Genomic DNA, 218,445 nt, shown 5'->3' with positions numbered 1-218,445 from the left:
TCGGCCCGGGTGAGCGGGAGTTCCGTCGTCGAGGACCTGATGATCCACGACATCGACGTCGCGTTCAACGTCCTCTTCCCCGGGCGGGAGTATACCGTCCACGCGAGCGGCACCGGAGACGTCGCTGCGGCCCTCGCGTCCTTCGGGCGGACGCCGGTCTACCTCTCGGCCTCACGGAAGTCCTCAAAGAAGGTCCGGTCGCTCTACATCGAGGAGGAGGACCGGACGATCGAGGGCGACTTCATGACCCAGGAGGTCTACGTCTACAAAAAGCCTGAGATCTACGGGCAGGAGAACGGGCTCTACCGCCAGGAGAACATCATCGAGAAGCTCCTGGTGAACAAGGTCGAGCCCTTAAAGATCGAACTCTCGACGTTCATCCGGGCCGCCCGCGACGGCAAGCCTTTCACGGTCACGCCGGCGCAGGGGCTCTCAAACGTCCGGGTCTGCGAGGCGATCTCCCGGGGCCTTGCGGCATGAAGGTCCTCTCGGTCGTCGGGGCCCGGCCCCAGTTCGTCAAGTGCGCTCCGGTCTCGCGGGAGGTCCGGGAGGTGCACGAGGAGGTCCTCGTCCACACCGGCCAGCACTACGACTACCTCCTCTCGGAGGTCTTCTTTAACGACCTCGGGATCCCGGCGCCCGACCACCACCTCGAGGTCGGGTCGGGGAGCCACGGGGTCCAGACCGGCCGGATGCTCGCCGCGATCGAGGAGGTGATCGGGAAGGAGGAGCCGGATCTGGTTCTGGTCTACGGGGACACGAACTCGACGCTCGCGGGAGCGCTCGCGGCGGCGAAGGTGCACGTGCCGGTGGCGCACGTCGAGGCGGGGCTCCGGAGTTTCGACCGCCGGATGCCCGAAGAGGTGAACCGGGTCCTGACGGATCACTGTTCGGACTTGCTCTTCTGCCCGACGGCGACGGCCGTCAGAAACCTCGCGGCCGAGGGGGTCACCGCGGGCGTCCACCTCACCGGCGACGTGATGGTCGACGCGCTCCGGGAGAACCTTCCTCTTGCGAAGGAGCGCTCCACCGTGGACCTCCCCCCGAAGGGCTACTACCTCGCCACGGTCCACCGGGCGAGCAACACCGACGATCCCGCCGCGCTCCGGGCGATCATGGGGGCGTTTGCCCGCCTCGATCTGCCGGTGGTCTTCCCGGCCCATCCCCGGACGCAGAAGAAGCTCGCCGAATACGGGATCGCGCCCGCGGCAAACGTCCGGGTCACGGAACCGCTCCCCTACTTCGATATGCTCGCCCTTCTCTCCGGTGCCCGTGCGGTCCTGACCGACTCCGGCGGCGTCCAGAAGGAGGCCTACATCCTCGAGGTGCCCTGCGTGACCCTGCGGGAGAACACCGAGTGGGTCGAGACCCTGGAGGACGGCTGGAACGTCCTCGTCGGCGCGGATACCAACCGAATCGTTGCCGAGGCGGAAAAGGTTGCAGGATCGCCCCGGCGGCACTCCGCCCGGTTTGGCGACGGGCATGCTGCGGAGCGGATCGCCGCGATCATCGCAGAATATCAACCCTGAATACGAAAAAGAGATGCAGACAATAGATGTGCCGGGAAGCACGTCTACGGCTTCCAGCGGAACCGCCCTCGTAGGGGTACAAGATCACGATGTTCAACCCGGGGAGTCCCCACTCAGGGGCGAGGGGCCCGGGCTTGAAGAGTTGCTGAGAAAAGTCGCCAGGTGTGGCGTGGTGCCCCTCGCCATCCGGACACCTTTTATCGATGAGCGAGGTACAGGAAGTCGGCGCAACCTCAACCCCGGCACGACCGCACGCACAGCCCTGACGTGGGATGGGGGAGTTACTCAGACCTGGATGCCTGCCCGGGCAAGCGCATCTTTGATGGAGACGAGTTCCTTTCTCATCTCTGCAAATTCGTCGTCAAGATGCTTCCTGGTATCACTCCGAAGCCCGACAATCTCTTCTTTTGTCTCTCTGGCGACCTGAAGGGTTTCTTTGCCGATCTGGAGGGTCTGGTCCTGCCTGTCCAGCATCGTGTGCTGTAACTGGAGGCCCTGATCTAATTTCATATCCATGCTGTGCAGTACGTTCCCGGCGTAATCCATCCGCTCGAATGTCTCCTCCTGGATCTCTCCCCGGATGATCTCAAAATCGGCATACTCACCTGTGGCTTCTTCCCATCTGACGGTGAACGATTTGACTGCAATGGGTCTTCGTATGATATTGATCGCATTGATGAGATCCCGGAGGTCCTGCTCGCTCCCCTCTGCAACGATCTCGACCTCGCCAGTACCGAGATTCTTCACGTACCCCGAGATATTGCGATCAAACGTCTCGTTGTACACGTGCTCCCGATAGCTGACCCGCTGGACACGCCCCCGTGCAGTGGCCACAAATCGTTTCATTCAATTTCACTCTGTACGGTGGACATAAATAGTTTCGCCGGATCTGCACTTTGACCGGCGAAGGTCTCTCCGGACCCTGGCCTGCACCGCAAAAGGGGGTGGCAGAAGACAGAATATCAACCATGAAGACAAACTTAAGATGCAGACAATGACAGAGAACCTCGCAACACTTATCCAGAAACGCGGCCCGATCCGGCGGATCGGCGTCATCGGGATGGGCTACGTCGGCATCCCGGCGGCGGCGCTCTTTGCGGATGTGGCCGGAGTCGAGCACGTCTACGGGTTCCAGCGGGATTCCGCCTCTTCCGGCTACAAGATCGCCATGCTCAACCGGGGCGAGTCCCCGCTCAAGGGCGAGGAGCCCGGGCTTCCCGAACTGCTCGGAAAGGTCGTCGGTGCGGGGAAGTTCTCCTGCACATCGGACTTTGCGAAGGTCGCGGAGTGCGACGCGGTGACCCTCGCGATCCAGACGCCTTTTGCCGACAAGAAGGACCTCCTGCCGGACTTCACGCCGCTCGTCGAGGGGCTCCGGAACGTCGGGCGGCACCTGACGCCGGGGACGCTCGTCGTCCTCGAGTCGACGATCACCCCCGGCACGACCGCCGGGATGGCCCGCGAGATCCTCGAGGCGGAGTCCGGGCTCGTCGCCGGGAAGGACTTCTGTCTTGCGCACGCCCCCGAGCGGGTGATGGTCGGGCGGCTGCTCCGGAATATCCGCGAGCACGACCGGATCGTGGGCGGGATCGATGAGGTCAGCACGAGACGTGCCGTGGAGCTCTATGCCCCGGTGCTCTCGACCGGGGAGGTCATCCCGATGACCGCGACCGCGGCCGAGGTGACGAAGACCGCCGAGAACACCTTCCGCGACCTCCAGATCGCGGCCGTGAATCAGCTCGCCCTCTACTGCGAGGCGATGGGGATCAACGTCTACGACGTCCGGGCCGGGGTGGCGTCGCTCGAGGGCGAGGGGATCACTCGCGCCATCCTCTGGCCGGGCGCCGGGGTCGGCGGTCACTGCCTCACCAAAGACACCTACCACCTGGAGCGGGGGGTGCAGGTGCTCGGTGGGGAACTGGACTTCCCGGCCGGCCGGGAGTCTCTCTACACCCTCGCCCGCGGGATCAACGACTTCATGCCCGAGCACATGGTGCATTTGACGGAGTCGGCGCTGGCGCAGGCGGGGAAGTGTCTCGCAGGATCTAAGATCGCTCTGCTCGGCTGGGCGTTCATCAACGACTCCGACGACGCGAGGAATACGCCGGCGGAACCGTTCCGGGATGCGGCACTCGCTGCCGGGGCGGAGGTTGCCGTCCACGACCCCTGGGTGGACCCGGCGACGTCGCCGGATGCGCCGCCGGGGCTCTCGCGGGATTTAGAGGATGTTTTTGCCGGCGCGGACGCGGTGGTGGTCTTTGCCGGGCACAAGGAGTACCGGGGACTGGTGCCGGAGCAGGTGAAGGAGGTCTCGGGGTCTCCCCACCCGGCGGTCGTCGACGGGCGCAACGTCGTGGATCCGGATGCATGGATCGCGGCGGGGTTTGCCTACCGCGGGATCGGCCGGGGCGACAAGAACGGGCATACACCACAGTGAACTACGCCCCCCGGAAGGCGCGACGTAGTTCACAAGAAGTTTTATCGAGGCGACGGGTGAATAATCCCCAATGGAGGCTCACGATATTCGAATCAGGGAGCGGATATTGCAGAAGATGGAGGTGCTCATCGACCGGATCGAGTTTATCGAGCGCCATCTGTCTGATGCTGTAGTGAGCGACCGCATCCTGCGCAAGGCACTCTACAAGGAGTTTCAGGAGGGCGTGGAGGCGGTTACGGATATATCTGCGCTCGTCCGCCGGATGCTCCACTCCTCTGCACAGGACGATTACACCAATCTTGACTATCTGGTGACAGAAGAGATCATCGATCCGGAGACCGGGAGGGATATGAAATCTGCGAACGGGCTAAGAAACCGTCTGGTTCACGAATACGACGGTGTCAACGACCACATCGCGTATGCCGCGATGCAGCGGCTTATGCCTCGCCTGCGCAGATTTTCGGAGGAGGTGCTAATATGGCTGAATGCAGACAGGATCTGATCCTGGACCACTTCCGGGAGATCCTCCCCTCGATCAGGGCCATTCTGCTCTTCGGCTCGCGTGCCATGGGCTACGCGGCCCCTGAATCCGATATCGACCTCTGCCTGATCCTGAACGATGGGGCGGACAGGACTGCGGTGTATGAGAGAATGCTCCTCGCCCCGGAGGGATACGATATCGTCGTATATGACGAGATCCCCTGGTATCTCCGGGGAGGGATACTTGAGCGGCACTGCATCGTATACGCAGAGGACCCCGGCGACCTTGACTTCTGGCTCTATAAACAACGCCGGATCTGGTCAGATATGAAGCGGCGTCAGCAGAAGGCGTCTGCCGGGGATCTTCTCAGGCGCATCGGGCACTCCTGACCGGTTCACACGCATCCCGTTATGGGCAACGAAGCAGGCGCGGAGAATGCAATTAAAGAAGCAGGTTCTCGCTTCTTTTTACACGCTAAGCGTGCAAGAAACCGAGGAGGGAAACCCCCTACAAAGTCTACGCAATTTCCCGTGGTTCGCACGCGACGCTCTTTCCCGTAAGGATCTCCCGCAGCCGCTCCCGGCCGCTCGGCTCCGGGATCTCCCGCCCCTCCTCCCGGGCGGTATCGAGCCAGAGGCTGATAGCCACTTTCACTTCAGCGAGAGCCTCCTCTTCGGTCTCGCCGAACGCGGAACACCCCGGGAGTTCCGGGACGACGGCGATGAACCCCTCGTCCTCATCGCTGTAGAAGATCTCGATTGCATATTTACGTGGCATCTTCATCCTCCAACAGAGTATAGTACTCAATCATCTTAAGAAGTTGTCTTACCTGGTATGGTTTCGCTTTGCCCTTCACGTTCTGAATATTGAGGATATCAGGAATCCCATCTCGCACGTACACGGTGTGGCTGCCCTTCCCGCCTTTCCGGTGAAACCCGAAGGTTTCCACCGCACGGCAGAGGTCTTTGAACCGCACGTTCTTTGGGTTGCGCTTCAGGTACTCGTACGTCTCGCGCCGGTTCATGTGGAGCACCCTTGCAGTTCACTTCGCCTGATCTTCTCCCCGATCAACTCATCCTGCAATATCCGCATGAACTCCAGATACTCAGGCAGGCTCCTACTCTCCTGTCTGTCCGCCCCATCGCGGTGATTGTCAGGCAGGTGGGTGAACCCAAAGACCTCACGGTCGCGAAAAAGGGTCTGGTCGGAGCGGAGGGGAAGAGAACATCTCATGTCTAATCTGGAGATAGGGAACGGTATAAAGGGTGGCCGTGAGCGGAGTGAAAGTGAGAAGGGGAGATGAGATCCCTTGGTCCAGTGTGGGGGCGTCGCCGGCCAGGGTATTGACCGCGGTCCGGGTGGCGTTGTCCTAGTAGGACGAGGTCCAGACGGTTTTGCGGGCGAAGGCGACGTAGTAGGAGGTGTCAGAAGATGGAGCGGTGCGATGTCCGGCAAATTTTGCATTGATCTCTACCCGGAGGGCGTCATCAAGTTCTCCAAGTTCGCCAACTATCAGATCTTTCAAGATATCATCCGTCTTCTCCAGAAACAGATGCGTAATCAGACAAGACCGCTCCGGCAAACCTGAGCGGGGGTGCTTCGCCGCTACCGGAATACTTACACCGCTCTAGAACTGCAGAAAGAGCCGCTGTCGTGGCGCACCGAATGAAGGATGTATCCTCTGGATACGAATACCTGAACTGTGAGAGCCGCTACGGTGAACCTGGTGCCATACCCCATCCTTATGGCCCAAAAAGGCGCACCCCACCTGCACCATTATGCACCACCTGGCGGCGCCCCGTTCTCCAATAAGATATCTTTTAACATCCCAAAACCCAATTCTGACGTAACGAACCGGAGGATTACAGGAAGATGCGGATAACTGTCGTCGGCGGGGGGTACGTCGGCCTGGTCACGGGTGCCTGCTTTGCCGGGCTCGGGCATACGGTCGATATCGTCGAGATCGATGCGGAGAAGGCGGCGGCGATCAACGCCGGGCGCGCCCCGATCCACGAGCGGGGCCTCGATGCGCTTCTGGAGAAGCATGCCGGAAAGCGGCTCCGTGCGGGGACGGACTACGGCCCGGTTGCGGAAGCGGACCTCTCGTTTGTCTGCGTCGGGACCCCGCCGGCGGCCGACGGGAGCGCCGACCTCTCGATGGTCGCCGCGGCGAGCCGGTCGATCGGGGAGGCGCTCCGCGATGGAAAGGGCTCGCACACCGTCGTGGTGAAGAGCACCGTGCCGCCGGGGACGACGGCGGGCCTCGTCGTGCCCGCGGTGCTCGAACACGCCGGCCGGGACGAGATCGGGTTCGCGATGAACCCGGAGTTCCTCCGCGAAGGGCTCGCGGTGGATGACTTCCTGCACCCGGACCGGATCGTGATCGGGAGCCGGGATGAGAATTCCGGCGAGGCCGTCGCCGCGGTCTACCGGGGGCTTTCGGCCCCGGTGGTGCGGTGCGGACTCACCGCCGCGGAGATGATCAAGTACGCCTCGAACGCCCTCCTCGCGACGAAGATCTCGTTTTCAAACGAGGTGGGAAACATCTGTAAAAGCCTCGGGATCGACGTTTACGAGGTGATGGAGGGCGTCGGGATGGATCACCGGGTCTCGCCGCACTTTCTATCCGCCGGCGCCGGGTTCGGGGGGAGCTGCTTCCCCAAAGACGTCGCGGCCCTTGTCAGCCTCGCGGAAGGGCTCGGTGAAGAGCCCGCACTCCTCCGGTCGGTCCTCGACGTCAACGACCGCCAGCCGCTCCGGATGGTGGGGCTGCTCGAGGAGAGGATCGGCGACCTCGCGGGGAAACGGGTCGCCGTCCTCGGCCTCGCCTTCAAGGACAACACCGACGACATCCGGGAGTCCCGGGCGATCCCGGTCATCGCGGAACTCCTCCGGCGGGGAGCGGCGGTCGCCGCCTATGACCCGCTTGCGGTACCTTCGATGCGGCGGGTCTTCCCCGGCATCGGCTACGCCGCCTCGGCCGCGGACGCCCTCCGGGGGGCCGACGCCTGCCTGGTGATGACGGAGTGGCCGGAGTTCTCCGCCCTCAACGGGGAGTTCGACCTGATGAAGTCCCGGGTCGTCATCGAGGGGCGCCGGATCCTCGCCTGCGACGGGATAGAGGGGATCTGCTGGTGAGCAGGGCCGGGAAAGACACTATGAGGCGGCGCCACCTGCCGTAATGCAGAAACTGTCCCAAAACGTCGTTACCGGGAGGAGGATACCCACCTCCCGTCCGAAACCCGAAGGGTTTCGGATAGGAGCTTGAGCACCGAGGGTGCGAGTCGCGGAAGTTTGCGAAGGGAAGTCAATGGTGTGATCTCCTGAGGGCTGTCTCAAACAATTTAGCGAAGTACTGAGTCTTTTGCATTCACGGATCGTCTCCCAGAGCAGCCACGACCGACCTTGCTCCTCCACCCGACACCGGGAGAACCATCACGGGCCCCAGACCCGCGAACCGGCATGCCCCGGGGATAGTTATACTAGAGAGAACGGCACATATCCCGATCAGGAATGGACGGAGTCACCCTGCAGCCCGGCGGAGAATGCGCGAGGATTATCAGTGTTCTCCGCGAGAAAAAGAGGTACCTGGCAGAGACCTATCACGTTGGATCCATCGGCATCTTCGGCTCGTGCCGGCGTGGCGAGGAGCACGAAGGAAGCGACGTGGACATTCTAGTCGAGTTCTCCGAGGTACCGGGGATCTTCGGGTTTCTCAGGCTTGAGCAATATCTCTCCGAACTTCTCGGGCGAAAGGTGGACCTGGTCGAAAAGAGTGCGCTTAAACCCCGTATCGGCCGCCGCATCCAGAATGAGGTTGTATACGTGTGAAGACCCCGCGAAGTACCCTTGACTACCTTGACGATATTCTTGACGCCGCAGGCAAGATCGAGATCTTCACCCGGGGCATGTCCTATGAGGAGTTTTCCGGGGACGACAAGACAATCTATGCGGTCACACGAGCACTGGAAGTGATCGGTGAGGCGACGAAATGCATTCCGCATCAGGTCAGGGAAAGATATCCCTCGCTTCCCTGGAGCGAAATGGCCGGTATGCGTGACAAGTTGATCCATGCCTATTTCGGGATCAACAGAGCGATCATCTGGAGAACGATCCGGGACGATATCCCTCCGCTCAGATCTGCGGTGCAGTGCCTCCTCGGGGATCTTGCCGCGGAGGAGACCGGGGATTGAACTCCGGGACCCATAGCGACGGGTGCCATTCGTACGGGCGGCGCCGGGGCCGGTCGAATGGGAAGGCGCTCCGCAACCCGACAGGCGAGGATCACCCCGCCACCTTCATCGTAGGACAACCCGGGGTACGGTCGGGACCCGAGTAGACACCGTCACCTCGTTGGAACGAGGGGGCTTTTGTCCCCTTTACCGCTCCAGCCATCGTAACCTGAACGAAACCGACTGATGACTCCGTGCCTCCGGTGATGAAAGGTCTATGTATGATCAGCGCCTATCAGGATTCAATGTCTGTTACGGAGAACATACCCGTATCGGAAGAGACCTATAATCAGATCCTGGATCTCAGGCGCCCGGACGAGACGCTCAACGACACGCTCGCGAGACTTGTAGATAAAATAAAAAAGCAGAGACTCACGGACGATATCGAAGAAGTCATGGCTCGCAATGAGTTCGTGGAGTTAGATCTGTGACATTCCGCCTCATGGTGGATAAGCGTGCGCTCAATTTTTTAAACTCTCTCGATGCCAAAGCTCAACGGGTTATCAAAGCCAAACTGAAATTTTTACGGGAAAATCCCTATCCTGGCTCGGATGGGGATAAAGAAAATCTCCACACCAATAAAAAGCGTGAATCGTACCGACTTCACATCGCACGTACGTTCACTGTGATCTACAATATTAATTCAGACGAAAAACTCATTTATATCACCCATATCATGCCCATCGAAAAAGCACATCGAAGATATGGGCGCATTTGAACTGCCCGGCGGTAACTGGAACACGGGATAACACGGTCCGGCAGGGATTATGCCTCCACAGTCTGGAGAACTCGACCCCACGCTGCCGTGGACACGCCGGTCCGGCCGATGCTCCGGGAGTGTCAGCCAAGACACCCTCCGGCTGCGCGGCAGTGACCCATCGCTATTTTCATCGGCATTTCACCGGAACCGTTTGATAATCCCCACGACCGAAAGAGAACCGTTAATAGTGCCCGAAGTCAAGATTCTTAGTGAGTAACCATGATCACGTCCCCGTCCACAGACCGGATCCTCTCCCTCTCCGGGGGCGATCCATGCCGGTGAGGCAGGGGCTGATCCCCGCCGCGGGCTCGGGGTCGCGCCTCGGGCCGTTCACGAACGCGATCCCGAAAGAACTCCTCCCCGTGGGCGAGAAGGCGGTGATCGAGCACGTCGTCGAGGCGATGTCGCTTGCCGGGATCACCGATATCGTCATCGTCGTCTCCCCGCACAAGCACGGCCTCTCCGACTACCTGGGCTCGGGCAAGCGCTTCGGCGTCGACTTCACCTACGTGGTCCAGGACGAGCGGCTCGGCCTCGCGAACGCCGTCGCCGCCGGCGAGCACGTCATCGACGGCACCTTCGCCGTCGTCCTCGGCGACAACTTCTTCGCTCCCCAGACGTTCCTTGCCGACCTCATCGACTACCACGCCGCCCACCGCCCAGAGACCACCGTCGGCGTCGCCCGGGTGGAGGACGTCACCCGCCACGGGATCATCCTCCCCGACGGCGACCGGGTCGCCGACATGGTCGAGAAGCCGCAGCCGACGGCCGCCCCGAGTGACCTCGGCGCCCTCGGGGCCTATGTCTTCGAGACAACCATCTTCGACGCCATCGCCCGCACCCCGCCCGGCCACAAGGGCGAGTACCAGCTCACCGACGCGATCCGGCTCGAGATCGGCGAAGGCCGGGACGTCCGCTACCGCGTCATCGACGGCATCCACATCGACGTCGGGACGCCGCGGGACCTGATGCGGGCGAATGAGTGGTACTTGCGGGAGAACGAGTGTGCGGAGAGCGATCATACCATCACCACCGGGAGGGACGAAACATTCGGACTGGTCACCAGGGGGCCGGGTTCACGAACGTGACCGGCACGCTTGACGTGCTCGGGCCGGCAAAGGGCTGCGACGTGATCGCCACCGCCTCCCCGGTCTACGGCGGCATATCCGTCATCCCCGCCCCCGCCCGACACTGATAACGTACTGGTGGTTCCTGGTTCTTCTAACGTTGATCTCGCGAACAGTTCTCCCGTGCCGCCGGATCTCGTCCGCGACTGCTCGCGGGACGAGGAAGAGCGGCACCGGGGAGACGCTTATCTCTTCCGGTGAAGATGTACCAGTGGCGGCCTGGCCGACGGTGCGGTCACACTTCAGGTCCGGGCTGCCGCCGCTGGTTTTCGACTCGGTTCTTCTGGTTTCGTTTTGCATTCAAGACATCTCCCTGCACCGGGACTCGCCCCGGCGCATACACCATCGTCGGGAGCCGCCGGTTAAAAGGGTGCGCCAAATATCCCGGAAAAAGCGGCCGGCCCCATATAAGCGTTGCTTTACGGGCCGATCACAAAATCGAAGAATCGGGAAGGAATATCAGATCCCGGAGAGAATCCGGGTATGTAAAAACTCACCTTCTGTCCGGGGGTTTGCAGACGGCGAGCACCTCTCCGGGATCGTACCGGAGCCGCACCTCCCGTCCCCGGCCCGCCCCGGGCACCAGGTCGACGATCCCGGCATTCGCGAGCCCGTTGAGGTGCTCGTGGTAGGTCGTCCTCCCGACCGGGAGGTAGTCCTGCACTTCCTCAAAGACAGCTCCTCCTATCATATCGGCGCCCACAACCGACAGCTCCGCGATCCGGTAGAGCAGCGCCCGCTCGCCCTCCGAGAGCCCTGCAACCCGGGCCCGGAGCGCCGGTGACCTGACCGCCTGCGCTGCTGCCGTCACGTCGGCGGGTGCGACCCTTCTGCGCCCATCCTTCTCCGCCCTGAGGACCGTGAGCCGGACGAGGTCGATCCCGACCCGGATGTCCTGTTCGCCGGCGGCGATTCCCGCAATGCGGTCGAGGAGGGACTTTGAGACCACTCCCGGGTAGAGCCCCTGCCGGATGCGGTCGGCGAGGATCCCGCGGATCTCGGCTTTCGTGTAGGGCGGGAAGTTGACCTCGGTCGGGTGGAAGACCGACCGGACACTCTCGTCGGCCTCCGCGTAGAGGTTGAGGCCGAGGTCGCTTGCGACCGCGAAGACCCCGGGCTTCCGGACATCCCACCGCTCGTAGAGCCGGAGGATCTGGTAGAGGAGGGTGTTGTAGGTCCCGGCCGGGATGAGCTCGTTTGCGTCGTCGAGGCAGACGACGAGTGCGGCATCCTCGTCCCGGAGCCGGGCGGCGATCCCCCGCTTGATCCCGTCGAGGTGGCGCGACGGCGGTGCGTAGCCGAAGGCCTGCTCGAAGATGCACCCGAAGACTGCAAGCGCTGTGCGGTCGTGGCGGCAGTTGACGTAGACCGGGACGAGCTTCTTCGTGGTCTCGGTAACCTCGGCAAAGATCCGGTGGACGGTGGTGGTCTTCCCGGTTCCTGGCGGGCCGCGGATGACGGCGCTCCCCGCGCTCCCGCCCCGGAGGGCCGGCTGGAGGAGGAAGGCGAGTTCCCGGACCTGGGCGTCGCGATAATGAATCTGCTCGGGAAGAAACGTGAACTCAAAAACCTCGGGATCCCGAAAAAGAGTCTCGTCGGAGCGGAGGAGGGGGGAATGCGTCATACGTCAGTCTGGAGAAGAGGGGATTGTTAAATGCGAGGTGTGTGCGGGATGAAAGTGAAAGGGGAGTACGACCGCCATATGCCGGCTGTCCGCGATTGTCCGGATACTGTTACCGGGTTCAGTGCCAGATCCTTTAATTTTTGGCAGTTTTGCCCGTAGGATACAGGTTTTACCCTTCTCCCTCGGTCAGGTTTCTGTCCGGGATTGTCCGCAATGACGGATTGAGTGCATATCGCCACAGTTTCCCTGTCAGGGTGAACGCTTTTCCCCGGTCTCGGTCAGCGGCGGGTCACCGTCGTATCGGCCGGAAAGGAGTGTTCCGACTCAACACTTCCGATGGATGAGCTGCCGGTCATCCAACGAGTGAATCCATCTTAAAAAAGAGCAGGGGGATAGTCCCTGCTTTAGTCCAGTGCGGTGACGGTAATCGGAGGGTCTAAAATCGGATTGGGGATGTGATCCTTCGTCAAGAACAGCGGACATACCACCACCACGTTTATCAGTTCTCCCTCTCTATCTTCTATTCATCAGGTGAACTGGTTATGTCCGATGTTACCATCAGGGTTCCCCAGGATATCGTTCAGGCGCTTCGACTCCCTCCCGATGCCGTTCAGACCGAGCTGCAGCGAGAGCTTGCCGTGGCGCTCTACCAGCGGGGTATCCTCTCTTCGGGTAAGGCGGCCGCTCTTGCCGGGATGAACCGGTGGGAGTGGGAGGAACTGCTCGGGTCGCGGAAGATTCCCCGGCACTACTCCGAGGAGGACCTTGACCAGGACATTGCCTATGCCGCTCGCGGTCAGTAACTCATCGCCGCTGATTCACCTCTCGATGGTCGGCCGCATTGGTCTCCTTCGCCGTTTTTCGACCGTATGTATTCCTCCTGCGGTCTGGAGAGAGGTCGTGGAACTGGGCGGCAACCGGCCGGGGGCGGCCGAGATCAGGGATGCACACGAGTCGGGGTGGCTGCGTGTGGTCGACCCCTCCGATAAGGCTCTGGTACGCCTGCTTGAGCAGGAACTTCACGCCACGGGAACTGTGAACAGTTCCCTGTCAGGCAAATCTCCAATTTGCCGTGAGGCGAAGCGGAGAGCATCACCCTTGCTCTCGAGATCCGGCCCGATGTGCTCCTCCTCGACGAGGCCGAGGGGCGTCGCGTCGCGGGGCTCTACGGCCTTCCAGTCACCGGTATCATCGGGCTGCTGATTCAGGCGAAGCGTGAAGGAGAGATCTCTTCCCTTGCGGAGGAGATGGATCGACTGCGGGAAGAGGGGAACTTCTGGATCCAGGATGCCCTCTACCGGCGCGTTCTTGAAGTGGAGATGGATGAGTAAACCGGAGGTTTTCATCGCCAATCGTGGTCAGCCGGTTTTATCGATATCGAACAGGGTCAAAAATGGTAGATGAGGGGAAGAGTCCCCCTCTTCAGTCCAGCGAGGCGACGGCGTCGGCCCAGGTCTCGACCGCGGTGCGGATGGCGTCGTCCTGGTAGGACGAGATCCGGACGGTCTTTCTGGTGAAGGTGACGTAGTAGTCGTCACCCGAGGGGTCGTGGCACTTGAGCTGCGCGTAGTAGGTCTCGCCGGGGCCGTTCCGGACGGCCTCGCCGCCCATCGCGGCCTCGAGGGCCGCGTTTGCGAGAACCTCGGCGGCGTTCGCCTCGAACGCGGCGATCGTCGGGGACTGCAGGGAGACATTCCCGACCCGCTTGCCCTCGCCGTCGAGGAAGTTCACCTTCGCGGTGTAGTGCTCGCGGTTGCGGACGATCGGAGCGACCGGCTGCCCGTCGGCGCCCGTATACCCGACGCACCCGAACGGGTTGTCGTCGATGACGGCCTGGACGAGGTTGTTAAACGACGTTACGTCGGCGATCGGGACGGCGAGGTCCCGAACCGCCGTTTTGTTCACGGTTGTCTGAACGAAGTCTGCCATGGTTGGTAACTCCTCACGGCACAACTCTTGAGGGTGTGCCTGATAGGAAGACGCGAAGCGTCTTCCGTGCCTGCATGCTCCCGGGAATATGACAGACAACTATAGGGTAGACCCGAGAGGGGATTAGCCTGACTTTATCAAAAGGCCCGTATTTGGCTCAGATTCTGAAATATAGCCGTTACGGTCAGCCTTTTTGTCCCCGGCCTCCTATAGTCCCGCGGGAGGATTGCCTGGATGACCAACGAAAAGACCACCCGGGAGCTCGGTCTTACGAGACGAACCGGGACGTAAAATGGATCTGTCGGGCGCTGCAACGGATGGAGGAGTGGGACGCGACCGGCCGCAGGGCGGGAGCGTGAGAAGACCGAAGGTCTTCGAACGAGGAGTTCGAGGCCCGGCTCCGGGCGCTGGAGGGGTGGCGGGCGGAAAAGGTTGGAGAAGAGCGACTGGCCGCAGGGTGCGATGGCCCGAAGGGCCGGAGCATGAGCACCGAAGGTGCGGAGCAGGAGTTCGAGCACCGCAAGGTGCGAGAAAAACGGGTTTCCACGATCAGCGCCGGGGCCGGCGGGATCGTCGGCGGGGTGGTGGCGGTGATTGTGCGGGTGCTCAGCGGGGGGTGAAGGGGGCGATCGTGGGCAAGGGTGATCGAAGGAATGCCATGAAATGATGACTTCTAGGGTACTCAAGAAAAACCATCCGGAACGTGGGAGACCGTTCGGGTTTTATCGGGAACTCTACAAGAAGTGCAATGCCGTCGAACGTTTCTTCAGCTGGATCGAGGCGTTCAGGAAATTATTCCTCAATACGAATGCTATGAACACCCATTCCTGAGACTGATCTACCTGGCATACATAGTCATGCTCGGGAGAACATGGGGATGATCTCGCAATCAGTCGAGCCCAGCTCCACACACAATCCATTGACACCCGATTCGTAAGCCGTATATATCACGGAACATCAACATTTTAATTGATTAATCATCAGGTGATCATGTTGCAGTTACGGCACATTTTATTGATTCTCATTGCCCTGATCGTCATTCCCCAATCGGTTTCCGCATACCTGGATCCCGGTGTGGGGAGCATGATCTGGCAGTTGCTGGTCGCGGTCGGGTTGGGTTTGGTATTTACGTTAAAAATGTACTGGCAGAAACTCAAAGACCGATTCAGACCCAGCGCCGATGGCCATGAAGAGTGAACCCGGGATTCTTCCCAGTTCCTTCAGAGACCCGGGCGGCTTCCTCTTCCGGCGCGACGGTGTACTCTACCGGCAGATCAACGATGCCTGCCGCGAGGACTATGACTGCCTCATGCAGTCCGGCCTGTATGAGAAACTCGTCTCCAGACAAGCCCTGATTCCCCACAAAGAGGTCGATATCCCTCCGGAACAAACCGAAAACGCATACCTCATCATCCAGCCGGAAGAGATTCCCTTTATCTCGTATCCCTACGAGTGGTCATTCAGCCAGCTCAAAGAAGCTGCACAGGTCACCCTTGATATCGAGCGGATCGCGCTGGAGCACGGGATGACCCTCAAGGACGCCAGCGCCTACAATATCCAGTTCCATAAGGGGAGAGCGCTCCTCATCGATACCCTCTCGTTCGAACGCTACCGGGAAGGGGACCCCTGGGTGGCATACCGGCAGTTCTGCCAGCACTTCCTTGCACCGCTCGCGCTCATGGCCCACCGCGACATCCGGCTCGGCCAGTTGCTGAGGATCTACATCGACGGCGTCCCCCTCGATCTGGCGAGTTCTCTCCTGCCGGGGCGGACCCGGCTCAAGCCGGGCCTTGCCATGCACATTCACATGCACGCGAAGAGCCAAGCAAAGCACGCGGATACCCACGAGACCATCGAGCGCCCGAAACTGGCTAAAAACGCCCTGCTGGGTCTGCTCGACAGTCTCTCCAACGCCGTCAAGGGTCTTTCCTGGCAGCCTGCCGGAACCGAGTGGGCCGACTACTACACCGAGACAAACTACTCGAAGGCCGGGCTTGAGCACAAGAAGAAACTTGTCGGCGAGTTCCTGGACCTTGCCCGTCCCCGCTCCGTCTGGGACCTCGGAGCAAACGTCGGGGTCTTCTCCCGCCAGGCAAGCGAACGCGGCATCCCCACCGTGGCATTCGACATCGACCCCGCCTGTGTGGAGCTAAACACACTCGAGATCCGGAAGAACAACGAGCAGAATCTCCTCCCCCTCATGCTCGATCTCACGAACCCGAGCCCGGGAATAGGCTGGCAGAATGCAGAACGGGATTCGTTGATCGGACGGGGGCCCGTGGACATGGTCTTTGCGCTTGCCCTTATCCACCACCTCGCCATCTCAAACAACGTCCCGTTCGAGAGGATTGCCGGGTTCTTCGCGGAGATCGCGGATTACCTCGTGATCGAGTTCGTGCCGAAGGAGGATTCGCAGGTCCGGAAGCTGCTCGCGAACCGCGAGGATGTGTTCGGGGATTACTCGCAGGACGTGTTCGAGGAGAGGTTCGGGGAACTGTTTACTATTATCAGGAAAGAGCCTATCCAGGACTCATCGCGGGTTCTCTATCTCATGAAGGCCAGATGATCGTGAACAGCATGCCTCTTGTAAATCGATATACTGGAATATATGCCTAAAGCCAGGGATTCGCAATAAATTACGTGCATTACGAGGAGATTTCATGACAATAAAAGAAAGAATTCGACAGATTTTTCATGGCCCGGAAAAGCGAGGAACCACTGTAGCTGCATCATTTCTCCTGTCGCTCACCTTGCTGTTCTTTGGCCCATCGTATCTGTATTACACGAATATTCTGGAGATTCCCTACCTGTATACAGACCTGGTCTGGGTTTTTATAATTCATTCCCTGGTTGCAGGTGCAATCCTATCGATACTATTGCTTTTTCTGAAAGGAAGCGTACATCAGCGGGCGGTAGCCCTCGTATTTGCACTCGGGCTGTTATTCTGGATTCAGGGGCACATACTGGTCTGGGACTATGGGGTACTCGATGGACGAGAGATCATCTGGAACGATTATCTCCTCAATGGGATCATCGATTCGGCAGTCTGGATTGCCATTCTCGGGGTTGCGCTCTTCAAGGCCCCTTCACTCTATAAGCACATCGCCCTTGCAAGCGTTCTTTTGCTCGTCGTCCAGGGTGGGGGGTTGGCAGCCGAAATATACCAGGCACCCGATGAGCCGGAGTGGAAAAGTTACACTATCGGGTACGATGACGAAACGATGTTTGAGTTCTCAAAGGAGCAGAATGTCATTATTTTAGTGCTGGATGCTTTCCAATCGGATGTTTTTCAGGAGATTATCGATGAGGATGATGAATATCGCAAGACGTTTGACGGGTTCATTTATTATAGGGATGCGGTCGGAGGATATCCATGGACTTATCCATCGGTTACCTTCATCCTAACCGGCGAATATTATGACAATTCTGTTCCAATACAAAATTTCATTAAAAACGCATTTTTAAACGATTCCATCACGCGAGTGCTTAAAGAGAATGACTATCGTGTTGATCTATATCCTTTAGTTATGAAGACGATCTATCCCTCCAATGAAGTCGCCTCAAATGTGGGCACTCAACAACGCAATAAAGTAGAGAAGGTTATAGACGAACAAGAGGGAGCAATAGAATTGCATCAACTCACCCTATTCCGGCATGTCCCACACTTCCTAAAGTGTTATTTCTATATTATACCTTTTGTTGAAATAGGTGAGAATAAGAATGTTCATCAAAACATAGTCTTTTATAACTCCCTTGTATCGAATACAACCTCTTCGAGTGAGAAGAAAGTGTTCAAATATTATCACCTCCGTGGAGCCCACAATCCCTACACGCTTAATGCACAGTTACAAAACGAAGACCTACCCCAAAACCGTACAGGTTACAAAGAGCAAGCGAAAGCGGCATTAAAAATAGCAGATGAATTAATTGCACAATTGAAGAAACATGATATTTACGATAAATCTATGATATTCATTGTTGCTGACCATGGCAATTCTGCAGGTACAATCGGTATAAAGACAGAGTCATATATTGAAAATAATAAAGATATTTTTTACACAATCGATGAAAAAGTTGTCGCCTCTGGGATGCCACTTATGCTTGTAAAACCATTCAGTTCGAGGGGAGACCTAATTATATCAGATGCACCGGTCGTACTCGGAGATATCCCTCAAACAATAGCATCCGAGCTGCAACTGCCAGCTGAGTTCTCTGGAACGTCGGTCATAACAATTGGTGAATCGGAAAAAAGAACACGAAAATTTTTCCATTATATATGGTCAAAAGAGTATCACAATTGGAATCAAGCATACCTCCCTACTATGACCGAATATTCTATTAATGGCCATAGTTGGTCGCTCAACTCATGGAAACCGACGTATCGGATGTATAGAGCCGGAGAAGTAATTCAAGCATCACCAGCATGTAAAGATGGCACTGCTATCACATTTGGAAAAAATGGAACTGCATACCAATATCAGATGGCCGGGTGGTCTGGTCCAGAAGATGGATTTACCTGGACAGATGGTCACAATGCTGTACTGGCAGTTCAACCAGAAACCATAGATTCAGATCTCACCCTGAAAATCACAGCATCCCCATATCTCGGCGGAGGAACACTGGATCAGCAGCGGGTGACCGTTTACGTGAACGAGCATCAGGTAGGTGAATGGTCGTTCGATCAAGCGGGAACCCAGGAGAAAACAATTGTTATTCCCCATGCTGTACTGGTGGAAGAAATGCAACATATTGCCTTTGAGTTGCCAGACGCGGTATCACCCAAATCTTTGGGGCTATCGGAAGATGGAAGAGACTTGGCACTAGCGGTTCGCTCGATGGTAATAGGTCGTTGATGAGGGTGGATCTAAAAACCAGTATATCCCTATAACACGTCTCGGACAGATGCTGATACGTGCCTCAGCAAATCAGCATCCTGTTCATCAACACCCAGATGCAGCAACGCCTCCGACACCCGTGTCATCACGATCTCATCCCCGTCAACAACCGACTTGATATACCGGTAAAACTCTTCTGCTATTCTCTCGGGGTTATGTTCACGCTCTACCCATCGCAGTGCGTTCTCTCCGATGGTCTCACGCATTCTAGCATTCGCAGCAAGAGTCTGCATGTATGCAAGGAGAAGATCTTCCTCATAAGAATCAACAGGCACCTTCAGACAACAATCGTCTGGTATCTCTGAGAACCAGCCCACGTCAGAGACAATGACAGGTTTCTTAGCTGCCATGATTCTCAGAACACTTCCACTGGTCTCACCTGCCGTTGGGTGCCGGAGATTGACACAAAAATCTGCAATGGCAAGGAATTTGACGATGTCTGTGAAAGGAACGAAACCAGTCTTAATAACTGATCCTGCTAGGCCGAGACTGGTGATCAGATTATCAATTCCCATGAGATCTTTTCCAACGAGGAGAAGAACTGCATCAGGAAAATCGATTAACAATTTCTTAAACGCTCTCAGCAAGACATGATACCGCTTATGCGACGATATGAAACCAAAACTTACAATAATCAGTTTCTTCGCCTCTATTGAAAGGTTTTCCTTAATCTTCCGGGCATTCTGACTTTCTAGATCTTTTATCTCTTGGGGAATCGTCAAAGGATGGTGAATTTTCGTGATACTCGCGTCGGGTTTCTCTTTAAGAGCAACGTGTATGCTAAAATCATTGTGGCAAATAACTCCCAAACTGTGGTCAAGGATTCTTCTAACAAGGGGATAGTCAAACTCCGGATACGCACCTGTTCTAATCGCACGATCAGCTATATTCAAACCCTCTTCTCCATAGCAATATCTAAACTCTTCCCTATAGCGGTCAGTGTTGCCTTGACCAATAGAGGTACTCAATAAAAAGCCGTGTAAATAAATGTCATGGAATACGGTTATTCCGGGATCTTTAATCAGAGAACGATAGATATAATCATGGAACTGATTGTTCCCCATGTGATAGAGTGGAACGTCATAGGATTCCTTCATCCTTTCATATGCGGTGTAGGGATAAACATCAAAATTTTCAAGTAAAAATTTATTATTCGGCTTTACATTCGAATCTACAAAAATGTCAATGTCCAGGTATCTGGAGAGGTACGGCGGTAACTCACACTCAGAATAATCAGCAATTCCAGTCTTTTGAGGACTTACGGGTGAGAAATATGCAATTCTCATTGCATTGGCTCCAAGAGTTTTTTGATTACATTATCCCAAGAGAGATTCATGGAGGAAACTTTTCTATACCCATTCTGTCCCATTTTTTCACAAAGTCCATTTTCAAATAATTGTTGGACTTTTTCGGCAATACTTTCGGGTGAGGGGGCAGCAATAAACCCATTCACTGAGTTTTCAACAAACTCCAGAGGACCGCCCGAATCTGTACAGGTTATCACCGGCTTTTTTGAGAGAAAAGCTTCGAGCGTTACGTACCCCATATCTTCATCTATAGGAACATAAACAACAGCGGCTGCGTTAGCGTAAAGATCAAGCAGTTCCTTTTCAGAGACAAAACCTAAGAAGTCAACGCGATCGTCAACCCCGCACTCCTTTGCCAGCGATCTTATATAGTCGAGATGAGGACCGGTTCCTGCAATCTTGAGACGAATATGTGAATTGCAATGCTGCAGACATTTAATCGCAAGATCCTGTCTTTTTATCGCGTCAACCCTACTGGGATAAAAAATATAATCGCTATAACTTTCGCACCGATATTGACCCATGAGCGGTGGAGGGTGATAAAGTGGCTCGCCTGTAATTTTATTGTATTTCCATAACCTCCGTGCTACGTTTTCAGAGTTTGTGTAAATCTTCTTTGCTTCACTGAGGGCAACATTATCCATTTTATAAATTTTTTGTCTGACGATTTCCCCAAGTCTCCTGTAAGGCAATAAATCGTCCATCTCGGTATGTGCTAAATCGTATGCTGGCCTATGCTGGTGGAGAAGCCACACGACCTTATTAGGATGTCTTACAAGATACGAAGGAAATTTTTGTGCAATAACCCCGTCAATTTTCATGCCATTGCTTTCGGAAAGATCTAACAACCTCCAGATCAAAGCATGGTTTACTATTTCCTCTGGAGGATACCATTTAAAAGGGATTTTAATATACTCAACATCGTAATCCCTCTTTAGTAACTCAGTATAAAGGTTATCAAAATGATATTCTGCTCCCCCTTTCACAAAAGGCACCTGGACTGCGCAAACTGCAATTTTCATCTTTTTTTCACCAATATGATCAAATTATAAGCATGAAGCTGCATCATTAATTTCGACTGCACCGGTTCACTTTTTCCCGGTTATTGCGTAATCCTGAGCCCCGAAGAGGATTTCGTTCTGCATCTCGATATTTCGATTGTAGATCTCAGTCTGTTGCCGGTCCAGATCGGTCATTTCTTTATCCACAGGCAATTTTTGAAGCCTTGCTCCCTCCGATACAGGAGACAAGAAATCTACCTCGATCTCCCTGAACCCCGCAGCCCCGAAGAGGAATTTCAGCGTCTCGGGGTGAACCGGCCTGACATGGGTCATATCGATGTAGAAGTTCGCGAACGAGACAAACGAGAGCGGGTTCACCGTCTCGGCGACGAGATAGTAACCGAACTTCATCTTCCGATGGCAGAGTTCAAGCAACCGGACAAGGTAGGCGGGCTCAAGATGCTCGACGACCTGATCGATGAAGATCCCGTCGAGGCTTTCGTCATCAAGGTGTTCGAGGTACGAAACCGCGTCGTTCAGCTCAACCTCAAGACCCCGGGAGCGGCAGAACTCCACCATCGTCTCGTCGAGATCCACGCCGCGGGCTCCGATGCCCTCATCGTGCATCAGTTCGAGGAACTCCCCCCGGCCGCAGCCGATGTCGAGAACGTTGCTGCAACCCTCGAAGTAGTGGACGAACACCCTCTGCCGCTCCTTGATCTCCTCCCGGGAGCCCCGGAAGTGGTCCTCAAAGGCGAAGTAGTTCACTCCGGTGTTGCTGGAAGGAGAATTCAGATGTACAACCGCCCCGGATGCACCCTCGAGAGCCCTGCCCTCGAGAACCTTCGCGAGCCACGCCCGGTTCTCGATATCGGTATCCATCGCGAGGATTGCAGTCTGCACCTGCTCCGTGACCTCGCCCGGGATCCGTTCCTCAGCCGCTGTGATCACTTCGGCCTTCGCCTGCGTGACCGCCGCCGTAACCTCGGCCCTGAGTCGCTCCTCGACCTCACGCGCGATCTCGGCTTTCAGCTGTGGGACAAACTCTGTCAACTCGGCCCGGATCTGCTCCCGGACCTCTTCAGCGATCTCCGCTTTTACCTGCGCGGCCAGCTCCGTGACCTCGTCCCGGATCTGCTCCTCCGTCTCCGATATTTCGCCCCGGATCTCGTGTTTCTGCTCCTGGAGCCGCTCCTTGAGCCTTGAGCGCACCTCCCCAATGGTCGTCTGGATCTGCCGGGTGGTGTCCTCCCGGATCTGCTCCCGGAGGGGCTCGATCCCGGAGACCTCCCGGGCCACCTCCTCGAGCACCCGGCCGGTGGCACGGTTGAACTCGGCCTGCTTCCAGATCACCGGATCCACGTAGCGGCGCACCTCACCGTGAACGAGCTCCCGGCCTTTCACCAGGACTTTCCCGGCGACGGGGCGGTGGGAACTGATGAAGTAACTGTTGTTCTGGATGTTCCAGTTGCCGGAGAGGTAGGCAAGGTCCCGGGCGATCTCGGGGTTAGCCCCGGCCGGAGTCTGCGGGGGCGCGAGGGAATCAGGATCCGGCGGATAGACCCCCGCCTCCTTCCGCCGCCGGATGTTCTCCCGGATCTTTTCCATGATCTCTTCGACGTTGATCTCGTCGTCCTTGATCTCAAACGGAGTATCACTCATATGTTACCTTCCTCACCGCCGCCATAAACAGGGAATATCAAAGAGCCCGGCATCCCTCCCTGTCGGGATGACATCGAACGAATACGCCTTATCCTGCCAGTCATAGCGCTCCCCACTGTGGGTGTGGGCCGCGACCGTCACCAGGAACCGCCCGGCGAGCATCGGGATCCGGTCTATCTGAAGATCTATATGCCCTTCGCCGGTAATATACTCGATCGAAACGTCTTTTAACTCGGTATTCGTCCCGTAGAGGTGCTCCCCACGCTCGGAATAGAGAGCGATCCCGAAGACCGGGTCAACGACCCGCTCCCGGGCCGAGTAGAATATCCGGATGGTCATCGGGTCGAAGGCGTTGAACCGGCTGCTCTCCGCGCCGAACTTGTTGAGGAATGTTACGCCCGTGATCTTCACTCTCCCGTTCCCCGAAGATGCCTCTTCGGCGGGAGGGGCTTCTTCGACCGGGTCGCCGATCTCCACCGGCTCCTCCGCTATCCTCCCGTAGATATACCGGTCGATCACCTCGTCCGTCTCGCCGAGGGCCACCTGCTCTCCGTGATTCAAGAGGAGTGTCCGGTCGCAGAACCGCCGGACCGAGCCGAGGTCGTGGGAGACAAAGACGATCGTGACGCCTTCGTTGCGGTAGCGGTTCAGCACGTCCATGCACTTCTGCTGGAACTCCATGTCGCCGACGGCGAGCACCTCGTCCATCAACAGGATCTCGGGGTTGGTCTGAATCGCGGTCGAGAAGGCGAGCCGCACCTGCATGCCGGAGGAGAAGTTCTTCAGTTTCGCGTCCCGGAACGTCTCGAGCCCGGCAAACGCCAGGATCTCGTCGACCTTACCGTTGATCTCCCGCTTCGAGAGGCCCATGATCGTGGCGTAGGTCCGGATGTTCTCGATCGCCGTGAAGTCCGGGTTGAACCCGACACCGAGCTCGAGGAACGGCGTCATCCGGCGGTTGACGGAGACCTTCCCCGACGTCGGCCGCATGATCCCGGCGAGGATCTTTAAGAGCGTGCTCTTCCCGCTCCCGTTCTCCCCGATGATCCCGAGCATCTCCCCCTCCTCCACCGAGAACGTCACGTCCCGCAGAGCAGGGAAGGTCTCGTAATCCGTCGGCCTGAGAAGACCGGTCAGGGCTTCAAAGATGGTCGTCCGCTTCTCGTGCGGAATCCGGAAGACCTTCTCTACATGTTCGACATCGATGACGCTCATTCACATCTCCTCCGCAAAACGAGGTTCGTAGTGGGCAAAGATAATGTACCCGATTATGAGTGTAATCGCAGACACGATTCCCGCGTAGAGGAGCGAACCGGCCGCAGCAGGGGTGGAGTAGATGATCGTATCCCGTGCAGAGATGATGATGTGGGCCATGGGGTTGAGGAGAAAAATATCCCGGAGACTCTCCGGGAAGATGGTGACCGGGTAGAGGATCGGGGTCGCAAAGAACCCGGCCTGGAGAATCACCGCCCAGATGAACTGGACATCGCGGTAGAACACATTCAGTGCGGCGAGAGCGAGAGATAGCCCGAGCGACACCAGGAAGAGGAGCACCAGGATCAGCGGCACGTAGACGAGGTTTGCCGAGAGGGGCACCTGGAAGACCGCCATGAAGGCAATAAAGACCAGAGACTCGAAGATGCTCATCAGGAGCGCCGTGATGCAGGACGAGATCACAAGGATCTCCCGGGGGAAGTAGATCTTCTGGACCATACCCGGTTTCCCGAGGATTGCATTCAGCCCCATGGACGTTGCCCGGGAAAGGAAGTTCCAGAGGATGATGCCGAGCAGCAGGAAGAGCTGGTAGTACTCCACCTGGATCCGCATCAGGTTCGAGAAGACCACGTAGAGAACCACGAGCATCAGGAGCGGCTCAAGGAGGGACCAGAAGTAGCCCAGGACTGAATTTTTGTAGCGCTGCTTGAACTCCCCCCAGGCCAGGGTCCAGATGAGGTTCCGGTAACCGTAGAGGGTCTTCATACGATCAAGAAACATCATTCACCACACTCCAGATCTGATCCTCGAAGACAGATTGATCAAATAGTCTCGCACGTGCTAGGCAGGCCTCACCATATCTAGCAGGATCCCGGGAAACCTCCACCACCGCCCGGATAATCGCACTGACACCAGCCGGAACCAGGAATCCGGTGACGCCGTCAATAACACTCTCGCAATATCCCCCTTCCCGCACAGCAACGACCGGTTTCCCGGCGGCCATAGCTTCCACCGGAGTCATCCCGAAGTCCTCGTCCCGGGCCGTGGTGATGAACCCCTTACATCGGGCATAGAGATCTACGAGTTCCTCCTCAGAGACCTCGCCGCGCAGCTCGACGTTCCGGGGAAGGCTGCGCCGGACGCGGTCCACGTACGGGCCTGCGTGATCTCCTTCCGAATACCCACCGACGATGACCAGGCGCTCGTCCGGCATCGACCTGAAAGCTTCGACCTGCAACTCAATCCGTTTCTCTGGGTAGAGACGGTTGACGGAGAGCCAGAAGTCGCCGTAGCCCTTGCAGGTAAATTCCGAGGTATCGATAGGAGGGTAGATGACCGACACATCCCGATTATAAAAGGTATTTATCCGATTCCGGACGTTCTCCGAATTGGTCACAATCCGGTCAACATAACGCACCGAACGCTGATCCAACACCCTGTGGCTGTTTGCCCATGCACGAAAGAGTTGGCGCCGAACAAAACTCTGCCTGGAGAGATACACATCATAGAGGTCATAAAACGCCCTCGTCGGCGAGTGACAGTACCAGAGGTTTGGGTGGTGCTTCTTCCCGGCATATTGCGCCCAGTTGCCGCTGAAGATGAAGAAGTCGTACGCGTCGGAAAAATCAGCGGATGAAAACTTCATGGTGGCCGAGATCTGCTTGAGCGGGGGAAGTTTCACCGTTTCGCCCAGGGAAATGCATTTCCCGGGCAGCGTCAGCGCACCCAGCGCTCTGGTGTCGGTCGTTATAATGTCGGCACCAAGTGCTTCCGCCATGCACACTGTAACCTTCTCCGCGCCGCCTATTGCCCCAAAATAATCATGGAAAATTGCAATTTTCATGCTGCAGTTATAATTTATCTGTCTACCTTACACATGAAAACTCCTATTTGGTTCGGTAATGTGTCGCCGCCCTCCGGAGAAAATTATTGAGGTGTTTCTTATTTTGCCGGAGCCTGTCCATCAAACCAGACGACGTTCAAACATCCACTCCGTCAGTTATCTATCATTCGCATGGAACGGCGCAGTTCAGGACACGGACTTGTACAGATCCAGATAACTATCCGCCACGTTCGACCAGGAATAACTATCATTCACCATTTTTGCACCGCATCTACCCAATTTGTCCCGCAGTTGTGTATCATTGGCAAGGAGGAGCATTGCGTTACAGAGTGCCCCGGGATCTCCGGGATGAACGATCATGGCGTTCTCCCTGTCGTTGCAGAGATGCGGAACATCTCCAACGGCTGTCACAATTGCAGGAAGACCCGCCGCCCACGCCTCCAGGAGGGTCAGCGGCATTCCCTCCCAGATAGACGGCAGGATAAAGACATCGCACGAGTGATACCATCGTTTTAACTCCTCCAGGTCAACCTCGCCAAGGATCCTGACATGGGTATGTAAACTCATTTCTGAAACCATTTGACTCAATTCATCGCGTTGAGAACCTTCCCCGATGATAATGAGTTCATAGTCCTGAAGATCCAGCGAAAGTTGTTTCGAGGCCTGAATCAGATACTTCAATCCCTTCTGCTCTTCCAGTCGCCCCACAAACAGGTAGCGAATCTTCGGAGATTCTGGCTTTTCAAACCCTCTCCGTGCAAAATACTCGATATCAACACCGTTGGGGATATATCGGACGACATTTATGGCATGTTCGGCAAAGGAGGGCAGGCTGCCTCTATCGACCGTCACAATCTCTTTGAATCGACCATATTTTAGAAGAAAAGATTCAATAAGACCTTTTATTGGGGAGAATTGTTCGCCGGAAAACGTGACACCGTGACATGTGTTCACTACCGGGATATGAAAAAGCGTTGCCTGAAGAGAGATGATGAACCCGATATCGGGGGAGTGAGAGTGGATAATGTCAGGTTTTAGGCGGTGCAGAAGGAAAAGACCGGTGATAGAGAGTATTATGAGTGAAAGAATCCTTCTAAATGTAACCACATCAAGATTGGCCACCCTGTCAGTAAGCCCAAACCTGAATACGTTCTCCTTCTGCATAATCTCCGTGCAGTTGGATGTCAGAATGAATACTTCGTGACCCCTGCGCCGCTGTTCTCGCTCCAGATTAAACACAACCCGGGCGTCTCCACCAATCGCGTCTGGATATTTTTTGGTGACGTGAAGTATCCTTATGATAACACCCCACCGAAAATCTTGGGGATTCGCCACTCCGGGCATGCCATCCAAAAGATCGGGAGCCCAAAAACAGTCGCCTTCATCTTAAAGTGCCTGCATTCCTCACGTCGAAGACTACTATACAATAGCGGAGTACCGCTGTTCAAGCGCTTCAACAATTCGATTCCAGTCGTAAGTCTCTGCCAGTGTCACACATTTACGGTCATCAATATTCGAATTACAAAGAATTTTTACAATCCCCTCCCCGATCTCCCCCGCCGAGAGCCCCGGGCGGTACCCGTTCACCCCCGGGACAACCAGGTCCCCCGCCGCGTTCCCGGGGTGATCCGTCGTCACCACCGGAATCCCGCAGGCCATCGCCTCCAGCGCCGCGATCCCGAAGCCCTCGCGGGTCGAGGGGAGGACGAAGACCCGTGATGCCTTCATCGCGGCGACGACCGAGTCGTAATCGGGGAGAAAACCGGTAAATGTCACTGCCCCGTCAAGCCCGAGATCGCGCGCGAGCCGCTCGAGCGCCGGCCGCTCCGGGCCGTCGCCGACGATCAGGGCGCGAAGGTCGGGAACCTCCTCCCGAACCCGCACGAGCGCCCGGAGGAGGACGTCGACGTTCTTTTCCCGGATCAGCCGGCCGGTGAAGATGACGTCCCACTCCTCCGCCGCCGGGGGGACGGCCGCAATCCGCGCGAGATCAATCCCGTTCGGGACGACCGGGACCGGCCCCGAGACCCCGAGGCCCGCGAGCGCCCGGGCCGTCGAGGGCGAGACGGCGATGTGGTGATCGGTGAGCCCGGCGGCCAGCTGCTCGACGGCCTTCCCGAACGCCCCCCGGCGGCCGAGGTAGTCGTACCAGTAGTCGCCCCAGACCTCGTGCCAGGTGACGACGAGCGGGAACCCCCGCCGCACCGACGCCGCCTTCGTCGCAAAACAGGAGAAGTAGGGGAAGTTCTGGCAGTCGACGACGTCGGCGCCGGAGGAGAGGAGCGGCCGGAGCACCGCCTTCCCGAACCGGAGCGCCTGCGGGACCGTCCGCCGGCCATCAATATAGAGCCCTTCACCCGGACAGACGCCGTGAAGGGTCACCCCGTCGCGCTCGATCACGGCCGGGCCGTCCCAGCAGCGCATCCCGTAGACGTGGACCTCGTGCCCCCGGTCCGCGAGCCGGACCGAGACCTCGCGGATGCGCTTCTCGACCCCGCCCTTCACCCAGGGGTAGACGGCATCGTAGACGTAGGCGATCTTCAGGAGCAACCCTCCAGTGGATAGGTTGTGGGGGGAGGTGGATAAGGGTATTCGTTTTGGGAACGACTGGCCGAAGGGCAGGAGTTCGAGAAGACCTTCGGTCTTCGGGGCAGGAGTTCGAGTACCGCTAGGAACGACGTTCCTATTGAACGAAGTTCGAGTACCGCAGGTGCGAGGTGCGAGGAACGACTTCCCCGAAGGGGAAGGAGTTCGAGAAGGCCGAAGGTCTTCGAGGAACGACTGCCGTAGGGTGCGACTGCCGGAACGGTGCGACGGACAATGTCCGGAGCTTGAGAAGCCGTTAGGCTTCGAGCAGGAGCATGAGAAAACGCGAAGCGTTTTCGGGGCAGGAGTTCGAGCACCGAAGGTGCGAGTTGCGGGACAGGAGTTCGAGAAGACCGAAGGTCTTCGAGGAACGAACGTAGTGAGCGTGAGCACCGAAGGTACGAAGAAACGACGTTCGAGCACCGGGAGGTGTGAGGGGGGCCGGGATAGGCCCCTTCTCCAGGAAGGGGTTGACCGGTTCCCCCCGGGAGTCGGAGAAGGGAATCTGGTCGTCAGGACGTACAGGATGCCGTTGAACACATGGAGAACGCCTCAGCGTTCTCCTGTTAGAAAAATCTTCGATTTTTCGTGGCCTGCGCGGGTCACACCGGGGTCGCCCGATATGCGGCTTCGTTGGGGGAGGTGGTTCTGGACGAACTCCCGGAGATCATCGTCAATTTCACGAAACGCCATGATTTAGAATTCCATAATCAGTATAACTTTAGGATCACCTCATATTGTATCAGATATTTCCGTTATCCGCATATGCATGCTGTTTACCACCCGATGCGATATAAGACAGAAAGAAAGACCGGGGAGGAAAACATTCTTGTCCGGCCTCGCTCAATAGATGTTCATCCGGATCTGGCCCGAAACGCTTCCAGGTGAGAACGCACCCGGGTCCGTAGATCCTTGCGGAGAGATGGATGTCATGGCAGGTATCGAAGATCTCGTGAAGGAACTCTCCCCCGAACACCAGAGAGAGGCACTGGACTTTGTCGCCTACCTCCTCCAGAAACAGAAGCGCAAACAGGCTAAACCACTCCGGCAAACCTGGGCAGGGGCGCTTCGTCGGTATCGGGGTACTTACACCGCTCTTGAACTGCAGAAAGAATCGCTGTCGTGGCGCACAGAGTGAAAAATGTACCTTCTGGACACAAATATCTGGTTGGAGCGCCTTCTCGATCAGGGCCGTTCGGGAGAAGTCGAGAAATTCCTCTCCTCTGTTCCTTCCGAACGGTTGTTCATCACGGATTTTTCACTCCATTCCATTGGTGTAATCCTCGGCCGTCTCGGGTGTATATCGGCCTTCTGCAGTTTCATCGAAGATCTCTTCATCGACGGTTCGGTGACGGTGGTCGCTCTCGATCCCGCCCAGATGAGACGCCTCGCGCGGGCCATGGAACTGTACCGCCTCGATTTTGATGATGCATACCAATATACCGCAGCGTTTGAGCACAGCCTTGCGCTTGTGTCGTTTGACAGCGATTTTGAGAGGACACCCGGCGGTAGATTGACACCAGCAGAGGTTGAACCGGAAGAACCTCTCCACTAAAAGGTTGGGGAAGCCTATCCCGGTTGAGGTCTCCCTACCCTCAATGCAGGAAAATGGGCTTTGTTGAAATCCCACCTGTTTGCTCCAGATGGCCACAATCAGGGGGTACTCAGGGGCACGGCTTTCCACCAGGTATCGCACCTGACGGTGCTCTAGCTCAGGTTCTTCGAACCATCGCTTATCGCCATGACTGCCCCCCCAGGGGGTAGGGTGCGACGGGCCATAGGGTGCGATGTTCCGTAAGGAACGGAGCAGGAGCACCGAAGGTGCGAATGAGGAAGAACTCGAATGGCTCCGTGGCTTCAGCGTTGCTGACCTATCCGATGAAGAGGCGATGGCTCTCGTCTTTGTCAGGCGGAACGGGTCTATCTCGAATGAGCAGTGCCGCGATCTGACCGGACTTGATGTGATCGGGGCAAGCAAATTGCTCGGGAAACTCCGGGATCCGGGCTTCCTTATCCAGCACCCTCATGGCGCGATGACCTTTTACACTCCCACCGGGCAGCTCGGGGTTGCCCCTGTGTGCACAACTCACCAGCAGGTGGAGGTTTCGTTGGATGTGGGGGAGACTCTGAGTGTGGATTCTGAAGCAATCCTACCGGATATTGCCGAATCAATAAGAATGCTGGGTGACTGCTCCCCCGACTGAAGTCGGGGGCATCTTGGGATATCACCCCTGAGATTGCAGCCCCAATCTCATAATATTGATCGCCGCGTTCTGGTCGCGATCCATCACCAGCCCACAATGCGGGCAGGAATGGACTCGATCAGAGAGCGTCTTGGCGACGATCATCCCACATCTGGAGCATATCTGAGATGTGTTTCTGGGGTTGACCAGGATCACGCGTGAGCCAGCATCCTCCGCTTTGCTCTCTGTGATCGTGATGAACATATTCCAGGCGACATCTGCAATGCTTTTTGCCAGATGGTGGTTCTTCTGCATGTTTGTGATATTCAGATCCTCGAACACAATTGTACCAAACCGATTCACCACCTTCCGGGAGGTTTGGTGAGCAAAATTGAGCCGTCTATTGGCGATCCGTTCATAGACGTGTGCGACGATCTTCCGGGCCTTCTTCCGTTCAGGAGTGCCCTTCTCTGCCTTCGAGAGTTTCCTCTGCGCCCTGGCGAGATCTTTCTCGTCGGTACGGAAGAACCGGGGATTCTCGATCTTCTCCCCGTTGGAGAAGGTGGCGAAGGACTCCAGACCCACATCGATCCCGACGACCGACTCTTTCTGTGGGAGGGGAGGGGGATCGTACTCAACCGAGAAACAGGCATACCACTTTCCAGTCGAAGACCGCCGGATCGTGAGGGTCTTGATCGTCCCTTCAACCGGACGGTGGAGGACGACCCTCACGTCTCCGATCTTCGAGAGGTGGAGGCGATCCCCGTCAAGTTTGAACCCGGACTGTTTGTACGTGATACTATCGTATCGTCCCTTCCCCTTGAACCGAGGATATCCGGGGTTCTCCCCTGCTTTTACGCGCCTGAAAAACGATTTGAAGGCAAGATCCACTCGAACCTGAACGTTCTGGAGGACCTGAGAATGAACCCGATTCAGATCGGATCGTTGCTTCTTCCACTGTGTCAGGATCTTGTTGGTTTCGTAGAGAGAGATAGTATGCTGCTCCTGCTCCCAGGCGTTCTTTCGCAATGCGAGCGTATCGTTATAGACCCACCGACAGATCTCAAGCGTCTGCTCAAGCAGAGTCGTCTGAGACTTTGAGGGATAGAGTCGATACCGACATGCCTTACGCATTATAGTTTTATACGCCACGGTGCGTAATATGATTATCGATGGACGGCATTCATCCCCCCACTAAAGTGGGGGGCCTTCTGCCTGTTTTCTTCGTAAAAGGAGTTCGCCACAGGAAGTCATGCGAGTTATCGTTCAGATTTGCAGCGTGCGCCCCTCCTCTGCCGGGGAGATTGCTCAACTGGTTGGGAGAAGCAAGAAATGGGTATCAGCCAGTTACTTAAAGCCTGCCGTAGTGTTTATGCGCCTGCTCAATGGTCATCAGGTGAGTGATCTCGACCCGGTTCCTGTCGGTATGGATGAGATAGATCGCGGTAAATGTCCGTCCTATATGAAGGCGGAACACCTCCGTATCACCCGTATTCAGGCGCTCTTTGTCTCCTCCGCTACCCGGATAAGGATCGATCCGCAGAATAGCAAGTTTCGCCGTGATGATGTGCTGCGACTTCTCCGGGAGGCTGTGCAGGAAGTCCGCTGCAGACTGCCGGAACAGAACGGCGAACGTCACAACGGGATCTCCACGAGCTCTTCCGTCTCCTGGATCCGCCTGATATCTTCAACGAGCCGCCGCTTCTTTTCGTGCTCGATCATCTCCTCTATCAGTTCGGAGAAGGTCATCCCCGGCTTGCGCATACTGGAGAGGGCAGCCCAGACCTCTTCCCTGACAATAATGCGCTTTGTGGCATTCATGGCATCTATGGTATAGATGTCACAGACAGAAAAGATTGTCGATAGAATGTCCATCCGTGATGGCTCCGCCACGGACCGGAACCACCTGCGGCCCGGAACACGACCAGAATACTCCCTCTGCCCGAACATACACATCAGCAGGGAGAATATCCGGGAGGGCGATCGCAGATGACACGGAAGGCCAGACAGCATGATACAGCGTTGCAACCGATTAGTGACACCCACCCTTTAGAACAGGATATTTCCTTCCTCCTTTCAGATCTTCGTGACCTGATCCGGACGGCAAAAGGCCGCGCTGCGACTGCGGTGAACGTCGAACTGGTCCTGCTGTACTGGCATATCGGCAATCGAATCGGCAGAGATATTCTCAAAGAAGAACGAGCACCATACGGTAAGAGAATTCTTTCGACGCTGTCGAAAGAATTGATAGCAGAGTACGGGCCTGGATAGTTGTGAATATGCGGCTATAATGATTACTGCTCTGGCGGTGAAACGGAGCTTGAGCACCGTCAGGTACGAAGTGCGGGTGTAGCGAGCATGAGAAACCCAAAGGGTTTCGAAATACGATGTTCCGACAGGAACGGAGTTTGAGAAACCCAAAGGGTTTCGAAATACGATGTTCCGACAGGAACGGAGTTTGAGAAACCCAAAGGGTTTCGAAATACGATGTTCCGACAGGAACGGAGTTTGAGAAACCCAAAGGGTTTCGAAATACGGATGTTCCGACAGGAACGGAGCGGGCACCCCGGCACCGGCCCTGTCGGGGTGCCCATTATGGCACATTTATTCACTGTGGCAAATGTGCACACCAATAAGTATCATAACGATCCACGGAGATGCATGTCTTCCGCCACAAGCGATGCCGGCAATCAGATCAAGCGCATTCCCGTGAAAGAACTCACCTGGAGGGACTTGCACGACCTCAAAGAAGCCGGAGAGAGCTATGATGAGCTGCTTGGCCGGATGATCCGGCGCGAGCGAGACTATCGCGACTGGAAGATGATCGTCGAGATCGAGGAGACCGGCGAGTTCGTAGCCTTCGACCCGGACGACCTCCTGCAGGACGACTGAGGCACCCGGGAGCAGGAGAGCGTGTTCACCGTTCTGATCGAGAGGAAGGCACGGGAGCTCTTAAAGCGTCTCCCCCCAAAAACCCGGCGCATTGTCGTCGAAAAGATCCAGGAACTCGCGGAGGACCCGTTTCCGGGAGGGAACAAGGAGAAACTTGAGTATCCTCATCCCCCTGCAGTCTACCGCCTCCATATCAGCAGATCCTTCACTGTTTTTTATATCATCGAGCATCAGGAGAGCATCGTCAAGATCGAGAAGATCGTGACGATCGAGAGGGCACACAAGGAGTATTCACGCCGGTGAGGTCCCGGCCGGGGGAGAGGCGGGGTGCTGGCCGCATCCCCACCCACACTGCAGGGGGATCATGTGGGAGCACGGAGCACGAATCCCGCCCCAAGTCGTACCCATTAATTACCGGCCGCCCCCAAGATCAACCTACGACCTATGGCTCCCGCTGCACGAAAAGATCATAAAACGGCCCTCACCGCCGCCGCCCTGCTCGTCTTCATGATCGTGGCGGTGCTCCTCCGCGCAATCCCCCACGCCGCGCTCGTCGACGGCTCGTTCACCAGCCTCATCGGCGCCGACGCCTGGTACAACCTCCGCCAGGTCGAGGTGATTGCGGCGAACTACCCCGGCTACGCCTGGTTCGACCCCATGACTGCCTACCCGACGGGTAAAGAAGTCGCGTGGGGACCGCTCTTCCCGCTCATCACCGCCACCCTCTGCATCATCGCCGGGGCGGCCGCCCGGCCCGAGATCGTTTACGTCGCCGCATGGGTCCCCCCGCTCCTCGCGGCCGCCGTCGTCCCGGTCGTCTACCTCACCGGAAAGACCATTGCAGGGAGAAAAACCGGGCTCGTCGCCGCCGGACTCATCACGATCGTCTCGGCCTCGTTCTTCGCGCGGTCGATCTTCGGGTTCGTCGACCACCACGTTGCGGAGACCCTCTTCTCCACCCTCTTCTGCCTCGCCTACATCGCCGCGCTCGCGTACGCCGCCCGGCACCCGGTCTCATTCCGCGACACAAAGACCATCCTCCCCGTCGCCCTCCTCGCCCTCGGCGCCGGGGTTGCCTACCTCCTCGGCCTCCTCGTCATGCCGACGATCATCCTCTTCGCCCTCATCGCCGGGGTCTTCACGGTCATCCAGGCCGTCCGGAACCACCTCGACGGCACCGGGCCGGAGGGGCTCCTCCTCGTCAACGCCGTCACCTTCGCTCTTCCCACAATCTTCCTGCCCATATCCGGGTTCATGGTCGAGGGGATGTCGCTCTCGCTCTACTCCGTCGCCCACGTCTACGCCTACCTCCTCCTGATCGCCGCGACCGCCCTCTTCGCCGGGATATCGCTGGCGCTCAAAGGAAAGCAAAACGAGTACCTCGGCGCCCTTGCCGCGCTCGCCGTCGCCGGCGTCGCCTTCCTCACGCTCACCGATATCGGGAAGGTGATGATGAGCGGCCTTACAGCGTTCTTCGGCCGGGGCATGACGGCCACCGCCATCCGGGAGATGGCCCCGTGGGACCCCGGACTCGCGTGGCAGAGTTTCAACGTCGGCCTCCTCCTCATCCCCGCCGGGCTCGCCGTGCTCGCCCTCAGGCTCCGGCGCGAGAACCGGCCGGAGGTCCTCTTTACAATCGTCTGGTCGGTCATCATCCTCTTCGCGACCATCCAGCACCTCCGGTTCGAGTACTACCTCGCCGTGAACCTCGCCCTCCTTGCGGCGGTCGTCGTCGCGTGGGCGCTTGACTACGGGCTTCCTAAGACCATTGCGTTCTTCCGTGAGCCCGAGAGCAAAAAGAAGAAGAAAACCCTCCCCGCCGCAGAAGTCGCCGCCGTCGGGATCGCCGTCCTCCTCGCCGTGGCCCTCGTCGGCGCATCGGCCTCGGAAAACATCGGCTACGCGCAGAACGGCGTTCCCCGCACCATGCTCGCCGACGACTGGCGTGACGCCCTCGAGTGGATGGGCGACAACACCCCCGGCCCCGGCGTGGACTACTACGCGATCTACGAGAAGAACACCTTCACCCAGCCCGAAGAGGCCTACGGTGTCATGTCCTGGTGGGACTACGGCCACTGGATCACCTTCATCGCCCAGCGGATCCCGGTCACCAACCCCTTCCAGGACAACGTCCGTAGCGCCAGCGGGTTCTTCCTCGCGACGAGCGAAGAGAAAGCCGACGCGGCCGGGTCCCGCTACGTCGTCATCGACAGCAAAATGGCCGATGAAGGCTTCCCGGCCATCGCCTACTGGCACGACGCGGCGACGGGAACCACCCCCTACGCAACGCCCCTTCTTGTCGCGGTGGGAGGAGACACCTACCGCATCGAGCCGTTCTACCGGGAGGACTTCTACAAGACCATGGCGGTGCGGCTGCAGGCCCTCGACGGGACGCTCGTGGAGCCGGAGAAGGCCCTCTACATCGAGTACGACACCAGGTCGGTCCCGGAGACCGGGTATCCGCTCCTCACCGGGAGCAAAGAGATGAGCCCGGCCGAGGCGCAGGCGGCGGCCGACGCCTACAAAGGATCGGGGAAGGCCGCGGTCTTCGGGATTGATACCGCGAGCCCGGCCGGGACCGTCCCGGCGCTCAGGCACTACCGGCTCGTCTACGAGTCCTCGCCGGACCCCGCGACGAGCGTCAAGATCTTCGAGCACGTCGAGGGCGCCGCAATCCCGGGCGAGGGCGTCATCGAGGTCACGGTCGCCACCAACACCGGCCGGGAGTTCGTCTACCGGCAGGCGAGCGAGAACGGGACGTTCGTCGTCCCCTACTCCACGACCGGCAACCCCTACGACGTGAAGACGGTCGGAGGCTACCGGATCGGGAACGAGGAGATCACGGTGACCGAGGAGGCCGTGACGGGGGGAGCGCAGCTCCCCTGACGCAGAGAAGCCGCCGGAGTGCGGTGGCGTTCGTCGCGACCGCGAGGATGGCAAGCGCCGGGAGAACGAACCCGGTGACCAGACCGATGATGATGACCGCGATCCGCTCCGGCCGGGCGAAGAGCCCGGTCCGGCACTCGATCCCGAGCCCCTCGGCCCGGGCCCGGGCGTAGCTGACCATCAGCGAGCCGATAGCGGCGAAGAACGCGGCCTCGACGCCCCAGGGCGTCCCCGCCCCCGCGTAGTAGACGACGAGCCCCCCGTAGACCGCAGCCTCGGCGTAGCGATCCAGGAACGAGTCGAAGAACGCGCCAAAAGGAGAAGCAGCGCCGGTCACCCGGGCGAGTGCCCCGTCGAGGGCGTCGAAGACGCAGGATGCGGCGACCACGAGCCCGGCGAAGAAGAACGATCCTGAAGCGCAGAGGATCCCCGCAGCCGCCATCCCGAGGAACCCGAGCAGGGTGAGGGTGTTCGGGGTCGCCCCCGTGCGGGCGATGAGGGCTGTGATTCGCGTGAGCGCCCCGCTCGTCCCCGCCCGGAGGTGCTCCTCGATCACCGGCCCGTCACCCCGGAGAGAGTACCCACGACCCCCAACGCTCTTACCATGGCAGGGGATCGTCGCTCCCGGGAGATAAGGGTGTCTCTCCCGGCGGCACCATAATGATTATATCTATAATTATTGTGGGAATAATCATTGAAGTCGTCCCGAAAGTGTCCAGCGATCGAAGATCCACCTGATGTAGAGCATTCTCACGCAGATTTTCGAAGGAATTGCCATTATACAGTGTCGAATTGCTGACACGGAGTGCCGGCGCCTTTACTCCCTCTGCAGGGCACGGATATACTCGGCGAGGAACTGCTCAATGTCGCCGACATCCTCCCGGAGCAGGTCGTAAATCCTGCCGTTGTCGATATCCCAATAGATGTGGATCAACCGATTCCTGAACCAGGCCATCATCTGCAGACGTTCTCAAAGGTCCTCGTCGAAGAACCCGTGCTCCTGCATAATACGAAATGTATCGGCATAATTTTCAGGTATTTCCCATCGATTCTTCGTGATCGCATGGTTGGCGAGATCAATAGCCGCCTCGATGCCGACGATGAGGTGATACTTCGCGCTTGCAACAAGGTGAGGGTCCCCCGTAAACGCCTCCCTCGGGAGTCGACCCAGTTCCCGGAGCCTCTCACAGGCCTGCATCAGCCCCGATGACAGCGCAGTAACCTTCTCCTCATCGTAGGAGACCAAGGGCTTCCCTCCTGTAGCGCTCCCGGTGATAGGAGAAATCATGATACTCGACGAGAATCCTGCAGACAAACTCGCAGCGCGCCTCCTCATCGCGGGACACCAGGATCTCCCCGGTACGGAGGACCGTGAACGCGAACGAAAGCGGCGCCGCGGTGAGCACCCGTACATCGATAGGCACCCCGGTAACCTCCTCCAGTTCCTGTTCAAGCGCCAGTTCGTACCGGAGCGGATCGGATGATCCGGTGCTGTCGTCCGCGAGGAAAACAGCGATATCGATGTCGCGGAAGGGACCCTGCACAAAGGAGCCATACACGTACGCGAAGAGGATCTCCTTCCTCTCCCCCAGTCGAGCGGCGAGGAGGGCACGGAGGCCCTGTTTCTCTTCCGGGGAGAGGTTCCGGGGTCTCGTCGGAGAGAGATCGGCGGCGACGGATAAAGACCTTGTGCCGCCGGGGGAACACCGCGGCGCACTTATATCCCGGGAGCGACAAGAGTTTGATGATCATCAGGCCGAGACCATGGATGCAAACATGCGTGAAGCAGGGCGGTGGCTGCGCCAGGGGGAGAGGGATCTCGTCAGCGCGAGGAACAGCTGCCGGTCCGGCGATTTTGAATGGGCATGCTTCCAGGCACAGCAGAGTGCAGAGAAAACCCTGAAGGCCCTGCTCTATGCCCGGGGATACCGGAGGATCCTGACGCATTCTGTCTACGAACTGATCAGGGAGATCGGCGAGTACGAGCCCTCGTTCCTGGCGCTGAAGAGTGAGGCCAAGGCACTTGACGCCGCTTATATAACGACCCGATATCCGGACAGCATCGTGGGGAACCTGACACCATCGGAGTACTACGACCAGGAGGATGCCGAAGAATGCATCGAGCATGCGGATTCGATCTGCAGTGCCGCGAGAGAAGCGCTCGCCGGGTGATGGAGCAGGTCCGGGTTCTCGCCCGCGAAATCCGGGCGCGCCGGCGTGTCAGCGCCATCATCCTCTACGGGTCGTTCTCACGCGGGGACTTCCACGAGGAGAGCGACGTCGACCTGATCGTCGTCGGCGACTTCCCCGAGCGTCCCCACAAACGTGCGGCCTTCATCATCGGCCTCACCGACCTCCCGGTCGAACCGCTCTGCTACACCGACGAGGAGTTCGCCGACCTGATCCGGGAGGAGAACCCGTTCGTCCTCCAGGCACTGGCCGAAGGCACCCGGGTGTAGCCCTTCACGTGCAGACGATCTGCTCTTCTTCCGGCTCGCCTTCGAAATACTCGTGCGCCTCAAGCGCCGCCTTCGCCCCGTCACCGGCGGCAACGATGATCTGCTTGGCCTTGACGCAGGTCGCGTCCCCGGCCGCGAAGACCCCGGGAACGCTCGTATGCCCGTTCTCGTCGATGAGGATCTCGTCCTCCTCGTTCAGCGCCACGAGACCCTTGAGGAACCCGGTGTTCGGCGCAAGCCCTATCGCGAGGAAGAGCCCTTCCACGTCGAGATCTGTCTCCTCCCCGGTCTCGCGGTCGCGGACCGTGATCCCGGTCAGGCCCGCGTCCCCGTGGAGCGCCGTCACCTCGTGGTGGGAGAAGGTCTGCACCCCCGCCTCCTTTGCCCGGTCGACGTAGACCTCGTCGCACCGGAGATCCCTCCGGGCGATCAGGGTCACCGAACTCGCGAACTCTGTCATCTCGATCGCGGTCTGGAGGGCCGCATTTCCGCCGCCGACGACGGCTACCGGTTTGTCGCGGTAGAGCGGAGCGTCGCAGATGGCGCAGATCGAGACGCCCTTCCCCATCAGCTGCTCCTCACCCGGAAGCCCAAGTCTCCGGGGTTCCTTGCCCGGGGCGAGGATAAGTGTCCGGGTACGGTAGATGGTTCCCGAGACCGTCCGGACGAGGAGCGTCTCGCCCTCTTTGCGAACCTCCCCGACACTCTCGAGTTCAAGACGGACATCGAACCCCCGGACCTGCTCCTCGAACTTCCGGACCAGTTCTTCGCCCGAGATCGTCGAGAACCCCATGTAGTTCTCGATAGCCCAGCTCCAGGCCGCCTGGCCGCCGATGTTCTCCGCTAAGATGACGGTCTTCATGAGTTTGCGGGCGCAATAGACCGCTGCCGTCAGCCCTGCCGGACCGGCGCCCACAATGACCGCGTCGTAGACGACCTCCTCCGGCGGCGTCCCGAAGAGCTCACGGAGCCTCTTTGCATCGAACCCGACGACAACATCGCCGCCAACGACCGTAACCGGCACACCCCGCTGCCCCGAGATCTCGATCATCTCCCGGGCCGCCTCGCGGTCCTTCCCGACGTCGACCAGCTCGAATTCGACATCGTGCTTCCGGAGGAACGCCTGGACCATCCGGCAATAGGGGCAGTTCTCCGTCGTGTAGACCTTAACGCCTGCCATGAAGGGGAATATCTCGGGAAGAGTATTTAACATAGCGGGGTGCGGTGAAAGATACCGGCCACGGCGGCGCAAGACTGAAAAAAAGAGATTATTGAATTTCGCGGAACATTCTTGCCGGAACCCCGCATATCGGGCACTTCTCCGGCGGCTCCCCAAGTTCAACGTTGCCGCAGACCGGGCAGAGGAAGACCTTCTCCGCGTCGAGATCTTTTCCTTCCCGGACGGCCTCGAGCGCCTGAAGGTAGAGGTTTGCGTGCACCTCTTCCGCCTTCATCGCGTGGGTGAAGACGATCGCAGCCTCGTTTTTGCGCTCCTCTTTCGCCTCGGCGACGAACGGGGGATACATCTCCATGAACTCGTAGTTCTCGCCCTCCATCGCGTTTTTCAGGTTCTCCTCGGTGCCCCCGACGGCGTTCAGGATGAAGAGGAGACGTTTCGCGTGGACGGCTTCCGCTTCGCTTGCCGCACGGAAGAGTTTTGCCACCGCGGGATACCCCTCGGCGGCTGCCTTCTCTGCAAAGACCGAGTACTTTCTGTTCGCCTGGGACTCCCCGGCGTACGCATTCTGAGCGTTCTCATCTGTCGGCATGGATGGATCATTGCAGGACGCTCGTATTAAACTTTTCACCTTGTCTCCGGAAACCCTATGCCGCCGGAGCACCTACCCCCGGCGGATGCAGGGCAAACGGGTGCGGCGGATCTTCCTCATCGTCCTCGCCCTGAACCTCGTCGTCGCACTTGCAAAAGCGGTCTTCGGCTTTCTCGCCGGATCGGTGAGTATGGTAGCGGACGCGTTCCATTCGGGGTTTGACTCTCTCTCAAACGTCATCGGGATAGTCGCCCTTTACTTCGCCGCGAAACCTCCCGATCCCGAACACCCCTACGGCCACGGCAAGATTGAGACGCTCGGCACCCTGGTGATCGGGGCGATGCTCCTCCTGACCGCCGGCGGGATCCTCTACGAGGGCTACCAGCGGCTCGTCGAAGCCGTCGCCCCCGAGATCACCGCGGTCACCGTCGCGGTCATGGTCGGGACGGTCATCATCAACCTCGCCGTTTCAACCTACGAGCGCCGGAAGGGCGAGGAATACCGGAGCCAGATCCTGGTCGCCGACTCCCAGCACACGAAGAGCGACGTCTTTGTCTCGTTAGCTGTCCTCGCCGGGTTTCTCGCCGTCGGGCTCGGGTTCCCGCAGGCCGACCCGGTCATCGCGTTCGCCATCGGCCTTCTCATCGCGAGGATGGGGATCGGGGTTCTCTACGACGCCGCCCGGGTGCTCGCCGACACGATGGACCTCCCCTGTGACCCGGCGCTCATCGAAGCGGTGGTGATGGATACTCCGGGAGTGGCCGGCTACCACGACTTCCGGTGCCGGGGAAAACCGGACGAGATCCTCGCCGACATCCACATCACCGTCGACCCGGCCCTCCCGGTCTCCCGGGCGCACGAGATCTCCGACGAGGTGGAACGCCGGCTCAAAGAGACGGTGCCGGGGCTCGCCGAGGTCGTCGTCCATATCGAGCCCGACGACTCAGCCTAGAAGCTGCCCGAGTTCGTAGCCCTTCCGGTAGGCCGCCTCCATCACCTCGGGCCGTGTCCGGATGTCCCGGACGGTGTCCATGTCGTTTCGGAGCACCTCGTCCCAGTAGGGGCAGTCGATGATCTCGCCGAACGCCCGGGCGGTCATCTTCACGCCGAGAAAGACGTTCGGGATGTTCATCCCCGCGATCGATATGAAGAGCATCTTTCGTTTCTCCCGCCGCTCGGGAGAGATGAACGACCGCCCCCGGTGGTATTTCGCCATATAAAAGACCTGGAACCGATCGATGAAGGATTTGAGCCTTCCGGGAACGCCCATCGTCATCACCGGGGTGGCGATGATCAGGCCGTCCAGCTCCCGGAACTTCTGAAAGATCCCCTCCATCTCGTCCTGGATAAGACAGGTCTCGCTTTCCATGCACTGGAAGAACTCCATGCAGGGCAGAACGTCCATGTGCGCGACCTCGAACTTCTCGACCTCGCACCCGGCCTCCTCTGCACCCCTGATGGCCTCGTCGAGGAGACGGGCGGTGTTCCCGTCGAGAACGGGGCTCCCGAGCAGCGCAACAACCTTCTTTTGCATGGTGCTGGGTTGCGCACGACCCTATTAAAAGGATGCGGATACCCGGGGACGAGAGGGGAACTGCTAAATATCTTGTGGGGCAATTACCGCTCTGGTGAATTTCTATGGCCGAACCAGAGACCAACAAGACGGCGAAAGCTGGAGAGAAGCCGGGCCCCGGCCGGTTCATCTGCATCGACTGTGGACGGGAGGTCCGGATTGACAGCACCGACGAGGATCTCGTCAAATGCCCGACCTGCGCCTGCGAGATGTACAACTGCCTCCCGATGACGCATATCAGGCCGGACATCAAGACGCCCGAAGACGTCCTGAATCCGCCCAAGAGAAAGAAAACCGAATAGTCGCAGAGGTGAGAGAGATGGTGAACGTATCGGCAAAAGGGCAGGTCTACCACTGCGAGATCTGCGGAAACGTTGTCCAGGTGCTGGAAGCCGGCGGCGGCGAACTGGTCTGCTGCGGCGAACCGATGGTGCTTGAGGAGTGATCCGAATGGAAGAGAAGAAACTCGAAGAGAAGATCGGGAAGATTCCCGTGATCTTCAAGGAACTCAAAGAGACCGACCCCGACCTCTACGGGAAAGTAATGGGGCTCGACCAGATGATCTGGGCCGACGGCGCCCTCTCGAAGCAGACGAAGAAAGTCATCGCGATAGCGATTGCGGCTGCTCTCCGGGACGGGCACGCCGTTCGGGCGCAGATGGCCGGTGCCGGGAGCATCGGTGTATCGAAGGAAGAGATCGAGGAAGGGCTCCGGGTCGCGTTCCTGCTCGCGGGGATGCCGGCCTACGTCCACGGCAAGACCGCCCTCGAGGAGTACCTGGGCGACCGCCCGAGGAAGTGAATCATGGAACCTGAAGAAGTGCTGCAGATGCCGGTTATCGGCGAGAAAGCACCGGAATTCGACGCGGTGACCACCCACGGGCCGCTGAAACTCTCCGATCTGAAAGGAAAGTGGGTCATCCTCTTCTCCCACCCGGCCGACTTCACGCCGGTCTGCACCACGGAGTTCATGGCCTTCGCCGGCATCGCCGACGAACTCAAGGAACTGGACGTCCAGCTCGTGGGCCTCTCGATCGACAGCGTCCACTCGCACCTTGCCTGGGTCAGGAACATCAAAGAGAAGATGGGCGTCGAGATCCCGTTCCCCATCATCGCCGACCTCGACATGAAGGTCGCCAAACGCTACGGGATGCTCCACCCCGGGCAGAGCACCACCTCCACGATCAGGACGGTCTTCTTCATCGACGACAAAGGGGTCATGCGGGCCATGCTCTACTACCCGATGTCCAACGGCCGCTCCATGCCCGAGATCCTCCGGCTCACGAAAGCCCTCCAGACCTCCGATAAGCACGGTGTCGCGACGCCGGCGAACTGGGAGCCCGGCGCGAAGGTGATCGTCCCGGCGCCGAAGACCCCCGAAGAGATCGAGAAGCGGATGAAGGAAGGCTACGAGTGCAAAGACTGGTACCTCTGCTTCAAGGAACTCTGAAAACCCCCTTTTTTCCTGACCGGCCAACAATCACAGCAGATCCGCCGGTGCGGCGAGACACAAGAGAGCCGGGAGCCACCGCCATCGGAGAGGCCCGGGATCGACTTCGGTGCATTAATGATGCCGAAACCCCGATATTACCGGTATTCAGGATTTGCCGGGCGACGATCCGGTGTTCTTGAGGTGTCCAGGGGATGTTTGAGAAAACGCTGATTCCGGTCGCCTACGGAGAGAGGCCCGAAGAGGTGAGGAAGGCCGGAAAGATCCTCAAAACCCTCGGGGCGAACTCGGTCTGCCTCTACCACGTGAACGAGCCCGGTTCGTTCTTCCGGGGAGCCGACCTCTCGTGGCTCACGCTTCTATCGGAGGCGCTCGAAGAGACGGGGCTCGTCGTGGAGGTAAAGACCGGAGAGGGCCATATTGCCTCGGCAATCGCGGAGACGGCCCTCCTCGAGGGTGCCGACGGCATCTACATGAAGGCGAAACGGCGGTGGCACATCGAGACGATGCTTCTCGGGAGCGTCTCGCGGGATCTCCTCCGGCTTGCCGACGTTCCCGTATTCGTCCACAAAGTCCGGCCCCGCCTGCCCGACGACGGGGCGGACCCCGGCCATAGTGACCTCAACGTCCTCTACGCGACCGACCTCGGCGAGGCGTCCGTTCGCACGCTCCCCTACGTGATGGAGTTCGCGGGAGCCTGGTGCCACGTCCTCCACGTCAGGGGGAGGATGGCCGATCCGCTGGCGGAGCGGGTTCGGCGGGAGGCCGTCGAGAGAGAACTCGGCACGGTGGCGGAAGAACTCCGCCCGTACTTCGGGCGCGTCACCGTCGAGCAGCAGATCGGAGACCCCGCCGCGCAGGTGCTGTATGTCTCCGACCAGATCGAGGCCGACGTCGTCGTCCTCGGGAGGAAGAGCGCGGCGTTTCTCTCCGCCCCGATGGGGTACACGGCGGAGCGGATCGTGACCGGGTCGAGGGCTTCGATATTCCTCGTGCCACAACCGGGGAGACGCAATGCTTCGTGAGTATCTCCGGAGGGAGGGGGTCTTCCTCCTCTCCGCCGGGATCATCCTCTTCTTCATCGGGTTCGGGGTCACGAGGCCCGACCTCCTTGATTCGGGCTCGTCCGCGGTCCACGCCGCGATCCTCGACAACTTCAGCTGGCTCTACCTCATCTCGGTCTTCTTCTTCCTCGTCTTCGCGCTCGCACTCGCGCTCTCGCGCTACGGGACGATCAAACTCGGCTATGACGCAGAACGGCCGCAATACGGATTCTTCGGCTGGATCGCGATGCTCTTTGCCGCCGGGATGGGGATCGGGCTCCTCTTCTGGGGAGTCTCCGAACCGCTCGTCCACTTCCTCCAGCCGCCCCCCTTCATCGACGCCGCATCCCCCGACGCCGCCGCGTTCGCCATGCGCTACGCGTTCTTCCACTGGGGGATTCACCCGTGGGCGATCTACACCATCGTCAGCCTTTCTATTGCGTATTTCTCGTTCCGGCGCGGGATGCCCGCCCTGATCAGCTCCTGTTTCTACCCGGTTCTCGGCGAGCGGATATACGGGGCCGCCGGGAAGATGGTGGATGTGCTCGCGGTCTTCGCGACGGTCTTCGGGACCGCGACGTCGCTCGGGTTCGGCGCCCTCCAGATCCACAGCGGGCTCACCCATCTCTACGGGCTCTCGTCCGCGATATCCGTCACCATCGGGATCATCCTCATCGCGACGGCGCTCTTCATGGCATCCGCGATCCTCGGGGTGGAGAAAGGCGTCCAGGTCCTCTCGAAATTCAACATCGTCCTGGCGACGGTGCTTCTCTTCCTCGTCCTCGCCCTCGGATCGCCGCCTTACGTCCTCAACGTCTTCGCCTCCACCCTCGGCGGCTACATCAACAACATCATCGACCTGAGCCTCCAGTCCTACCCGTTCGCGGGGTTCGAGTGGAGCAGGGACTGGACGGTCTTTTACTGGGCATGGTGGATCTCGTGGTCGCCGTTCGTGGGGCTCTTCATCGCCCGGATATCACGGGGCCGGACGATCCGGGAGTTCGTCCTGACCGTCCTCACGGTTCCTACCCTCTTTACCTTTGTCTGGTTCACGATCTTCGGGGGATCGGCGCTGCACCTCGAACTCGAAGAGGGAGCGGGCATCGCCGCCGTCGCGGGAGAGGACGTCTCGCTCGCCCTCTTCGCGTTCCTCGAACATTACCCCCTCACAGGACTCCTCTCGCTCGCCGCGATACTTCTCCTGATCGTCTTTTTCGTCACATCGGCGGACTCCGCGACGGTCGTCCTCGGCTCGCTCACATCGGGCGGGGGCCTGGTCGTCCCGAACTACAAGAAGGTCGTCTGGGGCCTCTCCCTCTCCGCCGTCGCGATCGTCCTCCTCCTCACCGGGGGGCTTGACGCTCTCCAGGTGATGGCGATCACCGCGGCGTTCCCGTTCATGCTCGTGATGATCGGCCTCTGCTACACGCTCGCGATCGGGCTGTCGCAGGAGAAGATGCAGTGAAAAATCCCGGCACGTTTTTTGCCTTCGCCGGGACAACACATCATATATGACCATAGACGTCCTCGCGTTTGCGGCTTCGCCCCGCCGCCACGGCAACTCCGAGACCCTCCTCGACTGGGTGCTCGCGGCGATGGAGGCCGAAGGGGCCGCGGTCGAGAAGATCGTCGTCGCCGAGGCCGACATCAGGCCCTGCCGCGGGTGCAACATCTGTGAGACGCTCAACCGGTGCGTCCAGCGGGACTACATGGACTACGTCCACGACCGGATCATCGCGGCCGACTGCATTGTCCTCGCGTCCCCTATCTACTGCATGGGGCTTGCCGCGCAGGCGAAGGTGCTGGTCGACCGGGCGCAGGTCTTCCGCTCCCGGAAGTACGTCCTCCACCTCCCGGTCGTCCCGCCGGAGCGGAAAGGAAAAAGGATGGGCATCTTCCTCTCGACCGCCGGGCAGAACTGGGATTACGTCTTCGATGCGGCGATCCCGTCGGTGAAATGCTTCTTCCACGTCGTAGACATCGGAAACAAAGATCTCCGGTACCTGATGGTGAACGGGGTCGACGAGAAGGGCGCGATCGCCCGTCACCCCACGGCGAAGGACGACGCGGAGAGCCTGGCACGGGAGGTTGTTGCGCACCTGCGGGAGGTCGGGGCGGCATGACCGTAAACGTCCTCGGCATCTCCGGCAGCCCACGGCGGCACGGGAACACCGAGACGCTGCTCGACGCCGTGCTTGAGGGCGCCCGCGAGGCGGGGGCGGATGTCGAGAAGATCGTTCTGCGGCCGCTCGAATACGCCTCGTGCCAGGGGTGCAACGCCTGCCATAAAACGGGGGTCTGCGTCCTCAAAGACGATCTCACGGAGGTCTTTGAGAAGATCGGCGATGCCGACGTCATTGTCCTTGCTTCCCCCATCTATTCGATGGGGATCACGGCGGAGGCGAAGGGACTGATCGACCGCGCCCAGTACCTCTGGGCGCGCAAGTTCATCAAAAAGAACCTCTACTACACGGCCGAGCATATCCGCCGCCACAAGGGGATATTCGTCTCGACCGCGGGGCTCGGGTGGGAAAACGTCTTCGACGCGGCGTTCCCGGCAATCACCGCCTTCTTCAACACCACCGGGTTCGAGTACTGGGACAACGTCATCGCAAACGATCTCGACCGCTACGGCGGGATCGCGGGGCACCCTACAGCGCTCACGGAGGCGCGGGAGAAAGGGCGTGACGTAGTCGCCCGCCTTTCCGGCCTGCAGGATCCGGAAGATGTGAAAACCTGACTCCTGTTTTCCTCGTGCGGCGGCCGGGCAAAGAATGTTTCCATTGCACCGGCCCCGGGCACGATACCCCGCTCCGCCACGGCCGCACGGATTAATATTTTTTCCCCCTATCCAGCAACCGGAACAGATTAATACGTTTTGACAATCTTCATATTCAATACCAGCCCGCAAGATGCATCTTGGGGCAGCAGGAGAAACCGAGCGTGGCCCCCGTCGACCCTCCGGAGCGTCTGCACGGCGCGCAGCCGGACTACCGGGTACTCGAAGGTATGGAAGACGCGGTCCTGGTGCTTGATGAGGATGCCCGCATAATCTGGGTGAATACGGCCTCCCGCCGGATGCTCGGCGTGCATGAGACCGAACCCGGGCAGGCGGGGGCGGTGAGCGATCTTGCCGATAAAATTCTTGCAGCACCCGGAAACGGGACGCTGGAGTTCGAGTGCCGGTTCAGGGGCCCGGACGGTGGAGAACGGGGATACCGCTGCTCGGGGTGGAGAACGCCGTCCGGGAAGAACTGGGTGCTCCGGCTCCGGGAAGCCCCTGACACCGGGGATTACGAGGCAATCGTCGAGTACACCGGGACGGCGACGATCCTCATCGAAGGCGACGGCACTATCTCAGTGGCGAACACCGAGTTCGAGCGGCTCTCCGGGTATCCGCGGCAGGATGTCACCGGAGTAAAGCGTTTGGCCGATTTCATCGCCCCGGGGGAAGAATGCCGGCAGATCATGGAGTACCACAACCTCCGCCGGAGGGATCCTGCAGCCGCGCCGAAGAACTACTCCTTCACGTTCATCGACCGTTCCGGCACCCTTCACGCCGTCGAGGCCACCATCGGCCTGATCCCGGGGACGGCCCGCTCGGTGATGTCGCTCCTCGACGTGACCGAGCGGAACCGCGCGGAGCGAGCGCTGCAGGAGAGCGAAAAACGGCTGAACCTGGCGCTCTCGGCGGCAGAGGACGGACTGGTCGACTGGGACGTCGGCGCCGGCACGATCTACTACAGCCCGCGGACCTTCACGATGCTCGGCTATGAACCCGGGGCGTTCGCGCCCACGCTCCCCGCCATCCTCGCGCTCGTCCACCCGGAGGACCGCGATCGCGTCGAGGCGACCCTCACCGGGATGGCCGCAGGAGTTCGCGACCGCTGCGAGATGGAGTTCCGGATGAAGTCCGCATCGGGAGAGTGGGTCTACGTGCTCGACCGGCTCCAGGTGGTCGAACGCGACAACCACGGGATGCCGCTCCGGATCGCGGGGACGCATACCGATATCACGGAACGGAAACGCACGGAGCGAGAACTCCTGATCGGGAAGATCTCGCTTGAGTCGTCGTTTGCCGCGATCGCCATCGCGGACCTCGACGGCTACATCACGCACGTCAACCCATCACTGCTCGCACTGGGCGGGCTGACCGACCCGGGGGAGGTTATCGGCCGGCATCTCACGGAATTCTGGGTGGAACCGGCCAAGGTCGAGCGGGTGCTTGCGACGTTCGCGGAACGGGGGAGGGCTACCGGAGAACTGACCGGCAAGAAGGCCGACGGAACGGAGTTTGTTGCCCACGTGACCGCGACGCTCCTCAAGGATGATTCCGGAACCCCGATCTGCATCATGGCCACCGCCGTCGATATCAGCGAGGAGACACGCATGGCCCGGGCGCTCCGGGAGAGCGAGGAGCGCCACCGGACGCTGGCGGAACTGGCGCCGGACGTCATCTTCCTCATCAGCATAGAAGGGAACGTCCTCTACGTGAACAGTGCCGGGGGCCGCCTGGTCGGCGCAGACCCGGAGAGCCTGCAGGGAAAGAACATCGGGGAACTGTTTCCACCTCCCGTTGCGGATCGATGGACTACGATGATCCGGGCTGCAACGGAATCGCCCGGGGAGATCTTCACCGAGGAGACCCTGATACCCGGCGGAGACGACGGCGGTTTCTGGCTCGAGACGCGCCTCATCCCGATGCCGGGAAGCGACGGCACCGTCCGGAACCTGCTCGGGATCAGCCGCGATGTCACCGAACGGAAACGGGCGGAAGAGCAACTCCGGTTCCAGTCCCAGGTGCTCTCGCAGGTGGAGGACGCCGTGATAGCGGCCGACACGGATGGACGGATCACCTACATGAACCCGGCAGCAGAGCGCCTTTACGGTCTCCCTCTCGGTGAGGCGCTCGGCCGGCACGCCTCGGAACTCTTCACCGTCGAGTGGCTCCGTCCGGAAGACGAAGAGGCGGCGAAAAACGCTCTCGGATCGTCAGGAACCTGGCGCGGCGTCGTCAGCCACTACAAGAGGAGCGGCGAGGTCATATCCGTCGACGAGACGCTCAGCACCTTACACGACGATTCCGGACGGGTTACCGGAACGCTCTACTTCCTCCGCGACGTGACCCGGCAGCGGCAGGCCGAACTCGAACTCTGGATCAAGGATATGGCGATAGCCTCGGCGCTCGAAGGCATCTCGCTTTCCGACCACGACGGGAAGATCATCTACGCCAACCGCGCCTCTCTCGCCATACACGGGTGGGAGGAGGAGGAGATCGTCGGGCAGAACGTCTCGGTGCTCTGGGGGGACCCGGGGGAGATGGGCCAGATCCGAGAGGAACTCGTCCGGAACGGCGCCTGGTCGGGCGAGGTGAAATCGCGACGAAAAGACGGCTCGACCTTCCCCATGCAACTCGTCCTCTCCGTCGTCACCGATGAAGCGGGCAGGCGGATCTGCACCATGGGTTCGGGGATCGACATCACCGAACGCAAGCTGGCCGAGCAGGAACTCCGGATCAGGGATATGGCGATAGCGTCGTCGCCGAGCGCGTTCACCGTCGCCGACCTCGACGGCCGCCTGACCTACGTCAACCAGGCGTTTCTCACCATGTGGGGCTACGGCTCCCCCGCCGAGGCGATCGGGAAGCCGGTCACGGAACTCTGGCAGAACGAGGAGGAGGCCCGGAACACGTTTGAGAAAGTTGCCCGCACCGGCAGGTATACCGGCGAGCGGATCGGCAGAAGGCGGGACGGCACGGTGTTTTACGCCATGTTCTCCGGGATTCTGGTCCGGGACGGCGATGGGGTTCCCCTCTGTATCACGGCTTCGTTCACCGACATCACCAGCCAGAAAGAGGCCGAAGCCGAGATCCAGGCCCATAATCGCGAGCTCTCGGTCTTAAACCGGATCATCGGCGTATCGGCGTCCGCAACGGACATCGAGGAGGCGCTGGAGAGGGTGCTCGCGGCAGTCCTCGCCCTCCTCGATCTCGCCGGCGGCGGCATCTACCTGATCGAGCCGGGGGGGCAGAGCGCACGGCTCGTCTGCGTACAGGGCCTCCCGGAGGGGTTCCCCGCATACCCGTGCATCCCGGATATCGCCGCGGAGCCCTACGCAACGGCACTGGTAGTGGGAGAGCCGCTCTTCTTCGACGAGTCTCCGGATCTCCGCTACCAGAGGGAAGGCGGCGATATACCGCACCCCTACGCCAGCATCCCGATTATAGCGCACGGCAGGATAATCGGGGCCCTGAACGTGGTTGCAAAGAGCGGCAACCAGTTCACCGACGCCGACCGGTCTCTTCTTACGGCCATCGGGAGGGAGATCGGTAATTCCGTCGAGCGCACCATACTGATCCAGCAGCTGGAGATGGCCGAACGGGAGGCGAACCTCTACCTGGACATCCTCAGCCACGACATCAGGAACGCCGAGAACGTCTCGGGCCTCTACACCGACCTCCTCGTCGATATGCTCGAGGGGGAGGGAAGAGGCTACGCACAGAAACTCCAGAGCAGTATCCGCAAAAGCATCGAGATCCTGCGGAACGTCTCGACCATCCGCCGGATCCACAAGGAATCGACCGTGCTCGTTCCGGTAGACCTTGATCGGGTGATCCGGGACGAGATCGCGATCTTCTCCGGGAGCCGGATCCGCTACGAGGGCACAAACCTCGCAGTCATGGCCGACGCGCTCCTTCCCGAAGTCTTCACAAACCTCATCGGTAACAGCATCAAGTTCGGGGGGCCGGAGGTCGAGATCACCATCGGGGTTGAAGAGTGCGACGGCGAAGTCCGGGTCTCGGTCGAGGACACGGGGCCAGGGGTCCCCGACGTGATGAAAGAAGCCATATTCATGCGGTTCGGGCAGAGCAGACAGCGCAAAAGCGGCCAGGGCCTCGGGCTCTACATCACCCGGATGCTTGTTACGCGTTACGGCGGCCGTATCCGGGTCGATGACCGGGTACCGGGCCGTCCGGAGTGCGGCGCGGCGTTCCGGTTCACCCTGAAGAAAGCCTGAAAAAAAGGGCTGTTCCTCAGAGGAGGAGCGACCAGAAGAGGAGCCCGGCGGAGGCGGCCATGAGCACGGCAAAGACAGCCGGGTTCCAGGCGAGAATCTTGCGTCCGTCGAGCACGCTGATCGGGAGCATGTTGAAGGTCGCGATCATCGCGTTGATCCGGAGCCCGACGAGGCCCACGAGAGCGAGGAGCCCGCCGCCACCGAAGAGCATCAGCGCCGCAAACGGTATGCAGAGGAGGAGGTTCGTGATCGGGCCCGCCGCCGATATCCGTCCGTTCTCCGTCCGTGTCGCGTTTCCGTAGACGTAGGTCGCTCCCGGCGCCGCAAAGACGACCCCGACGAGCGCCGCCATCACCACGGCGACGAGGAGCATCTGGTTGTCCTTCTGGAACTCGGCCCAGTAACCGTAGCGCATCGCGGCGAACTTATGCGCCAGCTCGTGCAGGACGAAGGCGACGCCCACCGTGACGAGCGACATCGCGAAGTAGAAGACGAGAACGTCAAGGGAGACCATGCCCCTGACGAAGATCAGGGTGAAGGCGACCGAGATGGCAAGCCACGCGATCAGGAGATCCCGGCGTTCGCGCAGCGGTATTCGTTCGAGCATATTCAGTACCAGGTTTGTCCCGGCACGATAATATCCTTCGCCTCGCCGGGCACGACCCGTCAGGTTTATTCCCCGGTCGCGGTCAATCATGTAGTATGACTCTAGATGCCGTCAGGAACGAGATCCGCGAGATCGACGAGAGAATCATCGATCTGGTTGCGGAACGGCAGAAACTCGCAACGCAGGTCGCGAGGATCAAGCAGGAGACGGGTCTTTCCATCCATGATCCGGCGCAACGGAAGACAGTCCTCGACCGGGTCTTCACCTACGCCGTCGAGAGCCGGATCGACCCGGTCGCAGTACGTCGGATCTTTGAGATCCTGGTCGAGATGAACGAGGAGCGGCAGCGGGAGTGCAGCGGGGACGGCAACCTGCCGTGAGAGGAAAAAAAGAGTTACAGGGTGAGCATCGTCCCGACGCCCTGGTCGGTGAAGAGCTCGAGGAGCAGGTTGTGCTCCCGGTTGCCGTTCACGACGTGGGCGCTCGCGACACCGTTCCTGACCGCTTTCATGCATCCTTCGAGTTTCGGGATCATCCCGCCGGCGATGACCCCCGCACCGATCATCGCCTCCGCTTCGGTGAGCGCGAGGCGGTGGTAGACCGTCGTCCGGTCGGCGTCCATCACCCCGTCGACGTCGGTGAGGTTGACCAGTTTGAACGCGCCCAGAGCAATCGCGATCTCGGCGGCCGCCGTGTCGGCGTTGATGTTCAGGCTCCGGCCCTGCCGGTCGATGGCGATCGGGGCCACCACCGGGATGTAGTTCTGGGCGAGGAGGCAGTGGAGCACCTCGGGATCGACCTCCTCGATCTCGCCGACCTGGCCGAGGTCCACCTCCTGCTCGACCTCCCCGACCTTCACCCGCTGCGGCTCCATCTTCCGGGCGATGAGGAGGTTACCGTCGTTGCCGGAGATCCCGACCGCGCGGGTGCCGCAGTTCGCGATGAGGGAGACGATGCCGTCGTTGATCTTACCCACAAGCACCATCTGGGCGATCTCGAGCGTCTCGGCGTCCGTGATCCGCAGCCCCCCAACGAATTTGGGCTCTTTCCCCATCGCCTCCATCTTCGCGGTGATCTCCGGGCCCCCACCGTGGACCAGGACGACCTTCATCCCGACGTAGCGGAGAAGGACAGCGTCCCGGATCACCGTCTCGAGGATGCTCTGGTCGACCATCGCGTGGCCGCCGAGTTTGATCACAATCGTCTTGCCGTAAAACTTCTGGATGTAGGGGAGTGCTTCCATCAGCACGTCTTCTCGTTTCATGTCGTATACTTCCCGTTGATCTCTACGTATTTCTCGGTGAGGTCGCATCCCCATGCCGTCGCCTTGCCGTCGCCGGCGGCAAGGTCGAGGTCGAACGCGACGGTCGCACCGCGCATCGCGGCCTTCGCCGCTCCGAGATCGGCGACGATTTCGCCGCGGAGGACGAGCGGTATCTCCCCGACCCGGAGCGAGACCGCGTAGGGGTCGAACTCCACACCGGCTCTCCCAGCCGCCGCGACAACCCGGCCCCAGTTGGGGTCTTCGCCGTAGACGGCGGTCTTGACGAGCGGGGAGGCGACGACCGTCCGCGCCACGGCGGCGGCGGCGTCCTCGTCGGGGGCGCCGCGGACGGTGACCTCGAGGAGTTTCGTCGCCCCTTCGCCGTCGCGGGCGATCTGGACGGCAAGGTCGCGGCAGACGGTCTCAACTGCCCTCGCGAGCTCGGCCCGGTCAACCCGGCCGGCGGCGCCGGTCGCGGTGCAGAAGGCAACGTCGTTCGTGCTCGTGTCGCCGTCGACGACGACCCGGTTGAACGACCGCCGGGTCGCCTGCCGGAGGATGTCCTGCAGAACCGGGGCCTCGACCTCGGCATCGGTGTAGATGAACGCGAGCATCGTCCCCATGTTCGGGGCGATCATCCCGCTTCCCTTGGTGATCCCGCCGACGGAGAACGTCTCCGTCTCGAATAGGGCGTGTTTGGGGAAGGTGTCGGTCGTCATGATCGCCTTCGCCGCCGCATCCTCGGCGTCGGCACTCCGGGCGAGGAGTGGGGCCGCACGCCCGCACTGGTCCCGGATGAGGGGCAGGTCAAGGTAGCGCCCGATCACCCCGGTGCTCGCGACGCCGACCGACCCCGGTGCAAGGTTGAGCGCGCCGGCCGCGATCTCGCACATCTCCACCGCGTCGCGGTAGCCCCGCTCGCCGGTGTAGGCGTTCGCGCACCCGCTGTTGACGACGACGGCGTCAAGGGCACCCCTCTCTATCCGCTCCATCATCACCTCGACCGGGGCCGCCCGCACCTTATTCGACGTAAAGACACCGGCCGCGGTTCCGCTCGCCCGGATCAGGGCAAGCCCGAATTTGCCTTCCTTGAGCCCCGCGGCGGTGACGCCTTCGACCGCACAGATGCTCTTCACGATTTCTCCCCCGAAGATGCCCCGAGGCCGTGGACGATGTCGGCCCGGGTGACGATCCCGACCAGTTTGTCGTCGCGAAGCACCGGAAGGCGCGCGATCCCCTCGCGGAGCATCAAGGACGCCGCATCAGCGATATCCGAATCCTCGTCGATGGCGATGACCGGGCTGCTCATCACCCGCCGGATCTCCATATTGCCGATATCGGTGAGCGCCCGCTTCGTCCGCTCCCAGTTGATGAACTCCCTGACAGGAACCTCGATCACCTCAAGCGGCGATGGGAGCCAGAGGTCGTCGGAGAGGTCGCCGACGTCGAGGAGCGAGAGGATATCCGTCTCGGTGACGATACCCGCCACGCGCTCCCCGTCCATCACGGGAAGCCCGCCGATGTGGTACTTCCGGAGCAGTCCCGCCGCCTCGCTCACCGTTGAAGCGACCCGGACGGTCACGGGGTCCGGGGTCATAACGTCTCTCACCTTCATCGCCGTCACCTCAGGGGAACATCCCGGCGGAGCGGAGACCGGTGTCTTCCGCAAACCCGCACATCAGGTTCATGTTCTGGATCGCCTGGCCGCTCGCGCCCTTGACCAGGTTGTCGATCGCCGAGACCGCGACGACCCGGTCGCCCTCGCTCTCGACGGCGACGTCGCAGAAGTTCGTCCCGCGGACGGCCGCGAGGGTCGGTTTCTGGTAGCGGACGAAGAACTCGTCGGCGTAGAACTTCTTATAGAGCGCCTCGACCTCGTCCTGCCCCGTCGGCTCGTTGAGGAGGATGTGGGCCGTCGTGAGGATGCCCCGGTTCACCGGGAGGAGGTGGGGCGTGAAGTAGCACCGGGCGTTCGAGCCGAGCCGGGCGGCCTCCTGCTTCATCTCCGCGAGGTGGCGGTGGCTCGTCCACTTGTAGGCGTTGAAGTTGTCGCCGACGTTCGGGTAGTGGGTGGTCGCGGAGGGGGAGGTTCCCGCGCCCGAAACCCCGGTCTTTGAGTCGTAGATGATGGTGTGGGCGAACTTCGCGAGCGGCGCCGCCGCAAGCGTCGCCCCCGTCGGGAAGCAGCCCGGGTTCGCGACGAAGGAGGCGCCGCGGACCTCGTCGCGGTGGAGTTCGGGGAGACCGTAGGGGGCCTCGAAGTAGGCCTCGTGGGTCACGCCGTAGGTCTTCTCGTAGACGTCCTTCGGGAGACGGTAGTCGGCCGAGAGGTCGACGGTCCTGATCCCCCGCTCTGCAAGCGTCCCGGCAACCTTCATCGCCGCCGTGTGCGGGACGGCGAGGAAGACGAAGTCAGCGTCGATATCGCCGGCCTCGGTGTTCCGGAAGACGAGATCGGTCAGCCCTCGGAGATGGGGGTGCACCGAGGCGACGGGGGTGCCGTCCAGGTTCCGGGATGTCGCGGCAACGATATCCGCGGACGGGTGGTGCAGCAGGAGCCGCATCAACTCGCCACCGGTGTATCCGGATGCACCGATAATCGCAATTTCCATAAGAGAGGGTGTCTTTTATAGAATCTTAACTTTTGGGGCTGAAGGGGCGAAGCGGGAAGTTCCCGGCCTTTAGGCCGGGGATGAAAGCGGAGCCATCCTTCTTCCACTTTCGCCCTGCACGGATCACGTATATCTTCTTTCAGATAAACTCTCTCGTTGTCTATGCTTATTTCCTACAAGTATCGAGCGTATCCAGATGCAACCGCTGAGGCGCGATTGAATACCGCACTCGATACCTGTCGGTGGCTCTACAATAAACTCCTCGAAGAGTGCACTACCGCACGAGAGGCCGGGATCGCTCCGACGATGCGAGGAATGCAGGCGCGGATCGTCACGCTGAAAGAGGAGAACCCGTTTCTAAAGGGCGTGTACTCCAAAGTGCTTCAGATGGTGAACCACACCCTCTGGAGTAACCTTCGTGCTCTGTCGCAGACAAAGAAGAGAGGACGCACGATCGGCAAACTCCGGTTCAAGAGTGCATCCCGGTACCGCACACTCAACTACAACCAGTCCGGGTTCAAGATCGACCGTGGACATAGTTCGATCACGTTCTCGAAGATCGGGACAGTCCCATTCAAGATGCACCGAACATACTCGGGGGAGGTGAAGGGCGTCCTGATCACCCGTTCTGGTGATAGATGGTACGTGATCATCCAGGCAGAGCGGGGGGCTTCTGAATCAAAGCGTGAAGGGCGGTCTGTCGGGATCGATGTTGGTCTGAACGCATTTGCGGTCGGTAGTGACGGCGCGGTGATTGAGAACCCACGGTTCTATGAGCACTCACTTGACCGGATCAGGAAGTTACAGCAAAGTATTGCCCGGAAACAACGGTTCTCGAAAAATTGGAAGAAGACAAAAAGAAAACTGGAGGAGGCGTATGAGCATATCACGAACCAGAAGAACGATTTCCTGCACAAACTCTCCCGTCAGTATGTTGACACCTACGCAACGATCTGCGTCGAAGACCTGAATATCACGTATCTGACAGAGAACGGCAAATCGCGCGGGCTCCGGAGAAGTATCCACAGTGCGTCATGGGGACGATTCTATTCTTACCTCTCGTACAAGGCTGAAAGTGCCGGTACGAATCTCATCAAAGTCGATCCCCGGAATACGACGCAGATGTGCGCAAACTGTGGAAGTATTGTAAAGAAGGATCTCTCGGTGAGAGTCCACGATTGCCCATATTGTGGGTTTGTTGCCGATAGAGATTACAATGCGGCGGTGAATATCCACCGCATGGGGATGGAACAGCCCCTTGAGCCTGTGGAAATGCAGAGCATTTCCCAGCCAGGGAAATCTTCGATTTCCCGTGCTGTGGAGCCAATACCGCTACATCACGTTTCTGTGATGCAAGTATTGGCCATGAAGCAGGAAGCCCCGCCCGAGAGCGCGGGGTAGTTCACGGCTTTGTGGTGCAGCGTTCGTAGAGGCGGGCGGCCACGGACTCGATCTCGTCTCTTCCCTCGAGTCCATCGAGGAGATCCTGCGGGAGGGCGGATTTCCCGTAGGTCGCGCCGGCGTAGGCACCGCAGATGAGCGTGATGGTGTCGGTGTTCCCCCCGACATGTGCGGCGGTGGTGAGGAGGGCCGTGACGTCTTTGATCCGGCTGATCAGGAAGAGGGCGAGCGGCACAGTCTGGTAGACGGTGACGCCGTTGCCTATCACCGAGAGCGCGCTCTCGAGGCTGATTCCTTCTTTTGCAAGATTCGTGGCGTCGCGAACTTTGTTGCCGAGGGCGGCGTCCTCGAGGGCGGCATGCTTCCCGGCGAGCTCGAGGGCGTCGGAGCGGCCGCGGACAGCGTGGTGGACGAGCATCGCGACGGTGACCGCTCCCGCATGCGCCGCCGGGTGGGTGTGGGTGACGCTGCAGGCCTGGACCACCCGCTCGGTGACGTCGATGGGGTCGCCGTAGAGAAGCCCGAACGGGACGGCGATCCCGGTGCAGCCGGCGGTGTTGGAGGAGACACCCCCCGGTTTGCCGCCGGAAAGAAGGAGGTGGCGGCACGCGGCGTCCACGGCGCCGTCGGGGAACCGAAGTTCCTCGTTCATGTACATCCGGGCAAGATCTGTCGCGTATGCCTTCTCGGAGTATGTGCCGTCGGCGAGCATCTCCGCCACAAGGAGCATCATCTGAGTATCGTCGGTGAACTGCCCGGGTTTCAGCCCGGTGTTCGGGTGCCCCCGCCAGGCACGGCGGTATCCTTCGTGGAGGCGCTGGAAGTCGGGCGGCGTGCTCTCCCGCGCCATGCCGAGCGCGTCCCCGATGGCGGCCCCGAGGAGGCAGCCCTTGAACTGATCGAGCATTCGAATAGTAACTCTCGTAGGGTTGCTCTTAAGGGTTGTTGTTCGGCGCGCGGGGGACGAGAGAGAATCGCTCCCGCCGGGCATCTCTTCTCGGACGCTTTTTTTCGGCAACCGCAAGGCCGGGGCATCCGGATTACAACCATTCGGGCTGACCTGGTGCGGTTGGGGTACCCTACCCGCTCCCGCATGGGCTCCGGTCAACGTCGCGGCACAGCGGTGACATCGATCTGTTTCATCCATTCGGGTAGTTGTCCTACCCGATCAACGGATGATACCGTCCCGTTGGGTGTGTCGAGGATAATTTTGTAGTTCTCCCAGCCGGTGGTATTGACGGTGCTCTCCCGGCCGACAGTCTCGCCGCCGGCATCAGTAACGGCGGTGACCACTCTATAGGACTCGATACTCTCCCGTGCCGCAGGGCCGGAGTCCGACGCCGCCTGCCGGAGAGGGGGAAGACTGATGAATGCCACCGATTCTCCCGTCTCGTTGAATACACCGGCCTTGAAGATGTAGCCTCCCTCGACCAGATCCCGGACCTCGCTGTCGTTTCGCAGTATCCGGGTCATCCGGTCATACCCGGAGACCCGGTCGATCCCGCCGTGTGCGGCTTCGTCATCACCGGCACAATCCGTACTCACCGGGGGGAAAGCGAAGAGGATTGCAGAGAGCACGGCGGCAAGCCCCAACAATACTCCCATTATCTTCTTTGAGTCCATCGGCCCTCCATGGTTGCTGCCGGAGGATTGGCGGGATCAAACATCCCATTCCCGGAATACCCGGTTCTTTCGGGTACCCTGGAAATGGCCCCTCCCTTATCCATAGTCAGCTCCCAAAGTCGTTCAGGTGCCTGGAGGCAGGGGAGCGTACCTCCGAGCCACGCTCACGGTGCGTCCTTCCCGCGGGACCTCCGGATGAGGAAGTAGCCTACCGCGAGCACGATCACGGCTCCCAGGCCGCACGCGAGGAGCACGGGGTTGTAGAAGATGCTGTACGCACTTTCGGAACCGTGATACGTCGTCGTATCTCCGGGCTCCGCCAGCACGGCCTCCCGGCCCTCCCCCGCATCGGCCGGAGGTTCTCCACCCGGAGATGCGCACGCTATACCGCTGCCGGCCAGGATGAAGAGCAGCAGGGCGATGCAGATCAGCCCTCCCCGGCCGGTACCGTTTATGAATTGTCTATCTTTCATCGATCTTCACCTGCCGGTGTGTCCCGGGATACCGATCCCGGTATTCACGATGGAGACGTCAACGTTCCTCTACATATCTTTTCTGTGCCGGGAAGCTACACGTCGGGTCGCCCGGCAAGGTGTGTCGGCGCACCTGTGCCGCTAAGCCTTCAGCGCCCTCATAACGTCAATCAGGGTCACTGAAGGATTAATGAGCCTGCTCAGGCCGCATGCCGATATGACGTCCCGTTCGTCGTAGATGACATGCACGACCTTCTGCTCCCCGCCGACCTCGACCGTCCCTGCCTGGCCGATGACGAGCGACGTCGAGCCGCACCGGACCGTCCCGAGGATCACGTCGCTGCCGACGGTGAACGCGGCGGAACTCCCGGGCTTGCCGGCGACGGTTCCCTCAAAGCGCCATGTAGAAGGAAGGGCGACTTCAAACGTGCCCGACTCGTTCCTGACGAAGGCCCGGGCGCCTTCCGCAACGGGGCCCGGCACCGGTTCGAGGTCGAGCACGAACTCCCCGCCGGGGAGGCGGAGCGTCACCGGACCCCCCGAACCCGCGTCGGTGACGAACGCCGCCGGGTCGGCGGTCACGAGGTCGTACTTCCGGAGGGGCGGAAGGCTTGTGAGGTTCGGCCGCGAGGCAGGCGGAACCGGGCTGAAGTACGCAGGATCGGTCATGACCACGTGCATCGCAGGGCCGGACGGCAGCCCCGGCGCCACCACGCACCCGGCGTCGGGGAACGTCACGTTCTCATCGAGCAGGATCATGCCGGGGTGCTGCCGTGCGATCTCCTCAGTGATCGGAACCCTGTGCGGAGTTTCAATGACCGGATTGTACATCGACATGTCCCGGGGCCCGGCCCACTCGTCGAAGGTATCGAGCCAGTTCGTGGTTCCCCCGGTGGAGGGCGCTGGAGCGGCGGCGGAACCCGCCGGGAGGATGAGCGCCAATATCAGGAGTACTTTGATTCCCTGCATACCCGGTCACCTCATTGGTTGAGAGGGATCTCGGCATTCTTCTATAAACGATTTCTGTGGCGTGCGTCTACACGTCGGACCTGCCGGATTGGTTCCACGTCAGAAATCGGTACCCTCACCCGCATCAGTACTTCATGTACATCCCAAGCACCGCCGATCCGCCATCGGCCGTCGGGATGAGGGCCACGACCCTGCTGTACTCGTCCAGCCGCTGTTTCGACGTCCATGACGCGGCTCCGTCCTCATCGAACCTCTCCACCCGGAGGAGGGCACCGCCGTAGTCGTTCCCGGCAAGAGCCGCCGAGAGGTACCCGCCGTCAGGAGTCCAGGTTACGGGAGCCGAGGCGTTTATCGCGTTCTGCCGGAGGATGCTCCCGTCCTCGCCGAGCGAGACCTCCAGAACTCCCGCCGGTTCCGCACCCGTGAACCCGGCAAGCAGGCTGTAGCCGCCGGCCGGGTCCTGCCGGGCCGCCGAGAGGAGGTACCGCTCTCCAGGATCGCACCGGAGCGTCGTGTTCCAGACCGGTGCACCCCGGTCGTCGAACTTCGCCGCTATGACGGTTCCGGGCGCCCCTGCTGCTTCCCCGGCGACGAGGCATCCTCCCGCCGGGTCCGGGACGATGATCGGGAGTGAAACCGGACTCACGCCCCCGGCCGGCTCCTGCCAGGCGACGCTGCCGTTAGCGTCGATCCTCGCAACCTGGTCGTCACCAGCCGCGATCCAGCCTCCGGCACCCGAGGGTGCGATCGCCCAGTAATCCCCCTCCGCGGCAAGGTCCGTGCGGTGCCGCTCGCTCCCATCTGCGTCCGTCAGGATGACGAGGCCGCGGGAGGCCGCGACGGCGAACCCTCCCGGACCGGCAGGTGCGATCCCCGTCCCGCGGCGGTCGTCCGGTGTCGGGTAGGTCGTATTCCACGTCACCGCCCCTTCTCGATCGAGGAGGATAACCCGCGGCGTCGGATGAAACTCGCCTGCATCCGAGACCGAACCGGCAATCGCGTAGCCGCCGGGGACCTCGACGATGGAGAATGCTTCGTCGAACCTCCCGCTGTCGATGACGGTGAACCACTCCCGGTCCCCGGCATCGCCCAGTTTCAGCACCCAGACGTCCCCTTCCAGCGTACGATGGCCCGGGGTCAGCGGCCGGTCGAGGCATCCGGCGGCGACGGTCAGCAGGATGAACGCGGCAACCGCCGCGAGGGTCTGGAGGTTTCTTTCAGTTGGTATCATCGGTTCGTGCTCCCCGGTGAGTTGTAAAAATGTTTGATACGGAGTATAGCGCTCAGAAATCATATACGCTCCCAAGGACAGCAAACCCGTCGTCCGACGTCCGAATGATCGAGACGACCGATCTATCATCCCCGATGTCGTACGATGCATCCCACGCGATCATTCCCTCGCCATCGAGTCTGATGACGTGAAGGGAAGAGCCCGGATAGCTCAGCGGTTGGAGTCCGATAAACTCGGGAACGATAAAACCGGCATATGCGTATCCACCGTCTTCCGTCGCGACGATGACCCGGGAGACATTTACCGGTCTTTCCCCGATCAATCTGCCGTCCGCGGCGAGAGAGGCTTCGGTCGTCTCCGTAAACCGCCCGTCAGCCGTTTCATTCCCTGCATCCAGGACAGTGCCATAGACGAGATCGTAGGTTCCGGCAGGAGAGATGCGGACAACGTAGAGTTCATCGCGCGACCTGCTCCCGAGCGTCTCGTCCCAGACGGTATTTCCCTCGGCATCGAGTCTCGCAACCCATACATCCGCTCCGGCGGTCCCTCCTGCGATGAAACCTCTCAAGGGTACCGCGGCGATCGTACCGACGTTCCGGTCGGTTTCAAACGCTGCAGTCCATGCGATCTCCCCGTCCTCGCCTACCCTGACGATCCTGGCATCCCCGGCTGCGGCATACCCCCCGTCCGGCGCCCCGACGACCTTCCACCAGTCGCTCCCCCCGCCGAGCGGCGTGCTCCAGAGGGCGTTCCCATTTTCATCCACCCGTGTTAGAAACCCAGAATACGTGGCAACGACGTATCCGCCGTCCGGTGCCTCGACCAGCGAGCTGCCGTAATCCGGCGACGTACCGAAGGTCATGGTTGATATGACATTCCCGTCTCCGTCGAGAGTAACGATGCGGGGGACCGGGCCGTTCCCATCGGCGTTCGTTCCCGTGCCCGTGATTGCGTACCCGCCGTCGCGGGTCTGAATCATCGCCTGCCCTCTGCCGTTTGGGTCGCCGTCAATGATCGCAGTCCACTGGAGGGATCCGTCCGAATCGGTCTTGAGGACCCATGTGTCCAGAGTGAGGTCTCTATGCCCCCTGTCAATGCATCCGGCAAAGAACGGTATGGTTAGCGCTAAAAGAAGAATGAGTATTGCATACATTGCACTTCTTCGGGGATAGTGAAAGGTTGTGGTCTCCATAATTACAGCCTGTTTTCCCAATTTCTCATTTACTCAAACTAAAAAAGAGATTACTGTTGAATGTAGGGTACCGACATGACAAGCTGCCCGATATTCGGGTTGCTGTTGTAAGTGTCGATATCATGGTTCCAGATATTGCTGGTGTAGATCACGGAGGTCTTGGGCCTGTACTGATACCCATGAATTCCGTAGAGCCAGGCATATGTGTAACCATCATTCCAACAATAATTGAAGTAGATCTGGGAGCCCGTTACATCAAACAAGGCACGGTCTTCAAGAGTCCCGTAATATAAAAGCCTGAATGCATCGTACTCGATATCCGTCACCGGGCTCGGGTGATCCTCGTCATAATAGCGCAGCTGATATGTGGTCGGGCTGCCAGGCCAGACACCCACTTCATAGAGGTTATTGCCTCCATTTACTGAGTAAGGTAGATTTGCACCGTCAAGTCCGGTTCCGCCGTACACATCCGGCGAGCACTGGGCCAGGATGAACGTATCCCACCTGTCTGTTTCTGCAAGCATCTTGTCCATATCTTCCTGACAATCCGCAACACCAAGGATCTGCGGCTGGACGATCAGAGCGTCCTCCTCCCGAAGATCACGCTGTTCCATCAGTATTTCGTCACACACTCGTCTGAAATGCTCACCGACAATCACTTCCTTCAGAACGGTTCGGTCCTTCTCGTCAGGTTGAACATCTGTGGTCTTCTCCAGAATAGAGATAATGTCCTCAAGGTTTTGGTCATATTTCTCCATGATTTCCGATAACAATTCAGAACATCTCACTGAACTCGCACGATCGGACACCATTAAATCCTCTGCGGTAATCACACGGATGTTTTCGTCGATAGGTTTGAATAACCCCTGGATTTTGGCTTGATCTTCGATACAGATCGGATCGTTTTCCGTCCAGGCACTCACTGCAGGCACCACCACGCTCACCAGCATTACTGCCAAGAGCATAGAGAGAGCTCGCATTCCGATTCTTTTTTCCATGTTTTCTACCTCTTTGCTCGTTTTGGTTTCCGGAGGCAGAAGAGGCACACGTTTAAGTACGCAGAATGCGTACGTTCCCTTTGCCTCCGGGCTTGCGGGGTGCGTCATCCAGGGCGTCGACCGGGGATGGGCGACCCCCGCACACAAACGGGTACCGCACGCGGCACCCAACGCGATTTTGAGTCGTTAGAATATATAAAATCAGCAGCCATCGTTCGGTTTTTTCCGAAATCATCTTAAACCTTCTCATTGTGGGGCGATCGCACGGCAGTGTGCCCCCGTCCCCGCCAGGGGATGTGCCCGAAAGGATGCACTCACCCGATCTCTGGAGAACCGGTTCGGAACAGAAAAACCCAAACCTTTTCTTCGCTGAGGGGGGAGAATGGTACCTCCCGAGATTTTCCCCCAGTCGGCCTCTAAGGCCGGATAATAGCGGGATAGGGTGGCCCGAGGCCAGGCGGTGACGCCCAGACTGATGTTGTGGTTCAGTTCACTTCCTCCGACTTGCCTCCCCCGTGGAAAGAGGCGATGCATATCGAGCACGGGCGACGGGGACTCCCCTTCAGGGCCATGTCGTCAGGACCACGTAATACGCACCCTCGTACTCCATGAGCGGGTACAGCCCCCTCCCCTCTCGGGGACCGTAGGCATCATGGAGCGCCTTGCTCTCCGTGTACGAGACCTTAGTTCCCCCGATGACACGTTGATCCCGGTAGCCCCACTCCCACGCCGAGGGGTTCCGCTCCTCACCCCGGATGACTGCGGCGAGTTCGGGGTGCTGTTCGAAGTCCTGCTCAGTCAGGGGAACGATCACGCTCCCCCCCGGCTCCGCTCTCTCCATAACGTAGAACATCGGCTGTTCCCCAGAACTCTCGTGAGCGTAAATGATGAGGGCGTCGGCGAGCATGAGGCCGAGCGCGATGGCGATGACGCCGGCAAGACCACAGGCGACGACGAGGGCCGCCGTTTTGAGCCGGTTTCTTGATTTCGGATTTTTATCTTCTTCCATTCCAATAGCACCTGTTTTGACCCGATTTTAGGGGATCAGGATGAGAAAGTAGTAATACGCACCCTCGTATTCGATGTACGGCTGGTTTCTCGCCTCGACATCGGGACCAAACGACTCGATAAGTACTTCCCGTTCTAGGTATGTCACCGGAGCGCTCCCAATCGTTCGCTCGTCGAGGACACCGTACGGTGTGTCTCCCGAATACCAGGGTCCGGGACCCCGGTTGTCGCCCCGGATTGCGGAGTCGAGCGCCGGGTGCTGCTCGAAGTCTTTCTCGGTCAGGTGGATGATCGATGCATTTTCCGGCGGCAGTTCGCCCCTGATCTCCCAGACGTCCAATCTCGGGGATCCACCGCTTGCTTCGAGCCAGTTGAAGAGGGCGGTGCACATGAGCACAACCATCGCAACGAGGAGGATGACGCCGATGAACGCCAGAACCCCCTCGATAACCAAACGTCTGTCATGTTTCGATTTCATGTGACCTCTTTTATCTCTTTCGCCCGATCCTGCCAGAAAGAGAACGCCCCGGATCCTTCCGGCGGCCCCCATTCTTCTTTTCTGACACATGCTGCCCGGGGTTTCTGTACCACCAAACCACCCGGTAACAATTTAAAAAGGTGGTAGGGGTGAGACTCGCATCGGCTCCCATCAGGAGTGATAGTTCGCAACTGTCCATTTCGTCTCCCGGATTCTCCTTGCGTTGTCGTGATCGGCATCCCCGTGGTAGTCGTCCGATGAAAATTCAGTGGTACTCATCAACTCATTGAAGTAACTGTATGTCACGGTATTCTTGAGGTTGAGGGGAGGAGAAAACGGTTGATACCACTGGTAGGCCCTACGGTAAGACGGGATCGTCCGGTTTTCATCCAGCTCCTGGTGACCAGCATCAAAGAGGTGCCCCAGTTCATGGATGCTCACGCACCTGCGGCCGTGTGTGGTACCCAGGTACAAGATGTCGTCAGGGACCATCTGAGCCCAGGCATGCCGATGATGATATGGGTAGTAGCCGTAAGTAGCCCCCTGTGCAGAACCGTCTGCATCGTAACCACCAACATACAGTGCAATATCTGCGGCCCAGAGATCAAGGTCGGTGTTCGGATAGATCGCTTGGACCGCAACAACGGGGTTGCTCGTGATGTTAGAATGGTTTGAGAGTTGAACCCGCTTTGAATCGGTATACGCCATTACACAGAGCGTCACCCTAATATCGTCCCGGTCAAACTGCCGGTTCGCTTCGGCTACGATATCCTGAGCGACTGTTTTCCAGTTGTCCTGATCCTGGTAGAACTGGTTATCGGTAACCACCAGCAGATTGACCGTGGCATACTGGTCCTGGAGTTCTCTCATGGAAGATTCCAGATTCTCGGGAACTTCGATCGGAGTGTATCCTTCCGGGGGCGTGAGCGTCCCGTAGTCGATAAGACTCCATTTTTCAGGATTTTCAATATCCTGAGAGCTGTAGATGACATGCAGAGGCGATGCTTCTCCCTTTGCGCGCGCTCGCGACTCGACCGGGGTGATCCAGAATGTTTCGTTACCGAAGGTTACACTCCCGACAAGGGCGTTTTCCCCGGTCGTCAGGAGAACATCGCTCCCGCCAACGCCGACGATCACCCCCTCGTACGAGTCGATGCCGTCGTCGATCTGCTCAAAATCCATCCTGTGCAGTTCGGCCTGGTACTCCTTGCCATGGATCTGGAGGGGGAGTACGCCCCGTATCTGCTTGTTCAGTGCAGCATGATCGAACGTCACGAGATCGTACCGGGTAATGCCCTTCGGGATGTTCAGCTCTTCTGGAGCGTTGATTCCGGATGCTCGCATATCGGATACCGATGTAGTACCCGTGATGAGTACATCCATAGAATCCCCGATGACCAGGACCGGCTCGCTGCTATCTGCGGGAAGGGTCCCTGTGACATCCTGGGCGCTCACCGCAGACACAACCCCCACGCCCACCAGCAGCAGCGCCGTGAGCAAGGAGAATACCCGCATTCCAGTTTTTCCGTTCATTTCGTTTTCCTCCAGTTTCTGTCCACGGAGGCAGGAGAAGCACACGTTTAAGTGCGCAGAATGTGTACATCCTGTTGCCTCCGGGCTTGCGGGGCGCGTCATCCGGGGCGTCAACCGGGGATGGGCGACCCCCGCACACAAACGGGTACCGCATGCGGCACCTTACGCATTTTGAGGTCATTAAAACATATAAAATCAGCAGGCATCGTTCGGCTGGAACCGAACACATCATAAACCTTCTTATGGCAGGACAATAATCCCCGCCCCTGGAGACAGGACCCGCCGACACCCACAGTCCCGGACACCCGCACATTTACCCATCCGCCACGCAGCAGATCGCAAAGTTTAAGATTTGTTCGGCCAGAACCGAACGACGACAGCGGGCTTTATAAGATTCCCCCTCGAATTCGGGTTTAGTTCCGGGTGCAGGAATGCCCGGGCGCTCCTTGAGGGATACTTATGAAACCATGGATCTACATGCTGGCAGCACTCTTCCTGCTCGCGGCTCTGCCTGCTGTCGCCAGCGCCGCACCACCCGCGCACAACTATGACTGTTCGGATACGACGCCGACGGCCTACGACGCACGGGTGGATCAGGCAGCGATGTACTACTCCAGCTCGTCGTCCACGAATGCACACGCATCGACGGCTTACGGTCAGTTCAGGTCGGATGCGGTGTTCTTCTTCAACGGCCACGGCCTCTACTACGACGACTCGCATAAAGGCGGTGGAATAAAGTTCTCCTCGGAATCCTGGATACTGGCCGACACCGACGGTCACTACCCGGGAAACGACCAGTATTACATCGCTGATTACGGGACCGATATCAGGGATGTCCTGCTCGCGGTTTACCTCGCCTGCTATTCGTCGCACGACAACCAGTACAACGGGGATCTCCTCCAGCAGACCATGAACAAAGGAGCAGACATCTGCCTGGGGTTCGACGGCGAGGTCGAGGTCGAAAACGGAAAATGTTGGTCAGGGAGCTTCTGGGACCGGGTGCGAAACGGGGAGACCGTTGCAAGCGCCGCAAGCAACGCAAAGGACGACTGCTACTGGCACTGGCCAATCGGCTACTGGGGAGTGGACACCTACGAGATCTCCGGCAGTTACAACAGTTGCCTCACTCCCGCTCGCTACGGAGTCTACTAATAAACTAATAATGGTGGTTCAACTATGAAACGGATATACATCCTTGCAACGCTCTGCCTCATTATCGCGGTCTCGGTCGCGGCAGCGGCTGACATCAACGCTCCGATCGGAGTAGATACTGCGAAAGAAAAAGCACAGGACTTTCTTAATGCACCCGATGCAACCATCCAGTACCAGAAGACCGAGCGCCCCAATCAGGGAGAGTACTACGTCTTTGGCATCGGAGACGGACAGGTTTACGTCAACGCCCATACCGGGGCTGTTGAGCGCGCCACGTTTGACTCTGCACGGAAGGATTCCCACGAGATCCGGCTGGATCAGGCCGCAGCCGAAGCGGCGGCAAGGGCCTACGCTGAAGAGAAGTACAGCGGTTTTGCGGAGAAGAGTATGCGGCTTATCGAGTCGAACCTGGTCTCTCACGGCGATGCAGGCAGCGAATATTTGTACATCTGGAGGGAAGAGAAGAACGGTGTCCTCACGCCGAACACGGTTGTCGTAAACGTCAACCCCGGTACCGGCGAGATCGTCTCGTACATCGGGATCCGGCGGGAGATCAAATGCCCGCTTGAGCCGGCACTCTCCCGGGACGAGGCGCTGAAGGTCGCGGCCGGGCAGTTCCCGGGAATCCGGGTGACCGATGCAACGGCCAACCTCACCGTCGAGTACACCCGGCCGGACGCACAGACGCTGACGTGGGTGATCACGATGAAAGGCGAGCCGGAGGGTGACGTCCTCCAGGGAGGGCTTGTCGTTATCGACGCACAGACCGGAGAAGTGCTGATGGTGAGTCCATACCTCTAAATCACCTCTTTTCCTAATGTGATACAATGCACTCGAAGACGTGGGTATGGCTCGGTATCGGCGCCGTTCTCATCCTTGCTGCGGTAAACCTCGCCATACTCACCGCCTTTCCCCCGGGACACCAGCACATGCAGGAACCGCTCAAGCGGGTGAACTGGATACTGCCGTTCGGGCCGGGGTTCGAGTATCCCGATCCCTGTGAGAGCCCGATCATCACCTACGACGCCGATAACGAGACCTGGAACCTGCGAAACGCCACCGCCTGGAACCGGACAATCTCCCTCGGGGATCGCTACAGCCTCGACCCGGCCCGCCCGGAGGATATCCGGTACACTCCCGATATCGCAATCGAGAGCGACAGGATCAGCCTCGACTTCTTCATCCGGAACCTCGCGGGCGAAGACTGCGCCCGGGCCGATCTTGCCGTGACGACGGAAACCGCGAGCCTGAACACCACCACCGGGTCGCCGGAGGGGGATGTCCTCCCCGGCGCCTCGACCTCGCTGCCCGTCGACGACCTCGCCGCCGGGGAGTGGCGCGAGGTGCGGGTGATGGCGGACCTCCCGCAGCCCGGCCCGGAGGAGGTCCTCTCCCTGACGATCGGTCTTGCCGCCCCGTACACCCTCACGACCCCGAACGGCACACCGATCGACTTCGACTTCCGGCGGGCGACCGTCACCATACCGGGTTCCAACACCCCCTGGAAAGAAGAGATCGACCCCGGCTCTACCCCGGACCCCAACCTCAACAGGGACCGCCTCCCGGGGGGATCGGCAACGTTCGTCGTAGTAGGGATAGGTGCACCGGAACCGGTCCCACCCCCGACCCTCCGGGCGGAATGACGGAGATCGGCGCATCCTCTTTTTCGGCAGTACCGGGACAGTTCCGGAACGCTTTTCTCTCCCAGCAGGGGAGTACCTGATTGTTTCGGACCAGACCCATATCGGAGAGATTTCAAATCATGGAAGAAGTCACGCTCGACCGGGACGATATCGCTGCACTATCCTCCGACGTCCGGGTCGCTATCCTCAAAGCGCTCGATATCCGGCCCATGGCGATGAGCGAGCTCGCCGACGGGCTCGGTCTTGCAAAGTCGACTGTCCACGAACACCTTGCCGTTCTGGCCGATGCGGATCTCGTGGCCCACGAGAACGCCCGGAAATGGCGGGACTACACCCTGACGGAGAAGGGGCGGCGGATCCTTCATCCCGGGAGAGACCACCGGATCATCTTCCTCCTCGGCACATCCCTGGTTGCCATGATTGCCGGGGTGCTCTGCGTGACCTCGTATCTCCGCGGTTTTGTCGTCCAGGGGGGGAGCGTCGTCAGGGAACCCCTCCTCCTCTACGCGGGCGAGGCGCTCCTCGGCGTGACATTTGTGCTCTGGTACATCGCGTTGCGGTGCCGGCGGAGAACCGCCCCTATACCGGCGTAGTTTCTTTCCTGTCCGCACAGCCGCTCTTCGGCGACGACTTCCCCTTCTACGTCGCCACCTTCAACCTCCCCGTTTTTCGATCGGGATCGCGCCTCCGTCGGCTCGGTGGAGAGCACGAGCCCCATCCATCGATGCGGTCGACCCCCTCAGCCGGGTAACCACACCATTTGCGATGATCATCGTCGGGACGATGCACGTAACATTCCTGGCGTGGGAGATGGTCGACAACTGGCGGATCTGCGCGGCAAGTGTCGCCCCCCTCCTCACCCGGGTCTTTGCCGACGCCCGGCATACCTCTCAGATCGTCTTTGTCTCGACGAACGGGTCGTTTGTTACGGTTCCGCTGATGACGACGGTGCTACTGTAGGGCAGGAGGGGACGCAACCCGATCACCGACCATCCCTGGTTTAACTACGAAGAACTCGATAACCCCGGGAACACACAGGAAGGGGGATCTGCCGATCGGTACGCCAGGACCTGATCGCCGGCATAGTAATACTACAGATACGGCTGGATCGTTCAGCAGTTAAAGGGCTGTCTCTACTCCCTCGGTTGCCTTAATCAGGTAGTACCCAAGTCCCCTCTCCAGATCGACCTGCTCCTCCCGGGGCAGTGTCGATTCCCCGCAGGTATCTTTCTGACCTCTGTAACAAACCGGGTCTTCTCTTCTTCCGACAGATCCGTTGCGGCATCTTTGACAAAAGCCCAATCTTCTTCGGTCGGCTCACATATCTCCGGTCCGATATCCCTCCACGACGAGAGGATCGGGACGGCCTGCGGGGGTTTCGAATCCCCGGTTGCCCGGATGACAGTCAGGTTCCCGGCCCGCCCGGGCTCTTTTGCCGGGGTGGGCTCCGGGGCTGGCATCTATACCAGGTCCTGCAGAGGCTGTTCACTCTGCAGCAATTGAAGAATTAACTGGAGGGAACGACCGCCAGATTTTGTAAACGTCCCCGTCGTAGGTCACAATAACCTGTAAACCTTCGAGCGGTTCGTGCGTAGTGCTATTGAAGCGATCGATGTAGACCATATGGTGTTCTTTAAGCCTTCCCTCACGTACGTCAGAGACGGTGAGCTTTCCGATGGTGATCCGGAACGAATCATTCTCAATTGTTTTAGCAACTCCCGGATAGGAAAGGGCAACGATGACCGCATCTGCTTGAGAGATGGGTTCTGTAAGTGAAATATTGATATATTTCGATTGATTCACCGGTTGCTCTTCAACGCAACCCGTACAACAAAAAAGGAGGACTGAGATGGTTACCATCAACCCTATTCTTCTTTGTTCACGCGATCCACGTGTCGATTCTGTATGCATTCGACCACCATGGTCTGTAGAAATCGCCATAAACACCTTCCTGCGTATCTGCATGGAGCTGTGTCGGGTGTGCTAACTGTGCATCCAGCTGCTCGTTCCACCATACACCATATCCGTCGTAATAGACGTAGGAATCACACACATAGGAGGTTGATACATCGGAGAATGATCCGGGATCGTTTCTGACGTATTCGTGTACCTCGTTCAGATCGCCTTCCGCAAACGGAACGTGACCGACCCGGACGACCTGTCCTTCCCATAAGATCATATAGGGATAGCCCTCCGGGTACTGCACGTCACTTACGTAGATCTCGAAATTGTAATCCCTGTCGCCGTTGGTAAGGTTACTATGCACAACCATCGGTCGTGATATGTTGTTGTTATCATAGGTGAAAACATGGTAGCGAGCCGGATTCGGATCATCGCAGACTGACTCTATACCTATCTCGATCCAGTTAGCGGTCGTACCGATCTTTTTTCCAAGATGGGTCGTAAGAAACTGGCGTCTGGTGCCATCCGAGGAGCATTCCATCAGTCCGGGATGTACCCATCCATTAACACCCTGAAAAACTGTGTCAAACAGCCAGATGCCTGAAGAACACATCTTTACTGCCGAAACGCCATCCTCTGTCAGAGGATCTATCTCGCCGTACATCGAATAGTTCACCTCATCCCTTGCCTGTTGCAAAAGGGGCGATACCCGTTCGTCATCAGCCTCTGTCCATCCGTCAAGGTATGAAACTCGCGGCAGGCTACGGATTGCCTCGGCAATCTCTTCTTCGGAACATCCTTTGCTTCGGAGTTCGCTGATGAACGAGGGAGATCGTTCCTGAAGTGTTGCAGGATCCACGATGTCCAGCTTCTCAATATCGAGTGCCCCGGCATCCATTGCCATCGCCGGCACCATCACCACACTCACCAGCATTATCGCCAGGAGTGTGGAGAATGCCCGCAGTCCAATTTTTCCGTTCATCTGTTTTTCCTCCGGTTTTTCCCCGGAGGCGGGAAGAGCATACCTTCAAGTGCAGGAAGTGCATACACTTCCATTGCCTCCGGGCTTGCGGGGCGTGTCATTCGGGGCGTCAACCGGGGATGGGTGCCCCCGCACACAAGCGGGTACCGCATGCGGCACTCGATGCGATTCTGGGTCGTTAGAACATATAAAATCAGCAGTCATCGTTCGGCTGGAACCGAACACATCATAAACCTTCTTATGGCAGGACAATAATTCCTGCCCCTGGAGACAGGACCCGCCGTCGGGCGCCGGGATAATGGTCACGGCCCTGCCACGCTCGTCGAACCTCCCCCCACGGAACCGGGCACCGTCGCAGTTGTTCCCGGCAAAGACCGCCGAAAACTATTCCCCTCATACATCCCGGTTGCCGGCGCGGAGGCGTTGATCGTATTCTGCCGATTGGACGGGTCTGTTTTGAACAGACGAAATGCAAATATATACCACTGACCGTCTACGCCTGTCAGGACGCGGCCCGACCGACCAAAAACGGATCAGCCAGAACCCGAAGTTTTTCCCGGTCGCGCGAAGCGTCCCAGACCCCGCAAACATCTCCCAGTCGCATGATGATTATGTTCTCCGGCCAGTCCTCGAAATCCAGAAAGAAGACCGCTTCGTCTGCAAGGATCTCCTTCGGCGACCCATCGACGATATAACCCGTCTCGAATCTCGTGGGAGCAGGGAGATGCATCGCGACATAGGTGTCGTTTTGTTTCATGGCGTCCAGCTCAACCCGCGAGAACCCCATCTTATACTGACCACAGGTGCTCCGGATCTGCTCGCGGCACTCTGCTTCGATGGCAGGATACCCGGGATCTCCTGGATAGAGGATAACGCCCGGGTCTCCTGCATGATGAATCTCGATAAATGATGTATTCTCCCGGGGAACGCCTGTCGGGCGGGGTGTTCGGTTCTCCGGAACCTCCGTCGGTATCTCACCCGGCCCTTGCAGATCCGGGTTCGGGAGTATATGTATTCCAACCAGGACCAGCATGCCCGCGGCGGCACAGGTGATGACGAGGTACAGAATCTTCTTCATAGAATTTCGCTCCGAAAAAGAAGAGGAACCTGGGGCGGTCACTTTACCGCCGGGATACCCTCCCCAAGGTCGGGGGACGCGGGGATGTATCTGACGAATGCGGTTCCCCCGGTCTCATCCCGCACCTCGCCCCTGAAGATGTAGACCGGGACGAGGTAGGTAGGCTCATCCATCGCCGGTGCTTCATAATACCCAAGTTCGATCCCGGTGATAACCGCGGTCGGGCCTTTTCCGTCGACCGCCAGCCCAGTCGCCTTCAATTCTTCAAAAGCTTCCTGTGGCGTTATGACTGCTATCTCCTTCTCCGGGGCATAGTCTCTCCAGAGTTTGTAAACATTCAGGATATCCCCGCCGCCGCCGATCTCAGCCGTCAATTTCGAACCCACAACCGGCCGACCGTCGATTGTGCGGGAGTAAGAGACCTGGACGTCTTCAAAGGCGATACCGATCACCTCACCATCCTCGTTATACTCAACGATTTGGGGGTGGGCAACGCCACACAGGATTGCATCGGGGGGCATCAGCCCGGTCTCCTCCAGGTACTGTGTTGCGATCTGGATCGCCTCATCGTCCGAAGGAAGGCTTTCCGGCAGGTCTTTGTCGTTCGGGTTCATCCAACGGGGGATATCAATCAGAGCGACTCTCCCCGACTTCATATGAACCTCCAACGAGTGGGGTTCATCGGAGAGCAGCATCTGGTCGTACGATTCGCGCACCGTTCCCTTCAGGCCTATCTTCTCCGCCATCGATGAGACAAGTTCCGTCGTGATCTCCGGCTCCAGCACCCGATACAGGATAACCTCCGCAGGCGTCGGCGGGAACGGAACAGAGGCGGTGTAGGTGAGGTTTGCAGCACCCGCCGATTTCACGCCACCTATCTGGTTGGATTGACCACAGTCAGGTGTATGACTGTCGCTGAAAAACACGGGTATGCTGACAACGCAGATGACTCCAAGAAGCGCCAGGACACCGGCACTAACTCCAATTAGTTTCATGTTCATGTGATCACCTCAACACTGGTACGTACCGTACAGGAACGACGTTCCGGGTGTCCCCTGGCTCCCGTGCCCGTAGACATAATCGGACCAGCAGCCTTCTCGGGCAAGGGCTGCCGCATACGTGGTCGAAGGCTCTGTATCCTTCGCTGCAATGAACCATGCCGTGATGATCGGTTGGGTGGTCCACGTACCGACCATCCGGTGTACGAAGTTAGAGCCTCTGTCCGAGACATCGTGACATTCAGTATGGAACCCGGTCATCGAGTGTAGGCCGCCAAATGCATTGTACCAATTTGTATGGCTATTCTCGCGCAGAACAGTGCAGGCATCAATGGTAATCCAGTCCATCTGCGTGTTTCCCCAGAGAGCATCACTGTAACTCAGGAAGGTATCGTCTTGGGAGGAGGAAAATGCAAATCCTTCTGGGGCACCATGGCCCGAAAAGAACGCAAAATGTGTATCATCTGTGTAAATATAGTCTATACCGTTTCCGGACTTACTGGGATCTTTCCAGTGTCTTTCCAGGGCCTGACCATCGCCATAGATAAAGTCTCCCCACCAGGATGAGTCACCACCGAGCTGGTAGTAAAACCCCTGTGCGTTTTCATCATTGTGCTCCAAGTCGGATGGTGGGGGATAGTTGTTCACCCATTCTGCACAACAATAATAGTATGCGCTTGCGGGCACCATAACCACGCTCACCAGCAGCAGCGCCAGGAGCATGGGAAATGCCTGCAATCCGGTTTTTCCGTTCATTTACTTTCCTCCTGTAGTTTTCCGGAGGCAGAAAAGGCACATATTTAAGCACGCAGAACGCTTACGTTCCCTTTGCCTCCGGGCTTGTGGGGTTCTTCATCCGGGGCGTCAACCGGGGATGGGAGACCCCCGCACACAAACGGGTACCGCACGCGGCACCCAACGCGATTCTGGGTCGTTATAACATATAAAATCGGCAGTCATCGTTCGGCTGGAACCGAACACATCATAAACCTTCTTATGGTGGGATAATGATCCCGGCCCTTGAAGGCAAGACCCGCCGACACTTCACAGTCCCGAACAGCCTCACCCTTCCTCTACGCGGGCGAGGCGCCCTCTGTGCGAGGAACACGCCGCGATCCCGAAAAACCCCGCTCTAAAACCCAGGCAGGCTCCCGCTCGCTCACTGCACCCCACACCCCGGAGCAGAACCGTAAAGGGGTACCGGCACTCACCTTGATGAACCGGACGGAGTGGTGCCCTTATGAACGGTGCGGTCACGGATTTCCTGATAGTTGCAGACCAGATCTTCATCCTGGTCCTCCTGATCGCCGCGGGCTACGTCGCCGTCTCGACGAAGATCGTCGACCCCCGGGCCACCCGGGGGCTCTCGGGGCTCCTCATCAACATCACCATCCCGGCGCTGATCGTCGCCTCGATGCAGGTGCCCTTCACCCCCGAACGCCTCGCCGGGGCCGAGACCCTGGTTCTCGCAACCGGGATGCTCTACGTCTTCTCGTTCGGACTCGCCTGGGGGGTCTCGAAAGCCATGCGGGTCCCGGCCGCGGAGGAGGGGGTGCTCCAGTTCGCGATCGTCTTCGGCAACGTCGGGTTCATGGGGTTCCCGGTCGCCCTGACGCTTTTTGGAGAGGAGTCGCTCTTCTACGTCGCGATCTTCAACCTCTTCTTCAACGTCCTGGTCTTCTCGGTCGGGATCGCGATGCTGACCGGGGGGAGGGGAAAGGGGTTCGATCCAAAACTGCTCTTAAACCCCGGGATCGCGGCCTCCGTCGTCGGGCTCGCCCTCTTCCTCGGCTCGGTGGAGATCCCGTCGCCCTTCATCGACTCGATCGAACTCCTCGGGGGGGTGACGACGCCGCTTGCCATGATCATCGTCGGGGCAATGCTCGCGACGTTCCCGGCCCGGGAGATGGTCGGGAACTGGCGGATCTGGGCGGCAAGCGCCGTCCTCCTCCTCGCCATCCCGGCGGCCTACTGCTACCTCCTCGCCCCGGTCTTTGCCGACCCCTACATCAACGGGATCATGATCACGATGGCCGCGATGCCCGCCGCCGCGAACACCGTCATCTTTGCGGAGCAGTACGGTGCGGACTCAAAACTCGCGTCGCAGATCGTCTTCGTCTCAACGATCGGGTCGCTCGTTACGATTCCGCTGATCGCGACGGTGATGCTGTAGGACGGGAGCGAGAGCGACCCGAACACCGACTGCAGCTATGGAGGCGTCCCGGCTCCCCCGGTTGCCTCAACCAGGTAGTACCCGAGTCTCCTCTTCAGAACATCCTGCTCCTCCCGGGGAAGTGCCGATTCCCCGGCGAATATCTTTCTGATCTCCGTAACAAACCGGGTCTTCTCTTCTTCCGATAGATCCGTTGCGGCATCTCTGACGAAAGCCCAATCCTCTTCGGTCGGCTCGCATCTCTCCGGTTCGATATCCCTCCAGGACGAGGGGATCGGGACGGCCTGCGGGAGTCTCGAATCCCCGGCCACCAGGATGACGGTCAGGTTCCCGGCTCTCCCGGGCTCTTTTGCCGGGGCGGACACCTCTAACGGGCCCTGCACAGCGCCCGGTGCGTGGAGGAGGAGCAGGGCCGCGAGCAGCGCTGCCAAAAGAGAGAGGAAGAGCCATGTTAACGATCTCCTCTTCATCGGAGCATCCTCCGCAGACCGCGCTTACCCTGCATCATAGGCCTTCTCTCCTCCGCACACGATCACGGCAACGGGTTTCTGTAACAGGTCGTCAAGAATCCCCCCAACAGCGGCAAGAGCCGTCACCGTAATCCCGTAGAGACGTACAGCCCTGATCCTCATAGGAACCCGATACCTCCTGCGATAACCCGGTAATCGGCCGGAACCGGGACGAAGCCGGACTCAGTGCTCATAACGGCCGTATTCACCATTGTCGTCCAGGTATTCTCTCTCATCAAGCGTTTCGTGCCCCCCACTCCCCGGTAGTCGAGGCTGAACGTGACCACCGCTGCATCCTCCGGCGACGGGACGAAGCCATCGAGGAATACAACCGAGGTGTAGGTCCCGCTCGAAACCCGGGTGAACTCAGCGACGCTCATGTTATCGGGTGTCGCAAGCACGGGCACGAGCAGCCGCGGCTCCCTCTTCATCTCCCACGCGGTCAGGTTGGTAGGCCGCTGGTGCAGGGGCAACCGCTGCAGTTCATCTTCAGTCTGCACCACCTCAAACGATACGGATATATCGGGCGCATACTCTCCCGTCGTCGTGAACGCGAGCATCTTCCCGTAGGGTGTTTCCCGAACCGCCGCCTGCCACCCGGTAACTCGGGCGCCGGAGAACGTCCCCTCCGGGATAACCGGTTCACCCGTTGCGTTCGCCGGGATCGGGACCATGACCGTGGCGGTGCCGTTCACGGCAGGACCGGGTAGATCGGTGATCGAGATCTGGTAGAAGTTGCCCGGCAGAACGGTCTCGGTAAACGCGGAAAGGAGGAACAGGACTACAACCATGGCAAAGATGGCAGTGAACGCCTTGAAAACAAAGTCAACCTTCATACAGGCCTCGCTTCGGGAGTAGAACCCGGGGATGGACCGGGCATGCCCGGATGCCGGTACCTATGGGTGAGGTATCGACGTTCAGTCATAAACCTTTTCTGTGGCGCCCGTCTACGCATCGAGCATCCCTTATCGATTCCAGGCGTCATTACGGCGTCTGCAAGCCGGAGCCGGGAATCGTGCGAAAGGCCATCCTCCCTACCACGCCACCGTCCGGAGGGTCGCAAGGAAAAAGACCAGCCCCCCGAGGCCAGTGTTGACGAAAGGGAGGTACCAGTAGACCCGGTCGATCGAGAGGCTCTCCCGGAGGAGGAGGCCGAGGGGGAAGGCCGGGTAGATCAGGACGAGCAGGCTCAGGGGGTGAAGACCGGCGAGCCCGATGACGAGAGCGGCAAGCCCCGACCAGAACGCGAGGCAGAGGAGGAGCGAGCGCCGCCTTCCGAGGACGACGGCCGTCGTCATCATCCCCGCGGCCGTATCGAACCTGATGTCGGGGATCGCGGAGAAGAGGTGCATCGCAGAGATGTGGAGGTAGCCGGCAATGACCAGGGCCAGCGGCGGGAGGGCGCCGCTTGCAAGGTAGTAACCCAGGATCCCCGGGACGACGTAGAGCATGTTCGAGGAGAAATCGAGGACCGGGACCTCCTTGAACCTGAGCGGCGGAGCGCTGTAGAAGTAGGAGAGGAAGAGGAACGAGAGGAGAAGCGCCCCCCCGACGAGATCGAGGACAAAGAAGAGTGCAAGGCTGACGGCGCCCGCAAGAGCGAGGAGGAGGAGGAGATCACGGCCGTCCGCATCACTGATGCGATACTCCTTCACGTCCTTTTTGGGGTTGAACCGGTCGGTATCCTGGTCCCACCAGTCGTTCACCCCGTAGATGAAGAGGTTTGCCGGGAAGAAGAAGTAGAAGAGAAAGAGGATGTAGTCAGGATCGAAGAAGGCCGACCAGGAATCCATCCCGAGGGCGTAGCCCACCACGTAGGTTCCGCCGGTGTAGATCCAGAACCGGAACCGCGAGACCCGCCAGGCAAGTGAGAGGAGCCGGGGAGGCATGGACCGTCACGCCTTCAGGGTGTTCGAGGCGGCGCCGGAGACGATCCGGAACACCGACGGCTTCACCTTCCTCAGGTGGACGACGGCCGGGTCGCGTTCTATCGTCCGGGCCGTCCAGCGGTACATGTCCGACGCGGTCCGGATCGGGATCCGGTAACGCCGGGGGATGTGACCGAACCCTGCTTCCGCCTGCTCCTGCCACTCCCGGTAGCGCAGGAGCTGGAACCGGAGAAACGCTGCAAACCCCCGGGGGTCACGGGAGGCAGTCGACGCCGAGAGGTCGTCAAGCCCGAACGCCTCCATCTCATCGAGGGGGAAGTAGGTTCGGCCGAGAGCGAGGTCTTCTGCGATGTCGCGGATGAAGTTGACGTACTGCATCGCCCGGCCGAGGTTCTGCGCCGCGGGGTGGGATTCCGGGGGGAGATCGAGGATCCGGGCCATCATCAGCCCGATCACCTCGGACGATCCATAGAGATAGCCCTCGAGATCCCGGATCGTCCGGTAGGAGCCGACGGTGATGTCGCTCTCCATCGAACCGAGGAACGCCGCCGTCCACGCTCGATCAAAGCCTTTCCGCCCCGCAAGTTCGACGAACGAGTCGACCACCACGTCCCCCGTCGCTTCGCCGGCAGCGCCCGCGGCGTAGCGGTCGGTGAGGGCGTAGAACTCCTCGACCTCCTGCGGCACCGCGTCCACGTAATCGTCGGCGGTGCGGACGAAGCTGTAGAGGGAAAAGACGTCCTCCCGCACCGCCGGCGGGAAGAAGAGGGTCGAGTAGAAGTAGGTCTTGCTCCCACGCCGGAAGATATTGTAGATGGTCCGGTCGATCACGATGCACCTCACCGACGGTAACGGTCGGTCAACTCGCGGGCGACGATCTGGGACGATATCAGGGTCATCGGCACCCCGATCCCCGGGTGGGTGTACTGGCCGGTATAGTAGAGGTTCCTGACACGCTTGCTCCGGTGCGCCGGCCGCCAGAGCGCCGTCTGCCGGAGGGTGTGGGAGAGGCCGAGCGCCGTGCCCCGGTAGGCGTTGTAGCGGTTCGAGAAGTCCGAGAGCGCGAATATCCGCCGGGTCACGACCGAGTCACGGATATTCTCGCCGAGGATCTCCTCCATGCGGTTCATGAGCCGGTCGTAGAGCCGCTCGCGGAGTTCCGGAGTATCCTCAAGGCCGGGGGCGAGTGGCGCGAGAACGAAGAGGGTATCGGTGCCCTCCGGGGCGGCGGTCGTATCCGTCCTCGAGGGGACGTTGACGTAGAACGAAGGGCTCGCTGGCCAGGCGGCTTTTTTCGGGTCGAAGATCGTCTCGAACCCCTCCTCCCAGTCGGGCTCGAGGAAGATGTTGTGGTGGGCGAGTTTCTCGATCACCCGATCGACGCCGAGATAGGCGACGAACGTGGAGGGGGCGAGGACCTTCTTCTTCCAGTAGGAGGCGGGATACGACCGCGAGCCTTCGGGGAGGAGGGAGAGTTCCGCGAACGGGTAGTCGGCGTTGACGACGACGATATCGGTCTCGTGCGCCCCGAGCGGGGTGACGACCCGGCGGGCGATGCCGCCCTCCACGTCGATGGCGGTCGCCGGCTCGTTGTAGCGGTACTCGACCCCGAGCTCCCGGCCAAGCGAGACGAGGGACTCGACCACCGCCCGCATGCCCCCCTCCGGATACCACACACCCATGTTCAGGTCGATGTGCGTCATGATGTGGTAGAACGAGGGGGTGTTTCTCGGCGAGCCACCGAGGAAGCCGATGGAGTACTGCACGACTTTTCGGGCCTCGTCGCTTTCAAACCGTTTCTTGACGAAGGACTCCAGGTTCTCGAAGGGGCGGAGTTTTCTCCCCTGAGAAAGGAGACGCCGGTCGAAGAAGTCGAAGATGCTCCGGTATTCCCGGTAGAGGAGGTCGCTCATGGTGATCCCATAGGTCTCCTCGGCCTCGGCAAGATAGCGGCGGAGCTTCTCTGCCCCACCGGGTTCGAACGACTCGAAGAGAGCGAGGTTCTTCTCGAGGTCGGCCGAGACGTCCGCGACCCGCTCGTCGGCGAAGAAGACCCGGTATGACGGGTCGAGTCTCGCGAGCGGGAAGTAGTCTTTCGGGCTTCTCCCGAACTCCGCGAAGAACTGGTCGTAGACATCGGGCATCAGGTACCACGACGGCCCCATATCGAACGTGAACCCCCCGTCGCGGTGGACGCCCGCCCGGCCCCCGGGCTGCTCGTTCTTCTCGATCACCGTGACGTCGAAACCGCCCTTGGCAAGAAGAGCCGCGACGGAGAGACCCCCGAACCCGGCTCCAACGATTACAGCCCGCATCATTCCCCCCTTCCTGAACGGAAAACGGGTGCAGGAAGACGGCGGTGGCATATAAATTTTGGCGTCAGGGATCGTCACAGAGATCCGTCCGCCGACGCGGTGCTCACCGTGAAGTGTCGTCTTCAAAGATGACCGGAAGGGTTGCAAGGGCAAGCGCCGCCCCGAGGAGTGCCGGTACGGCAAGATCGTTCCGGGCGAGGTAGCCGGTCCAGAAGGCGAGGATGAGGAGGAGGCTCGCCGCCACCGTCCCCGGGATCGGCCGGCCGCCTGCGATGAGCCGGAAGAGGGCGATGTAGACCGCTCCGGTCAGAACCCAGCCCGCGAAGTTCGAGACCGGCACGCCATAGTAGGCGCCGCCGGCGGACCAGACCCAGAGCCCGGCGTGGACGACCGCCGGGTCGATGACGAGGTCGACGAGGAGGAGGACGAGGATCCCGGCCGGGATCAGGCGGCCCCAGGATGTCCCGACGGCGGCCCCGGCGAGGGTGACGGCGCCGAGGAGCATCGGGAGGTAGGCGAAGGCGACCGTCCAGGGGACGAGGCCGAAGACCCGGTAGCCGAGGTCGGCCGAATACGTGAACCGGCCATACGGGACGCCGGTCGCGACGGCGTAGGCCTCGACGGCGAGCGGGAGGAGGCTCAGGATGAGAAGAAGGGCGATGCCGCGGGCGGGCCCGAGCCAGCGGACGAGGGCGATGTAGGAAGGGAGGGCGAGGCCGACCAGGAAGATTATCGGGACAGCGGGCGGGACCGCCGGGTCGTCGAACCGGACGACCAGGTAGGCGGCGAGGAAGAGGGCGAGGGCGGTGAGGAGGAGGGCCGCCCGGACGATGCGCATGGGCGGGGGAGGGCGGCGGCGGGGATAAAGGTGACCGGTTCGCCGGGTCTGCCGTACCGCGATCGCCGCCGGCTACGCCCCGGTCCGCCCTGCGGCGTCGCTCGCGATCAGGATCAGCGCCACCACCGCGGCGATGATGAGCATCAGGATCCACTGGTAGGTGACGGCCCCATACAGGCCGGCCGCGATGCCGACGGCCAGCAACGCGGCGATGTGGTTGCGTTCCATGTAACGACGTGGCCGGCTGGAGCATATATCCCTTCTGTCACGCCTCTCTGTACTTCCGGGCGACGTTCCTGCATACGCCATAGAGGCGCCGGATGACGAGGAGCACCAACCCGACGATGCAGAATACCATGAGCGCCAGGAGAACGAGACCGATAGCCTGACCAGAGAGCATGAGGAGAGGGTCGAGCGCCGGATGGAGCCTCCTGATAGGGTCGTAGAAGAGCAAGAGAAGGAGCATCACGACGAAGAGTCCCGTTAAGAGTGTGTCCATCGATACCTTGCGCCGCATGCTTCTTCCACCTCGCTATAGGTACTAACGATCTGACGTTTCACGTCTCTACCACTCACCTATCTTTCTCAGTTTCAGCCCGAAATAGACAAACGACAGGGTCAACGCCGCGGCATAGCCAACCCCAATTAAAGCTCGCGGATCTGGCACGATCGCGATTGGTACCAGAGAAACGATCACCAACAGGGGAAAAAAGGCCAGGACGGTGACCGGTACCGACAGGGCTCTCAAGAGTTGGTAGCATACGGATTGATAGGACCTGCTCTCTTCCATAAATGACTCCTCCGGATGCGAATCGGTTTGCACCGGAACCCACAGTGGAGACGTCAACATTCTTCTATAAACGATCTCTCTCACAATCATCTACACATCAGGCCTCCGGGGTGGAAATTCATCCCGAGAGTGACCCGAGCAGGCTGGAAATGTGAGGCGCGCCGGATGATGGAAGCAGAAACCATCCCGACAACCGGAACCCTGCCGCCGGGGACCGTCCAAAATTCTGGATGTCCAAAAAGTTGGACATTCGGGAGGACTATCTCAGAGTCCTCATCCCCGGAACGCCCGCACGAACCGCTCCCGGATCTTCCCTGGAGCAAGCGGGATGTTCGGGACCGCGGCATTCCCGGGCTTCAAGACCACGTGAATGAAGGTCGGGCCCGGCCCCCGGCTCTCCCAGGCCTCCGCGAGTTCCTCCTCGTCCTGCACCTTGCACGTCCGCCGGATCCCGGCGGCACGGGCGAGGAGCTCCATGTCCACGAGGCTGGAGGCCGGGGTGGGCTGGTTCCCTGTACTCCCAAAGGCCCCGTTGTCCAGGCAGACGATCGTGAGGTTCGCCGGGGCCTGCGCCGCCACAACCGGGAGGACGGCGGTCCCGAGCAGGCTCCCGTCGCCGTCGAGGACGACGACGTCTCTATCCGTCGCAAGCGCGAGCCCGAGCCCGATCGGCGTCGCCTGGGTGTAGCTTCCGAGCATGTAGAAGTTGAGGTCCCGGTCTTTGGCCGCGTAGAGCTCTTTTGAGGGGACGCCGATGTTTGCGACGACCGCTTCCCCATCCAGGCTGTCGGCGATAGCCCGGATTGCGTCGTTCCGGGCCATCACCGGTTCCCGGAAGGTTCGCCGGTACTCGAGCGCCGACTCGCGGGCCCGGGGCGGGGGCGGCTGCTCCGCCGGGCAGGCCTCCTCCGTTCCCTCCCAGAACGAGGGGAGGATCAGCCCCACGTGCGGCCGCATATTATCGTACGCGTCCCGGACGACCTCATCGATCAACTCCTCATCCTCGGGACCGCGGATGACGGTATATGGGATCCCGAGCGCCGCGAGAACCTCCGGGACCGCCTGGTTGAACGGCACCTGGGCCGGGATCGCCTCCCGGTAGACCCCCCGCCAGCTCGCGAGGATCGGGAGGGGGAGGCCGAAGGTGACGGTGAGGGACATGATGGCGTTCAAGGAGTTCCCGAGCCCCGAACTCTGCATGTGGAGCACCGGCCGCTTCCCGGCCATCGCGAGCCCGGCCGAGATCCCCACACCGTCCTCCTCCCGGGTGAGGTTCACGGCACGGAACCGCTCCGGGATGAGGGCGCAGAGGTCCTGTGTCCTGTCGCAGGGGAGCGATGCCACCGTATCGACCCCGAGGGCGGCGAGCCGGTCGAGAATGCAGCCCTCACGCACGGACAGCCACCTCCCGCTCCGCGAGCCAGCCCCGGACGGCATCCCGGAGGTCCCCTGCGAATGCCTCCCCGGCCCGGACTCGGAGGGAGGGCTCGACCGGGTAGCGGTCGAGGTCTTCTGCTGCACGCTGATATCCCCCGCCGGTGACGTTCAGGAGGATGTGCTCATCCGGACCGATGAGCCCCTCCTCCACCGCCCGGATGAGCGAGGCGACCGCGACCGCCGCCGCCGGGTCGAGGCCGATCTCCTCGGTATCGGCAAAAAGCCTCCCGGCGGACCGGGCAGCCCCGTTTGTGACCGCATACACCCTCCCGCCCGAGGCCGCGAGCGCGTCCCGGACCCCGCCCCGCACTCCCCAGGGTGGGTGGCGGTTCGTGAGGACGTCGGCGGAGACCCGGGCGATCGAGGCCTCCGCATCGGGCATATCCTCGGCCACGATCGTCCGCCTCCCCGCCTCCCATGCCCGGACCATCGGGACGAAGGGGAGATTCTGGGAGAGGTGGAGTTCCGGGAGGCGAGAGCCGAACCGTCCATCGGCGATGAGCCGCTCGGCGGCCTCCCACGCGGCGATCGCCCCGGTCCCGCTCCCGACCGCCTGGAAGTAGGCGTCGGGGAGCCGGCCGGCGAAGAGTGTCCCATCCAGCATCACCGTCCCCATCCCGTCCCGCCGGGCGACGTTCTTCGCCCCGCCCTCGGGGACGATACCGGGGAGCGAGCAGACCTCCCGCCCGAACGCGATCGAGTCGGAGTAGTCCCCATCCACCGTGACGAGGCAGACATTCGGGGACGGGACGGTCGTCCAGAGCCGGTCGGCGGCGGAGGCCGGGACGACCACCACGACCGGCGCCCCGGTCAGGGCCGAGGCCTGGCAGAAGGCCCGGCCGGTGTTCCCTGCAGAAGAGATCTGGAGGACGCCGGCCCCCTTCTCCCGGAGGCGGAGCACCGTCGGCTGCGCCTCGAGCTCCTTGAACGAGCAGGTCTCCATCCGCCCGCCCCGCTCGGGCCAGTAGCCGGAGAACGTGATGGTGAGGTCCGGGAGCCCGAGTTCCCGGGCAAGCCCGATGCTCGTGTAGGAGACCGGGCCGGCGTCGATCCGGAGGCGGCCCTCGACGGGGAGCCATGATGCGTAGCGGAAGATCCCGGGGAGATCCTGGAGGATGAGCCGGCGTTCCCGGTAAACCGTCCGCAGAAGCGCGTCGCACCCCGACGGGCAGTCGAGGGTGTAGCGGTCCGGGAAGGGCCGGCCGCATCCCGGGCAGTGGAGGAGGTACTTCTCCCTCACCGCCCCCCGCCCCCGGTGAAGGTGAACCGACCGTCGAGGATCCGCTCTTTTACGTCCCGGCAGAGATCTTCCGCGAGCGTCCGGCCGGACTGGCGGAGCGTGATCGGCACCTTCCGCCCCCGGACCCGGAGCGAGCCCTCGCCGGCCTCAAGGGCGTTGTTTTGGCAGGCGGCCATGCAGGCGGTGCAGGCGAGACAGCGGTCGCGGTCGATCCCGGTCTCGCGGGTAAACGCGCCCGTCGGGCAGACCGAGGCCGCGACGCAGGCCGAACACTCCTCGCACCACTCGGGGTGGTAGGTCACCTCCCGGTCGGGCCGCTGCCAGACGTCGGCGTAGGTTGCCTCATCGAGGACCGTCCGGGTGTTGATGTCGGCGACCGGGAGCGGGATATCCTCGTCGAGGACGCGGAGGGCCGCGACCTGCCGGTCGTCGAGGACCGGGATCGCGACGCCGAGGCTCGTGATGCACTCGGGGCCCGCGGAGGTCGCAAACCCGCCCATGTAGCGGGACTGCATCCCGACCATATCGGCGATGACCGTGAGGTTGGGGCGGGCCGGGGTGCTCCGGGTCCCCTCCCCGGTCACGATACCGGCCGAGCCGTTCAGGAAGACCGGGGTTCCGTCCCGGATCGCGAACCGTGCCGGGTCGTTCTCGAGCGGGTTGATCTCGCCGCACCCGCTGACCGAGACCTCCCGGCAGGGCCCCTGGAGCCCCGTGACCGAGAAGATGGTCGTCAACCGGGTCGGCCGGGTGTTGAGGAAGGCGGTGTAGTTCTTAAACGCACTCCGGGTGGTGAAGAGCCGGGCGTAGGAAAAGTCCTCGAGGGTCACCCGCGCCTCGATCGAGCGGTCGGCGGCCTCCACCAGCACCTCGATCTCGCGGCCCTCGACGATCTCGCGGAAGAGGTGCCCGCCCCCGTAGCCGGCCCCGGCGTGGGCGGTCCCGGAGACGATCAGGTCGAGCAGCCCGAGACGCTCGTTCGGGCAGGGGCCGGGCATGCAGGGGACGCCGTTCAGCCAGACCCGCTCCGCCCGCTCGAACGTCCCCGGCGCCGCCACCGGGACCGAGAGGATCGCCGCGGTCCCGGACACCACCCCGCAGGTTCCGGTGGTGACCACGTCGACCTCCGCGGCCGTGACCTCTGCACCCTCGCGGACGAGGCGCTTGAACTCCGCGGCGGTGTAAACAACCGCGGAACCGCTCCGGATCTTCTCGTCGATCTCTGCTATCGTCTTCATAACCTGATGTCCTCCACCCGCACATGGAGACCGCCGGACTGTGCGAGAATCATATTCACGACACCCGTGTGTGTAAGGTTCATCATGCAGTAGCCGGGCAGGAACCGCTGCCGCATCCCGAAGACCGGTTCACGCCGCACCGCCCGGGCAATCCCCTCGAAACCGACGATGTGGTACGCCTCAACGTCCTTAAACTCTCCGCCCCGCGAGGCCTGCGGCCCGACGACCAGGCAGGTGAGGAGGCCGCTTATTGGGCTCGCATGCAGGACCGAGAGGACGTGCTGGACCGGGCAGCCCGCACCGGCCGGCCTCCCGACGACGATATCCCCGGCCGCAATCCCCCACTTCTCCACGAGGTCCGGGCGGAAGGGGAGGACGATCTTCCTGGCCGAGACCTCCCCGGGCAGGGGATCGAGGATGAAGTCGTACTCGCCGCCGAGGACGTCCCGGCCGGAGTGGTAAGCCTCGCCCTCGAACCGGGGGGAGGGGGTCCCGGTGGGGTAGAAGACGCAGTCCGGGAGGGCTTTCTCTCCCCGCCGGACCCGCTCGAGGAACGCCTCGCAGGTCGGGGCGCCGCAGGCCCCGCAATCCTTCCCCGGGGGGTTCCACGCCACCGGACTAGTCCCCCCGGAAGAGATAATCGGCGCCCTCGAGCCTCCGGACGACCCCGAAGTGGTTCTGCCATCCGATCTCGGTCTTCCCGATGCAGAGGGTGCAGACCCCGAGCGGCGGCGCACCCCGGAGGACGATTGTATCGGGATCGGTTATCTGCGGATAGTCCTCGATGGCCCGGAGGAGGTAGCGCATCCCGGTCCCCTGGACGGCGTTCGTCTCCACGATATCGAGGTCCGGGTTCACCTCCCGGATCCGCTCCCGGAAGACCTCTTTCTCGGCCTGGGAGACGAGATCAATCCGGGTCACGACCGCAATGTCGGCGAGCGCAAGCATCGCGGCCATCTTCAGGGGCGTGTTCGTCCCCGATACGGCGGAGAGGACGACGATCCCGAGCCCCTGCGTCGTGTAGGGAGAGCAGCGGAGGCAGAGCCCGGCACTCTCGACCACGAGGAGGTCGGCGCCCTCCTCTTCGGCCCAGGCGATAGCGTCCCGCATCACCATCACCCCGGCGTGGTCCGGGCAGAGGTCGCCGGAGCAGACCTTCCGCGTCGGTATCCCGAACTCGGTCGCGAGCTCCTCGTCCTCGAACGCCCGGACGACGTCGATTTTTAAGTAAGCGATCCGGTACCGGTCCAGAAGGGTGCGGATGGTCTGGCGCACGACCGCGGTCTTCCCGGCGGACGGCGGTCCCGCGACGACGGCGAGCCTCATGCCCCGACCGGTCCCGTGATCAGGTCGCCCGCCCGGATCTGCTCCCGCATCCGGCGGAGGATACCGTCGAGGCGGAGCGCCTCCCGGAGGGCGGCGATTTCCCTGCCGTCCGGCTCGATCACCCGTTCGACCGCCCCGTCCCGCATCACGATCCGTCGGGCGGAGAGGAGGGAGACCAGAGGATCGTGCGTGACGAAGACGACTGCTTTCCCCTCGCCCCGGAGCACCTCGATCACCCGTTCCTTGAAGATCCCGGCGTTCTCGACCTCGTCGAGGAGGATGATCGGCGCTGCTGCGATCATGACGGCGTCCGCCACCAGGAGCGAGCGGGTCTGCCCCCCGGAGAGCGCGGTCATCCGGGCGCCGGGGAGGATCGCCTCGCCCGTGAACTCGTTTGCAAGGGCGATCGTACGGCCGACGATGCTTTCGTCCTCCATCTTCCGGGACCGGACGTGCATCGCGAGAAACTCCGCAACCGCAAGATCGGCGAGGCACCGGGTGTTCTGGGTGATCAGGGCGACGGGTTTGTGCGCCGGGTCGCGAACGAACTCTTCAGGAGGGTATTCCCCGTTGACGAGGACCGTCCGGCCCGTCGCGGTGTCGCCCCGGGCGAAGACCTCGATGTCGTTGATGAGGGCGCTCTTTCCCGAGCCGGTGGGGCCGACGATCGAGATCGTGTCCCCGGACAGGATGGGGATCGCCTCGAACCGTTCCGGCTCGCCGCTCCGGCTCCGGCCCGGGAGGATCGTGACCTCTCGGATGGGTGATGAGACCATATGCGAGCATCGTCATGGGCATTCATAAGTGTTTTCCTTTATGGCCAGATCGTTTACCGGTTTAGGAAAATATTATCTTCAAGATAATATCATAGTAGATAGATGCTTTCGCGAAAGATCTTTGAAACCGAGTTTGCCGACGCCCTCATGGAGGAGCTCGCCCGGCAGGATATGAGTATCCGCGACCTCGCGGAACGGGCCGGGATCCCGCCCGCCACCCTCTACAAACTCACGTCGGGCAGGGCGGACCCGCGCCTCTCGACCGTCCGGCGGATCGTCAACGTCCTTGAACCCCGGGAGAAGAGTTTCATCGCGGTGATCGCGGCCCGGTTCCTGCTCGACGAGATCGATAACCGCGACCTTCCCATCGGCAGCAAGCAATACCATATCCGGGGCTACGCGGCCGATTCCCTTGAAGAGTGCATCATCGCCGCGGTGCGAGCCGACAAGGAAGGGGCACTCGGAATCATCTGCGCACCCATCCTCGCGCCGATTGTGGAGAAGATCGCCGACTGCCCGGTCGCGATCATCAAGCCGCAGCAGCAGACGATTATTGAAGCGATCGAGACGATAGCAAAGAGGGTTTAGGGGGGCGGGGATCAGGCGACGATGAAGTCGATCACGTAGTAGTTCCCGCGCTACTCCGCGATCTTTCCCCGGTAGTCCCCGGCGATACACACCACCCCGTTCTCCGAGAGCGGCATCTCCATAAAGCCGGTGCGGAGGGTCTCGTTCACTTTAGGGAGAGCGACGTTCTTCTATAAACGATTTCTGTGACAATCGTCTACACGTCGGACTCCCGGGATCGTTTTTGGGGCAAAAAGAGGGTGTAAAAACACCGGAATAGAGGGGGGGCCGGCAAAAAGTTGTGATGGTTAGAACTCGTGCGCGGGCACGCACCGGTTCTTCCCCGCATACGGCAGGACCGGCCCGTGGAGTTCTACCCCGAGCGCCTCGCGGAGGACGTCCTCGATCGTCTCCACGGTCACGAACGCAAGGTCGCTGCGCACGTCCTCAGGAACGTCCTCGAGGTCCCGCTCGTTCTCCCGCGGGAGGATGACCATCCTGATCCCGGCCCGGTGCGCCGCAAGGACCTTCTCCTTGATCCCGCCCACCGGCAGCACGGCGCCGGAGAGGGTCACCTCGCCGGTCATCGCGATCGTCGGTTCGACCGCTTTCCCCGTGACGAGGGAGGCGAGGGCCGCAAAGAGGGTCACGCCCGCCGACGGCCCGTCCTTCGGGGTCGCCCCCGCCGGGACGTGGATGTGGATGTCGCTTGCGAAGAAGTCGAACCCGGTCGTGGTGGCCGCGAGCCTTGAGCGGATCAGGCTGAGCGATATCTGGGCCGACTCCTTCATCACGTCGCCGAGCTGGCCGGTCAGCGTCAGTTTCCCTTTGCCGGGCATGAACGTCCCCTCGATGAAGAGGATGTCGCCGCCGACCGGCGTCCACGCAAGCCCCGTCACGACGCCGGGCGGGTTCTCCTTCCGCGCCACGTCCGGCCGGACGGTCTCCCGGCCCAGGATCTCGGGGAGCATCTCCGCCGTCACGACGACCGGCAGGTCGACCGTCTCCGAGACTACTTTCGCCGAGACATACCGGGCGACCCGGGCAAGGTGCTTCTTGAGCGTCCGGACACCCGCCTCCCGGGTGTAGCGGTCGATGATCGCCACCAGGGCCTCGTCCTCGACCTTGAGGTGATCCGTGGTCAGGCCGTGCTCCTCCAGGGTCTCCGGCAGGAGGTGATCCTTTGCGATCGCGAACTTCTCGTTCTTCGTGTAGCCCGAGATCTCGATGAGTTCCATCCGGTCGAGGAGCGGCGCCGGGATCGTCGCGAGACTGTTCGCCGTCGCGATGAAGAGGACGTCCGAGAGGTCGTAGGAGACCTCCAGGTAGTGATCCGAGAACGTGCTGTTCTGCTCGGGGTCGAGGACCTCGAGGAGGGCGCTTGCCGGATCGCCGGAGTAGGAGGCGGCGAGTTTGTCGACCTCGTCGAGGACGAAGACCGGGTTCTTCGCCCCCGCCCGCTTCATCCCCTGGATGATCCGGCCGGGGAGCGCCCCGACGTAGGTCCGCCGGTGCCCCCGGATCTCCGCCTCGTCCTTGACGCCGCCGAGACTGATCCGGACGTACTCTCTCCCCAGCGCGTCCGCGACGCTCCGGCCGAGGCTCGTCTTCCCGGTCCCGGGCGGGCCGGTGAGGAGGAGGATCGAGCCCTGCTTCTCCTCCTTGAGTTTCATGACGGCGAGGTGCTGGACGATCCGCTCCTTGACCTTCTCGAGGCCGTTGTGGTTGCTCTCCAGCACCCGGCGGGCCTCCTCGATATCGATGCTCTTCTTCTCGACCGTCCAGGGCAGATCGAGCAGGAGGTCGAGGTAGTTTCTGATCCCCTGGCTCTCATGGTGCTGGCTCCCGCCCGACTCGAGTTTCTTCAGTTCGGCGAAGGCCTTCTTGCGCACCTCCTCGGGCATCGTCGAGCGCTCAATCCGCTCCCGGTAGTTCTCCTCGCCCGACGAGCCCTCGCACCCGTCGAGCTCCTCCTGGATCACCCGGAGCTGCTCGCGGAGCATCGCTTCGCGGTTCGCCTTCCCGACCTTCTCGGAAGCCTTCCTGGCCACCTCGATCCGGAGGTTGATGCTCTCGTTCATGTTCACGAGGAGGTCGAGGAACGCGGCATGGCGCTCCCGGACGGAGACGGTCTCGAGGAGGGCCTGCTTCTGTTCGACGTCCACCGGCATGAAGGGCATGACGAACCCCATGATCTGGTCGACGGACTCCATCCTGTCGACGGGCCGGGTGAACTGCTCGGAGCCCTGGAAGTTTCCGCTGATCTCGTGAACGGCCGCTTTGACGTCTGCAAGTGTCTTCGCCCGGGTCTCCTCGTCGAGATCCGGTATGTCCGGGAGGGGTTCGGAGATCGCATAGAACAGCCCGCCCTTCTCCGAGAGCGTTACGGCCTTCACCCGGGAGGTTGCGTGCGCAAAGACCAGGTAGCCGTCGTCTGCAGGCTGTACGTGCGCGATCGTAAGGAGGTTTCCGGTCGTATAGAGCGCGTCGGCCGGATCCCCAGGGGTTTCCGCCTCGCTCTTCGCGGTCAGCCCGACCGCATATGCCGATCCGTCGCTCTTCATGGCGGCGATCAGCGCCTCCCCGATGGCCGTCTCGACCTGGAGCTTCGTCCGGGTCTCGGGGTAGACCACGGTCTCGAAGAGCGGTATGACGATGTGCTCTTTGCTGGTGTCTGGTTGTGAGTGCATGGTGACTCCGGATTGTTTAGTTCGCATTTACCTAACTGTTTTGCCGGGCAAAAATCATCCGACCTTCTTCAAGATCTCCACCAGGAGATCCAATTCGTTCTCATCGAGCGTCCGCACCACCCTCTCGATCATCCGGTTCAGCGCGTTCCGCTCGGCGTTTGCCAGCATCCGGCCCTTCTCGGTCAGCCGGATGTAGGTGACCCGCCCGTCGTCGGGGGACTTCTGGCGGTAGGCACACTCCATCCGGACGAACCGATTAACCATCTCCGTCACGGTGGGTTTCGAGTTCCTGGTGATCTCGGCGAGTCTGCTGAACGTCACGTCGCCGTGCTCGTCGATCGTCTTCAGGTAGGCGACCTGCTTCACCGTCACGTCGACAAGCCCGCATTCGGAGAAGATCTCGGAGGAGCATTCGTTCTTGATGGCGATCAGGCGATCAAACACTTCGAACAGGTGCTCGTGTCTCGCCGCCATGGTTGATACTGATTAGTTTGGTTTGACCTAACTATAAAGGTTATGATAGCAGTCGGCACCGGGAGAGCATACGGGCTCTCGAAGGTTCAGGTCTTCGTAGACCCGCCAAGAACCGCAAACCCCCCATCCGGGGTCTGCAAGATGTCCGTGACGATTTCCACCTCCGCCTCCGTGCCGGCACTGACCCGGACAATCTCACCGCGATCGTCACATTTCATCACGTGAATCGGCGACCCGAGATGGTTCCCCATGGTGTAACCGTTGCCCTCGGAACTCTCGAGGGCGGCACAGGCGTAACCCCCGCCGGAGGCCCGGACAACCGGGCAGGGCATATAAAACTCCGTCACGCTCATATCAGAGCCGTCCCGGGCGAGGGTCAGGTCGACCGTAATCGATCCTCCGGCTTCCTCTCCCTTCAGGGCCCGGCCGACCTTATAGAGCAGTTCCACGCTACCGTCCGGCTTCTCTCGCACCGAGTATATACGGTGAAGCATGACCCCGATAAACTCAGGGCCTTCCTCGAAGGTGCGGCTCCAGATGACGTTGCCTTCCCCATCGAGCCGCATCACCCAGAGCGGATGGCTATCCGTCGTCCCTGCAACGATGCATCCCCCGCCCGATGCCGAAGCGACCCCCAGAGCCCGTCCCCGTCCGAGATCCGGGTAGGTCTCTTCCCGGAGCAGCGACCCGGTATCGTTCGCGACCGCCACCCAGATATCCCTCTCGTGCTTGCTCCCTGCAGCCACGATGCCCCCGTCCGGCAGACCGGAGACTCCAGGCACAGACCCCGAAACCCGGCTGCTCCAGAGCGGTGTCCCATCGCCGGCCACCCGGAATAGAGACCCGTCACCCGTCCCGGCGGTGAAACTGCCGTCAGCATGGGCGGCGACTGCCTCAACGCCGTACCGTGCCGGGAAAGACCGGTTCCACTCGATCCGGCCGTCCTCCGCGATCTTGAGCAGCAGGGCGTGCCCGTCGCTTCCCGGAGATTGTTTGACCGACCCTCCGACAATCAGGCCGCCGTCCGAAACCGGCACGATGACGGTGCCGTATTCGTCGCCCCCTCCATCAAAGACGGCGTGCCAGATCTCGATACCGGCGGCGTCGGTTCGGGTGACGGAGAGAGCATGGCGGTCGGCGACAACGTCGCTCGATAGGCATCCTGATGAGGCAGTGAGGATGGCGAGAGATAAAAAGGCAAGAGAGATCGCCATTTTACGGACTGCATGAGTTTTGCCGTCAACAAGCATGCTTTTCAATCGATAGAACCGCTCTCTCCCAGATTCGTCCGGCAGTTTTCCAGGTATTGCTACGCCGCCCGTCCATCTCCTCACCACCGCCCGGCCGGGTGGGCCCCGCCTTCCGGGATCTATGCATGAGAACTCAACGTTCCCCTATAAACGATTTCTGTCACGATCGTCTACACGTCGAGCCGGATCCGTTCGTTTTGCTCCGGGAGATTCGCCCCAGTCAATCAGGGACGTCTGCTGCACCGGTTGATAGGAGAGGCCTTGTCGGGGAGAACCGGGGCCGGGATCCATGCCTGCCGGCATCCCGAATCGCGGAGGCAAGCGCCGGGTGCTGCTTTAAGTCCAGGTCCATCGGGTGGATGACGGACGCATTCTCCGCGGGAGAGCAGCCGTGGCCCTCTTGACGAGCAAGCATGCCAAAGGGCGGAGCCTCCTATGTAGTTTACGTCATGCCATTTTCTCCAGGTTTCAATCCTCGAACAACGGGGCGGAACACGGACAAACTCCAGGTAACAGGACCCGAGCCGCAGGAAAGGAGCCGCCGCACAGCCCTCCGGCATCAGGCCGCTCCCGCTGCTTTACGGGTGAAGGCGAGGTGACCCCAGGGACAGGACGACGGCGGTTGCTCCCCGGGCCGTGACCAGCCAGGTTTAGTATCGATCTTGATGCCCGCCAGAACGTGCCACGCGGTGTCATCCACGGCGGGCTGTTTCCCTATGACCTCCGAGATCGGAGTCAGATTGAGCAAACCGGTGGCACCCGGGGTAAAGTATCCGCATTCAGTAACCCAGGCGACACCTGTCGTGTCGTGAGCGTGAAACCCGACCTGGTGGCCGAACAACCCGGAGAATATGCCGAAGATATCGAAGGTGTTCAGGAGTTTACCGCCAACGCCTCCCGGGGACACCGGGTATCGCGGGGAAGTCTGGGGACTGGACTGGCCGAAAAATCCACCAAGAGGCTTCAAGGAGTAATACGCCGTGTCCAGGTCGTAACTCGCGCAAAATCCCGAGTTTCTCCAGTCACCTTCCGGCGTCATGACGATGTGAGACCCGAAACAGAAATACTCGTGCCCCGGATCGTAGTCATTAGAATGCTGGTACAGTGCCGTTGTTGCGATCACCTGCCCGACACCCGGGTATCTCCGGACGGTTGTGTGGCGTGCAACCTCGACATACTCATCGGACAAACCGGCCGCATCACGGAGCCGCTCACGTACTGCACAGGCTTCCCCGCCGGATATCCAGCCCTCCGCCCGGGCCGGAAAACCGTCCGGTGCCGGGGTTGCTCTGTCAGTCACCTCGGCGTAGGATACCGCGACACCGTCGGGGAGGACACGAGCGTAGTATCCAGCGAGTTCTGCGTCAGGAGGGATATCCGGGAAGAAGACCGCCTCGTACCGGAAAGCGCACTCCAGGTTCGAAGGGACGGAGGAGATACCGGGCATGCGATCTCTCCAGCCAGTTGCCTCACGCGGCGAGATGTTCTCATGAGACAGGTAGAGCGAACCAGTATTCAAACCGGTGAAATCGTCATAGGATGGGTTCCCGGGAAGCGCGTAGGCCACATCGATCACTGCAGCGAAGAAACAAAATAGCGCTATGAAAGACAGGCATTTAATCCGAATCTGTTCCTTCGGTTCAGGCGTCAAAAAGGAGAGAAATGTTAGTGGTGTCGACACAGGCTATCTCCAGTTAGGTATGAACATATCCCCCACTCCACTTAACCTTACAGAGATGGCCCCAGGAGTTCGTTCCAGAAGGAGCGAAATAGGGGACACCGTCCACGATTTTCACCCACCCATTTGAAACATCTGCCATCGCCCGGGAAATAATATACGTACTCCCATCCCGTGCAGATGGCTGCGAACAGTATGAGTGCTGACCCGGGGTAAACTCAAATGTAGTGGCTGCGCAACCGGCAAAGAAACCGAATTCCTCATGCCAGTAATAGGTGTTGCCATCCGGATGGTGGAGCTCAACACGTGTGTCGGGAATAGCTGTTGACCACTGAAGAGCACAACCACCGGTACCGAGAGAGAGGCCGACAGTCGTATACCCGGTCGTAGTCTGTGGATTATTCTGGCTTACACAAACATTCGGCAAATGCTGATAATAACCTGGGACAGAGTAATCAGAGTCTATCTCCACATCAAACCGACAGTTTACATACGGATCGTAACCGGATATATCAAAACCGGGATCGGTTCTCAGGGTTGTCTTTGTGAAGAAATAATCCAGATTCGAGTTAGTCTCTTGATTATCCCAGTACCATGTCGTTGTAAGATACGCCCGGCCGATCCAGGTGTAGGTTCTGCTTATCGTCGCAGTATGAATCGGGGTCGGTCCATATGAAAGAAGTCCAATATCACTTTCTATGAGGGACTCAGCTGTTTTGCTCTTCAGTGGCCCATCGATCCAGGCGTCTGCACGAGAAGATACTTCTTCCAGCGAGGGATTCTCTTCAGATGTAACTACCTCCGCATAGGAGACACTCTCTCCATTTGGAAGAACACGAAACACGTACGCAACGACTTTCTCATCTTCAGAAATATCAACTTCAGCCGTGCCGATATATCTCGGAGGGACACTCTTAAATTCCTCCTCAAAGGAACTCATTGCTGCTTGAGTCCTGGCGCTGATCAGATCCTTGGGTATTTCAGAATCAACAAGACGTACAGTATATTTTTCCAGGTCATATTGCACATTTTGTTCATTACCCTGAGACGGCCACACTTCTTCGGCGGCCATCACCGGCACCATCATCACACTCACCAGCATAACTGCCAGGAGTGTAGAAAATGCCCGCATTCCAATTTTCCTATTCATGTGTTTTCCTCCAGTTTCTTTTCCCGGAGGGCGAAGAGGCATACCTTCAAGTACGGGAAGAGCACACATTCCCATTGCCTCCGGGCATGCGGGACGTTCACCCATCCGATTCGCTCTTGGCCGGGTGGACCCCCGCGCTTCGGGATACCGGTCCCGGTACCCACGGTTGAGAAATCAACGTTCTTCTATAAACGATTTCTGTCGATCCTCTCTACACGTTGAGGCAGTTCGATCCATTTTACTTCCGAAAACATCCCGCAGTCGACCGGAAACTCACACTGCGTCGACCGATAATAAACCCACGCGGCAAAGGAAAATCGATACCGGATATCGTGTCTCTGTCACAAGCACCCATTTTGCAGGAGGGCCCAACACCAGCGCCCACCCTGCACGACAGGCCCTCTCTGCCATTGCTTGACACTGATTCCCGGACGGCCAGCCTGCCCCAACCAGAGAACGTGTAGAGAGGATCGACAGAAAACTTAAGTGAAGGTATTTGAGAAGTTCTCCTGTGATATAATGACATACAACCGCATCTTCGCACTGGTGCTGGCACTGGTCCTGATTGTGCCGCCGGTTTTTGCCGGAGGCAACGAATGTGGTGTGAACATCGCTCCGGGAGAGAATGCCTTGGAAAACGACACCGGTATTTGTGCCTTTTATTCTATACAGCAGGGGGAGACGAACGGCCACAGCGCATACGTGCCTCCCGGAAGCTCAACGCTGTTTGTGAACCTGAACTGGTTCATCCCCCAGCAATCGCTGACGCTGGAGATCATCTCGCCGGATGGAAGCACCTACGCCTACTATCACGACATCGATCTCGATGGTTACAAGAATGCACAGATCCGCACGTGGATCTCTTCGCCAGAGGCTGGAATGTGGCAGTTTCAGGTCTATGGGGAAGTCGTGCAAGATACGCAGGCTTATACTTTCGAGGCCACGGCAGAATAAATCACATCTTTTTTATATCCCCAGCCACTTGATCTTCCCAATGCCGAACCGAACCCCTGCCGCAAGGAGCACCCTGCTCTTCATCACTCTCATGCTGCTCATCCCCACGGGGAGCGCTGCCAGCACCATAATGAGCGAGGGGGAGTTTCCGGAGTTGGTACCAGGCGATCCTGCCGCAATATACATCTGGAATGTGCCCCTGAAGTTGGTCCTGCTTGACTTCGTCTTCATGATCGCCCCCCTGCTCTTCCTCCCGGTCCAGTTCCTCATATCAGTAGCCGTATGGCTCGTTCTCGGTCAGAGGAGGATCTCCAGAAAGAATGTTCTCGAACACGACACCCGCCGTGCGGCATACCTCTGCATTCGGGAGAACCCCGGGATCAACCACTCGACCCTCTCCTGCACACTGGGGGTTAACGTCGGGACGCTCCGGTACCACCTTGCAACCCTCTGCGAGACCGGACAGATAGTATCCGAGCACGATCACGGATTTTTGCGGTACTATGCGAACGGCAGACCGGCCAGTGAGGGAGAGGGGTACCCCATCAACGGGACACGGAAGCAGATCCTCGATCTCCTCGCACGGAACCCAGGGATAGCGCGAAAAGAGGTCGCATCCGCACTCGGGATCTCCGGCGCATCAGTGACCTGGCATACGGGGCTGCTCATCCGGGACGGTGCCATACGGAGCGAGAGGGACGGGAGGATGGTGCGCTATTTCCCAAGGCGGGATATCGTATTCCGGGCGGATAGGAGCGCAGACGCAACCGGTTAGGTCGCCCGGGGGCGGTTTGGGCTGCGGTTCTCGACGCTCACCTACCCGTAGACTACGGACTCGGCTGCCGCGAGATCCTGCCGGGTGAACGCAATAAGAACCTCTTCTGGAGACGGCGGGGATCCCGGGCTCCGGTGGGAAGCGATCGTGATGGTGTACCAGCGCACGTCCGGACCGAACGTTACTTCTTTCACCGGGCAGAATATTCCGCCCGAGACCTGGTAGAGCCTTCCCCGGGTCTCGTTGTATTGATCCCCGTACGCGTTCGGGCCCAAAAGAATGGTCATACCCCGGTCTCGAAAGGGAATATCCTCCAGAGCGATAGCGTCGATCTCCCGTAAGAGTTCGAGGGGATGCACCCCCTGCACGGAAAAATTGAACTTCTGCGATTTGGCCGATACTGTTCCGCCCGGCCCCACATACGCCTCGTAGCCGTGCTGTTCGCCGTCCTTATCACCGTAGAAGTAGAGCCACATCACCCGAGCCGCGCCATCCCCGGCGAGATCGACCTCCAACTTCCGCAGCACAGCCGACTCGTTCTCAACGCCGGTGCTCTCGACGGCGATCTCCCAGAGGTCCAGGATGGCCGGATGGTATGCCGGGGACTCAAGATGGGTGATATTCTCGATACGGGTGACGTCCGGGGCCTCCGGCAAGATGAAGAAGTGCATGCAGGCGTAGACAGTTATTACTCCGACGATAACGGCAAGGATCGGTCGTCTCATGGTAGTTCCGGGCCGATGGAACCGGCGTGGTTAAAGTCAGTATGGGACCGGCCGGGCTTGAAGTTTCCGAAAAGTGACCGGTACAGAGTATCGTCGGTTTACCACGGCCACTGGTCGGATTCACTCCTCTCACGCCCCGACGTGTAGAGGAATGTGAGAGAAAAGGTATATGGAGTAACGATCCAGTCTCAAGACGGCAACACCCGTGAAAGTGCATCTGAGTAACCCTTGCCTGTTCCGGGCGGCGGAAAAACCTCGGTTTTCACTTAAGGGGCGATACCGCGTATTGTCGCGGGCCTGCGGCACTCTTGCGACCACGGACGGAGAACGAGCATGAAGATAGATGTATGTACACTGACCGGTGAGAGCAGGTGACGGCGGAACGGGTCTTCACCGTGGCCCAAAAAGAGTTCACCGACCAGATCACGGGCTGGCGGTTTCTGGTGATCCTCGCCCTGTTCCTCGCCATCGCTCTGGTGGGAACCTACAGCGGGGTCGTGAGCTACGAGAGAGAACTGGATAGATACTCCCAGCAACTGGCCGCGATGGATAACCAGAATGACGGATCGGCCGGGATGATGCCCGCAAAACCCCCGGTCGAGGGCGTTTACTCCTCGATGTTCCTCACGCTGGTCTCCTACGGGGGCCTCCTTGCCATCGCCGTCGGGTCCGGCCTGGTCTCCGGGGAGAAGGAGTCCCGGTCGCTCAAAAGCCTGCTCTCCCACCCGGTCTACCGCGACGAGATCATCAACGGCAAGGCGCTCGGGGGCGTTGCGCTGCTGGCCCTCGTCGTCGGGAGCGTGCTCGCCATATCCACCGCGCTCCTCCTCGTCTTCTCGATCGTGCCCGCCCCCGGCGATCTGTGGATGATCCTGACCTATGCCGGCGTCACCCTCCTCTTCCTCATCACGTTCTTCTCCATCGCGCTCGCCTTCTCCACCCTCTGCCGGGAGAGCGGCAGCGCCCTGCTCCTCTCCGTGGTCGTCTTCATCCTCCTCGTCTTCCTGGCCCCCTACGCCACCACACATATCGGGATGGCCTTCATGATGGAGGAGCCCGATCCGGCGGCATACGGCGGGGATATCTCTTCGAAAGAATTCCAGGCAGCGATCACGGCGTATTACGGTCAGTTTGACCTGATCCAGAGCATCGGAAACCTCGCATCACCGCAGATGGCGACCAACGCCCTCATCCAGGGGATCGCCAACGCCCCGACATCAGGGGCGACCCTTGAGGATACGCTCGGCGAGATATGGTCGAGCGTTGCGGCCCTGACCATCTATCCCGTCGCCTTCTTCGCCGTCGCGTATACAAGGTTCATGCGGATGGATATCCGGTGACCACTCGTGAGAGAGGGGACCGTGCGCCCCGGCCCCTTCGTAATATCGAGAGAAAATAGATCGAAACCCCGACGTGTAGACGGTTCGGACAGAAATCGTTTATAGAAGAACGTTGACCTCTCCCGCATCGATACCGGAACCGGACGGATGACTGCAGTCATTCCGGGAGGAGAAGTGCATGTCGACAGGAACAATCATCACCGGTCTACGGCACCGTTTCCGGCAACTCAACGAAAAACCGCTGCGCGACGATCTCATATTTTACTTCGCGATCATCGCAGTCGCGTCGGTCCTATTCATGGCGTTACCCCTCCTTACGGGAGAGGCAGCGGAGACTGACGGGATGCACCGGGCCTGGTTCATCGTAGCCGGCACCCTGATCGTCCTCGTGCAGGGCCTGATAACCGGGGCCGTCGCCCTCCTCGCCGTCAGCCTCGTCGAGCACTTCTTCCTGCTCTTCGTCGACGTCCACCGGGAGTTCGAGAAGACGATGAAATCGGCGGTCTATGCTCTCGCGCCGCTCATCCTCTTCTCCCGGGCGGTCCTCCTGGGGGTTTCGTTCGCCGGCCTGCTCCTCCTCGCCTGGTTCTGCCTCTCGACCTACTTCGGCGTATGGATATTCCACGAGAAGTCGAAGGACCGGGCCGTCTTCGTCGCTCTGGCAACCGATGCGATCCTCGCGTTCTACCTCCATCGGTGGACCGTCGGCCCCTGGCTGGCCCTCTAACGGTTCCGCACCGGCCGGAACGGGGATACGGTCGTTTACCCGGAGAAAAGGGCAGTTCAAGCCGCTCAGTACTCGAACCGCTCGAACACCTCGCGGAGTTCTTCCGCGGTCCGGCCGTCCCGCCTCAGGCTGATCGCGCCCCCGTTCTCCTCGAGCGACGCATCAAGAGCACCGGGAGCGTCCGCGACCGAGAGAGGAAGAGCATTGCAGCAGGCATAGCCGTAACAGCCCATGATACGGAAGAGTTTATAGGCGTCCGGCGCTTCGAGGTTGTTCTCCTTCAGCAATTTGCTGTCCGAGAAGATGCTGTGGACATCCCCGTCCGCGACGATCGTGGTGTTGAGCACGACGACCCGGTCCGCCAGGTGGGAGACGGCGTTGACGTCGTGCATGGCGACGATGGTGGTGATCCCCTTCTCCCGGTTCAGCCTGTTGATGAGATCGATGAGATGGGCCCGGTTCTTCGGATCGAGGTTTGCGGTCGGTTCGTCGAGGACGAGGATCCTGGGCTCCATGGAGAGAACCGCCGCCAGCGCGGCGCGCTTCTTCTCGCCGTAACTCATGTGGTGGGGAACGCGATCCTCAAATCCGGAGAGTCCGACGGTCGCAAGGGCCTCCCTGACGCGCCGGTCGACCTCGTCCCGCGAAAGCCCCATGTTGATCGGGCCGAACGCCACATCGTCGTAGAGGGTGGGCATGAAGAGCTGGTCGTCGGGGTCCTGGAAGACGACGCCGACCTTCTGTATGCGTTCCTCGATCGGCATGGATCGGACGCTCTCGCCGAAGACGAACACGTTGTCGGGGCTCTTGATGGAGCCGTTCAGGTGGAGGAAGAGCGTCGTCTTCCCGGCCCCGTTCTGCCCGACGATCGCGAGCCGCTCGCCCCCATGCACCGTAAGAGAGACATCCTCGAGCGATACGGTGCCGTCCGGGTACCGGTGGCTGAGGTCTCGAATCGTCACGGCTTCGTTCATAGCGCCACCAGCGGATAGACCTGCAGTCCCCCGGCGATGCCGATGAGGAGGAGACAGGCGAAATAGTCGGCTGCGGTGATCGAGAAGGGGGCGACGGTGATCGGCTTTCCGCGATACCCCCTCGCCTCCATGCCGCAATAGACCCTCTCAGCCCTCTCGTAACTCTTCACCAGCAGCATACCGACAAGGTTCCCGATGATGGAGAGCCCGTACCTGTTCGGCCGCAACGTGTAGCCCTTCGCCCGCATCGCGCTCCAGATGCTGAGAAATTCATCCATCATGACATATATGTAGCGATAGGTAAAGAACAGCATCTGGATGATGACCCCCGGAACCCGCAACAGCGAGAGCGCCCGAAGCGTCGCCTCAATGCGCTGCGTTCCAAGGAGGGTGAGGACGAGCACGATCGCCGCGACGGCCCTGATCGTTATGAGAACCGCATACGACAGGCCCTCCTCCGTAAAAGCAACCGGGCCAGCCGACCAGATAGGGGTTCCGGGGACGGTAAGCGGCATCAGAAGAAGGATCGGGAGGACGAAGACCAGGATTGGCGTCGAGCGCTGCAGGACGAACCGCACCGGCAGGCGCGAGAGGATCAGGATCAGCAGGGCTACCGCAAGCGCCAGGAGCGCGGCGGGAATATTTCCGACGAAGACCGCAGAAAAGATGAGGACGGTGAACGACAGGATCTTGATCCGCGGCTCAAGCCTGTGGATCGGAGAGTCCAGCCATGCGTACTTATCGATGTCCGGGTAGCGCATGAGTCACCGTACTCATCCGGAGCGGGTCACTCCGGGCCCCTGTTCTGCATCTTTGCCGAGTAGATCATCGCGATGCCGGCAAGCCCGAGCAGGTAGCCGAACCCGGCGATGATCCGCGCTACAAGCGGGAGTTCCGCACTCTCCGACCCCGTCGAGGTCCCGGATTCAAGGTCGAGGTCGATCTCTGCCCGGTGCCCCGTCTGCTCGACGAGGATACGGTACTCCGTCACCCTCCATTCGGGTTCGAACGAATAGAAGCCCAGTTCGTCGGTTACGTCCTCGATGTAGACCTCTTCTTCACCGTCCCGGACGGCATAGATGGTAATATCGGCATCGGCCATGGGGGCTCCCCCCTCGTACCATGCCCGGATCATGACCTCGTCCTCTACATCGCCCGTCATGAACGCACCGGCAAAGGCCCTGTGCGCCGATACGGGGGCGATGCATGCGGTAGAGAGGAGGAGGACGACCAGGCCGAGCAGCAGTATGTTTCTCTTCATTTTTTCTCTCCTTTGAGTGGAATGGGAAGTAATTCGGGTTTTACCCGTACGAGGTACCCGACCACCGCCCCCGTCACAATTGCTTCGGCAACGGCGATCGGGAGATGGGCACCGGCGAGAAGCCCGGCTACCGCAAAGAACTGGTCTCCCGAGACAACGAGAACCAGCACCAGCAGGACCACCGTGAGAAGGACGCCGAGCCCTCCGCAGACCCCGCCGATCGCGGGGAGCGGGATTCCTCGCTTTGAGCCGGCCAGGAAAGCCAGGTAACAGATGAGGGCGGGTATGCCCACGTTCACGGTGTTGATCCCGATGACCGTGATGCCGCCGTGCTGGAAGAGCAGCGCCTGCAGCGTAAGCCCGATAAAGAGGGCGAGATAACTGAGCGGCCCGAGCACGACGCCGACGAGCCCGTTTAAGATGAGGTGGGCGCTTGAGGGCGGGATGTCGATGTGGATGAGCGAAGCGACGAAGAATGCTCCCGCCATCACCGAGAGTTTCGGGATCTCTCTGGCGATATCGCCCTTTTTGGCCGCCCACCGGAGTGTTCCGGCCAGCAGGATGATGGTGATCACCCACCCGGCGACGATCACCGGCATGGGCAGAACACCGTCTGATATGTGCATGGATGCTACTCTCCTGATACTGGTTTGAATTTCAGAGAACGGCTATCGCTGAGAATAAAGGGACCGAAGGGGAGAATTCCCCCCTGCATGCCCTTACCTCCTGTGTGCGGCATATGCAACCGCAGCAAGCCCGCCAAGGGCTGCAACCGCGCCAAATCCGGGGCTCTCTGCGGATGAAGACGGTGCCGGTGCGGCGGTCCCTGCGTCAAGGGCTGCAACGAGCACGTCCGTGGTCCTGAGCAGGTTCTTTGCGTCACGCTCCGCCTGGTGTGCGGCGTCATGGACTCCTTCAGCGTTCCCTTTGTGAGACGCGGGTACAATCTCCTCCAGTTCGTGGACATTCTCGTGTTGAGATTCCAGGAGCGCCGTGTAATTTCCAACATTCACTCCGATATCGGCGACGACCCCGTCAATCGCAGCCCGGTTGGCCACCGGGTCGGCGACCAGGGTCTGGAGCTCGAGGGCATCGTCCTGGATGTGCTCCGCAATATGCTCAAGTTCGTGCGAAGCCATATGAATCGGCTTCGATACCTGTTTTACCTCATCGGAGACGTTTGCATCCCTGTTGATGACCCTGGTCTCTTCGAGAATGGTCGTCGCATCATCGTACAGAGCGTCTGCAAGCTCGATGATCCCGGCGACCTCGGTCTCGATTGTGTTCTGGCTTGCCGATGCCGGCATGCAGATGAGTGCAAACAGAAACAGTGCCGCGGCACATGCTTTGAGAACTTTTCCATCGTGGTTCATGCAAATACACCTTGGTAAATTGTAATTAGTCCAGATAAGGTACATTTGTTTAAACTTAAAATAATTTGTTATTTGCCGGCAGGGCTTCTTCGATCAAAAAACACGATTAACCTGCACCTTATCCTCAATGAACCGGCGAAACCGTTTTTCCCGGCGATAATACCTGCATGTTCTGAGGGAGGGGTATCACCCCGCATGACGGGATCCGCGGGACTGTATGTCCCGGCCGTTTGCAACCCGCTCCATGAGCAGAACGGGTTGACTCACCCCGACGTGTAGAGGATCGTGACAGAAATCGTTTATAGAAGAATGTTGACTTTTCCCATGGATTTCCAGGACCCGGAAGCCGAACCGCGTCCCGGACGGTGCAGTATGTCAGGTAAGATCGTCGCCTCGCTCCCCCGGAGCCGGTTCTCGCCGGCCATCCCCCCGCTCGTTGCGGTCGTCGCATGCGTGATCTGGGCGGGTACTGCGAGAACCGCCTCCGGGATCATCGGACCGGCGCCACCGTTCGTCCTCCCCGTCTTCGTTCTCGTGATGGTCACCCTTGCGGTCGCGGGAGCCGCGACGCCGCTTCCGCTTATCTCGGGCGCCGTCCCGATCAGGAGAGAGCGGCAGGCGATGCTCGTCGCCGTTGCAGCCTCGGTTCCGTTCGTCGCCGCCCTCCTGATAAACCCGGGCCAGTGGGAACGAGGCGACGCCCTCCCGCTCCTCGTGGACAGCGTGCCGGTATTCGGGTGGCTCTTCGACGGGATCATGAACGTCCTCCCCCTCACCGCGGGCACCCTCGCGTATAGCCTGCTCTTCTCCGCCTTCGGGGTCTTCGGGTTCTACCTCGAGTGTGTGCTGGTCGCAACCATACTCTACGCCGTTCTCCGCCTGATCGCCGTCCCGGGGTTGGAGGGAGAGGGGCGCGCCGAGGAGGAGGGGTGAGAATGGCGCCGGAGAGATCCTCGATCGCGCTCGCCCTCACCGCGGCGTATTTCATCGCCGTTCCCGTGACCGGGGTGTATGCCCGGTTCGTCTACGACGGTCAGTTCGATCACCGGGTCACAGAACTCGCGCCGGTGCTCTTCCTCTTCTGCATCCTCTCCCTCGCGGGAGCGGTGCTTTTTACTGCAGCAGTGCGGGAGGAAGGCGGCAGGTGGTGGGCAGCAGTGCCTCTCGCAGCACTCTTCCTCGCACTCGCCGTCCTCGAACCGTCGCCCTGGCCATCCGGGGCGAGCCAGCTCGCGATCGCGCTCCTCGCCCCGACAATCCTCATCCTCCTGCTCGGAGCGCTCCCGGTCAGGAGGGGAACGTTCGCGTGGTTTTCGGCGATCGAAGCGGGGGTTATCAGCCTGTTCGGCCTGGTCTGGGCATACGGCCTCTTCCTCGCCCCGCCGCTCCCGGAGAATATCATAATCCACTCCCCGTCGCTCTACGAGTTCGCCGGGACGGCTTACGTCTACGCCGGGCTCGGGCTCCTCGGCGTCCTGTTCCTCTCCCTCGCCTGCCGGCAAATGCCCGTCGAGGAGAAAGCGGCGTGAAGATTCACGGACGAACCCCACGACCGCATCATTCCGGGTGGACGATCCGCTTTCTCTGCGCAATCCGGTAGCCGGAGACGACCTGCAGAGAGTCGCCGACCTCCCGGTCGAGGGCCACGTCCCCCGAGTCGACGTAGAGGAGGGGAGTTGCGGCGAGCTTCCCCGGCGTGGCGACCACGATCAGGTTTTGTAGCCCGGCCTTCCGGATCACCGCGGGGCTGATCTGCTGGTTCCCCCTCCCGAGGACGAACCCCTGGGCGCCGATGGGACTCACGACGATCTTTGCCCGCGGGTGTTCGTCGAGGAGGGTGAGCAGCGTCCGCTCGTCGGCATTGCGGGCGACGACCTCCCCGTTCCTGACGGCGTCGACACCGAGGAGCGTGGGGAGAAGCCCGAGCCGCTCCATGATCCGGGCGGTCGTGCTCCCGGCGCCGATGATATACAGGGCATCCGGGATCATGATCTCGGCGATGAACGCCGCGATATCGTTCTTCGCCCGCTCCTCGTCCTGCTGCTCGAAGACCTGCTTGCCGCCCTGCGTCCGCTCCGCGATGTAGGGGACGCATGCGTAGCCGTAGAGCCGGGCGGTAAGCCGCCCCGAGCGGTAGGCTTCCTCGTCGACGTCCATCACCTCGGAGTCGCGGCAGGGGACCTCCCCCGCCCGGTGGATGAGGTCGGCCGCCGCCGCCGGGTTGACCGCGAAGACCGCCGAGTACATCTTCACCCCGGCGGGGATGCCGAGGATCGGGACTTCCCGACCGACGGCGTCGAAGACGTCCCGGGCCGTCCTGTCCCCGCCGCAGAAGACGACGAGATCCACCCCGGCCGCAAGGAACGCCCGGCACGCGGCCTTCGTGTCGGCCGCACCCGTCGGGACAGCGGGGCGGTAGAGGACGGTGTAATGGTCGATCCCCGCCGCCGCGAGGACGTCTTCGCCCATCGGCGCCGCACAGGTGCACCACTCGACATCCTGACCCGGGAGGGCGGAGAGGGCCTGCACCGCACGGTCGGCGGCCCGCGGGACGGCGCCCCGCCGGAGGGCTTCGGCCGACTGCCCGTCCGTCCCCGCGAGCGCCACAGCACCGCCCATCCCGGCGATGGGGTTGACCAGGAACCCAACGGTCGTCACGCCGCCAGGCTCACCCCGTCACCGGCAGCCGGGAGAGCGACTCTTTGATCAGCTCCGCCGGGTATTCGTAGTCGACGAGCATTCCTGCAAAGTAGGCCTCGTAGGAGGAAAAGTCGAAGTTGCCATGCCCGGAGTTGTTGAAGAGGATCGTCTTCTCTTCACCGGTCTCCCGGCACTTGATGGCCTCATCGACCGCGGCCTTCACCGCGTGGGCGGCCTCGGGCGCGACGACGATGCCTTCCGTCCGGGCGAAGAGCACGGCGGCCTCGAAGACCTCATTCTGCCGGTAGGCGACCGGCCGGACGACCCCATCCTGGACGAGCCGGGAGACGAGCGGTGACGCCCCGTGGTAACGGAGCCCTCCGGCATGGATCGCCGGCGGGACGAAGTCGTGGCCGAGGGTGAACATCCGCATGAGCGGGGTCAGCCCCGCGACGTCGCCGAAGTCGTAGGCGTAGAGCCCCTTCGTCAGGGTCGGGCAGGCGGCCGGCTCCACCGCGACGATATCGGTCTCGGGATGCTTCCCGGTCATCTTCGCGCCCGCAAACGGGAACGAGAGCCCGGCAAAGTTCGTGCCGCCGCCGACGCACCCGATCACCACGTCGGGGTAGGTGTCCACGGTCGCGAGCTGCTGCTGTGCCTCCTGGCCGATGATCGTCTGGTGGAGGCAGACGTGGTTGAGGACAGAGCCGAGGGCGTAGTTCGTGTTCTCGTGGGCAGCCGCATCCTCGACCGCCTCGGAGATGGCGATCCCGAGAGAGCCCGGCGTATCCGGGTCGCGGTCGAGGATGGCCTGGCCTGACCGGGTCTTCTCGGACGGGCTCGGGATGCACTCGGCGCCGTAGACCTGCATCATGCTTTTGCGGTAGGGCTTCTGGTCGTAGGAGGACCGGACCATGTAGACGGTGCACTCCATATCGAAGAGACCTGTTGCAAACGCGAGCGACGACCCCCACTGTCCCGCCCCGGTCTCGGTCGCGAGCCGCTCGATCCCCTCTTCGCGGTTGTAGTAGGCCTGGGGGATGGCGGTGTTGGGCTTGTGCGAACCCGGCGGGCTCACACCCTCCCACTTGAAGTAGATCTTCGCCGGGGTCTTCAGGGCCGCCTCGAGCTTTTTTGCCCGGTAGAGCGGGCTCGGCCTCCACAGGGTCAGGATATCCCGGACTTCCTCGGGGATATCGGTGTAGCGCTCGGTACTCATCTCCTGCCGGATCAGTTCCATCGGGAAGATGTGGCGGAGATCGTCGGGGACCGCCGGTTTCCCGGTAGCCGGGTGAAGGGGCGGGTCCATGGGCGTCGGGAGGTCTGCCTGGATGTTATACCACCGTTTCGGCATCTCCCCCTCGTCAAGGAGGATCTTCGTCTGCATGCATCACGGTGTACTCTGCACACATATATACATTATCAAACAGTATTGATCACCTTAGATCACCTTAGTGCTCCGCGGGCCCGATTCCTGCCCGATCCGCACGAGAAAAGAGTATATGCACACCCCGCCACGAGATAGCGATGTACCTCCTCGCCCACGCCATGGTGGGTCTCCTCATAGGCGTCGTGCTCGCGGCGATCGTCGGCGACAGGCGGGTTCTCGCGCTCTCCGTGCTGGGCGCCGTGCTTCCCGACCTGATCGACAAGCCGCTCGGGCACATCGTCCTCGCCGGAACCCTGGACTACGGCAGGATCTACTTCCACGGCCTCACCATCCTCTTCCTGGTCGTCATCGCCGGCCTCATCCTCTACCACTACCGCCGGCGGCTCGATCTCCTCGCCGTTGCCGCCGGGATGGCGAGCCACCAGTTCCTCGACGGGATGTGGCGGCACCCGGTCGAGTGGTTCTGGCCGTTCCTCGGCCCTCTCCCGCAGCACGGCTACCCGGAAGACTACTTCTGGGAGTCGGTTCTCCGGGAGCTCGCCCAGCCGAGCGAGTGGCTCTTTTTCCTCCTGATAGCGGGGTTGTTCGCCTACATCTACCGCCGGGAACTCGCGGCCGTCCTCAATCGGTTCGTAAACCTCTCCTTCCGTATGGCGCTCGTCGCCGCGCTCGGCCTCGCCGCGCTGGCCGTGGCCTGGCGGCTCCTGCTGTGAGGTAGTCACCCCCGTTTCCGCCACCAGATCGCGGCATAGGTCGAAGAACCGGTGAGGGAAACCCCGCCGTCCCGCCGGACGTATTCGCGGACATAGTCCCGGAGGATCCTCCGTTGCTCCGGTGTCTCCACACTCATTCGGGGAGCGAAATGCTCGACCGCATCCTCAACGGTCGCGAACGTGATCGTGCCGTCAAGCGGCCGCATCAAGACGTTTGCGTAGACCCGCATACCGTAGAGGACGTTGAAAAGGCAGTCGGCCTTCGGCTTCGGGTGGTACGGTGCCCCGTGCAGATCCTCCCAGAGCGCAAGGTAGAGCCGTTCCCAGAGCGGCTCGTCGGCAAACCAGTAGAGGTGAACTGACCCGGAGGCAACCGCATCCATCGCGGCAAGGGCCGATCGGATCTCCGGCATCGAAAGCGAGAACGAGGCGACTACCCGATCATAGGGCGGCTCCAGGTCGCGGACCGGATCGATCTCCTCCCAGCGGCCCTGTATGGTGGTGATACCGGTAACCTCCTCCCGCTCCGACGCCGCCTGGAGTTCGGCAAGCATCCCTTCTGCCGGATCGACCGCCGTCACCGATGCACCGGCCCGGGCAAGCGGCAGGGCGAGCGTTCCCGGGCCCGACCCGATATCCAGCACCCGGTCACCGGGAGAGATATCGAGATCTTTCACCGCCTCCGCGACCCGGGCATGCCGGTTGGCCTCCGACCGGACGGCATACCGCCGGGCCTGCTCCCGTCCCCTCCAGAGGTCGGCTCCTTCCCGGAACGCCGGAGTCGATTGGTTCAGGGCAAACCTCCTCTTCCAGACCTGGTTCCAGTCCAGGGCAGCAGCATCTTCCATCAACCATTCGGTCTCCCTACGGGCGTAAGTAGGTATCTACCCTCGTAGGGGCACCCTGCGGGCGCCGGTAAACCCCAACCATTATATACGAGGCCGGATAGTGGATTACCTGTGGTGAACAGTTTGACTGGCGAATCGATGCTTCAAATAACTGTCGATCAACTTGCACGAACACTCTGCGCGAGCGCCGTCCTCGGTGCCCCGATCGAGGCCGGCGAGCGGGTTATCATACCAGTCGCCGAGTTCGGGCTCGGGTTCGGCGCCGGAGAAGGCTCCGGAGAGAAGAAGGAAGGCGGCCCTGCCGGCGGATCCGGCTCCGGGAGTGCCGGCGGCGGCGGGATATCGGCCGTCGCCCTGATCATCATCACCAGGGGTGTCCCCGGTCCCGAGGGCATCCAGGTGGTGTCGCTGAAGAAGAAGAGCGAGATCGCCGAGGTCATCTCGACAATCGGTGAGGCTGTCGGCCCTCACGTCGAGCGGGTGCTCGAGAAAGGCTCCGAGATGATGCAGCAGCGCAAGGGCGGCAAAACGACCCCGGAACCCGAAGGTGGAACGGAGATCCCGGTCGGCGGTGAAGGAGAGGCGTAGGGTTCTCTCCATCCCATGGCCGCGACCCTTCTTTTCTTCATCCTGCTCGTCGCCGCCGTCCTCATCCTGGCTCTTCTGCTGGCCCTCTACCTGGTTCCGGTGACCGTCTCGGCGGTCGCCGACTGCAGCCGGGAGAGAGCCCGGGCGACGGCAACCGTAGCCTGGGGCATCGCGGGAGCGAGGGTCCGGGTCGCCGACGAGGTGCAGGTGCTCGAGATCCTCATCGCCGGACGCCGGATCATAGCCCGGGATCTCGGGGAGATGATGGCGGAAAAACCGGAGGAGAAAGAGGAGAGAGTCGAGGAGAAGCGGCCGGCCCGGCCGGTGCGGGAGTATCTCGACGCCGCCGGCGACCTCTGGCCGCATATCCGGAGGATCCTCAAGACCGTTTATCGGTCGCTCTACCTTGAATCGCTCCGGGGAGATATCACCCTCGGCCTCGAGAGCCCTGCCGACACCGGCGTTGTTTACGGCTACTGCACCGCCCTCCGCTACGCACTCTGGCCGGCGGAGGCGATCGACTTCGCGATGACCCCGGTCTTCGACCGCGAGGTCTTCGAAGGCGCGTTTTCGCTCCGGATGCAGATCCGCCGCCCGCTCCTGATCCTCATCGCGGTCACAAAGGCCCTTCTGAAAAAACCGGTGAGAGAACGGCTCCGCCAGGTATCGGGAAGAGGTGTTCCGGGTGCCTGAAGTGACCGATCTCGTCGTCGGCGGCGGCCGCATGGTAGGCGGCCGGTGCGTCATCCCCATCATCAGGACGTTCACGCTCTGCATGGGGGGAGTCGCCACGGTCAGCCTGACCCCGGTTGCACTCCTCTTCACCGAAGGGGAGCGAGAATACCTTGCCCTCCTCCCGGGTGCGCCTGAAACGATCAACGATCTCCTCGAGACGCTCCGTGACCCTATCGAGCAGGAAAAAAAGAGATGTACGGGTTGAAGACCGTCACTCGTGGCGCAGGGCCTGGATCGGGTTTAAGTGCGCCGCCTTCCAGGCCGGGTAGAGACCGGATGCCACGCTTGTGATGACGCCGAAAGCCATCCCGAAGACGATGTAGAGGAGGCTCGCCGGGTCGAAGAGGTAGTCCGCGTTCCCGGCGAAGACCACGGTCACCAGATACCCGGCGCAGAAGCTGAGCACGCCCCCGATGAGGGCGCCCGCAAGGCCGAGGAAGAGAGCCTCATAGATGAACATCCGCATCACCTCGCCCCGGCGGGTGCCGATGCTCCGGAGGACACCTATCTCCTTGATCCGTTCGGTGACCGACATCAGCATCACGTTCAGGATCGAGACCCCGGCGACGAGGAGTGATATCGCGCCGATTCCTGCGAGAAATACCGTGATCGACTCGGTCGCCGCAAAGACGCTCTCGAGGATTCCCCGGGTATCCATGACGTTGACGGTATCCTCCCGGCGGTTCATCCTCTGCTCGATCGACTCCTTGACCGCATCGATATCATTGACGTCCCTGACCTTCACGATCACCTGATCGTAATCGTCCTCGTCGTAGTGGTTCGAGTACCAGGAGTAAGGTACGACGATGGCGTAGTCCGGGTTGATGTCGAACCCCATCCCCCGCTCCTTGAGTACGCCCACAACCCGCAGGGTCTCGTCCCCGATCCTGACCCGGGCACCGAGTTTCAGACCGTTCTCCCTGCTGTTCGCGGCAAGCTGGCTCCCGATCAGGCACCCGCCGCCCGTATCCCTCGGGAAACCCCCCGACTCCATATCGAGCAGAGAAGGGATATCCTCGGCAGGGATCGCGTAGATCATCGCGGTGCTCTCCCTATCGCCCACGGCTACCCTGTCGCCGGTGCTCGAGAACGGTATAACGTCGTTGGAACCGACCGCCCGGCTGATATCAGAGACCTGCCGCTCGGTGAGTTTGCCGCCGCCCACACCCATCGCCGGGGAGACGATGAGGGTGTCACCGACGTCGCTGACCATATCGTTGAACATGAGACCGATGCTGTTGCCCATGATGCCGAGGGAGGCGATCGCGATGACGCCGATGACGATCCCGATGACCGCAAGGGATGACCGGAGCCAGTGACGGACGACGTTCCGGCGGGCGAGGTCGAAGAACGTCATTCCACTACCCTCCCGTCGACGAGGCGGATCGTGCGGTCGGCGTATTCGGTCATACGTGGGTCATGGGTCACCATGACGACGGTCTTGCCCTCCTCGCGGTTCATCCGCTCGAGGAGGGTCATGATCGCGGTGCCGGTCTTTGAGTCCAGGTTTCCGGTCGGTTCGTCACAGAGGAGGAAATCAGGGTCGTTGACGAGCGCTCTCGCGATCGCCACGCGCTGCTGCTGGCCACCGGAGAGCTCGCCCGGCTTATGGGTGAAGTGGGTCTTCTCGATCCCGACCGCCCGGAGGACTTCTTCCGCCCGTTCCCGGGTGCCGTTCTGCCGGCCCTTCAGGATCAGGGGATACTCGACATTCTCGACGATCGAGAGGAGCGGGATCAGGTTGAACTGCTGGAAGACGAACCCGATGTGGTCACGCCGCAGCAGGGTCAGGTCATCATCGTCCATCCCGCCGATCCTCTTTTCGGCGATCATGACCTCGCCCGAGGTCGGGACGTCGAGTGACCCCATGATATTGAGGAGCGTCGACTTCCCCGACCCCGAGGGGCCCATGACCAAGACGAACTCCCCCTCCTCGATGGCGATATCGACGCCGGCGAGCGCCACGACGTCGCCCGCCGGGAGGGGGTAGACCTTTGTCACGTTCTCGAAAGAGATGACCGGCATCGTCGTTACGTCCGCTTCCACGAGTAGTAGATTGCTCCGGCGACCCCGAGCGCGACCAGCACCACGACAATGATTCCGGTGACCGGGAACCCGCCGTCTTCCCGCTCCTCGAGCGGGGCGGCCGTGCTGCCGAGCCCGACCATTGTCGTCGCCTCGTACCGGTTCCCGTCGCCGTCCCGGTACTCGACGACGACCGGGATCTCTTCCACGGTTCCGTCAGCCGTAAACGTCACCTCGAACGACGAGATGTCATCAGAATCAAGCGTCCCGACGACGTAGACCCGGAAGGGGTCGGTGGGCGTCGCGGGCGCGCCGGGAGTGATCAGCACCGACCGGGCGGACTCGAGGCCGGCATTCATGACATCGCCCACGATCCGGTAGCCGCCGGCGATCGGCGTGACCTCGACGTTGGTGATGACAGGGTCGGCCTGCCGCTTGTCCTCGCCGAACGCGACCGGCAGCATGAGATCCGTAGTATGGGTGTTGATCCCGTTGCGCCAGACCACCTGGAACGTGACGTCCGTCTCCGCGGCCGGGGTCAGGTTGAACGTGACCGTCCCGGACGCATCAGGGACAAGGGTGCCGATGAACCCCCCGGTCGGGGTTACGGCAAACCCGCTCCCCTGCGGGACGACCTGGACGCCGGACGCGGCGTTCGGCCGCGGGTTACCCACCCGGACGGTGATGTCGGCCGTCCGCGATTCGGCGAAAGCGTCCGGCTTACTGATCACCGACGTGCTGAGGGGGGTGTTCTCGACCTGAACCGGAACCGGATAGCGCAGGCTGCCGGCAGCGTCACGGAAGTCGAGCACGAACGTCGGGTAGAACGTCCCCTCACGGTTGCCCGCCCGGACGGTGAAGGTGAACGTCTTGCTGTTCCCGGCGCCGAGCTCCCCGACCGAGGGGTAGGGGTCGCTCAGCGGCACGACCCCGCTGCCGTAGAGCCGGGCGCTCCGGATCGCCACGGTATCGGCACCGGTGTTCTGGATCACCACCGTCAGTGTCCCGGTGTCCCCCTTCATCAGGACCGGGGGATCGAGCGACGAGGAGACCACGGTGACGTCCGCAGGAGCAGCACTGGCCGGTGCGGTGAACGCTATCGCGGCACAGAGGAGTGATATAATCAAAACGTTGAGTGGTTTCATGTTACAGCCATCCGGCAAGTGTGATGAGCAGATAGAGGATATAGAGCCCCACGGGTATCCCGACGGTGAGAACCGCATCCCGTGTGGAGAGGTTCCGTGCGTACTTCATACCGAATATCCAGATATTCGCGCTCCAGATCAGGAAGAGGATGGTCACGAGCCCGGCGATCTGCGCAAGGGGATCGGTCGCGAGAATGGTCACCAGATTCTCGGAAAACTCCACCATCTGCTCGGGGCTTGTCACGGGCGGGACGTTCAGGCCCGAGAGAAGCTGATAGGTGAAGTATGTCCCGATGATACCTCCGAAGATCTGGGGGATGAGACCGTAGCCGGTGAACTCCATCGTCCGCTTGAGATCGCCCTGACCCTTGAATATCATCGAGACGAAGTACAAGACGAAGCCGTAGATGGCCCAGGCCAGGAGCCCGCCGACGAAGGCAACGCCGGCGGAGAAGACCGTCATCAGCACCCCGAGACCCTGCATCTCCGCAGGAAGCATGGCCATGGTAAAATCTGCCATAGGTATCGCCGAGACCGCACCGATCAGCCCGATGACGAGCGCGATCAGCGCCGGTACCTTCAGGCTCGGTTCGCCCTGCATGCGCGCTTCAAAGAAATGTCCGGGGTCGAGCAGCACCCGGAGAAACCCAGTATCCATGGTAAGTACGCCTCGTATACTCTTGGCCGACGAGAAGGGATAAACTTTTTCAGGACCGTGATGCCGAATGCCGGAGCAGCCACCGGATTTCCGGAATCCTCCGGCGATATTCGGCTAAAATCGGGGAAATGGGACGATTAATCCCCCGGACATCGCGCGCAGCATGGCATCCTGCACGTGCCACCGACGCGCCCGGGAGTTACAGGTGCCCGAGCTCCTTTAAACTCGCGTAGCCGTTCTTCGTGACGATGATATGGTCGAGCACCCGTATGCCGAGGATCGACCCGGCCTCGACGAGCTGCCGGGTGATGCCGAGATCCTGTGTGGAGGGGTCCAGGGTACCCGAAGGATGGTTGTGGACCAGGATGACCGAAGCCGCACGGTCGGTGATCGCCTCGGAGAAGACCTCCCGGGGGTGGACGAGACTCTGGTTCAGGATCCCGATGGTGACCACCCGGCGCTCGATCACCTCCCCGGCACCGCTGAGTGTGATGCAGACGAAGTATTCTTGTTTCTTGTCCCGCCACTCCGCAACCAGCGGGAGCACGTCCTCAGGGCGGGTGATCCGGCTCCCGGAGACCCCGTCATCCCCGAAGTATCTCCGGCCGAGCTCGAAGCAGGCCATGATCTCGCAGGCTTTCGCCGACCCGATCCCGTCTATTTCAAGGAGATCATCATAGGAAGGGGAACGTTCGGCACGCTTCAGACACCGTTCGACATCACCCGCGACCTGCCAGACGTCCCGTCCTGCCGTACCGCGCCCGAGGAGAAGGGTGATCAGTTCGGTGTCGGTGAGCGCCTGCGGTCCGCGTGCTGCCAGCCTCTCGCGTGGACGATCGCGGTTCGGGGTGTCGCGCATCCTCTTTCTCATGCCTGTCCGGCCCGAACGGGTTACCTCGATTCCTCGTTTAGATCCTAAGGCATGTATACGTTGCCAATCGCTCCGGTGCACCGGGCGGACCCGAACCCGGAGAGAGAAGTTGCGAAACGAAATATTTTTTCTCTGCCGGAGAAAACCTTGCGAACGCTATCGGAACCCATTTAAACAGGTGGCACTATTTATCACGAAATGGAACTCCCCTGGAAGAACGCCGACGCCTTGTGCAGGAAGGGACGGGCATACGCCGAGCAGGGGCAGTACGACCGGGCCGTCGAGTGCTACGATCGGGCGATTCAGCAGAGCCCCGGCACGGGGGCCGCCTGGTACCATAAAGGGCTCGCCCTCACCGCCGCCCGGAACCACCGGGATGCAATCGAATGCTTCGACCAGGCCATCAGGCTCGACCCGACCTGCGCCCGGTTCTGGGAGGCCCGGGGGCAGGCGATGTACGACCTCGGGGAGTATCGGGAGGCGGCCGGCTCCTGCGGCCAGGCGGTGAAACTCGCGCCGGACGCTATGAACGCCTGGCTCATCCGGGGCCACGCCCTCCGAAAGATCGGGCTTACCCGGGAGGCGATCGCATGCTACGACCGGGTGGTCACGCTTGATCCGGGCCGGGTCGATGCCTGGCTCGCCCGTGGCACGGCGCTTGCCAGCGAACGCCGGTACGATGCGGCGATCGAGTGTTACGACCGGGTGGTCGCGCTCGAACCGCAGAACGCAAACGCCTGGTACGCCAGAGGAACCATCGAGACCCTCCTCTCCCGCTACGAAGACGCGCTCACATCATACGACCAGGCCGTCACCATCGACCCAAACCACGCCGACACCTGGTATACCAAAGGGTGCACGCTTTCGGCGCTCCAGCGCTACGATGAAGCAATCGGATGCTTCGCCCGCTCGCTCGCCCTCCGTCCCGACGACGCCGAGGCCTGGTACAACCGGGGCCGGGCACTGCAGAACCTGGAACACTACGAAGAGGCGCTCGACTGCTACGAGCGGGCGTTCCGGGTCAATCCCGACTATCCCGATATCTGGTATCAGAAGGCTCTGGTGCTGAAGAAACTGAAGCGCTACGACCTCTCGCTCGCCTGCTTCGACCGCGCGCTCCGGGTGAACGCCGTCGACGCGGAGATCTGGTACCAGAAAGGTTTGCTCTACTTTATCCTGAGGCGATACGAGGATGCAATAGAGTGTCTGGGCCAGGCGCTCAAACTCCAGCCCGGCCACACTGACGCAGAGTACTACCGGGGCGAGAGTTACTACGCCCTCGGGGACTGCGAGGCCGCGATTGACTCCTACCAGGCCGTGGTCAGGACGAACCCCGAGAACGTCATCGCCTGGAACAACTACGGCAACACACTCTATCACCTCGAGCGGTACGAGGAGGCGCTCATCTGCTACGAACGGGCGCTCGAGGTCGATCCTGACAACCGGCGTGTCTGGAACAACAAAGCGAGCGTTCTCTCTGTTCTGTCGCACTACGACAAAGCGCTCGTCTGCTACGACCAGGAACTCCGGGCGCATCCCAGGAACGCGGACGCCTGGTATAATAAAGGGCTCGCGCTCTTCGTCCTCGCGCGGTACAGCGAGGCCGTCACCTGTTATACACACGCGCTCGAGATCGATCCCACGAGAGTTGAGGTCTGGACCGCAAAAGGGAACGCCTTCGTGCTCCTGGACCGCTGCGAGGAGGCAATCGCCTGCTACGACCGGGTGCTCGCCACGAGTCCCGACGATATCGAAGCACTCAACGGAAAGGCGGTAGCCCTCATCAATCTCGACCGCCCCGCCGAGGCGATCAAATACTACGAGAGGCTGCAGCGGCTGCCGGAATGGAAGCGGAAGGGAGAACGGATTTCGGAAAAGAAAAAGGTGTATTAGACCCGCGCTATCCGTTCGACTGCTTCCTTGAGGTTCTCCATCGAGGTCGCGTAAGAGACGCGGAGCCAACCGGGGGTGCCAAACGCGGTTCCCGGGGTGACCGCCACATGGACGTCCCGGAGCCACGACCGGGCAACCGCCATATCGTCGCCTTCGACCTGCACGTATGCGTAGAAGGCGCCGTCGGCCGGGGCAGTGGCATAACCGAGGTCGCGGAGAGCCGGAATGAGGTAGTCGCGACGGCGCTCGAACTCGCAGCGCATCGCCTCAACGCAGTCCTGGGGGCCCTCGATCGCCGCGACGGCGCCGAACATCGCAAACGTCGCCGGGTGCGATATGGTGTGCTGCTGCACCTTCTCCATCTGCCGGAGGATCGGGCGGGGAGCAACCGCGTAGCCGATCCGCCACCCGGTCATCGCGTAGGCCTTCGAGAACCCGTTGATCGTGATCGTCCGCTCGGCCATCTCCGGAAGGGAGGCAAGGGAGACGTGCTCCTTCCCGTAGACCAGCTTCTCGTAGATCTCGTCGGAGAGCGCGTAGAGGTCGTGGTCACGGCAGATGTCAGCGATGAGCGCAAGCGAGTCTCCATCGAGCACCGCGCCGGAGGGGTTCGAAGGGGAGTTGACCACGATCATCTTCGTCCGGGGGCCGACGGCCTCGAGAAGGGTGTCGTCGACCTGGAAGGTCTCGGGAGAGAGGGGGTGGTGCCGGGCGACGGCGCCTGCAAGCTCCACGCAGGGCTCGTAGGAGACCCACGCCGGATCGAGGATGAGCACCTCGTCGCCCGGGTTCAGGACGGCCTCCATCGCCTCGTAAATGGCGTCTTTCGCCCCGCAGGTGACGATCACCTCGTCCTGCTCTGCGGCAAACCCGTTCTCACGGGAGATCTTCTCCGCGATCGCGGACGTCAACGCCGGTATCCCGGCACTCGGGGCGTAATGTGTCTCGCCACGGCGGAGGGCGCCGATGCAGGCATCCTTGATATGCTGCGGGGTATCGAAGTCCGGCTCCCCGATGGAGAGGCTGATGACGTCGACGCCTTCCTGCGCCATCCGCTTTGCGGCGTTTGAGATCTCGATCGTCGCGGAGGGGGCGATGGCTGCAACCTTCTCCGAGAGGGGCCTCATCCCAATCGCTGAACCATCTTTACGGCCGATTCGACGGCGCGCTTCGCGTAATCGATCCGCTCAGTCGCTTCCATCCGGGTCATCCCCGGCCCAGAGATGCCGAGGGCTGCGGGTTTCCCGAACTCCAGGGAGAGGTCGATGATCTTACGCGCCGCGTGCTGGACGACGATCTCGTCGTGCTGGGTGGCGCCCTCGATGACGCAGCCGATGGTGACGACCGCGTCGATCTCGTCGCGTTCGAGCAGCTTCTTGATCGCGAGCGGCATATCGTAGGCGCCGGGGACATAGATCGTATCGGCGACCTCCGCGTCGAGGAAGCCGGCGTGTTCCCGGGCCTCGATCTCCATCATGTAGGTGATGTCGCGGTTGAACTCCGCGACGACGAATCCAAGTTTTATCGTCATGTTAATCCTTCCTGTGGTACTACTCGCACCGGTTGTTGATAATCCTCACTTTTTGCGTCAGGGGCGGGCGGGCCCGACGTCCTCGAACCCCTGTCGCTGACCGGTCCCGGCGAGTTTCTCAAGCTCCTTCGGGCGGAGCGCGAGCCGGACAGCGTTCACCGCGTGCTCCCTCGTCCGCTGCTCCATCAGCCAGGCAAGCTCTTTGGCGTTCCTTGCCTCGTCCTCGTGGACGAAGACCTCGATGACGTGCTTGTTCGTCATCAACTGACCGAGGATGAGGCCCTGGGAGGCCTCATGGGCGCAGACCTTGTCCTTCTCCGCCCCGCCGGGCATCCCGAGCGCCATCACGAGGTCGCATCCCCGCTCCTCGATCAGCTTCTTGCACGCTACCGGGAGATCCTTGATCCCGGGGACGACGTAGCGTTCCAGTCCGACGCTCGCGTGCTTGCGGATCTCATCGATAGCGATCCCGCCCATGTCAATCCGGGCAAACGTCGTGTCGGCGATCCCGATCTTCATCCGAGCAACACCTCAGCAGCAGCCTCCACCCCGTCGCCGGCCTCAAACCCGGACTTTTTCAGGGCGAACTGGACGGCCGCGAGGGTGGCAAGGATCTCCTGCGCCCCGACGCTGCCCATGGTGCCGATCCTGAAGATCTTGCCCTTGAGGTGGTCCTGGCCGCCGGCGATCTCAATCCCGAACTTCTTGACGGTTCCCCGGAGATCCTTGTCGGTGAGCACGCCCGGGATCCGCATCGCGGTCACGGTGTTCGAGTAGGCGTGGTGTTCGTCGAGGGTCGGGAAGAGGTCGACGCCCCAGCCCTTCGCCGCGGTGCGGACGGCTTCGGTCATCTGGCGGTGGCGGGCGATCCGGGCATCGACACCTTCCTCCTCGATGATCTTGCAGGCCTCACAGAGCGCGAGGAAGAGCGGAACCGCCGGGGTGTAGGGAGTCTCCATCGGGGTCTTCGTTCCGCTCTTACGGTAGGCGGCCAGATCAAGGTAGAAGGGGCGCTTCTCCGAGATCCGGTCCCAGGCACGCTCACCGATGGCGATGGCGGCGAGGCCCGCGGGAGCCGCGAGGCACTTCTGCGAGCCGACGACGGCGATATCGACGCCCCATTCGTCCATCCGGACGTCGTCACCGCCGATGGAGGTGACCCCGTCCATGATGAAGAGCGCGTCGTGCTTCCGGGCGAGTTTGCCGACCTCGGGAGCGGGGTTCTTGATACCCGCGCTCGTCTCGTTGTGGACCATGGTGACGACCTCGGCCCCGGCCTCGAGTTCGCGCTCGAGGGCCGCGAGATCGAGCGGGGTTCCCCACTCGGACTCGAGGGCGGTGACGGTGCCGTAGCATGCGCCGATCTTGGCAAAGCGGTCGCCGAACTTGCCGTTCACAAGCGAGACGATTCGTTTGTCCCGCGCAAAGTTCGCGACGCCGGCTTCCATGCCGGCGCTTCCCGAGCCGCTGATGATATAGAGCTCGTTTGCGGTGCCAAAGAGTGTCTTTAACGTCCGGACACAGTCCGCGTATGCGGCGCCGAACTCGGGGCCGCGGTGGTTGATGGCCTGCCGCGTCATGGCGGCGCGTACCCGCTGCGGAATGGGTACCGGGCCCGGGATCATCAGGAGTGGTTCGTGTTCCATAAGATATCAGTCCGTATCGTCTCGTCGAGGACAGACGCTGTTCCTGCAAGAAACTTGGATGTGGTTTCATATCAACCTCACCACCGTGCGATATCGACAGGGTGAAAAAGAGGCGGGGCGCAATTGAAGCTGGATATGGCAGACGTCACGGTTATCTGCGGTTCCGCCTCGGACGGCCCCGTCGCGGAGAAGGTGTTTGAGACCCTGAAAGAGCACGGCGTAGACTACGACTACAAGGTGATCTCGGCGCACCGCGATCCCGAACGGCTGGACGAGTACGTGAAGGCGAGCACCGCCCGGGTCTTCATCGCGATCGCCGGGCTCTCGGCGGCCCTCCCGGGAGTGATCGCCTCGAAGACGAAGCGCCCGGTGATCGGCGTCCCGGTGAGCGGGACACTGATGGGTCTCGACGCCCTCCTCTCAATCGTCCAGATGCCGAGAGGGGTGCCGGTGGCCTGCGTCGGGGTGGACAACGGCGTGAACGCCGCCCTGCTCGCGATCCGGATCCTCGAGGCAGGGCGCGCCTGAGAACTCCTGCCGGGCCGGGGGCGCCGGCCTCACACGCCCGGAGCACCATGGCCTTCTCGAACCCCGGGCGCGCACCCGGGGGTGCTCGAGCCCCGGCAACTTTTTTCCACCCGGCCGTGCAGGGAGAGGCATGAAGCAGAGAGTGCTCTTCATCGGCACGAACAACGCCGCCCGCACCCAGATGGCGGAGGGTTACCTCCGCGCCCGCTACGGCGACCACTACGAGGCCTGCTCCGCCGGGATCGCTCCCACCGCTCTCGATCCCCTCGCCGTCCGGGTGATGGGCGAGATCGGGATAGACATCTCGAAACAACAGGCAAAGGACCTCACGCTCTTCGACGGAAAAGAGATGGACTACGCCGTCGCGCTCTGCGCCGGCGGTGTCTGCCCGATGTTTCCCTGGACGAAGGAGACGATCCACGTCGACTTCCCGGATCCGGGCCGGGCTACCGGAAGCCCCGACAGGGTGCTCGCAGCCTACCGACGGAGCCGCGACGCGGTAATCGCCTGGATCGACGAGCGGTTCGGGGTGAAGTGACGAGGCCCTTCTAAAGTTTGGGAGATTCTGGCTGCGGTGCAGTTCCGTGGGCAATGGCTGGTCGGAGGTGGGATGGCTGGAGATCCCCGGGTTTGACCACCGAACAACTTAGACGAACGAAAAGCCCAGTGCAGTGGACCGTGGGGGTATCGCCATAGGGGGGAGCATCCCCCCTCCCCACCTGACGGTGGTCGAGCTCCGTTCCTGCGGAACATCGCACTCGCACCTCCGGTGCTCAAGCTCGCTACGCTCGCACTCCGCACCCTTCGGGTGCTCGAGCTCCGGGTGTTCGCACCTTCGGTGCTCATGCTCCCGCTCTGGCGACCGGTCGCATTCCGCCCATCGCACTCCCCGTCAGCCCCACCCCAAAATGCGATATCCGTGGAAAGCCGTGGATGGGTATGTGTAATGGTCAGAGTAGTTCTACTGCAGGTGTAGAATACAGAGCTGGTTTGCTCGTAAATTGCATGCAAACTCCACAATATTAAGGATAGGGGGTTTTTGGGGCTCTATGCACAAGAATCTGAGAGAGAAACTCTGAAGGGTCACCCCTTCACGGCTCCATCCGTTCTTCCGGCACCGGGAGGATATCCCGCACCATCTTCACGGCGCAGAGGTCGCCGCACATCGAGCAGGTCTCGAGCTCGCCGTCGCGCTCGTGAATCCGCCGGGCCTCCTCGGGGGCGAGCGCCGCCTCGAACTGCTTCTCCCAGTCGAGCGCCCGGCGCGCCTCCGCCATCCGGATCTCGCGGTTCTTCGTGTGTGCGGCGGCACGGGAGAGGCTCCCGACGTGCGCCGCGATCTTCGCCACCCGCGTCCCTTCCACGATGTCGCGGACGTCCGGCAGCGCCAGGTGCTCGCTCGGTGAGACCATGCAGAGGAAGTCGGCGCCGTTCATGCAGGCGATCGCGCCGCCGATCGCCCCCACGACGTGGTCGTAACCCGGCGCCACGTCGGTCACGAGCGGGCCGAGCAGGTAGAGCGGAGCGCCGCCGGTAAGTTCCTTGATCATCCGGACGTTGTAGCCGACCTGATCGGCCGGGATATGCCCCGGGCCCTCAATCATCCGCTGCACCCCGGCGGCGAGCGCCCGCTTTGCGAGGTGGCCGAGTGTCAGGTACTCGGTCGACTTCGCGAGACGGCCGGCGTCCACGAGCGCGCCCGGCCGCATCCCGTCGCCGAGGCTCACGACGACGTCGTGCTCGGCGAGGATCTCGAGCAGGTAGTCGTACTCCGCGTAAAGGGGGTTTTCCTCACCCGTCGCGGCCATCATCGCCACGTGGAACGCCCCGCCCCGGGAAACGACGCCCATCGTCCGGGGGTCGGCCTTGAGCGATGCGAGGGCATCGCGGTTCACGCCGCAGTGCAACGTCAGGAAGTCCACACCCTGCCGGCAGTGCTCGCGGATGACCTTGAAGAGCAGATCGGCGTCGACATCCGCCGCATTCCCCGCCCGCCTGACCGCCTCGTAGACGGGGACGGTGCCGACCGGCGCATCGAGTTTCAGGATCTTCTGCCGGATGCGGGCGAGATCGCCGCCGGTCGAGAGATCCATCAGCGCGTCCGCACCTTCCCGGAGGGCCGCTTTGCCCTTCTCGACCTCGAGGTTCTCGTCGCACCGGGTTCCCGACGTCCCGACGTTCACGTTGACCCGCACCCTGCAGTCCTCCCCGATGGCGCAGAGCCGGTGCGGCCTAACAGGGTTTGCGGGAATGACTATCCGGCCGCGGGTGACGGCCCGCGCGGCGGCATGGGGGGCGAGATCCTCTTCCCGGGCGATCGTCTCCACCTCGGGAGGAACCCCGCGCAGGCACGCGGAGATCAGGGTATGCATAAGAACCATTTGCCCGGAAGCCATATTAGTCTGCATGCCAGTCCGGTGGATCGCGAGCAATACAATCTACGCCAATTCGTTCGTTTACGGCAACGTTCTCATCGACGCGGGCGTTCTCCCGATGGCGGTGGAACCGCATGCCGCCGCGATCGATACGATCGTCATCACCCACGCCCACTACGACCATATCGCCCACGTGAAGGAGATCGCGCGCCTTTGCGGTGATGCTGCCGTATGCGTCCACGAGGCCGACGCGCCCGGCCTCGCCGACGACACCCGGAGCCTCGCGATGCACTTCGGGGCCCACTCGCCCGGGATCGTCCCCGACATCGTCCTCCATGACGGCGACCGGGTAGGGAACCTCCGCGTCATCCACACCCCCGGGCACACGGCGGGCGGGATCTGCCTCTATGACGAGGCGGAAAAATTGCTCTTCTCCGGAGACACCGTCTTTACCGGCGGGTCCTTCGGGCGCTACGACTTCCCGGGCGGCGACCGGACGGCGCTCGCGGCATCCATCGAACGCCTCAGCGCCCTCGATGTCGAGGGACTCTACCCCGGCCACGGCGAACCCGTCGTCCGCGGTGGCGGGCGGCATATCGCGGGTGCCCGGGAGGCGCTCCGGCTCTATGGATAAAGGGGTCTACGCCCTTATCCTCGAGAATACCGGTTGCATCGTCCGGATCGGCGCCCTCGGGGAGAGGGAGTTCGCGCCGGGTCGGCACATCTACGTGGGCTCCGCCCGGGGGAGCGGGGGGCTTGCCCGGGTTGACCGGCACGTGAGGCTCGCCCTTTGCCGCGACCGCCCGCCCCGGTGGCACATCGACTACCTCCTCCTCGACCCGCACTTCTTCCCCGCCGCCGTCGTCACCGCCGCCACCGGTCGGGACTGCGAATGCGATCTTGCCCGTGCCGTCGCCGGATCCTCCGTCCGGGGGTTCGGGTGCAGCGACTGCGGCTGCCCTTCCCACCTCTTCTACCGTCCCGGCGACCCGGTTCCTGAGGTCGTCGAGGCATTCCGCGGTCTTGATCTCGATGCCCGGATCACAAGAATCAAGAACGAGAGGAGCGAGCATAGGGTATGAACGTTCTCGGTATCTCCGGAAGCATGCGCAAGAACGGCAATACCGCGGTTCTCGTCACCACCATCCTTGATCGGGTGCGGGAGGCGGGCATCGAGACCGAGTTTCTCTCGCTTGCCGATATGGATATCCAGCCCTGCACCGGGTGCGAAGCCTGCAAGGACGCGAAGTGGTGCGTGACGGAGGACGACGACTGGGGCCTTGTTGCAGAGAAGATGATCAACTGCGAGGTGCTCGTCCTCGGCGCCCCGACCTACTACTACGACATCAACGGCCAGACGAAGAACCTGATCGACCGGACCTACTCGCTCTACCATGACCGGAGGCTGTCGGGGAGGAGAGCCGTCGCCGTCGCCGTCTGCGCCGACCGCGGGTGCGAGCGCGCCCTCGAGACCATGGAGGGGTTCCTGAACACCCACGAGTTCTCGTACCTCGGCTACGTCTGCGGAAAGGGTTACGCGCCGGGGGATATCCGCAAAGACGAACAGGCGATGAAGAAGGCCAGAACAGTCGCGAATACGATCGTCAGGTACCTCCAGCCCGAGGACTGAGAACCCGAATCCCCGTGCCTTTCCATGGCTTCCTCTCAAGAATCGTGCTCCTGACCCTCAGCCCTCACGAGCAGGGTGCCTCAGGGAAGGGCGGGGTATTCACCCTGCCGGCTGCCCGTGATCTTCCCCGCCCGGTTGCAGTCAGAGCAGCAGCGATATGATCGCGAGGACGATAAAGATGATAACCAGCCACTTCGCGACCGACATGGACATTCCTGCAACGCCTCGCGCCCCGAGTATGGCGAAGATAAGTGCCAGTACGAAGAAGAGGATTGCAAGACCTACAAGGCCACCACCAAGCATAGCGTTCTCCTCCCAATCGCCAGCACCCGGCCGACGTTGAGGAGCCACACTCTATCCACGAGTATTTATAATTTTCCGGATATTGTTCGAGAGACCCGGTGAATCGTTCCGGCCCAGCCCAATGCTCATCCAGGATCGTAGGTCGTCGTCCGCTTCCGGAACACCCGGACGAGATCCCCGGCCATCCGCTGCATCTCCGCCGGAGCCAGATAATCGGTATCCCGGGCGCCCGCCTCCCGGGATATGCTCTCCTCAAAAAGCGTCCCGCCGAGGTCGTCTGCGCCCGAAAGAAGCCCGAGCTGCGCCATCTTCGTCCCGACCTTCACCCAGGAAGCCTGGATGTGATCGAAGTTGTCGAGGAAGAGTCGTGAGACCGCAAAGAGCAGGAGGTCTTCGCGGCCGGTCGCCCCGGGCCGGGCGAGGCCCTTCCGGTAGAGAGGGGTGTTTTTGTGGATGAATGAGAGGGGGACGAACTCCGTGAACCCGCGGGTCTCGTCCTGGATCTCACGCAGAATTGCAAGATGCCGGGCGCGATCCGCTTCGTTCTCGCAGTGGCCGTACATGATCGTCGCCGTCGACCGAATGCCGAGACCGTGCGCCGCCTTGATGATCCTGACCCAGGTTTCCGTGTCGATCTTGCCCGGGCAGATCACCCGCCGGACATCGTCGACCAGGATCTCGGCCGCTGTTCCGCAGAGGGTGGAAAGACCCGCGTCCCTCATCATCCCGAGGACTTCCCAGGTGGAGATGCCGCTCTTTTCCGCGGCATACGCCACCTCCATCGGGTTGCTCGCGTGGATGTGTACGCCGGGGGTCTCGTCCCGTATCCAGGAGTAGATGTCGGCATAGGATTGGGCGTCGAACTCCGGGTGGAGCCCGCTCACCGTGCAGACCTCGGTGACGCCGCGCTCACGCGCCGCCCGCGCCTTCTCCCGCACCGCGGCCTCGCCGTAAAAAAAGGCGTCGGCGTCACCCGGTTTGCGGGAGAATCCGCAGAACCCGCAGGCGTTCACGCAGAGGTTGGTCACGTTGATGTTCTGGTTCCGGACGTAGGTGACGACGTTGCCGACTTTGCGTTCGCGGAGCTCGTCCGCGGCGGCGGCGATCGCCCAGACGTCCCGGCCGCGGGTCGCGAGGAGGAGGACGGCCTCCTCCTCCGTGAGCCGGTGGCCGGCGAGTGTGTCGTCGAGCAGGGTATGCAGCGAGTTGGACATCGTAAACAGCTCTCTTGTAGTCCCGGATTTATTCGTTTTTCTCTTTTCGGCGCGCAAGGACGAAGTCGTGGATGAGGATGACGAGGATGACGACGACGGCGAACTCCGCGAGGTGCAGGGGAAGGTAGCCGACGAGCGGCACCGCGAAGAGGGCTTTGCCGATAATCCACTCCTTCTCCACCGGCTCGACAATCCCGACGCCCGCGAGCCGGAGGTTCGGCTGGTCGGTGTAGGGGTTGTTGTCGCCCTGGGTGATGTAGCCGCCGTGCGGGTCGTCGTAGTAGGCCCCGAGTCCCGACTCAACTACGGCGGCGGTATCGACGTAGGTCATCGCGCGATGGATGATCGGGTGGACGGAGTCGGCGCCGTTGGGGCGGTAGACGATCACGTCGCCGTAGTTTCCGAAGGACGATTGGCCCGTTCGCTGCCCTTCAGCCCAGGTCGTGAGTTCGCCGAACCGGTCCTCGTCGACGACGAGCACCAGGTCGCCGACGTTCATGTTCGGGACCATACTCTCCGACTCGATCGTGACCACCGCCGGCCAGGTGCCGGCGAAGAGGTAGAGAACAAGGGCGATACCGCCCACGACCGCGACGACCCAGAGGAGGTCGCGGGCGAGCGAGACGACCGGGCGGTCGCTCTCCCGGAACGCCGTGAGGGCCGATACTGCACGCTGCAGCCAGGTGGTATCCGACATCTGTTCTAAAGAGATTGCTACCCTTCATATACATAGGTTCTCCGGGATGTCCCGGACCGGAGACAGAGCGCGAAAAAAAGGCTCTGTAGAATACCCCCCTTTGAGGTCATACTACCACCATTTTCATCGACAACAGGCGAACCACCGGGAGGTCTCGTTGCTTCACGCGAAGTCGCGAAGAACGCGAAGGGAACAGTCAACAACTCCCTGGATTTCGCGGCTTCGCGTGAGGGCCTGCGGTTGTATGAAGTATCTCTACGGAACGCGAAAAAGATAAACCCATATTGCCGCGGGGAGAATATGTTGAAGGTCATGCTCGCCAACGCCGAGATCGTACGCCGGTTCCTCGAGTTGAAGCATCAGGTTCATCCCGACGTGGTGAGTTACATCCGTGAACAGGACGACCCGGCTCTCATCGACCAGATTGCGGCGGGGGTCCCCGAAGACACCCTGGTCGTCTCCGCAGAGCATATCCCGGGCTTGAAAAAGGTCCGGGACGGGACGCGGTTCCTGGTCGATCCCGAACTCGAGGTGATCATGGGGAGCGCCGGAACCACGGGGAGCGTTAGCGGTCACGAGGACGCCGTCCATTACTTCCGGAACCGCTACAACTGCCTCTCCTCGATGATCCGGAGCCGGATGACCACGATGCCGATCGAGGCGCTGGTGAAGTCGCCCCACCGTTACCGGGACGAGGAGTGCAGTATCATCGGGATGGTGGCCGACGTCCGGACGACCGCAAAAGGTCACCGGCTCATCGAGGTGGAGGATCCCACCGGGACGATCCGGGTGCTCTTCAACAAAGGGCGGGACGAGTCGTTTGCGGAAGCGGAGCGGATCCTCCCCGACGAGGTGCTCGGGGTCAAGGGAAAACTCTCAAGCGACGGTGGTCTCTTCTTCGCCGAACACCTCTTCCGCCCCGACGTCCCCATCAACAACGCCCCGTTCAAGAGCGACCGGCCGGGGAAAGCGGTTCTCATCTCCGACGTGCATGTGGGAAGCGACACCTTCCTCGATGAGGCGTGGCACCGGTTCGCCGACTGGCTCCAGGACTCCGATGCCGCATACCTTCTGATCGCGGGCGATCTCGTCGACGGGATCGGGATCTACCCCGGACAGGACCAGGAACTGACAATCAAGAACATCTACGAGCAGTACGACGTCTTTGCGGAGATGCTCCGCGACCTGCCTTCCCGGATCCAGATCGTCGCCGCACCGGGAAACCACGACGTCGTCAGGATGGCCGAACCGCAGCCGGCGATCCCGCCGGAGTTCACCGCGAAGTTCCCCGAAAACTGCACCCTCGTCGAGAACCCCTGCCTGTTAAACCTCCAGGGCGTCCGCGTCCTGATGTACCACGGCCGGTCGATCGACGACATGATCGGGCTGATTCCGGGCGCGAGTTACGAACGGCCCGGCGAGATCATGGATGAGATGCTCAAACGCCGGCTGCTCGCCGCCCCCTACGGGATGCGGACGCCGATCGCCGCGATGAAGACCGACCGGCTCGTCATCGATCCGCTCCCCGAGATCCTCCTCACCGGGCACGTCCATATCTGCGGCATTACTCGCTACCGGGGTGTTCTCGGGGTGAACGCCGGAACCTGGCAGGCCCAGACAGCGTTTCAGAAACAGATGAACATCCACCCCACACCCGCGCGTGCGTTTGTCGTCGATCTCCAGACGCTTCAGCCCGAAGTGATCGATTTCAGCTGAATGCCCGCCGGATACCCCGGATCTTTTCCACATATTTAAAAATGTTGAATCCCTCTGTATATGGTACTACAACCGGAGGAATGTAGAGAGATGGATCTGGTATATCTGGCACCCATCGGTGCCGTTCTTGCTCTCCTCTTCGCCGGGTACTCGTACACGAGTATCAGACGGGAGGGGACGGGTACCGACCTGATGCAGAAGATTGCTGCTGCCATTCATGAAGGGGCAATGGTCTACCTGAACAGGCAGTACCGCGCTATAGCCATATTTGTTATTGTACTTGCCGTCGTCCTCGGCGTCTGGATTAACCCCCTCACCGCGGCCTGTTTCGTGCTCGGTGCGGCGCTCTCGGCGACTGCCGGCTACATCGGCATGTTCACCGCCACGGCAGCAAACGTCCGGACGACGAACGCCGCACGGCGTGGGATCGCGGATGCGTTCAAAGTCTCGTTTGCGAGCGGTTCGGTCATGGGCATGGCCGTGGTCGGGCTCGGGCTTCTCGGGCTCACGATCGCCTATATGGCCATCAGCACCTTCTCGGGGCTTCCCCAGGCTGAAGTCCTCACCATCGTGACCGGCTTCGGCCTCGGTGCAAGTTCGATCGCCCTCTTCGCCCGTGTCGGCGGCGGTATCTTCACCAAGGCCGCGGACGTCGGTGCCGACCTCGTCGGCAAGGTCGAGGCAGGCATCCCCGAGGACGACCCCCGCAACCCTGCCGTCATCGCTGACAACGTCGGTGACAACGTCGGCGACGTCGCCGGCATGGGCGCGGACCTCTACGAGTCCTACGTCGGCGCGATCATATCGGCGATGGTCCTCGGCGTCGCCTTCGCGGCCACGCAGTTCCCGAACGCCGAGATCATGAACGTGATCATCCTCCCGCTGCTGATCGCCGCGGTCGGCATCGTCGCGTCCATCATCGGCTCGCTCTTTGTGCGGACGAACAAGACCGAGAGCAGCGCCATCCACCTGGCCTTCAACAAGGGTCTCCTGGCCGCGATGGTCGTGACGGTCGCCGCCACCTACTTCCTCGTGACCCAGCTCCTCGGGGCGGAGTACATCGGGGTCTTCTACGCCACCGTCGCCGGTCTCGTCGCAGGGTTCGCCATCGGCCTGATCACCGAGTTCTACACCTCCTTTGACCGGAGCCCGACCCTCGCCATCGTCAAGTCGACCGAGACCGGGGCCGCGACCACCATCATCACAGGGTTTGCAAAGGGGATGGAGAGCACCATCTGGCCGGTCCTGATCATCTCGGTCGCGATCTTCATCGCCTACCAGGTCGCAGGTCTCTTCGGTATTGCCATCGCCGCCGTCGGCATGCTCGCGACGCTCGGGATCTCCCTCTCCGTCGATGCCTACGGCCCGGTCGCCGACAACGCCGGCGGTATCGCCGAGATGTCCCACCAGAAGCCCGAAGTCCGCGAGATCACCGACACGCTCGACGCCGTCGGGAACACCACCGCCGCCATCGGCAAGGGATTCGCCATCGGCTCTGCGGCGCTGACGGCGCTCGCCCTCTTCGCCGCCTACACTCAGGCGGTCGGCCTCTCGGTCATCGACGTCTCTGTCCCGAACGTCTTCATCGGTGTCCTGATCGGAGCAATGCTCCCGTTCCTCTTCTGCTCCATCACGATGATGGCGGTGGGTAAGGCCGCATACAGCATCGTCCACGAGGTCCGCCGCCAGTTCAAGGAGATCACCGGCCTCATGGAGGGAACGGCCGAGCCCGACTACGCCTCCTGTATCGCCATCTCCACCAAATCGGCGTTGCGTGAGATGATCCTGCCCGGCGTCCTTGCCGTCGCCGCGCCGCTCGCCGTCGGGATCGTCCTCGGCCCCGAGGCGCTCGGTGGCCTGCTCGTCGGTTCGCTTGCGGCCGGGTTCCTCCTCGCCGTCACGATGGCGAACTCCGGAGGAGCCTGGGATAACGCGAAGAAGTACATCGAGCAGGGCCACCTCGGCGGAAAGGGATCGGATGCCCACAAGGCAGCGGTTGTCGGCGACACCGTGGGTGATCCCTTCAAGGACACCTCGGGCCCCGCCATCAACATTCTCTTGAAGCTGATGTCCATGGTCGCGCTGGTCTTTGCGCCGCTGATCCTGGTCGTCTAATTTCATCTTTTTTTGTCTGCCGTTCCCGTACTCCTCGTTTGACTTCATCACCATCCCCGTTTTCTACTTTAAGCAGCCTGCGAACGAGAAAACACTTCAGGTAATTTTTACGGCACCCGGGGGAAGAGTGCCCTATTGTCCCGGAGACCACAAAGTTTATCACATATTATACATTATTAATCGTGTAAAAAATCCCACATTATTAATCATGTATAATTCAGAGCGGCCACGCAGAAAAGAGTTCTGCGATGGTTACGCCCCCGTGGGGGCCGGTACCGTCCCGGCGACCGGTATGCATGGGTAGCACGATTACGGGCCGAACGGAGAGGCCCGCAAGAAGTATGAAGACAGGAATGAGGAGAAATGGCTGAGTCGTTCGCCGTGAAACTAGAAGAGAAGCGCTACTACCCCGACCCCCGGTGCAGGGCGACCGCCTGGACACCGGACTACACGCGGGCCTACAGCGAGTTCCTGCGCGACCCGGAGGGGTTCTGGGACCGGATCGCCCGCGATCTCGACTGGTTCGAGCCCTGGGACCGGGTCAGGGAGTGGAACTACCCCTACGCGAAGTGGTTCGTCAACGGGAAACTGAACATCACCACGAGCTGCCTGGACCGCCACGTCGCCGGGGGCCGGAAGGATAAGCCGGCGATCGTCTGGCACGGGGAGAGCGGAGAGAAGCGGATCCTCTCCTACGAGGCCCTGCACCGCGAGGTGATGCGGTTTGCAAACGGCCTTTCGAGCCTCGGGGTCAACAAGGGCGACCGGGTCTGCATCTACATGCCGCTCGTCCCCGAGCAGGTCGTCGCGATGCTCGCCTGCGCCCGGATCGGGGCCGTCCACTCGGTGGTCTTCGGCGGGTTCGGGCCCGATGCGCTCGCAATGCGAATCAACGATGCCGAGGCGAAGGTTCTCGTCACCGCGGACGTCGGTTACCGCCGGGGAAAGACCGTCCCGCTCCGCAAACTCGCAAGCGAGGCGCTCGCCCAAACCCCGGGCGTCGAGAAGGTCGTCGTCCTCCGGCGCGAGACCCCGGGCGTCGAACTCGACCCCGACCGGGAGGTCGATTACGCCGATCTGGTGGCCCGCGCCGCACCCGACTGCCCGGCGGAAGCGATGGATTCGGAAGACCCGCTCTTCATCCTGTATACCAGCGGCTCGACCGGCGCACCGAAGGGGATCGTCCACACCTGCGGCGGGTATGCGGTCGGAACCTACTACACCACCCGCCACGTCTTCGACGTCAAGGAGAACGATGTCTACTGGTGTACCGCCGACACCGGGTGGATCACCGGCCACAGTTACATCGTCTACGGCCCGCTCGAGGTCGGCACGACCGTCGTCCTCGCCGAAGGAACGCCGGATTACCCGGACCCGGGCGCATACTGGCAGCTGGTCCAGGATCTGGGGGTGACGATCTTCTACACCGCGCCGACCGCCATCCGGATGTTCATGCGCTACGGCGACGAGTGGCCGGCGAAGTACAACCTCTCGACGCTCCGGGTGCTCGGCTCGGTCGGCGAACCGCTCAACCCGGAGGCGTTCGAGTGGTACTACCGCGCGATCGGCGGCGGGCGGTGCCCGATCGTGGACACCTGGTGGCAGACCGAGACCGGGATGCACATGATCACCACGATGGTCGGCGAACCGATGAAGCCGGGGTTTGCCGGTAAACCCATCCCGGGCGCCGTCGTGGACGTCGTCGACAGGACGGGGAAACCCGTTCCGCCCGGCACCGGCGGGTTCCTGGTCGTCCGGGAGCCCTGGCCGGCGATGCTCCGGACGGTTCACGGCAACGACGAGCGCTACTGCACCTACTGGAAGACCATCCCGGGGTGCTACACCGCAGGCGACCTCGCGGTGAAGGACGAGGACGGCTATGTCATGATCATCGGCCGGGCCGACGACCTGATCGTCGTCGCCGGGCACAACATCGGGACGGCCGAGGTCGAGAGCGCGCTCGTCTCCCACGACGCGGTGGCGGAGGCAGCGGTCATCGGGAAACCCGATCCCCTGAAAGGGAACGTCATCAAGGCGTTCGTCACGCTCCGCGTGGGGGTGAACTCCGGCGACGGCCTCACCGACGACCTCGCCCGGCACGTCAGAAAGAGCCTCGGCCCGGTCGCGGTTCCCGCCGAGTTCGAGTTCATGGACCGGCTCCCCAAAACCCGGAGCGGCAAGATCATGCGCCGGGTCTTAAAAGCCCGCGAACTCGGTATGGACCCGGGAGACATCTCAACGCTCGAGGAGTAGGCACCCATGACGGAGACACCGGCGATCTTCGGGCTGCCCGCAGAGAAGGGGCGATGGGGGCTTGTCGCCCTCGGGCTCGTCGTCAACCTCTGTCTCGGGAGCATCTACTCCTGGAGCGTCTTCGTCGCGCCGCTCGCGGCGCACTTCACCGCGACGCTCGGCCGGGAGGTGACGGCGGCGGAGGTCCTCCTCCCGTTCTCGGTCTTCCTCGCCTTCTTCGCGATCGCGATGCCGCTCGCCGGGAAGTACATCGAGCGCTACGGCCCAAGGAGGGTGACGGTCGTCGGCGGGCTCCTCACCGGCCTCGGGTGGCTCCTCGCCTCGACGGCGACGTCGGTCGAGGCCCTCTACGTCGTCTACGGCATGATCGGCGGCCTCGGGGTCGGGATCGCCTACGGGGCGCCGGTCGCTGTCGCGGCCCGGTGGTTCCCGGACCGGCGGGGGCTTGCCGTCGGGCTCGCCCTGCTCGGGTTCGGGTTCTCGGCCTTCGTCACCGCGAACGCGGCAGGTGCCCTGATCGCCGCCTACGGGGTGATGGCGACGTTCCGGATCTTCGGCGCCGCGCTGATCGCCGTGCTGGTCCTCTCGGCCCTGCCGCTCCGGTTCCCGCCGGAGGGGTGGCGGCCGGCGGGATGGTCGGCGCCCGCGCCCGGGGTCGGAACGGCGCCGGTCTGCGAGTGCGACCGGAGAGGGATGCTCCGGACGGGGACGTTCTACGGCCTCTTCGCCTGCTACTTCGTCGGCTGCCTCGCGGGGCTGATGGCGATCTCGATCGCAAAACCGGTCGGGACCGAGCTCGCCGGGGTCGACGCGGGGCTCGCGACGCTCCTCGTCGGGTTTTTCGCCGTCTTCAACGGGCTGGGCCGGCCGGCGTTCGGCGGACTTGCCGACCGGATATCGGCACGGAAGACGGCGATGCTGACGTTTGCGCTGATTGCGGGAGCATCCGTCCTGATGTGGGTCGCACCCGGGGTGCCCGCCTACATCGTCGCGTTCGCCGTCCTCTGGGGCTGCCTCGGGGGCTGGCTCGCCATCGCGCCGACGGCGACGGCGTCCTACTTCGGGACGTGCGACTACCCGCGGTGTTACGGGGTCGTCTTCCTCGCCTACGGCGCAGGCGCCATCGCCGGGCCGCAGCTCGCGGGATTCATCCGGACGGCGACCGGGACCTACCTCGGCGTCTTCCCGTGGGTCGCGCCCCTCGCGGCGGTGGGGTTCGCCGTCGCCTGGCTCCTGATGCGGCCACCGGCCGCGGCTCCGGCGAGAGAGCCCCTGCCGGGATCGGCGGTGGAAGAACAGGGTAATTGACTTAGAGGAATCGCTCAGCTAAGGATGAGTTCCTTCAAATTATCCTAAATCATTGACTCACGCGAAGCCGCGAAGGACGCGAAGAACGGTTATCCGAGAGCAACTCCCCTTCGCGGCTTCGCGCACTTCGCGTGAGGCTACTGCCATTCTATTGACGAACGGGTTTCCCCGGGGGTTGTGTGAAGCATTCGACGGAGAGAACGGTTACACGCTCTCCGTAAGCCCGAGCCGCCGGAGCACGCCCGCGGCCGCCTCCATCCCGCCGTCCAGGTAGACGGCGCCGACGAGCGCCTCCAGGCACTCGGCGAGAACCCGGCCGGAGGTCCAGACCCTCTGGGCGGCCTCGCCCTTCCCCCACCGGACGTAGTCGGCGAGAACGAGGTCTTCGGCGAGCCCCCTGAGCCGGGTCATGTTCACCAGGTTCATTTTGCGGTTGCTGATCGCGCCCTTTTCGTGCGCTCCCTCCGCGATCACCGCCTCCACGACGGCCACGTTGATGACCGCATCGCCGAGGGTGGCGAGGGCGTCCATGTGGGCATCGGGGGGGGAGCCCGCCTCCAGGGTGTAGGCAAGGCGGGTGAGCGCCCGCTCGAGAAGCGAGCGATCCTTGAAGGTATAGCCGATCCGCTCCTCGATCACGCCCGGGTCACGGTGACCGGTCTCGTTACGGTTCATCACTCCAGAACTTCCGCCTTCTCGATCCGGACGGGGACCTTCGGCTTATCGGCGGAGCCCGTCTTCACCTTCCCGATCTTGTCGACGATGTCGAGCCCCTCCACCACCTCGCCGAAGACCGGGTGGGCACTCGGCGTCTGCGGGTTGTCCCAGTCGAGGTAGGTGTTGTCCACCAGGTTGATGAAGAACTGGCTGCCGCCGGAGTTCGGGCGTCCGGTGTTCGCCATAGCGATCGTTCCCCGCTTGTTCGAGTGGCCCTTCACGAACTCGTCGGTGATGGTGTAGCCCGGTCCTCCCGTCCCGGTGCCGGTGGGATCGCCGCCCTGGATCATGAAGTTCGCGATCACCCTATGAAAGATCGTGCCGTCGTAGAACCCGGACTTTGCGAGTTTCTCAAAGTTCCCCGCGGTCACCGGCATGTCGTCGTAGAGGCGGATCGTGATGTCTCCCATGGTCGTGTGGAGCACGACGTTCTTCTCTGCCATAATCATTAACTCCGTATGGTATTGTCCCGTTTTTCTACTTATACTGATGGAGGGCGCGGGCCGGACTCCTCAGCGGGGGTAAAACGGGCACTCGCATCCCGTGCACTCAAGGTTCACGGTCGCGTACTCGCACGCGATATGCTCCGTCACCGGTAGACGGATATCGCACTTCTCGGCGAGAAACTTCACCGCCTCGCCGATCGCGATCCACGAATCGCGTTTGCAGCAGCGCGGCCCGCCGCTCACGGCGATCGCCGTGAGGCTCCGCGCCGTCATCTGGTTGGAGAGCGACCACCCCTCCTTCTTCAGCGGGCCGGAGTGCGTAATGAGGCTCATGAAGATCCCGGTGCCGATCGCCGCACCGCAGGTCCCGTGCGTGCCGCAGAAGGCCGGCTGGACGGCCTCGGCCCGTTTTCTCGCCTGCCGGAGCGCCGGTTCCTTCTTCTCCGGGCTCCCGCGGTGGTTGTAGTACGCCACAAGCAGGACGGCCGGCACCAGGAAGTGGTACTCCGGGCCGTGGAGGCTGATCTGTGGGTGCCGCATGATCGTGCAGGCGAGGGCGAGCGGATCGGTCTCGGTCGTCGTCAGGCAGACCCGCTCGATCAGGTCGAGGTTCGAGAGCGTCTCCTCTCCCAGCGGCGCCGGCTCCGGTTCCCTCTCACGCGGGACGAGGTTCTTCCTGCAGGCTGAACAGGCCCTCTCCTGGTTCATGGGCACCCCAGGCACCGGACCTCGCATAAGGGTTGCGGGCCCCGCGGTAGCCACACGGTAAATGTTTCGATATTAACAAATCAAATTAGTAAAAGTGTTTTATACCCGAGGTCGCAATGTATACCCATGTACTCCCGAGTGAACGTCTCCAGGGTTTCCCTCCCCGGAGGAGACCGGGACAGACCGGTAGCCCCTCATCCGGTCTCCGGCAGCGGAGGGGTCCACGGATGAACCACCGGGCACCGGTCTTCATCATCACCGGCGGGCAGGGCCAGTGCAAGACGACGTTCCTGCACCTGGTTCTCGGGCTCATCGTCGGGCTGAACGTCCGGGTCCGCGGGGTCATCGCCCCCGGACACGTGCGGGACGGGCGGAGGTCGGGGTTCACCCTGGTCGACCTCGCCACCGGCGAGCACGAGGAACTCTGTTCGATCGACCCCGACCCGCGGTGCGAGGCCCACGGCCGGTTCTACTTCCGCCCCGAGGGGCTCGTGTTCGGCCGCCGGGCGCTCGCGCCGCCGGATCCGCGGGAGACCGACCTTGTGGTCATCGACGAAGTCGGGAGGTTCGAGCTCCAGGGTGCGGTCTGGGCGGAGCAGCTCGACCGATTGACCGCGCACCCGCACCCCCCGATGGTCTGGACGGTCCGGCGCAGGCTCCTCGACACGGTCGTCGAACGGTGGAATATCACGAACCCTGTCGTGGTGGACGTCGGGACCGCGAGCGCCATGGCGACGGCGGACGCCGTGATGGACGCCGTCTGGGAGTGGCGCGAAGCACAGACGTTCTCCCCGATCACGGCGGCGCCGGTTCCGGGGGATCGCATCGCCGCTCCAGTGCTCTTTGCGGATACGGTCACCGGGGCGCCACGGAGCACCCCGGTGATCCTCCGGCGGTGCTACGGCCCGGAGGGGTGAGGGGGCCCTCCTCTGATCCAGAAGAGAGCAGAACGACCACGACTTCCGGCCCTCGATTGCAGCTGAAAAACGGGATCTGCCTGCCGTGTCGCATATTCAGGTTGCCCAACCGCAAACGTGATGACGACGGTCGTCCATTCCGGGCCTTCATGCCCAAGAAAGAACGTTGGGAACGGCCTTACCCCGAGCAAAGCCACCGCAGGAAGACCCGCGAGGAAATCCTTGGAGATTGTGCAACACGGTATTATGAGTGATATCGTTATGAGCGCTTTTCAGACCGTAGTTTTTCTTTCACCCGCAACAACTCCCTCTATGCGAATTTAGAGGCACGGAACATTCGGCGGTGCTTATGCCGTTCCGCTGAGTATCTCCGCTGCCTGCTCCCGTGTTATGTCGCAGTTGTAGAACTCTTTGTAGAAGGCTATGACCTCTGCCTCCATATCGAAGTCCTTGAACTGTTCGGGGTAGATTGTCTTCGCTACCCAGAGCACCATCAGCGGCGTCTCGCTTGTACGCTGGATCCAGTAATGCGCTCCCGCGGGCGTCGCATACACCTTCCCGTTCTTTACTGCACTTACGCCGCTGAGCCGTGTATCGTTGTAAACCAGGGGGATCTCATCATGGCTGCTAAGAATGAGCACGTCGGGATCCCAGGCAAGTAACTGCTCCAGATCAAACTGCAGGCTCTCCGCAACATGGGCCTCCTTAGCGACAGCTATCCCACCCGCTTTCTCGATATACCACTCGGCTATCTTGTGGCCCACAGACATGCCCTTGTATGAACAACACAACACCCTTGGCCGCTGGTCGTCCGGCAAGGATGCGACCGCCTTACCCGGGCGGGCGGTGGCCTCGTCGAAGTACCTGACGTACCTCCCGGCCTTCTCCTGCTCACCGAAGACCTCCCCGAGCAGCAGCAGCAGGTCTTTCACGTCCTCAGCATCCGTCCAGGAGAGATAAACGACTGGGATACCGTTCTTCTCGAGTTTATCGACCGAGGGCATGCTCATGGTAAATGCAACGTCCGGGTTGATCTTCATGAGTTCCTCGAGATTGAAGTCCCCGGTCGTGGTCTGGATCGTTAATTTGTTCTTTAAATTGGGCTCGAACACGTATTGGTACTTGTGTCTGCCTCCTTTGATGAATGACTCCGGCAGGTCATTGGCGATCTTGCCCCCCTGCCCCATGGCGAACATGAAACTGTTCAGCACCGGCACGGAACCGATCGTCACGATACTATCGATATTTTTCGGGACGACGACCTCCCGACCCGCCATGTCCGTGACCACTGTTGTCCCGCTGTCGGTCGCCTGTCCCTGCCCGGTGCAGCCGCAGGTGAACGCCAGAAGTGCTATAAATGATAGGGTTATGAACGCTTTCAGGACTGTACTCGTCTCTTTCATCATTAACACCCCCTGCAGGCCTCATACGCAGGTCCCGTACGGGTAGCCCTTCAGGCGTTCCGGCATATCGCCTCACAGGTGTGATGTAACGTCTTTAACGCCGGGAATTTAATATTTTCTATTTACAAAATAGACATGTTAACATTTTATTGTTAATTGTCCCGTGTTGCGAGGTCGGTGAGTTCGCCGGGGCACCCCCTGGTACGGAACCCGGTTGGGAGATCTCTGATGGGTTATACTCCGGTAAACCCCGAAGTTCGGCGACAGGATGGGGAGAGGGGATGCGAGGAGTTCTCCGTTAATTTCCCCGCCCATGCCGAACTGAAGAGCATCGATCGTTTCAGCCCGCTTATACCCCATCTCCGGCCGTGACAGACCAGACCATCATGCCGCTGCAACTCTCTGTTTCGGAACGATATTTGCCGTCTGGCGACGCATTTTTGTAATACTCCCTGATCTTTTCCTCGACATCGCTGGAAACATCGCGGGTGCATCTCAGATCGTTGATCGTCTCTTCCGCTGCTTCGGCCCAGTCCCGCTCCTGGGTCCTTGAAACATGGCTGAGTCTCACAAGCGGCCGGTAACCAAGAACGTAGAGGTACATAAACGGATACAGCATATCCGGCCCGGGGTTGTCGGGTTCCTCACCCAGGATTTTCCTGAAAATCTCCCGGCGAGCCCCGTCTGTGCCCACCCTCCCGACGAAGCGGCTGTAATAGCAGAACTGCCTTGAACACGCCATCATCCGGTCGAAGGTCTCGACGTCCCTGATTCCCGGCGTCATCGACGCGATCACGAGATCGAACTTCTCCCGGAACCCAAGTTTGTCGATATCGGCCGACCACCAGGAACATTCGACCGCGTTAACACGCAAGCCTTCATTTTGCGCGGTTTCCCTGAGGTGGTCGAGCATCCTCGTCGAGATGTCGAGGGCCGTGACGTCCGCCCCGGCCCGGGCAAGGGGGAGGGAGAGGGTGCCCGGTCCGCACCCGATGTCGAGGACGCGTGCGCCCTCGGGTGAGAAACCGGCCTCCTCCAGAATTGCAAAAACATCGCCAACTCGTTTCCGGTGCCTTTCCTCATCCATGTTCTGTACAAAGCGGTCAGCCCGCTCGTCCCATTGGGTCGCCTGGAGGTCGTCACTGACTATCTTGCTGTGCTGTGCCGATGCTTTCCAGCAGTCGATCCAGCATTTCACATTATTATCCTGTGTCATTCGTGCGTTCACGGTTCCTGGGACCGCCGGACGGCGATCCGGTCGGCCCCCTTCCCGAAAAAGTGGTAGCCGGAACCGCCCTCGGCAAGGATATCCAGCAGGCGGTCGGGGTCGGTCACCTGGTTTCCACCGACGATCTCCACGCCGCGCGAGAAGAGAGCGTCGGGGAGGATGCTCACCGAAGGGCCGAGCACGACCACCGTGGCCTCCGGCCGGGCGAGTTCGAGCAGGTGGTCGAGCGTCCCGTTGATCAGCGTGGTGCCGGTGATGACCAGGGTGTCAGCCCAGGGAACGACCATATCCGTCTCCTCGACCGGCGTGTAGAACGGCAGCTCGTCGGGCTTGAGCGTACGGGGATCCATCTCGAGGACACGAAACGGCTGACCGGCCTGCTTGAGGGCACGCAGATACGGGGTCAGCGCCCCGACGACCACGACATTCCCGCTCTCCTGTATCGTGAGGAGATCGACCGCATCGACGCCGCGTACGACGGGGTGATCCGGCCCGGGGCATACATCGTCACAGAGCGCCGATAATGCGCTGACGGCCGCGATCCCGAGCGCCTTGCGCATCGGCCGGTCTCCAAGAGCGTCGGCAAGGTAGGCTTCGATTCTCCGCTCCCGGAGCCTCCCCGAGTGCGGCAGCGCCTTTGCCGAACTCGGGCAGCAGACGGCTTCCGGGATCGACTTTATGGGCGTGGCGCAGATACCCCCATGGCCCGTGCTGAGTTTGACTCCCGTGAAAAAGACTCCCACAACCGCGCGATCGACCCTCACGTCATCCATCCTCTCCCCGAGGCGCTCCTTGAGAATCCGGACAGTCGCGTCGAGGACTGTACTGTCACCCATCAGTTCCCGCACCCGCCCGGCCCGCAGCTGCACCCGGAAGACGAGGAGCCGTCCCGGCAATGCACGGTCTCGCCGCCATCTTTCGTCGCACAGAAGAGGACGCCATAGCCCATTCCGGTCTCGTGGGGGGAACTGGTGATGTCGATGTATCCCAGGCGCTTGAGCACGGCCTCAAGGCCTTCCGGGTGGCAGAGCGGATGCCCGGCGCTCATGAGTGCCCGATCGAGTTCTGCAGTCCCACTCCCCGGGGATATGGTGCAGCCCGGTGAGCAGAAGAGATGGTTGAGGACGAGAAGGCCACCAGGGGCAAGAGATTCCGTGATCTTGCCGAGGACGTCCGTCAGCCGGTCCCGGAACGTGTAGAGGAGGTGCGAGACGATGATGAGGTCATACCCCCTGCCCGGATCGTCGACGAGGATGTCTCCTCCCCGGGCGGAGATCCGTCCACCCATACCGTATTTGCCGATGTACTCCCGGGTCAGCGGTACCACATGCGGGAGATCGAAGACGGTTGCCTGGAGGTTCGGGTTCTCCTGGCAGAGGGCGACGGCGTAGAGGCCGTGTCCACCGCCAACATCAAGCATGGACCGGGCGTTCCTGAACCCGGAGTGCTGGCCGATCAGGCCGACGACGTGTTGCAGTTCGCCCCGGGTGCACCGCTGAGCGACCGCCCTGAGGTGATCGTGCGTCGGCCGGGGACCGGTTTTCGGCGTCTCCATGCCGTCCCTGAGCGTTGCGGCCAGGTGGGACCACGATGACGTCTCCCTGCCGGCGGCGAGAATCAGGTCGCCCTGGTAGGTGGGACTGGTGCTGACCAGGAGTTCTTCGGCGATTGGGGTGTTTGCACACACGTTCTCTTCGAACGTGATATATCCCATATCGGCGAGCGCCGTCAGGAAACCCCGGGTAAACATCCCGTTTATGCCGATTGCAGTGACGTCGTTTCTTGCGGTCGGGCCACGCTCCGAGAGCCAGTCAAAGAACCGGAGTTCGAGCGCTGCCGAGATGACCTGGTACGATTGGTACCCGGACAGGGCTGCATCCAGGCGTGCAACGCCCTCTACCGCCGGCATGACCTGCCGGAGCTGGATTGTCTGTCTTGTCATGGTGTAACCACATCCGTTCAAATTGGTGTCGGGTGGAGGATGCTCTCTACCTCCTGGTCCGTAAGGTCGTAGTCGTAGAACTCACGGAAAAACTTCTTTGTCTCGTCTGCGAGGTCGACGTCGGCGAACCGGTCCGGGTAGAGTTTCTGTGCAAGCCAGAGGATCCCGAGCGGGCTCTCCGGTGCGGGGCGATCCCACCAGAACGTTCCTACGGGACACGGATACACCGCCCCGTCCCGGACCGCCGTGACGGTCGCAAACTGGGGGTTGGCTACAAACGCACCGGCCGGGCTCGAGTAGTCCTTCATGTTCGATGCAACGTAGATGACCTCGGGATCCCACCGGACGAGCTCTTCGGCAGAGATCTCATAGCCCCCACGGATGACCTTCTGGTCGATCCCTCCGGCGACGTTAATCCCGCCTGCAGCGCGGATCATATCGTTACCCCACGCACTGTGGCCTTCCGTCTTGAGTGGGGTGCTCATCATGTAATAGACCCGTTTCCGCTCGCCCTCGGGGAGATCGGCGATCTTCGCCTCGATCCGCGCGAGCGTTTCATCCCAGTACGCAACCAGCCGTTCGGCACGCTCCTCGCGCCCGAAGACCTGACCCAGCATGCGGAACTCCTGTTTCAGTTCCTCGACTCCGGCACGCCCCGTGAGCACCCGCACGACCGGGATCCCGGCTGCTTCAATGCGGGCGTTGCCTGTTTCTGCATAATAACTCCCGATAACAATGTCGGGGTTGAGTTTCAGGATCTCCTCCACGTTGGCGTTGTCGAAGGAACCGACGTCGGGTGTGGTACGGTACCCGGGGACGACAACATACAGGCGCTCCGTAGTGCATTGCTGCGGCTGGGCGACGACCCGGTCGCCGACTCCCAGGGCCGCCAGTTCCTGCGCCGCGCCGCCGCAACAGGTGATGACCACGGTCCTGACCTCGGACGGGATGGTCACTGTCCTGTTGTCCATATCCGTGATCGTCCGGACCGTTGCAGCAGATTCTTCACCGGCAGTCCCGGGCGCTGCAAGGACGAAAGCAAGAGTCAGGACGGCACAGACGGCCACGATGGCGAGAACCAGATGGCGAGTATCTTTCTTCATACCGACTACACCGTACAATAGTGCGACGTCGCGCATATTTATCTATAATCATTTACTTTTCAGTAAAATCAAATAAAATATATTTACATATTAGCTGGAGATATATTCCTATCCCCGAACCTGTCTGCCCGCCCCTCACGGTGATCTCAGACCAGGCACAGGTGAACTGTTGCAACACGCTGGTTGCGGCGGTGGCCTGAGTGAAACTACCGCAGGAAGATCCGTGAGGGAAACCCCGGGAAATTGTGCAACACGGCGGGATCCGCCGAACCTTTTTATTGTTGTTGTAAAGGTTATGCCATTTACATTGCCATAATATTAAGTAAAACAAATAAACATATCCGGTATGGACGGTATACCGGATGACCCATAGGAAAGAACCGATTATAGAGATCGGACAGGAACCCAGGAAGAATGTTGCGATCGGTTTTTGGCGATCGGTCTTTCGGGACGGCACACCGGCCCATGAAGCCGTTCTCCGGCTGATCCCGGCAGGGAAGGCAATCTACCTCCTCCCAATCATCCTCTTCTTCTTCTCTCTCTTTTTCGGGAGGTACGTGATGGACCCGGTGGAGACGTTGCGGATCCTCACCGTAGGAACCATAAACGCGTTCCTCGACGGTGCGTCATCCCTGCTCTCAACCGTCTCCGGCCACCAGGTCCTCCTCCCCTCCTTCGAGCAGACCTGGGAGGCATCGAAACAGACGGTCGTCTTCCGGATCAGGCTCCCCCGGGTGATCGCGGCGATGCTCGTCGGCGGAGGACTCTCCATCGCCGGGGCCTCGTTCCAGGGCCTCTTCAAAAACCCCCTCGTCTCGCCCGATATCCTCGGCGTCTCCGCCGGCGCAGGGTTCGGGGCGGCCGTCGGGATCCTCCTCTCCGGCAACCCCATGGTCATCCAGATCTCCGCCTTCTTCTTCGGGATCCTCGCGGTCGCCGTCGCCTACGGCATCGGTCACACCGTCGGCAAGAGCTCGACCCTTGTCCTCGTCCTCGGGGGGATCATCGTCGGGTCGCTCTTCTCCGCCTTCATATCCCTCACCAAATACGTCGCCGACCCGTACGACACCCTGCCTGCAATCGTCTTCTGGCTGATGGGAAGCCTCTCCGCGGTCTCGAACGCCGACATCACCGCGGTTGCCCCACCGATCCTTCTCGGGAGCATCTGTCTCTTCCTCATCCGGTGGCGGATCAACCTCCTCGCGGTCGGCGAAGAGGAGGCGCGGGCGCTCGGGGTGGACACAAAGAGGATGACCATAGTGCTCGTCATCGCCTCGACGATCGTCACCGCCTCCGCGGTCTGCATCAGCGGGATCATCGGCTGGGTCGGTCTCGTCGTCCCCCACATAGGAAGGATGCTCGTCGGCCCGGATTTCCGCAAGCTCATCCCCGTATCGGCCGTTCTCGGGGCCTCGTTCCTTCTCGTCGTCGACGACATCGCAAGAACCCTGACCGCAGCCGAGATCCCTCTCGGCATCCTGACGGCACTCATCGGGGCGCCGTTCTTCGCATACCTCCTGACACGCAAAAAAGTAGGCTGGATATCATGATTCTAAACGTCAACAACGCCTCGTTCTCGTACGACGGCATCACAAAACAGTTCGAAGACGTCTCCCTCTCTCTCCGGCAAGGAGAGATCCTTTCCCTCCTCGGGAGGAACGGGACGGGAAAATCGACCCTGATCAAGTGTATCTTAAACATCCTCAGGCTCCAGGGCGGGACGGTGGAGATCGGCGGCCGCCGGGTCGACGATATGCGGACCGAGGAGATCGCGCAGCAGGTCGGTTACGTTCCCCAGGCCCACCGCGCCGTCTTCCCGTTCACGGCACTTGACTTCGTCCTCATGGGACGAGCGCCGCATATCGCGACCTTCGCGGTCCCGAAAGAGGAGGACTACAAGAAGGCGGAGGAGGCGTTTGCGCGGATCGGGATCACCCATCTCCGGGAGAAGTGCATCTCCGAGATGTCGGGCGGGGAGTCACAGATGGTAATGATTGCCCGCGCCCTCGCCCAGGAGCCGTCGCTGCTCATCCTCGACGAACCGACGTCGCACCTCGATATCGGCAACCAGACAACGGCGATGGCAACGATCGACCGGCTCGCCGCCGACGGGATCGCCATCCTGATGTGCACCCACTTCCCGGATCACGCGTTCCTGGTCTCGCACACGGTCGCCATCCTCGAGAAAGGCAGGCTGATCGCACAGGGCCGGGCCGAAGACGTCATCACGAAGGAGAACCTCCGTGAAGCCTACGGGATCGATATCTGCGTCCACTACATCAAGGAGGCCGGGCGGACGGTTTGCATCCCGATGAACCCGTGCGGCTGCCGTGGCGGGGGAAGGGCGAATACCGCCGGGACAAAACCCCACGGCACCTAAGGACGGTAGAACGACCGGTTCCCCGTGATCGCGGCCGCATCGGTCCCGTAGAACGTCCGGTAGAACCGATCCTGCTCCGCGGCAAGGTCGAAGACGGCACGCTCCGGGTGGAGGGTGCCTGCGATGGCAGAGAGGCCGAGCACCCAGCGGGGGTTGCCGAAGTCCCAGCCCGGCGGAAGGGTGTAGACACGGCTGTGTTCGACGGCGTCGGCAGAGAGCCCCATCCTCCGGCACGCCGCGATGTAATCGGAGGCCGGTGCCGAGAGGAACCCGGATACGAAGATATATTCGGGGTTGAATGCGGCGAACTCTTCCGGCGTTATGTTGACGCCCGGTTTTCCGGCCCGGACGATCCCGCGGTTAACGGGGTCGCCGCCGGCCGCTTCCACGAGGTCCATCTCGAACCGGTCGGCGTTCAGGGCAAAGAGCGGCGACCCCATTGAGTAGTAGACCCGGGGCCGGCGGCAGCCCTCGACCGCCGACGAGACCGCCGCCACCCGGTCGCCGATGTAGCCGGCCAGCCTCTCCGCCGCCCCGGTGCGGCCGGCCCGCTCCCCGAGTTCACGGACGAGATCAAGGTAGCCGTCTATTGTCTGGATCTTCCCGTGGAGGTCCCGGATGTAGTCGTCCCGGATGACCCCGGCCCAGATACGGGCGAGGTCGGCATCGGACTCGACACCGAGGCAGACCAGGACGGCGTGAACCATCTCCAGCGCCCGGGTGAACCGGTAGCCGCCCATCATCCCCGGCTCGGCGTACAGCGTCTCCGCGACGCTCCCGGTCACGGGGAGAGAACAACCGCAGGAGCACCGGGCGTCCGGCGGGATCGCGATCGTCCGCGCTCCCATCGGCCCGAAGAACTCCCGCCGGACGACTGTCTCTCCACAGGACGGGCACGCCGTATCGAGGTACCCGGTCCCGGGCGAGTTGAAGAGGTAGACGTAGCGGAGTTTCCGCCGCAGATCGTCGCAGATCCGCTCCGACTCCGCAATCGTCGGTTCCCTCTCCGGCGGTTCGTCGCCGAACGGGATGAACCGCATGACGAGGAACGGGATATCGGGAGATATCCCCGCGACCCGGGCGGCCGCGGCCCGGATCTCGTCGTCGCACCCCCGGGCGTGGATGCAGGAGACCTCGACATGGACGCCTGCTTCGTGAAGGGTCTTCACCGTCCGGAAGGCCGGTTCCGCCGAGAGCGCACCGCACGCACGGTAACGCGCATCCGACGCTCCTTTCAGCCCGATGTTCGCAAAATCGATGGCGGGCGCGATGTCGCGGAGGGACTCCTCCGTGTAATAGCCGTTCGTCGCGCACCCGACGAGGAGGCCGGCGTCGTGCGCAGCCCGGGCCACCCCGAGGAAGGTCCGGTGCATGGCGGTCGGGTCGTTGAGGCAGAAGGCTATCCCCCGGCACCCCTCTTTTAAGGCGCGCTTGACCAGAGCGCCGGGCGGGATATGCCTGAGGGCCCCGGAGACCGCCTCCGCGTGGAAGGCGATCGTCTCGGATATGCACCCCCCGCAGGAGAAGGTGCACCCGATGCCGCTCGCCTGCAGGAACGTCCCACGGGGGTGGTAGTGGCACATCGGCATCGTCTCGATCGCGATCGGCATGGCCGCGATGTAACGGTCGGGGAACCGCTCGACGATCGCTCCGTCCTCGTTCGTATACATCCTGCACCGCCCGACGCCCCCGGGCGGGACGGCGCAGCGGTTCTCGCAGATTGAGCAGCGCATGCTCAACCCTCCTTCTCCATCACAACCCAGAACCCCGAGTCGTCGCTGACGAGCCGGTGACGGAACCCGAGGTTCTCGAGGATCCCGGCGACCCGCTCCCGGTTATCCGCGCCGAGGTTCCTGTCCCGGAAACTCCTCCAGTCCGGGTTCGCCCTCTCCATCGTGGCTGCGATGGTGTCCCGGAGTTCGGCCGTACCGAACCCGCCCCCGACGTAGGCCGTCCCGCCCGGTGCGAGAACCCGGTGGATCTCGGAGAACGCACGGGGGAGATCCTCCCAGAAGAAGAGCGAACCGCGGCTGACCGCGAGATCGACGGACCTATCGGGAAGCGGGATGTCGTGAACGTCGCCCGATAGAAGCGCGACGCGCCCCGAAAGCCCGGCCTCCCGGACGTTCCCTCCGGCAATGGCGATCATCTCCGGGGAGGAGTCGAGGAGCGTGACCGCTAACGCGCTCGCCTGCGCAAGGGCGATCCCGAGCGAGCCGGGGCCGCTGCCGATATCAAGGCACCTGCCGCGGGAGATCCCGCACCGCTCGATTATCTGCTGCGCAATCACCGGATAGATCGGGGCGAAGATCGTCTTTGCAATCCGGTCCATATCCTCCGCCCCGTCGCGGTCGAATCTGCCTGGTACGTATCCCATCTTGACCTCAGGGGTTCAGGATCTCCCGGATCCGGTCGTCGGAAAGCGATACGTGAATGAAGGTCTCGTGGTACTCACGGACGAGGGATTCGAGATCCATATCTGCGAAGAGGTCCGGATACAGGACTTTGGCGGTCCAGGGGATCCCGACGATCCGGTTGATCCCGGGCGGACGGTCGAACCAGCAGAACGCCGTCTGCGGGATGAGGTAGACCCGGCCCGTCTTCACGGCGGTGATCTCCTGCCAGAGAGGGTCGGTCCGGACCGTGGCGTAGAATCCCGGGTCGTGGACCAGAACGACGTCCGGGTTCCAGGCGATGACCTGCTCCATCGAGACCTCCGTCATCCCCATTCCCGGCGTAATCGCGCATTCGGCGACGTTCCTCCCGCCACAGAGGTCGATGAGTTCGGCATGGGGCGAACCCGAGGGGTCGGTCATGAGCCCTTTCGGCCCCTCGGCATAGTAGACCCCCACCCGCTCGTCGTCGGGGATCGAGGCCACCCGCTCCGTCACCGTGGCGAGCACGCCCTCGTAGAAGGCGATCATCGCTTCGGCCTGCTCCTCTTCCCCGAGGAGGCCGCCCATGAACCTGATGGGACCCGAGTAGCGGGTGGCGTTGGTGGTGTCCTCGACGGCGACGACCGGGATGGAACCCATCTTCTGCTGTCGCTCCGCGACGGTGACGTGCGCCGCCCCACCGCCGGTGGTGTAGCCCTCGACGACGATGTCGGGGTGCATCGAGATGAAGGTCTCGTAGTTGCCGGTCTCTTTCCCGAACCAGCCCCCGACGACCGGGAGTGCCATGTACCGCTCGGGGATGTAGCCCTCTTCGGGCGCGAAGTTCCAGCCCGCAAGCCGGTCGGGCGCGACCATGTAAACGAGCATCGTCGACGGCGGCGAGGTGCAGGCGATGCTCTCGATCTCCGACGGGACGGCGACGGTCCGGCCCGCCATATCGGTGATCGTGCGGCTTTCCGCAGGGGAATCCGTCCCCCGGACGGTCGTGCAGGCGGCGGAGGTGCAGAGGAGCACCCCGCAGATGCAGAGGAGGGTGAGCAGAAGATGACAACGTCTTGTAATGACTACCACGTCCGTTCGGTCCTCTCCGGTACGCTCCGGGGAGGTATCGGAGGCTTACGGTATCGTGGTTGGAACGCGGCCCTTATTAAAAATAGTCATTTAACTTTATGTTAATGTTAAGTACAATACATTGAAAACAGATTGAAAAAGTCTCCCCCGCCCCGCTACGGGAACCGGCCCCGTGTACTCCGGCGTTCGGGAAACCTCCGGCTCCCGGCATGAGAGGGAACCGGCGACGGCGGCCCGACCGCCCCGCCTCACTCCACCTCAAGCGCTTTTGCGGCGGCCCGCCCGATCAGTTCCGGCGGGATCGCCTCGTACTCCTCGCCGTTGTAGCGGAGCGTCCGGCACTCCGCGTCTCCCCCGCAGGAGTCGCAGGATGCGCAGGCACAGGCCGTCGCGGTCACCTCGACCCCTTCGAGGAGTTCTTCGACCGGGATCCCGTTGAAGAGGAGGGACTCCGACTCTGCGGCGGCATCGTCGGGGAGGACCGTCTCGATCAGCCGGACGCCGACTCCCTCCATCTCGAGGAGCATGCGGATTTCCGCGAGAACGGCCGCGAGCGTCATCCCGGTCTCCTCGAACTCTTCAGGGGTCTTTTCGACGTTCCCTTCGGCGTGCTTCCATTCGATGACGAGTTCCTTCTTCATGGTGCACCTCCACTATTGGCACCGACCCGACATCTTCCTGTCGCTGCACCGGATCAGATCCTCCGCGGCATGCTCCGCCTGTGCAGGTACATCGCGGCGGCGGTGAAGACCAGGGCAAAGAGCGTGAGCGCCGCAATATCGACCACCACCGGGAAGTGGTGTGCGCCGGAGAAAGCGTAGCGGACGACGTCCGTGAAGTAGGTGAGCGGCGAGCAGGCCGCAAGCATGAGCCCCCACGCCGGCATCTGCTCCAGGGGGACGAAGATACCGGATATGAAGACGAGCGGGAACTTCAGGAGAGTGGAGAGCATCATGATGTTCGAGGGCACGTTCGTCGGGGGGACGGCAAGGAGGACGCCGATTGCCGAGAAGCAACACGCGGCGATGGGGATTGCCAGACCGAGCACGATGCCGTGCAGGAGGGGCAGGCCGAGCCCGAGCGCGAGGAGGATGGTGACCGCCGTGACCCCGATGCCGAAGAGGACGGAGGCAATCATGTCCCCGAGGACGATCGCCTCGATGGTGACGGGGCAGGTGGCAAGGCGTTCGAGCGTCCTTGCCTGCCCTTCCCAGGGGAAGATCGCCGGCGAGACGGCGGTCGCGGTGAAGAAGAGGGTCATTCCTACGAGCCCGGAGAGGAGGAACGCGAGCGGGAGGTCCCGGCCGCCCAGGAAGAAGGCGAGGAAGAGGAAGACCGGCATGAAGATCCCGAAGATGAGCACCGGGCCCTTGAGGTAGTAGACGCGGATGTCCTTCCTCGCAATCGCCCACGCCCGCCGTGCCTGTTCCCGGTATGCCGCCGGGTTCACGGTTGCTCCTCCCCGGTCAGCCGCAGGAAGACCTCGTCGAGCGACGGGGCGAGGGTATTTAAGGTGAGGATCGCCGCACCGCAATCGCCGCTGAAGGCCACGAGCGACCGGATGACGAGATCCGGATCCTCCGTAACGATCTGCCACTTGTCCCCCGTCCGGTACGCTTCGGCCACGCCGTCAAGTCCCACGAGGGCGTCGGCCAAGACCGGCCGGTCGAAGCTCACCTCAAGCCGGTGCATGCGGTCGATCGCCGTCTTCAGCCTCTCGGGAGCATCGATCGCGACGATCTTGCCGGCCCGGATGATGCCTATGCGGTCACAGAGCCGGTTCGCCTCCTCCATGTTGTGGGTGGTGAGGAAGATGGTGGTTCCGTCCGTGTTCAGGTCGCGCAGGAGAACGAGGATCATCTGCGTGCTCTGCACGTCAAGCCCGCTCGTCGGTTCGTCGAGGAAGAGGAGTTCGGGCTCGTGGAGGAGTGCCATGGCGAGGATAAGCCGCTGTTTCATCCCCTTCGAGTAGCCCTGCACCTTCTGGTCCTTCCTCCCGTAGAGACCGAGGGTCTCGAGGAGGTCGCGGGAACGCCGCTCCGAGTGGGCGCGGTCGAGCCCGTAGAGGTCGCCCATCAGCATGAGGTTCTGCCACGCGGTGAGCTCGACATAGGCGTTCGAGGTCTCGGGCACGACGCCGAACCGCTGCTTCGCCTGGACCGGTTCCTTCAGGATATCGTGGCCGAAGATCCTCACGCTCCCGCCGTCCATCGGGACGACGCCGGTGAGCATCCGCGTGGTGGTGGTCTTCCCGGCGCCGTTCGGCCCGAGGAACCCGAAGATCTCGCCCCGCCGAACCTCGAACGAGACGCGGTCCACGGCGGTGACGGCGCCGAAAGTCTTCGTGAGGGCGGCGGCCTCGATCACGTTCGGCATGCCATCTCCTCCCGACCAGCCCGGCCGCCGGCGAAAGACGCGGACGTCTGTGCGCAGCTCAGTATTTCGTTAACGATCTCCCCGGTCACGGCGGGACCCAACCTGGAGAATACTCTAGAGTTGAAATATAAAAACACACGTTATCAGGCGAATACGGGCCGTAGGTGATGCCATGGAACTGTCAGGGTATTCCGGCCCACTGAGGCCGCCAGCGTTCGCACGGTCTTCCGCTCAAAGACTGCGGAGAGGAGGGATGTGCCCTCGACCCCGCACTACCCGTCTACTCCTCTTTCGGCTCGGATACTTCCGTCTTCGGGACGATCCATGTTCCGCAACCGCAGCCGGAAGAAAAGAGTTTCTTTACTCCTGAGCCGGTGCATCCTTCGTCTTTTTTCTCGCTCCCGCCTGTCACGCGACCAGCATTGCCACGAGAAGATAGGCCCCGATCCCGATGAAGAGCACCCCGACGATGCGCCGCGTCCAGTACTCGAACGTCTCCGCCGCCTTCATCGCATTCCCCACCTTCGCGATCCCGGTCACCATGATCAGCGAGAACGCGATCACCGGCAGAGCGGTCGCGACGGCAAAGACCGCCGGCACCCCGAGTGGGTCGGAGGTTCGGAGCGCCAGCGGGACCAGCATCGCAAAGAAGAGAACCGCCGAGAACGGGCAGAAGGTCAGTGCGAAGAGCACGCCGAGGATGAAACTCCCTGCGAGCCCCCGGTCGGCGATCCGCTCCTTGAACGCGGCAAACCGCCTGCTGCCGCCGCCCCATGAGGGGAGCGGGACGAGATCGAGCATCACGACCCCGATGGCGATCAGCAGTGGGCCGACCAGCATCTCCCCCCAGGACTGGAGGAAGAGCGAGATCCCTTGGACGGAGAGGCCGAAGATGACGATCAACGCCGCGAGCCCGACGTAGACGACCATCCTCCCCGCGCTGTAGAGCGACCCGGCGAGGAGGGTCTGCCCCGGGCTCCCTATCCGGCGGGAGAGATAACCGATCGCGGCAATGTTCGTCGCGAGCGGGCAGGGCGAGAGGGCCATCATCAGCCCGATGAAGAACGCGGCGACGAGAGGAACGCTGCTCGTCCCCATCGTCTCCATGAACCCCATCAGGCTCATTGCGAGAAGTCCCCTGCAAGGCGCATCTCGATCAGCGCATTGAGGTACTGCATGAATCCGGGTTTATCGTTGAGTCTGTACCAGACCCGGGTATCCTCTTCTTTGTAGAATCCACCCTGGTCGTCGTAGGTGCCGAGCCAGAGCGACGAGCCGGTCGCACCATAGCGCTCGACGATCTCCTTCTTTCCCGGGTCGGCGATATCGATGTGGTCGAAGATCACCTTCCCGGAGCCGAGTTCTTCGGGGAAGTGCGTCTTCACGGTCTCCTCGGCGTAGTCGCCTAGCACCACGCAGGAGTAGCACTGGCTCGGCGCGGTGAAGTGGATGACCTCGACTTTCGTGACGGTGCCGTTGAGCGGCGAGACTGATGCGGCATCCGCTCCGCCGGGTGCTGTCATGCATCCTGCAGAGAGGGCGGTCAACGCCAGGATGACCGACAGCGCAGCGATCGGCAGGATCTTCCGGGCGGGGGCGCTGCAGGGGAACTGTTCCTGTGTGCGCCCGGGTTCGGAGTTACTCATGTGTGTTCGTCTCATCAGGGACACCCCCGGTGCCGGGACATCATTACAAGATATCTTGAAATGACGCTGACCTGTTGTTCAACCGGAGATATAATTCATTCGGGTGGGCACCGGGGAGGTGATCGCCGCCGGTGGGAAAGCAGCCTGCCCGATCTTGCATAGAGAGCGAAAGAGCCGGTCAGAAACCTGCCAGCAAAAGAGGTCTGGAGCCAGCATTTATCCCCTGATCGCATCCATAACGGCGGCCGAGAGGCGCTCGATCTCGTCGAACCGGGGTTCGGCCATCCCGTTCTTTGCGATGCCGCAGTCGGTCGCGACGATGTGCAGGTGCGGCTCGACCCCGAGCGCCTGTAACTTCTTCCTCCCGCAGCAATCGCCGCACCCGTCCAGCACCAGGATGCGATCCGCGTGCCGGACGAAAGCCTCCAGAGACGCCGTCGGCCGGGTTGCCGCGATACAGGCCTCGATCATCCCGCAGGAGCAGCGGAGGAGCATCGCACCGGTCTGGGCCGTCAGTTTCCCGGTATTCGAGACCCCGGAACAGGTGATGACGGTGAACGCCATTCAGACCGCCCCGAACGCCGTATCGATCCGGATGGTGACCTCGTCCCGGATCCGCCGGACGTCGGCCATGATCTCATCACCGGTGCCGGCGAGATTCAACGGATCGGGAAACTCCCGGTGGATCTCCCCCTTCGCCCGGGGGAAGAAGGGGCGGATCCCGCCCTCGCAGACGGCGACAAGGAAGTCCATCTCCTGTTCGTCGAACTCGCCGAGGTCCTTTGAGCGGTGGCCGGAGATGTCGATCCCAAGCTCGGCCATCGCCCGGACGGCATGGGGGTTCAGGGTCCCCGGCGCGGTGCCGGCCGAGAACGCCTCGTAACGGTCGCTGTAGCGGGCGTTCATGTAGCCCTCCGCCATCTGCGAGCGGGCGGCATTATGGGTGCAGACGAAGAGGACTTTCTTTCTCATGGTATCACTCCAGCCCGAGCGCCTTCAGCGCCGCCCGGGCGATCAGCTCCGGCGGGATCGACTCGTAACGCTCGCCGTTATACTCGACCGCACGACACTCGACGTCGTCCTGCCCGGTGATGCAGGCACAGGAGGCGCAGGGCGTGCTGGTAACCTCCATGCCTTCGATGAGGATCTCGAGCGCCACGCCGTTGAAGAGGATGCTGTTCGACTCCGTTATCGCCTCGTTCTCGAGAACCGTCTCGACAACCCGGACCGCGATGCCTTCTTCCTCGAGGATGGGGCGGATCTGCTCGACGACGTCCATCACCGCCTTCCCGGTCACGCCGCACCGCTCGCAGGTATGCTCGATATCGCTCCCGATATGCCGCCATTCGATGACGAGAGTATCCATCGAGCCCCCGCAACCACAGCCGCATCCACCGGAGTCCTCAGCCTTCTGCTCCTGCTTCTCTCTTCCCCGTCCCTCCCAGGCGGCGGAGACAACCGTCTCGACGTCCTCTTCGGAGAGGTCGAGGCCCCCGCCTTTCTCGATCCCGAGGTCCGTGACCACGATCTCCTGGTCGGGCGCAACCCCGGCCCGCCCGGCAATCCGCCGGGCGCAGCCGACCGGGCAGCCGTCGATGACGATCACCTCGTCCGCCGCCTCGACCTTCTTCGTGATCGAGGGTGTAGAGACGGCGAGGGAGGCCGTGCAGGCGATATTCCCGTATCCTTCCTTCGTCAACCGGACAGCGGCCTCGTTTGTGAGCTGTCCGGCCTTCGATGCGCCGGCACAGGCGAAGATGATCCGTTTCGGTCCGCCTGCCGGCTCTATCCCGGATTCACAGGCGCACCGGGGCGTGTTCTGTTCCGTCATCTCACTTCACTCCAAGCAGTATCTGTTTGATATCCTCAACGCAGGGGACGTGGCCGACGACCTTGGCCTCGCCGTCGACGTAGAGCGCCGGCGTCAGCATCACGCCCCGCTCGATCATCGCATCGAGGCTCTCGATCGTGCGGATCTCCGCATCGATCTCGAGCTCCCCGACCGCGATCTCGACGTTCCTGTTCATCCGCTTGCACCTGGCGCAGCCGGTTCCGAAGATTTCAACCAGCACCATCTCTCAGACTCCACTGCAGGGGAAAAAGGGGTCTCACCCCTGCAGGATCTCCTTGATCTCTTTGACATCCGCCACCCGGCCGGAGACCTTGAGTTCCCCGTCGACGGCGAGGGCGGGGGTCAGCATCACGCCGCGGTCCATGATCTCGGTGATGTCGTCGACCTTGACGAGTTCGGCCTCGATGCCGAGGTCTTTGATCGCCGCTTCAACGTTCTTTGCAAGCCGCTTGCACTTGGCGCAGCCGGTTCCGAGCACTTCAACCTTCATTGTTTCTTCACCTCGTTCTGGTAATCTAAAAGGAGCGCCGCCCGGTAGAGCGGTTCCGCTTCCTTCGGGATGTAGTTGTAGATCTTTACCTGTTTGATGAGTTCGTCGCCGATAGCGGTCTCGGCCGTGATACCGCTATCGATAACGTCGGCCAGGATGTCGTCGAGCATCGCGAGCCCGACGACGACCCCGCCGACCTCGATCCGGCGGACGCGGCGCAGGGCTTTGGCGGCGCAGCAGGGTTTCTCTCGCTTCTTTGGCTCCATGGGTTCTCTCCTAGATAAGCAGCATGCCGTTCCCGTACAGGAACCCGGCGACGGTCGCGAAGACCACCACCAGCCCCACGTAGGCCGCCGTCTTCTTCAGCCCGACGATCCGGTAGATGACGAGAACGGAGGGGAGGCTGATCGTCGGGCCCGCGAGCAGGAGGGCAAGCGCCGGTCCCGGGGCCATGAGGCCTGCCGAGTAGCCGAAGGTCGTACCGATGATCGGGACCTCAAGCAGCGTCGGCATGTAGAGGATCATCCCGACGATCGCTGCAAAGAAGTTCGCGCCGAGCGAGTTGTTCCCGAAGAAGGGCTGGAAGGTCTCGGGCGGGAGGAAGAAGGCGATGATCCCGACGAGGAACGTCCCGGCGATCAGGATGGGAAAGATCTTCTTTGTGAGATCCCAGGTCTCCAGCCCCCAGTCGGTCACCTCGTCGCGATCGAAGTAGTAGATGAGCAGGACGGCGATCGCGAGCGTGAGGATGTAGACGATGCCGAGCCGGAGCGCCCACTCGAGCTGCGACGCCCCGAAGACCAGTATCCCTATCAGGAGGGCGAAGAACGCCGGCGTGACCCAGCGCGGCTTCTCCTCCTCGCACGCCCCGGCGACGGTCGGCGCCATCGCCTGCTGTCTCCGGGTCTCAACGTCGGTCGACCGGAAGATCAGCGCCATGAAAAGCCCGATGACGATGGCGAGAACGACCGCAAAGACCGCCCGGGCTATCCCGAGGTCGAACCCGAGCACCCGGGCGGTGTAGATGATCGCGAGGATGTTGATGGCCGGCCCGGCAAAGAGAAACGTCGTCGCGGGGCCGATGCCGCTCCCTTTCTTGAGGATCCCGGCGAATATCGGGAGGATGGTGCAGCTGCAGACGGCAAGGACCGTCCCCGAGACCGATGCCAGCCCGTAGGAGATGTATTTTGGAGTGTCCGGGCTGAAGTACTTCAGGATCGCGTCCTTCTTGACGAACGCGGCGATGGCCCCGGCGATGAAGAACGCCGGGACCAGGCAGGTGAGGACGTGCGCCGAGAGGTAGTCGAGCACTGCCGCGAGCCCCGACGCAAGAGCGGCGATGAGTATGTCGATCATGGTCTATTCCTTTCTTCGTTCTTGTATGCTCAATCCGTGATTCAGATGACGGCAAGGGCCTGGAAGGCCACGCCGGCAAGGACGGCGGCCCCCAGGATGGCCGCCACGAAGGCAGCGAGAAGGCGCCGCTCGAAGATCGCCGCAAGCAACGTCACCTCCGGGATGCTCGCTCCCGCGCCGCCGATGATCAGCGCCATCACGGCGCCGATCCCCATTCCCTTCTCGAGGAGGACGGCGCTCACGGGGATGAGCGTCTCCGCCCGGATGTACATCGGGATGCCGATGACCGCCGCGACCGGGATGGCGAGAGGGTTGTCCGGCCCCGCGAGAGAGACGATCAGGTCTCCGGGGATGAACCCGTAGATGAACGCCCCGATCCCCGCGCCGAGCAGGAGGTAGGGGAAGACCTGCCGGAAGAGACTGACCGCGAATGAGAACGCAGCGTGAATCCGCGTCCCGTGGCTGCTGTTGCAGCCGCACGGCTCCGGCCGGCCTTCGACCATGACGTCCTTCACGTAGCGGGCGTAGCCGAGCCGCCCGAGGAGCGCCCCGAGCACGACTGCGGCCGTGAAGGTAAGGGCGGCGTAGACGGCAGTCGGGACGATCCCGACGAGCGCGACGAGGAGGGCGAGGATCACCGGGTTCAAGAGCGGGGATGCGAGCAGGAACGACATGCAGACGCCGAACGGGACCCCGATGTCGAGGAGGCCGAGCAGGATCGGGATCGTCGAGCAGGAGCAGAACGGGGTGAGGGCGCCGAACCCGGCCCCGATAACGTTCCCGACACCCTGTCGCCTCCCGGCGAGCACGCTCCGGATCCGTTCTTCGGGAATGTAGGCCTGGAGGAGCCCGACCAGGAAGGTGATCCCCACAAAGAGCAGAACCAGTTCCCCGGCGATGACGACGAAAAACTCTCCGGCGGTGATCAGGTTCGAAGCGGTATCCATGGTCGCTCACTCACCTGCCCTGTTCCCTCTCCTGAGGGCCGTACGCCGCCCGGGCACGAAACTCCTCACCCATACGCCTGCCATGCTCCGCTTCCGGTCACTCCTTCTTCTCGTCCGTCTTCTTCGGCACAATCTTTACGTTGCCGCAGCAGCCGCCGCCGCAGCCGCAGTCGCTCTCCGGTGCAAAAAGGTTCTTGATCCGTCCGGCGATGCCCTCCTTCCGGTTTTTGCTGGTGTCGTCCGTCATGGTGCTACGCTCCATCGTTTCAACATTATTTGAAATAGTGTGGTGACGCCACCCGATAAATGTTCTGGTTTCAAAAAGAGTTGAAGTAGAGGTCAACCGGCGGGCTTGTGGTAGAGCCCCGTCAGGATGAGCCGTGCTGCTCTGCCACCGCTGATAACACCGACGTTTTTCCTCTGCGGTCTTACAACCGGTTCGTATCCGTATGGTAGCGTCGAAAAGTTATAGGCATCTCCATTTCATGTTACCCTGAAATAATGAGTGTGACACCCCGATGACAGAAGACGAAATATACCGGGGCGCATCCCTGTCCCTTCCTCCCGACGTCGAGGAGTCGCTCTGCCAGTGCGGCGGGATCGCGGGGCTGGTGGAGCAGTTGCCGGAGGAGGGCATCCTGGAACGGGAGAGCGCCCTCTTTCGAGCACTCGCCGACCCGTTCCGCCTCAAGATCCTTGCGATGCTTGCCGTGCAGCCGCTCTGTGTCTGTGTCATCAAGGTAGTGCTCGGGATAGCGGATTCAAAGTTATCTTACCATCTCTCGGTCCTGAAAACAGCCGGGCTGATCGTCGGCGAGGCGCAGGGGAACTGGATCATCTACCGGCTGACCGGTGAAGGCAGCGCCTGGGCGCAGCAGATAGCAGGCAACGCCCGGAGTTGAAAACAGGCACATCCGGGGATCTATACAACACCCGGTACAGGCCCTGCCACCGAGCCCCGGTTGGAACGCGAACGCGGTGTGCAGGCCTCTCCGGACCGCCACGATCCTCCGTCCGGGATGAGGGCAGGGTTCGCAACCGGGAACCGTCCACCTGGCCGGAGATAAGCTCCCCCATCGTAACTGCGAGGGGATGGCACCGAGGTCCGGATCTCGCGCTAAAATATTGCAACCCCGAAATACGCCAGTATAAACTTCACCGAGACGTACAAAAAGTAGACGCCGAAGATCAGTTTCAACGTTGCCGGGTGGAATTTCTTGATGACGGCAGCACCGAGCTGTGCACCCACGATCGTTCCGGCGGCCAGGATCAGTGCAGCGCCGATTGCAACGTATCCCTCCGCGAGCTTGATGCCCCCGCCGACGACGGCCAGGGGGATCATCGTTGCCAGTGACGTTCCCATTGTGACGTACACCGGCGCGTTAAACAGGTAGATCAGACCGGGAACAAGGGCATATCCTCCACCCAGTCCGACAAGCCCCGTCAGAATACCGACGACAAACCCGAACAGCCCTTTTCTCCCCTCTGAACCGGGGATGACGTTTCCTTCCGGCTGGCTTTTCTTTCGATGCGCAACCCCTTCGAGAATCATGCGAACCGCAGGCAGAAGGAACGCTATACCGAGTATCAGTCCCAGAAGGGCCGTCTGATCCGAGAGCAGGTTGAAGGCATACGAACCGGCAATCACGCCGATTATGCCAAACCCACCAAGCCATAGGGTAGTTTTTACATCCAGGTTTTTCCGTATCAGATGACCGTACCCTCCGGACATCGCTGTAAAGATGACAGCGAACAGCGTGGTACCTATGGCGATGGGCACCGGATACCCCAGGTAAAAATGGAGGATCGGCAGCATGACGCTGCAGCCGCCGGTCCCGATGATTCCGCCAAGCATTCCCGCGGCCAGTCCGACAACGATGAGCAGGATTACCGCCGTCAACGTGATAGCGGGCGCCCCTTCTTTTGCTGCCATGCCGGTCGAAAACGACCATACGGTCAGGCCGACGATGACGGCTAACAGAACGATTGTCGGCGCGTGCTTTTTCAATACACTGGCGATATCAACGCTCTCGGTTACTCTTTCAGTCATTCGATCGCACCCGAAGGGTATTTTAAATTTGTTTGAATCTTAGGTTAGCAGCATGCCGAGATTATGGTGAAGGTTTCTGCAATGTTTGAAATAGGTCCGGCCGGGGATGGAAAAAAGGGGAATTAGCCGGTGGGGCAGCGCAGGCTTTCCCGGCGGATCGGTGTCTATATATCGGCTGCCATTTCATAATTGCTTGAAACATGGGGTCTGAGTCCGGGTTGGAAAAGAACACTACGCGCAGGCAGGAATCGATGGCCCTCCCGGAAGGGATCGAGGAGGCGCTCTGCCGGTGCGGCGGCATCGCGGGACTGATGGAGCGGCTGCCGGGGGACGAGGCCCTGGAAAGGGAGAGCGCCCTCTTTCGCGCACTCGCCGACCCCCTCCGCTTAAAGATCCTCGCGATGCTCGCCGTCCAGCCCCTCTGTGTCTGCGTCGTCAAGGCGGTGCTCGGCATTGCAGACTCGAAACTCTCCTACCACCTTGGTGTCCTGAAGAAAGCGAACCTGATCGCCGGTGAGGCACAGGGGAACTGGATCATCTACCGCCTGACGGCCGAAGGTGAGGCGTGGGCGCAACTGATCGTAGATGACAACGGAAGTTGAAAGATAGGTGGATGATCCGGGGCTTTATACCCCGAGTCCCTCAAGAAACATCCGGTGCAGGCGGAGATCCCCGCCGAGCTCCGGGTGGAAGGCGAACGCCATGTGCCGGCCGCTCCTGACGGCGACAATCCCCTCCGGTATCCGGGCAAGCACCTCGACGCCATCCCCGGCATCCGTCGCCACCGGCGCCCGGATGAAGACCGCCCGGAAGGGTTCGGTGAGGGCCGCGACCTCGAGCATCGTCTCCCGGGAGTCGACCTGCCGGCCGAAGGCGTTCCGTGCCACGTGCATCGGGATGAGGGAGAGGGGCCGAACCCGGGGGTCGTCCACCCGGTCGGCGGAAAGGACCATTCCCGCGCAGGTGGCAAAGACCCCGCCCCCGAACTCCGCGAGCGGCTCGTAAAGCCCGTTCTTCTCGATCAGCCGGGAGATGGTGGTGGACTCCCCGCCCGGTATCGCGAGCGCGTCCAGGTCCGTGAGGTCTTCCGCGTGCCGGACCGCCGTGACCGATGAGCCCGGCCTCTCCGCGAGAGCCTCCCGGAATGCCGCGATATGCTCGGCGACGTCGCCCTGGAGCGCGAGAACGCCGACCTTAACGCCCACGGGTCTGCAACACCTCGTCTTCCCGGAGGAGATGGACGTCGAGACCCTTCATCGCCTCTCCAAGGCCCTTGCTCACCTCGGCGATGACCTTTGCATCGTCGTAGTGGTTCACGGCCTCCACGATCGCCCGGGCGGTCTCCTCGGGGTTCGCGGACTTGAAGATGCCCGACCCGACGAAGACCCCGTCCGCTCCGAGCTGCATCATCAGCGCCGCGTCGGCAGGGGTCGCGATTCCGCCCGCGGAGAAGTTCACCACGGGAAGGCGGCCGCGCTGTGCGCACTCGATGAGAAGCTCCGCCGGCGCCTCGATCTCGCGGGCCTGGTCGACGAGCTCCTGGCTGGAGAGACCCGAGAGGCCCCGGATCCCGCCCATGATCGCCCGCATGTGGCGGACGGCCTCCACGACGTTGCCGGTTCCGGCCTCGCCCTTCGTCCGGATCATCGCCGCACCCTCGTTGATGCGACGCAGCGCCTCCCCGAGGTTCCGGGCGCCGCAGACGAATGGGACGGAGAAACCGGTCTTATCGATATGGAACTGCTCGTCGGCCGGAGTCAGCACCTCGCTCTCGTCGACCATGTCCACACCAAGCGCTTCCAGGATCTGCGCCTCGACGAAGTGGCCGATCCGGGCCTTCCCCATCACCGGGATGGATACAGCATCGATGATCTCGACGATCTTCTGCGGGTCGGCCATACGGGCCACGCCACCGGCCGCTCTGATATCGGCAGGGACTCTCTCAAGCGCCATGACGGCGACGGCACCGGCCTCTTCGGCGAGCTCGGCCTGCTCCGCGTTGACGACGTCCATGATGACGCCGCCCTTCTGCATCGACGCAAAGCCGCGCTTGATCAGCTCGGTTCCAAATCTCAGTTCCTCGAGTTTCATTACTCTTATGTATAGCTCACTGACCCCAATAAAAATAGTGCGGCGATCTCGAAGATCACAAAGATAACCGTCGCCGCCCGAACCGCAGAGACGATCCCGGCGCCCCCTTCCACGAGCGTCCGTTCCGCATCCCCGAGGGTGTAGGCACCGGGCTTCTCGAGCCGGACGCCGACGCCGCCGGCGATGACGGCCATCGGGATCCCGCCGTTGAACCCCGGCCGTTTCTTCGCGTCGCGGCGAAGGGCCGCCCATGCCGGTCCGAATCGGCCTTTTACCGCGAAGTAGGCGAGGAGGATGAGGCCGGTCAGCCGCGCCGGGATGAAGTTCATGACATCGTCGACGCGGGCCGGGAACCATCCAAGCCGGGCCCGCTCGTCCCGGTAGCCGAGCATCGCATCCAGGGTGTTGACCGCCCGGAAGGCTGCGGCCCCGGCGAGCCCGAAAAGTCCAAAGTAGAAGAGCGGTGAGATGATGCTGTCCACCAGGTTCTCCGTCATCGATTCGTACGCGGCCGAGAGGACGTGCTCGGGATCGAGGCGCGCCGTATCCCGGCTCACCATCATACCGACCTGTGTGCGGCCCGCACCGACTCCTCCCTCCTCGAGTGCACGCACCACGGACGTAGCATGTTCCTCGAGCGCCCGCCAGGCGAGACAGGCCTTGAGGAGGAAGGGCGCGAGGAGGAGGTAGAGGTACCAGGGGGCCGCGAGCTCGACGAGAGCAAACGGGGCGGCCAAAAGAGCCACGGTCACGAGGGTTCCCGCGACGCCGGCCGCCCGCTGGATGCCGGGTGGGTAGCGGTCCGGAACGCCCCACCACCCGATGAACCGGCCGAGGAGTGCCACCGGGTGGTAGCGTGAGTGCGGGTCGCCGACCAGCCGGTCCACCAGCAGCGACGCGGCGACTACGACCGCTGCCGCAACCATACGAGGATGACCCCGACGAGGAGCGCCGCGAACGCAACGGCGTTTAAGAGATCAACCTGGTAGATCAGCCATAGCCCGTAGAACACCAGGGCGGCGGCAACGAGGGCGAGGATTGGGATAGAAGAGTCCCACCGGAACGGGACCACCGGGGCGACCGGAGCGGCCGGAACCACGGCGGGTTCAGGCTCCGGTGCCGCCCGCTCCCTGACGATGACCCGAAACTCCGATCTCCGGGCACCGTATCCGGCGATCACCTCGATGGTAAAGATGCCGGGATAGGCGTTCTCCCGGATGGGGACAGCGAACTCCTCGTCTCCACTCACGTAGAGGTTCTCGTGGAAAAAACTGGTGAAGGCCGAGGAGTTCGAGGAGGCGAGGGTTATATGCAACGGCGACCCGTGGTTGACGATCCGGAGGACGAGGTCGCTCCCTGCCGTTACCTCGACCTCATCCGGAACCTCGATGGCGTTAATCCCCCGGCGGTTGAGATGGATCTCCGTCATCGACGCAATCAGTCCTCACAGGCGGTCTGCGGGAGGAGGTTCGGGATGCCCTCGCTGATGGGGTAGTCGACGCTGCACGCCGCGCACCGGAGAGTCCCCTCCAGCACCTCCTCACCGCTCTCTTCAGTCACGGTCAGTTCGAGTTCGCCCTTACAGACCGGACAGCAGAGTATCTCCATCAGGTTCTTTCTCATAGTTCGCTCCGGAGATCGATGATCTGGGACATCTCGGGCCCCGTCGAGATCAGGGTGACGGGTTTGCCGATGTCCTTTTCGGCCTGCGCGATGAAGTCCCGTGCCGCCTTCGTCAGCTGATCGTACTCCGTCGCGCCGAAACAGGCCGGGTCAACCCGGTCGATGCCGGTGATCGCCGCCTGGGTGCACCCGTTGATCATCGCCGAGTAGCGCGCCATCTTCCCGTCCCAGGTGCCGATGCGGCGCTGGCGATGGGTGACGGTGCCGAACTCCTCGATCCCGAGCTTGTGCGACCGCTCCGCCGTCATCTCGGTCGAGAAGGGGCCTTCGCCGACCCGGGTCGGGTAGGCCTTGAAGACGACGATGACGTCGTCGATCCGGGTCGGGCCGACGCCGTTGTCGGCGGCGATCTGCGATGCGGAGGTATCCTTGCTCGTCACAAACGGGTAGGTTCCGAAGTAGAGCGAGATCCCGAAACCCTGGGTTCCCTCGAGGAGGACCACCTCGTCGTTGTCCAGGGCGTTGTTGACGTCCTGGGCCACGTCGGTGACGAATTCCGCCAGTTCGGGAACATCTTTCGCCTGCCGTGATGTCCGGAGGACACGATCCGCGTTTGCCGGGCCGCACCCGGTTCCGGTGCTCCCGATCTTCTTGCTGAGGTGGTCGCTTCCCTTGTCCCGCGCGATGTGATCCTCTTCGATGACCCCGCACCGCCCATCAACAAAGATCCTGTCCCGGACACCGACCAGGTCGGTTTCCCGCAGAAAGACACGAGGATCGACAAGCACGCCGCTCCCAATCATGAGGGTCGCTTCCGGGTAGACGAACCCCGAGGGGACCATCCTGACCCCGTACTCCTTCTCTCCGATACGAACCGTGTGCCCTGCGTTCGGGCCAACGCCACCCCGGGAGATGATGGATGGTCTGTCCTGGTGAGCGATGTGGGCCACGATCTTTCCTTTTCCCTCGTCACCAAAGAACCCGCCGACGATAATAGTACAACTCATTGTTCTATCAAGTAGGATGGAGTGATACTGGGTGATAAACGTTACAATGTGACACCGGGAGTGCAGCCACCCGGGTTAAAGGCAACCGGGTTCCGAAAACCCCGCACCGCCCGCTCCGGGCCGTTCCGCGCCCCGGGAGAGGGTGCCTGACCGGAATTCCCCGGAGCGTGGACAACGGAAGCATTACCTCCGGGCGGGCGGGTCCCCCGGCAGGCGCGGAATTCCGGGCATGCACTTCCGGCATTGCGCCGTGATATTCGCGCATGTCCCGCATTTCCGGCGATAGCGGCCATCGCATATCAATCCTTGCATCCGCCGATCATCTCCCGTACGGTTGCCGCCAGGATCAGGACCCCTTCGTTTCCAGTGGAAACTTATTTTCATGGAGGTGATCCTAAAATTATAAGACCCCTTAGATAAAACCGGGGGTCATGGCATTCCGGGAAATTGACGATGATCTCTGGGAGATTGTTCAGAAATACCTCCCCCCAACAAAGCCGCATATCGGTCGACCCCGATGTGATCCCCGCAGGCTGTTCAACGGTATCCTGTACGTTCTGACCACCGGGTGCTCCTGGCTCGATGTACCGGCGAAATATGGCACCAAATCGACGGTTCATCGGTACCATCTCGAACTCTGCGAGAAAGGAGTGTACCAGGCGATCTTCCTCGACCTGCTCCGATCCGGGTATGCGATCAAGAAAATCGATCTATCACATTGTGCGACGGATACCAAGGATATCCCGGCTAAAAAAGGGGATCAGCGGGCTATGATGGCTATAAAAAGGTAAACGGGAATAAGCTGAGTGCTCTGGTCGATCGGAACGGCCTCCCGCTTGCCTGCACGGTTGCACCGGCAAATGTCCATGATTCACGGCTCTACGAGCCAACCCTCGAAGCGTTTGAGATTCCCGAAGTGCAGGAGCGTCCTGCAATCATCTCCGCAGATGCAGCCTACGATGCCCGGGAAATCCGTCAGTACAACCGTAAAAGAAGAATAAAGAGTAATATACCGGTCAACCGGAGATCCCGGAAACAGCCGAAACGAGGGAGGCCATTCTGGTTTGATCCAGAACTCTATAAAAAGCGCAATGCGGTAGAACGGTTCTTCAGCTGGATTGAGGCGTTCAAGAAGATCACTCCCCGATACGAGCGATATGAGCACTCATTCATGGGATTGATTCACTTGGCATGTAGTGTCATGATCGGGAGAATATTGGGATGACCTCATGGATATTCCAGACCGTCACATCGAGTTTTTCCCCCGGAGCGGCAGAATGATCTCATTACAGATCGTTTACCGGAGCGCGGATGTAAATCCAGAGATCTGCCCGGGGTTTGGATGAGCGGGTGTATATTCCCCACACGGGTACGATGCGATCCCGGCCGGCCAGAATCCCCGAATAAATCCACATCTCCAGTGGAAATAAAGGGGTTCTCCATCAGTCATTCCGCTGTCGGACACCAGACTATCGATTGCTCAAGCAGAGACCTCTCGTAAAAGAGTTCCGATTTTCGTTTGAAGATATTTATGGAGATATTTTTATTTTATTGAACCAAGAAAGGTTCCCATCCGGGAGAGGGCCTCCTTGAGATCGTCTCGCGAGACCGCGTAGGCGCACCGCACGTGCCCGGCACCGGAGGGGCCGAGGGCACTTCCCGGGACAACCGCGACGTGCTGCTCCCGGAGGAGCCCCTCCGCAAACTCGACATCGGTCATGCCGGTGCTCTCCACCGACGGGAAGGCGTAGAATGCACCCTTCGGGACGTGGCAGGTAAGACCGAGTTTGTTCAGCCCGTCGACGAAGAGGTTGCGCCGGAGACGGTACTCTCTGACCATCGCATCCTTCTCATCCTCCCCGTTCCGGAGCGCTTCGTAGGCCGCGATCTGTCCCATGACAGGGGCACAGAGCGCGACGTACTGGTGGATCTTCAAAGCTGCCGCGGTGATCTCGGGCGGAGCGCAGAGGTAACCGATCCGCCACCCGGTCATCGCAAAGGCCTTTGAAAACCCGTTCAAGGTGATTGTCCGGTCGCGGAGTTCGGGGATCCTTGCCGGCGAAAAGTGGTCGCCGTCGTAGGTGAGCTCGGCGTAAACCTCGTCGCTGATGAGGAGGAGGTCGTGGTCGACGAGGAGGTCGGCGATCGCGTGCCAGTCCGCCTCCTGCATCACCCCGCCGGTGGGGTTGTTCGGGAAGTTTGCAATCAGTGCCTTCGTCCGAGGAGTGATGCTCTCCGCAAGAGCGTCGGCCGTCAACCGGAACTCATCCTCCGCCCGGCAGAGGACCGGCACCGGGATCCCTCCGGCAAGGGAGACGCAGGGGTTGTAGGAGACGTAGCAGGGCTCGGCGACCAGCACCTCATCGCCGGGGTCGACGACGGTCCGGATGGCGACGTCGACCGCCTCCGAGACGCCGCAGGTGACGATGATCTCTTCTTCAGGGTCGTAGCGTGTAGAAAAGCGGGTGTCGAGGTAGCGGCTGAGAGAGTCCCGGAGCCGGGGCGTCCCCTTGTTCGAGGTATACGCGGTCGACCCCTGCTCAATGGAATAGATGGAGGCCTCGCAGACACACCAGGGGGTCACGAAGTCCGGTTCCCCGACGCCCAGGGATATGACGTCTTCCATCGTCTGGGCGATATCAAAGAACTTCCGGATACCCGAAGGAGGTATGGCGCGGGCCCGTTTCGAGACGAAATCCCTCAAACATCTCACCTCAGAACGAGTAGGGGAGCCGTTCGGCCTCTTCGCGCTCGGCGAAGGTGGTGCCGTTCTCCTTGTAGGTCCTCATGATGATGTGCGTCGCCGTCTCCCGGATCCGGTCCATCGGGGCGATCTGCTCGGAGACGAACCGCGCGATCTCGTGCATGCTCGGCCCGGTGACCAGAAGCTGAAGGTCGTACGCACCGGTCATCAGGCGGAGCGACCGGACCTGCGGGAACCGGGCAAGCCGCGCGGCGATCCGGCCGTAGCCGAAGTCCCGCTCGGGCGAGACTTTGAGCTCGATCACCGCGGTGACCTTGCCGTCGCCGGCCCGCTCCCAGTCGACGACCGCCCCGTAGCGGCGGACGGCGCCTGCCGCTTCCAGCCGGCTGATCCGCTCTTTTACGTCCTCCTCACTCATCTCGGCCAGCACCGCAAGTTCACTTAAGGGGGTGCGGCAGTTCTCCTCCAGTTCCTGAAGGAGGATACGATCCTTTTCGTCCATAACTTCACCTGAACATTGCTCTCAATCGGTTGATATCGAGTTTCTTGAGCCTCTCGTCGTCAAGCCTCGGGTCACGGGTGACGACCTCCTCGATCTTGCTCGTCGCTGCGTCGAACCACATCTCCTTCGTCCGGCCGTAGCGGCCCCGCGAGATGACCCGGGTGTTGATGACACCGAGCATGTTGAGCTCGGAGATGAGGTCGGTGATCCGGCGGTGCGTCAGGACATCGAGATCGATGATCCGGGCTATCTCACGGTAGACCACCGTGACCTCCCCGCTCGTGAAGATCCGTTTGCCCATCTGCTCGAGGATCAGCATCGCGTAGAGGACCGCCTTGCTCTGGGTCGGGAGGGTGGAGATGCACTCGACCATGCTGTCGGTCTCGATCTTCTCCTGGGCCATCCGGACGTGCTTCTCGGTCACGCCCGCGGCGTCCTCGCGGTCCGCGAGTTCGCCCGAGACCCGGAGGAGGTCGAGCGCCCGCCGTGCGTCGCCGTGCTCCTGGGCCGCGAGCGCCGCACAGAGCGGGATGACCGTCTCGTCGAGAGCGCCCTCAACGAACGCCATATCTGCCCTCTGCTGGAGAATGTCGCAGAGTTGCGGGGCGTTGTAGGGGGGGAAGACGATCTCCTCTTCGGAGAGCGAAGAGAGGACACGGGGATCCAGGAAATCGGTGAACCGGAGGTCGTTTGAGATCCCGATGATACTCACTTTGGCGAACTTGAGGTCGGAGTTGATCCGGGTGAGGTTGTAGAGGGTATCGTCGCCGCTCTTCTTGACGAGTTTGTCGATCTCGTCGAGGATGATGACTATGACCCCGCCGTTGCTCTCGAGCTGGTTCTTCAGCTCCGCGTAGACCTGGTCGGTCGGCCACCCGGTCATGGGGATGTGGTTCCTCGTGCTGTCGCTCGAGTGCTCGTCGGCGTCGTCGAGACCGTTTGCGATCTGGGCGAGGACCCGGTACTGGGTGTCGATCACCTCGCAGTTGAGGTGGACGATCTTGCACTTCGTCCCGGCGAGGGCGCTCGCGTTCTCGAGTTCCGTTCCCACGTACCTGACGGACGCTGTCTTCCCGGTTCCGGTCTTGCCGTAGATGAGAATATTCGATGGAGTCTCGTCCGTAAGGGCGGGTGCGAGAATGGAGGCGATTTCATCGATCTGTGGCTTCCGGTGAGGGAGGATCTGGGGACGATAGTTATGACGGAGGACTTCTCTATTCTTAAATATACGTCTATTGGTCAGGTATTTTTTGAATAACCCCATTGGGCTCGTTTTATCGTCCGACATGGTGTCACCGGGGAGGTTGCCAGGGCAGGAAATTTTCGTGTCGAGGACTCTTAATATGATCGCTTTAGAGACAGATAACCCCTTCGTTTCCAGTGGAACTTCGAAGGTTGGATCACCAGAAGATCCCGATAAACCGGTCAGGTTGAGATAGTCTAGGAGGAAGAGGAAGGGTGGGATCGATGCGATCGCCCCGACCCCTTTGTTTCGAGTGGAACCCTGATGACGATACACCGGGTGTATCATTCAATCAAAAACTGATGCCGATATTCATGTGTACCTCTGCAACTAAAGATATAAAGTTTTATCGTATACGTACAGAGAAAACAAAAAGGAGAAACCGGAGTTAAAATGGATTAAAGAGGGACAATAAAGCGTAAAAGGGAAAACAAGTGGAAAAAGGAAGCATAAAACCAAAAGAAAAGGATATTATGGGCTTTTATGGCGAATAACCAGGAAAATGGGGCCAGGTCACGAAGTAACCAGCAGAAAAGGGACAGGAAGCAGAAGGGATAGAGGAGACTGACCAAAGAGGGAAAACTGGGAAAGAGGGATCCAATCCTGTGTCCTGTCCGATCACCTGTTCCATCTTTCCTCATTCCTGTCAAATCTCACTCTATCAGGATTTGTTTCTCTTCCTCTTCCTCTCCCTTTCTGTCTTGTTCCACCCTGTTCTGTCTAAATCCGTCTCTTTCCACCCTTATCTTGTCTTATCCTATCCTGATCCAGCCTGTTCAACTTCACTCTGTTCCATTCCAACCCGATCCATCGCTTCCTGCCCATATCCTGTTTTAACTTACCCGGTTTCGCTTATTCGACTTCTTTATGCACCATTCCGCCCCAATTTGCGTCTCTCCAGTTTTATTCCGTCTTGTCTTATCCCTATCCCGCTTATTCGGCTAAGTCCTGCCTTGTTCCACTTCTCTCCCATTTTACCCCGTTCCACCTCGATCCTTCTCACTCTCGCCTTATCCCGTCTTGCTCTCTTCCGATCCGGCCCATTCAACTTTCTCCTGTCCTACCCTGATCCGTTGCTTTCCGTCCTTTTTTCGTCCGGATCCTCTCCGGGTTCATGAGCGCGATCTCGTCAATCTTCATAGATTAACTGGTTTACTCACCGGATATCCTGCATTCGGATTCCTTTCCTCTCTGCTGTCTCCTGAACCCGGCCCGCGGAGCCCTTTCTTTCTCCACACGAAACAAAGGGGTCGGGGATTGAACTTTCCTTGACAGGGGATAGAAAGAAGTAAAATACGTGGTACAGGAATACTGGAAGATCCCATGGACAGCAGTCATCTTAAACCGCTTACTGTAACCGGTGCCATTATCACCGTCTCCTCGACCCGGAAGCCCGAGACCGACACCAGCGGGAAGACGCTCATCGACCTTCTCTCCGCCGCGGAGATCGAGGTGACCCACTATGCCGTCGTCCCCGACGACCAGGAACGGATCAGTGCCGAGGTCCGCGTGGCGCTTTCGCATGCGAACTGCGTCATCGTCACCGGGGGCACCGGGCTCACCTCCGACGATGTGACCATAGAAGCCGTCGCACCGCTCCTTGAAAAGACGATCGACGGGTTCGGGGAACTCTTCCGGCTGAAGAGCTATGACGAGATCGGGACGGCCGCGATCCTCTCGCGAGCGATCGCCGGGGTCGTCGGCGGCCGGGTGGTCTTCTGCATCCCGGGCTCGACGAAGGCGGTCACCCTCGCGGCACGGGAGATCATCATCCCCGAGATCCGGCACATCCTGACCCATGCCGGGGCAGGTCAGCGGTAGCGGACCATTTCGCCTGTGAGGTATAGCCACCTCACGCAAAGAACGCGAAGCCGCGAAGGGGCGTAACTCTCAATCAACCGGGTCTTCGCGTTCTTCTCGACTTCGCTTGCGATATCGATTGTTGATAGTAATACAGAGGCCATCCCAAAACGCCTCTGCCGGGAGGGGGGCACCCCCTCCCGGTCCCTCCCCCGCGTGGCGATAGCCAATGGGAAGCCGTTTCAGCAATTTGATACAGGAGAGCGTTCAATTTGTTATGAACGCTCGTAATTGCATTCTGAACCCAGTGAATCTTCAACCACGTGGCACTTTTGGGACGACTTCACAGCCTCACGCGAAGAGCGCGAAGCCGCGAAGGAGAGTTGTACTCCTTTTTATCGAACTTTGCGTTCTTCGCGGGTCGCACCTTCGGTGCTCCAACTCCTTCCCCAACGGGGAAGTCGTTCTTCGCGTGAGGTTGTCATAGGGACAGCAACAAAGTCTCACGCAAAAGACGTGAAGCCGTAAAGATGGAATTCGTTTGGGTCAGCGGTAGACGTCGAGGAGCGCCACCCGCTCGAGGACGAGTTCGCGGAACCGCTCCTCCCCGACCACCGCAACCTCCTCGGGGGTGATCGAGAAGAGGTCGGCAAGACGCGCCCGCTTCGCGGGATCGATCTCCTCCCCTCCCTGTTCATCGTGAACGAACCTCACGAGATCGGCAAGCCGGTCCCGGACGCCGGGCGCCGGCGGGCAGACGGCGACGTACGACCGGTTTTCACCCGGGTGAATCCCGAACGACGAGGCCACCTGGCACTGCCGGGTTCCCGCGGCGTAGAGGAGCGCCTCCATCTCAAGCGAGTTCGCGATCGCTTCACCGCCGGTCCACGACCTGCAGGCATGCCGGAGCGCCGCCTCGACGTGATCCCGTCCGGCCAGGCGATCGGCGTCGAAGAGGATGATGTGGGTCTCAAACTCGTCGGCGATTGTTCGGATCTTCTGGAGGAAGGCGGCGTTGTCATCGACCGTAAAGACCGCCCCGTATATCTCGCATGGTATCTCTGTCATATTCATTCACCCGAACCGGGAGAGGGTCGACTGCTCCTCGCCGGGATCTGCGATCTCCTCCCGTCTTCCCTCGAGCTGCTCGAAGATCTGGGCGGCGATCCCCTGCCCGAGAACCTTTGCGACCTTCTCCGGGCCCGCCTCCCGGAGCGCCTCGATCGAGTCGATACCGTTGTTGAAGAGCCGGCGGGCCCGGACCCGGCCGATCCCGCGGAGCTTGATGAGCGGCAGGAGCTCCTTCTTGATACCGTGCTTGGTCCGGAGCTCCATCTCCTCGATGGGGTCTGAGAGGTGCGGCGCGAAGAGCCCGGCGAGGTGCCGGCTCGCGTGAACCAGCCAGGCGACGCTCTCCACCATCCCGTAGACATCGCCCGGCCCGACGCTGTAGCGCTCGCAGATCACGTCTTCGCCAACCTCGTCCGCCCAGTCGGTGAGGAGGAGCGCGGTCTTGAGGCTCCGGTCGAACTCCTCGCCCGCGTCCCAGGGGATATCCATCCAGAGTTCCTCCCGGTGGTCGGCCAGGAACCGGTCGAGGGCATACATATCGTTTTTGCGGACAAAGAGCGTCGACATATCCGGCGTCGTGCAGAGGAGGTGAAGGAAGCCGATATCGGTGTAGTCCTTCTGGCGCGTCATCGCGTTCACGATCACCTCGGCGCTCCGGGGGTCGATGTAGAGCCGGGAGACGAGTGACCCGTACTCCGTGGCCTCAAGCCACTCCCCCACCTCGGTGATCATCTCCGCTTCCCGCAGGAACTCGAGCACCCGGTCGACCGCCCGTTTCAGCGCACGCGGGCTCTCGCCCTGGTAGGCGTAGAACGTCCCGTCCATGAACCCGAGCACCTCGCCCGTCTCGCGGGCGAAGCCGGTCGCGATGAGTGAGAGGACGTGGGTGCAGAGAACCGCCTCGTCCGCGCACCGGCTCCGGACATCCTCTGCCGTCGCTTCGATGTAGTAGTCGAAGAGCTCGTCGACCATCTCCTCGGATTTCGCGATCAGGACGGCCTCGCCGTAGGGGTCGAGGCGCGGCCGCCCGGCCCGGCCGGCCATCTGCCGGTACTCCCGAACCGGGATCGGCAGCATCCCTTCCCCGGCGTTGAACCGGAGGTAGTCGCGGACGATCACCCGCCGGGCGGGGAGGTTCAGGCCGGCCGCAAGTGTCGGAGTGGAGGAGATGACCTTGATCTGCCCTTCACGGAACCCCGCTTCCACGATCCCCCGCTCCTCCCGCGAGAGCCCCGCGTGGTGGAACGCCGCTCCCTGCGCGACGCAGGCGGCGAGGGTCTTTCCCATATCGGTCGAAGCACTCGACCGTATCTTATCGGCATATCCGGCGAGGACGGGGTTTGCGAGTTTTAAGCCCGATGCCGCTCGTTTTGCGAACGCTTCGGCGTTCTTTCGGGAGCTGACGAAGACCAGGCACTGCCCCCCCTCCGCGACCGTGTCGAGGACGAGGTCCAGGTCGTCGTACTTGCTTTTGCGGTTGATCTCGCGGATGCTGTCGGCAAACCGGATGCCGTCTTCGAAGAAGACCCCTTCACGGAGGTCGACCGGCCGCCACTCGCTCTCGACGAGTTCGGCGTCCAGCCATCCGGCGAGGTCGGCAGGGTTCCCGATGGTCGCCGAGAGGGCGATGATCTGCATCCCGGGGTTCTTGTGGCGGAGTTTTGCGATCACCATCTCGAGCGTCGCTCCCCTCGAGGGGTCGTCGATCAGGTGCGCCTCGTCGACGACCAGCAGGCTGATCTCCGTAAGCCACGGTGTCCGGTTCCGCAGGAGCGAGTCCACCTTCTCGCTCGTCGCGACGATGATGTCGTTTCTCCCGAGATACTCGTCCCGCCGGTCGAAGTCGCCGGTGGCGATCCCGACCCGGAGACCCTTCCCCGAGAACTCCTCGAACTTCTCGCTCGCGAGGGCGCGCAGGGGAACGATGTAGAGGCATTTGCCGCCCCTCCCCGCCTGGTGGTGCATCGCCATCTCGGCGACCAGGGTCTTGCCGCTCGCGGTGGGGATGGCGACGAGGAGGTTCTTTCCCGAAAAAAGGCCCGCTTCGACGCAGGCGGCCTGCGGCGGGTAGAGTTCCGTGATCCCGCCGTCGATGTAGCGCCGGGCAAGATCCGGCGGAACGGGAAGGTCGGCTATCTCCATCTGTACCCCTTCATTTCCACTGGAAACCGCATATCTCCCGCATTGTCGTGGGCAGGGTCGGTTCGGCCCTGCCGTATCACGAGTAGTACTCCAGCATCGCCTGTTTTGCTTCCTTCTTCTTCCGGTCGAGGAATCCGTAGACGTGTTCGTGCGGGACGCCCTGGATCAGCATCTCGATGGCTTTCCTCGCCGTCTCGACCTGCTCCGGGAGACCGATGATCGCGACGGTCTTGCCGTGGACCGAGATCTCCGTACCGGTCATATCCTCGATCTGGGCACGGGAGGTGCCCGCCTTCCCGATGATCCGGCCCCGGAGCCGCTCGAGCTGCTGGGTCGTCCCCGAGAGGTCGGCGAGATCGAGGATATCGAGCATCATATCTTCATCGTCAAGGAGCCGGAGCGCACGCTCCGGCGAGAACCCCCGGTTGATCGCGGAGACGACGTTCGTCGCCGTCATGACGCCGACGGGGTCCTCCCCTTCGAGCGTCACAAGCCCTTCCTCGCTGTCGATCCGGAGGGTTATCCCGGTCTTCTCTTCAATCTCGCGTTTCGTGGACCCGCTCTTGCCGATGAGTACACCGATCCTCGCCGTTGAAACTTTTATCTCCTGTGTGGTCATGGTTGCATCCCTTCTCCCGGTGTTCAGGGCTCCCGGCGTTCGCTGCCGACGAGCGTCTTGATGATCTCCTGCTCGTCCTGCACGTCGCAGTAGCGGGAGAAATATCGATTCAGGTTCTTGATATCCCGGATCAGAAACGCAGACGCCCGCGGGTGATCCAGGGTTACCGCCTGCCCCATATCGATCAGGTATGGTTTCTCGTGGTAGAGGATATTGTATTCGGAGAGGTCGGCGTGAACCAGGCGCGCCTCCCGGTAGAGCCGCTCCACGTAGCCGAGAATCTCGCGGTATACCATCCCGTAATCCTCGACCTCGGCGTTCCGGAGCTGCGGATACGCCACCTCGTCACGCCCGAGGAACTCCATCAAGAGGATGTTCCGATCAAACGCGAGCGGTTCGGGGGCTGGAATCCCTGCCTCGTGTGCCCGGGCAAGGTTGCTGAACTCTTTTTTGGTCCAGGCGAAGATGAGGCCCTTGCGCGTCCCCCGGACGCTCGAGAACCGACGGTCCCCCGCCAGGTACTCGTTCATCGCCTTGAAGTTCGCGGTCTGGATACGGTAGATCTTGATCGCAAGCCCCCGCCCGTCGCGCTCACCATAAAAGACGTTCGCCTCTTTTCCGGTACTGATCGGCCCCCCGATGACCGTGATCAATTTTTTCTGGACGAGCTTGTAGAGCGCGAGAAGGGTGACCTCGTCGAAGACATCGTCCCGTACCTTCACCGTGTTGGCGTCTTTTATCCTGACGCCCATCGCCTCGATCTTGCGGTCGAACCGCTCGTGCTCATCTTCGCGGCCCACGGCCGGATCACCTGCTGCAGACGTAGTCGTGTACGGGGGTGAGGATATCGATGAGGTGAGCGGCGGCGGCGTTCTTGAGATCCAGCGGGTGGATCTCGCCCACCGTGTAGGCCCGTTCCAGGTCCTCGTAGGTGGCAAACTCCCGGTCGCCGCCGAACTTCGCGGGCCGGCGGATGGCGACCGCGCCCGTCCGGGGGATGACGTGGTAGCGCAGGATCTCGAGCACCGGGTTGTTCTCGACCTCGGGCGGGCAGAACGCCTTCTTCATCTTCTTTTTGATATCCTCCTCGGAGTCGGCGACCGATATGACGTTTCCGGCCGACGACGACATCTTCTTCCCGTCGAGGCCGTTGATGATCGGCGTATGGATGCAGACCGGCGCCGGATACCCGATCGACGGGAGGTGTTCCCGTGCGAGCATGTGAATCTTTCGCTGGTCGATCCCCCCGACGGCGGCGTCCACCTCGAGGGTCGCGATATCGACCATCTGCATGATGGGATAGACCATCTGCGAGACCGTCGGGTTGTCCATCTGCCGCCCGACCTCGTCCATGCTCCTCTTCGCCCGGTTGAGGGTGATCGCCTGGGAGAGCTCGAGAACGTGGAGTTCATACTCCGGCGTGAGCTGGACGTCCGTGCCGAGGACGTAGTTTGCGCCGCGCAGGCCGAGCCCCTCAAAGCAGCGGCGGTTGTACTCGGCCGTCTCCCGAATCTCTTCCATCGTCCCTTTGCGGTTTAAGAACGCGTGGAGGTCGGCGATGAGCACCGTCACCTCGAACCCTGCCTCTTGCAGGTCCATCAGCTTGTTCACCGTCACCATGTGGCCGAGGTGGATCTCTCCGCTCGGCTCGTAGCCGGTGTAGACCCGCCTGACCGGACGGTCGATGAGCGCGCGCAGTTCCTCGTCGGTGACGACCTCTACGGTATTCCGGGTCGCCAGTTCGTACGGATCCATTAAAAATAGTGGGTCTGCCGGGGAGTTAATGCTTCTTCTAGGCGTGCTGACTGCATACTGTTCCCTTCCCTGCTGACAGAGCATTTATGCTGTCCAGCCTATGTTCTCTCACGCGAAGTGCGAGCGCAAGCGGAGCTTGAGCACCGAAGGTGCGAGTGAGGAGCGCGAAGCGCGGGCGGTGGGGGCGTCCCGGACATCCCGGTGCTTGAGGGTTGCCGCCCCAAGGAAAATTGATTTGTGAAGGAGAGTGCTCTCTCCTCCCCCGCTCTGCCGTTCACCCGATAGCGACGAAGTTGAGCGCTTCGTTGGTCATCCGGATGGACTCGTCGGGATCTTTTACCGTTCCCATCAGGGCGCGAATGCAGTCGATGTTCTCGGGGACGACGTCGGCCTCCTGGTGGATCGCCTGGAAGCAGTAGAACTCCTTCCCGTCAAGGACCGAGACCGACTCCTCGAAGACCCCGTTCTCCCAGAGGTCCGTCCTCGGCCGGCCGAGGTCCTGGGTGTACTCCCGGAGCTCGGCGTTGCTCTTGATCCCCATGGTCTTGCGGACGAGCCCGATCCGGCTGTGGTTCTCAAAGACCTTCAGCACCTCGTCCCGGGTGGTCTCCTTCTTTAAGTCCATCTGGATGCTGTGCATGTGCATAAACGTCGTCGGGACGATCATCGCGAGCGTGACGATGTCGATGTGCGGGAGGACGGTCTTGACGTCGGGGCCGTGGTGACTCGGGATGGACGCCGGGTTGAGGACGATCGCGTCCACCGGCCCCCTTTTGACGTCGTTGGGGTCCGCAGCCCGCCGGACCATCACCGCCCGAACCCGTGCGACGCCGAAGGCCTGGTCAAGGGCGTGGATGAGCCGGACGAGCCCGGTGGAGTTGCAGGAGACGACCCGGGCGAACTGGTGGTTTTCGGCCTCTTTGTAGTTCGCGTGGGCGTTGAACGAGAACCCGGCGACCTCGTGACCCTCGCCGCCCTGAAAGATGGCCTTTTTCCCTAATTTCTCGTAGATTGGCCGGTTCTTCTCCCCGACGCCGCCGGGGGTGGCGTCCACGACGATATCGGCGGCCTTGAACATCGTGTCGACGTCGCCGGCGACCTCGATCCCGGCCTTCTCGAACGCCGGCTTCTTCCCGAGGTCCGCGATGTAGAGGGGGTACCCGTGCTCTTTTGCGATGTATGCCTCGGCGGAGACACTCGTCTTAGAAACCCCGATGACTTCCATGTCGGGTTGTGCGGTGACCGCGTCGGCAACCCGTTTGCCGATGGTGCCGAACCCGTTTATCGCGACTTTGATCATGCATGTTGGAATACAGAACAAAAATTAATAAAGGTTGCTGGTTTGCCAATAGAAAGACTATTAGAAACCCGTATCGGAAACAGGGTCTTCTGAATGCCTCCTTTTCCATGAATCCCGCGAAAACGGAGCAGATGGAACCTCAAGGTATAAACACAGCAGTGTTCGGGCGGACCCGGGAGTGTCGGAACGGTTCTTGCCGCCTCTCTTCCCGACCCCTCTCCGGAGGGAGGGGCGCGGTGCGGCAGGACTTATATCCGATCGGCGCTATGGAGGATATGTTCCATGGATCAGCAGCCCGCCCTCGCAACCGACCGCCTGCTCCTGCGACCGTATACCCTCTCGGATGCCCGTGCGGTGCAGCGGCTTTGTGGAAACTACGCCGTCTCCGCGACGACCCTTCTCCCCTACCCGTATCCGGACGGCCTCGCCGAGGTCTGGATCGCTTCGCTCAGCGAAGGCACCGAGCGCGGCGACGCTGTGGCGTTCGCCGTCACCCTTGCCCGGGACGGCCCCCTCATCGGTGGCGCCCGCCTTCGGATCGAGAGCGTTCACGCCCGTGGCGAGCTCGGGTTCTGGATCGCGAAGTCCTGCTGGGGCCGGGGGTATGCCACCGAAGCCGTCCGTGCGGTGATCGAGTACGGGTTCTCTGCCCTCGGGCTGCACCGGATCCATGCCATGCACTTCTCCCGCAACCCCGCATCGGGCCGGGTTATGGAGAAGTGCGGGATGGTGCACGAAGGCCGGTTCCGCGGGCACGTTAAAAAGTGGGGTATCTACGAGGATGTCGATATCTGGGGGATTCTCAGCAAGCAAGCCGGCTCTACCGGAACACGAGCCTCCCCGGCGCTATCAGGGGTGCCCGTGTGACCGGACAGCCCGTCCTCGCGACCGATCGCCTGCTCCTGAGGCCGTTCACCCTCGCGGACGCCCCGGAGGTGCAACGGCTCGCCGGCGACTACGAGGTCGCGTCCCGTGCCCTCGATATACCCTACCCGTACCCCGACGGGGCGGCGGAGGTCTGGATTGCCACCCTCGCGCCGGGGTTTGAACAGGGGGTGCACGTCGTCTACGCCGCCACCCGCGCCGGGGAGCCGGGACTCGTGGGCGCGGTCGGGCTCGTCGAGATCGACCACACTCACGGGAGGGCGGAGCTCGGGTTCTGGGTTGCGAAATCCTGCTGGGGCCGGGGGTATGCTAGCGAGGCCGCCCGGGCGATGATCGAGTATGGGTTCTCCACCCTTGGTCTGCACCGGATCTATGCCACGCACTTCTCCCGCAACACTGCATCGGGCCGGGTGATGGAGAAGTGCGGGATGGTGCACGAAGCGCATCTCCGGGAGCACGCGAGGAAATGGAGGGTCTTTGAGGACATCGAGGTCTGGGGGATCCTTAGCGCCGATTGGCGGGAGCGGTGCACGCCCCCGGTGTTCTGGGAGTACCGGGAGCATTGAACCCGCGGGTTCAACCTTTGAGCTCCTGCTGTACGAGAAATATATTAAACCCCGGGGCGATGCTGTAATGGGGAATGTGGACGGGGTTCGCCCCCCACTCTGTTGTCGCTCCGCCGGATGCCCCCCGCGCGTTTGAAAATCTCCTGGGACTTTATCGCTCGACAAAAACGGCGTAGCCCCGGTTCCCGCCCTCGGTGGCGGCTCTGAAGACGTGGACGTCCTCTCCCTGGCGCTCCAGTTGCTGGGCATAGGTTTTTGCGGCCTGCTGGGTCTCGTAGAGCCGTTCGGCGTAGCACTCTCTTCCGTCGATAACCCGCCGCTGCCGTATCCTGATCCAATCGGTGCCTGACCTCCGATCCATGGTTAATCGTTGCAGCGGACGGACAATAGTTGTTGCGCATCGCTCTGCGGGGAGCGATCATCGGGCTCTAGGGCGCCTGCGCTTTCTGCTCCGCCCAGTAAGCCTCCGCTTCCTCTTCCATCTCCTCGAGCCGGTCGTAGTAGTCCGGAAACTCGTTTAGGTGCGCAAGCGCTATCTTTGCCGTCAGGAAGAGGTCGTCGTCGGTGACGTTCGTTGCCGGGTCGCGGAGGCCGTGTTCGAGTTCCACGACCATGCCCCGCCGGAACTGTTCGACGTCGAACTCTTTCCAGGTGATGCCGAGCTGCTCGCCCATCACCTTTGCTTCTTCCGATGTTACGTCTCTTCGTGCCATGTGGGTCTCCCCGGAGGGGGATAGCTTCGCGAGGTTATGAGCCTGACGGAGGCGTGAGGCGGACGAGCCGAAACCTCCTTCTTTTCCCGGCGAGCACGGTAAGTACAACCATGACGGAAGGGAATGACCCGGTGCGGGAGGAGAAGAACCCGGTCTTTGCGGCAGGTCTCTCCCTCCTCTTCCCGGGGCTCGGACAGGTCTATAACGGGAGAGACCGGCAAGGGTATCCTGGTGCTTTTTGGGGTGCTCGCGGGGCTTCTCGTGATGCTCATCCCCGGGGTGGTCGTCTGGATATTCGGGATTTACGACGCCCGGGCGACCGCACGCCGGATGAACGAGGGTACCGTCCCGTTCCGCGAGATGCGTTCCGCCTCGGTCGTTCTCTTCATGGCGGTCTGGACGGTCGGGGTGCTCGTGTTTCTCACCCTTCTCGCGCTCGCGGCGTTCGCGGCCTTCACTGTGGCGGCATAGACCCTCCGCCCGATCGCGGCGCATGCCCCCCGCAACTCTTATCCCCACAACCCCCTCTACCCCCACCCATGCAGCGCCAGCTCGTCGAGTCTACCAGCATAAAATCGGTCGGCTACGATCCGGAAGACGAGGTTCTGGAAGTCGAGTTCCATAGCGGGGGGATCTACCACTACGTCGGGGTGCCACCCGATGTCTACGAAGGAATGCTCGCGGCACGGTCGAAAGGGCGGTATTTCGGCGACTTCATCCGGCTGCGCTACCCCTACGAAAAGGTCCGGTGAAACCCGCCGCAACTGCTATCATCTTCGCCCGCCACAACCCGCCCGTATGTCCCGACAGTCAGGTGGACGTTCCGGCGCCGTGCGCTCCGTCGGCTACGACCCGACGACGAAGGCGCTCCTCGTCATCTGCGAGAGCGCTGACGCCTACCGCTACGCCGGCGTTCCAAAAGAGGTCTACGATGCCCTCCTCGCGGCCCCATCGCGGAGGCAGTTCGTCCGCGAGTCCGTCGAGGGCAGGTACCCGCGGGAGAAGTTTCCCTGCATGATGGTGGGGGAGGAGGTCTGACCCGAACCGTTCTCACCGTTCGTGTCTCTGGAACTCCTTGAATGCTGCGAGGCATCCCCGGCCGTCCGGGCTCTCGCTCAGGAACTCCAGGAAGAGCCGGAGGCGTTCCAGCGTCTCCGGGCTCACGTGGTGCTCGAACTGGCAGGCATCCGTCTCCGCGGTCTCCCCCTCGACCCCCAGGAGTTCCAGCAGGTTCGCAAACGTCCTGTGCCGTCCGAGAAGATCGCGGGCCATTTCCTCTCCCACCGGGGTCAGCGTCGCGCCCGCGTAAGACTCATAGACGATGAGTCCCTTCTGCTCTAGCTTCCGGAGCATCTCCGTGACCGATGGCGGTTTGACGTTGATCGCCTCCGCGATCCTGCCGGTCTGCGCCCGCCCCTCCTGTTTCTCGAGCAGACAGATGATCTCGATGTACTCCTCTGTCGTCTTCTTCCGCATTCCTCTTCCTCCTAAAACCCGATCAGGATCACCCGCAGCGCGCCCCCGACGAGGAGGGCTGTCGTCACCATCACGCCTGCGGCGGCGAGCATCCCCCGCGCCCCGAGTTCACGGAGGAGCACCACGAACGTCGCCACGCACGGGAAGTAGATCGTGAGCATCGTCACCGCGATCACGAGCTGTTCCGGGCTCATCCCGAGCGGCACCAGCATCCCCACCGCGAGATCCTTTCTGAGGAACCCGACGAGGAGCGCGACGGCTGCTCCGGCAGGGAGACCGAGCCAGGTCTCCATCACCGGGGCGAAGGCGGCCGCGAGCAGGTCGAGGAACCCGACCGAATAGAGCAGGTTGACGACCAGGATACCGAGGAAGAGGTAGGGGATCGCCTCGCCGACGAAGCCCCGCACCCGCATCCAGGTCTTTGTAGCGGTCGCCCGGAGATCCGGCGCCCGGTAGGGGGGGATCTCCAGGAATATTTCGGGGCACTCGCCCGGCACCACCCTGTTCAGGATCAGGCCCGCGGCGACGTAGACGACGGCGAGGCTCACAAAGACCATCACCACGTACTGGAGGCCGAACGGCCCGAGAACCCCGAAGACCATCGCGATCTGCGCCATGCACGGGATCGCAAGCGACATGAGAGTGGCCGCGATGAACCGTTGCTTCTTCGTCTCCAGCACCCGGGTGGCGAGCGCCCCCGGCACGTTGCACCCGAACCCGAGGAAGACCGGGATGATGCCGTAGCCGTGCATCCCGAGCCGGTGGAAGAAGGTGTCGGCCAGCGTCGCGAGCCTGGGGAGGTAGCCGGTGTCCTCGAGGATCGAGAGGATGAGGTAGAATGCCACGATGTAGGGGAGGATCATGGCGAACGGGACAAAGAGTCCGGTGGTGAGGAGTCCCATCGACTCGACGTAATCGATCTCACCCCCGATGAGCCGTCCGATCAGGATATCGTGCAGGATCCCGGGGCCGAGGAGTTCGCTCGCCCTCATGACGATCGGGGTGTAGAGGTCGAAGAGCGGCTCGAAGACGAACGATATGAGCCCTTCGCCGATCCACCTGACCGCCAGGAACGCGGCGGCGATGACCGCGAGGGCTATGAAGATACCGCTGGTCGGCCGGATGCTCGCCTCCGCGAGCCGGTCGGCGAGGGTGTGGTGCCGGTGGGCGATCTTCTGCACCTCCCCGGTGATCTGGCCGACCGCCACCCACCGCTCCTCCTCGCTCATGGGCTGTATCGTCGCCGAAGGACGTGCCTCGCCGAGCCGTTCCACGAGTTCCCGGATTCCCTGGCCGGAAAGCCCCACGGTCGGGACGACCGGCACCCCGAGGAGTTCCTCGAGCCTGTCGACGTCGATCGTGATCCCCTGGTGCCCGGCCTCGTCCCAGAGGTTGAGTGCGACGGCCGCCGGAACCCCGCGCTCCAGGGTCTCGAGGGTCAGGTAGAGGTTCCTCTCCAGGTTGGTTGAATCGACGACGTTGACGACGACGTCGGCCTCTCCGAGGATCTCCGCGGCGACCTCTTCAGCGGGGTTCGTGGGGGCGAGGGAGTAGGTGCCGGGCGCGTCTATCACCGCGGCGGGGCCGTCCGCGAGACGCGTCTTCCCGCGGGAGACGTCGACGGTGGTCCCGGCGTAGTTCGAGGTGATGACCCGGGTGCCGGTCAGCCGCGAGAAGATCCCGCTCTTCCCGACGTTCGGGTTGCCCATCAGGACGACGGTCTTCATGCGGCAACGTCCACGACGACTCTTACGGCCATTCCCCGGCCGAGCGTCACTTCCCGGCCGTCCACTTCGATCACCACCGGACCGCCGAGGGGGTGGCGGGTGACGACGGTGAGGTTCTTGCCTTCCCTGATTCCAATCGTTCTGAGTTTTCGGACAAAGCCCGGATTTCCCGCAAATCGGGCGATGATTCCCTGCATGCCCGGTTCCAGATCAAGCAACGTTTTTTCCATGGTGATCATTTTTAGGTATACCTAAATCTTGGTGCAGGAAGTAGATATACCTTGCTTTCCTGGCCGTGGTCTCTCTCCCGAACTCGCCGCCCCGGCCGGAAGCAAGGTTTATCCCGGTGGTTCGCGTAATCCGAGAAGAGATACACCTGCTACCCGGAGGAATGACCCATATGACGACCGTGATTGCCGTTGACCTCGGCGGAACCAACCTCCGCGCCGCCCTGGTAGGCCCGGACGCGACCCTGCTCGCCCATGATGCCGTCCCGACGCCGACTACCGGGCCGTCCGGGGAGGTGATCACCGCCGCGATCGCCGCCCGGGTGGAAGCCCTCCTCGCGTTGCCGCAGGGGCGGGAAGCCGCGGCCATCGGCGTCGCGTCGGCCGGTCCGCTGGACCCCGGCCGCGGGTGGGTCGTCGGCTCCCCGAACATCACGTTCCCGGTCGTGGAGATCGTCGAACCACTCCGGGAGCGGTTCGGGCTGCCGGTCGCCCTGATCAACGACGCCCGGGCCGGCGTTCTCGGCGAACGGTGGGCGGGCGCCGCGCGCGGCTCCGATAACGTCGTCTATGTCACCCTCTCGACCGGCATCGGCGGCGGCGCGGTGGTGAACGGCCGCCTTCTCCTCGGGATGAACGGGAACGCCGGGGAGATCGGGCATATCCCCGTCGATACCAGCTACAACCTCATCTGCGGGTGCGGGTTTGCCGGCCACTGGGAGGCCTACGCCTCCGCAAAGAACATCCCGGGGTTCTTCGCGGCGTGGCGGAAGGCTGCCGACGTTCAGCACGTGGCCTTCGACCCCTCCTCTACCCGGGGGATCTTTACGGCGGCCAGGGCGGAGGACCCGGTCGCCCTTGCCTTCATGGAGGCGCTCGGGGAGATGAACGGCCGGGGGATCTCAAGCGTCATCGTCGCCTACAACCCCGAGGTGATCGTCTTCGACGGACCGCTCGCCCGGTACTACGGGGATATCGTGATCCGGGAGATGGAGCCGTTCATCGACCGCTACCTCGCCCTTCCCCGGCTCGTCGTCTCCGATCTTGCAGGGCAGGCGCCGCTTCTCGGGGCGGCGGCATACGCACTCGAGGTGCGGTGAGGAGGGCATATGATCGAGATCTACCAGAACCTCTATATCGGGACGCAGGAGGACTACGAGGTCGCGGTGGAGGCCCACGAGACCTGGTGCGTGGTGCACGCCTGCCGGAGCCCCTATCACTGCCTGGCGGTCACCTACTCCCCGCTCGGCACGGTGCCGCCGGATCACCCCGAGCACCTGGTCGCGCGGCGGGGGAACCGGCTGATGCTCAACCTGGTCGATGTGAGAGACCCCGGCGACGTCCCGAAGGATGCCGTCGACGCCGCTCTCGCCTTCATCGACCGGTGTCTTTCGGAGGGCCGGCAGGTGCTGGTTCATTGTGGTTTCGGCGCCTCCCGGTCGGCGGCGATCGGGCTCCTCTACCTCGCTGCCTACACCGATGTCCTGCCGACGGAGAGGTTTGCCGACGCCGAGGAGGCCTACCGCAAGATATACCCGCCCTACAAACCCGGCCGGGGGTTCCGGGGGTTCCTTATGGCGCACTGGGACGAGTACGCGAGAAGTCGGGTGGCGGCGTGACCGCGGAGCCCCTCGGCACCGCCGCGATCGAGGTCCGGCGGTCGCGGTTCTACGCCCATCTTTACCGAATCGAAGGCTCGGAAGACGTCGCGAGGGTTCTCGCCGGTCACCGGGAGGCCTACCGGAAGGCCGCCCACCACTGCGCCGCCTTCCGGTGCGGAACCCTGGAGGAGTTCAAGAACGACGGCGAGGTCGGCCGGCCGGGAAGGATCCTCCTCGACCTGCTCCACAGGAACGCCCTCGGGAGCCACGCGCTGGTGGTCTCAAGGATCTTCGGGGGCGTTCTCCTCGGCCCGGGGAACGTCGGGCGGGCGTTTCGCGACGCCGGGGAGGCGGCGATCCGCGAGGCAGGGGTTACCCGGTGACGAGAACCTGCTGCCGGGCGGCCGGGATATCCCCCGGGAGGATTGCCGAGACGGGGGCGAAGGCGGCAGCCCGGGCGAGGACGGCACGGAGCGCCGCGGCCGGCACCGTGTAGCGCTCGCCGGTAGCGAGCTTGAAGACGACCGCTTTGCCCGTCCGTGACCGCTCCGCGCGGCCGACCGTATCCCCGAGAACCGGCCCCCAGTCGTCGTGAAGCAGCCCGACCCGGGCCGGGCGCCGGCCACCGAGCGCCTGCCGGAGCTCGCCGACCCTGGCCCCGAACCGCCTGCCGTCGAGGGCGATCTCGACGATCCGGCAGGGTTTCCCCCATTCGTCGGTCGCGGCGCACCTGCTGTTCTGGAGGTAGCCTGCTCTCTCTAGCATAACTCCGGAGTCTCCTCCGGAGGTTTAAAAGCCGCGCCGCGCGCGGGGTGAAAGTGAGATACCCTTCACGGGCTGGCGGCCAGATTGCCGGGAATTATCCCTGCCACACCCTGTCGCTCACGCGACACGGCGAAATTCCCGTGAAAAGGGATCTCGCCGCTACTCCTCCACCGTTAACTCACGCGAAGTGCGACGTTCCAACGGAACGGAGCATGAGCACCGCTAGGTGCGAGCCGCGACTGTCCACATGACGGGAGCGTGAGAAGCCGTGGGCTTCGAGCCGCGACTGTCCACATGACGGGAGCGTGAGAAGCCGTAGGCTTCGAGTCGCGAAGAACGCGAAGTCCGGCATATGGGTTGACGTCCCCCTCTTCGCGCCTTCGCGTCTTCGCGCGAGATCTTCTTCCCACCCCAAAAATTCCAGTTGCGTCAGTACCCCGGCATCTCCCACGCCTGCCACCGCGTCCGCCCGCGGGCGAGGAGGAGCGCCGCCGGCACGACGAGGAGGAGGCTTACGAACGCGTATCCCGGGTTGACGATCGAGACGAAGATGAGAAGCAGCAACGCCGGGCTTATCGCGAGGAGGTAGCGGAGAAAGACCCAGGCGTGATAGAGCATCACGTTCGGGTGGAGCCCCGTGAGGTAGACCGTCACCGCGAGGGTGTAGGCCGAGACCGAGGCGAACGCGGCAAGTGCCGGGAGGAACGTCCCCACCCCGCCGGAGGTCGCCGCCGCGAGCACAAGCACGCCGAGCGGGAGGAGGTTTGCGATGGCGTAGCTCTTCAGTTTCGCGTCGATCACCTCAGAGACCTCCACCGGCAGGAAGGTGTAGGAGGTGAAGGAGTCGAACTCGGTCAGCCAGTTGTAGATGGTGGCCGATATCACCCCGAGCAGAACCGCAAAGACCACCAGCGGGTCGATTCCCGGGATGAACCGGATCAGAATCTGGAGGCAGGCCCAGACGAGACCCAGGGGGAGGAGGAACGAGAAGATCACCTTCCCAGCACCGCCTTCGCTCCGGAGGAGGTCGAGAGCGTCCTTCGCGATGAAGTGGGCGCCCCCGAGGGTGCCGACTCTCTCCGCGAGGGGATCGAGGCTGTTCTTAAACCGCTTCGTCCGGTCCGGGTAGTCGACGGTGACGAAGAGCACCGAGGCGGCCGCCGGGACAAGGATGAGGAGGAGTGAGAGCGCGAGCGGTTCCACCGCGGGGTCGAGGAAGAAGGCGTACGGGGGGAGGACGGCGGAGACGGTGATCGTCCCGAGGCGGAACGCCGCAAGCGCCGCTATCGCAAGCACCGCCGCCGTTCCGGCGAGGAGCGCGACAGAGCGTGCGTAGAGGGTCGAGAGGAAGCAGACGGCGGAGAGGCCGAGGAGGAAGGCGAGCGCGAGCGAGACGAACGCGAGGAGTCCCAGACCCGGATCGAGGCCGATGAACGGCGTCGCCACGGCAAACCCGGCCGCGAAGGGGAGGACGTAGAGCAGGATGTAGTAGACGGTATCTTTCGCGAGAAACGCGGCGAATATCCGCCGTTCCGAGACCGGGAGGCTCCGGGAAGCGTAGGCGATCAGGCTCGCCTGCCCGAACCGCCGGTTCATGAACTCGCGGCCCATGAGGCCGAACGATCCCACCATCACGCCCATGAGGAGGAAGAGCGCGTGCGCAAAGAGCGCGACCACGTCGTAGGGGAAGACGTCTGCAAAGAGCGGGAGGGTGAGCGACCCGAGAAGGGCGAAGACCCCGATGACCGCCGGGAAGAGCGCGAACCCGAGGCTCCCGAAGATCGTCGAGTGCATCCGCCATTCTTCCTTCATCATCGCGCAGAAGAGGTCAGGCACCGGCGTCACCCCGCACCAGGTCGAGGAAGAAAGACTCGAGGTGCCGGCCCGATCCGACGAGGTCTCCGACCGGGCCGGAGTGGAGGAGCCTGCCGTTGTGAATGATCCCGATGCGGTCGCATATCTCCTCGGCGATCTCGAGGATGTGGGTGGAGAGGAAGACGGTTCCGCCGCCCTGGACGTAACCCTTGAGGAAGTCTTTGACCGTCCGTTGCATGACGGGGTCCAGGTTTATGAGCGGTTCGTCGATGAGGGCGAGCTCTGGTTCGTGGAGGAACGCCTGCGCAAACATCAGTTTCTGCCGGGTGCCCCGCGAGAGGTCCTTACAGAGGACGTCCCGCTTGTCGCCAAACTCCAGCAGGTCGAACCAGCGGTCGCACCGTTCGTCTACCGAGTCGAGGTTTCGGATGCTGGCCACGAAGTGGAGGTACTCCTCCGCGGTGAGGAAACTTGGCGGCGTCTCCTGCTCGGGGATGATCCCGACAAGCCCCCGGACCCCGATGGGATCCTTCGCTGGATCGAGCCCCATCACCCGGGCCGATCCCGTTGTCGGGGGGATCTGCCCGGTCAGCATCCGGATCATCGTCGTCTTCCCCGAACCGTTCGGCCCGAGCAGGCCGAAGAGTTCCCCCTCCGCGACAGAGAACGATACCCTGTTCACGGCGGTGACGCTGCCGTAGTTCTTCGTGAGTTCGGTTGCCTCGATCATCTGCCGCATGTGAGTCACCCTCCTTCGGGTCTTCTTGCAGGAACATCGGCAAATGGCGCATATAATACCTTCTCATTCTGTTTTGCTGGCGCCAGAGAGTATCTGCAAAAATATCCATTATAGTCTCCCCGTTCTCCCGGGGCGATCGTGAGAGGCCGTCTTACCCGCTCTCCTACGCCTCCTGCTGCACCGGGGCATGGTCAGGTATAAGTGTCCTGGTCTGTCCATGGAATCCCATGGACGAGCAGGATCGGTATGCACGCGCGAGGAGACGGGTCAAGAAGATCCGGGATTTCTACGAGCACCTTGTGCTTTATATCGCCGTCAATCTCATCCTCTTCGGGATCAACATGCTCTTCAGCCCCGACTCACTCTGGTTCTACTGGGTGACGTTCTTCTGGGGGATTGGCGTGGTGCTCCATGGGTTCGGCGTCTACGTCGAAGGCCGGATCTTCGGCCGGGACTGGGAGGAGAAAAAGATCCGGGAGTTCCTGGAGCGCGAAGAGCGGCGATGAGCCGGTTCCCGCCTCACTCTCCCCCGTGACAGAAGCACTTATCAGGTGGAGCGGGTAATGCCCGTCGCGATGAAGACGGAGATACCCTACGACCGGTTCGCCCACGTTCCTGAGCGGATCTTCGGGCTGGTCGACCTCGCGTACAATCTCTGGTGGAGCTGGCACTCCTCGGCGAGCGTACTCTTCAAGATGCTGAACCGGGCGGAGTGGAAGATGAGCCGCCACAACCCGGTCAGGATGCTCCTCGATACCCCGCCGAAGTTCTTCGAGCGGGCGGCGGCGAACCCGGAGTACCTGCGCCGCTACGACATCATCATGCACCGATTCGGGGAGTACATGACGCCGGGGACGAGCTGGTTTGCGCAGCACTATCCCGGACGGACGCCACTGACGATCGCCTACCTCTCGAGTGAGTTCGGGCTGCACCATTCGCTCCCGTTATACGCGGGAGGACTCGGCATCCTCGCGGGCGACCACGTCAAGGCGTCGAGTGATCTCGGCGTGCCGACGGTCGCCGTCGGGTTCATGTACGCCGAAGGCTATCTCCACCAGCACATCGAGGGGAACGGGTGGCAGAAGAACGTCGCGGAGATCCTGGACCGCGACGCCGCCCCGGTTCTCCGGGTGCTCGGCGACGACGGGAAGCAGCTCGTGGTGCAGGTTCCCCTGATCGAGCCGCCGATCTACGTCGCGGTCTGGAAGGTGCAGGTGGGACGGGTTCCCCTCTACCTCCTCGATACCCATATCGACAAGAACCTTCCCGAGAACCGGAGCATCTCTCACCGCCTTTACTTAAAAGAGCTCGAGTGCCGGCTCCGGCAGGAACTGGTGCTCGGGATCGGCGGGAGGAAGGTTCTCCATACCCTCGGCGTGGAATACTCGTCAATGCACTTAAACGAAGGGCATTCTGCGTTTGCCCTTCTTGAGAGGCTCCGCGAGCGGCTCGTGGCCGGGATGCCCCCCAATGAAGCGCGCGAGCAGGTCCGCGGCACCTCGGTCTTCACCACCCACACCCCTGTCCCGGCCGCCCACGACGTCTTCCCCGAGGACCTGATGGCGAAGTACTTCCGGAGTTACTGCGCGTCGCTCGATCTGACCTGGGACGAGTTCATGGCGCTCGGCGACGATCCCCACAACCCGGGCGCTGGGTTCAACATGACCGCCTTTGCGCTCAGGATGAGCCGGTTCCACAACGGCGTATCCCGGCGGCACGGCGAGGTCGCCCGGGATATGTGGCGGCCGCTCTGGCCCGACCTCCCTCCCGAGGAGGTGCCGATCGACGCCGTCACGAACGGCGTCCACGTGCCGACATGGCTGAACCACCGGATCGAGGCACTCATCGACCGGTACATGGACCCGGTCTATCCGAACTGGCGGGAGGATTACGATAACCCCATCATCTGGGAGGTTGTCGAAGAGATCCCGGACGAAGAACTCTGGCGCGAGCACCAGTGGCTGAAGATGAAACTCTTTGCCCGGATCCGGGACCGGAAACGCAGCAAATGGGCAAGGCACCGGGATGAGCCTGCAAACCTCGCGGCCGAAGGGCTCATGCTCGACACCTCGGCACTGACGATCGGGTTCGCCCGCCGGTTCGCCGAGTATAAGCGGGCGGATCTCATCTTCGAGGATCTCGACCGGCTCGATCGGATCGTGAACAACCGCTGGAGGCCGGTGCAGTTCATCTTTGCCGGGAAGGCTCATCCGGCCGACGAGCAGGGCAAGCGGATCCTGCAAAGGATCTACCAATACGCGCGGGATCCGCAGTTCGGAGGCCGGATCGCGTTCGTCGAGGACTACGGCGAACAGATTGCGCGCTACCTGGTTCACGGCGTCGACGTCTGGATGAACACCCCCATCCCGCTCATGGAGGCGAGCGGCACGAGCGGCATGAAGGCGGGGATGAACGGGGTGCTGAACCTCTCGGTTCTGGACGGCTGGTGGGTCGAGGGTTACAACGGCAGGAACGGCTGGGGATTTGAGGGGCACGGCCCCTCTGCGGAAGGTAGCCAGCCGGACGCGGAGACGCTTTACGACCTCATCGAGAATGAGGTTGCGCCGCTCTACTACTCGCGGACGATGAACGACGTTCCTCAGAAGTGGGTCCGGATGATGCGGGAGTCGATGAAGAGCATCGCTCCGCAGTACTGCTCTCTCCGGATGCTCAAGGAGTACATCACCCGGTACTACCCTTCCATCTGCAGGTATGCGGCCGAACCGGGGAAGCAGCTGGCCGGGCTTGAGGGGGTCTGCCCTCCGGCGCCCCCGCCCAGGATGAGATGATGCGGAACCGGAGCCCCCCTCCCCCGGTCGGTTCCGGCAGGTTCGAAGGGGTCGCCGGGCATCCCGACTACTACCCCCGGTTCGGGTTCTCTCCGGCACGCGCGAAGGGCTTCGAGGCACCCTTCCCGGTTCCGGACGAGGCGTTCATGCCCCTCGAACTCCGGCCCGGGGCCGCTGGTGCCGGGGGGACCGTCATCTGCTCCCCGGCGTTTGAGGTCTGCGACGAAGACCCGGACAGGTGACGACCGGCCAGACGGCAGGAAGACTCCGCCCTCCTTTTCCGTTTCATCCGCATATTAACCCTTTTCGGAATGATCCGCCTCCTGAACACAACCATTAACAATTTTTTAACGGTAGATAGCAAACATCTCTACCGGAGGCCGTTGTTGGTTCAGGCATGGAGTGGAAGGACGTTCTCCCGGTAATTGCGGGTGCGGTCGTGATCCTGGTCGTCGCCCTCGTAGTGAAACCCGCCCTCCTCGGGGAGCCGATCGGCTTTGGGTCTCGCGGTTTGGTGCCGGCCGGCGACCCGCCAGCATATGTCCCGCCCGCGCCGGTACCGACGGCGACGCCGTTCCCCGACGACGGCGAGGTCTATACCCGGAACTTCCGCTGGACGGCGATCGACGGCGGCGTCCAGACGACGCAGGTCACCGTCCCGGAGGCGCTCTTCCGTGAGCACCGGGAGACACCGCGGATCACCGACTACAACACCTGGGGGAGGTATGCGCTCGCGGATGCCGACCGGCCGGTTCTCGAGGACCTCGCCCGCCGGATCGCGCCCCCGGCCGCCAACCCGGACGAGGAGTACTTCCGGCTGATGGACCTCGTCTTCTTCGTCCAGCAGATCCCCTACGATAAGGACGACAACGCGACCTCCTACACCGAGGGCGCCCTCCCCCGTCACGCCATGTACCGGGCGGGCGGTGTCGAGTATCCGAAATACCCCGCCGAGATGCTCGTCGACGGGAGGGGGGACTGCGAGGATGCGGCAATCCTGATGACGGGGCTCCTCGACGCCCTCGGCTATGATACGGTGCTGCTCCGATACTCGGATCACATGGCCCTCGGCATCCGGATGAACGAGTTTAATCCCTGCTACGCGAAGTACACGCCGAAATACTTCGAGCACGAGGGGAAGCATTACTACTACATCGAGGGGACGGATTTTGAGTGGTGGAACGTCTCGGTCGGCTCAACGGCGATCTGGGGAACCCCGCGGGCCATCGGGGACGCCGCCGGAACGGGTCTCCCGAGTGTCCGGTCGGAGACCCCGCAGATCGTCCCGCTCCGCTACATCCCCGAGCCGGGGGAGTACCGGATCCGTCCCGCCCGCCTGCCCGGGGGAGGAGCGTGATGAGCATGGATCCCGACACCCCCGAACCGTCCGGCGGCCTGAAGATCCCGAAGCTCCCGGACCTGGAGATCCCGAAACTTCCGAACCTCCCGAAGATCACCGTCACCCGGAAGCAGGCGCTCACCGCCGTCGGGACGGCGGTCTTCGTGGTGGTGGTCGCCGTCATCGGAGGGGCGATCCTTCTCAACTACACCCAGAACCAGCAAGTTGCGGCGTTTAGCAGTCATGTGGCGGCATCGGAGGCCGATATCTTCCAGGTCTACGATAAGATCGCCGTGCATATGCGCATCCCCACGAACGATCTCTCGGTTGCTGAATGCGACGCCCATATGCGGGAGTTTGCGGCAATCGCGAGGTACGGCAGAGACGTTACGGCATACCACCGACAGATTGTTGCGGCCGACACCATCCCTGAGGCCTACACCGGAGCGCAGTCGGCCTACGTCCGGGCGCTCGACAACCTGAACCGCGCGTTCACGTTCTGGTCGTCGGCCGCGGGCGCCTACGAGATGCGTGATTACGCCGCAGCCAACCGGAACCTGGCAGATGCTGACGAGGCGTGGCGGGCGTATGCCGCCGCGATCACCGATTACGACCGGGAGCTCCGCGCCGCAGAAGAGGAGGGGACGGAAGAAGGGGGAGAGGAAGTTCCTCCTCCTCCCGCCTAGACGAGGTACTTCTCCGGGACGTAGATGGTGATCTTAAAAGATTCTAACGCTTCCGAGCGGGTGACGAAGTAATAGTCGTCGTAGCCTTCCCGGATGAGGAACCGTTCTTCTTTTCCGTCTGAATCCTCATCGGGAACAAGGATATCGTTTCGAGAGTACCGGATCTCTTTGACGATCCGGTTCGGGTCATCGGGATCGCGGATCTCCACCACGAGCCAGGGGTAGTCGGTTCCCGCCGTTGCGCTCACGGTGATTGCCCAGTAGGGGAAGGGGATGTGGTAAACCTCGGTGGTGAGAACGCGGCGCCCGTAAAGACCGTCATCGCAGGAGACCACCGCATATTCCGCCATCTTCCCGGAGATGCGGACGTCGTTTGGCGGTTTCATCATTGTCGTCGCGGGCGTCGGGGTCATCGAGAGGTGGTAGGTCGCGGGGTCGACGAACTCCACGCTCTGCGGCTTATCATCCTTCCCGCGGGGGGGTACGTGCGGCGTTGGGGCCGGCTGGTTCCCTCCCACCGCCTGCGCCTCCGTCGGCGCGGGTGTCTGGGTGACCGGTTGCATGTCAGTAATATCCTCCTCTGCCGTACAGCCTCCGGCGATGACGGCTGCCGCAAGGAGGATCAGGACCAGGATATGGCGCCCCTGCATACTGATCTTTTGTCTGCGGGCGTTATTAGAAGTTACTCATCAATGCCGCCTGGAAAGACGGCTAAAAAAGAGGCACCTTGAGGGTTCCCTCACGTTCCCTCTAAGGCCTCCATGGCAAGGCCGCGGAACCCCTCGCCCGACTGCTCGAACGTTTTTTCCACCTCGGCAATCCCCGCGGGGTCGCCGAGTTTCAGCAGGGCTGCGGCGGTCAGGGCACGGCAGCACTCGGATCTGCTCGTCCGGAGGGTGCCGACCAGCGGCTCGACCGCTCTCGGGTCGCCGATCTCGGCAAGCGCCCAGATTGCCGGGTTCTTGACCTCATCGTCCGCGACGAGCACGACCCCGACGAGCGGCTCCACCGCTTCGGTGCCGGTGCGGGCGAGCGCCATCGCCACGGCCCAGCGTGCGTCTCTGTCGACGGCGAGCAGAGCCTGCACCAGCGGCCCGACCGCCGGAGCCCCGAGCGCCCCGAGGGCGCTGATGGCCTGCAGGCTGGTGTAGGTGTCGCCGTTGAGCATGGCGTGCATCAGCGCCCGGATCTCCGGATTGTCCTCCTCCCGTACCTCTCTCCTCTCGATGGTCTTCTGCATCTCTTCACCTCCTCCGTGCAGATTTGCCGTATCCCGGGACTACAATAAGCCTTTACGAAGCAGAATCATCGTGCGGTACCGCGGAACGATACTGCCGGGCATTGGTTTTTATACCCTCGGGGTGGCCGAGGCGGTGCTCGGGCTCCGTTCCTCCGGAACGTCGCCATCGAAAACGCTTCGCGTTTTCTCAAGCTCCGTTCCTCCGGAACGTCGCTGCCGCCATCATCCCGATCACCCTGCCGTCTTCGACCACGATCGGTGTCCCGAGGAGATCCGCCCGGAACTTCTCCCCGCCGTTCCGGAGGGCGGCGAGCTCACCGTGCCAGGAACCGCCGTCAATGACTGCCTGGATGATCCCCTGGATCTCGTCCGGCCGTTCCCAGAACCGGGAGAAGTGCAACCCCTGCACTCCCGTTGCAGTCGGGTATCCCCAGAGGGTCAGGAAGGCGGCGTTCGCGTAGGTCACCACCCCGTCCAGGTCGAGGAGGGCGACCGCCCGCCGGGTGGAGGCTATCGCCCGGTCCTTGATGAGGAGTTCCTGCTCCCGTTGCCGCAGGTCGGCGATGTCCGCGACGAGGAGACGGTACGCCCGGGCCTCTTCGGTGATGTCCTCGCAGGTGACGTACTCCGTCCCGTCGCAGAAGGTGACGGGGCGGAAGAGAACCGTCTTCTTCGACCCGTCCCGGGCCCGGACCGTGAACGTCCGGGGCCTGACCTGGCCCGGGACCGACCGTTCAAGGTCCGACCGCCAGGCCCTGATGGCTTCCTGCCGGGTCTCTTCTTCCGGGAAGATCAGCCGGATCCACGCCGCGACCGTGGGCGCATCGTCCGTTTCGTGGCCGAAGATCTCGATGAACCGCCGGTTGGCATAGATGAACCGCCCGTCCCGGTCGATGAGCGCGACCCCGAAGGGGGACGAATCGACCATCCCCCGGAACCGGGCCTCGCTTCTCTTGAACCGCTCGGCGGTCTCGCGCCGGGCAAGCGCGATGGATGCCTGCCGGAGGAACGACTCAATTGTCTCCCGGTTCTCAACATCCCTCCCGGGAGAAAGGAAGATACCCGCAATGCCGTAGAGGCGGTCCCGCCAGACCAGTCCCGTGAGGCAGATCTTCTCGATGTCGAACCGTTCGAGGATTGCCTCGCAGACCTCTTTTGCGATCCCCCTGAAGCAGAGATCGTAGAACGACCACGATGACGGCTCGGGGCGGAGGACGAACACCTGGAGGCCACGCATTGAGAGGGGAGTCTGGTGATAGGGGGCGTCGAAGATCCGGGCGATCGGGAGTTCCAGGCCGACGGGGTCCCGTCCCAGGAGTTCCGTGAGCCCTTCCCGGAATCCCTCGCCCGCGACTGCCCGGACGAAGAAATGCCGGTCGGCCTCATCGTAGGAGAAGAAGTAAGCAAATGCTCCCGGCGCGAGTTCCGTAAGCCCGTCGACGATGTACTGGCAGATGTCCTCCACCGGCTGGAGATCGACGAGGTCGATCGCCGTCCGGGCGAGGAATGATACGTTTCTGATATACTGCTTCCGCTCGGTGATGTCCTCGAGCACGATCGTGCAACCCTTCCCTCCGTCCTCGAACGTTGTCGGGATAGCCTGCATCTGGTAGAAGAACTCGCTGCCGTCGTCCCGCCGGTGGGAGATATCGGTGATCACCTGCTCCCGCTCAAGCCCTTCGATGACGGCAAGGGCCTCAGGAGAGGAGACGATAGGGAGACCGGCGTCCTGGATGTTTTGGCCCACGATATCCTCTTTTGGGCACCCAAATCGCGCAAGACACTGATCGTTGGCCTGAACGATCGTGAGGTCGGCGTCGAGGACCAGGATCAGGTTCTTCGTGAAACAGAGAAACGCCGAGAGAGGTATGCGTTGTGCGATGGAATAGACCTTGGCGTTGCCGACGAGCCGCGCCTCGACATGGCCTTCCGCCTGCAACACCTCAAGGTGTTTCGAGACCGAGTTCCGGTTTGCTCCGAGGGCCTTCGCGATCTCGGTGATCGTCATGCCCTTCGGCCGGAACCTGAGGGCCCGCAGGACCCTTCCCGGGATGTCCCGTTCCGGCTGCATGCCACACCCAGGCGGAACACTTCCTCATTATATAAAACGTCTCTCCCTCTGCGGGGGTGCACCCCCCCTGTGGAGCGCCCCGCACCTCCGTGGAAGGAACCGGCAGTTACGATCGCCTGGATGCCGCCCGCCGGGCCGCCGGTCATGGAAAGCAGGGGCGGTGGGACACGGGTTATATGGGCGAAAAACACATCATATAGCAGGCCGGTAACCCGGGGGGCCGTTATGGAACAGAATGAACTCGTCAGCATAACACAGGGAACGCTCGCGATTATGAATCCCACCTCGGCCGAAAAAGTGCTCGTTGCCGGGCGGGCGGCGGGGCTCAAGGAAGGTTCCCGCGTCGTGGAGGTCGGGTGTGGAAACGGCACGATCCTCGCTCTCTGGGGGCGGGAGTACGGGATATCCGGCCTCGGGATCGAGACCCGCGAGGACGCCTGCAGCCGGGCCGAAGAGGCGTTCCAGGCCACGGGGCTCGGCGGCCGGCTTTCCGTCCGGTGCATGGACGCCCGTAGTTATGTCCCCGCCGAGCCGTTCGACTGCGCCGCGGCGATCGGTGCGTCCCACATCCAGGGCGGGTTTGCGGCGACCATCGACACCCTCCTCGACCTCGTTCACGACGAGGGGACCATCGTTATCGGTGACCGTTACTGGCAATCCGACCGCACCCCGCCGGAGTTCGCCCGGGAATGGCCCGAGATCCCGACCGAGTATGAGATCCTCGGTGCCGCCCGGGAGGCCGGGCTCGACGTCGCCGCCGTCGTCCGGTCGGGCGCGGACGACTGGGACCGTTACGAGTCGGGGATCTGGCAGTCGGTCCTCTCCTGGCTTGGCAGCCATCCCGATCACCCTGAGCGCGATTTCATGATCGACTACCTCCACCGCCTCCAGGACGAGTACTTCGGCTACGGCCGCGAGCACATGGGCTGGGCGATCTACGTTCTGGTTCCCGGCTTCTGGTGAGCCGCCTGGAAAAGAGGATGGTTTCGGTTACTCCCCGCATACACGGCCATGGCGCGCCTCTTCTGGTGTAAGCCGCCCGTCTGACGGCAAAAAACGACTGTCTTCTCATTACGCCGCCATTTTCTCGTTTTTTCAATTCAGGAGCCGTGACGCAATAATCCTGCGGGGGGAAATACCCGGCCTCTCGAATGTTGTTTGGCAAATTGAGGCAAAAACGGGGGTTGATCGGTGATACGAAATAGAATTGTATAAATATCGTATGCATCATCTAATATCTTGGGGAACTATTACCCCGGTGACATGAGAGAACTGTAGACGCGAGTGGGGCACGTCCCGGTGGGATGTGCTCGCACTCACTCGTCGCGTGCGGGATTTACCGCGTTTGGGCGGTCGGGTGGGCATCCACCCCCTGCACCCTCTTGAGCGTCGGTGCGCGCTCTTTTCCACTCCGATATGCGTAACCTGACCTCCTCGTCCACGAACCGAAAGGAGATGCCCTGCTCCCGCGCTATCGCGGAGATGTCGTCGTATTCTGGTTTTTCTGCAATAAGATCCCCGTTCATAGTCGAGGTCTTCACCCGGACGGGGTACACCCTGCCGCCGAGACTGACCGGCACCGTCTCTTTCTTCCGGACGGCTACCACCTTCCGGAACTCGTGCACGCGCACCCCGAGCGTCCCGGTCTCTTCCATGAGGACCCGGACCAGGTGGTCTTCCGCTCCTGCCGCAACCATCACCGATACGACGTTGACCGGCCGGTTCTTCTTTCCGAGCGCCGGGGTGACGAAGACGTCCACCGCCCCCTCGGCAAAGAGGCGCTCGATCGTGTAGCCGATCACCTCCCCGGGAATGTCGTCGAGGTTCGTCTCGAGGATGACCATCCGGTCCTCGCCTGGGGGAAGGCTCTCCCCCTCCACCACCCGGAGCAGGTCGGGCCGTCCCGGAATCCCCCGGGTGCCGGTGCCGTAACCGACCCGGACGGGAACCATGGCCGGGTAGGGGTTCACGGCACGTTCCGCAAGGTTGGCGAGCAGGGCCGCTCCCGTCGGCGTGGTCAGCTCGACGTCGACGGGTGCGGAGGCGAACGGGAACCGGTGTCTGGCGAGGATATCGAGTGTTGCGGGCGCGGGCCCCGGGATCTCGCCGTAATCCGTCGGGGTTGCTCCGCCGCCGAGCACCGGGGGTGTCGCGACGATCGACCCCTCGAAGAACCCCGCCCGGTCGAGCAGCAGCATCGTCCCGATGACGTAAAAGATCGCCTCCACCGGCGTGATCGCGTGCTGCGAAGACCCGGCGGCGGCGAGGTCGCCGATGGCCGCAATCGCCCGGGAGCGTGCGGCATCCGTGAGCCCGGCCGCGCCCGCGGCTGCGGCAGCTGCCTCAAGAAGATCGCTTGCCCTCTCTTCCTCGATCTCGATCACGAGGCGGGTCGCCGCGATCCCGCCGGCATCCACGGCTTTTGCCTCGTAGGTGAACTCCCGGCAGAGATCGAGGTGGCGGATCGCATCCGCAAGCGGATCGAGTGCGCGGGACTCACCGGTGAGGTCGATGAGGGATGCGAGGAGCATATCCCCTGCAATCCCCGCGCATGCCGGGTCGATGACGAGGACTCTCATACCCGCCGCCGGGTTCCTCACTCCACTCCCTCGAGCGGCGTGCTGAGGCCTGCATAGACCGTCTGCGCGAGTTCCGCGACCTTCTCCGCCGCCTCCCGGCCACCCGAGATGGCGTTCGTCAGGTGTGCGCCCTTTGCAGCTTTTTTCGCCGCTTCGGAAGGCTCGGTCCCGAGGGCGGCCGCAACCGCGGCCGGTACGACCATGTTGATGATGGTCTGCCCGATATACTGCATCTCCTGGGTGAGGACGGCGCCGACGAAGATGGCGGTGCCCATATTGGGGTCGTCTCGCCCCTTCCCCTCGAGCGCGTACTCCGGGATCACCCGGGCGGTGAGGTTCTCGATATGGTAGTCCTTCCCGTCGATGGTGATGTCGTAGGAGACCTTCGGGTCGAACCCCCAATACTTCGCGGTGAACGGGTCGGTCCTCCGTCCATGGGGCGCGATCTCCGTGAAGCGGAACGTGATCTCTTTTCCCGCGAACCCCGAGAGGGCCGCGGAGCCGCGGCGCTCGACGAGGGATCTCCGCTCGTCGTCGAGGGCGGCAGCCGCTTCTTCAAGCGACTTCCCCGCTTTGAGCACCTCGTAGACCTTCGCCGCCCGCCGGTAGATCGCCCGGTCCCGCACCGGCTCGCTCGCCCGGGTGCAGGCCTCCGTCACCGAACCCCGGTTCACGACCTCCGCCTTCCGGACGATGGTGTTCAGGCCGCAGAGGGCGAGCTCCGGGTCGATGAAGGACTGCATCTTGTAGTCCCGGATCGCCGTTGCGGTTGCCTCGACGTCGCCGCCGTTTGCAAGCAGCAGCCGGAGCGCCGGCAGGATGTCGCCGGCGAGGTGGCCGAGCGGGACGTTCGCCGGCCCGCCGGAGAACCCGGCCCCGATGACGGCGGACTCCTGGAACCCGGCGAAGAGTTCGTTCGTGACCATGGACCCGATCACCGACGGCCCGCCGACGTCTTTTAAGATCAGCCCGAAGTCGCCGACGATCCGGGCGGTGTCGTACTCCTCCCCGGTTCCCCGCATGTGGAGCTTCTCCGGGAGGTTCGCCGCCTCGACGGCCCCCTTCCCGGCGAGGTAGGCGGAGTCGACCTCACCAAACTTTCCGAACTCCTCCCCGAGGAGGGCGTCCGGGTGGACGAGTTCCATCGTCACCGCCGCCGCGATCAGGGCCGGCCAGAGGGGGTAGGGGGTCGTCCCGGCACCCTCCATGCTCCGCATCATCGCCTCGGTCCCGACCTTCGCGGCGTTTCTCGCGAGTTCCGGGATGTTGTAGTCCTCGCCGAGTGAGGCATGGCCCATGACGCCGCCGCCGGCGACGAACGGCGGCAGGACCGCGCCGTCGAGCCGGGTCAGTTTCTTCTCCATCAGGGCCTCGTAGATCGCGAGGTAGGCGGGGAACGCCGGGACGCGGTGGGTAAACTTGTTCGTCGTCAGGGCGATGGCGCTCGTCCGGTCGCCGCCGGCGTGCATCCGGGCGATGGCGCCGAGCTTCCGGTTCCCGAGCGGCACGCCGGCGCGGGCGCAGCTCCCCGAGAAGTAGGCGAGTGTCGCGACGATCAGGGCCGCGTTCGCCGGCTCCGCCCCACCGCGCTTCGCTTCATCCACCGCCTTCCCGATGATCGAGTCAAGCGGCAGGTGGGGGGCCGAGGCGTCGACCACCGTCATGTTCATAAGATGCATCTCAGGGGCGCCGATGTTGCAAAAAATGTCCTCCGCGAGCGAGTTCGCCGCGGCGAACGCGGGGATGACGAGCGCCCCGTGCCCGCGGGTCGCCGCCTCCAGCTTGTCGACGGTCATGTAGTCGGGCTTGAACGTCACGGCGTGGGCCGCCGCGAGGAGCACCCTCTCTCGTTCGGTATCCATGATCCGGTAACCTCCGATCCTTGAACGTCAACAGAAGGCTCCAGACATAAAAACGTGTCGCGCGGGGAAGGGCCGGCGGTTCCGGTTACCATCCATACGCCACGAATTCACGCGAAACCGCGAAGAACGCGAAGGGGTTCGTCAACAACCACACGGACTTCGCGTCTTCGCGTCTTCGCGTGAGACTCTGTCGCTCGGTATCCCCCGGCCGACCCGGAGTGCATCACATATACAGCGCCTGGAGAGCGACGACCTCGGCGCTGTCCTTTGCCTGCGAGTAGTCCTCGAGGGGGTCGGCGTTGACCTCGAGGAACCGGAGCCCCCACCCGAATGGGGCAAGGATGTCATGTGCCTGCTCTTTCTCGCCGATGATGTAGAGCGTCGCGGCAAGCGCCTCCACCGAGGTGAGCCGGAACGGGCGGCCGAAGTTCACCGGGTTTGCGGCCACGAGGAAGGGGAGCGCCCGGCGGTTGCGCCAGGAGGCGACGGCCCCGGTATCGAGCACCTCCCAGGAGCAGTCGAGCGCCGTTATCGAGGGGAGGTTCTGGTCGGCAGGAGAGACCGCTTGCTCCGCCGTCGGGTCGAGGAGGAGGGTCTGACGGGGGATCTTTGCGATGCTTGTTGCGATCCGGAGAAGCCCGCGCCGGGCGAGTTTCTTCACCGTGCATTTCCGGGGATCGCAGGTGTCGTCCCGGTAGGCGTAGAGCGGTATCATCTGTCTTGTTATGGTACGCCGTCGAGGTACTATCAATGTACGTGCTCGTCGCTCCCTGCATCCAGAATCCTGCGTGCCGCGCCCGCGGGATAACGACCGATGAGGACATTCGCTGTTTCAACCGCGTCATAGAGCGCTGCCGGCGCTTCTCGATCGAGATGGTTCCACTCCCCTGCCCGGAGACGATCTCCCTCGGCGCCGACCGGGAACCGGGGTCATTCCTCGATAGGTTCGCGACCGATGAGTTCGCCGCGCTCCTCGACCGGCTCGAGGCGGAGGTCCGTGCCGTGATACGGGAGCGCGGAGAGCCGCCGCTCGCCATCGTCGGGGTGGACTCCTCCCCGACCTGTGGGGTGAACGCCACCTACTACTCGTCGGAGAAACAGCCCGGGCGAGGGGCGTTTCTCGCCCGGTTCCTGGATATCCCGGCGATCGACGTGAAAGAGTTCGCCCGCTACCGGGTCTACCTCGCGGCCCCGCTCTTCTCGGAGGCTGAGGTGGCCTACAACCTCGCACTCCAGGAACTCCTCGAAGCGCACCTCTTCGACGTCTACCTCCCCCAGGAGGTGGGGGACACCAGCCACACCCGGTGCCGGGAGGAGCACCAGGCCATCTTTGCGCAGCACACCGCGGCGCTCCAGGACGTCGACACCGTCGTCGCCGTCATCGACGGCGCAGACGCCGATTCAGGGACATCCTGGGAGATGGGGTACGCGTATGCTCTCGGCAAACGGGTCGTCGCGCTCCGCACCGACTTCCGGATCGCCGGCCACCACGAACTCGTCAACCTGATGCTCGAAGAGTCCGCGGCCGTGGTCACGGCAAAAGAGGATCTCCCCCGGGCGCTCGGGTCGCTTCTCTCGGCGCCATCCTGACGCCGTCCGCCTCTTTTCCATGAAAGAGCGTCTCTCTCCGTCTCGGGTGGAGGTTACGCTGTTTCTCCCGGTGATCTCGGCATGCCTGCTCGCGTAACGAGTTTTCGTTCTGCTGAGGGTGGATATCGCTCTCTGTTTTCAGTTACCTTGCAGAGAGAGCAAAAAATGTAAATGGTATTGTAGGGTGTGTGATAACCATGCGGTGTCTGCGGCGCGTCCCGGAGCGGTTGTGCCGCCCGCCCCGGTGCCGCATTCCACCGTGCCGGTATGAGTGTTTAGAGAGGTGTGCCTGTGCGCACCGGGTATCCCGGTGCATCGTGACGTTGATGCAATCAGCGTGGTGAATGTTGTGTTCACCGGTCCCAGCCGTTCTTGCGCCGGTCCGGGCCGCCGTGCCTGTGCGGTCCGGGTTGTCAGAGAGATTCCCCGTCTCTCGACTCTGGGGATCATGAGTTGATCTGATTGCTATATATTGTTTTCGCTCATTGCCTTGCATTGTGGGGTGGCGTTGTGCGTAGCCACACAGCATGCAACACTGCAAAACCCTATATCTCCCGGCGCGAAACACTGTTCGCACATGGATTCCACTACCGACGCCCTCTCTCTCCTGCTGCGAGCCTTGAAAGAGCGCCCTCGCGGCATGTCGGTCTCCGATCTTGCCGCCGCCGTCGGGATCAATCGGAACACCGTCTCCCGGTACCTCGACGTCCTCCTGGTATCGGGTCAGGTGGAGATGGAGACCTATGGGAAGGCCAAGGTCTTCTACCTCTCGCAGAGGGTTCCCATCGCCGCCATGCTCAACTTCTCATCAGATCTCGTGCTGGTGCTTGACCGGGACCGTCGGTTCGTCCAGGCAAACGACGCCGTTTGCTCGTTTGCAGGGAGGGAACGAGACGATATCATCGGGAGCAGCATCGAGACGTCGCCGCTCGCTGCATTCGACCACCCGCTGATACGGAGCCGGATCACCGAAGCCCTGGACGGCCGCGAGGTCACTGAAGAACTCCGGTTCCTGCGACACGATGAGGAACTCTTCTTCCGGATCAAGTTCCTTCCCACCGTCTTCAACGACGGGGCGCCGGGCGTCACCATCATCCTTGAGGACATCACCGAGAGCCGGCGGGCGGAAGAGGCCCTGCGCGAGAGCGAGCTCCTCTTTCGGAGCCTCGTCGAGAACATCAGCGACCTGATCCTGAACGTCGACGAAGGCTGCACATTCATGTATGTCAGCCCCAAAAGCCGGGAGATCCTCGGCTACGCACCCGAAGAGATGCTCCGAAAGACCCCCTGCGACTTCATGACCCCGGAGAAGGCGGAACCGGTTCGGGAGCAGTTTGCCGCGCTCCTCGCCGAACCGAGACCGCGAGTCCTCTTTGAATGGACGATGCTCCACCGGGATGGGAGCCCTGTCGTTCTCGAGGTGAGCGCAACACCGATCTACGACGTGATCGGCGACTTCACCGGCTACCGGATGGTCTGCCGCGACGTCACCGAACGGGCGCGCGCTGCAAAGCGGGTGGCCCAGTGGAAGTCGTTCCTCTACTCGGTGGTCAATAACATCCCGAGCATGGTCTTTGTCCGGGAAGTGGAGGGGAACACGTTCATCTTCTCGAATCAGGCCGCAGAGACGTTTCTGGGGATGACTCGGGATGAGATGGCGGGAAAACGGGCAGCGGAGATCTTCCCGCCGGAGATGGCGACGTTCTTCGCCGACGGCGACCGGGAACTTGTGGAGCGGTCGGCTGCCCTTGAAAAGGAGATCCGGACTCCGGGCGGGCGGACGCTCTCCGCGAAGAAGATCCCGATCTTCAACTCACGGGGCATGCTGAAGTACATGCTCGGGATCGCCGAGGACGTCACCGATCGCGCCGCCGCGGAGGTTCTCCTGATCACCGAGCTTGACCGGGCGCAGGGATACCTGGAGGCGGCAGGCGTGATGATCGCGGTGATCGGGGCGGACGGCACAATCGACCTTGTCAACCGGAAGGCGAGCGAGGTCCTGGGATACTCCGAAGAAGATCTCGCTGGAAAGAACTGGTTTGCGACGGTCGTCCCGGAACGCCTGCGGAAGCGGCTCGCGCAGAACTTCAACCGTCTCGTGGCCGCCGGTGCCGAACCTCCGCCGTTCGAGGAGAGCCCGGTCGTCACCCGTGACGGGCGAGAGCAGCCGATCCTCTGGCGCAACGCCCTTCTGCGGGACGCGGACGGCAACGTCGTGGCGATGGTGAGTTCCGGCGAAGAGATCGGACAGCAGCCGGGTTTTCCGTGAAAAGCGGTCATCGTGCGGAACCACCAATCTCTTCCGTACCGGTGTTTTTCCCGCTCCCCCGCGCGGATTTAAGGGTCACCCCTTAAATACGCCGCGGGGCACATAGAGTACTGGTGACAACGTTGGACATCATCTCCATTGTCCTTATCGTCGTCGTGGTGCTGGTCGTCATCGGCGTCGCGGCGGCAGCAATCGGCATATACAATCGGTTCTTCTCCCTCAAAAACTCCGCCGAAGCAACGGTTGGGCAGGTGAAGGTCGCGATGAAGAAGCGGCTGGACATGATCGAGCAGCTCCTCGGCGCGGTGAAGAGCTACGCGGCCTTCGAGAAGGAGACCCTGACCGGGGTGACCGAGATGCGAGCACGTATCGGCAGCGCCGGCCCGGGTGACCTGAACGAACTCGAGCGCGAGTCCCGGTCGGTTCTCGGGCGGCTGCTCGCCGTCGCGGAGAACTATCCCGACCTCAAGACCTCCCAGACGGTGCAGAACCTGATGGGTGCGGTCAAGGGTGTCGAGGACGAGATTGCCCGGCATCGCTACACCTACAACAACATCGCCCAGCAGTACAACACCATGACCGACACGGTTCCCTCGAACCTGATTGCCGGCGTCATGGGTTTTCAGAAACTCGAGTACCTGGAGTTCGGCGAGGAGATCGAGCAGGTCCCGACGATAGCGTTCTGATGAACCATGCGGATAACTGAGCGGCAGCAGATACTCACCCTCCTCGCCGTCACCCTGGTTATCGGGGTGCTGGCGGTCGTTGGAGCGAATGCGCTCCCTGCTCTCTTCCGGGGGGACCTGGACGTCGAGCAGTATGACGCAGTCTTTTACCAGAACGGAACCCTCATCGAGCGCTACACCTATGACGTCCGCGCTGCAGGCGAGTACCGGATGCTCTTTCGCTACTGGGACGCACCGCTCACCTTCTCCGCAACCGATCGGCCGCATATCGAGTTTGTCGGGATGACCGCCCCGCCCGGAACCGTCGGCTACGTCAAAGACGACCGGGGTGAGGTGCGTCCGACCGCAGGGAGCGCGACCCCGTCCGATATCGCGACGATCCGGAGTCTTTCGTTCGATAACGAGGTGGGCCTTTTCAACCCCGGCTACTTCGCCCCGGGCACCTATACGGTGGAGTACCGCTACATCGTCCGGCCGCCGATTGAGTACGACGAGGAGTGGGCGCACCTGAACTTGAAACTCGTGGACGAGCACGTTCCCTTCCGCAATCTCCGGGTCACGTTGCCGTTCGCCGGGCAGATCGAGGAGGTCTACACGCATCCCCCGACCCTTGAGGTCGAGCGGACGGCGGAGTCCGTCGTCGTCACGGGGGCCGCCCCGCAGGACGATGCGCTGAATATCGAGATGATCCTCGACCCCGTGTTCACGGAAGGGATCGACGGGTTCCCCGAATACGTCCCCGACGTGCGGCAGCAGGCGGCCGACGCCAACCGCTGGCCACCGATACTCTATGCGGCGGCAAGCATCCTCCACGCCCTTGCGACCGTCCTCGTCCTCGCGATACCGTTCGTTCTTCTCGGTGTCTACCTCCGCTACGGCAGGGAGAAGCGGTTTACCGTGCCGGAGTACCTGAGTTTCACGCCGAACACCGCGCTCAAACCCTGGCAGGTGAACCTCCTCTTCAAGGGTGACGCGCTTGAGTTCGACGAGAACGGGTTTTATGCGACGCTCCTCGATCTTCACCGCCAGAAGAAGATCGTGGTGGCCGAAAAGCCGGACGGCGAAGGTGTCACGGTTCAGATCGTCTCGGGGGAGTCGACCGATCCCTACGAGCAGCGGGTGCTCAACTTCCTCTCCAATATCGCCGAGGATCACGTCGTGGATACCGCCGAACTCGAGGAGTTCGCCAAGACCGCCCGGCGGAGCCCCGGTTACCAGCGCCGGATCGTGCAGTACCAGCAGTCATTTGCCGGCCTGACCCGGGACGTGGACACCTCGCTCGCCCACCGGTATATCAAGGACGGGCGGACGATGATCCTCCCGCTCGTCTTCCTCGGCGCCATCCCGTGCGGGCTTGCCATCCTTGCGTTCATCTTCACGCCGGGTGCTGCCTATCTCCTGATCCCCGCAGGCATCCTCTCCTTCATCGCCGCGGTCCAGGTCGGGATCGCGGCCCTCTTCCCCTCGACGCTGTTTGGGTTCTGGAAGGGCGACCATTACAAGGAGAAACTCGAGTGGAACGCGTTTGCCTACTTCCTCTCGGACCTCGCGCTGATCCGGCAGTACTCTCCCGCCGACCTCTCGATGTGGGGGGAGTGGCTGGTCTACGGGACGGCGCTCGGTTTCGGCGATAAGGTTGAGGAGGCGATGAAGAACCTGCAGATCAACCTCCCGGACGTCGGGGTGCCGCTCTACTCGAGCATGCCGGTGATCTTTGCCCCGATCGTCCTCTACTCCCCGCCGTCGAGCGGCGGCGGCAGCGGCGGATTCGGTGGCGGCGGGTCGTTCGGCGGTGGCGGCGGTTTTGGGGGCGGCGGCGTCGGGGGGCGCTGACGCTCTTCTTCGATCCTTTTTTCACCCGATACATGGCCCACCAGCCGAATAAGTCCGAATTCCTTCGTAGTTAAAGAAACCTACTTACCCCCGACGGGGTAATGTATTTCTGTTGAAGCCTATGACGGGATCCTATCCGAACTACCTGGTTATCTTCCTCGTTCTCTTCGGGGCTGTCATCGCCTGCGGGTGCATGGCTGCCGGAGAAGAGGACGAGCCGACCGATCGCGTCTCCGGGAACGGCACGGTCACCTACGTCGACCTCGAAGGCGGGTTCTACGGCATCGTCACCGATGACGGCGAACGCTACCTCCCCGCCGACCTCCCGGCGGAGTACCGGCAGGACGGTCTCCGCGTCGCGTTCGTCGTCGATATCATGAACGAGACGGCGACGATCCAGCAGTGGGGGACGCCGGTCGAGGTTGTCGAGATCGCGGCGAACGACACCCGCCGGACGGTCGCGGCGAACGCTACGGTCACCTACATCGATCTCGAGGGCGGGTTCTACGGCCTCGTCACCGAAGACGGCAGGAACTACCTCCCCGCCGACCTCCCGGCGGAGTACCGGCAGGACGGCCTTTCAGTGCAGTTCAGCGCCGACGTGCAGGACAATGCAGCGGGGATCCATATGTGGGGAACCCCGGTCGAGATCCGGTCGATCGAACTGATTGAAGGCGTCCTGCTCGTCTCCGGGAACGCCACGATCACCTACATCGACCTCGAGGGCGGATTCTACGGCCTCGTCGGCGACGACGGCAACTACCTCCCGCTCGACCTGAACGAGTCCTGGCAGGACGACGGCACGAACGTGACGTTCGTTGCCCGTGTGCTGGAGAACACCATGACCATTCAGCAGTGGGGCACCCCCGTTGAGATCATCGCCATCGATGGGGCAGGGAACGCGACCTACGTTGCGAAGACCGGGACGGTCACCTATGTCGACCTCGAGGGCGGTTTCTACGGTATCGTCGGCGACGACGGGGAGCGCTACCTCCCGCTCGATCTTGACGAGCGCTACCAGGTCGACGGGATGCGGCTCACCTTCGCCGGTGAAGTCTCCCGCGACACCATGACCATCCAGCAGTGGGGCACTCCGGTTGAGATCTTCGCCGTCCCGTGGGTCTGTGAGCAGTGCGGCACAGGTGCCGGCATCGCTAACCCGGCAGCAGCCTGGTGCATCGAGCAGGGCCACACCTACGAGATCCGGAAGAACGCCGACGGCAGCGAGTACGGCGTCTGCATCTTTGCAAACGGAACCGTTGTCGACGCATGGGACTACTACCGGCAGACCCACTGACCATTCTTTTTTGAGCCCTGTTGAAATGCTTTCCACAACCTCTGGATAACACTCGGTTTTCAATAGAGGTCGGGGCATGGCCTCACGCGAAGCCGCGAAGAACGCGAAAGAGGCCGTCAATACCTATCCAGACTTCGCGACTTCGCGGCTTCGCGTGAGTCGGTGAGGTATGGATGATCTGGAGGTAATTCATTCTCTGGGTGAAGGATTTCAACAAAGCCCTTTTTTGGAGAACGTAAGCGTCGCGTGAACCTCGGTACAAAACGAGCGCCTTTTTTCCCTCTCGCGCCGATACAAGACCATGAACGTAACGGTCAGTGAGCGGGAGGGTACGGCAGTCGTATCGGTTGACGGCAGAACTGCGGGCGACAGAAAGGAGGAAGAGGGGAGGGCGCCTCTATGAGAGTGGATCCCGAAGCCCTGGTCCGGACTCTCCGCGACGGAGAGACTGCCGACCGGATGGTAGCGGCGTCGGACCTCGCTGCTCTCGGCCGGGACGCTCTCCCGCCGCTTCTCTCTGCGCTCGATGATCCCGATCCCCGGCTCAGGATGTGGGCGGCCTATACCCTCGGGATGATCGGGGATGCCGAAGCGGTTCCGGCACTCATGGAGGCGCTCGAGGATGCCGATCCGGGCGTCGTAAAATGGGCGGCTGCCGCCCTCCGCGGCATCAGGGACGCGGCCGGCGGGTGCGGGTGCGGCTGCCGGTTCTGCTGATCGTTCCTTACCGCCGCCTTCCGGTGAGCGTGACAGCGAAGCCAACCGCTGCTACGGCCAGGGCGGCCGGAAGCGGCGCTGCGGTCGGTGTCGGGGTTGCCGGCTCCGTCGTCGCGGTTGTGACCGGTGTTACCGTCTCCGTTGCCGTCGGCTCGGTCGTGGGCGGAGTTGTCGGGACCGCGGTCGTCGGTGTCGGGGTTTCCGTCGGCGTGGCCGTTACGGTCGGTGTCGGTGTCGGTGTCGGCGTCGGCGTCGTATCCACCCCGACGCGGTTTGCTACCGTGAACGTCACCGGCTCGGAGTCGGAGGCGTAGGCGTCGAACCCCGCCGGTGTTCTCCACACAGCCCGGACGGAGTAGGTTCCCGGCGCACCAAGGTCGCCGATGCGGACTGCGCCCGGCCTGCCCGAGTCGTCGGTGTAGAACCGGGTCGAACTGACGTTTAGCCCCGCAAAGTTGAGGCCCCCGATGTTGGTAGTCTCCGCACCGCCCGGCGTGGTGAGCACAAGGTCGATCGTCGCCGGGTAGACGTCGTCCACCTGGTAGAACGCCCCGACGTCAGGGGCGACTACCCGGAACGCGATCCGGGTGTTCGGTGAAACCGTAAGCCCGGCCAGAGGCTCGTTGTGGTGGGGGTTGGCGAGCACCACGTCGAGGAAGAGCTCCGGTTCGCGGATGAAAACGAGCGCTGTGTTGCCGTCCACGGGGTTGAAGGCGTAGTATGGCCCGTAGTTGTCGCGCACCAAGAACTCCTGCACGTCGAAGTTGGTATCGTCAGTGACCGGGATACTTCTCGTGACCCCACGGTCCGGGTTGTCGTCCTGGTATCGCCGCAGTTCCGTGACGGGTTCATCCGTGGTCACGTTGTGGAGTTGCGAGAGGTCGAGCCCCTCTTCATAGACAAAGATCGTGTCGTAGGGCTGGATGTCGCGGATCGTCGGTCCGCGGGCTCCGGCCTGCCCCACACAGAGGGCAACGATGCAGATGGCGAGGAGGATGACGAGGCCTCGCCTGCGGATCCACTCTGGTGCCATGGTATCCCGTATGCTGATTCTGCTGATATAAGTTGGTACGGTGGCGCGACGGCTCTTCTCCGCCGGGACCGGTTCGAGCTGCGTCCGGATCGGCCTGTCAAGAAAAAGAGGTTTTTTAATTGCCTGAATCTCCTTAAATTTCTTTAAATGCGGCAGAATTCGATTCCTTATACTTAAATAATTTCTTCTCCTATTTCTGATAATGAGCAGGGTCGCCTTTATCATCGCATCAGTCCTCGTCTTCTTCGTGGTTCTGGCGATTCCCGTTGATCCCACCATCCTTGCGCCTGAGGCCAAAGCCGTCGCGGCAGTGACCATCCTGATGGTCCTGTTCTGGGTCACGGGCGTCATCCCCCTTGAGGCGACCGCCCTGCTTCCACTGGTTCTCTTCCCGGTGCTTGGGGTTCTCTCACCGGTGGAAGTGGCGGAGTCATACGGTAACGAGGTGATCTTCCTCTTCCTCGGGGGGTTCATCATCGCCATGTCGATGCAGCGGTGGGGTCTGCACCGTCGAATCGCGCTGCATATCATACGTCTCGTGGGAACGAGCCCGAAGCGCCTGGTGCTCGGGTTCATGGTCGCCACGGCGTTTCTCTCGATGTGGATCTCGAACACGGCAACAGCGATGATGATGATCCCGATCGCGGTCGCGATCATCCTGACGATCATTCCCGGGACCGACAAAGCCCTTGAGAATCTCGACAGGAAAGAGCAGGCTCTCGCCCGGTGCCTCCTCCTCTCCATCCCCTACGCCGCGAGCATCGGGGGGATCGCCACGATCATCGGCACGCCCCCGAACGGGATCTTCATCTCCCAGCTCGCGACGATCTTTCCCGACGCGCCCACCATCGATTTCTTCACCTGGATGAAGTTCGGCGTCCCGTTCGCCGCCATATTCCTCATCCTTGCCTGGCTCTGGCTGATCGAGGTTCCCTACCGGCAGATGGGATCGAGCCTCCCAAGCGCCCGGGAGATCATCCGCGAGGAGCTCGAGAAACTCGGTTCGATCTCCACCGGGGAGCGGTGGACGCTGATCGTCTTTACCCTGACCGCCCTCGCCTGGGTCTTTGCGCAGACGAAGGAGATCGGCGGGTTCATCGTCCCGGGTCTGGACATGATCTTCCCCGGGATCAAGGACTCCACCATCGCGATCTTTGGTGCTCTCCTCCTCTTCGTCCTCCCGGTCGACGCGAAGAAGGGCATCTTTACGATGGAGTGGGAGTGGGCGGTGAAGATCCCCTGGGGCATCCTCCTCCTCTTCGGCGGCGGTATCGCCCTCTCGAACGGGTTCCTCGCGAGCGGACTCGCCGCGGCGATCGTCGAGTCGCTCACGCTCATCCACGGGCTCCCGGTCATCCTCCTGATCCTCATCGTGGCGCTGGGGGTCTCGTTTGCCTCGGAGATCGCCTCGAACACGGCCATGGCCGCCGTCCTGATGCCGATCATGGCGGTCACTGCCGTCAGCATGGGCTTGAACCCGATCGTCCTGATGATGACCGCCGCGGTCTGCGCTTCGATGGCGTTCATGCTCCCGGTCGCCACCCCGCCGAACGCCGTCGCCTACGGGAGCGGCTACATCACTGCAAGAGATCTGCTCCGGTCCGGTTGGGCGCTCGACCTCATCGGCGTGGCGCTCTGGATGATCTGCCTCTACACGATCGTCCTCTGGGCGCTCGGGGTTCCCCTGGAGATTCCCGCCTGGGCGCTCTGATCCCCCGGCACCTATTTTATCCCCTGCGCCTATCCCGGCCGGATGACAGGCAACCGATATCATGACCCGGCGGTGGAGACGCTTGCAAGATCGGATCTCGATACGCTGATCGACGAGCGGATCCGCCTGACCATCCGGTATGCGAGGGAGCACTCGCCCTTCTACCGCCGGTGGTTCGAGCGGCACAACATCCGCCCGGAGGCTATCCGGGAGCACGAGGATCTCCGTGATCTGCCCATCATCTCCGGGGCGACGATCCGGCGGTACCAGCCCCCGCACGAAGAGGAGTTCTGCTTCAAGAGCGTCCCCTGGGAGGCGGTCTTCACAGTCAACGAGACCTCAGGGACGAGCGGTATCCCGAAGAGTTTCTTCCTCACCTGGGAGGACTGGGAGCGGTATGCGGAGAAGTACGCCCGGCTCTTCATATCGCAGGGGTTCGAGGCCGGCGACCGGGTGGTGGTCTGCGCCTCCTACGGGATGAACGTCGGCGCGAACACCATGACCCTCGCCGCCCGGGACATCGGGATGGCGATCGTCCCGGAGGGGAAGTGCACCTTCCCGGTCAGGGTGATGGAACAGTACCGCCCGACGGCGTTGATCGGGAGCGTCTTCAAGCTTCTGCGGCTCGCCCGCAGGATGGAGGCGGAAGGGCACCCGCCACAGGACGCGGGCGTGAAACGCCTCGTTGTCGGGGGCGAGAGTTTCGCCCCGGAATCGAGGCGTTACCTGGAGGAGGTCTGGGGGTGCCCGGTCTACAACTCCTACGGGAGCACCGAGGGGACGATGTGCGGCGAGTGCATCCGCCAGGCAGGGCTGCACGTCCCCGAGGATCTGGTTCACTTCGACCTCTACGACCCCGGGATGAACCGGTTCGTCCATGACGGCGAAACCGGGCGGCTGGTCTATACGACGCTCCTTGCGCCGGGAAAGAGGGCGGGGACGCTCCTCATCAACTACGATACGGAGGATACCTGCTCGGTCGTCTCCCGGGAGCGGTGCGGGTGCGGCCGGACGCACATGCGGATCGCCTCCCCCCGGCGGGAGGCGGAGACGATCCGGATCGGGGATATCGCGCTCAACCGCGTGGACGTGGAGGCGGCGGTCTTTGCGCCCGAGAACATGGCCTACCTGAACGGGGAGTACGAGGCGTTCGTCTACGGTGGCGACGAGGCGGGGGAGACCGTCCTCCGGGTGAGCATGGAGTGTCTCGATCCCGCCCGCGTTGATCCGGCGGCGGTTGAGGAGACGTTCCTTGCCGCCCTCCTGCGGTCGGTTCCGGCCCTTTCGGGGGCATACGAGGACGGATCGCTGCAGATCCTCTGCAGCGTCACGCCGCCGGGCGGGCTCGAGCTCCACCGGGCGCCCGGCCGGCCGAAGCGGATCGTCGACCGGCGGTGAGGTGTGCGGGAAGTACGGAAGGACTCTGTTGCGGCAGGAGGTTGAAGTAGCGAAACGAATAATAAGGTAGGTGAGAGAGAACCATGTGAGAGCGATGGCCAAGAAAAGGATCTACAACCCCGTTACAGGGAAGTACTATGAGTTAAGGCAAAGGTCGTCTGTTAACGGGGAGGCAGGGCAGATCAAGGGCTTGTGGAACTCCAAGAGGAAGGCTGGAAAACGAGTCTGAGGAGGAATCACAATCGTCCAACGCATCTGGTGCATCGATACGAATATCCTTGCCCCCTGGGTAATGCACAACAGTGGTGTTTTAACTCTTTTTTGCGATCGATACGGGTTATCTGAAGAGTTCAAAGAGGTCTATCTGGCCAGATATTCGCAGTCGATATCGTTTATCGATGAGGTCATCTCACAACAGCATAAAAAACCTCTTTGTGACTTTTATATATCGTATCTCGCCCTAAACGAGCTTTTTTCTGCCATAAGAGATGAACTACGGACGATAATCCTTTTCAAAAACGGCCTGCCTATCTCCCGCTGGCGTGACGGGAGAAATTTCCCTGAGATTCCTGATGAATGTACGGAAGCTATCTATGCAAAGATCCAGAGTACGTTCGATGTATTGTTTGAAAATGGCGCAATCGTGCCACTTTCAGATGAGCCTGGAGAGAACGGAGATAACTTCTCCGAGATATTCGCGTGGCTGATCTTCAGCAGTAAGGGGATTGAAACCCAGGATGCAATTCTGTTAACAACTGCCATCCTTGTCCGGGCAGAGTGTTTTGTCACCAAAGATGACAAACTGCGCAGAGAAGTTAGAGATACTCTTAAACAGAGGTATAATATCGAGTTGCTTCAGCCGGGATCTGCGTTGAGCAGATTAAGAAGCATGAGGAAAAGAGGAAGCTTCTATACAAAGCACCTCTCCTACCGCTAACCATAGGCCTGCGGTTTTGGGTGCAAAGACACGCCAGGGCTTTAACCCGCGACAGTCATGGTGACCCGGGCTCGCGCAAGGCGCGAAGAGAAGGAAGTCGTTAGGCGTAACGGTAAAAATGGCTGCGTTCCCCTACCGCCGCCGCACCAGGTAGCCCGCCAGCCCTGCCACGAGGGCAGCCGCCGCCGGGAGAGCGGGTCCTGCCGCGGTCGGCGTGGGGGTCGTCGTCACCGTCGTCGTCGACGGCGTGGTGGCGGCCGGGGTCACCGTCGGTGTCGGGGTCACCGCCGCCGCCTCGACGACGGTGAAGGTGGTGCTTGCGGTGGCGTCGCCCTCGACCCATTCCACGGTCACGCTGTACTCCCCGGGCTCAAACCCGGTCGTGTCCACGTCAAACGACCAGGAGTTCGCGGTGTCGTCCCCCTCCTCCACGACGGCCGTCCCCGACGTCCCTCCCTGCACCGAGGCGTTCCCCGGGCCGAACCCGATCGGCGTCACCGCAACGAGCAGGCGGTTGCCGGGGGCGAGGTTCGTCGTCCCGCCGATGGTGACCGTCTCGTTGGCGGCGACGGTCCCGATCTCGCCGATGCCCGTCTGCTGTGCGGCGGCCGTACCACAGATGCATGCCGCGAGCACGAGCGCGGCCGCGATTCCGGAAAATCTTCTGAGACTCATGCCTCCTTTCACCTCACTCCCTTCTTCCTGCACGGCAGGATAAGAAGTTACCCGGGCCCGGCCGTCTGGCCGGGCATTCCTCTTTACGGGAAAACCCCGTCTGTTCTCTCTCCCCTGCGGCGCCGGCCTGTTCCTTCTCCTCAAGCCTGCTTCCTCCTGACCCTCCCCGCTCCGGGGCAAGCTACTTACCTTCGGCTCCCTTAGCGGGGTGAGACGGAGGAAGGTTTTTGGTAGAGATGCAGCACGTGCCTGGCGTCGACCGCGGCAGGGTAATGCTCTACGCCCTGAGCACCTGCGGCTGGTGTGCCCGCACAAAGGAACTTCTCACCGACCTCGGCGTCGGGTTCTCGTACGTCTACGTGGATCTGCTCGCGGGGGAGGAGCGCGATCGCGTGGTCCGGGAGGTCGAACGCTGGAACCCTCAGGTCTCGTTTCCGACGGTCGTCATCGATGAGACGAAGGTGATCGTGGGGTTCCGGGAGGAAGAGATCCGGGAGGCGATCGGTGCCCAACACAGTGAGTGACCGTGAGGTGGACCGGCTCATGCGCGACCTCGAAACTGAGGCGGAGGCCGGCGGGTACCACCTCAACCCTGACCGGGAGTTCACCCGCGGTCTCGTCAGGGGCCTGCTCGCGAACCGGGAACGCTACGGTTACATCTCCTGCCCCTGCAGGCTCGCCTCGGGAGACCGGGAGGACGATCTCGACATGATCTGCCCCTGCGACTACCGCGACCCCGATCTCGCCGATTACGGGGCCTGCTACTGCGCGCTCTACGTCACCGCCGATGTGGAGAGCGGGAAGCGTGCCGCTGCCCCCGTCCCGGAGCGGCGGCCGCCCCCTGCGGAGCGCAACCGGCAGAAAGAGGAGCGCGCCACGGCAGGCCGCGCACCGGGAACCCTGAACTACCCGGTCTGGCGGTGCCGGGTCTGCGGCTACCTCTGCGCCCGGAACGAGCCGCCCGAGACCTGCCCCATCTGCCGGGTCTCCCGCGACCGGTTCGAGCGGTTTATGTGAGCCGGACGAGGCAGGCGTAGAACGCGGGTACCGCGCTCCCGGATGACCGGGGCCGGAGCGCGACCCCGATACCCGCGCCGCCGCTCCCTGTCCGAAATACCGCCCATCTCGCAATGGTCGAATGTCCCGGTGCGGAGAGATGATGCTTTTTGGATTTTCTGCCGTGCAAAGCCCGCGCGACGGCGCGCCGTGCGGTGAAAACCGATCTTGTGCATTCTTTTCATTCCCTCCCGGTAACCTCGCCCGACCGGAGGCAAAGATGAGGCGCGTTATACTGGAAAAACCCTCATATGGCTGCTGGATGATCCAGAGGAGTCATATACCGGGCAGGCGATTATCCTGTATGCCGAGCGTGCGGATCAACGACGGAGACCTCCCTTCTGGTTCCGGCGTGGAGGGGGGGCGGAAGAAGAAGCCCGACGAGACCCCGGCCCCCGCCCGCCGGGAGCCTGAACAGGAGACTGCGAAGAAGGAAGAAAGCCGCGGGAAGTCCCGGCGGGGACAGCCCCTCTTCGGGGATACCGGCGACGCCGATATCTTCTATACGGAGACTAAGTAGTTCATTTCAGGATCTGGATATCCCCGGAGGAGGCTACCACCACCTCTCGTTTCCCGCGATACGTCTGAACAACCCCGTACAGCGTTACGTTCTCGTTTTCGTGCAGTTCGAGCCCGGCAACCACGTTCTCCGGCAGGAAGACCGTGGTGCCGTTGACGCTGAGGATCAGGTGTCCACCGGTCGAGGTCTCCGTGATCTCTTCAATACTTCCTTCGAGGAGAACCAGCGCCCCGTCCGGGACCTCCGGTGAGTACGGCTCCGTCACCAGCGGTCGGCCGACGGCGTTGAAGAGGATGTGCACCGCAAGCACGATCCCGATGACGCATACGAGGACGGCAAGTGCCGTTTTCTCCTGCCGTTCCAGCATGGTAAACCCTATCGACGTCCGGGCTAATAACTTCCGTCAGTTTGATATGTTAACAGC

General features: G+C 61.8%; 242 protein-coding genes and 2 pseudogenes (1 of these 244 only partly in view). 101 read left to right on the top strand and 143 right to left on the bottom strand.

Going from position 1 to position 218,445, the window contains the following annotated elements; genetic code table 11:
* Window positions 1–480, top strand: the 3' portion of a protein-coding gene (locus FGW20_RS02595) for a Gfo/Idh/MocA family protein (RefSeq protein WP_301676532.1). It extends 435 nt beyond the left edge of the window; 480 of the gene's 915 nt are visible here — the last part of the coding sequence; its start codon lies off the left edge, out of view; its stop codon occupies window positions 478–480.
* Window positions 477–1,529: a non-hydrolyzing UDP-N-acetylglucosamine 2-epimerase gene (wecB, locus tag FGW20_RS02590; RefSeq protein ID WP_301676531.1), complete on the top strand. Its 1,053-nt coding sequence runs from the start codon at window positions 477–479 to the stop codon at window positions 1,527–1,529. The genes FGW20_RS02595 and wecB overlap by 4 nt, the downstream gene beginning before the upstream one ends.
* Before the next feature lie 285 nt (window positions 1,530–1,814).
* On the opposite strand, the gene FGW20_RS02585 is transcribed toward wecB, so the two are convergent.
* Window positions 1,815–2,375 (bottom strand): acylphosphatase, encoded by a 561-nt coding sequence (locus FGW20_RS02585; protein WP_301676530.1) that lies wholly within the window; start codon window positions 2,373–2,375, stop codon window positions 1,815–1,817.
* 148 nt (window positions 2,376–2,523) lie between these two features.
* Here FGW20_RS02585 and FGW20_RS02580 point away from each other — a divergent pair, with 148 nt between their 5' ends.
* From FGW20_RS02580 to FGW20_RS02570, 3 genes are all read left to right on the top strand, one after another.
* Window positions 2,524–3,966, top strand: a complete 1,443-nt coding sequence (locus tag FGW20_RS02580; protein ID WP_301676546.1) for a nucleotide sugar dehydrogenase — start codon at window positions 2,524–2,526, stop codon at window positions 3,964–3,966.
* A gap of 70 nt (window positions 3,967–4,036) precedes the next feature.
* Window positions 4,037–4,468: a type VII toxin-antitoxin system HepT family RNase toxin gene (gene hepT / locus FGW20_RS02575; RefSeq protein WP_301676529.1), complete on the top strand. Its 432-nt coding sequence runs from the start codon at window positions 4,037–4,039 to the stop codon at window positions 4,466–4,468.
* Window positions 4,444–4,836: a nucleotidyltransferase domain-containing protein gene (locus FGW20_RS02570; protein ID WP_301676528.1), complete on the top strand. Its 393-nt coding sequence runs from the start codon at window positions 4,444–4,446 to the stop codon at window positions 4,834–4,836. Before hepT (FGW20_RS02575) ends, FGW20_RS02570 begins: the two co-directional genes overlap by 25 nt.
* A gap of 127 nt (window positions 4,837–4,963) precedes the next feature.
* On the opposite strand, the gene FGW20_RS02565 is transcribed toward FGW20_RS02570, so the two are convergent.
* The 3 genes from FGW20_RS02565 to FGW20_RS02555 all read right to left on the bottom strand — a co-directional run bounded on the left by FGW20_RS02565 (window position 4,964) and on the right by FGW20_RS02555 (window position 5,972).
* Window positions 4,964–5,224, bottom strand: coding sequence for a type II toxin-antitoxin system HicB family antitoxin (locus FGW20_RS02565; protein ID WP_301676527.1), 261 nt, complete (start codon window positions 5,222–5,224; stop codon window positions 4,964–4,966).
* Window positions 5,214–5,471, bottom strand: coding sequence for a type II toxin-antitoxin system HicA family toxin (locus FGW20_RS02560; protein ID WP_301676526.1), 258 nt, complete (start codon window positions 5,469–5,471; stop codon window positions 5,214–5,216). The genes FGW20_RS02565 and FGW20_RS02560 overlap by 11 nt, the downstream gene beginning before the upstream one ends.
* Before the next feature lie 345 nt (window positions 5,472–5,816).
* Entirely contained in the window at window positions 5,817–5,972 is a 156-nt protein-coding gene (locus FGW20_RS02555) for a hypothetical protein (RefSeq protein ID WP_301676525.1), read from the bottom strand.
* A gap of 347 nt (window positions 5,973–6,319) precedes the next feature.
* Here FGW20_RS02555 and FGW20_RS02550 point away from each other — a divergent pair, with 347 nt between their 5' ends.
* From FGW20_RS02550 to FGW20_RS02525, 6 genes are all read left to right on the top strand, one after another.
* Entirely contained in the window at window positions 6,320–7,585 is a 1,266-nt protein-coding gene (locus tag FGW20_RS02550) for a UDP-glucose dehydrogenase family protein (protein WP_301676524.1), read from the top strand.
* 375 nt (window positions 7,586–7,960) lie between these two features.
* Window positions 7,961–8,278: a nucleotidyltransferase family protein gene (locus FGW20_RS02545; protein ID WP_048114745.1), complete on the top strand. Its 318-nt coding sequence runs from the start codon at window positions 7,961–7,963 to the stop codon at window positions 8,276–8,278.
* On the top strand, window positions 8,275–8,640 hold the full coding sequence (locus tag FGW20_RS02540; protein WP_048114743.1) for a HepT-like ribonuclease domain-containing protein: 366 nt from the start codon (window positions 8,275–8,277) through the stop codon (window positions 8,638–8,640). Before FGW20_RS02545 ends, FGW20_RS02540 begins: the two co-directional genes overlap by 4 nt.
* 260 nt (window positions 8,641–8,900) lie before the next feature.
* Complete coding sequence (locus FGW20_RS02535; protein WP_052379730.1) at window positions 8,901–9,110, top strand: hypothetical protein; 210 nt, start codon at window positions 8,901–8,903, stop codon at window positions 9,108–9,110.
* The gene (locus FGW20_RS02530) at window positions 9,107–9,397 is read left to right on the top strand and encodes a type II toxin-antitoxin system RelE family toxin (protein ID WP_301676523.1); all 291 of its coding nucleotides are present in this window, start codon (window positions 9,107–9,109) and stop codon (window positions 9,395–9,397) included. The genes FGW20_RS02535 and FGW20_RS02530 overlap by 4 nt, the downstream gene beginning before the upstream one ends.
* 314 nt (window positions 9,398–9,711) lie before the next feature.
* On the top strand, window positions 9,712–10,527 hold the full coding sequence (locus FGW20_RS02525; protein ID WP_301676522.1) for a sugar phosphate nucleotidyltransferase: 816 nt from the start codon (window positions 9,712–9,714) through the stop codon (window positions 10,525–10,527).
* A gap of 81 nt (window positions 10,528–10,608) precedes the next feature.
* On the opposite strand, the gene FGW20_RS02520 is transcribed toward FGW20_RS02525, so the two are convergent.
* Both FGW20_RS02520 and FGW20_RS02515 read right to left on the bottom strand, forming a co-directional pair.
* Window positions 10,609–10,866, bottom strand: a complete 258-nt coding sequence (locus FGW20_RS02520) for a hypothetical protein (RefSeq protein ID WP_155937435.1) — start codon at window positions 10,864–10,866, stop codon at window positions 10,609–10,611.
* A gap of 193 nt (window positions 10,867–11,059) precedes the next feature.
* Entirely contained in the window at window positions 11,060–12,190 is a 1,131-nt protein-coding gene (locus FGW20_RS02515) for an AAA family ATPase (protein ID WP_301676521.1), read from the bottom strand.
* 542 nt (window positions 12,191–12,732) lie between these two features.
* Here FGW20_RS02515 and FGW20_RS02510 point away from each other — a divergent pair.
* The 3 genes and pseudogenes from FGW20_RS02510 to FGW20_RS02505 all read left to right on the top strand — a co-directional run.
* Window positions 12,733–12,993 carry a UPF0175 family protein gene (locus tag FGW20_RS02510; RefSeq protein ID WP_048115206.1) on the top strand — a complete coding sequence of 87 codons (261 nt, stop codon included), beginning with the start codon at window positions 12,733–12,735 and terminating at the stop codon, window positions 12,991–12,993.
* Window positions 12,974–13,393 carry a PIN domain-containing protein gene (locus FGW20_RS13415; protein WP_496197192.1) on the top strand — a complete coding sequence of 140 codons (420 nt, stop codon included), beginning with the start codon at window positions 12,974–12,976 and terminating at the stop codon, window positions 13,391–13,393. The genes FGW20_RS02510 and FGW20_RS13415 overlap by 20 nt, the downstream gene beginning before the upstream one ends.
* Window positions 13,279–13,521 (top strand): annotated as a pseudogene (locus tag FGW20_RS02505) (PIN domain-containing protein); the annotation flags it as partial. The gene FGW20_RS13415 and the pseudogene FGW20_RS02505, both read left to right, overlap by 115 nt.
* Before the next feature lie 91 nt (window positions 13,522–13,612).
* Here the strand turns inward: FGW20_RS02505 and FGW20_RS02500 are convergent.
* Window positions 13,613–14,119 carry a hypothetical protein gene (locus FGW20_RS02500; protein ID WP_301676520.1) on the bottom strand — a complete coding sequence of 169 codons (507 nt, stop codon included), beginning with the start codon at window positions 14,117–14,119 and terminating at the stop codon, window positions 13,613–13,615.
* A 482-nt stretch (window positions 14,120–14,601) separates the two neighbouring features.
* Here FGW20_RS02500 and FGW20_RS02495 point away from each other — a divergent pair, with 482 nt between their 5' ends.
* The 4 genes from FGW20_RS02495 (at window position 14,602) to FGW20_RS02480 (ending at window position 18,972) form a co-directional block, all read left to right on the top strand.
* Complete coding sequence (locus tag FGW20_RS02495; RefSeq protein ID WP_301676519.1) at window positions 14,602–14,739, top strand: hypothetical protein; 138 nt, start codon at window positions 14,602–14,604, stop codon at window positions 14,737–14,739.
* A gap of 370 nt (window positions 14,740–15,109) precedes the next feature.
* The gene (locus FGW20_RS02490) at window positions 15,110–15,316 is read left to right on the top strand and encodes a hypothetical protein (RefSeq protein ID WP_301676518.1); all 207 of its coding nucleotides are present in this window, start codon (window positions 15,110–15,112) and stop codon (window positions 15,314–15,316) included.
* Window positions 15,306–16,685, top strand: a complete 1,380-nt coding sequence (locus FGW20_RS02485; protein ID WP_301676517.1) for a class I SAM-dependent methyltransferase — start codon at window positions 15,306–15,308, stop codon at window positions 16,683–16,685. The genes FGW20_RS02490 and FGW20_RS02485 overlap by 11 nt, the downstream gene beginning before the upstream one ends.
* A 94-nt stretch (window positions 16,686–16,779) precedes the next feature.
* Window positions 16,780–18,972, top strand: coding sequence for a sulfatase-like hydrolase/transferase (locus FGW20_RS02480; RefSeq protein ID WP_301676516.1), 2,193 nt, complete (start codon window positions 16,780–16,782; stop codon window positions 18,970–18,972).
* Between the two features lie 29 nt (window positions 18,973–19,001).
* Here the strand turns inward: FGW20_RS02480 and FGW20_RS02475 are convergent, their stop codons facing one another.
* From FGW20_RS02475 to FGW20_RS02440, 8 genes are all read right to left on the bottom strand, one after another.
* Window positions 19,002–20,300 carry a glycosyltransferase family 4 protein gene (locus tag FGW20_RS02475; protein WP_301676515.1) on the bottom strand — a complete coding sequence of 433 codons (1,299 nt, stop codon included), beginning with the start codon at window positions 20,298–20,300 and terminating at the stop codon, window positions 19,002–19,004.
* Complete coding sequence (locus FGW20_RS02470) at window positions 20,297–21,343, bottom strand: glycosyltransferase family 4 protein (RefSeq protein WP_301676514.1); 1,047 nt, start codon at window positions 21,341–21,343, stop codon at window positions 20,297–20,299. The genes FGW20_RS02475 and FGW20_RS02470 overlap by 4 nt, the downstream gene beginning before the upstream one ends.
* Before the next feature lie 66 nt (window positions 21,344–21,409).
* Window positions 21,410–22,984 (bottom strand): methionine biosynthesis protein MetW, encoded by a 1,575-nt coding sequence (locus FGW20_RS02465; RefSeq protein WP_301676513.1) that lies wholly within the window; start codon window positions 22,982–22,984, stop codon window positions 21,410–21,412.
* A 12-nt stretch (window positions 22,985–22,996) separates the two neighbouring features.
* The gene (locus FGW20_RS02460; RefSeq protein WP_301676512.1) at window positions 22,997–24,199 is read right to left on the bottom strand and encodes an ABC transporter ATP-binding protein; all 1,203 of its coding nucleotides are present in this window, start codon (window positions 24,197–24,199) and stop codon (window positions 22,997–22,999) included.
* Window positions 24,200–24,982, bottom strand: a complete 783-nt coding sequence (locus FGW20_RS02455) for an ABC transporter permease (protein WP_301676511.1) — start codon at window positions 24,980–24,982, stop codon at window positions 24,200–24,202.
* Complete coding sequence (locus FGW20_RS02450; RefSeq protein WP_301676510.1) at window positions 24,969–26,042, bottom strand: glycosyltransferase; 1,074 nt, start codon at window positions 26,040–26,042, stop codon at window positions 24,969–24,971. The genes FGW20_RS02455 and FGW20_RS02450 overlap by 14 nt, the downstream gene beginning before the upstream one ends.
* Window positions 26,043–26,228: 186 nt before the next feature.
* A complete protein-coding gene (locus FGW20_RS02445; protein ID WP_082864834.1) occupies window positions 26,229–27,386 on the bottom strand; it encodes a glycosyltransferase family 4 protein in 1,158 nt (385 codons plus the stop codon).
* Between the two features lie 75 nt (window positions 27,387–27,461).
* Complete coding sequence (locus FGW20_RS02440; protein ID WP_301676509.1) at window positions 27,462–28,592, bottom strand: glycosyltransferase family 4 protein; 1,131 nt, start codon at window positions 28,590–28,592, stop codon at window positions 27,462–27,464.
* A 967-nt stretch (window positions 28,593–29,559) separates the two neighbouring features.
* Here FGW20_RS02440 and FGW20_RS02435 point away from each other — a divergent pair.
* From FGW20_RS02435 to FGW20_RS02425, 3 genes are all read left to right on the top strand, one after another.
* Window positions 29,560–29,766, top strand: a complete 207-nt coding sequence (locus FGW20_RS02435; RefSeq protein ID WP_301676508.1) for a DUF2281 domain-containing protein — start codon at window positions 29,560–29,562, stop codon at window positions 29,764–29,766.
* A gap of 3 nt (window positions 29,767–29,769) precedes the next feature.
* Window positions 29,770–30,183, top strand: coding sequence for a type II toxin-antitoxin system VapC family toxin (locus tag FGW20_RS13325; protein ID WP_292364280.1), 414 nt, complete (start codon window positions 29,770–29,772; stop codon window positions 30,181–30,183).
* Between the two features lie 232 nt (window positions 30,184–30,415).
* Entirely contained in the window at window positions 30,416–30,832 is a 417-nt protein-coding gene (locus tag FGW20_RS02425; RefSeq protein WP_301676506.1) for a hypothetical protein, read from the top strand.
* 21 nt (window positions 30,833–30,853) lie between these two features.
* Here the strand turns inward: FGW20_RS02425 and FGW20_RS02420 are convergent, their stop codons facing one another.
* The 3 genes from FGW20_RS02420 to FGW20_RS02410 form a co-directional block, all read right to left on the bottom strand.
* Window positions 30,854–31,945 (bottom strand): RNA-guided endonuclease InsQ/TnpB family protein, encoded by a 1,092-nt coding sequence (locus FGW20_RS02420; protein ID WP_301676505.1) that lies wholly within the window; start codon window positions 31,943–31,945, stop codon window positions 30,854–30,856.
* Window positions 31,946–32,162: 217 nt separating this feature from the next.
* The gene (locus tag FGW20_RS02415) at window positions 32,163–32,450 is read right to left on the bottom strand and encodes a hypothetical protein (RefSeq protein WP_301676504.1); all 288 of its coding nucleotides are present in this window, start codon (window positions 32,448–32,450) and stop codon (window positions 32,163–32,165) included.
* Window positions 32,447–32,632: an antitoxin VapB family protein gene (locus FGW20_RS02410; protein ID WP_048183847.1), complete on the bottom strand. Its 186-nt coding sequence runs from the start codon at window positions 32,630–32,632 to the stop codon at window positions 32,447–32,449. The genes FGW20_RS02415 and FGW20_RS02410 overlap by 4 nt, the downstream gene beginning before the upstream one ends.
* A 168-nt stretch (window positions 32,633–32,800) precedes the next feature.
* Here FGW20_RS02410 and FGW20_RS02405 point away from each other — a divergent pair, with 168 nt between their 5' ends.
* The 4 genes from FGW20_RS02405 (at window position 32,801) to FGW20_RS02390 (ending at window position 36,589) form a co-directional block, all read left to right on the top strand.
* On the top strand, window positions 32,801–33,082 hold the full coding sequence (locus FGW20_RS02405) for a DUF1016 N-terminal domain-containing protein (RefSeq protein ID WP_301676503.1): 282 nt from the start codon (window positions 32,801–32,803) through the stop codon (window positions 33,080–33,082).
* 390 nt (window positions 33,083–33,472) lie between these two features.
* Window positions 33,473–33,703 (top strand): hypothetical protein, encoded by a 231-nt coding sequence (locus tag FGW20_RS02400; protein ID WP_301676502.1) that lies wholly within the window; start codon window positions 33,473–33,475, stop codon window positions 33,701–33,703.
* 21 nt (window positions 33,704–33,724) lie between these two features.
* Complete coding sequence (locus FGW20_RS02395) at window positions 33,725–34,006, top strand: type II toxin-antitoxin system RelE family toxin (protein WP_048183384.1); 282 nt, start codon at window positions 33,725–33,727, stop codon at window positions 34,004–34,006.
* Window positions 34,007–34,147: 141 nt separating this feature from the next.
* Window positions 34,148–36,589, top strand: a complete 2,442-nt coding sequence (locus FGW20_RS02390) for an oligosaccharyl transferase, archaeosortase A system-associated (RefSeq protein WP_301676501.1) — start codon at window positions 34,148–34,150, stop codon at window positions 36,587–36,589.
* Here FGW20_RS02390 and FGW20_RS02385 read toward each other — a convergent pair.
* The 3 genes and pseudogenes from FGW20_RS02385 to mntA all read right to left on the bottom strand — a co-directional run bounded on the left by FGW20_RS02385 (window position 36,543) and on the right by mntA (window position 38,181).
* The gene (locus FGW20_RS02385; RefSeq protein WP_301676500.1) at window positions 36,543–37,145 is read right to left on the bottom strand and encodes a CDP-alcohol phosphatidyltransferase family protein; all 603 of its coding nucleotides are present in this window, start codon (window positions 37,143–37,145) and stop codon (window positions 36,543–36,545) included. The two genes, FGW20_RS02390 and FGW20_RS02385, sit on opposite strands and share 47 nt — an antisense overlap.
* Window positions 37,146–37,406: 261 nt before the next feature.
* Window positions 37,407–37,787, bottom strand: a pseudogene (hepT, locus tag FGW20_RS02380) (type VII toxin-antitoxin system HepT family RNase toxin).
* 31 nt (window positions 37,788–37,818) lie between these two features.
* Complete coding sequence (gene mntA / locus FGW20_RS02375; RefSeq protein WP_048063706.1) at window positions 37,819–38,181, bottom strand: type VII toxin-antitoxin system MntA family adenylyltransferase antitoxin; 363 nt, start codon at window positions 38,179–38,181, stop codon at window positions 37,819–37,821.
* Between the two features lie 184 nt (window positions 38,182–38,365).
* On the opposite strand from mntA, the gene FGW20_RS02370 reads away from it, so the two are divergent.
* Complete coding sequence (locus tag FGW20_RS02370) at window positions 38,366–38,761, top strand: HEPN domain-containing protein (protein ID WP_267312940.1); 396 nt, start codon at window positions 38,366–38,368, stop codon at window positions 38,759–38,761.
* A complete protein-coding gene (locus FGW20_RS02365; RefSeq protein ID WP_011843026.1) occupies window positions 38,761–39,048 on the top strand; it encodes a nucleotidyltransferase domain-containing protein in 288 nt (95 codons plus the stop codon). The genes FGW20_RS02370 and FGW20_RS02365 overlap by 1 nt, the downstream gene beginning before the upstream one ends.
* 4 nt (window positions 39,049–39,052) lie before the next feature.
* On the opposite strand, the gene FGW20_RS02360 is transcribed toward FGW20_RS02365, so the two are convergent.
* Window positions 39,053–40,228: an FAD-dependent oxidoreductase gene (locus FGW20_RS02360; protein ID WP_301676499.1), complete on the bottom strand. Its 1,176-nt coding sequence runs from the start codon at window positions 40,226–40,228 to the stop codon at window positions 39,053–39,055.
* Window positions 40,229–40,316: 88 nt separating this feature from the next.
* Complete coding sequence (locus FGW20_RS02355) at window positions 40,317–40,817, bottom strand: rubrerythrin family protein (RefSeq protein ID WP_301676498.1); 501 nt, start codon at window positions 40,815–40,817, stop codon at window positions 40,317–40,319.
* A gap of 85 nt (window positions 40,818–40,902) precedes the next feature.
* On the opposite strand from FGW20_RS02355, the gene FGW20_RS02350 reads away from it, so the two are divergent.
* Window positions 40,903–41,769: a cation diffusion facilitator family transporter gene (locus tag FGW20_RS02350; RefSeq protein ID WP_301676497.1), complete on the top strand. Its 867-nt coding sequence runs from the start codon at window positions 40,903–40,905 to the stop codon at window positions 41,767–41,769.
* Here the strand turns inward: FGW20_RS02350 and FGW20_RS02345 are convergent.
* Window positions 41,761–42,351, bottom strand: coding sequence for a flavodoxin family protein (locus FGW20_RS02345; protein ID WP_301676496.1), 591 nt, complete (start codon window positions 42,349–42,351; stop codon window positions 41,761–41,763). The genes FGW20_RS02350 and FGW20_RS02345 overlap by 9 nt on opposite strands.
* Before the next feature lie 104 nt (window positions 42,352–42,455).
* Here FGW20_RS02345 and FGW20_RS02340 point away from each other — a divergent pair, with 104 nt between their 5' ends.
* The 9 genes from FGW20_RS02340 (at window position 42,456) to FGW20_RS02300 (ending at window position 51,899) form a co-directional block, all read left to right on the top strand.
* Entirely contained in the window at window positions 42,456–42,692 is a 237-nt protein-coding gene (locus tag FGW20_RS02340; protein ID WP_301676495.1) for a zinc ribbon-containing protein, read from the top strand.
* A 17-nt stretch (window positions 42,693–42,709) separates the two neighbouring features.
* Window positions 42,710–42,835, top strand: coding sequence for a desulfoferrodoxin FeS4 iron-binding domain-containing protein (locus FGW20_RS02335; RefSeq protein WP_048183354.1), 126 nt, complete (start codon window positions 42,710–42,712; stop codon window positions 42,833–42,835).
* 5 nt (window positions 42,836–42,840) lie between these two features.
* The gene (locus tag FGW20_RS02330) at window positions 42,841–43,191 is read left to right on the top strand and encodes a carboxymuconolactone decarboxylase family protein (protein ID WP_301676494.1); all 351 of its coding nucleotides are present in this window, start codon (window positions 42,841–42,843) and stop codon (window positions 43,189–43,191) included.
* 3 nt (window positions 43,192–43,194) lie between these two features.
* Window positions 43,195–43,839, top strand: a complete 645-nt coding sequence (locus FGW20_RS02325; protein WP_301676493.1) for a peroxiredoxin — start codon at window positions 43,195–43,197, stop codon at window positions 43,837–43,839.
* 194 nt (window positions 43,840–44,033) lie between these two features.
* Complete coding sequence (locus FGW20_RS02320) at window positions 44,034–44,864, top strand: universal stress protein (RefSeq protein ID WP_301676492.1); 831 nt, start codon at window positions 44,034–44,036, stop codon at window positions 44,862–44,864.
* Window positions 44,854–46,347, top strand: a complete 1,494-nt coding sequence (locus FGW20_RS02315) for a BCCT family transporter (RefSeq protein WP_301676491.1) — start codon at window positions 44,854–44,856, stop codon at window positions 46,345–46,347. Before FGW20_RS02320 ends, FGW20_RS02315 begins: the two co-directional genes overlap by 11 nt.
* A gap of 46 nt (window positions 46,348–46,393) precedes the next feature.
* Window positions 46,394–47,005, top strand: coding sequence for a flavodoxin family protein (locus FGW20_RS02310; protein WP_301676490.1), 612 nt, complete (start codon window positions 46,394–46,396; stop codon window positions 47,003–47,005).
* Entirely contained in the window at window positions 47,002–47,622 is a 621-nt protein-coding gene (locus tag FGW20_RS02305; protein WP_301676489.1) for a flavodoxin family protein, read from the top strand. Before FGW20_RS02310 ends, FGW20_RS02305 begins: the two co-directional genes overlap by 4 nt.
* A 203-nt stretch (window positions 47,623–47,825) precedes the next feature.
* Window positions 47,826–51,899, top strand: coding sequence for a sensor histidine kinase (locus tag FGW20_RS02300; RefSeq protein WP_301676488.1), 4,074 nt, complete (start codon window positions 47,826–47,828; stop codon window positions 51,897–51,899).
* A gap of 16 nt (window positions 51,900–51,915) precedes the next feature.
* Here the strand turns inward: FGW20_RS02300 and FGW20_RS02295 are convergent, their stop codons facing one another.
* Entirely contained in the window at window positions 51,916–52,506 is a 591-nt protein-coding gene (locus tag FGW20_RS02295; protein ID WP_301676487.1) for a site-2 protease family protein, read from the bottom strand.
* A 95-nt stretch (window positions 52,507–52,601) separates the two neighbouring features.
* On the opposite strand from FGW20_RS02295, the gene FGW20_RS02290 reads away from it, so the two are divergent.
* Window positions 52,602–52,886: a chorismate mutase gene (locus FGW20_RS02290; RefSeq protein ID WP_048113205.1), complete on the top strand. Its 285-nt coding sequence runs from the start codon at window positions 52,602–52,604 to the stop codon at window positions 52,884–52,886.
* Between the two features lie 14 nt (window positions 52,887–52,900).
* On the opposite strand, the gene argB is transcribed toward FGW20_RS02290, so the two are convergent.
* Genes argB through argC form a run of 4 tightly spaced genes read right to left on the bottom strand, consistent with a single transcriptional unit; the run spans window position 52,901 to window position 56,382 of the window.
* Window positions 52,901–53,770: an acetylglutamate kinase gene (gene argB / locus FGW20_RS02285; protein WP_301676486.1), complete on the bottom strand. Its 870-nt coding sequence runs from the start codon at window positions 53,768–53,770 to the stop codon at window positions 52,901–52,903.
* Window positions 53,767–54,906: a bifunctional glutamate N-acetyltransferase/amino-acid acetyltransferase ArgJ gene (gene argJ / locus FGW20_RS02280; protein ID WP_301676485.1), complete on the bottom strand. Its 1,140-nt coding sequence runs from the start codon at window positions 54,904–54,906 to the stop codon at window positions 53,767–53,769. The genes argB and argJ overlap by 4 nt, the downstream gene beginning before the upstream one ends.
* The gene (locus FGW20_RS02275) at window positions 54,903–55,385 is read right to left on the bottom strand and encodes a CBS domain-containing protein (protein ID WP_301676484.1); all 483 of its coding nucleotides are present in this window, start codon (window positions 55,383–55,385) and stop codon (window positions 54,903–54,905) included. The genes argJ and FGW20_RS02275 overlap by 4 nt, the downstream gene beginning before the upstream one ends.
* A 10-nt stretch (window positions 55,386–55,395) precedes the next feature.
* The gene (argC, locus tag FGW20_RS02270) at window positions 55,396–56,382 is read right to left on the bottom strand and encodes an N-acetyl-gamma-glutamyl-phosphate reductase (protein WP_301676483.1); all 987 of its coding nucleotides are present in this window, start codon (window positions 56,380–56,382) and stop codon (window positions 55,396–55,398) included.
* Between the two features lie 162 nt (window positions 56,383–56,544).
* On the opposite strand from argC, the gene FGW20_RS02265 reads away from it, so the two are divergent.
* Window positions 56,545–57,783 (top strand): RNA-guided endonuclease InsQ/TnpB family protein, encoded by a 1,239-nt coding sequence (locus tag FGW20_RS02265; RefSeq protein WP_301676482.1) that lies wholly within the window; start codon window positions 56,545–56,547, stop codon window positions 57,781–57,783.
* A gap of 1 nt (window position 57,784) precedes the next feature.
* Here FGW20_RS02265 and FGW20_RS02260 read toward each other — a convergent pair whose 3' ends face one another.
* The 10 genes from FGW20_RS02260 to FGW20_RS02215 all read right to left on the bottom strand — a co-directional run bounded on the left by FGW20_RS02260 (window position 57,785) and on the right by FGW20_RS02215 (window position 67,288).
* Window positions 57,785–58,690, bottom strand: coding sequence for an ADP-ribosylglycohydrolase family protein (locus tag FGW20_RS02260; RefSeq protein ID WP_301676481.1), 906 nt, complete (start codon window positions 58,688–58,690; stop codon window positions 57,785–57,787).
* A 197-nt stretch (window positions 58,691–58,887) separates the two neighbouring features.
* Complete coding sequence (locus FGW20_RS02255; RefSeq protein ID WP_301676480.1) at window positions 58,888–59,406, bottom strand: hypothetical protein; 519 nt, start codon at window positions 59,404–59,406, stop codon at window positions 58,888–58,890.
* A 164-nt stretch (window positions 59,407–59,570) separates the two neighbouring features.
* Window positions 59,571–59,879, bottom strand: a complete 309-nt coding sequence (locus FGW20_RS02250; RefSeq protein WP_301676479.1) for a hypothetical protein — start codon at window positions 59,877–59,879, stop codon at window positions 59,571–59,573.
* Window positions 59,880–60,020: 141 nt separating this feature from the next.
* A complete protein-coding gene (locus FGW20_RS02245; protein WP_301676478.1) occupies window positions 60,021–60,848 on the bottom strand; it encodes a hypothetical protein in 828 nt (275 codons plus the stop codon).
* Between the two features lie 124 nt (window positions 60,849–60,972).
* Window positions 60,973–62,079 carry a PQQ-binding-like beta-propeller repeat protein gene (locus FGW20_RS02240; protein WP_301676477.1) on the bottom strand — a complete coding sequence of 369 codons (1,107 nt, stop codon included), beginning with the start codon at window positions 62,077–62,079 and terminating at the stop codon, window positions 60,973–60,975.
* Window positions 62,080–62,131: 52 nt separating this feature from the next.
* Window positions 62,132–63,232, bottom strand: a complete 1,101-nt coding sequence (locus tag FGW20_RS02235; RefSeq protein ID WP_301676476.1) for a hypothetical protein — start codon at window positions 63,230–63,232, stop codon at window positions 62,132–62,134.
* Window positions 63,233–63,321: 89 nt separating this feature from the next.
* Entirely contained in the window at window positions 63,322–64,269 is a 948-nt protein-coding gene (locus FGW20_RS02230; RefSeq protein WP_261596157.1) for a hypothetical protein, read from the bottom strand.
* 562 nt (window positions 64,270–64,831) lie between these two features.
* Window positions 64,832–65,278: a hypothetical protein gene (locus FGW20_RS02225; RefSeq protein ID WP_011842993.1), complete on the bottom strand. Its 447-nt coding sequence runs from the start codon at window positions 65,276–65,278 to the stop codon at window positions 64,832–64,834.
* A gap of 27 nt (window positions 65,279–65,305) precedes the next feature.
* Complete coding sequence (locus tag FGW20_RS02220; RefSeq protein WP_048115122.1) at window positions 65,306–65,755, bottom strand: hypothetical protein; 450 nt, start codon at window positions 65,753–65,755, stop codon at window positions 65,306–65,308.
* Between the two features lie 171 nt (window positions 65,756–65,926).
* Window positions 65,927–67,288, bottom strand: coding sequence for a hypothetical protein (locus FGW20_RS02215; protein ID WP_161485897.1), 1,362 nt, complete (start codon window positions 67,286–67,288; stop codon window positions 65,927–65,929).
* Between the two features lie 459 nt (window positions 67,289–67,747).
* Here FGW20_RS02215 and FGW20_RS02210 point away from each other — a divergent pair, with 459 nt between their 5' ends.
* The 5 genes from FGW20_RS02210 (at window position 67,748) to FGW20_RS02190 (ending at window position 71,043) form a co-directional block, all read left to right on the top strand.
* Window positions 67,748–68,440 carry a hypothetical protein gene (locus FGW20_RS02210; protein ID WP_301676475.1) on the top strand — a complete coding sequence of 231 codons (693 nt, stop codon included), beginning with the start codon at window positions 67,748–67,750 and terminating at the stop codon, window positions 68,438–68,440.
* A gap of 24 nt (window positions 68,441–68,464) precedes the next feature.
* Window positions 68,465–69,241, top strand: a complete 777-nt coding sequence (locus FGW20_RS02205; RefSeq protein ID WP_301676474.1) for a PepSY domain-containing protein — start codon at window positions 68,465–68,467, stop codon at window positions 69,239–69,241.
* 26 nt (window positions 69,242–69,267) lie between these two features.
* Window positions 69,268–70,083, top strand: a complete 816-nt coding sequence (locus tag FGW20_RS02200) for a hypothetical protein (protein WP_301676473.1) — start codon at window positions 69,268–69,270, stop codon at window positions 70,081–70,083.
* Window positions 70,084–70,202: 119 nt separating this feature from the next.
* Window positions 70,203–70,676 carry a winged helix-turn-helix domain-containing protein gene (locus FGW20_RS02195; RefSeq protein ID WP_301676472.1) on the top strand — a complete coding sequence of 158 codons (474 nt, stop codon included), beginning with the start codon at window positions 70,203–70,205 and terminating at the stop codon, window positions 70,674–70,676.
* 172 nt (window positions 70,677–70,848) lie between these two features.
* Window positions 70,849–71,043, top strand: a complete 195-nt coding sequence (locus FGW20_RS02190; protein WP_301676471.1) for a hypothetical protein — start codon at window positions 70,849–70,851, stop codon at window positions 71,041–71,043.
* A 525-nt stretch (window positions 71,044–71,568) separates the two neighbouring features.
* Here the strand turns inward: FGW20_RS02190 and FGW20_RS02185 are convergent.
* From FGW20_RS02185 to FGW20_RS02165, 5 genes are all read right to left on the bottom strand, one after another.
* On the bottom strand, window positions 71,569–71,943 hold the full coding sequence (locus FGW20_RS02185; protein WP_301676470.1) for a hypothetical protein: 375 nt from the start codon (window positions 71,941–71,943) through the stop codon (window positions 71,569–71,571).
* Between the two features lie 19 nt (window positions 71,944–71,962).
* Window positions 71,963–72,967, bottom strand: a complete 1,005-nt coding sequence (locus FGW20_RS02180; protein ID WP_011842981.1) for a hypothetical protein — start codon at window positions 72,965–72,967, stop codon at window positions 71,963–71,965.
* Window positions 72,968–73,469: 502 nt separating this feature from the next.
* Complete coding sequence (locus FGW20_RS02175) at window positions 73,470–74,045, bottom strand: hypothetical protein (protein ID WP_011842980.1); 576 nt, start codon at window positions 74,043–74,045, stop codon at window positions 73,470–73,472.
* Window positions 74,046–74,083: 38 nt separating this feature from the next.
* Complete coding sequence (locus FGW20_RS02170; RefSeq protein WP_011842979.1) at window positions 74,084–75,046, bottom strand: hypothetical protein; 963 nt, start codon at window positions 75,044–75,046, stop codon at window positions 74,084–74,086.
* Window positions 75,047–75,055: 9 nt separating this feature from the next.
* A complete protein-coding gene (locus FGW20_RS02165) occupies window positions 75,056–75,799 on the bottom strand; it encodes a DUF6345 domain-containing protein (protein WP_011842978.1) in 744 nt (247 codons plus the stop codon).
* Window positions 75,800–76,283: 484 nt separating this feature from the next.
* On the opposite strand from FGW20_RS02165, the gene FGW20_RS02160 reads away from it, so the two are divergent.
* Complete coding sequence (locus tag FGW20_RS02160) at window positions 76,284–77,216, top strand: AEC family transporter (protein ID WP_301676469.1); 933 nt, start codon at window positions 76,284–76,286, stop codon at window positions 77,214–77,216.
* 35 nt (window positions 77,217–77,251) lie between these two features.
* On the opposite strand, the gene FGW20_RS02155 is transcribed toward FGW20_RS02160, so the two are convergent.
* The 14 genes from FGW20_RS02155 to FGW20_RS02090 form a co-directional block, all read right to left on the bottom strand.
* Window positions 77,252–77,686, bottom strand: coding sequence for a hypothetical protein (locus FGW20_RS02155; RefSeq protein ID WP_301676468.1), 435 nt, complete (start codon window positions 77,684–77,686; stop codon window positions 77,252–77,254).
* Window positions 77,687–77,844: 158 nt separating this feature from the next.
* A complete protein-coding gene (locus FGW20_RS02150; protein WP_301676467.1) occupies window positions 77,845–78,561 on the bottom strand; it encodes a hypothetical protein in 717 nt (238 codons plus the stop codon).
* 198 nt (window positions 78,562–78,759) lie between these two features.
* Window positions 78,760–79,614, bottom strand: a complete 855-nt coding sequence (locus FGW20_RS02145) for a prenyltransferase (RefSeq protein WP_301676466.1) — start codon at window positions 79,612–79,614, stop codon at window positions 78,760–78,762.
* 6 nt (window positions 79,615–79,620) lie between these two features.
* Window positions 79,621–80,445 carry a phytoene/squalene synthase family protein gene (locus FGW20_RS02140; protein ID WP_301676465.1) on the bottom strand — a complete coding sequence of 275 codons (825 nt, stop codon included), beginning with the start codon at window positions 80,443–80,445 and terminating at the stop codon, window positions 79,621–79,623.
* A gap of 8 nt (window positions 80,446–80,453) precedes the next feature.
* Entirely contained in the window at window positions 80,454–81,932 is a 1,479-nt protein-coding gene (crtID, locus tag FGW20_RS02135; RefSeq protein ID WP_301676464.1) for a bifunctional phytoene desaturase/3,4-desaturase, read from the bottom strand.
* Window positions 81,933–82,032: 100 nt separating this feature from the next.
* Complete coding sequence (locus tag FGW20_RS02130; protein WP_301676463.1) at window positions 82,033–82,767, bottom strand: carotenoid biosynthesis protein; 735 nt, start codon at window positions 82,765–82,767, stop codon at window positions 82,033–82,035.
* A 72-nt stretch (window positions 82,768–82,839) separates the two neighbouring features.
* Window positions 82,840–82,995, bottom strand: coding sequence for a hypothetical protein (locus FGW20_RS02125; RefSeq protein ID WP_301676462.1), 156 nt, complete (start codon window positions 82,993–82,995; stop codon window positions 82,840–82,842).
* A gap of 37 nt (window positions 82,996–83,032) precedes the next feature.
* Window positions 83,033–83,284: a hypothetical protein gene (locus FGW20_RS02120; protein WP_301676461.1), complete on the bottom strand. Its 252-nt coding sequence runs from the start codon at window positions 83,282–83,284 to the stop codon at window positions 83,033–83,035.
* Window positions 83,285–83,830: 546 nt separating this feature from the next.
* Complete coding sequence (comE, locus tag FGW20_RS02115) at window positions 83,831–84,952, bottom strand: sulfopyruvate decarboxylase subunit beta (RefSeq protein ID WP_301676460.1); 1,122 nt, start codon at window positions 84,950–84,952, stop codon at window positions 83,831–83,833.
* On the bottom strand, window positions 84,945–86,234 hold the full coding sequence (locus FGW20_RS02110; protein ID WP_301676459.1) for a cysteate synthase: 1,290 nt from the start codon (window positions 86,232–86,234) through the stop codon (window positions 84,945–84,947). Before FGW20_RS02110 ends, comE begins: the two co-directional genes overlap by 8 nt.
* Window positions 86,231–87,472 carry a methanogenesis marker 16 metalloprotein gene (locus FGW20_RS02105; RefSeq protein ID WP_301676458.1) on the bottom strand — a complete coding sequence of 414 codons (1,242 nt, stop codon included), beginning with the start codon at window positions 87,470–87,472 and terminating at the stop codon, window positions 86,231–86,233. The genes FGW20_RS02110 and FGW20_RS02105 overlap by 4 nt, the downstream gene beginning before the upstream one ends.
* The gene (locus FGW20_RS02100) at window positions 87,469–88,086 is read right to left on the bottom strand and encodes a (Fe-S)-binding protein (RefSeq protein WP_301676457.1); all 618 of its coding nucleotides are present in this window, start codon (window positions 88,084–88,086) and stop codon (window positions 87,469–87,471) included. Before FGW20_RS02100 ends, FGW20_RS02105 begins: the two co-directional genes overlap by 4 nt.
* Window positions 88,087–88,090: 4 nt before the next feature.
* Entirely contained in the window at window positions 88,091–88,798 is a 708-nt protein-coding gene (locus FGW20_RS02095) for a GTP-binding protein (protein ID WP_301676456.1), read from the bottom strand.
* Window positions 88,795–89,574: an ATP-binding cassette domain-containing protein gene (locus FGW20_RS02090; protein ID WP_301676455.1), complete on the bottom strand. Its 780-nt coding sequence runs from the start codon at window positions 89,572–89,574 to the stop codon at window positions 88,795–88,797. Before FGW20_RS02090 ends, FGW20_RS02095 begins: the two co-directional genes overlap by 4 nt.
* 102 nt (window positions 89,575–89,676) lie before the next feature.
* Between FGW20_RS02090 and FGW20_RS02085 the strand changes: the two genes are divergently transcribed.
* Entirely contained in the window at window positions 89,677–90,162 is a 486-nt protein-coding gene (locus tag FGW20_RS02085; RefSeq protein WP_048113816.1) for a helix-turn-helix domain-containing protein, read from the top strand.
* 287 nt (window positions 90,163–90,449) lie between these two features.
* Here the strand turns inward: FGW20_RS02085 and lon are convergent, their stop codons facing one another.
* The 5 genes from lon to FGW20_RS02060 all read right to left on the bottom strand — a co-directional run bounded on the left by lon (window position 90,450) and on the right by FGW20_RS02060 (window position 97,383).
* Window positions 90,450–92,831 (bottom strand): endopeptidase La, encoded by a 2,382-nt coding sequence (gene lon, locus FGW20_RS02080; protein WP_301676454.1) that lies wholly within the window; start codon window positions 92,829–92,831, stop codon window positions 90,450–90,452.
* Window positions 92,832–92,885: 54 nt separating this feature from the next.
* Entirely contained in the window at window positions 92,886–93,305 is a 420-nt protein-coding gene (locus FGW20_RS02075; protein ID WP_301676453.1) for a MarR family winged helix-turn-helix transcriptional regulator, read from the bottom strand.
* An 86-nt stretch (window positions 93,306–93,391) separates the two neighbouring features.
* Window positions 93,392–94,519 (bottom strand): PQQ-binding-like beta-propeller repeat protein, encoded by a 1,128-nt coding sequence (locus FGW20_RS02070; RefSeq protein WP_301676452.1) that lies wholly within the window; start codon window positions 94,517–94,519, stop codon window positions 93,392–93,394.
* Window positions 94,520–95,114: 595 nt separating this feature from the next.
* Entirely contained in the window at window positions 95,115–96,002 is an 888-nt protein-coding gene (locus tag FGW20_RS02065; RefSeq protein ID WP_301676451.1) for a hypothetical protein, read from the bottom strand.
* 247 nt (window positions 96,003–96,249) lie between these two features.
* Window positions 96,250–97,383, bottom strand: a complete 1,134-nt coding sequence (locus tag FGW20_RS02060; protein ID WP_301676450.1) for a hypothetical protein — start codon at window positions 97,381–97,383, stop codon at window positions 96,250–96,252.
* A 519-nt stretch (window positions 97,384–97,902) separates the two neighbouring features.
* Here FGW20_RS02060 and FGW20_RS02055 point away from each other — a divergent pair.
* Window positions 97,903–98,337, top strand: a complete 435-nt coding sequence (locus FGW20_RS02055; RefSeq protein WP_301676449.1) for a hypothetical protein — start codon at window positions 97,903–97,905, stop codon at window positions 98,335–98,337.
* Window positions 98,338–98,377: 40 nt separating this feature from the next.
* Entirely contained in the window at window positions 98,378–99,112 is a 735-nt protein-coding gene (locus FGW20_RS02050) for a winged helix-turn-helix transcriptional regulator (protein WP_301676448.1), read from the top strand.
* Window positions 99,113–99,153: 41 nt separating this feature from the next.
* Here the strand turns inward: FGW20_RS02050 and FGW20_RS02045 are convergent, their stop codons facing one another.
* A complete protein-coding gene (locus FGW20_RS02045; RefSeq protein ID WP_301676447.1) occupies window positions 99,154–99,837 on the bottom strand; it encodes a hypothetical protein in 684 nt (227 codons plus the stop codon).
* A 371-nt stretch (window positions 99,838–100,208) separates the two neighbouring features.
* Here FGW20_RS02045 and FGW20_RS02040 point away from each other — a divergent pair, with 371 nt between their 5' ends.
* Window positions 100,209–101,177 (top strand): ABC transporter permease, encoded by a 969-nt coding sequence (locus FGW20_RS02040; RefSeq protein ID WP_301676446.1) that lies wholly within the window; start codon window positions 100,209–100,211, stop codon window positions 101,175–101,177.
* Between the two features lie 178 nt (window positions 101,178–101,355).
* Window positions 101,356–101,904, top strand: a complete 549-nt coding sequence (locus FGW20_RS02035; RefSeq protein ID WP_301676445.1) for a YIP1 family protein — start codon at window positions 101,356–101,358, stop codon at window positions 101,902–101,904.
* A gap of 65 nt (window positions 101,905–101,969) precedes the next feature.
* On the opposite strand, the gene FGW20_RS02030 is transcribed toward FGW20_RS02035, so the two are convergent.
* From FGW20_RS02030 to FGW20_RS02010, 5 genes are all read right to left on the bottom strand, one after another.
* Window positions 101,970–102,878, bottom strand: coding sequence for an energy-coupling factor ABC transporter ATP-binding protein (locus FGW20_RS02030; protein ID WP_301676444.1), 909 nt, complete (start codon window positions 102,876–102,878; stop codon window positions 101,970–101,972).
* Complete coding sequence (cbiQ, locus tag FGW20_RS02025) at window positions 102,875–103,639, bottom strand: cobalt ECF transporter T component CbiQ (protein WP_301676443.1); 765 nt, start codon at window positions 103,637–103,639, stop codon at window positions 102,875–102,877. Before cbiQ ends, FGW20_RS02030 begins: the two co-directional genes overlap by 4 nt.
* A 26-nt stretch (window positions 103,640–103,665) precedes the next feature.
* A complete protein-coding gene (locus FGW20_RS02020; protein WP_301676442.1) occupies window positions 103,666–104,139 on the bottom strand; it encodes a hypothetical protein in 474 nt (157 codons plus the stop codon).
* Window positions 104,136–104,765, bottom strand: a complete 630-nt coding sequence (gene cbiM, locus FGW20_RS02015; protein ID WP_301676441.1) for a cobalt transporter CbiM — start codon at window positions 104,763–104,765, stop codon at window positions 104,136–104,138. Before cbiM ends, FGW20_RS02020 begins: the two co-directional genes overlap by 4 nt.
* Window positions 104,766–104,858: 93 nt before the next feature.
* A complete protein-coding gene (locus FGW20_RS02010; protein ID WP_301676440.1) occupies window positions 104,859–105,512 on the bottom strand; it encodes a PGF-CTERM sorting domain-containing protein in 654 nt (217 codons plus the stop codon).
* Window positions 105,513–105,884: 372 nt separating this feature from the next.
* Between FGW20_RS02010 and FGW20_RS02005 the strand changes: the two genes are divergently transcribed.
* Together FGW20_RS02005 and FGW20_RS02000 are read left to right on the top strand one after the other, a co-directional pair.
* Window positions 105,885–106,445, top strand: a complete 561-nt coding sequence (locus tag FGW20_RS02005) for a hypothetical protein (RefSeq protein WP_301676439.1) — start codon at window positions 105,885–105,887, stop codon at window positions 106,443–106,445.
* Window positions 106,446–106,447: 2 nt separating this feature from the next.
* On the top strand, window positions 106,448–107,041 hold the full coding sequence (locus FGW20_RS02000) for a hypothetical protein (protein ID WP_301676438.1): 594 nt from the start codon (window positions 106,448–106,450) through the stop codon (window positions 107,039–107,041).
* A 28-nt stretch (window positions 107,042–107,069) separates the two neighbouring features.
* Here FGW20_RS02000 and FGW20_RS01995 read toward each other — a convergent pair whose 3' ends face one another.
* Both FGW20_RS01995 and FGW20_RS01990 read right to left on the bottom strand, forming a co-directional pair.
* Window positions 107,070–108,170, bottom strand: a complete 1,101-nt coding sequence (locus FGW20_RS01995; RefSeq protein WP_301676437.1) for an ATP-NAD kinase family protein — start codon at window positions 108,168–108,170, stop codon at window positions 107,070–107,072.
* A 10-nt stretch (window positions 108,171–108,180) separates the two neighbouring features.
* Entirely contained in the window at window positions 108,181–109,539 is a 1,359-nt protein-coding gene (locus FGW20_RS01990; RefSeq protein WP_301676436.1) for a TrpB-like pyridoxal phosphate-dependent enzyme, read from the bottom strand.
* Between the two features lie 140 nt (window positions 109,540–109,679).
* Between FGW20_RS01990 and FGW20_RS01985 the strand changes: the two genes are divergently transcribed.
* The gene (locus FGW20_RS01985; protein WP_301676435.1) at window positions 109,680–110,255 is read left to right on the top strand and encodes a metal-dependent hydrolase; all 576 of its coding nucleotides are present in this window, start codon (window positions 109,680–109,682) and stop codon (window positions 110,253–110,255) included.
* Between the two features lie 5 nt (window positions 110,256–110,260).
* Here FGW20_RS01985 and FGW20_RS01980 read toward each other — a convergent pair whose 3' ends face one another.
* Entirely contained in the window at window positions 110,261–111,103 is an 843-nt protein-coding gene (locus tag FGW20_RS01980) for a class I SAM-dependent methyltransferase (protein WP_301676434.1), read from the bottom strand.
* Between the two features lie 114 nt (window positions 111,104–111,217).
* Here FGW20_RS01980 and FGW20_RS01975 point away from each other — a divergent pair, with 114 nt between their 5' ends.
* The 3 genes from FGW20_RS01975 to FGW20_RS01965 are packed head-to-tail and all read left to right on the top strand — an operon-like array spanning window position 111,218 to window position 112,631.
* Window positions 111,218–111,691, top strand: coding sequence for a GerW family sporulation protein (locus FGW20_RS01975; RefSeq protein WP_301676433.1), 474 nt, complete (start codon window positions 111,218–111,220; stop codon window positions 111,689–111,691).
* A 15-nt stretch (window positions 111,692–111,706) separates the two neighbouring features.
* A complete protein-coding gene (locus tag FGW20_RS01970) occupies window positions 111,707–112,384 on the top strand; it encodes a DUF2953 domain-containing protein (RefSeq protein WP_301676432.1) in 678 nt (225 codons plus the stop codon).
* Complete coding sequence (locus tag FGW20_RS01965) at window positions 112,377–112,631, top strand: hypothetical protein (protein WP_301676431.1); 255 nt, start codon at window positions 112,377–112,379, stop codon at window positions 112,629–112,631. The genes FGW20_RS01970 and FGW20_RS01965 overlap by 8 nt, the downstream gene beginning before the upstream one ends.
* Window positions 112,632–112,637: 6 nt before the next feature.
* Here FGW20_RS01965 and FGW20_RS01960 read toward each other — a convergent pair whose 3' ends face one another.
* The 5 genes from FGW20_RS01960 to radC form a co-directional block, all read right to left on the bottom strand.
* On the bottom strand, window positions 112,638–113,783 hold the full coding sequence (locus FGW20_RS01960) for an ABC transporter permease (protein WP_301676430.1): 1,146 nt from the start codon (window positions 113,781–113,783) through the stop codon (window positions 112,638–112,640).
* Complete coding sequence (locus FGW20_RS01955; protein ID WP_301676545.1) at window positions 113,780–114,451, bottom strand: ABC transporter ATP-binding protein; 672 nt, start codon at window positions 114,449–114,451, stop codon at window positions 113,780–113,782. The genes FGW20_RS01960 and FGW20_RS01955 overlap by 4 nt, the downstream gene beginning before the upstream one ends.
* Window positions 114,452–114,456: 5 nt before the next feature.
* Complete coding sequence (locus FGW20_RS01950) at window positions 114,457–115,596, bottom strand: COG1361 S-layer family protein (protein WP_301676429.1); 1,140 nt, start codon at window positions 115,594–115,596, stop codon at window positions 114,457–114,459.
* A 1-nt stretch (window position 115,597) separates the two neighbouring features.
* Window positions 115,598–116,254, bottom strand: a complete 657-nt coding sequence (locus FGW20_RS01945) for a Yip1 family protein (protein ID WP_301676428.1) — start codon at window positions 116,252–116,254, stop codon at window positions 115,598–115,600.
* Window positions 116,255–116,453: 199 nt separating this feature from the next.
* Window positions 116,454–117,125: a RadC family protein gene (gene radC, locus FGW20_RS01940; RefSeq protein ID WP_301676427.1), complete on the bottom strand. Its 672-nt coding sequence runs from the start codon at window positions 117,123–117,125 to the stop codon at window positions 116,454–116,456.
* Between the two features lie 198 nt (window positions 117,126–117,323).
* Here radC and FGW20_RS01935 point away from each other — a divergent pair, with 198 nt between their 5' ends.
* Window positions 117,324–119,018 (top strand): tetratricopeptide repeat protein, encoded by a 1,695-nt coding sequence (locus FGW20_RS01935; protein ID WP_301676426.1) that lies wholly within the window; start codon window positions 117,324–117,326, stop codon window positions 119,016–119,018.
* Here FGW20_RS01935 and FGW20_RS01930 read toward each other — a convergent pair.
* The 4 genes from FGW20_RS01930 to FGW20_RS01915 are packed head-to-tail and all read right to left on the bottom strand — an operon-like array spanning window position 119,015 to window position 122,195.
* Window positions 119,015–120,145, bottom strand: coding sequence for a pyridoxal phosphate-dependent aminotransferase (locus tag FGW20_RS01930; RefSeq protein ID WP_301676425.1), 1,131 nt, complete (start codon window positions 120,143–120,145; stop codon window positions 119,015–119,017). The genes FGW20_RS01935 and FGW20_RS01930 overlap by 4 nt on opposite strands.
* On the bottom strand, window positions 120,142–120,549 hold the full coding sequence (gene ribH / locus FGW20_RS01925; protein WP_301676424.1) for a 6,7-dimethyl-8-ribityllumazine synthase: 408 nt from the start codon (window positions 120,547–120,549) through the stop codon (window positions 120,142–120,144). The genes FGW20_RS01930 and ribH overlap by 4 nt, the downstream gene beginning before the upstream one ends.
* Window positions 120,550–120,606: 57 nt before the next feature.
* The gene (gene ribC / locus FGW20_RS01920; RefSeq protein ID WP_301676423.1) at window positions 120,607–121,068 is read right to left on the bottom strand and encodes a riboflavin synthase; all 462 of its coding nucleotides are present in this window, start codon (window positions 121,066–121,068) and stop codon (window positions 120,607–120,609) included.
* Window positions 121,065–122,195, bottom strand: coding sequence for a pyridoxal-phosphate-dependent aminotransferase family protein (locus FGW20_RS01915; protein WP_301676422.1), 1,131 nt, complete (start codon window positions 122,193–122,195; stop codon window positions 121,065–121,067). Before FGW20_RS01915 ends, ribC begins: the two co-directional genes overlap by 4 nt.
* 135 nt (window positions 122,196–122,330) lie before the next feature.
* On the opposite strand from FGW20_RS01915, the gene purE reads away from it, so the two are divergent.
* Together purE and FGW20_RS01905 are read left to right on the top strand one after the other, a co-directional pair.
* Window positions 122,331–122,723: a 5-(carboxyamino)imidazole ribonucleotide mutase gene (gene purE, locus FGW20_RS01910; RefSeq protein WP_301676421.1), complete on the top strand. Its 393-nt coding sequence runs from the start codon at window positions 122,331–122,333 to the stop codon at window positions 122,721–122,723.
* 130 nt (window positions 122,724–122,853) lie between these two features.
* The gene (locus tag FGW20_RS01905) at window positions 122,854–123,261 is read left to right on the top strand and encodes an arsenate reductase ArsC (RefSeq protein WP_301676420.1); all 408 of its coding nucleotides are present in this window, start codon (window positions 122,854–122,856) and stop codon (window positions 123,259–123,261) included.
* A gap of 553 nt (window positions 123,262–123,814) precedes the next feature.
* On the opposite strand, the gene thiC is transcribed toward FGW20_RS01905, so the two are convergent.
* Entirely contained in the window at window positions 123,815–125,104 is a 1,290-nt protein-coding gene (thiC, locus tag FGW20_RS01900; RefSeq protein ID WP_301676419.1) for a phosphomethylpyrimidine synthase ThiC, read from the bottom strand.
* A 25-nt stretch (window positions 125,105–125,129) separates the two neighbouring features.
* Here thiC and FGW20_RS01895 point away from each other — a divergent pair, with 25 nt between their 5' ends.
* Genes FGW20_RS01895 through FGW20_RS01885 form a run of 3 tightly spaced genes read left to right on the top strand, consistent with a single transcriptional unit; the run spans window position 125,130 to window position 126,728 of the window.
* A complete protein-coding gene (locus FGW20_RS01895) occupies window positions 125,130–125,732 on the top strand; it encodes an MBL fold metallo-hydrolase (protein WP_301676418.1) in 603 nt (200 codons plus the stop codon).
* Window positions 125,725–126,180 (top strand): GIY-YIG nuclease family protein, encoded by a 456-nt coding sequence (locus FGW20_RS01890; RefSeq protein WP_301676417.1) that lies wholly within the window; start codon window positions 125,725–125,727, stop codon window positions 126,178–126,180. Before FGW20_RS01895 ends, FGW20_RS01890 begins: the two co-directional genes overlap by 8 nt.
* Window positions 126,177–126,728 (top strand): flavodoxin family protein, encoded by a 552-nt coding sequence (locus tag FGW20_RS01885; protein ID WP_301676416.1) that lies wholly within the window; start codon window positions 126,177–126,179, stop codon window positions 126,726–126,728. The genes FGW20_RS01890 and FGW20_RS01885 overlap by 4 nt, the downstream gene beginning before the upstream one ends.
* Window positions 126,729–126,869: 141 nt before the next feature.
* Here the strand turns inward: FGW20_RS01885 and FGW20_RS01880 are convergent, their stop codons facing one another.
* From FGW20_RS01880 to FGW20_RS01870, 3 genes are all read right to left on the bottom strand, one after another.
* On the bottom strand, window positions 126,870–127,031 hold the full coding sequence (locus FGW20_RS01880) for a DUF1328 domain-containing protein (RefSeq protein WP_011842905.1): 162 nt from the start codon (window positions 127,029–127,031) through the stop codon (window positions 126,870–126,872).
* A gap of 125 nt (window positions 127,032–127,156) precedes the next feature.
* Window positions 127,157–128,245 carry a 5-amino-6-(D-ribitylamino)uracil--L-tyrosine 4-hydroxyphenyl transferase CofH gene (gene cofH, locus FGW20_RS01875; RefSeq protein ID WP_301676415.1) on the bottom strand — a complete coding sequence of 363 codons (1,089 nt, stop codon included), beginning with the start codon at window positions 128,243–128,245 and terminating at the stop codon, window positions 127,157–127,159.
* A gap of 28 nt (window positions 128,246–128,273) precedes the next feature.
* Window positions 128,274–128,942 carry a signal peptidase I gene (locus FGW20_RS01870; protein ID WP_301676414.1) on the bottom strand — a complete coding sequence of 223 codons (669 nt, stop codon included), beginning with the start codon at window positions 128,940–128,942 and terminating at the stop codon, window positions 128,274–128,276.
* A gap of 312 nt (window positions 128,943–129,254) precedes the next feature.
* On the opposite strand from FGW20_RS01870, the gene FGW20_RS01865 reads away from it, so the two are divergent.
* From FGW20_RS01865 to FGW20_RS01850, 4 genes are all read left to right on the top strand, one after another.
* Window positions 129,255–130,658 (top strand): DNA-directed DNA polymerase II small subunit, encoded by a 1,404-nt coding sequence (locus FGW20_RS01865; protein WP_301676544.1) that lies wholly within the window; start codon window positions 129,255–129,257, stop codon window positions 130,656–130,658.
* 90 nt (window positions 130,659–130,748) lie between these two features.
* Window positions 130,749–132,773: a sodium-translocating pyrophosphatase gene (locus FGW20_RS01860; protein ID WP_301676413.1), complete on the top strand. Its 2,025-nt coding sequence runs from the start codon at window positions 130,749–130,751 to the stop codon at window positions 132,771–132,773.
* Window positions 132,774–133,136: 363 nt separating this feature from the next.
* Window positions 133,137–135,026, top strand: a complete 1,890-nt coding sequence (gene acs, locus FGW20_RS01855) for an acetate--CoA ligase (RefSeq protein ID WP_301676412.1) — start codon at window positions 133,137–133,139, stop codon at window positions 135,024–135,026.
* A gap of 6 nt (window positions 135,027–135,032) precedes the next feature.
* On the top strand, window positions 135,033–136,334 hold the full coding sequence (locus tag FGW20_RS01850; protein ID WP_301676411.1) for an L-lactate MFS transporter: 1,302 nt from the start codon (window positions 135,033–135,035) through the stop codon (window positions 136,332–136,334).
* 204 nt (window positions 136,335–136,538) lie between these two features.
* On the opposite strand, the gene FGW20_RS01845 is transcribed toward FGW20_RS01850, so the two are convergent.
* From FGW20_RS01845 to FGW20_RS01835, 3 genes are all read right to left on the bottom strand, one after another.
* On the bottom strand, window positions 136,539–137,009 hold the full coding sequence (locus FGW20_RS01845; protein ID WP_301676410.1) for a ribonuclease III domain-containing protein: 471 nt from the start codon (window positions 137,007–137,009) through the stop codon (window positions 136,539–136,541).
* Window positions 137,009–137,494 (bottom strand): peptidylprolyl isomerase, encoded by a 486-nt coding sequence (locus FGW20_RS01840; RefSeq protein ID WP_301676409.1) that lies wholly within the window; start codon window positions 137,492–137,494, stop codon window positions 137,009–137,011. Before FGW20_RS01840 ends, FGW20_RS01845 begins: the two co-directional genes overlap by 1 nt.
* A 69-nt stretch (window positions 137,495–137,563) precedes the next feature.
* Window positions 137,564–138,205 carry a DUF5714 domain-containing protein gene (locus FGW20_RS01835; protein ID WP_301676408.1) on the bottom strand — a complete coding sequence of 214 codons (642 nt, stop codon included), beginning with the start codon at window positions 138,203–138,205 and terminating at the stop codon, window positions 137,564–137,566.
* Between the two features lie 227 nt (window positions 138,206–138,432).
* On the opposite strand from FGW20_RS01835, the gene FGW20_RS01830 reads away from it, so the two are divergent.
* Complete coding sequence (locus FGW20_RS01830) at window positions 138,433–139,122, top strand: nucleoside-triphosphatase (protein WP_301676407.1); 690 nt, start codon at window positions 138,433–138,435, stop codon at window positions 139,120–139,122.
* Between the two features lie 347 nt (window positions 139,123–139,469).
* Here FGW20_RS01830 and FGW20_RS01825 read toward each other — a convergent pair whose 3' ends face one another.
* The 5 genes from FGW20_RS01825 to FGW20_RS01805 form a co-directional block, all read right to left on the bottom strand.
* Complete coding sequence (locus tag FGW20_RS01825) at window positions 139,470–140,528, bottom strand: ABC transporter substrate-binding protein (protein WP_301676406.1); 1,059 nt, start codon at window positions 140,526–140,528, stop codon at window positions 139,470–139,472.
* Between the two features lie 346 nt (window positions 140,529–140,874).
* Window positions 140,875–141,723: a class I SAM-dependent methyltransferase gene (locus FGW20_RS01820; RefSeq protein WP_301676405.1), complete on the bottom strand. Its 849-nt coding sequence runs from the start codon at window positions 141,721–141,723 to the stop codon at window positions 140,875–140,877.
* Between the two features lie 26 nt (window positions 141,724–141,749).
* Window positions 141,750–142,589, bottom strand: a complete 840-nt coding sequence (locus tag FGW20_RS01815) for a DUF364 domain-containing protein (RefSeq protein WP_011842887.1) — start codon at window positions 142,587–142,589, stop codon at window positions 141,750–141,752.
* On the bottom strand, window positions 142,589–143,695 hold the full coding sequence (locus tag FGW20_RS01810; RefSeq protein WP_011842886.1) for a methyltransferase: 1,107 nt from the start codon (window positions 143,693–143,695) through the stop codon (window positions 142,589–142,591). The genes FGW20_RS01815 and FGW20_RS01810 overlap by 1 nt, the downstream gene beginning before the upstream one ends.
* 17 nt (window positions 143,696–143,712) lie before the next feature.
* Window positions 143,713–144,798, bottom strand: coding sequence for an ABC transporter substrate-binding protein (locus tag FGW20_RS01805; RefSeq protein ID WP_301676404.1), 1,086 nt, complete (start codon window positions 144,796–144,798; stop codon window positions 143,713–143,715).
* Between the two features lie 362 nt (window positions 144,799–145,160).
* Here FGW20_RS01805 and FGW20_RS01800 point away from each other — a divergent pair, with 362 nt between their 5' ends.
* Window positions 145,161–146,348 (top strand): FecCD family ABC transporter permease, encoded by a 1,188-nt coding sequence (locus tag FGW20_RS01800; RefSeq protein ID WP_301676403.1) that lies wholly within the window; start codon window positions 145,161–145,163, stop codon window positions 146,346–146,348.
* Window positions 146,345–147,178: an ABC transporter ATP-binding protein gene (locus tag FGW20_RS01795; RefSeq protein ID WP_301676402.1), complete on the top strand. Its 834-nt coding sequence runs from the start codon at window positions 146,345–146,347 to the stop codon at window positions 147,176–147,178. The genes FGW20_RS01800 and FGW20_RS01795 overlap by 4 nt, the downstream gene beginning before the upstream one ends.
* On the opposite strand, the gene FGW20_RS01790 is transcribed toward FGW20_RS01795, so the two are convergent.
* From FGW20_RS01790 to FGW20_RS01710, 17 genes are all read right to left on the bottom strand, one after another.
* Window positions 147,175–148,911 carry a radical SAM protein gene (locus FGW20_RS01790; protein ID WP_301676401.1) on the bottom strand — a complete coding sequence of 579 codons (1,737 nt, stop codon included), beginning with the start codon at window positions 148,909–148,911 and terminating at the stop codon, window positions 147,175–147,177. The genes FGW20_RS01795 and FGW20_RS01790 overlap by 4 nt on opposite strands.
* 2 nt (window positions 148,912–148,913) lie before the next feature.
* Window positions 148,914–149,555, bottom strand: coding sequence for a class I SAM-dependent methyltransferase (locus FGW20_RS01785; RefSeq protein ID WP_301676400.1), 642 nt, complete (start codon window positions 149,553–149,555; stop codon window positions 148,914–148,916).
* 7 nt (window positions 149,556–149,562) lie between these two features.
* On the bottom strand, window positions 149,563–150,645 hold the full coding sequence (locus tag FGW20_RS01780) for an ABC transporter substrate-binding protein (protein ID WP_301676399.1): 1,083 nt from the start codon (window positions 150,643–150,645) through the stop codon (window positions 149,563–149,565).
* A 248-nt stretch (window positions 150,646–150,893) separates the two neighbouring features.
* Window positions 150,894–151,286, bottom strand: a complete 393-nt coding sequence (locus FGW20_RS01775) for a DUF2703 domain-containing protein (protein WP_301676398.1) — start codon at window positions 151,284–151,286, stop codon at window positions 150,894–150,896.
* A 53-nt stretch (window positions 151,287–151,339) separates the two neighbouring features.
* The gene (locus tag FGW20_RS01770) at window positions 151,340–152,095 is read right to left on the bottom strand and encodes an ABC transporter permease (RefSeq protein WP_301676397.1); all 756 of its coding nucleotides are present in this window, start codon (window positions 152,093–152,095) and stop codon (window positions 151,340–151,342) included.
* Window positions 152,092–153,021: an ABC transporter ATP-binding protein gene (locus FGW20_RS01765; RefSeq protein ID WP_301676396.1), complete on the bottom strand. Its 930-nt coding sequence runs from the start codon at window positions 153,019–153,021 to the stop codon at window positions 152,092–152,094. Before FGW20_RS01765 ends, FGW20_RS01770 begins: the two co-directional genes overlap by 4 nt.
* A 408-nt stretch (window positions 153,022–153,429) precedes the next feature.
* Window positions 153,430–154,146 carry an aromatic aminobenezylarsenical efflux permease ArsG family transporter gene (locus FGW20_RS01760; RefSeq protein WP_301676395.1) on the bottom strand — a complete coding sequence of 239 codons (717 nt, stop codon included), beginning with the start codon at window positions 154,144–154,146 and terminating at the stop codon, window positions 153,430–153,432.
* Window positions 154,143–154,682, bottom strand: coding sequence for a nitrophenyl compound nitroreductase subunit ArsF family protein (locus FGW20_RS01755; protein ID WP_156168415.1), 540 nt, complete (start codon window positions 154,680–154,682; stop codon window positions 154,143–154,145). Before FGW20_RS01755 ends, FGW20_RS01760 begins: the two co-directional genes overlap by 4 nt.
* A gap of 201 nt (window positions 154,683–154,883) precedes the next feature.
* Window positions 154,884–155,231, bottom strand: coding sequence for a putative zinc-binding protein (locus tag FGW20_RS01750; protein ID WP_301676394.1), 348 nt, complete (start codon window positions 155,229–155,231; stop codon window positions 154,884–154,886).
* Complete coding sequence (locus FGW20_RS01745) at window positions 155,232–155,639, bottom strand: arsenate reductase ArsC (protein WP_301676393.1); 408 nt, start codon at window positions 155,637–155,639, stop codon at window positions 155,232–155,234.
* Window positions 155,640–155,643: 4 nt separating this feature from the next.
* Window positions 155,644–156,498: a putative zinc-binding protein gene (locus FGW20_RS01740; protein ID WP_301676392.1), complete on the bottom strand. Its 855-nt coding sequence runs from the start codon at window positions 156,496–156,498 to the stop codon at window positions 155,644–155,646.
* Window position 156,499: 1 nt separating this feature from the next.
* A complete protein-coding gene (locus tag FGW20_RS01735; protein WP_301676391.1) occupies window positions 156,500–156,742 on the bottom strand; it encodes a thioredoxin family protein in 243 nt (80 codons plus the stop codon).
* Window positions 156,743–156,775: 33 nt separating this feature from the next.
* Window positions 156,776–157,009 carry a thioredoxin family protein gene (locus FGW20_RS01730; RefSeq protein WP_301676390.1) on the bottom strand — a complete coding sequence of 78 codons (234 nt, stop codon included), beginning with the start codon at window positions 157,007–157,009 and terminating at the stop codon, window positions 156,776–156,778.
* Window positions 157,006–157,275, bottom strand: a complete 270-nt coding sequence (locus FGW20_RS01725; protein WP_301676389.1) for a hypothetical protein — start codon at window positions 157,273–157,275, stop codon at window positions 157,006–157,008. Before FGW20_RS01725 ends, FGW20_RS01730 begins: the two co-directional genes overlap by 4 nt.
* Before the next feature lie 10 nt (window positions 157,276–157,285).
* The gene (locus tag FGW20_RS01720) at window positions 157,286–158,365 is read right to left on the bottom strand and encodes a permease (RefSeq protein ID WP_301676388.1); all 1,080 of its coding nucleotides are present in this window, start codon (window positions 158,363–158,365) and stop codon (window positions 157,286–157,288) included.
* Window positions 158,366–158,406: 41 nt separating this feature from the next.
* Window positions 158,407–159,312, bottom strand: a complete 906-nt coding sequence (locus tag FGW20_RS01715; RefSeq protein ID WP_301676387.1) for a permease — start codon at window positions 159,310–159,312, stop codon at window positions 158,407–158,409.
* Between the two features lie 97 nt (window positions 159,313–159,409).
* Window positions 159,410–159,559, bottom strand: coding sequence for a hypothetical protein (locus tag FGW20_RS01710; RefSeq protein ID WP_162492839.1), 150 nt, complete (start codon window positions 159,557–159,559; stop codon window positions 159,410–159,412).
* A gap of 271 nt (window positions 159,560–159,830) precedes the next feature.
* Here FGW20_RS01710 and FGW20_RS01705 point away from each other — a divergent pair, with 271 nt between their 5' ends.
* Window positions 159,831–160,214, top strand: a complete 384-nt coding sequence (locus FGW20_RS01705) for an ArsR/SmtB family transcription factor (protein WP_301676386.1) — start codon at window positions 159,831–159,833, stop codon at window positions 160,212–160,214.
* Window positions 160,215–160,429: 215 nt separating this feature from the next.
* Here FGW20_RS01705 and FGW20_RS01700 read toward each other — a convergent pair whose 3' ends face one another.
* Window positions 160,430–161,362, bottom strand: coding sequence for a sulfite exporter TauE/SafE family protein (locus tag FGW20_RS01700; protein WP_301676385.1), 933 nt, complete (start codon window positions 161,360–161,362; stop codon window positions 160,430–160,432).
* Window positions 161,363–161,613: 251 nt separating this feature from the next.
* On the opposite strand from FGW20_RS01700, the gene FGW20_RS01695 reads away from it, so the two are divergent.
* Window positions 161,614–161,964, top strand: coding sequence for an ArsR/SmtB family transcription factor (locus FGW20_RS01695; protein WP_301676384.1), 351 nt, complete (start codon window positions 161,614–161,616; stop codon window positions 161,962–161,964).
* Window positions 161,965–161,988: 24 nt separating this feature from the next.
* On the opposite strand, the gene pdxT is transcribed toward FGW20_RS01695, so the two are convergent.
* The 6 genes from pdxT to FGW20_RS01665 are packed head-to-tail and all read right to left on the bottom strand — an operon-like array spanning window position 161,989 to window position 166,083.
* Complete coding sequence (gene pdxT / locus FGW20_RS01690; protein WP_301676383.1) at window positions 161,989–162,567, bottom strand: pyridoxal 5'-phosphate synthase glutaminase subunit PdxT; 579 nt, start codon at window positions 162,565–162,567, stop codon at window positions 161,989–161,991.
* Window positions 162,557–163,453: a pyridoxal 5'-phosphate synthase lyase subunit PdxS gene (gene pdxS, locus FGW20_RS01685; RefSeq protein ID WP_301676382.1), complete on the bottom strand. Its 897-nt coding sequence runs from the start codon at window positions 163,451–163,453 to the stop codon at window positions 162,557–162,559. The genes pdxT and pdxS overlap by 11 nt, the downstream gene beginning before the upstream one ends.
* Before the next feature lie 5 nt (window positions 163,454–163,458).
* On the bottom strand, window positions 163,459–164,379 hold the full coding sequence (cbiB, locus tag FGW20_RS01680) for an adenosylcobinamide-phosphate synthase CbiB (protein WP_301676381.1): 921 nt from the start codon (window positions 164,377–164,379) through the stop codon (window positions 163,459–163,461).
* Entirely contained in the window at window positions 164,358–164,882 is a 525-nt protein-coding gene (locus FGW20_RS01675) for a DUF7524 family protein (protein WP_301676380.1), read from the bottom strand. The genes cbiB and FGW20_RS01675 overlap by 22 nt, the downstream gene beginning before the upstream one ends.
* A gap of 8 nt (window positions 164,883–164,890) precedes the next feature.
* On the bottom strand, window positions 164,891–165,076 hold the full coding sequence (locus FGW20_RS01670; RefSeq protein WP_011842862.1) for a methytransferase partner Trm112: 186 nt from the start codon (window positions 165,074–165,076) through the stop codon (window positions 164,891–164,893).
* Window positions 165,073–166,083: an adenylosuccinate synthetase gene (locus FGW20_RS01665; protein WP_301676379.1), complete on the bottom strand. Its 1,011-nt coding sequence runs from the start codon at window positions 166,081–166,083 to the stop codon at window positions 165,073–165,075. The genes FGW20_RS01670 and FGW20_RS01665 overlap by 4 nt, the downstream gene beginning before the upstream one ends.
* A gap of 431 nt (window positions 166,084–166,514) precedes the next feature.
* On the opposite strand from FGW20_RS01665, the gene FGW20_RS01660 reads away from it, so the two are divergent.
* Window positions 166,515–166,874: an IS5/IS1182 family transposase gene (locus tag FGW20_RS01660; RefSeq protein ID WP_048115196.1), complete on the top strand. Its 360-nt coding sequence runs from the start codon at window positions 166,515–166,517 to the stop codon at window positions 166,872–166,874.
* A gap of 11 nt (window positions 166,875–166,885) precedes the next feature.
* Window positions 166,886–167,308, top strand: a complete 423-nt coding sequence (locus tag FGW20_RS13320; RefSeq protein WP_082223170.1) for an IS5 family transposase — start codon at window positions 166,886–166,888, stop codon at window positions 167,306–167,308.
* Window positions 167,309–167,626: 318 nt separating this feature from the next.
* Here FGW20_RS13320 and FGW20_RS01655 read toward each other — a convergent pair whose 3' ends face one another.
* From FGW20_RS01655 to FGW20_RS01645, 3 genes are read right to left on the bottom strand one after another with little or no spacing between them, the layout of a single operon-like run.
* A complete protein-coding gene (locus tag FGW20_RS01655; RefSeq protein WP_301676378.1) occupies window positions 167,627–168,787 on the bottom strand; it encodes an aminotransferase class I/II-fold pyridoxal phosphate-dependent enzyme in 1,161 nt (386 codons plus the stop codon).
* A gap of 10 nt (window positions 168,788–168,797) precedes the next feature.
* On the bottom strand, window positions 168,798–169,289 hold the full coding sequence (locus FGW20_RS01650) for an Lrp/AsnC family transcriptional regulator (protein ID WP_301676377.1): 492 nt from the start codon (window positions 169,287–169,289) through the stop codon (window positions 168,798–168,800).
* A gap of 4 nt (window positions 169,290–169,293) precedes the next feature.
* Window positions 169,294–170,577: an ORC1-type DNA replication protein gene (locus tag FGW20_RS01645; protein WP_301676376.1), complete on the bottom strand. Its 1,284-nt coding sequence runs from the start codon at window positions 170,575–170,577 to the stop codon at window positions 169,294–169,296.
* A 1,278-nt stretch (window positions 170,578–171,855) separates the two neighbouring features.
* Here FGW20_RS01645 and FGW20_RS01640 point away from each other — a divergent pair.
* Window positions 171,856–172,353: a MogA/MoaB family molybdenum cofactor biosynthesis protein gene (locus tag FGW20_RS01640; protein WP_301676375.1), complete on the top strand. Its 498-nt coding sequence runs from the start codon at window positions 171,856–171,858 to the stop codon at window positions 172,351–172,353.
* Window positions 172,354–172,878: 525 nt separating this feature from the next.
* On the opposite strand, the gene cgi121 is transcribed toward FGW20_RS01640, so the two are convergent.
* The 6 genes from cgi121 to FGW20_RS01610 all read right to left on the bottom strand — a co-directional run bounded on the left by cgi121 (window position 172,879) and on the right by FGW20_RS01610 (window position 179,219).
* Complete coding sequence (cgi121, locus tag FGW20_RS01635; RefSeq protein ID WP_301676374.1) at window positions 172,879–173,400, bottom strand: KEOPS complex subunit Cgi121; 522 nt, start codon at window positions 173,398–173,400, stop codon at window positions 172,879–172,881.
* Between the two features lie 6 nt (window positions 173,401–173,406).
* Window positions 173,407–175,545 carry an ATP-dependent DNA helicase gene (locus FGW20_RS01630; RefSeq protein WP_301676373.1) on the bottom strand — a complete coding sequence of 713 codons (2,139 nt, stop codon included), beginning with the start codon at window positions 175,543–175,545 and terminating at the stop codon, window positions 173,407–173,409.
* Window positions 175,546–175,621: 76 nt separating this feature from the next.
* The gene (locus tag FGW20_RS01625) at window positions 175,622–176,164 is read right to left on the bottom strand and encodes a KH domain-containing protein (protein ID WP_301676372.1); all 543 of its coding nucleotides are present in this window, start codon (window positions 176,162–176,164) and stop codon (window positions 175,622–175,624) included.
* A gap of 23 nt (window positions 176,165–176,187) precedes the next feature.
* On the bottom strand, window positions 176,188–176,964 hold the full coding sequence (locus tag FGW20_RS01620) for a serine protein kinase RIO (protein ID WP_301676371.1): 777 nt from the start codon (window positions 176,962–176,964) through the stop codon (window positions 176,188–176,190).
* Window positions 176,965–176,971: 7 nt separating this feature from the next.
* Window positions 176,972–177,919 (bottom strand): tyrosine--tRNA ligase, encoded by a 948-nt coding sequence (locus FGW20_RS01615; RefSeq protein WP_301676370.1) that lies wholly within the window; start codon window positions 177,917–177,919, stop codon window positions 176,972–176,974.
* A gap of 274 nt (window positions 177,920–178,193) precedes the next feature.
* Complete coding sequence (locus FGW20_RS01610) at window positions 178,194–179,219, bottom strand: type II glyceraldehyde-3-phosphate dehydrogenase (RefSeq protein ID WP_301676369.1); 1,026 nt, start codon at window positions 179,217–179,219, stop codon at window positions 178,194–178,196.
* Between the two features lie 282 nt (window positions 179,220–179,501).
* On the opposite strand from FGW20_RS01610, the gene FGW20_RS01605 reads away from it, so the two are divergent.
* On the top strand, window positions 179,502–180,086 hold the full coding sequence (locus tag FGW20_RS01605; protein ID WP_301676368.1) for a GNAT family N-acetyltransferase: 585 nt from the start codon (window positions 179,502–179,504) through the stop codon (window positions 180,084–180,086).
* Window positions 180,083–180,670 (top strand): GNAT family N-acetyltransferase, encoded by a 588-nt coding sequence (locus FGW20_RS01600; RefSeq protein WP_301676367.1) that lies wholly within the window; start codon window positions 180,083–180,085, stop codon window positions 180,668–180,670. The genes FGW20_RS01605 and FGW20_RS01600 overlap by 4 nt, the downstream gene beginning before the upstream one ends.
* 151 nt (window positions 180,671–180,821) lie before the next feature.
* Here FGW20_RS01600 and FGW20_RS01595 read toward each other — a convergent pair whose 3' ends face one another.
* On the bottom strand, window positions 180,822–181,031 hold the full coding sequence (locus FGW20_RS01595) for a hypothetical protein (RefSeq protein WP_301676366.1): 210 nt from the start codon (window positions 181,029–181,031) through the stop codon (window positions 180,822–180,824).
* 67 nt (window positions 181,032–181,098) lie between these two features.
* Window positions 181,099–181,383: a DUF5661 family protein gene (locus tag FGW20_RS01590; protein WP_301676365.1), complete on the bottom strand. Its 285-nt coding sequence runs from the start codon at window positions 181,381–181,383 to the stop codon at window positions 181,099–181,101.
* A 156-nt stretch (window positions 181,384–181,539) separates the two neighbouring features.
* On the opposite strand from FGW20_RS01590, the gene FGW20_RS01585 reads away from it, so the two are divergent.
* The 3 genes from FGW20_RS01585 (at window position 181,540) to FGW20_RS01575 (ending at window position 182,421) form a co-directional block, all read left to right on the top strand.
* Window positions 181,540–181,854, top strand: a complete 315-nt coding sequence (locus tag FGW20_RS01585) for a hypothetical protein (RefSeq protein ID WP_301676364.1) — start codon at window positions 181,540–181,542, stop codon at window positions 181,852–181,854.
* A gap of 68 nt (window positions 181,855–181,922) precedes the next feature.
* Window positions 181,923–182,135, top strand: a complete 213-nt coding sequence (locus FGW20_RS01580) for a KTSC domain-containing protein (protein WP_301676363.1) — start codon at window positions 181,923–181,925, stop codon at window positions 182,133–182,135.
* Between the two features lie 46 nt (window positions 182,136–182,181).
* Window positions 182,182–182,421: a KTSC domain-containing protein gene (locus tag FGW20_RS01575; RefSeq protein WP_301676362.1), complete on the top strand. Its 240-nt coding sequence runs from the start codon at window positions 182,182–182,184 to the stop codon at window positions 182,419–182,421.
* 12 nt (window positions 182,422–182,433) lie between these two features.
* Here FGW20_RS01575 and FGW20_RS01570 read toward each other — a convergent pair whose 3' ends face one another.
* From FGW20_RS01570 to FGW20_RS01560, 3 genes are read right to left on the bottom strand one after another with little or no spacing between them, the layout of a single operon-like run.
* Window positions 182,434–182,859 (bottom strand): metal-dependent transcriptional regulator, encoded by a 426-nt coding sequence (locus FGW20_RS01570; RefSeq protein ID WP_301676361.1) that lies wholly within the window; start codon window positions 182,857–182,859, stop codon window positions 182,434–182,436.
* Window positions 182,860–182,870: 11 nt separating this feature from the next.
* Window positions 182,871–184,586 carry a ferrous iron transporter B gene (locus tag FGW20_RS01565; protein ID WP_301676360.1) on the bottom strand — a complete coding sequence of 572 codons (1,716 nt, stop codon included), beginning with the start codon at window positions 184,584–184,586 and terminating at the stop codon, window positions 182,871–182,873.
* A complete protein-coding gene (locus tag FGW20_RS01560; protein WP_301676359.1) occupies window positions 184,583–184,816 on the bottom strand; it encodes a FeoA family protein in 234 nt (77 codons plus the stop codon). Before FGW20_RS01560 ends, FGW20_RS01565 begins: the two co-directional genes overlap by 4 nt.
* 170 nt (window positions 184,817–184,986) lie before the next feature.
* On the opposite strand from FGW20_RS01560, the gene FGW20_RS01555 reads away from it, so the two are divergent.
* The 3 genes from FGW20_RS01555 to FGW20_RS01545 are packed head-to-tail and all read left to right on the top strand — an operon-like array spanning window position 184,987 to window position 186,797.
* Window positions 184,987–185,913, top strand: a complete 927-nt coding sequence (locus tag FGW20_RS01555) for an ROK family protein (protein ID WP_301676358.1) — start codon at window positions 184,987–184,989, stop codon at window positions 185,911–185,913.
* Window positions 185,914–185,922: 9 nt separating this feature from the next.
* Window positions 185,923–186,432, top strand: coding sequence for a dual specificity protein phosphatase family protein (locus tag FGW20_RS01550; RefSeq protein ID WP_301676357.1), 510 nt, complete (start codon window positions 185,923–185,925; stop codon window positions 186,430–186,432).
* Window positions 186,429–186,797, top strand: coding sequence for a YigZ family protein (locus tag FGW20_RS01545; protein ID WP_301676356.1), 369 nt, complete (start codon window positions 186,429–186,431; stop codon window positions 186,795–186,797). The genes FGW20_RS01550 and FGW20_RS01545 overlap by 4 nt, the downstream gene beginning before the upstream one ends.
* Here the strand turns inward: FGW20_RS01545 and FGW20_RS01540 are convergent.
* From FGW20_RS01540 to FGW20_RS01530, 3 genes are all read right to left on the bottom strand, one after another.
* Window positions 186,787–187,179 carry a hypothetical protein gene (locus FGW20_RS01540; protein ID WP_301676355.1) on the bottom strand — a complete coding sequence of 131 codons (393 nt, stop codon included), beginning with the start codon at window positions 187,177–187,179 and terminating at the stop codon, window positions 186,787–186,789. The genes FGW20_RS01545 and FGW20_RS01540 overlap by 11 nt on opposite strands.
* Before the next feature lie 429 nt (window positions 187,180–187,608).
* Window positions 187,609–189,015 (bottom strand): hypothetical protein, encoded by a 1,407-nt coding sequence (locus FGW20_RS01535; RefSeq protein ID WP_301676354.1) that lies wholly within the window; start codon window positions 189,013–189,015, stop codon window positions 187,609–187,611.
* Window positions 189,008–189,733 carry an ABC transporter ATP-binding protein gene (locus FGW20_RS01530; RefSeq protein WP_301676353.1) on the bottom strand — a complete coding sequence of 242 codons (726 nt, stop codon included), beginning with the start codon at window positions 189,731–189,733 and terminating at the stop codon, window positions 189,008–189,010. Before FGW20_RS01530 ends, FGW20_RS01535 begins: the two co-directional genes overlap by 8 nt.
* Before the next feature lie 227 nt (window positions 189,734–189,960).
* Here FGW20_RS01530 and FGW20_RS01525 point away from each other — a divergent pair, with 227 nt between their 5' ends.
* From FGW20_RS01525 to FGW20_RS01505, 5 genes are all read left to right on the top strand, one after another.
* Complete coding sequence (locus FGW20_RS01525; RefSeq protein WP_301676352.1) at window positions 189,961–190,239, top strand: 2TM domain-containing protein; 279 nt, start codon at window positions 189,961–189,963, stop codon at window positions 190,237–190,239.
* Window positions 190,240–190,308: 69 nt separating this feature from the next.
* Window positions 190,309–192,522: an alpha-glucan family phosphorylase gene (gene glgP, locus FGW20_RS01520; protein ID WP_301676351.1), complete on the top strand. Its 2,214-nt coding sequence runs from the start codon at window positions 190,309–190,311 to the stop codon at window positions 192,520–192,522.
* Window positions 192,519–192,764, top strand: a complete 246-nt coding sequence (locus FGW20_RS01515; RefSeq protein WP_301676350.1) for a GNAT family N-acetyltransferase — start codon at window positions 192,519–192,521, stop codon at window positions 192,762–192,764. The genes glgP and FGW20_RS01515 overlap by 4 nt, the downstream gene beginning before the upstream one ends.
* 155 nt (window positions 192,765–192,919) lie before the next feature.
* On the top strand, window positions 192,920–193,879 hold the full coding sequence (locus FGW20_RS01510) for a hypothetical protein (protein ID WP_301676349.1): 960 nt from the start codon (window positions 192,920–192,922) through the stop codon (window positions 193,877–193,879).
* On the top strand, window positions 193,879–194,547 hold the full coding sequence (locus tag FGW20_RS01505; protein WP_301676348.1) for a hypothetical protein: 669 nt from the start codon (window positions 193,879–193,881) through the stop codon (window positions 194,545–194,547). The genes FGW20_RS01510 and FGW20_RS01505 overlap by 1 nt, the downstream gene beginning before the upstream one ends.
* Here the strand turns inward: FGW20_RS01505 and FGW20_RS01500 are convergent.
* The 3 genes from FGW20_RS01500 to FGW20_RS01490 form a co-directional block, all read right to left on the bottom strand.
* Window positions 194,544–195,197 (bottom strand): hypothetical protein, encoded by a 654-nt coding sequence (locus FGW20_RS01500; protein WP_301676347.1) that lies wholly within the window; start codon window positions 195,195–195,197, stop codon window positions 194,544–194,546. The two genes, FGW20_RS01505 and FGW20_RS01500, sit on opposite strands and share 4 nt — an antisense overlap.
* An 89-nt stretch (window positions 195,198–195,286) precedes the next feature.
* The gene (locus FGW20_RS01495; protein WP_301676346.1) at window positions 195,287–195,787 is read right to left on the bottom strand and encodes a HEAT repeat domain-containing protein; all 501 of its coding nucleotides are present in this window, start codon (window positions 195,785–195,787) and stop codon (window positions 195,287–195,289) included.
* Between the two features lie 187 nt (window positions 195,788–195,974).
* On the bottom strand, window positions 195,975–197,858 hold the full coding sequence (locus FGW20_RS01490; RefSeq protein ID WP_301676345.1) for a PAS domain S-box protein: 1,884 nt from the start codon (window positions 197,856–197,858) through the stop codon (window positions 195,975–195,977).
* A gap of 225 nt (window positions 197,859–198,083) precedes the next feature.
* Between FGW20_RS01490 and FGW20_RS01485 the strand changes: the two genes are divergently transcribed.
* Window positions 198,084–198,821, top strand: coding sequence for an SAM-dependent methyltransferase (locus FGW20_RS01485; protein ID WP_301676344.1), 738 nt, complete (start codon window positions 198,084–198,086; stop codon window positions 198,819–198,821).
* Window positions 198,822–199,174: 353 nt separating this feature from the next.
* Here the strand turns inward: FGW20_RS01485 and larC2 are convergent, their stop codons facing one another.
* The 3 genes from larC2 to FGW20_RS01470 all read right to left on the bottom strand — a co-directional run bounded on the left by larC2 (window position 199,175) and on the right by FGW20_RS01470 (window position 203,014).
* Window positions 199,175–200,437 carry a nickel pincer cofactor biosynthesis protein LarC2 gene (gene larC2 / locus FGW20_RS01480; RefSeq protein WP_301676343.1) on the bottom strand — a complete coding sequence of 421 codons (1,263 nt, stop codon included), beginning with the start codon at window positions 200,435–200,437 and terminating at the stop codon, window positions 199,175–199,177.
* Between the two features lie 17 nt (window positions 200,438–200,454).
* On the bottom strand, window positions 200,455–202,299 hold the full coding sequence (locus FGW20_RS01475; protein WP_301676342.1) for a hypothetical protein: 1,845 nt from the start codon (window positions 202,297–202,299) through the stop codon (window positions 200,455–200,457).
* Between the two features lie 223 nt (window positions 202,300–202,522).
* Window positions 202,523–203,014 carry a DUF367 family protein gene (locus tag FGW20_RS01470; protein WP_301676341.1) on the bottom strand — a complete coding sequence of 164 codons (492 nt, stop codon included), beginning with the start codon at window positions 203,012–203,014 and terminating at the stop codon, window positions 202,523–202,525.
* Window positions 203,015–203,049: 35 nt separating this feature from the next.
* Between FGW20_RS01470 and FGW20_RS01465 the strand changes: the two genes are divergently transcribed.
* From FGW20_RS01465 to FGW20_RS01440, 6 genes are all read left to right on the top strand, one after another.
* A complete protein-coding gene (locus FGW20_RS01465; protein WP_301676340.1) occupies window positions 203,050–203,889 on the top strand; it encodes a nucleoside 2-deoxyribosyltransferase in 840 nt (279 codons plus the stop codon).
* Window positions 203,890–204,466: 577 nt separating this feature from the next.
* Window positions 204,467–206,158, top strand: a complete 1,692-nt coding sequence (locus FGW20_RS01460; RefSeq protein ID WP_301676339.1) for a PAS domain S-box protein — start codon at window positions 204,467–204,469, stop codon at window positions 206,156–206,158.
* 110 nt (window positions 206,159–206,268) lie between these two features.
* Window positions 206,269–206,844 carry a LemA family protein gene (locus FGW20_RS01455; protein WP_301676543.1) on the top strand — a complete coding sequence of 192 codons (576 nt, stop codon included), beginning with the start codon at window positions 206,269–206,271 and terminating at the stop codon, window positions 206,842–206,844.
* Between the two features lie 6 nt (window positions 206,845–206,850).
* Window positions 206,851–208,677: a DUF2207 domain-containing protein gene (locus FGW20_RS01450; protein ID WP_301676338.1), complete on the top strand. Its 1,827-nt coding sequence runs from the start codon at window positions 206,851–206,853 to the stop codon at window positions 208,675–208,677.
* A gap of 121 nt (window positions 208,678–208,798) precedes the next feature.
* Window positions 208,799–209,974: a putative hemolysin gene (locus tag FGW20_RS01445; protein ID WP_301676337.1), complete on the top strand. Its 1,176-nt coding sequence runs from the start codon at window positions 208,799–208,801 to the stop codon at window positions 209,972–209,974.
* Window positions 209,975–210,373: 399 nt separating this feature from the next.
* Entirely contained in the window at window positions 210,374–210,691 is a 318-nt protein-coding gene (locus FGW20_RS01440; RefSeq protein WP_301676336.1) for a HEAT repeat domain-containing protein, read from the top strand.
* Between the two features lie 7 nt (window positions 210,692–210,698).
* Here FGW20_RS01440 and FGW20_RS01435 read toward each other — a convergent pair whose 3' ends face one another.
* Window positions 210,699–211,724 carry a DUF3821 domain-containing protein gene (locus tag FGW20_RS01435; RefSeq protein WP_301676335.1) on the bottom strand — a complete coding sequence of 342 codons (1,026 nt, stop codon included), beginning with the start codon at window positions 211,722–211,724 and terminating at the stop codon, window positions 210,699–210,701.
* Between the two features lie 202 nt (window positions 211,725–211,926).
* Between FGW20_RS01435 and FGW20_RS01430 the strand changes: the two genes are divergently transcribed.
* From FGW20_RS01430 to FGW20_RS01415, 4 genes are all read left to right on the top strand, one after another.
* On the top strand, window positions 211,927–213,435 hold the full coding sequence (locus FGW20_RS01430) for an SLC13 family permease (protein WP_301676334.1): 1,509 nt from the start codon (window positions 211,927–211,929) through the stop codon (window positions 213,433–213,435).
* A 42-nt stretch (window positions 213,436–213,477) separates the two neighbouring features.
* Window positions 213,478–214,833 carry a coenzyme F390 synthetase gene (ftsA, locus tag FGW20_RS01425; RefSeq protein WP_301676333.1) on the top strand — a complete coding sequence of 452 codons (1,356 nt, stop codon included), beginning with the start codon at window positions 213,478–213,480 and terminating at the stop codon, window positions 214,831–214,833.
* A gap of 70 nt (window positions 214,834–214,903) precedes the next feature.
* Window positions 214,904–215,062 (top strand): hypothetical protein, encoded by a 159-nt coding sequence (locus tag FGW20_RS01420; RefSeq protein WP_301676332.1) that lies wholly within the window; start codon window positions 214,904–214,906, stop codon window positions 215,060–215,062.
* Between the two features lie 63 nt (window positions 215,063–215,125).
* Entirely contained in the window at window positions 215,126–215,770 is a 645-nt protein-coding gene (locus FGW20_RS01415; RefSeq protein ID WP_048112966.1) for a PIN domain-containing protein, read from the top strand.
* A 132-nt stretch (window positions 215,771–215,902) separates the two neighbouring features.
* On the opposite strand, the gene FGW20_RS01410 is transcribed toward FGW20_RS01415, so the two are convergent.
* A complete protein-coding gene (locus FGW20_RS01410) occupies window positions 215,903–216,445 on the bottom strand; it encodes a hypothetical protein (protein ID WP_301676331.1) in 543 nt (180 codons plus the stop codon).
* Window positions 216,446–216,681: 236 nt separating this feature from the next.
* On the opposite strand from FGW20_RS01410, the gene FGW20_RS01405 reads away from it, so the two are divergent.
* The 3 genes from FGW20_RS01405 to FGW20_RS01395 all read left to right on the top strand — a co-directional run bounded on the left by FGW20_RS01405 (window position 216,682) and on the right by FGW20_RS01395 (window position 218,021).
* Window positions 216,682–216,969, top strand: coding sequence for a glutaredoxin family protein (locus tag FGW20_RS01405; RefSeq protein ID WP_301676330.1), 288 nt, complete (start codon window positions 216,682–216,684; stop codon window positions 216,967–216,969).
* Window positions 216,970–216,988: 19 nt separating this feature from the next.
* Window positions 216,989–217,462 (top strand): ferredoxin-thioredoxin reductase catalytic domain-containing protein, encoded by a 474-nt coding sequence (locus FGW20_RS01400; protein ID WP_301676329.1) that lies wholly within the window; start codon window positions 216,989–216,991, stop codon window positions 217,460–217,462.
* A 343-nt stretch (window positions 217,463–217,805) separates the two neighbouring features.
* A complete protein-coding gene (locus FGW20_RS01395) occupies window positions 217,806–218,021 on the top strand; it encodes a hypothetical protein (protein ID WP_301676328.1) in 216 nt (71 codons plus the stop codon).
* 1 nt (window position 218,022) lies between these two features.
* Here the strand turns inward: FGW20_RS01395 and FGW20_RS01390 are convergent, their stop codons facing one another.
* On the bottom strand, window positions 218,023–218,388 hold the full coding sequence (locus tag FGW20_RS01390; RefSeq protein ID WP_301676327.1) for a hypothetical protein: 366 nt from the start codon (window positions 218,386–218,388) through the stop codon (window positions 218,023–218,025).
* Window positions 218,389–218,445 lie beyond the last annotated feature (57 nt).

The organism is Methanoculleus methanifontis (assembly GCF_030464365.1).
Lineage (GTDB): Archaea > Halobacteriota > Methanomicrobia > Methanomicrobiales > Methanoculleaceae > Methanoculleus > Methanoculleus methanifontis.
This window is presented reverse-complemented; position numbering and strand designations above follow the sequence as displayed.

What these genes read in the sequence shown, in the direction of transcription:
- FGW20_RS01475 (WP_301676342.1), bottom strand. Translation starts at nt 202,299, where the DNA reads ATGGATACCGAACGAGAGAGGGTGCTCCTCGCGGCGGCCCACGCCGTG.
- FGW20_RS02535 (WP_052379730.1), top strand. Translation starts at nt 8,901, where the DNA reads ATGATCAGCGCCTATCAGGATTCAATGTCTGTTACGGAGAACATACCC.
- FGW20_RS02035 (WP_301676445.1), top strand. Translation starts at nt 101,356, where the DNA reads ATGTCGACAGGAACAATCATCACCGGTCTACGGCACCGTTTCCGGCAA.
- FGW20_RS01665 (WP_301676379.1), bottom strand. Translation starts at nt 166,083, where the DNA reads ATGAGTTGTACTATTATCGTCGGCGGGTTCTTTGGTGACGAGGGAAAA.
- FGW20_RS01845 (WP_301676410.1), bottom strand. Translation starts at nt 137,009, where the DNA reads ATGAACCGTAACGAGACCGGTCACCGTGACCCGGGCGTGATCGAGGAG.
- FGW20_RS02170 (WP_011842979.1), bottom strand. Translation starts at nt 75,046, where the DNA reads ATGAACATGAAACTAATTGGAGTTAGTGCCGGTGTCCTGGCGCTTCTT.
- FGW20_RS02055 (WP_301676449.1), top strand. Translation starts at nt 97,903, where the DNA reads ATGACATACAACCGCATCTTCGCACTGGTGCTGGCACTGGTCCTGATT.
- FGW20_RS02010 (WP_301676440.1), bottom strand. Translation starts at nt 105,512, where the DNA reads ATGAACCACGATGGAAAAGTTCTCAAAGCATGTGCCGCGGCACTGTTT.
- FGW20_RS02560 (WP_301676526.1), bottom strand. Translation starts at nt 5,471, where the DNA reads ATGAACCGGCGCGAGACGTACGAGTACCTGAAGCGCAACCCAAAGAAC.
- FGW20_RS01765 (WP_301676396.1), bottom strand. Translation starts at nt 153,021, where the DNA reads ATGCCGAACGTGATCGAGGCCGCCGCCCTCACGAAGACTTTCGGCGCC.
- FGW20_RS01625 (WP_301676372.1), bottom strand. Translation starts at nt 176,164, where the DNA reads ATGACCACACAGGAGATAAAAGTTTCAACGGCGAGGATCGGTGTACTC.
- FGW20_RS02150 (WP_301676467.1), bottom strand. Translation starts at nt 78,561, where the DNA reads ATGAAGGTTGACTTTGTTTTCAAGGCGTTCACTGCCATCTTTGCCATG.
- FGW20_RS02180 (WP_011842981.1), bottom strand. Translation starts at nt 72,967, where the DNA reads ATGAACGGAAAAATTGGACTGCGGGCATTCTCCACACTCCTGGCGATA.
- FGW20_RS02460 (WP_301676512.1), bottom strand. Translation starts at nt 24,199, where the DNA reads ATGAGCGTCATCGATGTCGAACATGTAGAGAAGGTCTTCCGGATTCCG.
- FGW20_RS02220 (WP_048115122.1), bottom strand. Translation starts at nt 65,755, where the DNA reads ATGAAATCGAAACATGACAGACGTTTGGTTATCGAGGGGGTTCTGGCG.
- FGW20_RS02160 (WP_301676469.1), top strand. Translation starts at nt 76,284, where the DNA reads ATGAACGGTGCGGTCACGGATTTCCTGATAGTTGCAGACCAGATCTTC.
- FGW20_RS01570 (WP_301676361.1), bottom strand. Translation starts at nt 182,859, where the DNA reads ATGCGGAAGAAGACGACAGAGGAGTACATCGAGATCATCTGTCTGCTC.
- FGW20_RS02355 (WP_301676498.1), bottom strand. Translation starts at nt 40,817, where the DNA reads ATGCCGACAGATGAGAACGCTCAGAATGCGTACGCCGGGGAGTCCCAG.
- cgi121 (WP_301676374.1), bottom strand. Translation starts at nt 173,400, where the DNA reads ATGACAGAGATACCATGCGAGATATACGGGGCGGTCTTTACGGTCGAT.
- FGW20_RS02050 (WP_301676448.1), top strand. Translation starts at nt 98,378, where the DNA reads ATGCCGAACCGAACCCCTGCCGCAAGGAGCACCCTGCTCTTCATCACT.
- FGW20_RS01800 (WP_301676403.1), top strand. Translation starts at nt 145,161, where the DNA reads ATGACCCATAGGAAAGAACCGATTATAGAGATCGGACAGGAACCCAGG.
- cbiM (WP_301676441.1), bottom strand. Translation starts at nt 104,765, where the DNA reads ATGCACATATCAGACGGTGTTCTGCCCATGCCGGTGATCGTCGCCGGG.
- FGW20_RS01870 (WP_301676414.1), bottom strand. Translation starts at nt 128,942, where the DNA reads ATGTCGGATACCACCTGGCTGCAGCGTGCAGTATCGGCCCTCACGGCG.
- FGW20_RS02020 (WP_301676442.1), bottom strand. Translation starts at nt 104,139, where the DNA reads ATGAAGAGAAACATACTGCTGCTCGGCCTGGTCGTCCTCCTCCTCTCT.
- argC (WP_301676483.1), bottom strand. Translation starts at nt 56,382, where the DNA reads ATGGAAATTGCGATTATCGGTGCATCCGGATACACCGGTGGCGAGTTG.
- crtID (WP_301676464.1), bottom strand. Translation starts at nt 81,932, where the DNA reads ATGATGCGGGCTGTAATCGTTGGAGCCGGGTTCGGGGGTCTCTCCGTC.
- FGW20_RS01595 (WP_301676366.1), bottom strand. Translation starts at nt 181,031, where the DNA reads ATGGATCGGAGGTCAGGCACCGATTGGATCAGGATACGGCAGCGGCGG.
- FGW20_RS01730 (WP_301676390.1), bottom strand. Translation starts at nt 157,009, where the DNA reads ATGAAGGTTGAAGTGCTCGGAACCGGCTGCGCCAAGTGCAAGCGGCTT.
- FGW20_RS02095 (WP_301676456.1), bottom strand. Translation starts at nt 88,798, where the DNA reads ATGAGGCTCGCCGTCGTCGCGGGACCGCCGTCCGCCGGGAAGACCGCG.
- FGW20_RS02255 (WP_301676480.1), bottom strand. Translation starts at nt 59,406, where the DNA reads ATGGACTCAAAGAAGATAATGGGAGTATTGTTGGGGCTTGCCGCCGTG.
- FGW20_RS02235 (WP_301676476.1), bottom strand. Translation starts at nt 63,232, where the DNA reads ATGTATGCAATACTCATTCTTCTTTTAGCGCTAACCATACCGTTCTTT.
- FGW20_RS02085 (WP_048113816.1), top strand. Translation starts at nt 89,677, where the DNA reads ATGCTTTCGCGAAAGATCTTTGAAACCGAGTTTGCCGACGCCCTCATG.
- FGW20_RS01580 (WP_301676363.1), top strand. Translation starts at nt 181,923, where the DNA reads ATGCAGCGCCAGCTCGTCGAGTCTACCAGCATAAAATCGGTCGGCTAC.
- FGW20_RS01720 (WP_301676388.1), bottom strand. Translation starts at nt 158,365, where the DNA reads ATGATCGACATACTCATCGCCGCTCTTGCGTCGGGGCTCGCGGCAGTG.
- FGW20_RS02125 (WP_301676462.1), bottom strand. Translation starts at nt 82,995, where the DNA reads ATGGAACGCAACCACATCGCCGCGTTGCTGGCCGTCGGCATCGCGGCC.
- FGW20_RS01495 (WP_301676346.1), bottom strand. Translation starts at nt 195,787, where the DNA reads ATGCAGAAGACCATCGAGAGGAGAGAGGTACGGGAGGAGGACAATCCG.
- FGW20_RS01675 (WP_301676380.1), bottom strand. Translation starts at nt 164,882, where the DNA reads ATGACGGAGATCCATCTCAACCGCCGGGGGATTAACGCCATCGAGGTT.
- FGW20_RS02070 (WP_301676452.1), bottom strand. Translation starts at nt 94,519, where the DNA reads ATGGCGATCTCTCTTGCCTTTTTATCTCTCGCCATCCTCACTGCCTCA.
- wecB (WP_301676531.1), top strand. Translation starts at nt 477, where the DNA reads ATGAAGGTCCTCTCGGTCGTCGGGGCCCGGCCCCAGTTCGTCAAGTGC.
- FGW20_RS01505 (WP_301676348.1), top strand. Translation starts at nt 193,879, where the DNA reads ATGAGCATGGATCCCGACACCCCCGAACCGTCCGGCGGCCTGAAGATC.
- FGW20_RS01760 (WP_301676395.1), bottom strand. Translation starts at nt 154,146, where the DNA reads ATGAGCCTGATGGGGTTCATGGAGACGATGGGGACGAGCAGCGTTCCT.
- FGW20_RS02240 (WP_301676477.1), bottom strand. Translation starts at nt 62,079, where the DNA reads ATGATACCAACTGAAAGAAACCTCCAGACCCTCGCGGCGGTTGCCGCG.
- FGW20_RS01515 (WP_301676350.1), top strand. Translation starts at nt 192,519, where the DNA reads ATGATGCGGAACCGGAGCCCCCCTCCCCCGGTCGGTTCCGGCAGGTTC.
- FGW20_RS02200 (WP_301676473.1), top strand. Translation starts at nt 69,268, where the DNA reads ATGCACTCGAAGACGTGGGTATGGCTCGGTATCGGCGCCGTTCTCATC.
- FGW20_RS01560 (WP_301676359.1), bottom strand. Translation starts at nt 184,816, where the DNA reads ATGGAAAAAACGTTGCTTGATCTGGAACCGGGCATGCAGGGAATCATC.
- FGW20_RS01415 (WP_048112966.1), top strand. Translation starts at nt 215,126, where the DNA reads ATGCACAACAGTGGTGTTTTAACTCTTTTTTGCGATCGATACGGGTTA.
- FGW20_RS01695 (WP_301676384.1), top strand. Translation starts at nt 161,614, where the DNA reads ATGGCCCTCCCGGAAGGGATCGAGGAGGCGCTCTGCCGGTGCGGCGGC.
- FGW20_RS01950 (WP_301676429.1), bottom strand. Translation starts at nt 115,596, where the DNA reads ATGAAACCACTCAACGTTTTGATTATATCACTCCTCTGTGCCGCGATA.
- FGW20_RS01915 (WP_301676422.1), bottom strand. Translation starts at nt 122,195, where the DNA reads ATGGAACACGAACCACTCCTGATGATCCCGGGCCCGGTACCCATTCCG.
- FGW20_RS01885 (WP_301676416.1), top strand. Translation starts at nt 126,177, where the DNA reads ATGAACGTTCTCGGTATCTCCGGAAGCATGCGCAAGAACGGCAATACC.
- FGW20_RS02485 (WP_301676517.1), top strand. Translation starts at nt 15,306, where the DNA reads ATGAAGAGTGAACCCGGGATTCTTCCCAGTTCCTTCAGAGACCCGGGC.
- pdxS (WP_301676382.1), bottom strand. Translation starts at nt 163,453, where the DNA reads ATGAAACTCGAGGAACTGAGATTTGGAACCGAGCTGATCAAGCGCGGC.
- FGW20_RS01445 (WP_301676337.1), top strand. Translation starts at nt 208,799, where the DNA reads ATGACGGGATCCTATCCGAACTACCTGGTTATCTTCCTCGTTCTCTTC.
- FGW20_RS02545 (WP_048114745.1), top strand. Translation starts at nt 7,961, where the DNA reads ATGGACGGAGTCACCCTGCAGCCCGGCGGAGAATGCGCGAGGATTATC.
- FGW20_RS02585 (WP_301676530.1), bottom strand. Translation starts at nt 2,375, where the DNA reads ATGAAACGATTTGTGGCCACTGCACGGGGGCGTGTCCAGCGGGTCAGC.
- FGW20_RS02205 (WP_301676474.1), top strand. Translation starts at nt 68,465, where the DNA reads ATGAAACGGATATACATCCTTGCAACGCTCTGCCTCATTATCGCGGTC.
- hepT (WP_301676529.1), top strand. Translation starts at nt 4,037, where the DNA reads ATGGAGGCTCACGATATTCGAATCAGGGAGCGGATATTGCAGAAGATG.
- FGW20_RS01440 (WP_301676336.1), top strand. Translation starts at nt 210,374, where the DNA reads ATGAGAGTGGATCCCGAAGCCCTGGTCCGGACTCTCCGCGACGGAGAG.
- FGW20_RS01630 (WP_301676373.1), bottom strand. Translation starts at nt 175,545, where the DNA reads ATGGAGATAGCCGACCTTCCCGTTCCGCCGGATCTTGCCCGGCGCTAC.
- FGW20_RS02000 (WP_301676438.1), top strand. Translation starts at nt 106,448, where the DNA reads ATGGCGCCGGAGAGATCCTCGATCGCGCTCGCCCTCACCGCGGCGTAT.
- FGW20_RS01605 (WP_301676368.1), top strand. Translation starts at nt 179,502, where the DNA reads ATGGATCAGCAGCCCGCCCTCGCAACCGACCGCCTGCTCCTGCGACCG.
- cofH (WP_301676415.1), bottom strand. Translation starts at nt 128,245, where the DNA reads ATGTCCAACTCGCTGCATACCCTGCTCGACGACACACTCGCCGGCCAC.
- FGW20_RS01930 (WP_301676425.1), bottom strand. Translation starts at nt 120,145, where the DNA reads ATGAGGCCCCTCTCGGAGAAGGTTGCAGCCATCGCCCCCTCCGCGACG.
- FGW20_RS01725 (WP_301676389.1), bottom strand. Translation starts at nt 157,275, where the DNA reads ATGGAGCCAAAGAAGCGAGAGAAACCCTGCTGCGCCGCCAAAGCCCTG.
- FGW20_RS01485 (WP_301676344.1), top strand. Translation starts at nt 198,084, where the DNA reads ATGGAACAGAATGAACTCGTCAGCATAACACAGGGAACGCTCGCGATT.
- FGW20_RS01640 (WP_301676375.1), top strand. Translation starts at nt 171,856, where the DNA reads ATGGACAGCAGTCATCTTAAACCGCTTACTGTAACCGGTGCCATTATC.
- FGW20_RS02465 (WP_301676513.1), bottom strand. Translation starts at nt 22,984, where the DNA reads ATGAGTGATACTCCGTTTGAGATCAAGGACGACGAGATCAACGTCGAA.
- FGW20_RS01550 (WP_301676357.1), top strand. Translation starts at nt 185,923, where the DNA reads ATGATCGAGATCTACCAGAACCTCTATATCGGGACGCAGGAGGACTAC.
- FGW20_RS02495 (WP_301676519.1), top strand. Translation starts at nt 14,602, where the DNA reads ATGAGCACCGAAGGTGCGGAGCAGGAGTTCGAGCACCGCAAGGTGCGA.
- FGW20_RS02570 (WP_301676528.1), top strand. Translation starts at nt 4,444, where the DNA reads ATGGCTGAATGCAGACAGGATCTGATCCTGGACCACTTCCGGGAGATC.
- FGW20_RS01740 (WP_301676392.1), bottom strand. Translation starts at nt 156,498, where the DNA reads ATGACGGAACAGAACACGCCCCGGTGCGCCTGTGAATCCGGGATAGAG.
- FGW20_RS01460 (WP_301676339.1), top strand. Translation starts at nt 204,467, where the DNA reads ATGGATTCCACTACCGACGCCCTCTCTCTCCTGCTGCGAGCCTTGAAA.
- FGW20_RS01795 (WP_301676402.1), top strand. Translation starts at nt 146,345, where the DNA reads ATGATTCTAAACGTCAACAACGCCTCGTTCTCGTACGACGGCATCACA.
- argB (WP_301676486.1), bottom strand. Translation starts at nt 53,770, where the DNA reads ATGAAACGAGAAGACGTGCTGATGGAAGCACTCCCCTACATCCAGAAG.
- FGW20_RS02075 (WP_301676453.1), bottom strand. Translation starts at nt 93,305, where the DNA reads ATGGCGGCGAGACACGAGCACCTGTTCGAAGTGTTTGATCGCCTGATC.
- FGW20_RS01470 (WP_301676341.1), bottom strand. Translation starts at nt 203,014, where the DNA reads ATGATACCGCTCTACGCCTACCGGGACGACACCTGCGATCCCCGGAAA.
- FGW20_RS01500 (WP_301676347.1), bottom strand. Translation starts at nt 195,197, where the DNA reads ATGCAGGGGCGCCATATCCTGGTCCTGATCCTCCTTGCGGCAGCCGTC.
- FGW20_RS01390 (WP_301676327.1), bottom strand. Translation starts at nt 218,388, where the DNA reads ATGCTGGAACGGCAGGAGAAAACGGCACTTGCCGTCCTCGTATGCGTC.
- FGW20_RS02405 (WP_301676503.1), top strand. Translation starts at nt 32,801, where the DNA reads ATGACACGGAAGGCCAGACAGCATGATACAGCGTTGCAACCGATTAGT.
- larC2 (WP_301676343.1), bottom strand. Translation starts at nt 200,437, where the DNA reads ATGAGAGTCCTCGTCATCGACCCGGCATGCGCGGGGATTGCAGGGGAT.
- FGW20_RS01405 (WP_301676330.1), top strand. Translation starts at nt 216,682, where the DNA reads ATGCAGCACGTGCCTGGCGTCGACCGCGGCAGGGTAATGCTCTACGCC.
- FGW20_RS01895 (WP_301676418.1), top strand. Translation starts at nt 125,130, where the DNA reads ATGCCAGTCCGGTGGATCGCGAGCAATACAATCTACGCCAATTCGTTC.
- FGW20_RS01540 (WP_301676355.1), bottom strand. Translation starts at nt 187,179, where the DNA reads ATGCTAGAGAGAGCAGGCTACCTCCAGAACAGCAGGTGCGCCGCGACC.
- FGW20_RS01750 (WP_301676394.1), bottom strand. Translation starts at nt 155,231, where the DNA reads ATGGCGTTCACCGTCATCACCTGTTCCGGGGTCTCGAATACCGGGAAA.
- FGW20_RS02145 (WP_301676466.1), bottom strand. Translation starts at nt 79,614, where the DNA reads ATGCCTCCCCGGCTCCTCTCACTTGCCTGGCGGGTCTCGCGGTTCCGG.
- lon (WP_301676454.1), bottom strand. Translation starts at nt 92,831, where the DNA reads ATGCACTCACAACCAGACACCAGCAAAGAGCACATCGTCATACCGCTC.
- FGW20_RS02275 (WP_301676484.1), bottom strand. Translation starts at nt 55,385, where the DNA reads ATGAAGGTGAGAGACGTTATGACCCCGGACCCCGTGACCGTCCGGGTC.
- FGW20_RS02130 (WP_301676463.1), bottom strand. Translation starts at nt 82,767, where the DNA reads ATGCGCATCGTCCGGGCGGCCCTCCTCCTCACCGCCCTCGCCCTCTTC.
- FGW20_RS02210 (WP_301676475.1), top strand. Translation starts at nt 67,748, where the DNA reads ATGAAACCATGGATCTACATGCTGGCAGCACTCTTCCTGCTCGCGGCT.
- FGW20_RS02515 (WP_301676521.1), bottom strand. Translation starts at nt 12,190, where the DNA reads ATGACGCATTCCCCCCTCCTCCGCTCCGACGAGACTCTTTTTCGGGAT.
- FGW20_RS01715 (WP_301676387.1), bottom strand. Translation starts at nt 159,312, where the DNA reads ATGGATACCGCTTCGAACCTGATCACCGCCGGAGAGTTTTTCGTCGTC.
- FGW20_RS02175 (WP_011842980.1), bottom strand. Translation starts at nt 74,045, where the DNA reads ATGAAGAAGATTCTGTACCTCGTCATCACCTGTGCCGCCGCGGGCATG.
- FGW20_RS01700 (WP_301676385.1), bottom strand. Translation starts at nt 161,362, where the DNA reads ATGACTGAAAGAGTAACCGAGAGCGTTGATATCGCCAGTGTATTGAAA.
- FGW20_RS01395 (WP_301676328.1), top strand. Translation starts at nt 217,806, where the DNA reads ATGCCGAGCGTGCGGATCAACGACGGAGACCTCCCTTCTGGTTCCGGC.
- FGW20_RS01945 (WP_301676428.1), bottom strand. Translation starts at nt 116,254, where the DNA reads ATGGATACTGGGTTTCTCCGGGTGCTGCTCGACCCCGGACATTTCTTT.
- FGW20_RS01850 (WP_301676411.1), top strand. Translation starts at nt 135,033, where the DNA reads ATGACGGAGACACCGGCGATCTTCGGGCTGCCCGCAGAGAAGGGGCGA.
- FGW20_RS01775 (WP_301676398.1), bottom strand. Translation starts at nt 151,286, where the DNA reads ATGAAGAAGGAACTCGTCATCGAATGGAAGCACGCCGAAGGGAACGTC.
- FGW20_RS13415 (WP_496197192.1), top strand. Translation starts at nt 12,974, where the DNA reads ATGCCGCTCGCGGTCAGTAACTCATCGCCGCTGATTCACCTCTCGATG.
- FGW20_RS02520 (WP_155937435.1), bottom strand. Translation starts at nt 10,866, where the DNA reads ATGCAAAACGAAACCAGAAGAACCGAGTCGAAAACCAGCGGCGGCAGC.
- FGW20_RS01755 (WP_156168415.1), bottom strand. Translation starts at nt 154,682, where the DNA reads ATGAGACGAACACACATGAGTAACTCCGAACCCGGGCGCACACAGGAA.
- FGW20_RS02120 (WP_301676461.1), bottom strand. Translation starts at nt 83,284, where the DNA reads ATGCGGCGCAAGGTATCGATGGACACACTCTTAACGGGACTCTTCGTC.
- FGW20_RS01555 (WP_301676358.1), top strand. Translation starts at nt 184,987, where the DNA reads ATGACGACCGTGATTGCCGTTGACCTCGGCGGAACCAACCTCCGCGCC.
- FGW20_RS02500 (WP_301676520.1), bottom strand. Translation starts at nt 14,119, where the DNA reads ATGGCAGACTTCGTTCAGACAACCGTGAACAAAACGGCGGTTCGGGAC.
- FGW20_RS01610 (WP_301676369.1), bottom strand. Translation starts at nt 179,219, where the DNA reads ATGATCAAAGTCGCGATAAACGGGTTCGGCACCATCGGCAAACGGGTT.
- FGW20_RS01935 (WP_301676426.1), top strand. Translation starts at nt 117,324, where the DNA reads ATGGAACTCCCCTGGAAGAACGCCGACGCCTTGTGCAGGAAGGGACGG.
- FGW20_RS01835 (WP_301676408.1), bottom strand. Translation starts at nt 138,205, where the DNA reads ATGAACCAGGAGAGGGCCTGTTCAGCCTGCAGGAAGAACCTCGTCCCG.
- FGW20_RS02305 (WP_301676489.1), top strand. Translation starts at nt 47,002, where the DNA reads ATGACCGTAAACGTCCTCGGCATCTCCGGCAGCCCACGGCGGCACGGG.
- FGW20_RS02005 (WP_301676439.1), top strand. Translation starts at nt 105,885, where the DNA reads ATGTCAGGTAAGATCGTCGCCTCGCTCCCCCGGAGCCGGTTCTCGCCG.
- FGW20_RS02510 (WP_048115206.1), top strand. Translation starts at nt 12,733, where the DNA reads ATGTCCGATGTTACCATCAGGGTTCCCCAGGATATCGTTCAGGCGCTT.
- FGW20_RS02455 (WP_301676511.1), bottom strand. Translation starts at nt 24,982, where the DNA reads ATGATGTTTCTTGATCGTATGAAGACCCTCTACGGTTACCGGAACCTC.
- FGW20_RS02565 (WP_301676527.1), bottom strand. Translation starts at nt 5,224, where the DNA reads ATGCCACGTAAATATGCAATCGAGATCTTCTACAGCGATGAGGACGAG.
- FGW20_RS02580 (WP_301676546.1), top strand. Translation starts at nt 2,524, where the DNA reads ATGACAGAGAACCTCGCAACACTTATCCAGAAACGCGGCCCGATCCGG.
- FGW20_RS02225 (WP_011842993.1), bottom strand. Translation starts at nt 65,278, where the DNA reads ATGGAAGAAGATAAAAATCCGAAATCAAGAAACCGGCTCAAAACGGCG.
- FGW20_RS02215 (WP_161485897.1), bottom strand. Translation starts at nt 67,288, where the DNA reads ATGAACGGAAAAACTGGAATGCGGGTATTCTCCTTGCTCACGGCGCTG.
- FGW20_RS02330 (WP_301676494.1), top strand. Translation starts at nt 42,841, where the DNA reads ATGGAAGAGAAGAAACTCGAAGAGAAGATCGGGAAGATTCCCGTGATC.
- FGW20_RS01785 (WP_301676400.1), bottom strand. Translation starts at nt 149,555, where the DNA reads ATGGGATACGTACCAGGCAGATTCGACCGCGACGGGGCGGAGGATATG.
- FGW20_RS02260 (WP_301676481.1), bottom strand. Translation starts at nt 58,690, where the DNA reads ATGCTCGATCAGTTCAAGGGCTGCCTCCTCGGGGCCGCCATCGGGGAC.
- FGW20_RS02470 (WP_301676514.1), bottom strand. Translation starts at nt 21,343, where the DNA reads ATGAAAATTGCAGTTTGCGCAGTCCAGGTGCCTTTTGTGAAAGGGGGA.
- FGW20_RS02250 (WP_301676479.1), bottom strand. Translation starts at nt 59,879, where the DNA reads ATGAAAGATAGACAATTCATAAACGGTACCGGCCGGGGAGGGCTGATC.
- FGW20_RS02155 (WP_301676468.1), bottom strand. Translation starts at nt 77,686, where the DNA reads ATGAAGAGGAGATCGTTAACATGGCTCTTCCTCTCTCTTTTGGCAGCG.
- FGW20_RS02410 (WP_048183847.1), bottom strand. Translation starts at nt 32,632, where the DNA reads ATGAATGCCACAAAGCGCATTATTGTCAGGGAAGAGGTCTGGGCTGCC.
- FGW20_RS01960 (WP_301676430.1), bottom strand. Translation starts at nt 113,783, where the DNA reads ATGACGTTCTTCGACCTCGCCCGCCGGAACGTCGTCCGTCACTGGCTC.
- FGW20_RS01430 (WP_301676334.1), top strand. Translation starts at nt 211,927, where the DNA reads ATGAGCAGGGTCGCCTTTATCATCGCATCAGTCCTCGTCTTCTTCGTG.
- FGW20_RS01650 (WP_301676377.1), bottom strand. Translation starts at nt 169,289, where the DNA reads ATGGACGAAAAGGATCGTATCCTCCTTCAGGAACTGGAGGAGAACTGC.
- glgP (WP_301676351.1), top strand. Translation starts at nt 190,309, where the DNA reads ATGAAGACGGAGATACCCTACGACCGGTTCGCCCACGTTCCTGAGCGG.
- FGW20_RS01890 (WP_301676417.1), top strand. Translation starts at nt 125,725, where the DNA reads ATGGATAAAGGGGTCTACGCCCTTATCCTCGAGAATACCGGTTGCATC.
- ftsA (WP_301676333.1), top strand. Translation starts at nt 213,478, where the DNA reads ATGACAGGCAACCGATATCATGACCCGGCGGTGGAGACGCTTGCAAGA.
- FGW20_RS02425 (WP_301676506.1), top strand. Translation starts at nt 30,416, where the DNA reads ATGTTCCGTAAGGAACGGAGCAGGAGCACCGAAGGTGCGAATGAGGAA.
- FGW20_RS01810 (WP_011842886.1), bottom strand. Translation starts at nt 143,695, where the DNA reads ATGACAAGACAGACAATCCAGCTCCGGCAGGTCATGCCGGCGGTAGAG.
- FGW20_RS02190 (WP_301676471.1), top strand. Translation starts at nt 70,849, where the DNA reads ATGATCATCGTCGGGACGATGCACGTAACATTCCTGGCGTGGGAGATG.
- acs (WP_301676412.1), top strand. Translation starts at nt 133,137, where the DNA reads ATGGCTGAGTCGTTCGCCGTGAAACTAGAAGAGAAGCGCTACTACCCC.
- FGW20_RS01400 (WP_301676329.1), top strand. Translation starts at nt 216,989, where the DNA reads ATGCGCGACCTCGAAACTGAGGCGGAGGCCGGCGGGTACCACCTCAAC.
- FGW20_RS02185 (WP_301676470.1), bottom strand. Translation starts at nt 71,943, where the DNA reads ATGGTAACCATCTCAGTCCTCCTTTTTTGTTGTACGGGTTGCGTTGAA.
- FGW20_RS02290 (WP_048113205.1), top strand. Translation starts at nt 52,602, where the DNA reads ATGACTCTAGATGCCGTCAGGAACGAGATCCGCGAGATCGACGAGAGA.
- FGW20_RS01575 (WP_301676362.1), top strand. Translation starts at nt 182,182, where the DNA reads ATGTCCCGACAGTCAGGTGGACGTTCCGGCGCCGTGCGCTCCGTCGGC.
- cbiB (WP_301676381.1), bottom strand. Translation starts at nt 164,379, where the DNA reads ATGGTTGCGGCAGCGGTCGTAGTCGCCGCGTCGCTGCTGGTGGACCGG.
- FGW20_RS02365 (WP_011843026.1), top strand. Translation starts at nt 38,761, where the DNA reads ATGGAGCAGGTCCGGGTTCTCGCCCGCGAAATCCGGGCGCGCCGGCGT.
- FGW20_RS02390 (WP_301676501.1), top strand. Translation starts at nt 34,148, where the DNA reads ATGGCTCCCGCTGCACGAAAAGATCATAAAACGGCCCTCACCGCCGCC.
- FGW20_RS02345 (WP_301676496.1), bottom strand. Translation starts at nt 42,351, where the DNA reads ATGCAAAAGAAGGTTGTTGCGCTGCTCGGGAGCCCCGTTCTCGACGGG.
- FGW20_RS01825 (WP_301676406.1), bottom strand. Translation starts at nt 140,528, where the DNA reads ATGATGAAAGAGACGAGTACAGTCCTGAAAGCGTTCATAACCCTATCA.
- FGW20_RS01435 (WP_301676335.1), bottom strand. Translation starts at nt 211,724, where the DNA reads ATGGCACCAGAGTGGATCCGCAGGCGAGGCCTCGTCATCCTCCTCGCC.
- FGW20_RS01830 (WP_301676407.1), top strand. Translation starts at nt 138,433, where the DNA reads ATGAACCACCGGGCACCGGTCTTCATCATCACCGGCGGGCAGGGCCAG.
- FGW20_RS02350 (WP_301676497.1), top strand. Translation starts at nt 40,903, where the DNA reads ATGCAGGGCAAACGGGTGCGGCGGATCTTCCTCATCGTCCTCGCCCTG.
- FGW20_RS01490 (WP_301676345.1), bottom strand. Translation starts at nt 197,858, where the DNA reads ATGCAGCCGGAACGGGACATCCCGGGAAGGGTCCTGCGGGCCCTCAGG.
- thiC (WP_301676419.1), bottom strand. Translation starts at nt 125,104, where the DNA reads ATGGTTCTTATGCATACCCTGATCTCCGCGTGCCTGCGCGGGGTTCCT.
- FGW20_RS01660 (WP_048115196.1), top strand. Translation starts at nt 166,515, where the DNA reads ATGGCATTCCGGGAAATTGACGATGATCTCTGGGAGATTGTTCAGAAA.
- ribC (WP_301676423.1), bottom strand. Translation starts at nt 121,068, where the DNA reads ATGAAGATCGGGATCGCCGACACGACGTTTGCCCGGATTGACATGGGC.
- FGW20_RS01745 (WP_301676393.1), bottom strand. Translation starts at nt 155,639, where the DNA reads ATGAGAAAGAAAGTCCTCTTCGTCTGCACCCATAATGCCGCCCGCTCG.
- FGW20_RS01410 (WP_301676331.1), bottom strand. Translation starts at nt 216,445, where the DNA reads ATGAGTCTCAGAAGATTTTCCGGAATCGCGGCCGCGCTCGTGCTCGCG.
- FGW20_RS01805 (WP_301676404.1), bottom strand. Translation starts at nt 144,798, where the DNA reads ATGAAGAAAGATACTCGCCATCTGGTTCTCGCCATCGTGGCCGTCTGT.
- FGW20_RS02525 (WP_301676522.1), top strand. Translation starts at nt 9,712, where the DNA reads ATGCCGGTGAGGCAGGGGCTGATCCCCGCCGCGGGCTCGGGGTCGCGC.
- FGW20_RS01790 (WP_301676401.1), bottom strand. Translation starts at nt 148,911, where the DNA reads ATGCGCTGCTCAATCTGCGAGAACCGCTGCGCCGTCCCGCCCGGGGGC.
- FGW20_RS02400 (WP_301676502.1), top strand. Translation starts at nt 33,473, where the DNA reads ATGTCTTCCGCCACAAGCGATGCCGGCAATCAGATCAAGCGCATTCCC.
- FGW20_RS02445 (WP_082864834.1), bottom strand. Translation starts at nt 27,386, where the DNA reads ATGCCCGGAGTGGCGAATCCCCAAGATTTTCGGTGGGGTGTTATCATA.
- FGW20_RS01880 (WP_011842905.1), bottom strand. Translation starts at nt 127,031, where the DNA reads ATGCTTGGTGGTGGCCTTGTAGGTCTTGCAATCCTCTTCTTCGTACTG.
- radC (WP_301676427.1), bottom strand. Translation starts at nt 117,125, where the DNA reads ATGAGAAAGAGGATGCGCGACACCCCGAACCGCGATCGTCCACGCGAG.
- FGW20_RS02230 (WP_261596157.1), bottom strand. Translation starts at nt 64,269, where the DNA reads ATGGAAAAAAGAATCGGAATGCGAGCTCTCTCTATGCTCTTGGCAGTA.
- FGW20_RS02265 (WP_301676482.1), top strand. Translation starts at nt 56,545, where the DNA reads ATGCTTATTTCCTACAAGTATCGAGCGTATCCAGATGCAACCGCTGAG.
- FGW20_RS02195 (WP_301676472.1), top strand. Translation starts at nt 70,203, where the DNA reads ATGGAAGAAGTCACGCTCGACCGGGACGATATCGCTGCACTATCCTCC.
- FGW20_RS01615 (WP_301676370.1), bottom strand. Translation starts at nt 177,919, where the DNA reads ATGGATCCGTACGAACTGGCGACCCGGAATACCGTAGAGGTCGTCACC.
- FGW20_RS01970 (WP_301676432.1), top strand. Translation starts at nt 111,707, where the DNA reads ATGGCCGCGACCCTTCTTTTCTTCATCCTGCTCGTCGCCGCCGTCCTC.
- FGW20_RS02320 (WP_301676492.1), top strand. Translation starts at nt 44,034, where the DNA reads ATGTTTGAGAAAACGCTGATTCCGGTCGCCTACGGAGAGAGGCCCGAA.
- FGW20_RS02165 (WP_011842978.1), bottom strand. Translation starts at nt 75,799, where the DNA reads ATGAACGGAAAAACCGGATTGCAGGCATTTCCCATGCTCCTGGCGCTG.
- FGW20_RS01705 (WP_301676386.1), top strand. Translation starts at nt 159,831, where the DNA reads ATGACAGAAGACGAAATATACCGGGGCGCATCCCTGTCCCTTCCTCCC.
- FGW20_RS01905 (WP_301676420.1), top strand. Translation starts at nt 122,854, where the DNA reads ATGAAGCAGAGAGTGCTCTTCATCGGCACGAACAACGCCGCCCGCACC.
- cbiQ (WP_301676443.1), bottom strand. Translation starts at nt 103,639, where the DNA reads ATGCGCTACCCGGACATCGATAAGTACGCATGGCTGGACTCTCCGATC.
- FGW20_RS01985 (WP_301676435.1), top strand. Translation starts at nt 109,680, where the DNA reads ATGTACCTCCTCGCCCACGCCATGGTGGGTCTCCTCATAGGCGTCGTG.
- FGW20_RS01955 (WP_301676545.1), bottom strand. Translation starts at nt 114,451, where the DNA reads ATGCCGGTCATCTCTTTCGAGAACGTGACAAAGGTCTACCCCCTCCCG.
- FGW20_RS01510 (WP_301676349.1), top strand. Translation starts at nt 192,920, where the DNA reads ATGGAGTGGAAGGACGTTCTCCCGGTAATTGCGGGTGCGGTCGTGATC.
- FGW20_RS01815 (WP_011842887.1), bottom strand. Translation starts at nt 142,589, where the DNA reads ATGGGTGACAGTACAGTCCTCGACGCGACTGTCCGGATTCTCAAGGAG.
- FGW20_RS02245 (WP_301676478.1), bottom strand. Translation starts at nt 60,848, where the DNA reads ATGCAGGGAATCAAAGTACTCCTGATATTGGCGCTCATCCTCCCGGCG.
- FGW20_RS02105 (WP_301676458.1), bottom strand. Translation starts at nt 87,472, where the DNA reads ATGAAGACGATAGCAGAGATCGACGAGAAGATCCGGAGCGGTTCCGCG.
- FGW20_RS02490 (WP_301676518.1), top strand. Translation starts at nt 15,110, where the DNA reads ATGTTGCAGTTACGGCACATTTTATTGATTCTCATTGCCCTGATCGTC.
- FGW20_RS02435 (WP_301676508.1), top strand. Translation starts at nt 29,560, where the DNA reads ATGGCAGGTATCGAAGATCTCGTGAAGGAACTCTCCCCCGAACACCAG.
- FGW20_RS02475 (WP_301676515.1), bottom strand. Translation starts at nt 20,300, where the DNA reads ATGAGAATTGCATATTTCTCACCCGTAAGTCCTCAAAAGACTGGAATT.
- FGW20_RS02030 (WP_301676444.1), bottom strand. Translation starts at nt 102,878, where the DNA reads ATGAACGAAGCCGTGACGATTCGAGACCTCAGCCACCGGTACCCGGAC.
- FGW20_RS02360 (WP_301676499.1), bottom strand. Translation starts at nt 40,228, where the DNA reads ATGGCAGGCGTTAAGGTCTACACGACGGAGAACTGCCCCTATTGCCGG.
- FGW20_RS01735 (WP_301676391.1), bottom strand. Translation starts at nt 156,742, where the DNA reads ATGGTGCTGGTTGAAATCTTCGGAACCGGCTGCGCCAGGTGCAAGCGG.
- ribH (WP_301676424.1), bottom strand. Translation starts at nt 120,549, where the DNA reads ATGACGATAAAACTTGGATTCGTCGTCGCGGAGTTCAACCGCGACATC.
- FGW20_RS01645 (WP_301676376.1), bottom strand. Translation starts at nt 170,577, where the DNA reads ATGTCGGACGATAAAACGAGCCCAATGGGGTTATTCAAAAAATACCTG.
- FGW20_RS01860 (WP_301676413.1), top strand. Translation starts at nt 130,749, where the DNA reads ATGGATCTGGTATATCTGGCACCCATCGGTGCCGTTCTTGCTCTCCTC.
- FGW20_RS01565 (WP_301676360.1), bottom strand. Translation starts at nt 184,586, where the DNA reads ATGAAGACCGTCGTCCTGATGGGCAACCCGAACGTCGGGAAGAGCGGG.
- FGW20_RS02480 (WP_301676516.1), top strand. Translation starts at nt 16,780, where the DNA reads ATGACAATAAAAGAAAGAATTCGACAGATTTTTCATGGCCCGGAAAAG.
- FGW20_RS02420 (WP_301676505.1), bottom strand. Translation starts at nt 31,945, where the DNA reads ATGCGTAAGGCATGTCGGTATCGACTCTATCCCTCAAAGTCTCAGACG.
- FGW20_RS01525 (WP_301676352.1), top strand. Translation starts at nt 189,961, where the DNA reads ATGGACGAGCAGGATCGGTATGCACGCGCGAGGAGACGGGTCAAGAAG.
- FGW20_RS02325 (WP_301676493.1), top strand. Translation starts at nt 43,195, where the DNA reads ATGGAACCTGAAGAAGTGCTGCAGATGCCGGTTATCGGCGAGAAAGCA.
- FGW20_RS01530 (WP_301676353.1), bottom strand. Translation starts at nt 189,733, where the DNA reads ATGCGGCAGATGATCGAGGCAACCGAACTCACGAAGAACTACGGCAGC.
- FGW20_RS13325 (WP_292364280.1), top strand. Translation starts at nt 29,770, where the DNA reads ATGTACCTTCTGGACACAAATATCTGGTTGGAGCGCCTTCTCGATCAG.
- FGW20_RS02065 (WP_301676451.1), bottom strand. Translation starts at nt 96,002, where the DNA reads ATGCCCGGTATCTCCTCCGTCCCTTCGAACCTGGAGTGCGCTTTCCGG.
- FGW20_RS02335 (WP_048183354.1), top strand. Translation starts at nt 42,710, where the DNA reads ATGGTGAACGTATCGGCAAAAGGGCAGGTCTACCACTGCGAGATCTGC.
- FGW20_RS02060 (WP_301676450.1), bottom strand. Translation starts at nt 97,383, where the DNA reads ATGAATAGGAAAATTGGAATGCGGGCATTTTCTACACTCCTGGCAGTT.
- FGW20_RS01465 (WP_301676340.1), top strand. Translation starts at nt 203,050, where the DNA reads ATGTACGTGCTCGTCGCTCCCTGCATCCAGAATCCTGCGTGCCGCGCC.
- FGW20_RS02310 (WP_301676490.1), top strand. Translation starts at nt 46,394, where the DNA reads ATGACCATAGACGTCCTCGCGTTTGCGGCTTCGCCCCGCCGCCACGGC.
- purE (WP_301676421.1), top strand. Translation starts at nt 122,331, where the DNA reads ATGGCAGACGTCACGGTTATCTGCGGTTCCGCCTCGGACGGCCCCGTC.
- FGW20_RS01980 (WP_301676434.1), bottom strand. Translation starts at nt 111,103, where the DNA reads ATGGAAGATGCTGCTGCCCTGGACTGGAACCAGGTCTGGAAGAGGAGG.
- FGW20_RS01865 (WP_301676544.1), top strand. Translation starts at nt 129,255, where the DNA reads ATGCTCGCCAACGCCGAGATCGTACGCCGGTTCCTCGAGTTGAAGCAT.
- FGW20_RS02550 (WP_301676524.1), top strand. Translation starts at nt 6,320, where the DNA reads ATGCGGATAACTGTCGTCGGCGGGGGGTACGTCGGCCTGGTCACGGGT.
- FGW20_RS02315 (WP_301676491.1), top strand. Translation starts at nt 44,854, where the DNA reads ATGCTTCGTGAGTATCTCCGGAGGGAGGGGGTCTTCCTCCTCTCCGCC.
- FGW20_RS02450 (WP_301676510.1), bottom strand. Translation starts at nt 26,042, where the DNA reads ATGAAAATTGCAATTTTCCATGATTATTTTGGGGCAATAGGCGGCGCG.
- FGW20_RS01450 (WP_301676338.1), top strand. Translation starts at nt 206,851, where the DNA reads ATGCGGATAACTGAGCGGCAGCAGATACTCACCCTCCTCGCCGTCACC.
- FGW20_RS02090 (WP_301676455.1), bottom strand. Translation starts at nt 89,574, where the DNA reads ATGGTCTCATCACCCATCCGAGAGGTCACGATCCTCCCGGGCCGGAGC.
- FGW20_RS02295 (WP_301676487.1), bottom strand. Translation starts at nt 52,506, where the DNA reads ATGCTCGAACGAATACCGCTGCGCGAACGCCGGGATCTCCTGATCGCG.
- FGW20_RS01590 (WP_301676365.1), bottom strand. Translation starts at nt 181,383, where the DNA reads ATGGCACGAAGAGACGTAACATCGGAAGAAGCAAAGGTGATGGGCGAG.
- FGW20_RS01840 (WP_301676409.1), bottom strand. Translation starts at nt 137,494, where the DNA reads ATGGCAGAGAAGAACGTCGTGCTCCACACGACCATGGGAGACATCACG.
- FGW20_RS01670 (WP_011842862.1), bottom strand. Translation starts at nt 165,076, where the DNA reads ATGAGAAAGAACCTGATGGAGATACTCTGCTGTCCGGTCTGTAAGGGC.
- FGW20_RS01990 (WP_301676436.1), bottom strand. Translation starts at nt 109,539, where the DNA reads ATGCAGACGAAGATCCTCCTTGACGAGGGGGAGATGCCGAAACGGTGG.
- FGW20_RS02045 (WP_301676447.1), bottom strand. Translation starts at nt 99,837, where the DNA reads ATGAGACGACCGATCCTTGCCGTTATCGTCGGAGTAATAACTGTCTAC.
- FGW20_RS02370 (WP_267312940.1), top strand. Translation starts at nt 38,366, where the DNA reads ATGCGTGAAGCAGGGCGGTGGCTGCGCCAGGGGGAGAGGGATCTCGTC.
- FGW20_RS02340 (WP_301676495.1), top strand. Translation starts at nt 42,456, where the DNA reads ATGGCCGAACCAGAGACCAACAAGACGGCGAAAGCTGGAGAGAAGCCG.
- FGW20_RS01710 (WP_162492839.1), bottom strand. Translation starts at nt 159,559, where the DNA reads ATGACGGACGACACCAGCAAAAACCGGAAGGAGGGCATCGCCGGACGG.